The sequence below is a fragment of the Bradyrhizobium sp. Ken51 genome, assembly GCF_055807435.1.
Map to the genome: position 1 here is coordinate 500,113 of NZ_JBVVPB010000002.1, position 193,243 is coordinate 693,355.

General features: G+C 63.3%; 192 protein-coding genes, 1 tRNA gene and 3 pseudogenes. 80 read left to right on the forward strand and 116 right to left on the reverse strand.

Annotation, left to right across the window (positions count from 1 at the left end):
- Positions 1–174: 174 nt before the first annotated feature.
- The 12 genes from AC0L27_RS06030 to AC0L27_RS06085 form a co-directional block, all read right to left on the reverse strand.
- Positions 175–534, reverse strand: coding sequence for a Zn-ribbon domain-containing OB-fold protein (locus tag AC0L27_RS06030; RefSeq protein WP_354204149.1), 360 nt, complete (start codon positions 532–534; stop codon positions 175–177).
- Complete coding sequence (locus AC0L27_RS06035; RefSeq protein ID WP_354204151.1) at positions 531–1,667, reverse strand: thiolase family protein; 1,137 nt, start codon at positions 1,665–1,667, stop codon at positions 531–533. The genes AC0L27_RS06030 and AC0L27_RS06035 overlap by 4 nt, the downstream gene beginning before the upstream one ends.
- Positions 1,664–2,887 carry a CaiB/BaiF CoA transferase family protein gene (locus AC0L27_RS06040; protein ID WP_354204153.1) on the reverse strand — a complete coding sequence of 408 codons (1,224 nt, stop codon included), beginning with the start codon at positions 2,885–2,887 and terminating at the stop codon, positions 1,664–1,666. Before AC0L27_RS06040 ends, AC0L27_RS06035 begins: the two co-directional genes overlap by 4 nt.
- A gap of 121 nt (positions 2,888–3,008) precedes the next feature.
- Entirely contained in the window at positions 3,009–3,215 is a 207-nt protein-coding gene (locus AC0L27_RS06045) for a hypothetical protein (RefSeq protein WP_007592312.1), read from the reverse strand.
- Between the two features lie 123 nt (positions 3,216–3,338).
- On the reverse strand, positions 3,339–4,508 hold the full coding sequence (locus tag AC0L27_RS06050; RefSeq protein WP_275167331.1) for an acetyl-CoA acetyltransferase: 1,170 nt from the start codon (positions 4,506–4,508) through the stop codon (positions 3,339–3,341).
- 59 nt (positions 4,509–4,567) lie between these two features.
- The gene (gene eda / locus AC0L27_RS06055) at positions 4,568–5,218 is read right to left on the reverse strand and encodes a bifunctional 4-hydroxy-2-oxoglutarate aldolase/2-dehydro-3-deoxy-phosphogluconate aldolase (protein ID WP_354254907.1); all 651 of its coding nucleotides are present in this window, start codon (positions 5,216–5,218) and stop codon (positions 4,568–4,570) included.
- A 13-nt stretch (positions 5,219–5,231) separates the two neighbouring features.
- The gene (locus AC0L27_RS06060; RefSeq protein ID WP_354204158.1) at positions 5,232–6,212 is read right to left on the reverse strand and encodes a sugar kinase; all 981 of its coding nucleotides are present in this window, start codon (positions 6,210–6,212) and stop codon (positions 5,232–5,234) included.
- 23 nt (positions 6,213–6,235) lie between these two features.
- Entirely contained in the window at positions 6,236–7,222 is a 987-nt protein-coding gene (gene denD / locus AC0L27_RS06065; protein ID WP_354100808.1) for a D-erythronate dehydrogenase, read from the reverse strand.
- A 79-nt stretch (positions 7,223–7,301) separates the two neighbouring features.
- A complete protein-coding gene (locus tag AC0L27_RS06070; RefSeq protein ID WP_007592322.1) occupies positions 7,302–8,177 on the reverse strand; it encodes a carbohydrate ABC transporter permease in 876 nt (291 codons plus the stop codon).
- 2 nt (positions 8,178–8,179) lie between these two features.
- A complete protein-coding gene (locus AC0L27_RS06075) occupies positions 8,180–9,127 on the reverse strand; it encodes a carbohydrate ABC transporter permease (RefSeq protein ID WP_354204160.1) in 948 nt (315 codons plus the stop codon).
- A gap of 66 nt (positions 9,128–9,193) precedes the next feature.
- On the reverse strand, positions 9,194–10,507 hold the full coding sequence (locus AC0L27_RS06080; RefSeq protein WP_106943144.1) for an ABC transporter substrate-binding protein: 1,314 nt from the start codon (positions 10,505–10,507) through the stop codon (positions 9,194–9,196).
- 73 nt (positions 10,508–10,580) lie between these two features.
- Positions 10,581–11,642, reverse strand: a complete 1,062-nt coding sequence (locus AC0L27_RS06085; protein ID WP_275167336.1) for an ABC transporter ATP-binding protein — start codon at positions 11,640–11,642, stop codon at positions 10,581–10,583.
- Between the two features lie 202 nt (positions 11,643–11,844).
- On the opposite strand from AC0L27_RS06085, the gene gntR reads away from it, so the two are divergent.
- The 8 genes from gntR to AC0L27_RS06125 all read left to right on the forward strand — a co-directional run bounded on the left by gntR (position 11,845) and on the right by AC0L27_RS06125 (position 19,428).
- A complete protein-coding gene (gntR, locus tag AC0L27_RS06090; protein ID WP_354204163.1) occupies positions 11,845–12,945 on the forward strand; it encodes an HTH-type transcriptional regulator GntR in 1,101 nt (366 codons plus the stop codon).
- A gap of 122 nt (positions 12,946–13,067) precedes the next feature.
- Positions 13,068–14,897 carry an IlvD/Edd family dehydratase gene (locus AC0L27_RS06095; protein ID WP_354204165.1) on the forward strand — a complete coding sequence of 610 codons (1,830 nt, stop codon included), beginning with the start codon at positions 13,068–13,070 and terminating at the stop codon, positions 14,895–14,897.
- Between the two features lie 124 nt (positions 14,898–15,021).
- Complete coding sequence (locus AC0L27_RS06100; protein ID WP_354055461.1) at positions 15,022–15,753, forward strand: SDR family oxidoreductase; 732 nt, start codon at positions 15,022–15,024, stop codon at positions 15,751–15,753.
- Positions 15,754–15,780: 27 nt separating this feature from the next.
- On the forward strand, positions 15,781–16,527 hold the full coding sequence (locus tag AC0L27_RS06105; protein ID WP_354204168.1) for an SDR family NAD(P)-dependent oxidoreductase: 747 nt from the start codon (positions 15,781–15,783) through the stop codon (positions 16,525–16,527).
- Positions 16,528–16,554: 27 nt separating this feature from the next.
- Complete coding sequence (locus tag AC0L27_RS06110; protein ID WP_354204170.1) at positions 16,555–17,709, forward strand: serine hydrolase domain-containing protein; 1,155 nt, start codon at positions 16,555–16,557, stop codon at positions 17,707–17,709.
- The gene (locus tag AC0L27_RS06115) at positions 17,706–18,098 is read left to right on the forward strand and encodes a GFA family protein (RefSeq protein ID WP_354204172.1); all 393 of its coding nucleotides are present in this window, start codon (positions 17,706–17,708) and stop codon (positions 18,096–18,098) included. The genes AC0L27_RS06110 and AC0L27_RS06115 overlap by 4 nt, the downstream gene beginning before the upstream one ends.
- 161 nt (positions 18,099–18,259) lie before the next feature.
- Positions 18,260–18,940 carry a site-2 protease family protein gene (locus tag AC0L27_RS06120; RefSeq protein WP_354204174.1) on the forward strand — a complete coding sequence of 227 codons (681 nt, stop codon included), beginning with the start codon at positions 18,260–18,262 and terminating at the stop codon, positions 18,938–18,940.
- Positions 18,941–19,005: 65 nt separating this feature from the next.
- On the forward strand, positions 19,006–19,428 hold the full coding sequence (locus AC0L27_RS06125) for a hypothetical protein (RefSeq protein ID WP_275167801.1): 423 nt from the start codon (positions 19,006–19,008) through the stop codon (positions 19,426–19,428).
- On the opposite strand, the gene AC0L27_RS06130 is transcribed toward AC0L27_RS06125, so the two are convergent.
- The 6 genes from AC0L27_RS06130 to AC0L27_RS06155 form a co-directional block, all read right to left on the reverse strand.
- Positions 19,416–20,231: a TonB family protein gene (locus AC0L27_RS06130; protein ID WP_275167343.1), complete on the reverse strand. Its 816-nt coding sequence runs from the start codon at positions 20,229–20,231 to the stop codon at positions 19,416–19,418. The genes AC0L27_RS06125 and AC0L27_RS06130 overlap by 13 nt on opposite strands.
- A gap of 8 nt (positions 20,232–20,239) precedes the next feature.
- On the reverse strand, positions 20,240–20,695 hold the full coding sequence (exbD, locus tag AC0L27_RS06135; protein ID WP_018459254.1) for a TonB system transport protein ExbD: 456 nt from the start codon (positions 20,693–20,695) through the stop codon (positions 20,240–20,242).
- Positions 20,696–20,698: 3 nt separating this feature from the next.
- On the reverse strand, positions 20,699–21,610 hold the full coding sequence (gene exbB, locus AC0L27_RS06140) for a tonB-system energizer ExbB (protein ID WP_473318115.1): 912 nt from the start codon (positions 21,608–21,610) through the stop codon (positions 20,699–20,701).
- Positions 21,607–22,296: a Fe2+-dependent dioxygenase gene (locus AC0L27_RS06145; RefSeq protein ID WP_354055471.1), complete on the reverse strand. Its 690-nt coding sequence runs from the start codon at positions 22,294–22,296 to the stop codon at positions 21,607–21,609. The genes exbB and AC0L27_RS06145 overlap by 4 nt, the downstream gene beginning before the upstream one ends.
- Before the next feature lie 2 nt (positions 22,297–22,298).
- Complete coding sequence (locus AC0L27_RS06150) at positions 22,299–24,689, reverse strand: TonB-dependent receptor (protein WP_354204177.1); 2,391 nt, start codon at positions 24,687–24,689, stop codon at positions 22,299–22,301.
- A 217-nt stretch (positions 24,690–24,906) separates the two neighbouring features.
- Entirely contained in the window at positions 24,907–25,146 is a 240-nt protein-coding gene (locus AC0L27_RS06155) for a hypothetical protein (RefSeq protein WP_275167347.1), read from the reverse strand.
- Between the two features lie 376 nt (positions 25,147–25,522).
- Between AC0L27_RS06155 and AC0L27_RS06160 the strand changes: the two genes are divergently transcribed.
- From AC0L27_RS06160 to AC0L27_RS06170, 3 genes are all read left to right on the forward strand, one after another.
- Positions 25,523–26,695, forward strand: a complete 1,173-nt coding sequence (locus AC0L27_RS06160) for an efflux RND transporter periplasmic adaptor subunit (RefSeq protein WP_354204180.1) — start codon at positions 25,523–25,525, stop codon at positions 26,693–26,695.
- On the forward strand, positions 26,692–29,838 hold the full coding sequence (locus AC0L27_RS06165) for an efflux RND transporter permease subunit (RefSeq protein WP_354254906.1): 3,147 nt from the start codon (positions 26,692–26,694) through the stop codon (positions 29,836–29,838). Before AC0L27_RS06160 ends, AC0L27_RS06165 begins: the two co-directional genes overlap by 4 nt.
- A gap of 66 nt (positions 29,839–29,904) precedes the next feature.
- The gene (locus AC0L27_RS06170) at positions 29,905–30,477 is read left to right on the forward strand and encodes an invasion associated locus B family protein (protein ID WP_354204184.1); all 573 of its coding nucleotides are present in this window, start codon (positions 29,905–29,907) and stop codon (positions 30,475–30,477) included.
- 12 nt (positions 30,478–30,489) lie between these two features.
- Here the strand turns inward: AC0L27_RS06170 and AC0L27_RS06175 are convergent, their stop codons facing one another.
- Positions 30,490–32,778, reverse strand: a complete 2,289-nt coding sequence (locus AC0L27_RS06175) for an arylsulfatase (RefSeq protein ID WP_354254905.1) — start codon at positions 32,776–32,778, stop codon at positions 30,490–30,492.
- Positions 32,779–32,886: 108 nt separating this feature from the next.
- On the opposite strand from AC0L27_RS06175, the gene AC0L27_RS06180 reads away from it, so the two are divergent.
- Complete coding sequence (locus AC0L27_RS06180) at positions 32,887–33,555, forward strand: TetR/AcrR family transcriptional regulator (protein WP_275167353.1); 669 nt, start codon at positions 32,887–32,889, stop codon at positions 33,553–33,555.
- On the opposite strand, the gene AC0L27_RS06185 is transcribed toward AC0L27_RS06180, so the two are convergent.
- From AC0L27_RS06185 to AC0L27_RS06215, 7 genes are all read right to left on the reverse strand, one after another.
- Positions 33,550–34,074 (reverse strand): SEL1-like repeat protein, encoded by a 525-nt coding sequence (locus AC0L27_RS06185; RefSeq protein WP_354213824.1) that lies wholly within the window; start codon positions 34,072–34,074, stop codon positions 33,550–33,552. The genes AC0L27_RS06180 and AC0L27_RS06185 overlap by 6 nt on opposite strands.
- A 46-nt stretch (positions 34,075–34,120) precedes the next feature.
- The gene (locus AC0L27_RS06190; RefSeq protein ID WP_275167355.1) at positions 34,121–34,840 is read right to left on the reverse strand and encodes an ABC transporter ATP-binding protein; all 720 of its coding nucleotides are present in this window, start codon (positions 34,838–34,840) and stop codon (positions 34,121–34,123) included.
- Complete coding sequence (locus tag AC0L27_RS06195) at positions 34,837–35,604, reverse strand: ABC transporter ATP-binding protein (protein WP_275167356.1); 768 nt, start codon at positions 35,602–35,604, stop codon at positions 34,837–34,839. The genes AC0L27_RS06190 and AC0L27_RS06195 overlap by 4 nt, the downstream gene beginning before the upstream one ends.
- The gene (locus AC0L27_RS06200; protein ID WP_063992810.1) at positions 35,594–36,565 is read right to left on the reverse strand and encodes a branched-chain amino acid ABC transporter permease; all 972 of its coding nucleotides are present in this window, start codon (positions 36,563–36,565) and stop codon (positions 35,594–35,596) included. Before AC0L27_RS06200 ends, AC0L27_RS06195 begins: the two co-directional genes overlap by 11 nt.
- 27 nt (positions 36,566–36,592) lie before the next feature.
- The gene (locus AC0L27_RS06205) at positions 36,593–37,456 is read right to left on the reverse strand and encodes a branched-chain amino acid ABC transporter permease (protein WP_275167357.1); all 864 of its coding nucleotides are present in this window, start codon (positions 37,454–37,456) and stop codon (positions 36,593–36,595) included.
- Between the two features lie 65 nt (positions 37,457–37,521).
- Positions 37,522–38,775, reverse strand: a complete 1,254-nt coding sequence (locus AC0L27_RS06210) for an ABC transporter substrate-binding protein (RefSeq protein ID WP_275167358.1) — start codon at positions 38,773–38,775, stop codon at positions 37,522–37,524.
- A gap of 180 nt (positions 38,776–38,955) precedes the next feature.
- A complete protein-coding gene (locus AC0L27_RS06215) occupies positions 38,956–39,318 on the reverse strand; it encodes a DUF1428 domain-containing protein (protein WP_275167359.1) in 363 nt (120 codons plus the stop codon).
- Positions 39,319–39,616: 298 nt separating this feature from the next.
- Between AC0L27_RS06215 and AC0L27_RS06220 the strand changes: the two genes are divergently transcribed.
- Positions 39,617–39,690 (forward strand) — tRNA-Gln (locus AC0L27_RS06220).
- A gap of 60 nt (positions 39,691–39,750) precedes the next feature.
- On the opposite strand, the gene rnz is transcribed toward AC0L27_RS06220, so the two are convergent.
- On the reverse strand, positions 39,751–40,653 hold the full coding sequence (gene rnz / locus AC0L27_RS06225; RefSeq protein WP_473318119.1) for a ribonuclease Z: 903 nt from the start codon (positions 40,651–40,653) through the stop codon (positions 39,751–39,753).
- 265 nt (positions 40,654–40,918) lie between these two features.
- On the opposite strand from rnz, the gene AC0L27_RS06230 reads away from it, so the two are divergent.
- Positions 40,919–42,409, forward strand: coding sequence for an amidase (locus tag AC0L27_RS06230; RefSeq protein WP_354254212.1), 1,491 nt, complete (start codon positions 40,919–40,921; stop codon positions 42,407–42,409).
- A gap of 21 nt (positions 42,410–42,430) precedes the next feature.
- Here the strand turns inward: AC0L27_RS06230 and AC0L27_RS06235 are convergent, their stop codons facing one another.
- Positions 42,431–43,036, reverse strand: coding sequence for a TetR/AcrR family transcriptional regulator (locus AC0L27_RS06235; protein WP_354204193.1), 606 nt, complete (start codon positions 43,034–43,036; stop codon positions 42,431–42,433).
- A gap of 201 nt (positions 43,037–43,237) precedes the next feature.
- On the opposite strand from AC0L27_RS06235, the gene AC0L27_RS06240 reads away from it, so the two are divergent.
- Positions 43,238–44,494, forward strand: coding sequence for an efflux RND transporter periplasmic adaptor subunit (locus AC0L27_RS06240; RefSeq protein WP_354254210.1), 1,257 nt, complete (start codon positions 43,238–43,240; stop codon positions 44,492–44,494).
- 150 nt (positions 44,495–44,644) lie between these two features.
- Positions 44,645–47,833, forward strand: coding sequence for an efflux RND transporter permease subunit (locus AC0L27_RS06245; protein WP_354204197.1), 3,189 nt, complete (start codon positions 44,645–44,647; stop codon positions 47,831–47,833).
- Here AC0L27_RS06245 and AC0L27_RS06250 read toward each other — a convergent pair.
- From AC0L27_RS06250 to AC0L27_RS06315, 14 genes and pseudogenes are all read right to left on the reverse strand, one after another.
- A complete protein-coding gene (locus AC0L27_RS06250; RefSeq protein WP_354204199.1) occupies positions 47,830–48,558 on the reverse strand; it encodes a sulfite exporter TauE/SafE family protein in 729 nt (242 codons plus the stop codon). The genes AC0L27_RS06245 and AC0L27_RS06250 overlap by 4 nt on opposite strands.
- A 14-nt stretch (positions 48,559–48,572) precedes the next feature.
- The gene (locus AC0L27_RS06255) at positions 48,573–48,749 is read right to left on the reverse strand and encodes a hypothetical protein (protein WP_354204201.1); all 177 of its coding nucleotides are present in this window, start codon (positions 48,747–48,749) and stop codon (positions 48,573–48,575) included.
- The gene (locus AC0L27_RS06260) at positions 48,742–48,999 is read right to left on the reverse strand and encodes a hypothetical protein (protein WP_354204203.1); all 258 of its coding nucleotides are present in this window, start codon (positions 48,997–48,999) and stop codon (positions 48,742–48,744) included. The genes AC0L27_RS06255 and AC0L27_RS06260 overlap by 8 nt, the downstream gene beginning before the upstream one ends.
- A gap of 230 nt (positions 49,000–49,229) precedes the next feature.
- Entirely contained in the window at positions 49,230–50,348 is a 1,119-nt protein-coding gene (locus AC0L27_RS06265; RefSeq protein ID WP_354254208.1) for a helix-turn-helix transcriptional regulator, read from the reverse strand.
- A gap of 112 nt (positions 50,349–50,460) precedes the next feature.
- Positions 50,461–51,579, reverse strand: coding sequence for a helix-turn-helix transcriptional regulator (locus AC0L27_RS06270; RefSeq protein ID WP_354204207.1), 1,119 nt, complete (start codon positions 51,577–51,579; stop codon positions 50,461–50,463).
- A gap of 151 nt (positions 51,580–51,730) precedes the next feature.
- Positions 51,731–51,979, reverse strand: a complete 249-nt coding sequence (locus tag AC0L27_RS06275; protein ID WP_007608973.1) for a DUF6894 family protein — start codon at positions 51,977–51,979, stop codon at positions 51,731–51,733.
- Between the two features lie 77 nt (positions 51,980–52,056).
- On the reverse strand, positions 52,057–53,028 hold the full coding sequence (locus AC0L27_RS06280) for a helix-turn-helix transcriptional regulator (RefSeq protein ID WP_354204209.1): 972 nt from the start codon (positions 53,026–53,028) through the stop codon (positions 52,057–52,059).
- Between the two features lie 229 nt (positions 53,029–53,257).
- On the reverse strand, positions 53,258–54,415 hold the full coding sequence (locus AC0L27_RS06285) for a helix-turn-helix transcriptional regulator (RefSeq protein WP_473318124.1): 1,158 nt from the start codon (positions 54,413–54,415) through the stop codon (positions 53,258–53,260).
- A 320-nt stretch (positions 54,416–54,735) separates the two neighbouring features.
- Complete coding sequence (locus AC0L27_RS06290) at positions 54,736–55,248, reverse strand: hypothetical protein (RefSeq protein WP_354204213.1); 513 nt, start codon at positions 55,246–55,248, stop codon at positions 54,736–54,738.
- Positions 55,249–55,342: 94 nt separating this feature from the next.
- Complete coding sequence (locus AC0L27_RS06295; protein ID WP_354204215.1) at positions 55,343–55,789, reverse strand: MaoC family dehydratase; 447 nt, start codon at positions 55,787–55,789, stop codon at positions 55,343–55,345.
- 384 nt (positions 55,790–56,173) lie between these two features.
- Positions 56,174–56,596 carry a hypothetical protein gene (locus AC0L27_RS06300; protein ID WP_354055523.1) on the reverse strand — a complete coding sequence of 141 codons (423 nt, stop codon included), beginning with the start codon at positions 56,594–56,596 and terminating at the stop codon, positions 56,174–56,176.
- Positions 56,597–56,608: 12 nt separating this feature from the next.
- Positions 56,609–56,830 (reverse strand): hypothetical protein, encoded by a 222-nt coding sequence (locus tag AC0L27_RS06305; protein WP_106943097.1) that lies wholly within the window; start codon positions 56,828–56,830, stop codon positions 56,609–56,611.
- Between the two features lie 108 nt (positions 56,831–56,938).
- A complete protein-coding gene (locus AC0L27_RS06310) occupies positions 56,939–57,757 on the reverse strand; it encodes a lytic murein transglycosylase (protein WP_354254202.1) in 819 nt (272 codons plus the stop codon).
- 39 nt (positions 57,758–57,796) lie between these two features.
- Positions 57,797–59,645 (reverse strand): annotated as a pseudogene (locus tag AC0L27_RS06315) (flavin-containing monooxygenase).
- Positions 59,646–59,823: 178 nt separating this feature from the next.
- Between AC0L27_RS06315 and AC0L27_RS06320 the strand changes: the two are divergent.
- Both AC0L27_RS06320 and AC0L27_RS06325 read left to right on the forward strand, forming a co-directional pair.
- A complete protein-coding gene (locus AC0L27_RS06320) occupies positions 59,824–61,449 on the forward strand; it encodes a long-chain fatty acid--CoA ligase (protein ID WP_354204220.1) in 1,626 nt (541 codons plus the stop codon).
- 43 nt (positions 61,450–61,492) lie between these two features.
- A complete protein-coding gene (locus tag AC0L27_RS06325; RefSeq protein ID WP_354204222.1) occupies positions 61,493–62,704 on the forward strand; it encodes an acyl-CoA dehydrogenase family protein in 1,212 nt (403 codons plus the stop codon).
- 212 nt (positions 62,705–62,916) lie between these two features.
- Here AC0L27_RS06325 and AC0L27_RS06330 read toward each other — a convergent pair whose 3' ends face one another.
- The 5 genes from AC0L27_RS06330 to AC0L27_RS06350 all read right to left on the reverse strand — a co-directional run bounded on the left by AC0L27_RS06330 (position 62,917) and on the right by AC0L27_RS06350 (position 68,126).
- Complete coding sequence (locus AC0L27_RS06330) at positions 62,917–63,825, reverse strand: amino acid ABC transporter substrate-binding protein (protein WP_354204224.1); 909 nt, start codon at positions 63,823–63,825, stop codon at positions 62,917–62,919.
- Positions 63,826–63,970: 145 nt separating this feature from the next.
- On the reverse strand, positions 63,971–65,410 hold the full coding sequence (locus AC0L27_RS06335; protein WP_275167379.1) for an amidohydrolase family protein: 1,440 nt from the start codon (positions 65,408–65,410) through the stop codon (positions 63,971–63,973).
- Positions 65,411–65,425: 15 nt separating this feature from the next.
- A complete protein-coding gene (locus AC0L27_RS06340; protein ID WP_275167380.1) occupies positions 65,426–66,451 on the reverse strand; it encodes an ABC transporter substrate-binding protein in 1,026 nt (341 codons plus the stop codon).
- Between the two features lie 39 nt (positions 66,452–66,490).
- Positions 66,491–67,267, reverse strand: coding sequence for an ABC transporter permease (locus AC0L27_RS06345; protein ID WP_275167381.1), 777 nt, complete (start codon positions 67,265–67,267; stop codon positions 66,491–66,493).
- Between the two features lies 1 nt (position 67,268).
- Positions 67,269–68,126 carry an ABC transporter ATP-binding protein gene (locus tag AC0L27_RS06350; protein ID WP_275167382.1) on the reverse strand — a complete coding sequence of 286 codons (858 nt, stop codon included), beginning with the start codon at positions 68,124–68,126 and terminating at the stop codon, positions 67,269–67,271.
- Positions 68,127–68,320: 194 nt separating this feature from the next.
- Here AC0L27_RS06350 and AC0L27_RS06355 point away from each other — a divergent pair, with 194 nt between their 5' ends.
- Positions 68,321–69,079, forward strand: a complete 759-nt coding sequence (locus tag AC0L27_RS06355) for a GntR family transcriptional regulator (RefSeq protein WP_275167383.1) — start codon at positions 68,321–68,323, stop codon at positions 69,077–69,079.
- Here the strand turns inward: AC0L27_RS06355 and AC0L27_RS06360 are convergent.
- Positions 69,076–69,492 carry a nuclear transport factor 2 family protein gene (locus AC0L27_RS06360; protein ID WP_275167384.1) on the reverse strand — a complete coding sequence of 139 codons (417 nt, stop codon included), beginning with the start codon at positions 69,490–69,492 and terminating at the stop codon, positions 69,076–69,078. The two genes, AC0L27_RS06355 and AC0L27_RS06360, sit on opposite strands and share 4 nt — an antisense overlap.
- Positions 69,493–69,639: 147 nt before the next feature.
- Here AC0L27_RS06360 and AC0L27_RS06365 point away from each other — a divergent pair, with 147 nt between their 5' ends.
- Both AC0L27_RS06365 and AC0L27_RS06370 read left to right on the forward strand, forming a co-directional pair.
- Positions 69,640–70,881 carry an amidohydrolase family protein gene (locus AC0L27_RS06365; protein ID WP_275167385.1) on the forward strand — a complete coding sequence of 414 codons (1,242 nt, stop codon included), beginning with the start codon at positions 69,640–69,642 and terminating at the stop codon, positions 70,879–70,881.
- Between the two features lie 212 nt (positions 70,882–71,093).
- A complete protein-coding gene (locus tag AC0L27_RS06370) occupies positions 71,094–71,405 on the forward strand; it encodes a hypothetical protein (protein WP_275167386.1) in 312 nt (103 codons plus the stop codon).
- 12 nt (positions 71,406–71,417) lie between these two features.
- Here the strand turns inward: AC0L27_RS06370 and AC0L27_RS06375 are convergent, their stop codons facing one another.
- From AC0L27_RS06375 to AC0L27_RS06400, 6 genes are all read right to left on the reverse strand, one after another.
- A complete protein-coding gene (locus tag AC0L27_RS06375; protein WP_354204229.1) occupies positions 71,418–72,341 on the reverse strand; it encodes a DUF1932 domain-containing protein in 924 nt (307 codons plus the stop codon).
- Positions 72,341–73,210: a substrate-binding domain-containing protein gene (locus tag AC0L27_RS06380; protein WP_354204231.1), complete on the reverse strand. Its 870-nt coding sequence runs from the start codon at positions 73,208–73,210 to the stop codon at positions 72,341–72,343. Before AC0L27_RS06380 ends, AC0L27_RS06375 begins: the two co-directional genes overlap by 1 nt.
- A 19-nt stretch (positions 73,211–73,229) precedes the next feature.
- Positions 73,230–73,913, reverse strand: a complete 684-nt coding sequence (locus tag AC0L27_RS06385; RefSeq protein WP_354204233.1) for a 4-carboxy-4-hydroxy-2-oxoadipate aldolase/oxaloacetate decarboxylase — start codon at positions 73,911–73,913, stop codon at positions 73,230–73,232.
- Positions 73,910–74,623 (reverse strand): PIG-L deacetylase family protein, encoded by a 714-nt coding sequence (locus tag AC0L27_RS06390; protein WP_354204235.1) that lies wholly within the window; start codon positions 74,621–74,623, stop codon positions 73,910–73,912. Before AC0L27_RS06390 ends, AC0L27_RS06385 begins: the two co-directional genes overlap by 4 nt.
- Positions 74,624–74,698: 75 nt before the next feature.
- The gene (locus AC0L27_RS06395; protein ID WP_354204237.1) at positions 74,699–75,583 is read right to left on the reverse strand and encodes an amidohydrolase family protein; all 885 of its coding nucleotides are present in this window, start codon (positions 75,581–75,583) and stop codon (positions 74,699–74,701) included.
- Positions 75,584–75,612: 29 nt separating this feature from the next.
- The gene (locus tag AC0L27_RS06400; RefSeq protein WP_354204239.1) at positions 75,613–76,323 is read right to left on the reverse strand and encodes a TetR/AcrR family transcriptional regulator; all 711 of its coding nucleotides are present in this window, start codon (positions 76,321–76,323) and stop codon (positions 75,613–75,615) included.
- Between the two features lie 111 nt (positions 76,324–76,434).
- On the opposite strand from AC0L27_RS06400, the pseudogene AC0L27_RS06405 reads away from it, so the two are divergent.
- Positions 76,435–77,415, forward strand: a pseudogene (locus AC0L27_RS06405) (tripartite tricarboxylate transporter substrate binding protein).
- A gap of 84 nt (positions 77,416–77,499) precedes the next feature.
- On the opposite strand, the gene AC0L27_RS06410 reads toward AC0L27_RS06405, so the two are convergent.
- Positions 77,500–78,648, reverse strand: a complete 1,149-nt coding sequence (locus tag AC0L27_RS06410; RefSeq protein ID WP_354204241.1) for a mechanosensitive ion channel family protein — start codon at positions 78,646–78,648, stop codon at positions 77,500–77,502.
- Positions 78,649–78,773: 125 nt separating this feature from the next.
- On the opposite strand from AC0L27_RS06410, the gene AC0L27_RS06415 reads away from it, so the two are divergent.
- Positions 78,774–80,024, forward strand: a complete 1,251-nt coding sequence (locus tag AC0L27_RS06415; RefSeq protein ID WP_354204243.1) for a DUF763 domain-containing protein — start codon at positions 78,774–78,776, stop codon at positions 80,022–80,024.
- 37 nt (positions 80,025–80,061) lie between these two features.
- Here AC0L27_RS06415 and AC0L27_RS06420 read toward each other — a convergent pair whose 3' ends face one another.
- The 8 genes from AC0L27_RS06420 to AC0L27_RS06455 all read right to left on the reverse strand — a co-directional run bounded on the left by AC0L27_RS06420 (position 80,062) and on the right by AC0L27_RS06455 (position 83,973).
- Entirely contained in the window at positions 80,062–80,304 is a 243-nt protein-coding gene (locus tag AC0L27_RS06420; protein ID WP_354204245.1) for a hypothetical protein, read from the reverse strand.
- 34 nt (positions 80,305–80,338) lie between these two features.
- On the reverse strand, positions 80,339–80,602 hold the full coding sequence (locus tag AC0L27_RS06425) for a hypothetical protein (RefSeq protein WP_007608913.1): 264 nt from the start codon (positions 80,600–80,602) through the stop codon (positions 80,339–80,341).
- Between the two features lie 15 nt (positions 80,603–80,617).
- A complete protein-coding gene (locus tag AC0L27_RS06430) occupies positions 80,618–80,845 on the reverse strand; it encodes a hypothetical protein (protein WP_275167397.1) in 228 nt (75 codons plus the stop codon).
- A 3-nt stretch (positions 80,846–80,848) separates the two neighbouring features.
- On the reverse strand, positions 80,849–81,049 hold the full coding sequence (locus AC0L27_RS06435; RefSeq protein WP_354055569.1) for a hypothetical protein: 201 nt from the start codon (positions 81,047–81,049) through the stop codon (positions 80,849–80,851).
- A 13-nt stretch (positions 81,050–81,062) separates the two neighbouring features.
- The gene (locus AC0L27_RS06440; protein ID WP_275167399.1) at positions 81,063–81,245 is read right to left on the reverse strand and encodes a hypothetical protein; all 183 of its coding nucleotides are present in this window, start codon (positions 81,243–81,245) and stop codon (positions 81,063–81,065) included.
- A 138-nt stretch (positions 81,246–81,383) separates the two neighbouring features.
- Positions 81,384–82,655 carry a cytochrome P450 gene (locus tag AC0L27_RS06445; RefSeq protein ID WP_354254193.1) on the reverse strand — a complete coding sequence of 424 codons (1,272 nt, stop codon included), beginning with the start codon at positions 82,653–82,655 and terminating at the stop codon, positions 81,384–81,386.
- 111 nt (positions 82,656–82,766) lie between these two features.
- The gene (locus AC0L27_RS06450) at positions 82,767–83,093 is read right to left on the reverse strand and encodes a hypothetical protein (RefSeq protein WP_354204251.1); all 327 of its coding nucleotides are present in this window, start codon (positions 83,091–83,093) and stop codon (positions 82,767–82,769) included.
- 106 nt (positions 83,094–83,199) lie between these two features.
- On the reverse strand, positions 83,200–83,973 hold the full coding sequence (locus tag AC0L27_RS06455; RefSeq protein WP_354204253.1) for a ferredoxin--NADP reductase: 774 nt from the start codon (positions 83,971–83,973) through the stop codon (positions 83,200–83,202).
- 156 nt (positions 83,974–84,129) lie between these two features.
- Here AC0L27_RS06455 and AC0L27_RS06460 point away from each other — a divergent pair, with 156 nt between their 5' ends.
- Complete coding sequence (locus AC0L27_RS06460) at positions 84,130–85,326, forward strand: amidohydrolase family protein (protein ID WP_354204255.1); 1,197 nt, start codon at positions 84,130–84,132, stop codon at positions 85,324–85,326.
- A 108-nt stretch (positions 85,327–85,434) separates the two neighbouring features.
- A complete protein-coding gene (locus AC0L27_RS06465; RefSeq protein ID WP_354204257.1) occupies positions 85,435–86,124 on the forward strand; it encodes a hypothetical protein in 690 nt (229 codons plus the stop codon).
- A gap of 5 nt (positions 86,125–86,129) precedes the next feature.
- Here AC0L27_RS06465 and AC0L27_RS06470 read toward each other — a convergent pair whose 3' ends face one another.
- From AC0L27_RS06470 to AC0L27_RS06510, 9 genes are all read right to left on the reverse strand, one after another.
- Complete coding sequence (locus tag AC0L27_RS06470; RefSeq protein WP_354204259.1) at positions 86,130–86,519, reverse strand: hypothetical protein; 390 nt, start codon at positions 86,517–86,519, stop codon at positions 86,130–86,132.
- Between the two features lie 42 nt (positions 86,520–86,561).
- Positions 86,562–87,017: a MarR family winged helix-turn-helix transcriptional regulator gene (locus AC0L27_RS06475; protein WP_354204569.1), complete on the reverse strand. Its 456-nt coding sequence runs from the start codon at positions 87,015–87,017 to the stop codon at positions 86,562–86,564.
- A gap of 26 nt (positions 87,018–87,043) precedes the next feature.
- On the reverse strand, positions 87,044–87,748 hold the full coding sequence (locus AC0L27_RS06480; protein WP_354204261.1) for an ABC transporter ATP-binding protein: 705 nt from the start codon (positions 87,746–87,748) through the stop codon (positions 87,044–87,046).
- Positions 87,745–88,536, reverse strand: coding sequence for an ABC transporter ATP-binding protein (locus AC0L27_RS06485; RefSeq protein WP_275167406.1), 792 nt, complete (start codon positions 88,534–88,536; stop codon positions 87,745–87,747). Before AC0L27_RS06485 ends, AC0L27_RS06480 begins: the two co-directional genes overlap by 4 nt.
- Complete coding sequence (locus AC0L27_RS06490; protein WP_473318232.1) at positions 88,533–90,422, reverse strand: ABC transporter permease; 1,890 nt, start codon at positions 90,420–90,422, stop codon at positions 88,533–88,535. Before AC0L27_RS06490 ends, AC0L27_RS06485 begins: the two co-directional genes overlap by 4 nt.
- Before the next feature lie 157 nt (positions 90,423–90,579).
- A complete protein-coding gene (locus AC0L27_RS06495; RefSeq protein ID WP_354204264.1) occupies positions 90,580–91,782 on the reverse strand; it encodes an ABC transporter substrate-binding protein in 1,203 nt (400 codons plus the stop codon).
- A gap of 25 nt (positions 91,783–91,807) precedes the next feature.
- The gene (locus AC0L27_RS06500) at positions 91,808–92,392 is read right to left on the reverse strand and encodes an amino acid synthesis family protein (RefSeq protein WP_354204266.1); all 585 of its coding nucleotides are present in this window, start codon (positions 92,390–92,392) and stop codon (positions 91,808–91,810) included.
- A gap of 27 nt (positions 92,393–92,419) precedes the next feature.
- Positions 92,420–93,316 carry a UPF0280 family protein gene (locus AC0L27_RS06505; protein ID WP_354204268.1) on the reverse strand — a complete coding sequence of 299 codons (897 nt, stop codon included), beginning with the start codon at positions 93,314–93,316 and terminating at the stop codon, positions 92,420–92,422.
- Entirely contained in the window at positions 93,313–94,770 is a 1,458-nt protein-coding gene (locus AC0L27_RS06510; protein ID WP_473318136.1) for a 6-hydroxynicotinate reductase, read from the reverse strand. Before AC0L27_RS06510 ends, AC0L27_RS06505 begins: the two co-directional genes overlap by 4 nt.
- A 283-nt stretch (positions 94,771–95,053) precedes the next feature.
- On the opposite strand from AC0L27_RS06510, the gene AC0L27_RS06515 reads away from it, so the two are divergent.
- Positions 95,054–95,536, forward strand: a complete 483-nt coding sequence (locus AC0L27_RS06515) for a (2Fe-2S)-binding protein (protein WP_354204272.1) — start codon at positions 95,054–95,056, stop codon at positions 95,534–95,536.
- Positions 95,536–99,066, forward strand: a complete 3,531-nt coding sequence (locus tag AC0L27_RS06520; protein WP_473318137.1) for a molybdopterin cofactor-binding domain-containing protein — start codon at positions 95,536–95,538, stop codon at positions 99,064–99,066. Before AC0L27_RS06515 ends, AC0L27_RS06520 begins: the two co-directional genes overlap by 1 nt.
- Positions 99,067–99,069: 3 nt before the next feature.
- On the opposite strand, the gene AC0L27_RS06525 is transcribed toward AC0L27_RS06520, so the two are convergent.
- Positions 99,070–100,032 carry a catechol 2,3-dioxygenase gene (locus AC0L27_RS06525; protein ID WP_275167413.1) on the reverse strand — a complete coding sequence of 321 codons (963 nt, stop codon included), beginning with the start codon at positions 100,030–100,032 and terminating at the stop codon, positions 99,070–99,072.
- Between the two features lie 439 nt (positions 100,033–100,471).
- Here AC0L27_RS06525 and AC0L27_RS06530 point away from each other — a divergent pair, with 439 nt between their 5' ends.
- The 3 genes from AC0L27_RS06530 (at position 100,472) to AC0L27_RS06540 (ending at position 104,028) form a co-directional block, all read left to right on the forward strand.
- Positions 100,472–102,211 carry an ATP-binding protein gene (locus AC0L27_RS06530; RefSeq protein ID WP_007592463.1) on the forward strand — a complete coding sequence of 580 codons (1,740 nt, stop codon included), beginning with the start codon at positions 100,472–100,474 and terminating at the stop codon, positions 102,209–102,211.
- A gap of 103 nt (positions 102,212–102,314) precedes the next feature.
- Positions 102,315–102,893, forward strand: coding sequence for a peroxidase-related enzyme (locus AC0L27_RS06535; RefSeq protein WP_354204279.1), 579 nt, complete (start codon positions 102,315–102,317; stop codon positions 102,891–102,893).
- A gap of 193 nt (positions 102,894–103,086) precedes the next feature.
- Entirely contained in the window at positions 103,087–104,028 is a 942-nt protein-coding gene (locus AC0L27_RS06540; RefSeq protein ID WP_354204281.1) for a hypothetical protein, read from the forward strand.
- A 9-nt stretch (positions 104,029–104,037) separates the two neighbouring features.
- Here the strand turns inward: AC0L27_RS06540 and AC0L27_RS06545 are convergent, their stop codons facing one another.
- The 3 genes from AC0L27_RS06545 to AC0L27_RS06555 all read right to left on the reverse strand — a co-directional run bounded on the left by AC0L27_RS06545 (position 104,038) and on the right by AC0L27_RS06555 (position 105,344).
- Entirely contained in the window at positions 104,038–104,277 is a 240-nt protein-coding gene (locus AC0L27_RS06545) for a hypothetical protein (RefSeq protein ID WP_275167416.1), read from the reverse strand.
- Positions 104,278–104,425: 148 nt separating this feature from the next.
- Complete coding sequence (locus AC0L27_RS06550; RefSeq protein WP_354204283.1) at positions 104,426–104,569, reverse strand: hypothetical protein; 144 nt, start codon at positions 104,567–104,569, stop codon at positions 104,426–104,428.
- 151 nt (positions 104,570–104,720) lie between these two features.
- Entirely contained in the window at positions 104,721–105,344 is a 624-nt protein-coding gene (locus tag AC0L27_RS06555) for a ParB-like protein (protein ID WP_473318141.1), read from the reverse strand.
- A gap of 268 nt (positions 105,345–105,612) precedes the next feature.
- Between AC0L27_RS06555 and AC0L27_RS06560 the strand changes: the two genes are divergently transcribed.
- The 6 genes from AC0L27_RS06560 to AC0L27_RS06585 all read left to right on the forward strand — a co-directional run bounded on the left by AC0L27_RS06560 (position 105,613) and on the right by AC0L27_RS06585 (position 110,457).
- Positions 105,613–105,954: a hypothetical protein gene (locus tag AC0L27_RS06560; protein WP_354204287.1), complete on the forward strand. Its 342-nt coding sequence runs from the start codon at positions 105,613–105,615 to the stop codon at positions 105,952–105,954.
- A gap of 212 nt (positions 105,955–106,166) precedes the next feature.
- Complete coding sequence (locus AC0L27_RS06565) at positions 106,167–106,454, forward strand: acyl carrier protein (protein WP_007592476.1); 288 nt, start codon at positions 106,167–106,169, stop codon at positions 106,452–106,454.
- A 10-nt stretch (positions 106,455–106,464) separates the two neighbouring features.
- Positions 106,465–106,935: a 3-hydroxyacyl-ACP dehydratase FabZ family protein gene (locus AC0L27_RS06570; RefSeq protein ID WP_007608856.1), complete on the forward strand. Its 471-nt coding sequence runs from the start codon at positions 106,465–106,467 to the stop codon at positions 106,933–106,935.
- A complete protein-coding gene (locus tag AC0L27_RS06575; RefSeq protein ID WP_354055606.1) occupies positions 106,932–108,137 on the forward strand; it encodes a beta-ketoacyl-ACP synthase in 1,206 nt (401 codons plus the stop codon). Before AC0L27_RS06570 ends, AC0L27_RS06575 begins: the two co-directional genes overlap by 4 nt.
- A 100-nt stretch (positions 108,138–108,237) precedes the next feature.
- Positions 108,238–109,515 (forward strand): beta-ketoacyl-ACP synthase, encoded by a 1,278-nt coding sequence (locus tag AC0L27_RS06580; protein ID WP_027569448.1) that lies wholly within the window; start codon positions 108,238–108,240, stop codon positions 109,513–109,515.
- A gap of 9 nt (positions 109,516–109,524) precedes the next feature.
- On the forward strand, positions 109,525–110,457 hold the full coding sequence (locus tag AC0L27_RS06585; protein WP_354204290.1) for a lipid A biosynthesis lauroyl acyltransferase: 933 nt from the start codon (positions 109,525–109,527) through the stop codon (positions 110,455–110,457).
- 101 nt (positions 110,458–110,558) lie between these two features.
- On the opposite strand, the gene AC0L27_RS06590 is transcribed toward AC0L27_RS06585, so the two are convergent.
- From AC0L27_RS06590 to AC0L27_RS06620, 7 genes are all read right to left on the reverse strand, one after another.
- Positions 110,559–111,665: a polyamine ABC transporter substrate-binding protein gene (locus AC0L27_RS06590; RefSeq protein WP_354204292.1), complete on the reverse strand. Its 1,107-nt coding sequence runs from the start codon at positions 111,663–111,665 to the stop codon at positions 110,559–110,561.
- 3 nt (positions 111,666–111,668) lie between these two features.
- The gene (locus AC0L27_RS06595) at positions 111,669–112,847 is read right to left on the reverse strand and encodes an aminotransferase (protein ID WP_275167422.1); all 1,179 of its coding nucleotides are present in this window, start codon (positions 112,845–112,847) and stop codon (positions 111,669–111,671) included.
- 8 nt (positions 112,848–112,855) lie between these two features.
- The gene (locus AC0L27_RS06600) at positions 112,856–113,182 is read right to left on the reverse strand and encodes a rhodanese-like domain-containing protein (protein ID WP_063996571.1); all 327 of its coding nucleotides are present in this window, start codon (positions 113,180–113,182) and stop codon (positions 112,856–112,858) included.
- Positions 113,183–113,484: 302 nt separating this feature from the next.
- Positions 113,485–115,413, reverse strand: coding sequence for a potassium transporter Kup (locus AC0L27_RS06605; protein ID WP_473301461.1), 1,929 nt, complete (start codon positions 115,411–115,413; stop codon positions 113,485–113,487).
- 141 nt (positions 115,414–115,554) lie between these two features.
- Positions 115,555–117,453, reverse strand: a complete 1,899-nt coding sequence (locus tag AC0L27_RS06610) for a potassium transporter Kup (protein ID WP_354204297.1) — start codon at positions 117,451–117,453, stop codon at positions 115,555–115,557.
- A gap of 272 nt (positions 117,454–117,725) precedes the next feature.
- Complete coding sequence (locus AC0L27_RS06615; protein WP_007608835.1) at positions 117,726–118,556, reverse strand: OmpA/MotB family protein; 831 nt, start codon at positions 118,554–118,556, stop codon at positions 117,726–117,728.
- A gap of 23 nt (positions 118,557–118,579) precedes the next feature.
- On the reverse strand, positions 118,580–119,353 hold the full coding sequence (locus AC0L27_RS06620; RefSeq protein ID WP_275167425.1) for a motility protein A: 774 nt from the start codon (positions 119,351–119,353) through the stop codon (positions 118,580–118,582).
- A 328-nt stretch (positions 119,354–119,681) separates the two neighbouring features.
- On the opposite strand from AC0L27_RS06620, the gene AC0L27_RS06625 reads away from it, so the two are divergent.
- Entirely contained in the window at positions 119,682–119,975 is a 294-nt protein-coding gene (locus AC0L27_RS06625) for a hypothetical protein (RefSeq protein ID WP_354204573.1), read from the forward strand.
- Positions 119,976–119,993: 18 nt separating this feature from the next.
- On the opposite strand, the gene AC0L27_RS06630 is transcribed toward AC0L27_RS06625, so the two are convergent.
- The 4 genes from AC0L27_RS06630 to AC0L27_RS06645 all read right to left on the reverse strand — a co-directional run bounded on the left by AC0L27_RS06630 (position 119,994) and on the right by AC0L27_RS06645 (position 124,600).
- Entirely contained in the window at positions 119,994–120,713 is a 720-nt protein-coding gene (locus tag AC0L27_RS06630) for an RraA family protein (RefSeq protein ID WP_354055620.1), read from the reverse strand.
- Between the two features lie 182 nt (positions 120,714–120,895).
- Complete coding sequence (locus AC0L27_RS06635) at positions 120,896–121,777, reverse strand: CDP-alcohol phosphatidyltransferase family protein (protein ID WP_354204300.1); 882 nt, start codon at positions 121,775–121,777, stop codon at positions 120,896–120,898.
- Between the two features lie 86 nt (positions 121,778–121,863).
- Positions 121,864–122,562 (reverse strand): phosphatidylserine decarboxylase, encoded by a 699-nt coding sequence (locus AC0L27_RS06640; RefSeq protein ID WP_275167429.1) that lies wholly within the window; start codon positions 122,560–122,562, stop codon positions 121,864–121,866.
- Positions 122,563–122,644: 82 nt separating this feature from the next.
- The gene (locus AC0L27_RS06645) at positions 122,645–124,600 is read right to left on the reverse strand and encodes an ABCB family ABC transporter ATP-binding protein/permease (protein ID WP_354204302.1); all 1,956 of its coding nucleotides are present in this window, start codon (positions 124,598–124,600) and stop codon (positions 122,645–122,647) included.
- Between the two features lie 202 nt (positions 124,601–124,802).
- Here AC0L27_RS06645 and AC0L27_RS06650 point away from each other — a divergent pair, with 202 nt between their 5' ends.
- On the forward strand, positions 124,803–125,408 hold the full coding sequence (locus tag AC0L27_RS06650) for an LOG family protein (RefSeq protein WP_275167431.1): 606 nt from the start codon (positions 124,803–124,805) through the stop codon (positions 125,406–125,408).
- Here AC0L27_RS06650 and AC0L27_RS06655 read toward each other — a convergent pair.
- From AC0L27_RS06655 to cysS, 4 genes are all read right to left on the reverse strand, one after another.
- Entirely contained in the window at positions 125,405–125,782 is a 378-nt protein-coding gene (locus tag AC0L27_RS06655; protein WP_354204305.1) for a VOC family protein, read from the reverse strand. The two genes, AC0L27_RS06650 and AC0L27_RS06655, sit on opposite strands and share 4 nt — an antisense overlap.
- A 145-nt stretch (positions 125,783–125,927) precedes the next feature.
- Positions 125,928–127,526: a citramalate synthase gene (gene cimA, locus AC0L27_RS06660; protein ID WP_354204307.1), complete on the reverse strand. Its 1,599-nt coding sequence runs from the start codon at positions 127,524–127,526 to the stop codon at positions 125,928–125,930.
- Positions 127,523–128,032, reverse strand: coding sequence for a GNAT family N-acetyltransferase (locus AC0L27_RS06665; RefSeq protein ID WP_354055631.1), 510 nt, complete (start codon positions 128,030–128,032; stop codon positions 127,523–127,525). Before AC0L27_RS06665 ends, cimA begins: the two co-directional genes overlap by 4 nt.
- 115 nt (positions 128,033–128,147) lie before the next feature.
- Positions 128,148–129,530, reverse strand: a complete 1,383-nt coding sequence (gene cysS, locus AC0L27_RS06670) for a cysteine--tRNA ligase (protein WP_354204309.1) — start codon at positions 129,528–129,530, stop codon at positions 128,148–128,150.
- A 291-nt stretch (positions 129,531–129,821) separates the two neighbouring features.
- Here cysS and AC0L27_RS06675 point away from each other — a divergent pair, with 291 nt between their 5' ends.
- Both AC0L27_RS06675 and AC0L27_RS06680 read left to right on the forward strand, forming a co-directional pair.
- A complete protein-coding gene (locus tag AC0L27_RS06675; RefSeq protein ID WP_354204575.1) occupies positions 129,822–130,127 on the forward strand; it encodes a hypothetical protein in 306 nt (101 codons plus the stop codon).
- 130 nt (positions 130,128–130,257) lie between these two features.
- The gene (locus tag AC0L27_RS06680) at positions 130,258–131,442 is read left to right on the forward strand and encodes a DUF2865 domain-containing protein (protein WP_354204311.1); all 1,185 of its coding nucleotides are present in this window, start codon (positions 130,258–130,260) and stop codon (positions 131,440–131,442) included.
- A gap of 165 nt (positions 131,443–131,607) precedes the next feature.
- On the opposite strand, the gene AC0L27_RS06685 is transcribed toward AC0L27_RS06680, so the two are convergent.
- The 3 genes from AC0L27_RS06685 to AC0L27_RS06695 form a co-directional block, all read right to left on the reverse strand.
- Positions 131,608–133,365, reverse strand: coding sequence for an NAD+ synthase (locus tag AC0L27_RS06685; protein ID WP_354254177.1), 1,758 nt, complete (start codon positions 133,363–133,365; stop codon positions 131,608–131,610).
- Between the two features lie 91 nt (positions 133,366–133,456).
- Positions 133,457–133,810, reverse strand: coding sequence for a diacylglycerol kinase (locus AC0L27_RS06690; RefSeq protein WP_275167439.1), 354 nt, complete (start codon positions 133,808–133,810; stop codon positions 133,457–133,459).
- 4 nt (positions 133,811–133,814) lie between these two features.
- Positions 133,815–135,203, reverse strand: a complete 1,389-nt coding sequence (locus AC0L27_RS06695) for a class II 3-deoxy-7-phosphoheptulonate synthase (protein ID WP_354204316.1) — start codon at positions 135,201–135,203, stop codon at positions 133,815–133,817.
- Between the two features lie 180 nt (positions 135,204–135,383).
- On the opposite strand from AC0L27_RS06695, the gene AC0L27_RS06700 reads away from it, so the two are divergent.
- Positions 135,384–136,280 carry an alpha/beta hydrolase family protein gene (locus AC0L27_RS06700; protein WP_354204318.1) on the forward strand — a complete coding sequence of 299 codons (897 nt, stop codon included), beginning with the start codon at positions 135,384–135,386 and terminating at the stop codon, positions 136,278–136,280.
- Between the two features lie 7 nt (positions 136,281–136,287).
- On the opposite strand, the gene AC0L27_RS06705 is transcribed toward AC0L27_RS06700, so the two are convergent.
- A complete protein-coding gene (locus AC0L27_RS06705) occupies positions 136,288–136,551 on the reverse strand; it encodes a hypothetical protein (RefSeq protein ID WP_354204319.1) in 264 nt (87 codons plus the stop codon).
- 182 nt (positions 136,552–136,733) lie between these two features.
- Complete coding sequence (locus AC0L27_RS06710) at positions 136,734–138,218, reverse strand: aldehyde dehydrogenase family protein (RefSeq protein ID WP_354204577.1); 1,485 nt, start codon at positions 138,216–138,218, stop codon at positions 136,734–136,736.
- Positions 138,219–138,331: 113 nt separating this feature from the next.
- Here AC0L27_RS06710 and AC0L27_RS06715 point away from each other — a divergent pair, with 113 nt between their 5' ends.
- A complete protein-coding gene (locus tag AC0L27_RS06715; RefSeq protein WP_354204320.1) occupies positions 138,332–139,414 on the forward strand; it encodes a substrate-binding domain-containing protein in 1,083 nt (360 codons plus the stop codon).
- 32 nt (positions 139,415–139,446) lie between these two features.
- Here the strand turns inward: AC0L27_RS06715 and AC0L27_RS06720 are convergent, their stop codons facing one another.
- A complete protein-coding gene (locus tag AC0L27_RS06720; RefSeq protein ID WP_354204321.1) occupies positions 139,447–140,022 on the reverse strand; it encodes a hypothetical protein in 576 nt (191 codons plus the stop codon).
- A 158-nt stretch (positions 140,023–140,180) separates the two neighbouring features.
- Here AC0L27_RS06720 and AC0L27_RS06725 point away from each other — a divergent pair, with 158 nt between their 5' ends.
- Positions 140,181–141,119 carry a LysR family transcriptional regulator gene (locus tag AC0L27_RS06725; RefSeq protein ID WP_354204323.1) on the forward strand — a complete coding sequence of 313 codons (939 nt, stop codon included), beginning with the start codon at positions 140,181–140,183 and terminating at the stop codon, positions 141,117–141,119.
- Between the two features lie 22 nt (positions 141,120–141,141).
- On the opposite strand, the gene AC0L27_RS06730 is transcribed toward AC0L27_RS06725, so the two are convergent.
- The 5 genes from AC0L27_RS06730 to AC0L27_RS06750 all read right to left on the reverse strand — a co-directional run bounded on the left by AC0L27_RS06730 (position 141,142) and on the right by AC0L27_RS06750 (position 144,045).
- Positions 141,142–141,726 carry a TIGR00645 family protein gene (locus tag AC0L27_RS06730; RefSeq protein WP_007608795.1) on the reverse strand — a complete coding sequence of 195 codons (585 nt, stop codon included), beginning with the start codon at positions 141,724–141,726 and terminating at the stop codon, positions 141,142–141,144.
- A gap of 31 nt (positions 141,727–141,757) precedes the next feature.
- Positions 141,758–142,393: a TerC family protein gene (locus AC0L27_RS06735; protein ID WP_063992876.1), complete on the reverse strand. Its 636-nt coding sequence runs from the start codon at positions 142,391–142,393 to the stop codon at positions 141,758–141,760.
- On the reverse strand, positions 142,390–142,752 hold the full coding sequence (locus AC0L27_RS06740) for a hypothetical protein (protein WP_275167444.1): 363 nt from the start codon (positions 142,750–142,752) through the stop codon (positions 142,390–142,392). Before AC0L27_RS06740 ends, AC0L27_RS06735 begins: the two co-directional genes overlap by 4 nt.
- A gap of 2 nt (positions 142,753–142,754) precedes the next feature.
- Positions 142,755–143,228 (reverse strand): tellurite resistance TerB family protein, encoded by a 474-nt coding sequence (locus AC0L27_RS06745; protein WP_275167445.1) that lies wholly within the window; start codon positions 143,226–143,228, stop codon positions 142,755–142,757.
- Between the two features lie 436 nt (positions 143,229–143,664).
- The gene (locus AC0L27_RS06750; protein ID WP_354204327.1) at positions 143,665–144,045 is read right to left on the reverse strand and encodes a nuclear transport factor 2 family protein; all 381 of its coding nucleotides are present in this window, start codon (positions 144,043–144,045) and stop codon (positions 143,665–143,667) included.
- A 168-nt stretch (positions 144,046–144,213) separates the two neighbouring features.
- Here AC0L27_RS06750 and AC0L27_RS06755 point away from each other — a divergent pair, with 168 nt between their 5' ends.
- The 7 genes from AC0L27_RS06755 to AC0L27_RS06785 all read left to right on the forward strand — a co-directional run bounded on the left by AC0L27_RS06755 (position 144,214) and on the right by AC0L27_RS06785 (position 152,203).
- Complete coding sequence (locus tag AC0L27_RS06755) at positions 144,214–145,971, forward strand: MOSC domain-containing protein (RefSeq protein WP_473318157.1); 1,758 nt, start codon at positions 144,214–144,216, stop codon at positions 145,969–145,971.
- A 172-nt stretch (positions 145,972–146,143) separates the two neighbouring features.
- Entirely contained in the window at positions 146,144–147,610 is a 1,467-nt protein-coding gene (gene pdxR / locus AC0L27_RS06760) for a MocR-like pyridoxine biosynthesis transcription factor PdxR (protein ID WP_354204331.1), read from the forward strand.
- A 74-nt stretch (positions 147,611–147,684) separates the two neighbouring features.
- A complete protein-coding gene (locus AC0L27_RS06765) occupies positions 147,685–148,311 on the forward strand; it encodes an FMN-binding negative transcriptional regulator (protein WP_354204333.1) in 627 nt (208 codons plus the stop codon).
- A 91-nt stretch (positions 148,312–148,402) separates the two neighbouring features.
- The gene (locus AC0L27_RS06770; protein WP_354204335.1) at positions 148,403–149,230 is read left to right on the forward strand and encodes a class II glutamine amidotransferase; all 828 of its coding nucleotides are present in this window, start codon (positions 148,403–148,405) and stop codon (positions 149,228–149,230) included.
- Between the two features lie 21 nt (positions 149,231–149,251).
- Entirely contained in the window at positions 149,252–150,478 is a 1,227-nt protein-coding gene (locus AC0L27_RS06775; RefSeq protein ID WP_473318158.1) for a carboxylate-amine ligase, read from the forward strand.
- Positions 150,479–150,541: 63 nt separating this feature from the next.
- Positions 150,542–150,727: a hypothetical protein gene (locus tag AC0L27_RS06780; RefSeq protein WP_275167452.1), complete on the forward strand. Its 186-nt coding sequence runs from the start codon at positions 150,542–150,544 to the stop codon at positions 150,725–150,727.
- 336 nt (positions 150,728–151,063) lie between these two features.
- On the forward strand, positions 151,064–152,203 hold the full coding sequence (locus tag AC0L27_RS06785; protein WP_354254170.1) for a hypothetical protein: 1,140 nt from the start codon (positions 151,064–151,066) through the stop codon (positions 152,201–152,203).
- 5 nt (positions 152,204–152,208) lie between these two features.
- Here AC0L27_RS06785 and gor read toward each other — a convergent pair whose 3' ends face one another.
- Genes gor through rpiA form a run of 3 tightly spaced genes read right to left on the reverse strand, consistent with a single transcriptional unit; the run spans position 152,209 to position 154,887 of the window.
- Positions 152,209–153,597, reverse strand: coding sequence for a glutathione-disulfide reductase (gene gor / locus AC0L27_RS06790; RefSeq protein ID WP_275167454.1), 1,389 nt, complete (start codon positions 153,595–153,597; stop codon positions 152,209–152,211).
- Between the two features lie 55 nt (positions 153,598–153,652).
- Positions 153,653–154,171, reverse strand: coding sequence for a DUF2059 domain-containing protein (locus AC0L27_RS06795; RefSeq protein WP_354055678.1), 519 nt, complete (start codon positions 154,169–154,171; stop codon positions 153,653–153,655).
- Positions 154,172–154,173: 2 nt separating this feature from the next.
- Positions 154,174–154,887 (reverse strand): ribose-5-phosphate isomerase RpiA, encoded by a 714-nt coding sequence (gene rpiA, locus AC0L27_RS06800; RefSeq protein ID WP_354055680.1) that lies wholly within the window; start codon positions 154,885–154,887, stop codon positions 154,174–154,176.
- Positions 154,888–155,063: 176 nt separating this feature from the next.
- On the opposite strand from rpiA, the gene AC0L27_RS06805 reads away from it, so the two are divergent.
- The 5 genes from AC0L27_RS06805 to AC0L27_RS06825 all read left to right on the forward strand — a co-directional run bounded on the left by AC0L27_RS06805 (position 155,064) and on the right by AC0L27_RS06825 (position 159,964).
- Complete coding sequence (locus AC0L27_RS06805; protein ID WP_354204342.1) at positions 155,064–155,753, forward strand: HAD-IA family hydrolase; 690 nt, start codon at positions 155,064–155,066, stop codon at positions 155,751–155,753.
- A 136-nt stretch (positions 155,754–155,889) separates the two neighbouring features.
- Complete coding sequence (locus AC0L27_RS06810) at positions 155,890–156,384, forward strand: hypothetical protein (RefSeq protein ID WP_354204344.1); 495 nt, start codon at positions 155,890–155,892, stop codon at positions 156,382–156,384.
- 110 nt (positions 156,385–156,494) lie between these two features.
- The gene (gene moaA / locus AC0L27_RS06815; RefSeq protein ID WP_354254166.1) at positions 156,495–157,529 is read left to right on the forward strand and encodes a GTP 3',8-cyclase MoaA; all 1,035 of its coding nucleotides are present in this window, start codon (positions 156,495–156,497) and stop codon (positions 157,527–157,529) included.
- Positions 157,530–157,698: 169 nt separating this feature from the next.
- Complete coding sequence (locus AC0L27_RS06820; RefSeq protein ID WP_354204348.1) at positions 157,699–158,280, forward strand: TRAP transporter small permease subunit; 582 nt, start codon at positions 157,699–157,701, stop codon at positions 158,278–158,280.
- 28 nt (positions 158,281–158,308) lie between these two features.
- Positions 158,309–159,964, forward strand: a complete 1,656-nt coding sequence (locus AC0L27_RS06825; protein ID WP_354204350.1) for a TRAP transporter large permease — start codon at positions 158,309–158,311, stop codon at positions 159,962–159,964.
- A 75-nt stretch (positions 159,965–160,039) separates the two neighbouring features.
- Here the strand turns inward: AC0L27_RS06825 and AC0L27_RS06830 are convergent, their stop codons facing one another.
- From AC0L27_RS06830 to AC0L27_RS06840, 3 genes are all read right to left on the reverse strand, one after another.
- Entirely contained in the window at positions 160,040–161,128 is a 1,089-nt protein-coding gene (locus AC0L27_RS06830; protein WP_275167462.1) for a TRAP transporter substrate-binding protein, read from the reverse strand.
- A 245-nt stretch (positions 161,129–161,373) separates the two neighbouring features.
- Complete coding sequence (locus AC0L27_RS06835; protein ID WP_354204352.1) at positions 161,374–162,792, reverse strand: sensor histidine kinase; 1,419 nt, start codon at positions 162,790–162,792, stop codon at positions 161,374–161,376.
- Position 162,793: 1 nt separating this feature from the next.
- Entirely contained in the window at positions 162,794–163,468 is a 675-nt protein-coding gene (locus AC0L27_RS06840; protein ID WP_007592584.1) for a response regulator transcription factor, read from the reverse strand.
- A 313-nt stretch (positions 163,469–163,781) separates the two neighbouring features.
- Between AC0L27_RS06840 and AC0L27_RS06845 the strand changes: the two genes are divergently transcribed.
- Positions 163,782–164,840, forward strand: coding sequence for an alpha/beta fold hydrolase (locus AC0L27_RS06845; RefSeq protein ID WP_354204354.1), 1,059 nt, complete (start codon positions 163,782–163,784; stop codon positions 164,838–164,840).
- Positions 164,841–165,246: 406 nt separating this feature from the next.
- Here the strand turns inward: AC0L27_RS06845 and AC0L27_RS06850 are convergent, their stop codons facing one another.
- The 3 genes from AC0L27_RS06850 to AC0L27_RS06860 all read right to left on the reverse strand — a co-directional run bounded on the left by AC0L27_RS06850 (position 165,247) and on the right by AC0L27_RS06860 (position 168,182).
- Entirely contained in the window at positions 165,247–166,338 is a 1,092-nt protein-coding gene (locus tag AC0L27_RS06850; protein WP_473318161.1) for a TRAP transporter substrate-binding protein, read from the reverse strand.
- A gap of 210 nt (positions 166,339–166,548) precedes the next feature.
- Positions 166,549–167,691 (reverse strand): Mrp/NBP35 family ATP-binding protein, encoded by a 1,143-nt coding sequence (locus AC0L27_RS06855; RefSeq protein ID WP_354204356.1) that lies wholly within the window; start codon positions 167,689–167,691, stop codon positions 166,549–166,551.
- A gap of 53 nt (positions 167,692–167,744) precedes the next feature.
- Positions 167,745–168,182, reverse strand: a complete 438-nt coding sequence (locus tag AC0L27_RS06860; RefSeq protein WP_275167467.1) for a VOC family protein — start codon at positions 168,180–168,182, stop codon at positions 167,745–167,747.
- Positions 168,183–168,364: 182 nt separating this feature from the next.
- Between AC0L27_RS06860 and AC0L27_RS06865 the strand changes: the two genes are divergently transcribed.
- The 5 genes from AC0L27_RS06865 to AC0L27_RS06885 all read left to right on the forward strand — a co-directional run bounded on the left by AC0L27_RS06865 (position 168,365) and on the right by AC0L27_RS06885 (position 173,101).
- A complete protein-coding gene (locus tag AC0L27_RS06865) occupies positions 168,365–169,237 on the forward strand; it encodes an NAD(P)-dependent oxidoreductase (protein WP_354204359.1) in 873 nt (290 codons plus the stop codon).
- A 22-nt stretch (positions 169,238–169,259) separates the two neighbouring features.
- On the forward strand, positions 169,260–170,537 hold the full coding sequence (gene nhaD, locus AC0L27_RS06870) for a sodium:proton antiporter NhaD (protein WP_354204361.1): 1,278 nt from the start codon (positions 169,260–169,262) through the stop codon (positions 170,535–170,537).
- A 137-nt stretch (positions 170,538–170,674) separates the two neighbouring features.
- Positions 170,675–172,270, forward strand: a complete 1,596-nt coding sequence (locus AC0L27_RS06875; protein WP_275167470.1) for a sensor histidine kinase — start codon at positions 170,675–170,677, stop codon at positions 172,268–172,270.
- Positions 172,271–172,314: 44 nt separating this feature from the next.
- The gene (locus tag AC0L27_RS06880; RefSeq protein ID WP_354204363.1) at positions 172,315–172,518 is read left to right on the forward strand and encodes a DUF1289 domain-containing protein; all 204 of its coding nucleotides are present in this window, start codon (positions 172,315–172,317) and stop codon (positions 172,516–172,518) included.
- 28 nt (positions 172,519–172,546) lie between these two features.
- A complete protein-coding gene (locus tag AC0L27_RS06885) occupies positions 172,547–173,101 on the forward strand; it encodes a TIGR02281 family clan AA aspartic protease (protein WP_275167471.1) in 555 nt (184 codons plus the stop codon).
- 33 nt (positions 173,102–173,134) lie between these two features.
- Here the strand turns inward: AC0L27_RS06885 and dusA are convergent, their stop codons facing one another.
- Complete coding sequence (dusA, locus tag AC0L27_RS06890) at positions 173,135–174,151, reverse strand: tRNA dihydrouridine(20/20a) synthase DusA (protein ID WP_473318168.1); 1,017 nt, start codon at positions 174,149–174,151, stop codon at positions 173,135–173,137.
- 131 nt (positions 174,152–174,282) lie between these two features.
- Between dusA and AC0L27_RS06895 the strand changes: the two genes are divergently transcribed.
- The 15 genes and pseudogenes from AC0L27_RS06895 (at position 174,283) to AC0L27_RS06965 (ending at position 181,893) form a co-directional block, all read left to right on the forward strand.
- Positions 174,283–175,398, forward strand: a complete 1,116-nt coding sequence (locus AC0L27_RS06895) for a tyrosine-type recombinase/integrase (RefSeq protein WP_473318169.1) — start codon at positions 174,283–174,285, stop codon at positions 175,396–175,398.
- 2 nt (positions 175,399–175,400) lie between these two features.
- Entirely contained in the window at positions 175,401–175,856 is a 456-nt protein-coding gene (locus AC0L27_RS06900) for a hypothetical protein (RefSeq protein WP_473318172.1), read from the forward strand.
- A 159-nt stretch (positions 175,857–176,015) separates the two neighbouring features.
- The gene (locus AC0L27_RS06905; protein ID WP_473318174.1) at positions 176,016–176,183 is read left to right on the forward strand and encodes a helix-turn-helix transcriptional regulator; all 168 of its coding nucleotides are present in this window, start codon (positions 176,016–176,018) and stop codon (positions 176,181–176,183) included.
- A gap of 129 nt (positions 176,184–176,312) precedes the next feature.
- Positions 176,313–176,696, forward strand: a complete 384-nt coding sequence (locus AC0L27_RS06910) for a hypothetical protein (protein ID WP_473318176.1) — start codon at positions 176,313–176,315, stop codon at positions 176,694–176,696.
- Between the two features lie 192 nt (positions 176,697–176,888).
- A complete protein-coding gene (locus AC0L27_RS06915) occupies positions 176,889–177,092 on the forward strand; it encodes a helix-turn-helix domain-containing protein (RefSeq protein ID WP_473318179.1) in 204 nt (67 codons plus the stop codon).
- Positions 177,093–177,138: 46 nt separating this feature from the next.
- On the forward strand, positions 177,139–177,471 hold the full coding sequence (locus AC0L27_RS06920) for a hypothetical protein (RefSeq protein WP_473318182.1): 333 nt from the start codon (positions 177,139–177,141) through the stop codon (positions 177,469–177,471).
- Positions 177,464–177,604 (forward strand): hypothetical protein, encoded by a 141-nt coding sequence (locus AC0L27_RS06925; RefSeq protein WP_473318235.1) that lies wholly within the window; start codon positions 177,464–177,466, stop codon positions 177,602–177,604. The genes AC0L27_RS06920 and AC0L27_RS06925 overlap by 8 nt, the downstream gene beginning before the upstream one ends.
- The gene (locus AC0L27_RS06930; protein ID WP_473318184.1) at positions 177,543–178,475 is read left to right on the forward strand and encodes a bifunctional DNA primase/polymerase; all 933 of its coding nucleotides are present in this window, start codon (positions 177,543–177,545) and stop codon (positions 178,473–178,475) included. Before AC0L27_RS06925 ends, AC0L27_RS06930 begins: the two co-directional genes overlap by 62 nt.
- A 3-nt stretch (positions 178,476–178,478) precedes the next feature.
- A complete protein-coding gene (locus tag AC0L27_RS06935; RefSeq protein WP_473318186.1) occupies positions 178,479–179,639 on the forward strand; it encodes an AAA family ATPase in 1,161 nt (386 codons plus the stop codon).
- 187 nt (positions 179,640–179,826) lie between these two features.
- Complete coding sequence (locus tag AC0L27_RS06940) at positions 179,827–180,012, forward strand: hypothetical protein (protein ID WP_473318188.1); 186 nt, start codon at positions 179,827–179,829, stop codon at positions 180,010–180,012.
- 119 nt (positions 180,013–180,131) lie between these two features.
- Positions 180,132–180,800 carry a hypothetical protein gene (locus tag AC0L27_RS06945; RefSeq protein ID WP_473318192.1) on the forward strand — a complete coding sequence of 223 codons (669 nt, stop codon included), beginning with the start codon at positions 180,132–180,134 and terminating at the stop codon, positions 180,798–180,800.
- 34 nt (positions 180,801–180,834) lie between these two features.
- On the forward strand, positions 180,835–181,038 hold the full coding sequence (locus AC0L27_RS06950) for a hypothetical protein (RefSeq protein ID WP_473318195.1): 204 nt from the start codon (positions 180,835–180,837) through the stop codon (positions 181,036–181,038).
- A gap of 146 nt (positions 181,039–181,184) precedes the next feature.
- Positions 181,185–181,331: a hypothetical protein gene (locus tag AC0L27_RS06955; protein WP_473318198.1), complete on the forward strand. Its 147-nt coding sequence runs from the start codon at positions 181,185–181,187 to the stop codon at positions 181,329–181,331.
- A gap of 1 nt (position 181,332) precedes the next feature.
- Positions 181,333–181,422, forward strand: a pseudogene (locus AC0L27_RS06960) (transposase-like zinc-binding domain-containing protein); the annotation flags it as partial.
- Positions 181,423–181,479: 57 nt separating this feature from the next.
- Positions 181,480–181,893, forward strand: a complete 414-nt coding sequence (locus tag AC0L27_RS06965) for a hypothetical protein (RefSeq protein ID WP_473318238.1) — start codon at positions 181,480–181,482, stop codon at positions 181,891–181,893.
- 153 nt (positions 181,894–182,046) lie between these two features.
- Here the strand turns inward: AC0L27_RS06965 and AC0L27_RS06970 are convergent, their stop codons facing one another.
- The 3 genes from AC0L27_RS06970 to AC0L27_RS06980 all read right to left on the reverse strand — a co-directional run bounded on the left by AC0L27_RS06970 (position 182,047) and on the right by AC0L27_RS06980 (position 188,921).
- The gene (locus AC0L27_RS06970; protein ID WP_473318200.1) at positions 182,047–182,634 is read right to left on the reverse strand and encodes a hypothetical protein; all 588 of its coding nucleotides are present in this window, start codon (positions 182,632–182,634) and stop codon (positions 182,047–182,049) included.
- A 223-nt stretch (positions 182,635–182,857) separates the two neighbouring features.
- On the reverse strand, positions 182,858–183,550 hold the full coding sequence (locus AC0L27_RS06975; RefSeq protein WP_473318202.1) for a DUF2971 domain-containing protein: 693 nt from the start codon (positions 183,548–183,550) through the stop codon (positions 182,858–182,860).
- A 382-nt stretch (positions 183,551–183,932) separates the two neighbouring features.
- Positions 183,933–188,921, reverse strand: coding sequence for a hypothetical protein (locus AC0L27_RS06980; protein WP_473318206.1), 4,989 nt, complete (start codon positions 188,919–188,921; stop codon positions 183,933–183,935).
- A gap of 519 nt (positions 188,922–189,440) precedes the next feature.
- Here AC0L27_RS06980 and AC0L27_RS06985 point away from each other — a divergent pair.
- From AC0L27_RS06985 to AC0L27_RS07000, 4 genes are all read left to right on the forward strand, one after another.
- Positions 189,441–189,962, forward strand: coding sequence for a hypothetical protein (locus AC0L27_RS06985; RefSeq protein WP_473318208.1), 522 nt, complete (start codon positions 189,441–189,443; stop codon positions 189,960–189,962).
- A 327-nt stretch (positions 189,963–190,289) separates the two neighbouring features.
- Complete coding sequence (locus AC0L27_RS06990) at positions 190,290–190,490, forward strand: hypothetical protein (protein WP_473318209.1); 201 nt, start codon at positions 190,290–190,292, stop codon at positions 190,488–190,490.
- A 4-nt stretch (positions 190,491–190,494) separates the two neighbouring features.
- Entirely contained in the window at positions 190,495–191,337 is an 843-nt protein-coding gene (locus AC0L27_RS06995) for a hypothetical protein (RefSeq protein WP_473318211.1), read from the forward strand.
- Positions 191,338–191,678: 341 nt separating this feature from the next.
- Positions 191,679–192,887 (forward strand): hypothetical protein, encoded by a 1,209-nt coding sequence (locus tag AC0L27_RS07000; protein WP_473318212.1) that lies wholly within the window; start codon positions 191,679–191,681, stop codon positions 192,885–192,887.
- 48 nt (positions 192,888–192,935) lie between these two features.
- Here AC0L27_RS07000 and AC0L27_RS07005 read toward each other — a convergent pair whose 3' ends face one another.
- On the reverse strand, positions 192,936–193,106 hold the full coding sequence (locus AC0L27_RS07005) for a hypothetical protein (RefSeq protein WP_473318214.1): 171 nt from the start codon (positions 193,104–193,106) through the stop codon (positions 192,936–192,938).
- Positions 193,107–193,243 lie beyond the last annotated feature (137 nt).

Genomic DNA, 193,243 nt, shown 5'->3' on the forward strand with positions numbered 1-193,243 from the left:
GCATATGCTGGCGGTGATGGCGATGCTCGTCATCGCAAGCATCTTGTTCTACGGGCGCTAGTTAAGAGTCGGGTGAGAGCTTTCGTCATTCCGGGGTGGCCCTCGCACAGGCCAGGCCCAGAATTCCCGTTCCAGGCTCGGTCTCTCAGGACCGCCCCCGAATGACGAATCCTACTATGATCTCTTCGTGAAAAACGGCACAATCTTCCCAGCGAACGGTTTGAAGCTCGCATGGACCTCATCGCCGATGGCGAGGTCATTCTCACCATGCGCCATCATGCGAAAGCCCTCGACGCAATCGACCAGCAGGATGTTGTAGGGCACGTGGGACCGCGTCTCAGGCGTCGCGGCGCGGCAGACCAGCGAGGCCGCGTAGACCCTGCCTTTGCCGCTGGCGCGTTGCTCGCGCGGATCGGACGCGCCGCAGGCCATGCAGAAGGCGCGTCGAAAATACTGCACATGGCCGCATGCGCTGCAGGTCTGATAGGTGACGGCGTGTTCGCCATTGGTCCAGTCGCCCAGACGCTCGCTCATCGCACCCGCTCCAGGAACATGGTCACGTGAGACGACAGCACGCCGCCGTCGCCGTGCAGCAGCGCGATCGAGGCGTCGCGCACCTGACGATTCGCCGCCCGCCCCGTCATCTGCAGATGCGTTTCGACAAGATGCGCCATGGCGCCACCGACGCCGCAATGACCGTAGCTGAGCAGGCCGCCATGGGTGTTCAGCGGCATCGCGCCGTCACGGCTGAAATGGCCGGCGCGCACGCGCGCGGCTGCCTCGCCCCGGCCAGCAAGGCCGAGGTCTTCCAGCAGCATCGCGAGCGTGATCGTAAAGCTGTCGTAGATCGCGGCGTAGCGCACGTCGGAAATCGCGAGGCCGGTGGCCTCCCTGGCGCGGGCGACGGAGATCTCAGCGCCGAGTTGGCTCAGGGCGGGCGCTGCCGTGACGTGCTGATGGGTGTGGGCCTGGGCACAGCCGCGAATGCGCACGCCGGCCTCTCCCGTCCGCTCGCGGCTGATCACGAAAGCCGCGCCGCCGTCGGACACCGGGCAGCAATCGAGCAGCTTCAGCGGCATCGCCACCGGCTTCGAGGCCATGACGTCGGCGACCTCGATGGGATCGTGGAATTGCGCACCGGGATGAGTGCAGGCATGGGTGCGCATCAGCACCGCGAATTCGGCGAGGCCTTCTTCGGTCACGCCGTATTCGTGCATGTATCTGTTAGCGACCAGGCCGTAATAGGCGGGAATGGTCGGGCCGAGCGGCACCTCGTAGTCGGGATGGCCGACCTGCGCCAACGCCTGGATCGAGGCATCGCGGCTCTGCCCGGTGAGGCGGTTCTCGCCGGCGACGACGAGCACATTGCGGGCGACGCCCGCCTCGACGAGATGATGGGCGAGCATGGTCATCGCGAGCCCGGTCGCGCCGCCGACCTGGACGGCATGGGCGTAAGCGGGGCGGATGCCAAAATGCTCGGCAAAGACGGTCGCCAGCATGATGTGCGGCGACACGGTGGAGTAGCCGCAGAGGATGCCGTCGATGTCGGCGCGCTTGAGCCCGGCATCGTCGAGCGCGGTTTGCGCGGCCCTGCTCATCAGGTCGAGCGAGGACGAACCTTCGTGCTTGCCGAAAGGCGTGAGGCCGACACCGGTGATGAAGCTCACGGACGCACCTGTGCATCGTCATTCCGGGGCGGCGAGCGGGTGATGCCATCGCGGACCATGGCGTCGATCTCGTCGGCGGAATAGCCGATCTCACGCAGGATTTCCGCGCCGTGCTCGTTGAGCTGCGGCGCAAGCCGCACCGGTTCGGCCTCGGTCTCGGACCAGGTCGCCGTCACCCTCATACTTCGGATCGGCCCTTCGGTTGGATGGTTCACCACCGGAAAAAAGTTGGTAGCCTCCAGATGCTCGTCGTGCAGCATCGACGCGAGGTCGTGCATCGGCATCACAGGCACGTCCGCCCTGGTCAGCAGGTCGATCCATTCCGCCGTGGAACGCGTCTCGAAGATGCGCGCGAGCTCGGCATAGACGACGTCGATATTGGCGGCGCGGCCGGCGAATGTCGCGAACATCGCGTCGGCGCGCAGGTCGTCGCGTCCCGTCGCCTTGAAGAAATTCTCCCACTGCTTGTCGTTGTAGACGATGACGCTGAGATAGCCGTCCGAGGTCTTGTAGGGCCTGCGGTCGCGTGAGAGGTGGCGGGCATAGCCGCCCTTGTCGAGCGGCGGCTCGTAGGTCAATCCGCCCATGTGGTCGCCCATGACGAAACCAGCCATGGTCTCGAACATCGGGATGTCGACGCGCTGGCCTTGCCCGGTGCGGTCGCGGTGGACGAGGCTGGCGCAGATCGCGCCGACGGCGGTCAGGCCGACGATGCGATCGACCAGCGCGTTCGGCACATAGCGCGGCACGCCGTCACCGGTCTGCGCCATCAAGGCCGGCAGCGCGGTGGCGCCCTGAATCAGATCGTCATAGGCGGGCTTTGCGGCATACGGCCCGTCCTGGCCGAAGCCGAACACGCCGGCATAGACCAGCCGCGGATTGATCTTGCAAACAACGTCATAGTCCAGTTGAAGCCGCGCCATCGCCTGCGGGCGGACATTGTAGACGAGCACGTCGGCGTCCTTCAGCAAGCGCAGTACGGCCTCGCGGCCGGCGGGCTTCTTCAGGTCGAGGCAGATCGAGCGCTTGCTGCGGTTGGTGTTGAGGAACACCGGGCCCATGCCGGCGTGCCGCATCGGGCCGATCAGGCGGGTGACGTCGCCGTCCAGAGACTCCACCTTGATGACGTCTGCGCCGTAGTCGCCGAGCATCTGGGTCGCATAGGGACCCATCAGCACGGTGGTCATGTCGACGACCTTGATGCCCTTCAGCGGCCCCATCGTTCGCTCCCGATTGCGCGGGCTCAGATGAGCCCTGCGATTTCGGTCCAGCTAACGGCAGCGGCGGCACGTGCGCAAGGGCGGCCGGCGTATGGCCGCATGCGCCGGCGAAGAAAGTCGGCTATTTCTTCTGACGGGATTCGCGCACTTTGAGGAGACGGTCGAGCTCCTCATTCTGCTGGTTGATGCGGTCCGCGATCCGCGACTCGTTCTGCTCACCCGAGGCGGCCGCGGCCTGCTCGATGAGCTGGCGGATATTGTCCTCGAGAATCGCGATGCGATCGTTGAGTGCGTCCATCGACAGCGAATCTTCGTAGTCATTGCTCATGATGCATCCCCTGCAAATCGATCATGAGCTTTAAGGGCCCCGGGGGAGCCCACCATGATCTAGCGCAAGATAAGAAGGTGGGCACGGCGCTTGCGCGCCTTTGCCCACCTACAAGGTCGGAGCTTACTTCAGCGGCTCCAGTACGGAGACGTAGTTGGCGACCGCCGCACCGCCCATGTTGAAGATGCCACCGAGTTTTGCGTTCTTGAGCTGCATGCCCTCGGGCGCTTGGCCGGCGAGCTGCATCGCGGTCATCACATGCATGGAGACGCCGGTGGCGCCGATCGGATGGCCCTTGGCCTTCAGGCCGCCGGACGGATTGACCGGCAGCTTGCCGTCCTTGAGCGTCCAGCCTTCCTTGATGGCGCGGGCACCCTGCCCCCTCGGCGTCAGGCCCATCGCCTCGTACTCGATCAGCTCGGCGACGGTGAAGCAGTCATGGGTCTCGACGAAAGAGAGATCGGTGAGCGCAACACCCGCCTTCTCCAGCGCGCGCTGCCAGGCGACCGTGCAGCCCTCGAACTGGAGGATGTCGCGCTTGGACATCGGCAGAAAATCCTGGGCGTGCGCGGTGGCGCGGAAGCCGATCGACTTGCTCATGCCCTTGGCGGTTTCCGCGTCGGCCAGCACCAGGGCAGCGGCACCGTCCGAGACCAGCGAGCAGTCGGTGCGCTTCAGGGGGCCGGCAACGTAGGGGTTCTTCTCGCTCTCGGCGCGGCAGAACTCGAAGCCAAAGTCCTTGCGCATCTGGGCGAAGGGATTGGCGACGCCGTTCTTGTGGTTCTTGGCTGCGATCAGCGCCAGTGCATCGGACTGATCGCCGTATTTCTGGAAATAGGAGCTGGCGATCTTGCCGAACACGCCGGCGAAGCCGCCGACGGTGTCGCCGTCCTCGGGCAGATAGGACGCCTTGAGCAGGTTCTTGCCGATCTCCGGCCCCGGCGTGCGCGTCATCTGTTCGACGCCGACAACGAGGACAATCCTGGCCGCGCCGGCCGCGATCGCGCGCACGCCCTGATGGACGGCGGCGGAGCCGGTGGCGCAGGCGTTCTCGACCCGGGTCGCCGGCTTGAAGCGCAGCTCCGGGTCGGCCTGAAGCACCAGTGAGGCGGTAAAATCCTGGGGCGAGAAGCCGGCGTTGAAATGGCCGAGCACGATCTCGTCGACATCGCCGGCCGAAATGCCGGCATCCGCCAGCGCCTCATTGGCGACCTTCACCACAAGGCTTTCCACGGTCTCGGTGTCGAACTTGCCGAATGGCGTATGCGCCCATCCGACGATGCTGGCGGTCATGATCTTTCTCCCTGGCGGTCTCTTGCTGAGCTAAGTCTTAGCGCAGGGATGGCAAGACTTCACGCGGGTTTAAGGGCCTGGAGGGTGCGCTGGCAGATGGCAGTTATGCCGGCCCAGTTCCCGGCCCTGATCTCCGCCGTCGGGCACAGCCAGGAACCGCCGACCGCGACCACATTGGGCTCCGCGAGCCAGGTCGCCGCATTGGCCTCGCCGACCCCGCCGGTCGGGCAGAACCGCACGTTCGGGAACGGCCCACCCAGCGAACGCAGCCCCTTGATGCCGCCGGCCTGCTCGGCCGGGAAAAATTTTGCGACGTCGAAGCCGTAGGACAGCGCCATCATCAGCTCGGACGCGGTGGCGATGCCCGGCGCAAACGGCAAGGAGCTATGGGTGGCGGCCTTCAAGAGGTCCGGGGTCAAGCCCGGGCTGATGCCGAACGCAACGCCGAGCTTCTCGACACGCGTGAAGTCGGCCGGATTGAGAATCGTGCCGATGCCGACCACCGCCTCGGGCACCTCGGCCATCATCGCCCTCGCCGCCTCGATCGCAACGGGGGTCCGCATGGTCACCTCCAGCGTGCGGACGCCGCCGGCCACCAGCGCACGCGCCAGCGGCACAGCATCCTGGATACGCTCGATGGTGAGGACGGGAATGACGATCGCGGCCTTGAACAGCGCGACGAGGTGGTTCTGCTGGGCAGTAGTGGTCATCTTGGCTTTCGTTTCACTTGGTCGCCTGACGCGTCGTCGCCGGCCGGTGCCGTTTCTTCGGCGGCATGGCATAACCCGGAATGATGGCGCCGGAATAGCAGATCACGAGGCTGGCGAGGCGGTGCCCGGCCTGGGCGGCCTCGACCGGGTCGGAACCGGCGAGCCGCGCCGCGATATAGGCCGCGGCAAAACTGTCGCCGGCCGCGGTGGTGTCGACCACGGGTTTGGTCATGGGCTCGGCGCGAACCTCGTAGGGCCCCCCGGGAAAACGCAGCAGGCTGACCGGATCGGCGAGCCGGAACACCAGCTCAGGGCTCGGGATGCGCGCCATCAACCGCTCGTGGCTCTCGCCGGGATAAAGAGCGAGCAGATCCTCGGTCGAGGTCAGCACGATGTCGGCAGCCGCGAAGGCGGCTGAAAACACCTCGCGCGCGACGTCGCGATCCGGCCATCCCCGCGCGCGGAAATTGGTGTCGAACACGAAGCGGGTGCCGAGCAGGCGCGCGCGCTTGATCGCCGCGAACAGGCGCTCGCGCCCGGCCGCGTCGTAGATCGAGAGCGTGATCGCGGAGAGATAGACGATGTCGTAGCTCATCAGCGAGTTGAGGAGATCGTCGGTCTCCGGCAGATTCATCAGCTGGCGCGCCGCCGCACTGTCGCGCCAGTGGAAGAACTGGCGCTCGCCCTTTGCATCGAGCTGGATCATGTAGAGGCCGGGCAGCTTGCCCGGCAGCCGCACGACGCGCCTGGTGCCGACGCCCTCCGCAGTCCAGGCCGCGATCATCTCATCGCTCAGGGCATCGTCGCCAAGCGCGGTGAGATAATCGACCTTGACCTCGAGCCGCGCGAGGTAAACGGCCGTGTTGAGCGTGTCGCCGCCGAATCCACGCGAGTAGAGGCCCCCGCCCTGCCCGCTGGAATGTCCGGCGGATTGTCCACCCTGGGCCTGCCGGAGCTCGACCATGCATTCGCCGATGCAAGCAACGCTCGCCATCACTTTACCCGCTCAGTCAGAGATCAGGCGACGAAATTGCCGCCGAGCTCGTCTTCGATGTGAATGCGGATGATGTCGTCGAAAGTCTTCTCGGCGGTGGTGAAGCCGAGCTCGAGCGACCGCTTTGCATTGAAGTTGCGCGGCCAGCCGCCGACGATGCCGACGATGAAGGGATCGGGCTCCCGCTTGATGCGGGCGGCGACCTTGTCGCCGGCGACGCGTTTCAGCGCAGCGATCTGCTCGCCAACCGTCGCCGACAGGCCCGGCATGGTCAAGTTGCGGCGCGGCCCCACCGCTGCGAGGTCCATGGTGGCGGCATGCAGCAGGAAGCCGACGGCGGAGCGCGGCGTGGCATGCCAGTGGCGGACGTCTTCGGATACGGGAAGGACCACTTCCTTGCCGGCCAGCGGCTCGCGCAGGATGTTGGAGAAGAAGCCCGATGCTGCCTTGTTGGGCAGGCCGGGCCGAATGCAGATGGTCGGCAGGCGGATGCCGATGCCGTCGAGAAAGCCGCGGCGGGAATAGTCGGCCAGCAGCAATTCGCCGATCGCCTTCTGCGTACCGTAGCTCAGAAGCGGCGTGTGGAAGAACTCGTCGCCGATCGCATCGGGGAACGGCGCGCCGAACACCGCGATCGAGGACGTGAACACCACGCGCGGCTTGTAGCCGCCGCCTGCGAGCCTGACGGCATCGAGCAGCATCCGCGTGCCGTCGAGATTGATGCGGTAGCCCTTGTCGAAATCGAGCTCGGCTTCGCCCGAGACGATCGCGGCGAGATGAAAGATCACGTCCGGACGGCCGGCGATCAGCTTTTCGGCCGCACCCGGCACGGCGAAATCGCTCGACACGGTCTCGACGGCAAAGCCGGCTTTTTCCGGCGCCTTCGGCTCGACCACGTCATGCATGGTCAGCTTGGTGATGTCGCTCTTGCCGAGCCGGCCGTCGCGCAACAACCGTTCGCACAATTTGCGGCCGACCATGCCGGCGGCGCCCAGAACCAGAATGTGCAAGAGCCTACTCCTTTTTATTGGCCGGAACGCGCCGGTTTCGGCGATTCGTCCTGGCGCGCGCTCAAGGCAGGCCCCGCGATCATTCCTTCACGGCGCCGGTCATCGCCGACACATAATACTCCACGAAGAAGGAATAAAGGATAACTACGGGAACCGAGCCGGTCAGAGCCGCCGCCATCAGCGCCCCCCAATGGTAGACGTCGCCATTGACGAGCTCGGTGATCGCGCCGACAGGGATCGTCTTGTTCTCGGACGAGGAGATGAAGGTCAGCGCGTAGATGAACTCGTTCCAGGACAACGTGAAGGCGAAGATGCCCGCCGAGATCACGCCCGGCAGCGACAGCGGCAGCGTGATCTTCATCAGAATCTGCAGCCGCGTCGCCCCGTCGATCAGCGCACACTCCTCCAGCTCATAGGGGATGGTGCGGAAATAGCCCATCAGGAGCCAGGTGCAGAACGGGATCAGGAAGGTCGGATAGGTCAGGATCAGCGCCAGATTGCCGTCGAACAGGCCGAGCTGAAACACGATCGCCGCCAGCGGAATGAACAGGATCGAGGGCGGCACGAGATAGCCGAGAAAGATCGCGAGGCCGACATAGCGCGAGCCCTTGTAGCGCAGGCGCTCGATCGCATAGGCGGCGCAGACGCTGGCGAACAGCGAAATGAAGGTCGAGGACACCGAGACGATCACGGTGTTCCACATCCAGAGCGGATAGTCGGTGTCGAAGAACAGCTTCTTGATGTGCTCCAGGGTCGGATGCACGATCCAGAACGGATTGTACTTTTCGTAGTCGTACATTTCCGCGTCCGGCTTGAACGTCGCGACCGCCATCCAGTAGAACGGGAACAGCAGGAAGAAGATGATCAGGCCGAGCGGAAGGTAGACCCGAAAAAACTTCCGCGGGAAGCTCTCGAGGTAGTCCATTCCGACGCTTTGGTCGTCTGCCGTGGTCATGGTCAGTCCCTCCCGCCCTGCTGCCAGCGGGAACGCTGAAGCCCAAAGAAGCTGAGCAGGATCGCGGCGACCAGGAACGGAATCATCGCGTTCGAGATCGCCGCGCCCTCGCCCAGATTGCCGCCGGTGATGGCGCGCTGGAACGACAGCGTCGCCATCAGATGGGTGGAGTTGATCGGCCCACCCCGCGTGATGGTGTAGATGAGCTGGAAGTCCGTGAAGGTCATCAGCACCGAGAACGTCATCACGACCGCGATGATCGGCGACAGCATCGGCAGCGTGATGTGGCGGAAGCGCTGCAGATTGGTGGCGCCGTCGAGATTGGCGGCCTCATAGAGCGAGGGCGAGATGGTCTGAAGTCCCGCCAGCAGCGTGATCGCCACGAAAGGCACGCCGCGCCAGATATTGGCGGCGACGACCGACCAGCGCGCATTCCAGGGATCGCCGAGGAAATCGATGTAGCGTGTGATCAGGCCGGCCTTGATCAACACCCAGGAGATGATCGAAAACTGGCTGTCATAGATCCACCAGAACGCGATTGCAGAAAGCACCGTGGGCACGACGAAGGGCAACAGGACGATGGCGCGGACCATCGACTTGAACGGTAGCCGCTCGTTGAGCAGCAGCGCCAAATAGAGGCCGATGGCGAATTTCACCGCGCTGGCGGCGACCGTGTAGAAGATCGTGTTGAACACCGACAGCCAGAACACCGAGTCCTTCGACAGCGAGACGAAGTTCTGGAAGCCGATGTAGCGCCCGGCTCCGCCGATCTTGGTATCGGTCATGCCGAGCCAGAAGCCCAGCGCCAGCGGGTAGGCCAGAAACAGGATGAGGATGGCGATTGCCGGCACCATGAACATCGCGCCGAGGAAATTCCGGCTCTCGAATGCTCTGGTCCACAAGCTGCTGCGCTTGACCTGCGCGGCTGCGGACTCGGCCATAACTGCCATGTCGGATTCCCCTTGACGAAGAGTCGCGGCGTCCGGCGAACCGGACGCCGCGTAGATTGCAGCTGATCAGACCTGGTAGTAGCGCTTGGCGCGCTCGGCTGCGCGTGCGGCTGCCGCCTTCGGCGTCACGGAGCCCGACGCCGCCTCGGCGAACATGTCGACGACGACGAAGTCGCCCATCACGGCGGCAGAGGCATAGCCGAGATCGCCGGCAAAGCCGTTGTCGCGGCAGCGCTTCAGGCAGTCGCGATACGGCGTGATCTTCGGATCCGACGTCCACACCGGGTTGTCGTTGTAGGCCGGCAGCGGCGGCGACACGTAGCCGTTGGAGGAGACCTCCCAGGCGTCGTAGTTCGCCTTGTCCATCATGAACTTGATGTACTCCTTGACCGCCTTGGGATACTTCGAGTGCTTGTAGCCGTAATAGACGAGCACGTTCTGCTGCTCGGTCGACACGCCCACGGGACCGATCGGCATCGGCGCGTGGTTCATGTCCTTGGCAATTTCCTGCTGCTTCGGATCGGTGGAGTTCTTGCCGACGGTCCAGATCGAGATACCGTTCAGCGTCAGGCTGAGCTCGCCGTTGAGGAACGCCTTGTTGTTGTTCGAGTCATTCCACGACAGCACGCCGGGGATGAAGGTCTCGTAGAGCTGCTTGACGTATTCGAGCGCGGCGATCGTCTCCGGCGAGTCGATCACGACCTCGTTCTTGTCGTTGACGACCTTGCCGCCGAAGGCCCACAGCGCCCACTGGCACCAGCCGTTGGCGTCGCCCGTGGCGTGGCCGAGCGCGAAACCGGCCGGCGTGTTGTTCTTCTTCAGCGCCTGGCAGAGCTTGAGGAAGCCGGCGGTGTCCTTCGGAAATTCATCGAAGCCGGCGGCCTTCACGTGGCTGACGCGGTAGTTCAGGCAGCCGCCGGTCGCGCCCTGCGGAATGGCGATCCAGCTGTTGCCCTTCTTGCCGTAGCGTTCGGCAACCGGGTACCAGCCGCCATACTGCGCGCCGAGATAGTCGGCGACGTCAGTCATGTCGATCAGCTTTTCCGGGAATTTATGGGGATCATCGAGCGTGCCGATGATCAGGTCGGGACCGGCACCGACATTGGCGGCAACCGCGGCTTTCGGGCGGATGTCTTCCCAGCTCTCGGCCTCGAGCTTGACCTTGACTCCGGTCTTCTCGGAGAACGCCTTGGTCTGCTCGGCGAATTTGTCGAATTCGGCCTGAATGAACTGCTTCCAGCGCAGCACGCGGATGGAGGCGTTCGGCTCGGGCGTGTTGGTCCACTCCGCCGCGCGCACCGGGACGATGCCGGGGCCGGCCAGCAGCGCCGCGCCGCCCAGACCGACTTTAAGCACACTTCGCCTGTCGAAATCGCTCATCGTTCTCTCCCTAAATTTTATATTTGTATTGGGTCGTCTTGTATTGGTCGTCTTTGGCCGTTCTTCGGCCTCGCTACACTCGCTTGCCCGTCGCCTCGTCGAACAGATGAATCACGGAAGGATCGGGCTTCAGCTTGACCTTGTCACCCGGGTTGAACTGGTGACGTTCGCGGAAGACCGCGACGACCTGCTCACCACCGAGCTTCGCAAACACCTGCGTTTCCGAGCCGGTCGGCTCGACCACGACGATCTCGGCATCGGCGCCGTCGTCAGCGATGGTGAAATGCTCGGGACGTACGCCGTAAACGACAGGACGGCCATCGGACGCCGCCGGCGCGTTCTGGAGCGGCAGCTTGACGCCGTTCGGGCCCTCGAAGGTCGCGACGCCGTTGACGCGCACATGACCCTTCAGGAAGTTCATGGATGGCGAGCCGATGAAGCCGGCGACGAACTGGTTATCGGGCTTGTCGTAGAGCTCGAGCGGCGTCCCCATCTGCTCGACGATGCCGTCATGCATGACGACGATCTTGTCGGCCATGGTCATGGCCTCGATCTGATCGTGGGTGACGTAGACGGTCGTGGTCTTCAGCCGCTGGTGCAGCTCCTTGATCTCGGTGCGCATCGCGACGCGCAGCTTGGCGTCGAGGTTCGACAAGGGCTCATCGAACAGGAACACCTGCGGATCGCGCACGATGGCGCGGCCCATGGCGACGCGCTGGCGCTGGCCGCCGGAGAGCTGGCGCGGATAGCGTTCGAGCAGCGGCGACAGCGCCAGGATCTCGGCGGCGCGCTTGACGCGCTTGTTGATCTCTTCGGTGCTCTCGCCACGCAGCTTCATCGAGAAGCCCATGTTCTCGCCGACCGTCATGTGCGGATAGAGCGCGTAGTTCTGGAACACCATCGCAATGTCCCGCTCCTTGGGCTGGACATTGTTGACGACGCGGTCGCCGATCGAGATCGTGCCGGAGGTGATGTTCTCGAGACCGGCGAGCATGCGCAGAAGCGTCGACTTGCCGCAGCCGGAGGGGCCAACCAGGACGACGAACTGGCCGTCCTCGATCGGAATCGAAACGCCGTGCAGGACTTCAAAATTGCCGAACGATTTCCGCACGTCGCGGATTTGCACAGACGACATCTAGCTCCCTCCTCGAAAGTCCACGACGCATCTCGCGCCGCGACCGTCTTGTTTTTTCAGACTTCACCGAACGAAGCCCAACCTTAGCGGGCGACATTGTCGGCAGTTTGTGCGGTTTTGGCAATTTGTCTTTGGTTAGTCTGTGCTGGTAGCGCTGTCAACGTTCCTTTGTTTGCGACAGTGAGTGTGTTATGAGCAGCAAATGGGTCGAAACCGCACCAAGTCAGGCAAAATCCGGCTGGCGGAAGTCGCCGAGCTTGCCGGCGTCAGCCCGATCACGGCGTCCCGCTTCTTCCGCAATCCCGAGGCGCTGTCGCTCGCCAAACGGACCCGGGTCGAGAGCGCGGCAAGGGAGCTCGGCTATGTGCCGAATCTGGCGGCGCGCGCGTTGGCCTCGCAGCGCACCGAGGTGATCGGTGTCTTGATTCCGTCACTGACCAATAACGTGTTCTCCGACGTGCTGCGCGGCATCTACGACGCCTCCGAAAACAGCCGTTACTCGATCCAGTTGTCCAACACACGCTACAGTATTCTCCAGGAGGAGAAGCTGCTGCGGCTGTTTCTTGCGCAGAAGCCGGCCGGGCTGATCGTCACCGGCATCGACCAGACCACTGAATCCCGCGCGATGCTCGATGCTGCCGACTGCCCGATCGTGCAAATCATGGAGATCGGACCCAATCCGATCGACATGATGATCGGCTTTTCACACTATGATGCAGCCCGTGCGGCGGTTGCGCATCTGTTCGCGCAAGGTCACCGCAAGATCGGCTTCGTCGGCGCGCGGATGGATCCGCGGGTGCAGCGGCGGCTCGACGGTTACGTCTCGGCCATGAAGGACGCCGGAATGTTCGAGCAACGCCTCGTCGTCACGACGGCGACACCGACGTCGGTGACGCTCGGAGGCGCCCTGTTCACCGATCTCCTGACGCGGGAGCCCGGCATGGACGCGGTGTTCTGCGCCAATGACGACCTCGCGCTGGGTGTGCTGTTCGAATGCAGGCGCCGCGAGATCGCGATCCCCGAACAGATCGCGATCGTCGGCTTCAACGATCTCGAATTCATGGCCTCCGCCGTCCCGACTCTCACGAGCGTGCGCACCAACCGCTACGAGATGGGCAACACGGCCGCCAGCATGCTGATCGACGCGATCGACGGACGGCGCCCGGAACATCCGGTGCTCGATCTCGGCTTCAAGGTAATCGAGCGGCAAAGCTCGTCGGCCCGGCGTTCGGACAACCGGCCAGCCGTTTCAGGCGTGGGCGCTACGAACAAAATGGTAGCGTTACCAAGTGGCCATGACTAGTATCGGATTTGTGAGGAAACGACCCGCCAGCGGGCAGGCAAATCGTCGCTCGCGCCGTTGGGCATCGCACAAGCCGACACCCTAAAACGGACGCCGGTGCGTTTGCATTGCAGGAGAAACCAATGACAAAAAAACCAACCAATGGGCATGCCCCCGCCGGCAACGGCGCTCGCCGCCACCTCCGCTCTCAGGAATGGTTCAACAATCCGCATAATCCGGGCATGACCGCGCTCTATCTGGAGCGCTATCTGAACTACGGTCTCACCCGCGCCGAGCTTCAGTCCGGCAAGCCGATCATCGGCATCGCGCAGACCGGCAACGACCTCTCCCCCTGCAACCGCCACCACATCGAGCTTGCCCATCGCGTCCGCGAAGGCATTCGCGAGGCCGGCGGCATTGCGATGGAATTCCCGACCCATCCGATCCAGGAGACCGGCAAGCGCCCTACCGCGGCGCTCGACCGCAACCTCGCTTATCTCGGCCTGGTCGAGATCCTTTACGGCTATCCCCTCGACGGCGTGGTGCTGACCACCGGCTGCGACAAGACCACGCCGGCCTGCATGATGGCGGCGGCAACCGTCAACCTGCCCGCGATCGTGCTGTCGGGTGGGCCGATGCTGAACGGCTGGCACAATGGCGAGCGCACCGGCTCCGGCACCATCGTCTGGAAATCGCGCGAGCGGCTCGCCGCCGGCGAGATCGACTATGAAGAATTCATGGAGATCGTGGCGTCCTCGGCGCCCTCGGTCGGCCATTGCAACACCATGGGCACCGCCTCGACCATGAACGGGCTTGCTGAAGCGCTCGGCTTCTCGCTGCCGGGCTGTGCGGCGATCCCCGCTCCCTATCGCGAGCGCGGCCAGATCGCCTATGAGACAGGCAAGCGCGCCGTCGAGATGGTCTGGGAGGATCTAAAGCCCTCGGACATCCTCACCCGCGAGGCGTTCGAGAACTGCATCGTGATCAACTCGGCAATCGGCGGCTCGACCAACGCGCCGATCCACATCAACGCGCTGGCGCGCCACATCGGCGTCGAGCTCTCCATCGACGATTGGCAGAAGGTCGGCCACGACGTGCCGCTCCTGGTCAACATGCAGCCGGCCGGCTTCTATCTCGGCGAGGAATTCCACCGCGCCGGCGGCGTGCCGGCGGTCGTGCGCGAACTGATGAAGCACAAGCGCATCCACGAGGATGCGGTCACGGTCAACGGCCGCGGCATCGGCGAGAACTGCGCCAATGCTCCAAAACCCGACAACGACGTGATCTGGGCTTACGACAAGCCGCTGGTGAAGGACGCCGGGTTCCTGGTGCTGCGCGGCAATCTGTTCGATTCCGCGATCATGAAGACCAGCGTGATCTCCAAGGAATTCCGCGATCGCTATCTCAGCAACCCGACCGATCTCAATGCCTTCGAGGGCCGCGCCGTCGTGTTCGAGGGTCCGGAGGACTATCACGAGCGGATCGACGATGCCTCGCTCGAGATCGACGAGCATTGCGTGCTGTTCATCCGCGGCACCGGTCCGATCGGCTATCCCGGCGGCGCCGAGGTCGTAAACATGCAACCGCCCGCGGCGCTGATCAAACGTGGCATCATGTCCCTGCCCTGCATCGGCGACGGCCGGCAGTCGGGCACCTCGGGTTCGCCTTCGATCCTCAATGCTTCGCCGGAAGCCGCTGCCAATGGCGGCCTCGCGGTCCTCAGGAACGGCGACAAGGTGCGCGTCGATCTGAACAAGGGCAGCGCCAACATTCTCATCTCCGACGACGAGGTGAAGAAGCGCCACGCCGAGCTGAAGGCCAGTGGCGGCTTCAAGCATCCGCCGAACCAGACGCCGTGGCAGGAGCTTTATCGCAACACCGTCGGCCAGCAGTCGACCGGCGCCTGCATGGAGCTCGCCACGCGCTATCAGAACGTCGCCGGCACCTTTGGTGTGGCGCGGGATAATCACTGACTACTCGTCATTGCGAGGAGCGAAGCGACGAAGCAATCCAGGCTGCCTCCGCGGCGGGACTCTGGATTGCTTCGCTTCGCTCGCAATGACGATCCGATAGAACTTTCAGGCAAGGGAGAAGAAAATGGCAGACCGCCTCAAGGGAAAGCGCGCCGTCATCACGGCTGCAGCGGCAGGCATCGGACGCGCATGCGCCATCGCATTCGCGCGTGAAGGCGCAACCGTCATCGCCACCGACATCAACGAGAGCGGCATCGCGAGCCTGACCAAGGAAGGCGTCGCCGAAACCGCGAAGCTCGACGTGCGCAGCACCGCCGACGTCAACGCCTTCGCCAAGCGCGTCGGCAAGGTCGACATCCTGCTCAACGCCGCCGGCTTCGTGCACCACGGTACCATCCTTGAGTGTTCGGAAGAGGATTTTGATTTCTCGTTCGACCTCAACGTCAAGTCGATGCACCGGACCATCAGGGCCTTCCTGCCGGACATGCTCGCGGGCGGCGGCGGCAGCATCGTCAACATCTCCTCCTGCGCGGCGCTGCGGCCGCCGGCCAACCGCTACGTCTACAGCGCCTCAAAGGCGGCGGTGTCGCTGCTGACGCGCGCGGTCGCGCTCGACTTCATCACCAAGGGCATCCGCTGCAACAGCATCTGCCCGGGCACCGTCGAGACGCCTTCGATGCTCGACCGCGCCGCCGCGCAAGGCCCGCAGGGCAAGGAGATGTTCGTCTCCCGCCAGAAGATGGGCCGGCTCGGCACCGCCGACGAGATCGCGTCCATGGCGGTCTATCTCGGCAGTGACGAGAGCGCCTTCACCACCGGCGTCGACCTCGTCGTCGACGGCGGCTACATGCTCTGACGCCAAGGCATCCAGAAGGCATCCAGCATGAACAAGATCGATCTCAACGACCGTGTCGCCATCGTCACCGGCGGCGCGCAGGGCTTCGGCCGCGCCATCGTTCAGCGCTTCGTCGCCTCCGGCGCCAAAGTCGCGATCTGGGATTTCGACGCCGCGCTGGCCGAGAAGACGGCGAAGGAGATCGGCGACAACGCCCGCGTCTTCAAGGTCGACGTCACCGATACCGCGGCCGTCGAGCAGGCTCGCGACGCGACGCTTGCCGCCTTCGGCAAGATCGACATCCTCGTCAACAATGCGGGCATTGCCGGGGTCAACAAGCCGGTCTGGGAGACCGATCTCGAGGAATGGCGGAAAGTTCTGCGCATCAACCTCGACGGCCCCTTCATCTGCTGCAAGGCGGTCGTGCCCGCGATGCTCAAGCAGAAATACGGGCGCATCGTCAACATCGCCTCGATCGCCGGTAAGGAAGGCAATCCGAACGCGTCGCATTATTCGGCGTCCAAGGCCGGCCTGATCGCGCTGACCAAGTCGCTAGGCAAGGAATTGGCGGCACATGACATCCTCGTCAATGCGGTGACGCCCGCGGCTGCAAAGACCGCGATCTTCGACCAAATGACGCAGCAGCATATCGACTTCATGCTGTCGAAGATTCCAAAAGGCCGCTTCGTGCTGGTGGAAGAGCTAGCCGCGATGGTGAGCTGGCTCGCATCCGAAGATTGTGCCTTCTCCACCGGCGCGGTGTTTGATATCTCCGGTGGACGGGCGACGTACTGAGACATTGGCCGCCCGCGGGGGCGGACCATGCTGGGACGTCGGGATTTCGTGAAGCTCGCAGCGAGCGCAGGCGCGCTGCCGCTGCTGTCATCGCCCACGCTCGCGCAACTCGCCCCCAACCCGCCGGGCATCCGTCCGCCCTCGCCGGCCGAGCGCGACGCCATGGCACGGCTCGCGCGCAGCTTCATGGACAGATATGGCGTGCCGGCGTTATCCTTTGCGATCGGCTATGCCGGCACTGTTGTTCACGAGGAAGCCTTCGGTGTTGCCGATGTCGAGCGGAACGAGGCCGTGACGCCGCGGCATCTGTTCCGGATCGCCAGCGTCAGCAAGATGATCACCTCGGTCGCGCTCTTCCGCCTGATCGAGGAGGGCCGCCTCAAGCTGACGGACCGGGTGTTCGGGCCCGGCGGGCTGCTCGGCACCGAATACGGGCCGCCGCCCTACTCTGCCGGTATCAACCAGATCACGCTCGAGCATCTCCTGACGCACACCGCCGGCGGCTGGAGCAACGACAACCGCGATCCCATGTTCACGCATACCCGGATGGATCATGCCGGGCTGATCACCTGGACGCTCGCCAACCGGCCGCTGGACCTCTTGCCGGGCCAACGCTACGCCTACTCGAATTTCGGCTATTGCGTGCTGGGGCGCGTCATCGAGAAGCTCACTGGCCAAGCCTATGCCGAGCATGTCCGCAGTGAGGTGCTCGCACGCTGTGGCGTCACCGACATGACCATCGCGGGCGACACGCGCGACCAGCGTCAGGCCGGCGAGGTCGTCTATTACGGTCAGGGAGAAAGTCCCTACGGCATGAATGTCCGGCGGATGGATTCCCATGGCGGCTGGATCGCGACGCCGTCGAATCTCGTGCAGTTCCTGATGCATGTCGACGGCTATACGAAACCCGCGAACATCCTGCGGCCGCGCACCATAGAGATCATGACAACCGCACCCGCTGACAGCCCCAACTACGCCAAGGGCTTTTGCGTCAACAAGTCAGACAATTGGTGGCACAATGGCAGCCTGCCGGGGACCTGTACCATTGCAGTCAGAACTCATGGCGGCTTCTGCTGGGCCGCCTTCACCAACACCAGACGGGGGAACTCGAGCATGGATGGCGATCTGGACAAGCTGAACTGGAGCATGGCGCGCCAGGTCGCCGAGTGGCGGGTCGCATGATCCGCGAAGGCGGATGTCTGTGCGGCGCGGTGCGGTTCAAGGCGGAGGGCGAGCCGCTCAACGTCCGCATCTGCCATTGTCGCATCTGTCAGAAGGCAATGGGCTCGCCCTACTTCGCCCGCGCGCAGTTCGACCAGCGCGCACTGTCGGTCGAGGGCGACACCGAGCGCTATGCGTCGTCCGAGAACATCGACCGCGTGTTCTGCAAACGCTGCGGCACGCGCCTGTTCGCCTGGCGGCGCAACGGCACGCTGGCGGGCGTCGCGCTGGCGACTTTCGACGATCGCAACGCCTTTGTGCCGACCGAGCATATCTGGGTCAGCGAAAAGATGGGCTGGGTGACGATCGAGGACGGCATGATCCGATATGAGGGGACGATCCCGACGTAGCTCATCCGGCGCCAAGGCTCGACGTCATGGCCACCGGTCTCGCCGATCATTTGCAGCGTGGCATTTCGGAACCGGTCACCCTATGTTGAGGTGAAGCGTTGCTGCACCACCGGTTGGCTGGGTCGGCTGCAAGACCGCAGGTAAACCGGGACGGACGAGCCGTGAACATTTCTTTGTATGACCTCTCGGTGTGGGTGCTGCCGCTGGTGCTCGCCATCACCTTCCACGAGGCTGCGCACGCCTTCGTGGCACATCGTCTCGGTGACGATACGGCCTCGCAGCTCGGCCGTGTCAGCTTCAATCCGCTCCGCCACATCGACCCGTTCGGCACCGTGATCCTGCCGGCGATGCTGCTGTTCGCGCATTCGCCGTTCCTGTTCGGCTACGCAAAGCCAGTGCCGGTGAATTTCCGCAAGCTCAACGACCCCAGGCTCGGCATGGTGTGGGTGGCGCTGGCCGGGCCTGCCACCAACATCCTGCTGGCGCTGGCCGCAGCTCTTGCCCTGCACGCCCTGCCTTGGGCTCCGGCCAACTCGGCGCAATGGATCTTCGACAATCTCAAGAACGCGCTGCTGATCAACGCGGTGCTGGCGGTGTTCAACATGATGCCGATCCCGCCGCTCGACGGCGGGCGCGTCGCGGTTGGGCTGCTGCCCCGGCCGCTCGCCCTGCCGCTGGCGCGGCTCGAGCCGTTCGGGATGCTGATCCTGATCGGCTTGCTGATCCTGCTACCGCTGGCAGGCTCCCAGTTCGGTCTAAATCTTGATGTTATTTCAGCAATACTGCGAACGTTGACCGGTTATGTGATTCAGGCTGTTCTCATTCTGACCGGCAATGCGTAGTTGAACAGCGACACACCCGAACACAAGCCGAAGGGCTCGAGGCCGACTTGGTCAAAGCTGCCGATATGCTGATCGCGCGACGCGCCGATACCCGCGCCCGCGCCGATTTCGCCACCTGGAAGATGATGGCCAAGCTCAACGGGTCGTCCGCGCTGCCGCCGGGGGCGCAGGAATTCCTCGCGAGCTACAAGAACCTGCAGGCACAGATGAACGAGGGTGAGGCTACCGAGGCCACCATCGGCGCCATCTACAAGGCCTACTATGCCGAGATGGGCGGCGCGGGAACCCCGCCTGACGTCCGCCCCAGGGCGGCCGAACCGGCGGCGGACAATGTTACCGCTTTCCGCCGCCCCGAACCGAAGCCGAAGAAGGCCAATTTCTTCGGGGCAGCGACCGCGGGCGCGACCCAGAAACGGCCGCTCCCGGTGGCCCTGATCTTCGCCTGCCTGGTCGTGGTCTATGTCGGGATCAGGCTCTACTGGCGCTGAGCCGACTTCTTCTTTTTCTTTGCGTCCGGCGGCGTGAAGATGATGTCGACGGTGCGCTCGAACCGGTCGTCGGTCAGGCTGGCAGGCGGCTGCGGGATGGGATCGGACTTGCGCACAATCGAGATCGCCGCCGCATCGTAAGCTGCATCCCCGGATGACTCGGCAACGTCGACTGAAAGCACGTTGCCCCGCCGATTGATCGCGAAGGAGACCTTGACCTTCTGATTGTTGGGCTCCTTGCCCTCCGGGTTGACCTTGTGGGCGGTAAGATGCGCGCTGATCTTGCGGTTCCAGTCCGCCGTCAGCTTCAGAATATCCTTGCCGATGCCCAGCACAGGCGCCAGCGCCTTCTCGGCCTCGCGCGCGTCCTCATCAAGCGTCTGCCGCGCCGTCGCAACGGACTTCGGCGAGGCCTCCGCAGCGGGCGTCTCGACCGCCGCGATCTTCGGATCCTCGTCCTGCGGCTTCTTCGAGATGTTCTCGGTGACGACCCGATCGGGATCGTCGACCTGTTGCGACTGATCCTTTGGAAGCTCGGTTTCCTTGGTCTCGGCTTTTTGCTCGGGAAGCGCCTGCTGCTCCTGCATCGCTTCGCTATCCGGTCCCGGCGGAAGGTCGGTGTCAGGCGCCTTCGGCGAGGCCATCTCGACAGCGAACTCCGCGCCGGCCGCGCCGAGGCCGTCATCGCCGTCATCGGCGCGCAGGTGCGCCAGCGCGAGCGCGGCACCACCCAGATGCAGCGCGAGCGCCGCCACCGCTGCCAAAATCCAAAGCGTCCGGGCTGGTTTGGACTCGTCCGACATCGCGGCCTCTAAGGCTGAGCGGCGCCTGCCGCAGGCGCCCCCGGAGCGCCTTCCAGCGCAACCAGCTTCACCCGCGAATAGCCGCCTGAGCGCAACAGCTCCATGACCCCCATCAACTCGCCATACGGCACCGAGCGATCGGCGCGCAGAAAGACATACTTGTCCTTGCTCATGTCGGAGAGGCCGTCGAGGGTGCCGATCAACTCGGCGCGGTGGACCGGGTTCTCTCCGATGGCAAGCGTCAAATCGGGCTTGATGCTGAGATAGGTCGGCTTGTCCGGCTTCTTCTGCGGCGTCGCGCTCGACGTCGGCAGATCGATCGGCAGGTCGACGGTCGAGAGCGGCGCTGCGACCATGAAGATGATCAGCAGCACCAGGATGACATCGATGAACGGCGTGACGTTGATTTCATGCGTTTCGCCGAAATCGTCGTCGTCATCATTGTCTGCGAGCGAAACGCCCATGGATCACTCCGCCGCGCGCGAATGCACGCTGCCGTGGCTGCGGTCGAGATCGCGCGAGAGCAACCGCCCCGCCGCGCCCGAGGCACGGCTGACGAGCTCGAGATAGCTCTTCGTCACGCGCGAGAAGTAGTTGTAGATGATGACGGCGGGAATGGCGGCGACCAGACCGATCGCGGTGGCGAGCAGCGCCTCGGCGATGCCGGGCGCGACGACGGCGAGGTTCGTGGTCTGCGACTTCGAGATGCCGATGAAGCTGTTCATGATGCCCCACACCGTGCCGAACAGGCCGACGAAGGGCGAGGTCGAGCCGATGGTCGCGAGCACGCCCATGCCGACGCGGATGCGCCGCGCCTCCGCGCGCATGATCTCGGAGAAGCTCGAAGCCGTGCGCTCCTTGATGCCGGTGTCGCTGGAGAGGCCGGCCGACATCCGCGCCTCCCGCAGCGCCGCCGCCAGGAAGGACGGCAGGATGCCCTCCTTGGCGCCGAGCGCCATCTGCGCTTCGGCGAGCGAGCGTGCCTCCGCGATCTTCTTCAGCGCCGAACGAAGCTTGGTTGCGGCGATCGACAATTCGATCGACTTGGCGATCAGCACCGTCCAGGTCATCAGCGATGCGAAGGCGAGCCCGATCATCACCGCTTTCACGATGATATCCGCCGACTGGAACATCACCCAGGGCGACAATTCCTTCATGGCGGGCGCGATGCCGGCATCGGACTTTGCCGCGGGTGCGGCAGCTTGGGGCGCCGCAGGCGGAGCAACAACCGGGGCTGGGCTGACCGCGGACGGCTGAGCCGTCGACTGGACCGGAGCCGCGGGCGCGGCTTGTGTCTGGGCCGAAACAGGGGATGCAAGCCAGGCGGCCGCCAGCACCAGAGCTGCGGCAAGGCTTGCTTGGAAGGACATGATCTTCATACTTCGGCCCAGTAGCGAATGAGGTTGTGATAGATACCCGTCAATTTGACCGTTTCGGGATCGTCACGCCCGAGCCGTTCCACCAGCGCCTGTATCGCGGTGTCGAGGTCAAAGATCATGCTCCGGGCTTGATCGTCCCGTATCATGCTCTGAAGCCAGAAGAAAGACGCAACCCGCGTTCCCCTGGTCACCGGGGTCACCAGATGGAGGCTGGTCGAGGGATAGAGCACGCAGTCCCCGGCTTGCAACTTGACTTCGTGCGAACCGTAGCTGTCCTCGATCACAAGTTCGCCACCGTCGTACTCCTCCGGCTCGGCCAGGAACAGCGTGACCGACAGGTCTGTGCGGATGCGAAGGCCGGTCAGGCGGTCGCCGCGGATGGCATTGTCGACATGCAGGCCGAAATGGTGGCCGCTGCTGGCTGCATAGCGGTTGAACAGCGGCGGGAAGATCTGGAGCGGGATCGCCGCCGCGATGAAGCGCGGGTTCGACGTCAGCGCCGAAATGATGCGGTTGCCGAGTTTTCGCGCGATTTCGCTATCGGGCGGCAGTTGCTCGTTGCGCTTGACCATCGCCGACTGCGCGCCGGCGGTGGAGCGCCCGTCTTCCCATTCGCTGGCGTCCATGATGCGGCGGAAATCCGCCACATCATCCTTGCTCAGAACGCCAGGCAGGCACGTCAACATGATCAGAACTTCGCCGTCGTCACGAGGTAGAACGCCCGCCCCGGCGCGACCGCCACGAAGGGCACGGCACTGCGATAGAACGAGTCGTAATAGAGCTTGTTCGTCAGGTTCTGGGCGTAGAACTTCATGGTCCAGTTCTGGTCGATCTTCTTCTCGATGAACGCGTCGAAACGCCAATAGCTCGGCAGCTCGTTGGTGTTGGCCGCGAACGTGCCGCCATAGACCTTCGAGCGGTACACCGCCTGCCCGCCGAGTTCCCAGCCGCCGTCGAACTTGTACTTGGTCAGCATGCTGAACGACTGGTGGGCAATGTTGGCAAGCTGCAGACCCAGATTCGACGCAACGCCGCTCTGCGTGACCTTCGACTGCATCAGCACCAGGCCGCCAAAAATGCTCCAGCGGTCGGTGAGCTTGCCCTCGGCCTCGATGTCGATGCCCTGGATCCTGTAGGCGGCCCCCGAAGTCAGCACGCTGTTGACGGTCTCGCGCGCATTGTCCTTGGTCGTCTGAAACAGCGCACCGGTCACCAGCAGGTGACGGTCGGCGAGCTCCCATTTGGTGCCGAGTTCGATCGCCTTGTTACGCTCGGGTCCGAGCAAAACGGCCGTGTTGGGCGGAACACCACCGTAGTCGGTCGCGGTCGCATCAAGCTCCGACCCGAACGGATTGGCCGAGGTGGCGTAGGCCGCATAGACGCTGCCGATCGACATCGGCTTGTAAACCAGGCCGACGTTGTAATTCACAAGATCGGCGTTCTGCTTCAGATAGGCCGCGTTGGTCGACGAGCTCTGGCTGTAGCCGTCGTAGCGCACGCCGCCGTTGACGATGATCGTGTCCTGCCAGTTCGCGGTGTCCATGGCATACACGCTGGTGGTGTTGACGCCATATCGCGTCGGATTTCCGACGATCCCCGGAATGCTGAAGGGGATGTTGGTGAATTGCGGAGAATAGAGATTGACCCCCGTCACCGCGCCGTTGCTCGTGAAGGCGGAACCGGACAGCTCCGACGCGAGGCCCGCATAGCGGTCGATCGAGATGTTCTCGTTCGCATACTCAACGCCGAACACCGTGGTGTGCTTGACCCCGCCGGTGTCGAGCTTGAACGTGGCTTCGTTCTGGTTGGCCCACACGTCCACGTTCTGCAAGCGGCTCTGCGCGCTCGCCGTCGTGGTCCAGAGTAGCGGATTGGGGCTGGTCGTGTTCGGGTTCTGCGGCAGCGTGCCGATATAGTTCAGCACCGAGTGCTCGCCGCGCACCTTGCTGGTCAGCGTAATGGCGTCGTTGACCTTGTACTCGATCGTGCCGGTGCCGAAATCCTGCCGCGCCGTCTGGAAGTCGCGGTTGAGGAAGCCGTACCAGCTTCCGCGCGGAATGCCCGCCGACGTCACCGGCACGTTGCCCTGCCTGTAAAAGGGCACGCCGAAATCCGGGTAGCCGCTGAGGTCGGTGTGGACGTAGTTCGTCGTGATCTTGATGTCGTTGGTCGGGGTGTACTTGGTCGAGATGAACGAACCCCAGCGATCGTCGGTGATGTAGTTGCGGCCGGCGACGTTGGCGTCCTGGAACAGGCCGCCAACGCGCACCGAGAAGGTGGGATCGATGACCTGGTTGACGTCGAGCGTGACCCGCTTGGTCCGGTCGGTGCCGAACTCGGTATCCATCCGCTTGAAATTGACGTCGCCCGCCTGCTTGGTGACGATGTTGATGGCGCCGCCAGCGGTGCCGCGGCCGGCGTAGGACGAGGCCGGGCCGCGCAGAATCTCGATCTGCTCGGTGAAGAAATTCTCGCGGATCGAGACCGCGGGATCGCGGATACCGTCGATGAAGACGTCGTTGCGCGCGTCGAAGCCGCGGATGAAGAAGCGGTCGCCGAAGGCGTTGCCGCCCTCGCCCGATCCCAGCGTCACACCCGCGGTGGAGCGTCCGATCTCCTTCAGCGTCGTGGCGTTCTTGTCCTCGAGCACTTCCTTGCTGAGCACGGTGATGCTCTTCGGCGTGTTCAGCATCTTTTCGGGAAACTTGCCGGAGGCCTGGACGTGGTCGACCTTGTAGGGCGCTGCCGGATCGGAATACGGATTACGGTCGGCTTCGCCGGCCGGAACGGTAGGAGCCGTCTGCTGCGCGGGCTGCTGCCGCTGCGCGGCGCGGCGAAGCGCATTGCGCGCGCGGACCTGGTCCGCCGTCGGCTTCGAAGCCACCGGGCGCGGACGCGCGACCGGAGCATCGACCGTCACCGGCGGCAGATTCGACTGCTGCGCTTCCGCGCCGCTCGACACCGATGCTGCCGCGATCAGGCCCGCGACAGCGGAGACCTTCTTGCCGGAAACGCTCGTGAACTTTTCATCGAATGCTGCGACCGAACGCAACGACTTCGGTGCGACCACCTGCCCCATTACCAAACACGCCCCATATTCCTGTTCGCCCATTCACTTCGATGAACGATTGGTGTGTTGGTATCGGCCGCAAAATAGCGGGTCAATGCGAGCAAGCCGCGAGAACCCTTGAATAAGTCCAGATCAAAACGATTCTAAACTACAGTTTGAAATCGTTCTAAAACTACATTGGACTTGTTCTAAAGAGAGCGCGAGTTCGGCGGTCGCGCGCGCATTGTCAATCGCTGCTCGGCGGCTTCATCAGCGAGAACAATTCATCGACGGTCTTCTGCGCCACCGCGCGCACGCGATCGCTGTTGTCCATGCCGGCGATGTTGACGCCGTTGACGACGGCTCTGATCTCGTCGCGGAAGTCGGTGAGAAAGCGCAAGGGATCGCGCTGCTCGTTGGCGACGCGCGCGATCAATCCCGTGATCAGGATCTGACACGCGATCAGCTTGCCGTTCAGTTCGTCCATGCTGCGCTCCCGTTGTGGCGCGCCGATATGACCGATGCCAGTTTTCCTGACAACCGAAACGGCCTCCGCACGATTTAGAACCGTTCTTGCGAGCCGTCGCCCTGCGGCCCATGCGCGGCGCCGCTCGGTGCGGAGCACACCGCTTTCGAGCATTGCACAAAGTTTGCACGCTGATCGTTCCTGACGGGACAATCCAGCACTGCACACCGTAGTGACACGGAGCTGCCTAAGCGGTGCAAAGCTTTCCAATTGTTTAGGATTCTCAACGGATAGTGCTGTTTACACTGGAACTTGGCGTGTATTATACAAGCGCCCTGGAACCCTATGATTGCCTCATAATTCGTAGTTTAGGGCACAAGAGCCGACACGAGACGATATGAAAAAGTCCCGGCCGATCCTCTGGATTCTGATCATCGCGGCCGTGGCCTCCGCGGGTTACTATGGTTGGCAGAAATTCGGCGCGCTCGAGGCCGGAAAAATCCAGACCGCACAGAAGGGGCCGCCGCGCCCGCCCGCCGTCCCCGTGAGCGTTTCGCCGGTCCAGAAGGTGGATTTTCCGGTTTACCTGACCGGTCTCGGCACGGTTGCGGGCTTCAACACCGTCCAAGTCCGGACCAGGGTGGATGGCCAGATCGACAAGATCGCCTTCACCGAAGGCCAGATCGTCAAGGAGGGCGAGCTCCTCGCGTCGATCGATCCCCGCCCCTATCGGGCCACGCTCGACCAGGCCAAGGCCAAGAAGGCGCAGGACGAGGCAAATCTGGCCAATGCCAATCTCGAGCTCCAGCGCGCCATGAAGCTCGGCGAATTCGCCACCGCCCAGCGGGTCGATACCCAGCGCTCGACGGTCGCCCAGCTCACCGCGCAGATCGCCGCCGACGATGCCGCGATCTCCAACGCGCAGACCCAGCTCGATTACACCCAGGTCAAGGCGCCGATCACCGGCGTCGCGGGCCTGCGCCAGGTCGACATCGGCAACATCGTCAATTCCTCGACGCAGACCGGCATCGTTACAATCTCGCAGGTCGAGCCGATCTCGGTGATCTTTACCGCGCCGGAAGATCAGCTGCCCTATATCAGCGAGGGCCAGAAGGCCGGCGCGCTCAGGGTGATCGCTTTCACCACCGACGGCAAGAAGACGCTGGCCGAGGGCAAGCTCGCGGTCATCAACAACCAGGTCGACACCAGCAGCGGCACGATCCGACTCAAGGCGGTGTTCGACAACAAGGACCACGCGCTGTGGCCTGGGCAGTCGGTGTCGACACGCCTGCTGGTGCGCACCCTGAAGGATGCGACCGTTGTCCCGGATGACGCGGTCCAGCATTCCACCAACGGCCTCTACGCCTATACGGTCAATCAGGACAACAAGGCCGAACTGCACAAGATCAAGGTCAGCTACGCCATCGACGGACGTTCGGTCGTCGACGAAGGGCTGACGCCCGGGCAGCAGGTGATCACCGGCGGCCAATTCAAGGTTCAGCCGGGAAGCCTCGTCTCGACGGCCGTGGCGAGTACGGATCCGGCCCAGAACAAGGTTCGACAGGAATGAACGCGGGCGGGATTTCGGCACCTTTCATCCGTTATCCCATCGGCACATCGCTGCTGATGGCCGGCATTCTCTTCGTCGGTCTCGTCGCCTATCCCCTGCTGCCGGTCGCGCCGCTGCCGCAGGTGGACTTCCCGACCATCCAGATCACCGCCAATCTGCCGGGCGGCAGCCCGGAGACCATGGCCTCGTCGGTGGCCCAGCCGCTCGAACGGCAATTCGCCCAGATCCCGGGCATCGCCCAGATGACTTCGACGAGCTATCTGGGCACCGCGTCGATCACCATCCAGTTCGACCTCAACCGCAGCATCGACGGCGCCGCCAACGACGTGCAGGGCGCCATCAACGCCGCGAGCGGTCAGCTACCGAAGAACCTGCCCTCGCCACCGACCTACCGCAAGGTCAACCCGGCCGACGCGCCGATCCTGCTGCTGTCGGCGACCTCCGACACGTTGCCGCTGACCAGCGTCAGCGACGCGGTCGACGCCCAGCTCGCCCAGCAGATCAGCCAGCTCTCAGGCGTCGCCCAGGTCTTCATCGGCGGCCAGCAGAAACCGTCCATCCGCATCCAGATCGACCCGGCGAAACTCGTCGCCAAGGGCCTGTCGATGGAGGACGTGCGCAGCCAGATCGCGATCACCACTGTCGACAGCCCGAAGGGCAACATCGACGGTCCGAAGCGCGCCTACACGATCTACGCCAACGACCAGCTCACGCAGGCCAAGGACTGGAACGACGTCGTCATCGCTTATCGCAATGGCGGTCCCTTGCGAATCCGCGATGTCGGCCAGGCGGTCAGCGGCGCCGAGGACGCCAAGCAGGCGGCCTGGGCCAACGGCAAGCGCGGCGTGTTCCTGGTGATATTCAAGCAGCCGGGCGCCAACGTCATCGAGACCGTCGACCGGATCAAGGCCACCCTGCCTCGCCTCGTCGCCGCGATCCCGCCCGCGATCAAGATCGAGCTCATCAGCGACCGCACCACGACGATCCGCGCCGCGGTCGAGGACGTCCAGTTCACGCTGCTGCTGACCATTGCGCTGGTGGTCATGGTCATCTTCATTTTCCTGCGCAGTTTCTGGGCGACCGTCATACCCACCATCACGGTGCCGCTGGCGCTGCTGGGCGCGTGCGCCTTGATGTGGGTCGTCGGCTATTCGCTCGACAATCTGTCGCTGATGGCTCTCACCATCGCGGTCGGATTCGTGGTCGACGACGCCATCGTGATGCTTGAGAACATCACGCGCTACATCGAGGAAGGCGAATCGCCGATGGCGGCCGCCTTCAAGGGGTCCAAGGAAATCGGCTTCACCATCGTCTCGATCAGCATCTCGCTGGTCGCAGTGCTGATTCCGCTGCTGCTGATGGGCGGCATCATCGGACGCCTGTTCCGCGAATTCGCCGTCGTGCTGGCGATGACCATCTTCGTCTCGATGTTCGTGTCGCTGACCCTGACGCCGATGATGGCCTCGCGCTTCCTGCGCGCGCATGGGGAGGTGACCCACGGCAAGTTCTATCAATGGAGCGAGCGCGGCTTCGACCGGATGTTGCGCGGTTACGAATGGGTGCTCGACCATGCCCTGGCCTGGCGTCGCACGACCCTCACGATCTTCTTCGCGACCCTGGCCCTGTCGATCTATCTGTTCGTCCTGATCCCGAAAGGGTTCTTCCCGCAGCAGGACGTCGGCCTGATCACCGCGACCTCGGAAGCCTCCCAGGACATCTCGTTCGCGGAGATGCAGCGCCGCCAGGTCGAGCTCGGCAAGATCGTGATGGACGATCCCGACGTCGCAACGATCGCGATGAACATCGGCGGCAGCGGCCGCGCCGGCAACAACGGCAACATGTTCATCACGCTGAAGCCGCGCAGCGTCCGCAATGCCTCCGCGCAGCAGATCATCGCGCGGCTGCGTCCCAAGCTCGAGAAGGTGTCCGGCGCCCGCCTCTATATGCAGGCGGCGCAGGACGTCCGGCTCGGCGGCAGGCCAACGCGCACGCAGTTCGAGTTCACCCTGCAGGACGCCGATCTCGCCGAGCTCAACGACTGGGCGCCGAAGATCCTCGCCAGGATGCAGACGTTGCCGCAACTGCGCGACGTCGCGACCGACCAGCAGACCCAGGGCACCACGGTTCAGCTCAAAATCAATCGCGATACCGCAGCGCGTTACGGAATCCAGCCGCAGCTGATCGACGACACGTTGTACGACGCCTTCGGCCAGCGCCAGGTCACGCAGTATTTCACCCAGCTCAACACCTACAAGGTGATCCTCGAGATCCTGCCGGAGATGCAGGGCAGCCTCGAGAGTCTGAACAAGCTCTACCTGAAATCTCCGCTGACCGGTGACCAGGTGCCGCTGTCGACCTTCGCGACCTGGAGCACCGATCCGGTCCGCCCGCTCTCGATCAGCCACCAGGGCCAGTTCCCGGCGATCACGATCAGCTTCAACCTCGCCCAGGGCGTCGCGCTCGGCCAGGCCACCGAGGCCGTGCAAAAGGCGATGGCCGATCTCGGCGCGCCGCCGACGCTCAATTCGAGTTTCCAGGGCACGGCACAGGCGTTCCAGCAGTCGCTCGGCACTGTGCCGCTCCTCATTCTCGCCGCGCTGGTCGTGGTCTATCTGATCCTCGGCATCCTCTACGAGAGCTACATCCATCCGATCACGATTCTGTCGACCCTGCCCTCGGCCGGCGTCGGCGCACTCGCGATCCTGATGGCGGCCGGCTTCGAGTTCAGCCTGATTGCTTTGATCGGAGTCATTCTGCTGATCGGCATCGTGAAGAAGAACGGCATCATGATGGTGGACTTCGCCATCGCCGCGGAGCGCGATGAGCACAAGACGCCGGCGGAATCGATCCGGCAGGCAGCGCTATTGCGCTTCCGTCCGATCATGATGACGACGATGGCTGCCCTGCTCGGCGGCGTGCCGCTGATGCTCGGCCACGGCACGGGCGCCGAAATTCGCCAGCCGCTCGGCTACGCCATGGTCGGCGGTCTGATCGTCAGCCAGGCGCTGACGCTTTTCACCACTCCGGTCGTCTATCTCTATCTCGACGAGCTCAACAACTGGTTCTCGGGCTGGGGCCGTAAGGGTGACGGCGAAGGTGACGAGACGGTCGAGCACGGCACCGTTAAGGAAGCTGCCGAGTAGCAGCTTGCACCGCGCGCCTCACGACGTTACAGCGAGGCCCTCGGTTCACGTAAACGCGGTTTTGCCATGCTCATGCAATCCAGACTTGTCGCCCTTGTCGCCGCCATCCTGTTGTCGGCGGGTGTCGCGCATGCCCAGCAAGGCGCCAAGAAGAACGCGGCTCCCTCTGCCCCGGCGGCACAGCCCGCACCGGCTCCGACGCAGCCGCAGGCTGACGGCGCTCCGGCGCAGCCGCCCGGCTGGGTCGTGCGCTGCACCAGCGTCAGCCGCGACGCACCGCTCGAATGCGCGATGGAGCAGAACGCGGTGCTGACCAAGACCGGGCAGACCATCGTCCTGATCAACATCCGCATCGCGCCCGACACCCGCACACCAGTGGCGCTGTTGCAATTGCCGCTCGGCCTCAACCTTCCCATCGGCGCCAAGCTACAGGTCGACGAGGGCAAGACGGTCGATCTCCAGATCCAGACCTGCGAGAACCGCGGCTGCTACGCTTCGACGCCGATCGCACCGGACCTGCTTGCGACCTTGCGGTCGGGCAAGCAGCTCAAGGTCTCCTTCCAGAGCATGGCGAAGGAAACGATCGCGATCCCGATGCCGCTCGGCGATTTCGCGGTGGCCTACGACAAGATCAAGTAAGTCGCCTCGCTCCTATTGCCGCGCCATCTGCGCGTTGCCGACGGCATCGCCGTCGAGCTTCTGGTCGTTGTGCATGGTGACGCTGACGTGCGAGAGCCGTCCGGTGAATTGGAACGGCGCCTCGTAATGCGAGACCGGACTGCCGCGGTCGCGGCCGATGTCGAGGCCCGACCACGAGATCAGCGTGTGGAATCCGAGCTGGGTCTGCAGCGACCCCGCCTTCTCACCATCAATCAGTAGCGTGTAGTCGGTGATGCCAGTGCGCGAGCCCTTCGCCGGCGGCTCCTTGCGCACGAGACGCTCGACATGCACGCCCAGCCGCCGCGCGCCCGACGGCACCTTGCGGTCCGAGCGGATGATCTGGTGACTGCCTCCGATGTTGAGGTCATGCACGAGGTGGCCATCCTTGACGTAAAGGCTGTAGCCGGACGTCGCGTCGCCGTGTGAGATCAGCACGCCATCGGCGCTCGCCTCGTCGATCTCAACATGCGCCTCGATCGTATAGCTGCGACTGCGCACGTCGGGTGCGACATCGGTCGGCACATGGCCCATGCCAGCATGGAAGACGAAATGGTGGCGAGCACCGTGGAAGCGCGCAGCATTCTCGGCAAAGCGTGGCCCGAAGCGATCATCGAGCGGCAACACCTTGTGCTTCTCGGCTTCCTCCCACCATGTCGCGATCATCCGGCCAAGCCGCTCCGGCTCTTTCGCCGCGAGATCGTCGGTCTCGGAGAAATCCTCATCGAGATGGAACAGCTCCCATTTGTCGCTCTCGAAGGGCGTGCCCGATGGATGGAAAGCGACCGCCTTCCACCCTGCCTGCCAGAGGCCGCGATGGCCGAACATCTCGAAATATTGCGGCGAGCTCTTTGAAGGAGCAGACGCGTCCGTGATCGAACGCGCGAAGCTCTCGCCTTCCAGCGGCATCTGCCGGCAGCCTGCGATCTCGGCGGGCGCCTCGATGCCGATCAGCTCCAGCAGCGTCGGCGTGAGGTCGCAGGCGTGCACGAACTGGTGCCGCAGCTCGCCCGTGCCCGCGATCTTCTTCGGCCAATTGATGACGAAGGGATCGCGGATGCCGCCGCCATGGGTGTTCTGCTTGTAGCGGCGCAGCGGCGTGTTCGAAGCCATCGCCCAGCCATGCGGAAAATTGCTGTGGGTGTCCGGCCCGCCGATGTCGTCGATGCGGCTCAGCTTCTCCGCGATCGGCTCCGGCTCGAAATTGAATGGGCCCATCGCGTTGACGAAGCCGAGCGGCCCGCCCTCCTGGCTCGCGCCATTGTCGGACATCACGATGATCATGGTGTTGTCGCGGATGTCGGCCTTATCCAGAAATGAGACGAGGCGTGCGAGATGACGATCGGAATGGTCCAGCATTCCGGCAAAAGCCGCCTGCAGGCGCGTGAAGACGCGACGCTCGTCGGCCGAATGATCTTCCCAGGCCTTCACGCCGTCATTGCGCGCCGGCATCCGCGTTCGCTCCGGCACCAGTCCCATCGCCTTCTGACGCGAGAGCCGCTGCTCGCGTTCGACGTCCCAGCCGTGCGCGAACGAGGCGTCGTAGCTCCTGATGATATCCATCGGTGCCTGGTGCGGCGCGTGGCAGGCCCCCAGCGCGACCCAGGTCAGCCACGGGACGTCAGGACGATCGGCGACGTGATCTCCGATGAAGCGGATCGACTGGTCGATCAGATCCTCGGTCAGATGATAGCCGTCGGCATAGGTGCCCGGAGGATCGATATGCGTGTTGTCGGAGACGAGCTCCGGCGCGTACTGGTCGGTCTCGGCGTCGAGAAAGCCGTAGAAGCGATCGAAGCCGCGGCCGAGCGGCCAGCCGTCGAACGGGCCGGTGGCGCCGCTCTCGGTGAGCGGCGTCACATGCCATTTGCCGACCATGTAGTTGCGATAGCCGTGGGTGCGCAGCATCTCGGCGAGCGTCCCCGCCTCGCGCGCGATCTTGCCGCGGTAGCCTGGATACCCGGAATCGAAATTGGCAAGGCACCCGACGCCGACCGAGTGATGGTTGCGCCCCGTCAGCAGCGCAGCCCGCGTCGTCGAGCACATCGCTGTGGTATGGAAGCCGGAATAGCGCAAGCCTTCGGCGGCGAGCCGGTCGATTGTCGGCGTCCGGATCGCCGAGCCGTAGCAGCCGAAATCGGAGAAGCCGACGTCGTCGAATAGCACCACCAGGATGTTCGGCGCGCCCTCGGGCGGCCTTGGCGAATCCGGCCACCAGGGTTTTGAGTCCGCAACCGTCTTGCCGACTGTGCCGCGAAACGGCGTGTCGCTGCGTGCACTCATCTGATCCTCCCTGTTCGGCCGGCCTGGGTGCCCGCCGACGGCCACGGTTGACCCGCAGCTCGTCCCCACCTAAATTATAATAAGAGTTATGATTATCATTTAGCCGCGATGCAAGCACGGAAGCAGCCACGTTCCGAAGACCCCGGGGTTCGCGATTTCGACCTGCCCGGCGTCGCCCCGTCGCGCCAGAAGCGCAGCCGGGAGACGACGCTGGCGCTGCTGCGCGCGGGCGCCGAGATGCTGCGGACGCGCAGCCTCGCCGAGCTCTCGATCGAAGCACTCTGCACCGAGGTCGGCGCCACCGTTGGCGCCTTCTACAGCCGCTTCGAGAGCAAGGAGGCCTATTTCAACGCCTTGATGGCGCTGGCCGCGCGCGACGGCGAGCACCGACTGGGCGAGATCAGGCAGCCGTCGCCCGAGACAGGCCTCAGCGAGCTCTGCCAAATCGTTGTCAAAGGCATCATCGCCTGGATGCGCAACCACGAGGGCGTGCTGCGCGCCGCGCTCCAGCATGACGACACCCGCCCGGACAAATGGACAGCGTTCAAGGCGCTGGCGAAAGCCACCACGATGGACGCCACCCCTCTCCTGCTGCCGGCCATGGGCAAGGGACGCAAGGCGGCCAAGACCCGCACCATCGCGTTCGGTTTCCAGGTCGTGCTGGGAACGCTGGTGAATGCGATCCTCAACGATCCCGGGCCGCTGTCGCTTTCGTCGAAAGAGATGGAGACGCGGCTGGCCGGCTGCCTGTTGCTGCTGCTTCAGGCGGAGCTATGACAATCCTTCGTCGCGAAGGATCTGTTTCGCCTTCTCGTCCCGGATCGCCTCGGCCTTTCTTACCCAGTAGATAGCCCGCTCGCTGTCTTTCGGGGCGCCGTTAAGGCCGTGAAAATAGTTGGCGATCATTTCTTGAATGGCCAGCAAATGGCCGGACTCGGCCACCCGCTCCTTCAGATTGAAGGACCTGAAGTACCGCTCCTGGGCCGTCCCTGCCCCTAGCCCCCGTCGCAAGGCCCCGGCGAGATAGAGCCAAGACTCGCAATCGTCGTCGGCGATCGATGCCTCGGCTCGCGCCATCAACGCCAGGCTGGCAGGCTGATCGCCCTTATCATCCAGATATTCAGCCATCTCGATCATGGCCATGACAGAGCCTTTCGCGATGAACGCCTCCAGATAGGCGGCGCCTTCGCCGTCCCCGCCTTCTTTCAAAAGTTGTCGGGCGACCCCAACATCGAATCCAAGCCCGTCTGAGAACACGATCCAATCTCCCGGCAGTCTCGCAAACAGCGAAAGCATAACATCATGCGCTGACATCGCCGCGGTTACCGCGAGCGGACGTCGATCAGTCCACGCCGAGATAAGCCTTCTGGACCTGCGGGTCCTCCGCGAGCGCCGCCGCCGTGCCTGACAACACGCTCTTGCCGACCTGGAGCACCGTGGCGAAATCCGAGACCTCGAGTGCGAGCTCGATCGACTGTTCGGCGAGCAGGATGGTCAGGCCCCCGCGATGCAGGCGGCCAAAGGTCTCGTACATGGATTCGACCACCGCCGGCGCGAGACCGAGCGAGGGTTCATCCAGCATCAACAGCTTCGGATCGCTCATCAGCGCGCGACCGACCGCGAGCATCTGCCGCTCGCCGCCGGACATGGTGCCGGCGCGCTGGTTGCGGCGCTCCTTCAGACGCGGAAAGATCTCGTAGACCCGTTCGAGCAGCGTGGCCTGGCGCGACTTGTCGTGCAGCGGCGTTGCGCCGAGTAGCAAATTGTTCTCGACGCTCTGCTGCACGAACAGCCGCCAGCCTTCCGGCGACAGCGCCAGCCCCTTGCGCACGATCGCAAACGCCCTCTCGCCGGCAATGTCCTCGCCGCGAAAGTGGATCGATCCGGAATGCACGGGAATGAGGCCGGCGATCGCGTTCAGCGTCGTGGTCTTGCCGCCGCCATTGGAGCCGAGCAGCGCGACGACGCTGCCTTCGGGAACCTCCAGCGAGACGTCGGACACGCCGATGAGATCGCCGTAGCGCACCTCGAGGTGCTCGATCCGCAGCAACGGCCCGCTCATAGGTCCGGCCCGCCCATCAGTTCGACCGGCGTGTGGCCGGCGGCCGCCTTGGCTGCGCGCTTGCCGAGATAGGCCTCGATCACCGCCGGGTTGGAGGTGACCTCGCGCGGCGAGCCGCGGGCGATCTCCTTGCCTTGGTGGAACACCATCACGCGGCTGGCGAGCGACATGATCACTTCCATGATGTGCTCGACGATCACGAGCGTGATGCCGGAACGATGAATGTCGCGCACGAGGTCGATGGCGAGCCTCACCTCATGGGCGTTGAGGCCGGCCATGGCTTCGTCGAGCAGAAGCACCTTCGGCTCGGTCGCCAGCGCCCGCGCGATCTCCAGCCGCTTGCGACCGGGCGTGCCGAGGGAACGCGCCGGCGCATCCGCAAGCCTGATCATGCCGACGCGCTCGAGCACCGCGCGCGCCCTGGTCTCGGCGTCCTTGCGATGCGAGGTGCGCAGGAACGCGCCGATCATGACGTTCTCCAGCACCGTCATGCCCTCAAAAGTCTGCGGCACCTGGAAGGTGCGGGCAAGCCCAAGCCCGGCGCGCAGCTCCGGCGTGAAGTCGGTGATGTCGCGGCCCTCGAACAGGACGCGGCCTGAAGTGGTCTTGAGATCGCCAGTCAGGCAATTGAAGAACGTAGACTTGCCCGCGCCGTTCGGGCCGATCAGGCCGAGGATGTCGCCCTGCTCCAAAGTCACGGAGGCGTCGTCCACCGCCTTGAAGCTGCCGAACGCCTTCGTAATTTCGCGTGCCTCAAGGAGCATGGCCAGCTCCGGTGTCCTTGGTCGGCTTACTGCGCCGCGTGAACAGGCTGAGCAAGCCACCCGGTTGGAAACGCGCGATCACGACGATGATCGCGCCATAGAGCACGAAGGTGAGCCCGGCGCCCTTGCCGCCGAGCCAGCTGTTGGAAATCTCTTCCAGCGGCACCAGGATCGCGGCACCGACGAGTGGCCCGAACAGCAGCCCTGCCCCGCCCAGCGCCGCCATGATCAGGATCTTCACCGAAATCAGGATGCCGAATCCGGACTCGGGATCGACGAAGCCGAACATCATGGCATAGAGCGCGCCGGCGACGCTCGTCAGCGCTGCGCTCAGCATGTAGGCGTAGAGCTTGGTGCGGCTGGCGGGGGCGCCGAGCGAGCGCGCCGCGCGCTCGGAATCCTTGATCGCACGCAGGTAAAATCCCATGCGGCTGTTGGTCATCCACCAGGTGATCAACAGCGTGATCGCGAGGATTGCAAGGAAGAGATAATAATACGGCAGCGACGACAGAAACGAGAGATCGAAGATGTTGCGCGGCACGGTCGGCCCGGAGAGCCCGACCGCGGCACCGAGCCAATCGGTGTTGGTCACGATCAGCCGCATCGTCTCGGCGACCGCGATGGTCGCCATGCTGAAATAATGACCGGACAGCCGCAGCGTCGGCACGCCGATGATCGCGGCCAGGCCCACGGCGAGCACGATCCCGCCGGGGATGCCGAACAGGGGCGACAGGCCGAACTTTGCGTAGGATCCCATCGCGGCATAAGCACCGCAGCCGAAGAACACGACGTGGCCGACCGAGACCTGGCCGGCATAGCCGCCGACGATATTCCACGCGGACGCCGCAATCGCATAAAGCAGCACCAGCGCGCCCAGGCGCTGCTGGAACGGCGAGGACAGCAGCAGCGGATAGGCGATCGCAATCGCTGCGACGACCGAGAGCCAGATCAAGCGCCGCATCACATCTTTCTCATCAGGTCTTGCTCATCACATCTTCCCCATCAAGCCCTGTGGCCGGAACCAGAGGAAGAGCAGGAACAGGACATAGACGACGATGTCCTTGTAGATCGCTCCGATCAGATAGCCCGACAGCGACTCGATCACGCCGATCAGCAGGCCTGCGACAAGGGCGCCCGGCACACTGCCAAAACCGCCGAGCGACACCGTGACGAAGGCGACGATGCCGAGCGTCTCGCCGACGGTCGGAACGATGTAGAAGAAGTTCGCGATCAGCGCGCCGGCGAGCCCGGTGGCGCCGGCCGCAATCGCCCAGGCGATCGCCTGCATGGTATCGGGACGGATGCCCATCAGTTGCGCCGCTGTTTGATCCTCCGCCACCGCCAGCATCTTCGAGCCGAGCGAGGTCCGCGTCAGCAGCAGATGCAGCCCGAGCGTGACGAGCAGCGCGACCACGCCGGCAAGCAGCCGCGAGGCCTCGATACGCAGGCCCGCGAACGCATAGGTGCCGCCCACGATGTTCGGAGGCATCGATAGGAAGTTGGCGCCGAACCACCAGAACACGGAATAGCGCAGCAATAGCGCAAGCCCGAACGTGCCGAGGATTTGCGCCAGCATCGGTCCCTTCATGATGTCGCGGATCAGGGCGAAATAGACGACGACGCCGACGGTCGCGAGCACCAGCGTCGCCAGCGGCGCGCCGAGGATCGGCCCTCCCCCCATCAGCGTGTACACGACATAGGCCACGTACATGCCGAGCATGACAAAATCGCCATGCGCGAAATTGACGATGTTCATCATGCCCCACACCAACGTGAGGCCAGAGGAAAACAGGGCATAGACAGCGCCAAGCAGAAGCCCGCCGACGATCACCTGCACCAGTACAAAGGACATGAGCCAGCGTTGCTCTGATCAAATCATTTCGGGAATGGCGGGGCGCGCAGCCCCGCCTTCAAATCTCACCAGCCCTTGTAGGGCAGCACCGGCGCCTTCGCAGCATTGGCCTTCGGCCACACCGCGGTGTAGTTCTCGCCGTCCTGAAGCTGGATGATGAGCCCGGAGGCGAGAATATTCTGGCCCTTGTCGTCGAACTTCACGCCCTTGTAGCCCATCATCAATTGCTCGGGCTTCAGATCGGTCGCCTTCAACGCGGCCTGGATCTTCGCCGGGTCGGTCGAGCCGGCGCGGTCGATTGCGTCGGCCAGCACGAAGAAGCCCTGCATCTGGCGGCCGACGGTGTCGTCCATCTCCTCGCCGCTCTTCTTCTTGTACATGTCGGCGATGATGGCCGATGGTGAGCCGGCCGGCCCCACCGACCATGACGAACGGTTGAAGACGCCTTGCGATATCTTGCCGACCGCCTTGATGAAGGAGGGATCGGAATAGCCGGCGTCGTCGGCCAAAAGCACCGCCGGCTTGTAGTCAAGCGACTGCATAGTCTTGGCGAACAGGATCGCATCCGACGTGTAGCTGATCATGATGATCACGTCGGGCTTTTTGTCCTTGAGCTGGAGCACCTGGCCCTGCACATCGGTCGCGTTGACGGGATAGGCAACGTCAACTGCGATGGCCTGGCCCTTCTCCTTGAAGGCGGCGCTGATCGTGTTGGCGACCGAGGTGCCGTATTCGGTGTTGTCGTGAACCAGCGCGATTGCATCGGTCTTGGCGCCTTGCGCCTTGATGTCGGCGAGGAAATCGACATACGCCTTGGCGAAGTCGGTGGCGATCGGCGTGGTGCGGAAGAACCATTTGAAGCCGCGCTCGGTGAGATTGGCGGCGACCGACTCGGAGTTAAGAAAGGGAATGCCGTATTTCTCGGCGATTGCGCTCGAGGTCAGCGTGACGCCGGACTGATAGGAGCCGAACACGGCGGCCACCTTTTCTTCCGTGATCAGGCGCAACGCCTGGTTCTGGCCTGTCGCCGGGTTGCCCTGGTTGTCGGCGAACACGATCTCGATCTTGGCACCGCCGAGGCCCGCAAGGCCTGCGTTCTTGGCCAGCGGCAGAGTGCCGAGCTCGGGATGAGGGTTGTTGATGATGTCCATGGCGACTTCGAGCGCCGCCTTGGCGTGCGCGCCGATCGAGGCGGTGCCGCCTGACATCGGCAGGATCGCGCCGATCTTGACGACCTTGTCCTGGGCCTGCGCGGCTGAAGCGAGCGCAAGGGACATCGCAGCCGCGCAAAGCAGCCCGGTGACGTGCTTCAATCTCATGAAATCAGACCTCCCAAGGGGTTTCCCCAACCAGGATTTTTTGGAAGCTCGGCTAAGCGCCCGCTTCCGTTTGTTTATGCCTGGCGATGAGAGGATGGCATGCTGGCCCTGTACCGGCAAGTGAAACGGCTTGCCACGATGCTGCATGGACAAGCACCGGTGTGGGCTGGGTCAGCGCCCTCACCCCACGGGATCGCTCGCGCTCAGCAGCGTCGTGAAGCCGCCATAGATCATGCGCTTTCCGTCGAACGGCATGCCGTCCAACTTCAGCCGCGGGTCCGACATCACCTTCTTGTTGACGGCATCACGGGTCTCCCGGTCGCGATAGACGATCCAGGAGAACACCACGATCTCGTCCTCCTTCGCCATCACCGCGCGCGGAAACGAGGTGAGCTCGCCATAGGGCACGTCGTCGCCGATGCATTCGACATAGTCGAGCGCGCCGTGCTCCATCCAGATCGCGCAGGCCGATTGCGCCAGCGCCTTGTAGGCCTCGATTTTGTCCTTCGGCACGGCCAGCACGAAACCATCGACATAGGGCATCACGGATCTCCTTGGGCTGTGTATCCGAAGGACGATGCGGCGCCTGACGATCCGACCAGGAAACGTGATTTTCGGATGAGGCAAACGGTCGCGCGCCGCCGTGGCGCGCCGCCGGAGCCTGCGATCCCACGGCCCGCACGTCCCAAGTGGACCGCAAAACACCCCTGCGTCGCAGCGCTTGCCAGCCCACAGCCGAGCGGGTAGAAACCCTCCACGCCTGAGCCGTGATTTGCGCGACAGCGCCATCGGCCACAGCCGGACAAATCAACAAGTCATTGAATTTGTTCGGCTATTCCGTTGGGGAATGGTGTAACGGTAGCACAACAGACTCTGACTCTGTTTGTCTAGGTTCGAATCCTAGTTCCCCAGCCACTCCGGGTAACCAGCTCACAATCAGACCGTCAGAGGTTGCGCTCTCTTGGAGCGGTACCGCTAAATCACGATGCGATCGAAGTCGGCGGCAATTCGCGTGTTCGGAAAAATCATCGTCGCTTCGGCCAAAATCTCTTCGTCCCGATAGCGCCCCGACATGTGATTGAGCACGAGTTGTCCGACGTTGTTCGCGGCGGCAAATGAAGCCGCCTCGCGCGCGGTGAGATGGCCATAGTCCCGTGCGGTCGCGGCGTCACGATCGAGGAAGGTCGCCTCGATCACCAGTAGATCGGCGTCGGCCACACGTTTGCACAGCCCGTCGGTGGTTTCGGTGTCGCCGATCACCACGAGCTTCCTGCCGCCGCTCGGCGGCCCCAGCACGTCTTCCGGATCGATCGTGCGGCCGGCGATCACGACTGGTCGCCCCGCAGCCAATTCTCCGCGCAGCGGCCCATCGGGAACGCCGAGTTCGGCGAGGCGCTCCCGCTCAAGATGGCGACGTGCGGGACTCTGGAAGCAAAAACCAAAGCTGTCGGTGTCGCGGTGGCGGACCGGAAAGCAATCGACGGTGAAGTCGCCGGCGTCGATAACCAGTCCTTCGATCAGCGGCGCGAACTCCACAGGGATCGGCGCCCTGCCCGCGCCCCACAGGCCGGCAAGCATGCGGATGACGACGTCGAGCGTACCCTTCCCTCCATGGAGGGTCATCACGTCCGATTGCTGGCGCAACCCCAGCGTCGAGAAGAGACCGGGGATGCCGAGCACATGATCGAGATGGGCATGCGTCAGCAGAATGCGGTCAAGCCGCCGAAAGCCCGCACCGCTGCGCAGCAACTGGCGCTGCGTGCCCTCGCCGCAATCGATGAGGACGCGCTTGCCCGCTGCCTCCACCAGGAGAGCCGGATGGTTGCGCTCCGCCGACGGAACGCTGGCCGAAGTCCCAAGGAATGTCAGGGCGAGCATGCTCGTCAGTGTCCAAGCTTCACCGCCCCCAATGCCACGTGAGCAGCAGCGCGTACAGAGCCCATCGATCCCGCATAGAGTGCGGCAAGAAATGCGTATCCCGCGATCTGGCGGCCAGCCGCCGCCTTCGGCCCCCGATCGGCGGACAGATCTGGTTCCCGTTGCGCGACCTCCTCATCCCATCTGCCAAATTGCATGCTCGATACTCGGATCGATTTGCAGCCGAGCGACATCGACGCGGCGATGCAAGACAATGGAGATCGTGATGCCGCCCGGATTGACCGCCACTGACTGGGACTACGGCTCGATCAGCACATTGCTGAGCGCCCTGCACGCGCGCAAGCTTTCTGCGTCCGAGTTGATCGAGCATACGATCGCGCGCATCGAGGCGCTGGACGGGCGGATCAATGCCGTCATCGTTCGCGATTTCGATCGCGCAAGAGACGCCGCGCGCGCCGCCGATGCCGCGCTTGGCCGCGGCGAGCGGCAGCCATTGCTCGGCATCCCCGTGACGTTGAAAGAACCGTTCAACGTCGCCGGCATGCCGACAACATGGGGCTTTCCGCATTTCAGGGATTTCCAACCGGCGGAGGACGCCCTTGTCGTCTCGCGGTTAAAGGCGGCGGGCGCTGTCATCATCGGCAAGACCAACATCCCGATCGGTCTGCGGGATTTTCAGAGCTACAATGAGATCTACGGAACGACAAACAATCCGTGGGATCTCGGCCGATCGCCCGGCGGCTCCTCAGGCGGATCGGGCGCGGCGCTGGCCGCGGGGTTCGGTCCGCTCTCGATCGGCTCGGATATCGGGGGCTCGATCCGGGTGCCCGCGCATTTCTGCGGTGTGTTCGGACACAAGCCGAGCCTCGGCCAGGTCCCGCTGCGCGGATACAGCCTGCCGCCGGCGCCGCCCGTGCCTGGCCAGGGCGATCTGGCCGTCGTCGGGCCGATGACGCGCACCGCCCCGGACCTTGCGCTCGCGCTCGACGTGATCGCCGGCCCCGACGAGACACGCGACGGGATTGGCTATCGTCTCGCGTTGCCGGCCCCGCGACACGACCAGCTCAGGGATTTCAGGATCCTCGTGATCGATACGCATCCGTTGATGCCGACAGGCGATGCCGTGCGTTCCGCCATCGGGCGGTTGGCGGAACGGCTCGAACGATCAGGTGCGCGGGTCGCGCGCTCAAGTGCGTCGCTGCCCGATCTCGCCGAATCCGCGCGGCTCTACATGAAGCTGCTGAACGCGGCGCGAAGTCCACGCCTGACACCGGCCGCGCTCGCAGAGGCGCAAGGAGTTGCCGCGGCACTCTCGCCCGACGACCGCAGCCTGCAGGCCGAGCGCGCGCGGGGCTGGGCGATGGTCCATCGTGAATGGCTGGCGACCGATGCGGCGCGCCTGCAGCTGCAGCAACGATGGCAGGAGCTATTCCGCGATTTCGACGCAGTGATCTACCCGGCCGCCGCCGTGCCGGCCTTTCCACAGGACCAGTCCGAGCCGTTCGACGCGCGGCAACTGGATATCGATGGACAGCTCTATCCCTATGCCGATGCGTGCTTCATCTGGGCAGACCCCGCTTCGACCTGCGGATTGCCTGCGACCGCCGTTCCGATCGAGCGCACGCCATCGGGTCTGCCAATTGGCGTCCAGATCATTGGGCCTTATCTCGAGGACCGCACCACGATTGCGCTCGCCGGACTGATGGAACTCGAGTTCGGCGGCTTCGTCCCGCCGCCGTCGTTGGCTGCCAAGTAATGGCGAGCTGATCGAGGGCGATTAAGTTCTGTTGGCCGACTGCGCTTCGACCGCCTGCACGGCGACACTCGCGACCTGCTGCAACGCTTCGCGGTCGGAGCCCGAAGACGCCATCACGCCCATACCGACGGATACCGCTGAGACATAGCGTGCGAGTGACGCGGGATCGGCGCTCTCCTTGAGATCGCCTTCGGCCTTTGCGCGAATGAAGCGATCGCGGAGCTGATCTTCGTTCTCGGCGCGGCGGGCGGCGAGTTCAAAAGGGACGCTCTCTGATCCGGTGCCGCACGCAATGCCGCCCTGCACGAGCAGGCAGCCGGGCGGGTTGGCCGGATCGGTTTGCTTGTCGGCGATGCCCATCAGCATCCGCTCGGCGACGTCGCGGGCCGTGGGCGCGGCCACCACCTCGTCCATCCAGACGTTGCGCAGTTTGGTATAGCGGTCGAGCGCGGCCTTCAGCAGCCCTTCCTTGTTGCCGAAACAGGCATAGAGGCTGGGCGGATTGATCCCCATGGCCTCGGTCAACTGAGCGATCGTGGCACCCTCATAGCCATGGCGCCAAAACACTTCCATCGCCTGGTCCAACGCCGCTTCGGCGTCGAATTCGCGGGGGCGTCCCATGCCCATGTACCTGTTCTCCTCGAAACCGACGTCGTCCCTCAGCCTAACGCCTGATCCTATCTATTTGTTCTCGCTTTATTTTCTCTTCCGCTTGCCAACGCTTGCGGTAAGGGGCTACAATTTTCTTAGTGAATGGTACATAAGTATCTTGCGCTGCGGTATCCAGCTCCACATCTGTAGTGAACACTACATATCTGGAACGCGCAAATGCATCCCTCCCAAAATACTGCCCAAAATGCTCGCCGCACCGGCCGTTTCCGCCGCCTCCTTGGCGGCGTGGCCATCGTGGGCGCCCTCGCCGTGGTCGGCACAGTCGCGACCGGCCACTACTTTCGAGCCGCCCAGGCGACCGCGACGGCCGCCGCGGCCGAGCAAGCCGTCCCTGTCACGGTCGCGCTGATCGAACCAAAGCAGACCGTGCTGTGGGACGACTTCTCCGGCCGGCTGGAAGCCATCAACCGCGTCGAGCTTCGTCCGCGCGTCGCGGGTGCGATCCTTGCGACCAACTTCACCGAAGGCGCGCTGGTGAAGGCCGGCGACGTCCTGTTCAAGATCGACCCGGCGCCCTACGTGGCCGAGGTCGACAAGGCCGCGGCCCAGCTCGAAGCTGCGAAAGCGCGCGTCGTGTTCACGCAGAATGAGCTCGAGCGCGGCGCGCAACTGGTCGGCAACGCCGTGGTCACACGGCGCGACTACGACCAGCGCGACAACGCCAACCGCGAGGCCATCGCCAACGTGAAGGCGGCCGAGGCGACGCTCCAGACCGCAAAGCTCAATCTCGATTACACCGAGGTGCGTGCGCCCGTGGACGGCCGCGTTGGCAAGATCGAAATCACCGTCGGCAATCTCGTCGCCGCCGGCACCGCCTCTCCGGTGCTGACTTCGCTGGTCTCGGTCAACCCGATCTATGCGTCATTCGATGCGGATGAAGAGCTGATGGTGCGGGCGTTGAACTCGATTTCCGAGGTCTCCGGCAAGCGCGGCAATCTCGATCAGATCCCGGTCGCGATGGCGACCTCCGGCGGCCTCTCGGCAAAGGGCCACATCCAGCTCATCGACAACCAGGTCAACGGCCAGAGCGGCACCATCCGTGTCCGCGCGGTGTTCGATAACGAGGACGGGCGTCTCATTCCCGGCCAGTTCGCCCGTGTGCGCATGGGCCAGCCCAAGCAGCAGTCGCTGGTCATGATCGACGAGCGCGCGATCGGAACCGATCAGGACAAGAAGTTCGTGATGGCAGTCGGCGACGACAGCCGTGCGGTCTATCGGCCGATCACGCTCGGCGGTTCGGTCGACGGGTTGCGTATCGTGACGGCGGGGTTGAAGACCGGCGACCGCATCATCGTCAACGGCCTCCAGCGCGTGCGCCCAGGTGCCCTGCTCAAGACGGAGATCGCGGCAATGGGCGCGCGCGGGCCGCAGCAGGCATCCAACCACAGCAATCAGGACGTCGTGCAGCGTTAGCGTCTCCGCCATGCCGGACTGCGCGGGCAGCGCGAGCCGGAATGTGGAAATCGTTGAACTACCTAGACATCACTTCTGGATTCCGGGTTCGCGGGCTTTGTCCGTGCCCCGGAATGACGGGAGAGTCGTCTCTCGCGCAGGGGCAAGGCCATGAATCTCTCGAAATTCTTCATCGATCGTCCGATTTTCGCCGGCGTCCTGTCGGTCCTGATCTTTCTCGCCGGCCTGATCTCGCTGTTCGCGATGCCGATCTCGGAATATCCCGACGTCGTGCCGCCCTCGGTGGTGGTGCGCGCGACCTATCCCGGCGCCAATCCCAAGGTGATCGCGGAAACGGTGGCGACGCCGATCGAGGAGCAGATCAACGGCGTCGAAAACATGCTGTACATGTCGAGCCAGGCGACCACCGACGGTGCGATGACGCTGACGGTGACATTCCGGCTCGGCACCGATCCTGACAAGGCGACGCAGCTGGTGCAGAACCGTGTGCAGCAGGCCGAGCCACGCCTGCCCGCCGTGGTGCGTCAGCTCGGCATCATCACCAAGAAGTCTTCGCCCGACCTCACCATGGTCGTGCATCTGCTGTCGCCGAACAACCGCTACGACATGACCTATTTGCGCAACTACGCCGTGCTCAACGTCAAGGACCGGCTGGCGCGGATCGACGGCGTCGGCGACGTCCAGCTCTATGGCGCCGGCGACTATTCGATGCGGGTGTGGGTCGATCCGCAAAAGGCCGCCGAGCACGGCCTCACCGCAAGCGATATCGTCAAGTCGATCCAGGCGCAGAACGTCGAGGCCGCCGCCGGCGTGGTCGGCTCCTCCCCGAACGTCAAGGGCATCGACCTGCAGCTGTCCGTCAACGCCGAGGGACGGCTTGCGAACGAGGAGCAGTTCGGCGACATCGTGGTCAAGACCGGCACGCGTGGCGAGGTGGTGCGGCTACGCGACGTCGCACGCATCGAGCTCGGCGCCTCCCAATACGGCCTGCGTTCGCTGCTCGACAACAAGCAGGCGGTGGCGATCCCGATTTTCCAGGCGCCCGGCTCCAATGCGCTCGAGATTTCCGACCACGTTCGCGCCACCATGGCCGAGATCAAGAAGAACATGCCGGAAGGCGTGTCCTACCAGATCGTCTACGACCCGACCCAATTCGTCCGCTCGTCGATCGAGGCTGTGATCCATACGCTGCTGGAGGCGATCGCGCTGGTGGTGCTGGTGGTGATCCTGTTCCTCCAGACCTGGCGCGCCTCGATCATTCCGTTGCTCGCGGTGCCCGTGTCGATCGTCGGCACCTTCGCGGTGATGCACGTCTTCGGCTTCTCCATCAACGCGCTCAGCCTGTTCGGCCTGGTGCTTGCGATCGGCATCGTGGTCGACGACGCCATCGTCGTGGTCGAGAATGTCGAACGCAACATCGAGGGCGGGCTGTCGCCGCGCGACGCCACCTACCAGGCGATGCGCGAGGTGTCGGGGCCGATCATCGCGATTGCGATGGTGCTGATCGCGGTGTTCGTGCCACTCGCCTTCATCTCCGGCCTTACCGGGCAATTCTACAAGCAGTTCGCGCTGACGATCGCGATCTCGACCGTGATCTCGGCCGTCAACTCGCTGACGCTATCGCCGGCGCTGTCGGCCCTGCTGCTCAAGGGACACAACGAGCCGAAGGACCGGCTGACGATCATCATGGAAAAGGGCCTCGGCTGGTTCTTCCGCGGCTTCAACAAGGTGTTCACACGCTCGTCGGAGAATTACAGCGGCACCGTCACCAAGGTGATCTCGGGCAAGGCGGCCGTGATGGGCCTCTATGTGGTCCTGGTCGGTCTTACCGCCTTCCTGTTCCAGCAAGTCCCGAGCGGCTTCGTACCGGGTCAGGACAAGCAATATCTGGTCGGGTTCTCGCGACTGCCTGATGGAGCAACGCTGGACCGCACCGAAGACGTGATCCGCAAGATGAGCGACATCGCCCTGACCCAGCCCGGCGTTGAGAGCTCGGTAGCATTCCCGGGCCTGTCGATCTCGGGCTTCACCAACTCCTCCAACGCCGGCATCGTGTTCTCGACGCTGAAGCCGTTCGACGAGCGCAAGGGCCCCGCACTGAGCGGGAATGCCATCGCGGCCGACCTCAACAAGAAATACTCCGGGATTCAGGAGGCCTTCATCGCCATGTTCCCGCCGCCGCCGGTCAACGGTCTCGGCACCATCGGCGGCTTCAAGCTGCAGATCGAGGATCGCGCCGGTCTCGGTTATGAAGCGCTGAACGAGGCGACGAATGCGTTCATGGCGGCGATGCAGAAGGCACCGGAGATCGCCGGCGTGTTCTCGAGCTTCCAGGTCAACGTGCCCCAGCTCTTTGCCGACATCGACCGCACCAAGGCGCTTCAGCTCGGCGTCCCCGTGACCGAGGTGTTCAACACGCTCCAGATCTATCTCGGCTCCTACTACGTCAACGACTTCAACAAGTTTGGCCGCACCTACTCCGTCTACGTGCAGGCCGACGCGCCGTTCCGCGCGCGTGCCGACGACATCAGGCAGTTGAAGGTGCGCTCGTCCTCCGGCGACATGGTGCCGCTGTCGGCGTTGCTCACGATCCGCCAGAGCGCGGGCCCCGAGCGCGCGATCCGCTACAACGGCTTCCTGTCATCCGACATCAACGCGGCGGCTGCGCCCGGCTTTTCCTCCGGCCAGGCACAGGAGGTGGCGACGCGGATCGCGGCGGAGACATTGCCGCCCGGCTTCGCCTTCGAATGGACCGACCTGACCTATCAGGAGTTCATCGCCGGCAATTCCGGCCTCTGGGTGTTCCCGCTGGCGATCCTGCTGGTGTTTTTGGTGCTGGCCGCCCTCTATGAAAGCCTGACCTTGCCGCTCTCGATCCTCATGATCGTGCCGATGGGTCTGCTGGCTGCGATGTTCGGCGTCTGGATCTCCAAGGGCGACAACAACGTCTTCACCCAGATCGGCTTGATCGTGCTGGTGGGACTCTCGGCCAAGAACGCGATCCTGATCGTCGAATTCGCGCGCGAGCTCGAATTCGCAGGCCGCGCGCCGATCCGGGCCGCGATCGAGGCGAGCCGGCTGCGGTTGCGCCCGATCCTGATGACGTCGATGGCGTTCATCATGGGCGTCTTGCCGCTGGTGCTGTCCACCGGCGCCGGCTCGGAGATGCGGCGCGCGATGGGCGTCGCCGTGTTCTCCGGCATGATCGGCGTCACCATATTCGGCCTGTTCCTGACGCCAGTGTTCTATGTGCTGCTGCGGACCGTCACCGGCATGAAGCCGCTGACGCATCACGGCAGCGACACCAGCGCGGCGCCGGTGCAAACCGTCGGGCATTAGATCAGGGAAATCCCCGACAGCAACAACAAAACGAGCACGGTCTTGCGAAAGACCGTCTCGTTGACCCTGTGGAAGGCGATCACGCCGAGCGCGGAGCCTGCGAACAACGCCGGCAGGCTGACTGCGAGATCGATGAAGACTTTTGACGACAGATCCTGATGTCCGACCAGCAGCGCGATCGCGAACAGCTGCATCGCGGCGATGAACGGCTGCACCAGGCCGCGCTGCTCGCTCTTCGGCATGCCGCGCATGTCGCACCAGATCGTCGGGATCGCGCCGGGCATCGCCGTCAGCCCGCCGACCAGTCCTCCCCCGAACCCGATCAACGCGACCCAGTGCCGCCCGACCGCCTCGCCGGCCGTCACCAGCGTCGGCCGCAGCAGCATATAGGCCGCATAGAGGGCAACGATGATGCCGAAGCCGCGCCGGAGCAGATGCGTATCGATACTCTGGAGCAGAGATACCGCGATGGGAACTCCGATCAAGCCACCGACAATCAACAGCAAACTGCCTTCCCAGCGAATATTGCGCCGAAGTGCCCAAAGATTGGTGGCCTGCACGCCGATGCTGCACGCCATCATCAGCGGCACGGCTTCCAGCGGCTGAAACACCCGGAGCAGAATGGCGCCCGCCACTGCCGAGAAGGCAAATCCCGAGAGCCCGGAGACGAAGGCGCCGGCGAACACGGCAACGCTGAGCAGCATCAGAGTCGTGACATCAGGCACAATCCGCCCTCCGGTCAATCGTAGGGAATTTGCGAGACGGGGACCTCGGCGCTCTCCGTGCAAAGCGCCGGCCCGAGTGGAACCGACGGAATTGCGTAAGCATGAGATCGCTCCAGCATCGTGAGGCCGACCAGTTGGAGCACGACGAGCGCTGCGGTCACCGCGATTGCGACGATGCTGACATTACGCACGCTCGAATTTGGGGTGGCCGGTCGTGCGCTCCCGCGGATCAACTCCGTTGGCATTTTCTAAAGTATCCTCTTCACCGGAGACGGGAATAATTTCATTCAAACACGGCGCGTCGTGCGGCTGGTCCAGCAGGTGGCGATAGCGCCGCAACACACGCTGCGAGTCGATTTCCCGCTGCGCGCGGAGTGCCGCGCCAATGCGGGCCACGATGTCGCGGAACCTGCCTGCCGAAACCGGTGACGCCGTTCGCATGACAATCTCCTCTCAACCTGTACGACAGATTGACGGAATTCACTTCCGCTCGCAGTGAGTTGCTTCACACAAATGTCTGATAGGTCGAACAACAGATCGTGTGACGTCTAGTAGAAGACAACGCGGAGAATCGCGTCATTCGATTGAACGACGTGCGATAACTTTCTAATGATGCTTCTGATTGAACCTATTGCGAGCTGCAGCGACTCGCGTGCGTTTTTGAACGCGTCTCAGTGCACAAGCGGATTGGAGAATCCAGCTGCGAGCTTGACGAGATCCGCTTGACGAGAAACGCCGGTCTTGGCGAACACGCGATGCAGATGCGTCTTCACCGTCGTCTCCGCGATGCCGAGCGCAACCGCCGTCTCCGGCACACCGCCGACATCGACAATCGATTGCAAGACCCTCAGTTCCGCAGGCGTGAGTTCGAAGGTGCGGTCAATGAGACCGGCACTGGAGCGCCCGTCGAGTTCCGCTTTCCAGATGAACAAGGCTCCGACGGCCGAACTACGCTCCGCCGCACCGTCGCGCAGCAGCGATGGCAGCGCGATGACATGCGCGACGTAGTAGGAACCGTCATGCGACATCAGCGAAATTTTCCGCCCCGAAGATGCAGCCAACGCGACCTCGCCTGCGTCATGGAAAATATCGCGCAGGGCCGCATTTGCAGCGGAGGAGCTTGCCACCAACCGGCCCGAGACAGATCGCAGGACATCCTCGACGGCCAGGATCGTCTCCGCGGCCGGATTGCTGTGGACGATATGACAGGTCGAATCGAGCAGGATGACACCGGCATTCAGTCGGTCCACGACGTCGGCGAGCGCGATCGCGCGCTGCTGCTTCCGCTCGATAGCCCGGTTGATCAACAGCGCCCGGCTCGCATGCGGAGCCAGAAACTGCATTCGCGCCCGCTGCTCGGCGTCGAGCATCTCCCTGCCCGGGATCACGGTCAGCAGCATCGGACAGGGCGACTTCGACTGCTCCAGCACCACATTGGCGACGTCGACGCAACCTTGGGGGCGCAGCCATTCCTGGTAGAATCGGCCGCGGCGATATTCGTCGAAATCCACGAGATCGGGGATGTTGCGCACCTCGCCATAGCGCGGAAGCCGAGCAAGCGGGTCGTACCGGGAGTAGGTCTCCGCATAGAGCTGAATGTAGTGCGGATCGACCCCGCAATAATAATGCGTCGCGCCTGATTTGCTGACCGGGTCCTTCGAAATCAGACCACAGGCTTGGCTGCCGATGAAGGCATTGAGCTTGACGACGACCTCACTCCACAACTCCGGGCGGAGACCCGCGTCATAGATAGTCTCGATCAACTCGGACGGTTTTGGAAGTCGGGGCATCGGAAGAGCCAGTAGTGACACATGGAGGTGGCGACATGTTCTTCATGCCCGGCGGCTCCTGTGAGTCTGGCGAGGGAGCGAAAGGTTCAATCCCGAGGGCACAATCAGCCGCCTAGTTGATCAGCGGATTGGAGAATCCTGCCGCGAGCTTGACGAGATCGGCCTGACGCGAAACGCCCGTCTTGGCGAACACGCGATGCAGATGCGTCTTCGCCGTCGTTTCTGCGATACCGAGCGCGACCGCCGTCTCCGGGACGCCGCCAACCTCGACGATCGACAGGAACACGCGCAGCTCGGCCGGTGTAAGGTCGAAGGTCCGCGCGATCAATTCGCCGTAGGACTGTCCGCCGAGCGATACCTTGCGCAGGAGCAGCGCACCGATGGCGTCAACCACCCGCTCGCCGCCGCCCCGCAGGACGGACGACAGCGGCAGGATATGCGCGACGTAGCGCTCGCCCGAGGGCGAAAGCAGCGAAAACGCCTGCCCCTTTGCGGCAAGCAGGGCAATTTCATTGCGGGTCGCGAACGCTTCCCGCAGCGTCTGATTGGCCTCCGCGCTGCTGGTCACCAATTGCCCCGCAACGGACCGAACCAGATCGTCTGCCGCAAGCAGGTCGTGCCCCGCGGAATTCGCGTGCACCACCCGGCAGAAGCCATCGAGCAGGAAGATGCCGCAGGCAAGATTGTCCAGGACCTCCGCCAGTGCCGTCGCGAGCGTCAGTTGCGAGGTCATGGCGCGGTTGATCAGCAATGCGCGGCTGGCGTGCGGGACGATCAGCGAGAGACGGTGCTTCATCACCGGATCCACCATCCGGCGGCCCGACAGCACCGTCATCATCACGGGGCAGCTCGCATTCGAATTCTCGAGCACGACGTTGGCCGCATCGCTGCAACCCTGCGGCCGCATCCATTCCTGGTAAAAGCGTCCTCGCCGATATTCATCGAAATTGACGAGATCCGGAATGCTGACGATCTGGCCGTGCGGCGGCAGGACCGTCAGGGGATCGAATTTCGAATGCGTCTCGGAATAGAGTTGGATGTAGTGCGGGTCCGCCCCGCAATAATAGTGCGTGACGCCGAATTTGCTGATCGAGTCCTTGGAAAACAGCCCGCAGGCCTGGCCGCCGACGAAGTCGCGGATGCCCGTGACGACGTTATTCCACAGCGAGGGATCGAGCCCGGCATCGTAGATGGCCTCGACCAGGTCGGGCAGTTTCCGCGGTCCGTGCATGGCTATAAATGGCCTGGGTGATCAATATCACCAAACATACCACAACCACAGCATGCGGCATCCTCCGATCGGAGGAGGCGCCGGCCAGGCAACGAACGGATATCCGCTTCGGGGGCTACTGATGCAGAGTCGCGATACCGCACCTGGAGGCTCACATCTCGTCCCAGCCGACCTTCTCCACATTCTCAGACCAGACCGCGGCGCGATAGATCTCGCGCCCGTCGGTGTCTCTGACCCGGATGCAGGCATCGCGGCCGCGCAAATCGTCGCGCCAGACGAACAGGTGGCTTGCCATCTCGTTGGCCACCACGAATGTCGCTTCGGGGCATTCGAACACCATGCCACCCGGATCGATCTTCACGATATTGCCGAGCATAAGATCAAAGAAAAAACGGCGCATGCAACACTCCAACTGCGGGCGGTGCACGCCCGTGCCGTCTCCAATCGGCATTTGACCTGAAATTCAATCGCGCGGGGTCACGACATCTCGCGGCTCCTGACGTCACTGGGCGTGGCGCCATAAGTCCGCCGGAAGCAGCGGTTGAAGTATGACAGATCGCCGAAGCCGACATCGTAGGCGATCGAGCTGACCGTCCGCTCGGCGTACCCGGGTTCACGCAACATGCGATGGGCCCGCTTGACGCGTTGTTCGATCAGGAACGACGAGAACGTCTTGCCGTCGGCCTCGAACAGGCGCTGGAGATAACGTGGCGTCACGCCGAGCTCCTGGGCGACCGTGGCCACCGACAGATCCTGCCGCCAGCAATTGTTGGCGATGGAAACTTTGGCCTTCTGCAACCGTGCCGCCTTGACGCCGCGCCGCCCGGCCAGCTCCCGCGGCTCATTGGTGGCACCGAGGACGATCGCCAGAAGATCGTGCAGATGCCCGACCCCGAGCTGCCGCAAATTGGGCATCGCGAACGCCTTCTCCCGCACCAGCGTCACCGCGTAGTCGACCAGCAATCGAAGTCCCGTTGAGCTCTCCGGCATGACACGCATCACGGCGTCATCGACATCCACGATCATCGGCGCCAGCACGCGTCTCGGCACGCGCAGCGAGAAGCAGCTGCCGAGCGACAATCGCTCGAACGTCGTGACGTCCTCCGCGCTCGTCAAGACCGCCTCTCCTGCACGAAGGCTCAGATCGTGTCCCCTTTCGGATATCCCAAGCACGCCCGATCGATTCACGATCAGGGCCAGGCTGTCGTCGCCATCGGCAACCAGGTGCTTGGTGCGAATGACGCGCGCTCCGCACAATCCTCCGATCAGCAATTGAGCTTCCGGCAGGACGTGGGACGTGAAGCTCGCCGCAGCCGGCTTTCCTTCCTTGGCCTCGACCTCCGCCTTCAACACCCCGCGGCAGTAGAAATCGCGAAGCAGCGGGATACGCTCGTTTTCGGGAATTTCATTCGTTGAAACATTGAGAACGGAAAAATCAAACTGGCTCACTGCAATCCTCCAACCGACGAGCAGGTCCGGCCACGCGCTGTCGTTTCCTCACACTCGCGTTCGATGCCATCGCGGCATCTCCTCACGGCGCTCGCTGCTCTTCACTTTTCTGCAACGCGATATACGAAAGTATCAAACGACTCGCGTCCTGCATTCGGAGGACACGGGAGCTCGGCTCATCACAATGGATTGAGATCACGGCAGATACCGGCAAACCAGGTGAAATGGATCACACGACGTCGTCACTACCGTTCGTTCGACGCGCGAATGGAACGGCAAAGCCGGCGGCGATCTTGACCAGGTCGGCCTGCCTGCCAGCGCCGGTCTTCTCGAACAGGCGGCCGAGATGCGTCTTCACTGTCGTTTCGGCGATGCCGAGCTTTGCCGCAATGTCTGGAACGCCGCCAATCTCGCTAATGGCCATCAAAACGCGCAATTCGGACGGTGTCAGTTTGAATGCCGCAGCGATCGCATCGGCTGCGAGCCATGTCGCCGCCGATGCCTTCTGAACGAAGAGCACCGTGGCTGCAGCATCTCGCGATGGAGTGCGATCGCGCTTCAGGGGAAAAGCGTGGAGCAGATAGTGCTGCCCATCGACTGATGTCGCAAGCTCGATCCGACGGCGGGCAGCGGAACGAGTTTCGCTGCCTGAATCTGTTTCGCACAGACCGCGGAATATTTTGTCGGTCTGGGTGTTGCGGCCCACGATCCGGTCGCCGACCATGGCGAGCAGGCTCGCATCGGCGAACAGCTCGCGGCATGCTGCGTTGGCATGCACGACCCGGCCGTCTGCGTCGAGCAGGCAGATCGCCGTGCTCAGTCTATCCAGGACTTCGGCAAGGTCGTCCACGGTATGCGAGCGTGCCCTGATCTGCCGGCCCATGATCCTGGAGCGCTGGAGGTGCGGAGCAAGCAGCCGCATGCGCTCACGCATCGGCTCGTCAACGATACCGCGCGAGCGGTGGCGCAACACCTGCAGGATCGTGGCGCGCGTGTCCGACTTCTCAAGCGCAACGGTTGCAAGGTCTATCGCTCCTTGCGGTTCCACCCACTCGCGATAGAAGCTCGTTGCCAGGAAATCGGCCTGAGGCATGATGTCGGCTACGCCGATCGTCTGCTCCGCCGCGAGCGTGAGATGACGATCGAGCAGAGGGTCCAGCTCCACATATCGGTCGCGATAAAGCTGGCGGAAGCGGGATTCGGTGCCGAAATGCTCGTGGATCTCGATCGAGAGCTTGGCTCTGTCCCTGGACAGGATGGTCGCGGCGCATCCGCCGACGAAATGCGAAACCTGTTCCAGCACCCCGTTGCGCAGCGCGGGATCGACCGCCGCGTCGTAGATCTCGCCGACGAGGGACGAGAATCGATTTGCGTGGAGGATTGTCATCGGCCGGACGACGCAATCTGCGTATGGCTCGCCCGCGCGAGATAGATGGCGATCCGGGGACTGGCGAAGGAGACGGACCGGTCAATCGCCGCCTTCGACGCGGAGAAAACGTTGCAACGAAATGCTGGAATATCGAACATCGTCCTTGCGTAACGTCAACCGCAGGATGCGGCTTGGACGTTTTCGCCAAAGACTAGGATATATGCGAACAGCGCGCCGACTGTGTGCGATCAGTCACGCGTGCGATGCGTCAGACGCCGTGCGCGCTGCAAAATCCTGCGGCCACCGATCCCGCCGGCGTCGCATCCGGCGCCGGCAATTTACTTGCGATTCTCCTCGCAGAATTTCAGCGCCGCCAGCGCTTCACCGGCACGCGGCACCTGCATCTCGATGCTGTCGTCGTCATCGTCTTCGAAATCGAGCGAGAGACGCTTGGCCTTGGACAGCCGGTCCATCATGGACTGATCGTATTCGAAGATGCCGCGAACGGTGGTCTTGTCCATGACCTCCCACTTCGCCTTCTTCATGATATCGGCGTCATCGGTGCCGACATCGGCCCGGAGGATCTCGCCGACCTTGTCCCACTCCCAACCGTCATAGATCATCACGATCACGATCGCCTTCTCGGAATGGGTGATGACGATGACGTAGTCCCGGTTCTCGTCTTGCTTGTCCTTGTAGCCGCGGCTCGCATTGCAATGTGCGTCCTGCGTGCGCTTCTCGATGGTCCAGTCGCCGACCTTGGATTGTTGCGCCTGCACCGGCCTTGCGGTCAAAGCGGCTGCGCTCAAGGCGCCGGCCAGCAACCCGACAGCGAGAAGAGATCGTTTCATGTCAGCCTCCAGCGTGTTCCCCGGACCGAGATGACCACCTCTGCCGGCGGCTCGCAAGGGCTTCCCCCGGTTTGCGTAGGACGCCGACCTCGCCCTACTCCCGCCGCGGCACGATCGCGATCGGGGTGAAGGTGTAAACCTCCTCGCCGTTCTGGTTGAACATCGTCCATTTCACCAGCGCGATGCCCTGCGGCTTCGACTTCGACGGCGTCAGGCTCATGACCTCCCCGACCAGATGCAGGCGGTCATCGGGCCGTACCGGGATGGTCCAGCGCAGCCCGTCGACGCCGGCACCGATCAGCGGATGCGGGCCGAAGGGGCGGGTCTGGATCGCGAGGCTCATGGCAATCGCGGCGGTGTGCCATCCCGAGGCAGCGAGACCCCTGAACAGCGTCTGCTTGGCGGCTTCGTGGTCGAGATGCATCGGCTGTGGGTCGAACTCTGCCGCGAACCGCTTGATGTCGGCCTCGGTGACGTGAACTTCAGGGGATTTGAACTGCATTCCAATGGTGAGATCGTCGAACCACTCGACCCGCGCCATGATTTCGCCTCGCAATGTGATGCGCCGCCTCGCGCTAACAGAATTGAGCAAGAGCGGGATGTAGCGGCTCCGCAGCGCACAAACCAGCCCGGGGGTTCCCCAAGAAACCCGTTTCCAGATGCGACGAAACACGCCTGAAACAGATGGCCGGTTATCTGGTTGTCAAAATCATACAGGGACGGCCACCATGCAATTCTTCCTCGACCTAATCTGGGATTACTCCTGCTGTCAGCACCTCGTTGCCCTGCCACCGCAGGAGGACGAGCTATGATCGAGCTGATCTCGGCCTTGCTCGCGCTTTGCAGCGTCGGCGTTTTTGCAGCGCACGCGGTGGATGCCTATCGCACCACACATCACTGATAGCCGTGCACTGATAGCCTTGCCCTAGAACGGCCGCCGGTAGAAGTGCTCCGAATGGGTTGCCGGCGGAAACCTGTTGGCGAGCGCGAGAGCTCCCCTTTCGTCCGTCTCGAGCGCGATCTTCTGTGCGAGCATCACGTCGCCGGGAACGAGAAAGCCTGACGGGACGAAGCACCACCCCATCGTCGCATTTCCGGCCGCATCGATCTCATGGACATTGGCCGCGGTGCCATAATGGATGCGATAGGTCTTGCCGGTATCGCAGCCGACGACATCGAAATGCCGGTGCTGCTCGAATTGCGCGCGCTGCGCCGGCGACAGCCAATCGGCCAGAAGCCGGCGGCCGCGGGCATCCGGCGTGTTCTCGCCGAAGAAGCGCCGATAGAGTTCGCGTAGCGCATGCAGACGCGCACGCGCCGGCGCGCGGAGCCAGACTGCCGCGATCATGAGCAGCTCAGATCAACCGCCGACCAGGCGGGGATAGAACAGCGTTTCCTGCACGGTCGGGTCGAACGATCGGATCCGGGTGACTTCGCCAGGTCCGGTTCGCAGCGCGGCGGTGAAGCCCGCTCCGGTCAGCTCCCGAAAGCGCCGTTCGGCCCGCGCCAGCGCTTCGGCATTGCCAGGATCAAACTCGTGGCGCGTGTCGCCAGTCTGGTCCATCACGATCTGGGTTGCCATGTTGAGTCTCCTCATGCCCAGCCCTGTTCGATCTAAGCAAACCTCGTGCCGTCGGTTCCTGATGGCAACAACTTTCTCTTGTCGGCGCATCACGCCTTGCTGAGCTGCTCAACGCGAAGCGGCCGTTCCTCCGCCCTCGTCGATCTGCCGTCCCATCAGGGCGATCGCCTTCTGATAAACCCCGGCGGCATTCCAGGCCTCGATGGCGACGAAATTCGGCTCGCCCGGCTGGTAACCGGCTCCTGCACGCCAGCCATGGGCCTTGAGGAAATTCGCCGTCGAGTTCAGCGCATTGGCGGCAACTTCGAGATTGCCGGTGCCATAGGCCAGGATGTTCTTGGGCATGAACTGGGTCTGGCCGACTTCGCCGTGCATCGAGCCGCGGGTTGCACCCGACAGCGTGCCGCGATCGACCAGCTTCAGCGCCGCATAGAGCTGCTCGGTGAAGAATTCGGGACGGCGGCAGTCATAGGCGAGCGTCGCAATCGAGGAGAGCATGTTCTGGTTGCCGCGCTGGCTGCCGAACCCGGTCTCCATGCCCCAGATCGCGATCAGCGGCCCCGGCGGGACGCCATAGCGCTGCTGGATCGAGGCGAACAAGGCGGCCTGCGACTGCTTGAGCTGGCGGCCCTTGGCGACGATGGTGGTGGCGCCGCGCTTGGCGAGGAACTGGTCGAGCGTCAGCGAGAAACTGCGCTGGCCGCGGTCGGCCGCGATGGTGGCACTGGCGTAATTGGTCTGCATCAGCGCCGAGAGCGCAGTCTGGCCGACGCCCTTGCCCTGCGCCTCCGCGCTGAATTCGCGCTTCCAGGCCTCGAAGCCGGCCGACGAACTGCCGCATTGCGCGGCGTGAGCGGCGGGCGCCAGGCAGCCGAGCAGCGTCATCGCCCCAAAAACCGCCCCAGCTACAGTTCTGCCCCTGATCATGTCCGATGTCCTCTCTCTGGCGCGATCCAATGCCCGAGCTTACCCGGACGAAGGCGCCGACTCCATGGCGTGATCATACGACAGTTCCAGTCCATCCAAATTGCCTTCCTTGCGCCACTTGTCGAGCAGCCGCAGGAATGCCACCGGCCCGCGCCAATACTGGCTGTTTCTCGCCGCGATCGGATCAAACACGCCTTCATTGTTGTAGTAGCCGGGCGTGCATTCGGCGAGATAGGTCTGGCGGCCGAGCGCGGCTTTGACCACCTCCTCGACCCAGGCGTCCTCGGCCTCGAGCGTCGGCTCCAGCGTCCGGGCTTTGCGCTTGCGCGCCTCGGCGATCACATAGGCGACGTGCGCTGCGCGTCGATGATGTGTGGGAAGTTGGCGCTCTGGCCGGCCTGCACCGTGACGATCTGGAAGCAGTTCGGGAAGCCGCGACTGTAGAAGCCGTGCAATGTCTTGACGCCATCGCGCCAGCGCGCGGACAGGCTGATGCCGTCGCGACCATAGACCTCAAAGCCCATGCGGCGGGCGTAGTCGGTGCCGACCTCGAAGCCGCTGGCATAGATCAGGCAGTCGAGCTCATAAGCCTTGCCATCGACCACGACCGCGTTCTCGGTGATGCGCTCGACGCCCTGTCCCCTGGTGTCGACGAGATGCACGTTGGGGCGATTGAAGGTGTCGAGATATTCGTCGTGGAAACACGGCCGCTTGCAGAAGGCCTTGTACCAGGGCTTTAACGCCGAAGCCGTCGCCTCGTCCTTGACGATCGCATCGACGCGCGCCCGGATCTCTTCCATCTTGCGATAATCGCCTGCTCGATAACCTTGAGCGCCTCCTCGATCGAGGTCACCGGCTGGGGCTGGCGGCGCGGCGCCAGCAGGATCTCGCCGAGCAGGCCGGTCCAGCCGTCCTGCACCAGATTCTGTTCGAAGGGCTCGCCCGAGATCACCGCGGTGAAATTATCCATGCGTTCGCGCTGCCAACCAGGCCTGAGCCCCTGCGCCCAGCTCTGATCCGTGGGGCGGTCGTCGCGCACGCCGATCGCCGACGGCGTACGCTGGAAGACGTAGAGCTCCTTGGCCGAGCGGCCGAGATGCGGCACGCATTGCACGGCGGTGGCGCCGGTGCCGATGATGCCGACGCGTTTGTCGCCAAGACCGGTCAGACCACCTTCGGCCGTGCCTCCGGTGTAGGCGTAATCCCAGCGGCTGGTATGGAAGCTGTGTCCCTTGAAGCTTTCGATGCCGGGAATGTCCGGCAGCTTCGGACGGCTCAGCGGGCCTCCGGCAAGAATGACGAAGCGCGCGCGGATGCAATCACCGCGATCGGTCTCGACCAGCCAAATTGCCTCCTGCTCCTGCCATTCCATGCGCGTGATGACGGTCTGAAACAGCGCGCGCTCATAGAGACCGAAGTGACGGCCGATGCGGCGCGAATGTTCGTAGATCTCGGGTGCTCGCGCATATTTGCGCACCGGCATGTAGCCGGTCTCTTCCAGCAACGGCAGGTAGATGTAGCTCTCGGTATCGCAGGCCGCGCCAGGGTACCGATTCCAGTACCAGGTGCCGCCGAAATCGGCGGCCTTTTCCACGACCCGGAAATCATCGATGCCGGCTTCGCGCAGTCGCGCGCCGCACAGAAGGCCGCCGAAGCCGCCGCCGACGATGAGCACCTCGGTCTGTTCGCTGACAGCCTCGCGCGCAAATCCGGAATTGGCCCAGGGATCGTCGAGATAGCGCCCGAACTCGCCGGTCACCTCGACATATTGCGCCTTGCCCTCGGTGCGCAGGCGACGATCGCGCTCTTCGCGATAGCGCGCACGGAGTGCCGCAATGTCGATTGTAGATTCGCCGGCTGCACCGGTCTTGTGTCTTTGCGCTGACATCCGTTTCCTCCCCGGCGGACACTGCTTCGCCGGCAGCTCGCATCACTTAGCCCTGAAAAAGAGACGCGCGCAATCACGTCCCTCGCTTTTTGCGTGAACGTCGCGTGGCGTTCCGCTAACCTCAAGCTCACATCACAAAGCGTACGCCATGCAACGACATGGCGGTCCGGAGGACACGATGCAGGGATTGATGATGGACATGCCGCTCCTGATCAGCGGCCTGATCCAGTATGCCGCCGATTATCACGGCGAGGCCGAGGTTGTCGCCCGCGAGATCGAAGGCGACATCCATCGCTACACCTATGCCGACGCCCATCCGCGCATCAAGCGCATGGCATTGGCGCTCAAGAGGCTCGGCATGATGCCCGGTGACCGCGTCGGCACGCTGGCCTGGAATACGCACCGGCATTTCGAGATGTTCTACGCCGCGCCGGGCATGGGCTATGTGCTGCACACCATCAACCCGCGGCTGTTCCCTGAACAGCTCGTCTACATCGTCAATCATGCCGAGGACCGGCTGCTGTTCATCGACCGCGCCACACTGCCGATCGTGGAAGCGATCGCGCCGCAGCTCAAATCGATCGAAGCCTATGTCGTGATGTGCTCGCGCGAGCGGATGCCGGAGACCAAGGTTGCCAACGTCCATTGCTACGAGGAGCTTCTGGAACGGGAGAACGACGCCGGCTTCGCATGGCCGGAGTTCGACGAAAAATCGGCGTCCACGATCTGCTACACCTCCGGCACCACGGGCAATCCGAAGGGCGTGATCTATTCGCACCGTGCCGCGATCCTGCAGACCATGGTCTCCTGCAATTTCGACTTCCTGCCCGGGCACCTGGAAGGCGTGCGCGAGGTGATGATGCCGATGGCGCCGCTGTTCCACGGCAACGGCTGGAACATGCCGTTCACCGCGCCCTATACCGGCTCGAAGCTGGTGCTGCCCGGCCGCAATTACGAGCCCGACAAGCTCTACGAGTTGCTCGAAGGCGAGAAGGTGACGCTGTCGGCGGGCGTGCCGAGCTTCTGGTTGATCCTGCTCGACTGGCTCGGACGAACCGGCAACAGGTTCTCGACACTCCGTGCAACATTGTCGTCAGGCTCGGCGCCGCCGCGCGCCATGGTCGAGAAGCTCAAGCGCGAGTATGACATCGACTACATCCAGGCCTGGGGCATGACCGAAGCCTTGGGCTGCTCGATGCCGGGCCTGCGGCCGGGCTCCGAACATCTCGACGACAAGGAGAAGTTCGACCGCCGCCAGGTTTCGGGCCGCGCCTGTTTCGGCACCGCCTTGCGCATCGTCGACGACGGCGGCAACGAGCTGCCGCGCGACGGCAAGAGCGTTGGCCATCTGCGCGCGCGGGGACCGTGGGTTGCGTCCGGCTACATGAAACTTGATGAAGGCCTCGACCGCGACGGCTGGCTGATCACCGGCGACATGGCGGTGATCGACCCTCAGGGCCACGTCACGCTGACCGACCGCTCCAAGGACGTGATCAAGTCCGGCGGCGAATGGATCTCCTCGATCCAGCTCGAGGACGTCGCCTTGTCTCATCCCGATGTGCTGCAAGCTGCCGTGGTCGCGATCAGCCACGAGAAATGGCAGGAGCGGCCTCTGCTCCTCGTCGTCCGCAAGAAGGGCGCGACCGTCGACGGCAAGACGCTGCTCGACCACATGCGCCCCAAGATCGCGAGCTGGTGGATGCCCGACGCGGTCGAGTTCATGGACGAGTTCCCGATGACCGGCACCGGCAAGGTGCTCAAATCGGCGCTGCGCGAGAAATTCAAAGAGTATCGCGCCCCTTGAGCCGATAGCGCGCCGGCCTGTCCATCGATCAAGGAGACCAAAGATGCTCTACCCGATGTCCCCCAAAGTCGTCGAGCTCAAGCGCAGGCTCGAAAGTTTCATGGACCGGCACGTCTATCCGAACGAGGAGCGCTTTTATCGCGAGGCGGAGGAACTGGGGCCCTGGAAGGTCTATCCGGTCGTCGAGGAGCTGAAGCCGCTGGCGCGCGCCGAAGGCCTCTGGAATCTGTTCCTGCCGGACTCCAGCCACGGTGCAGGCCTGACCAATCTCGAATATGCCCCGCTCTGCGAGGTCATGGGCCGCTCGCATCTCGCGCCCGAAGTCTTCAACTGTTCGGCGCCCGACACCGGCAACATGGAGGTGCTGGAGCGCTATGGCACGGACAAGGACAAGGAGCGTTGGCTGAAGCCGCTGCTCGCAGGCGAAATCCGCTCCTGCTTTGCCATGACCGAGCCTGCCGTCGCCTCATCCGATGCGACCAACATCGAAAGCTCGATCGTCCTCGACGGCGACCATTACGTCATCAACGGCCGCAAATGGTACACGACCAACGCGACCGACCCGCGCTGCAAGATCTGCATCTTCATGGGCAAGACCGATCCCGACAATGCGGACCGCCACAAGCAGCAATCCATGATCCTGGTGCCGATGGACACAGCGGGCGTCGAGGTCAAGCGTCCCCTGCCCGTGTTCGGCTTCTACGGCGTGCCCGACCGTGCCTCCGAGGTCGTCTTCACCAATGTGCGGGTCCCCAAGGAGAACATGCTGCTCGGCGAGGGCCGCGGTTTCGAGATCGCGCAGGGACGCCTCGGTCCCGGCCGTATCCACCACTGCATGCGGCTGATCGGGCTCTCCGAACGCACGCTGGAGAAGATGTGCCGCCGGGTGCGCAGCCGCGTCGCCTTCGGCAAGCCGGTTTCCGAGCAGACGGTGACGCAGGAGCGCATCGCAGAAGCCCGCATCATGATCGAACAGGCCCGGCTGCTGACGCTCAACGCCGCCTACGCGATGGATACCGTCGGCAACAAGGTGGCGAAAGCCGAGATCGCGATGATCAAGGTCGCCGTGCCCAACATGGCCTGCCAGATCATCGACTGGGCGATCCAGGCCCATGGCGGCGGCGGCACGTCGAACGATTTCGGATTGACGCAAGCCTATGCGACCGCGCGTTTGCTGCGTCTGGCCGACGGCCCAGACGAAGTGCACAGGAACCAGATCGCGCGGTTCGAGTTGAAGAAATATTCGAACGCCTAGCGTCCCACACTGGCCGATGAGCACAGTGCCCTGTTCCTTCTCCCCTTGCGGGAGAAGGTGGCGCGAAGCGCCGGATGAGGGGTCTCTCTCAGCGAAGACAACCCCCTCATCCGAGGGTGTCTGCATCAACCAGCGGAGCTGCCCTCTCCCGCAAGGGGCGAGGGCACAATGACACGCAGCCCGATTGCAACCAGCGCCTTGGCGCCCTCGCCTCAATTCACGACGTACACATCCGGGTCGAAGCTGGAGCTCGGCTTCTTGAAGGCGTTGCGCAAGGCGCCCGACATGGGGACGTTGTAGTTGAGGCCGTTCGGCGGCGTCGGCGATTGCAGCCACTTCTTGTAGAGGACCTCGATCTCCTGGCTCGCGTATAGCTCCGCGGTCGCGCGATCGGCGAGCGCTTTGAACGGCGCGTCCTCCCGCCGCAGCATGATCCCGTAAGGCTCAGGCTTCGAGAACGTCTCCTCGCTGATCATGAAGAGCTGTGGTTCCTTCGAGCGCGCGATCGCGACCGCGAGCTGCACGTCGTCAAGCGCGTAGGCCTGGGCGCGGTCAGTTTCCAGCAGCAGGAAGGCTTCGGCCTGGTCCTTGGCGGGCATCACATTGATGCCGAGATTGCGCTCGGTGTTGACCTTGGCGAGCTGCGTCAGGTTGACCGAGCCGGCCACCGCCGTCACCGCCTTGCCCTTGAGATCGTCGATGGTGTTGATCTTTGCGGCTTTCTTGGCCGCAAATCGCGTTGCGCTGAGGAAGTGCGTGTTGGTGAATGCGACCTGCTTCTGGCGATCGGCATTGTTGGTGGTCGCCGAGCAATGCAGGTCGAGCGTCCCGTTGACCATCAGCGGAATCCGGTTCGACGACGTCACGGCGAGGGTGTCGACGGCGATATCGGCCATGCCGAGCTGCTTCTTCACGGCATCCACGATCTTGAGGCAGATATCCATGGCAAAGCCGACCGGCTTCTGGTTGCCGTCGAGATAGCTGAACGGGACCGAGGCCTCCTGATAGCCCAGCGTGATCTTCTTGGTCTCTTTGACCTTCTGAAGCGTACCCGACAGGTCTTCGGCTGAGGCGGCAGTTGCAAGGCATGTGAGGGCCAGGACAACAGTGGGAAGACGCATCGGGAGCTCCTCAGGGATCAGCGGCTTGCGCCGGCGCGCAGCCGCGGATGGTGTAACCCATGGCAGGACCAACCGCCAGACGAGGTTGTACCTATCAGCTATCGCGGTTTTATATCGACGCCAGCCAAGGTGTATTCGTGCCCGTCTATTCGCAAGTGAGCTGCTGCTCGAACCAGCCAGATAGCAGATTTGACAGCGGCGGCCACATCCGCTGGAAGCTCGCGAACTTGCCGACATTGGCGCGATACATCGCGCGTAACTCCTGCTCGATGGCCGGCAGGTCAACGCCAATACAAGCCCCGTCCTTGGCAATCGTTTTCCCCGCAACGACGACTTCCTTGACCATGGACGCATTGCCGCGGGCGAACAGTAATGCCATGGAATCAACCGGCATGATCTGGTCACGGTCGAGCCGGTCGAGATCAATCACGGCGAAGTCCGCGGGATTGCCGGGCGCGAGCTCGCCCGTCCCCGGCGCGCCGGTAGCGCGCCGGCCGTTGTGGACGGCGAGCGCGAACAGTTCGGCCGGCGTCCATGTCTGCCTGAAGCCGAGGCCGCCATGGACCATCTGAACCAGCCGCATCTCGCGCAGGACGTCGTCATCCTCGTCGAGCGCCAGCCCGTCGACGCCGACGGCGATGGCACAACCGCATTTGTGCGCGGCGGCGATCGGGGCGAGCCCTGAGCGCAGATGCATGTTAGAGCTGAAGTTGGTAACGATGCGCGTGCCAGAGGCCGCGATCATCTCGAGCTCATCCGGGCGGGCGTGGATGCAATGCGCGAGCGTCAGCCGCTCGGAGAGGAAGCCGATGTCGCGCAGCCATCGCACCATGTCGGGAAAGTTCTGGTCCGCCCAGGCGCGCTGATACACGGTCTCCAGCAGGTGCATGTGGATGCGGCGGCCGGTCCGCACCGAGTTCTCGGCAACGGCTTCAAGGAGCGGCTTCGAGCACCATTGCACGCCGGCGGGCCCAAGCTGCACATCGACCATGGGGCCAGTGATCGCCGCGGCAATGGCGTCGGTCATTTCGATATAGGCGTTGGGCGACATCGGTACGCGCACAAAGAGGTCCTCGATGGTCTTGCGATCATCGCGGGAGAGCCCAGTGAGGACCGGTTCGGCATCACCATAGACGATTGGATTCTGGTCTCGCACGGCCAGCGCGAAGGCGATGCGGATGCCGACGTCGGATGCAGCCCTCGCGATCGCCTTGGCTTCATCGAGCATGGGCATCGTCCCGCTCGGCCGCGTGTAGTGAACCATCATCGCCGCGCAGCCGGTCTTGGCCGAGCGCGCCAGCGCGGAGGCCGCGGTCAGATAGGGATCGACCGGCGTACCCAGTGCGGTCCGCAGGATCCAGCTCTCCAGGGGCATGCCGACCGCACCAAAGGACGACGCGGTCGCGCGGGCATGGTCATGGGCGTTGACGAACGCTGGAATGACAAAGGAGCGAGGACCGCTGGTTGGCCCCGCTCCTTCAAAAACATCGGTGATGACACCGCCGTCGTGCCGCAGCACGACATTGTCGAAGACACCACGATCGATGCCACGGAACAGGCTGGTCGCCGCAATCTCCGTGACCATGACCACCCCTCCCAATCAGTTGGCCGTATACACCAACTCCCGCTCCGCGCGCGGCGGCAGGAATTCGCGCGAGAAGACTTCCGCCGGGGTCGGCGCCCGGGCGAGCTGATAGCCCTCAACCACGATGCCGATAGCCCGCGTCATGCGGTCGTCCTTGATGTCACCGATCCCGATTTCTTTCATCTCAGCCGAGACGATCAGCTTGTCGAAGGAATATTGCAGCCGACGCTTCTCGACTGCGACGTCGATCAGATTGTCGTAGTTCAGCGCGGCTTTCATGCCGGCGTTCTGGTCCTTGGCGACGGCAATCGCGCCCTTGTTGATGGCACGCACCAAGCCCGCTACCGCCTTCGGGTTCGACGCGATCAGCTTCTTGGAGACCATCACGCCGTTGGAATAGAGATCGAGGCCGTATTCACCGAAAGAGAACCATTTGAAATCCTTGTCGGGATCCTGGCGGTTGAGCACGAGATTGAAGTAGCTGGTGATATTGAACACGAGAGCAGCATCGATGTCGCCCTTGATCAGCATCGGCTCCTGCAGGTTCGGCGCCATGTTGGAGATCTTGATCTTGTCGCCGTCGAGGCCGTTCTTGCGCGTGAACACCGGCAGCAGCCGCGTCGTCGGCGTGCCCTGCGCGCCCCCGAGCGTGTGCCCTTCAAAATCCTTGATCGTGTTGATGCCGCTGGTCTTCTTGGCAACAATCGCGAACGGCGGCTGGTTCCACATCATGTAGACCATGACGGGGGCGTCCTGCGGTTTGGTCGAGGCGTTCTGGATGATGGCGTTGACGTCGCCGAACCCTGCGTCATAGGCGCCTGACATGACGCGCGTGACGGTGGCACCTGATCCCTCGCCCTGGTCGATGACAACGTTAAGGCCTTCCTCTTTGAAGAAACCGTTGTCCTTGGCATAGAAGAACGCGGCATCGCTACCCTGCGTCTTCCAGCCCAGCGTGAACTTGATCGTGGTGTCCTCGGCCGCGGCGACGCCCGTGGACAGGGCCAATCCCAGCACTGCGGCAGTTACTTTTCTCAACATCGAGACCTCCTCAGCTTCGTTGCGTGACGTTTGAAAAAATCAGGTGGCGATGACGTCGTTCTTGCGCGTGGCCCAACCGGTGACACGCCCCTCGATCAGCGAGAACACGACGTAAAGCGCGACGCCGAGGGCGGCGAGCACGAACAGGCTGGCGAACACCAGCGGCACGTTGAAATTCGATGACGCGGTCATCATGACGTTACCGAGGCCGCGGTTGGAGGCGACCGTCTCCGACAACACCGCGCCGACGAAGGCGTAGGAGATCGCGACCTTCAGAGAGGCGAAGAAGAACGGCATCGTCCTGGGCAGGCCGACATTCCAGAGGATGTCGAACTTGCTGGCGCCGAGCGCCTTCAGCACGTCTTCGAGTTCGGGCTCGGTGGTCGCAAGTCCCGTCGCGATATTCACGACGATCGGGAAAAAACAGATCGAGAGCGCCGTCAGGACCGCGGGCACCGTGCCGGAGCCGAACCACAGCACGAAGATCGGAACCACCGCGACCTTGGGGATCGAGGAGAAGCCGATCAAGAGAGGATAGCAGGTGTCATAGGCCGTCTTGGAGACGCCGATGGTGGCGCCGAGCGCGACACCGAGCGCGACGCCGAGCACGAAGCCGAACATTGTGGTGGCAAGCGTCTGCACGATGTGGGGCCACAACACCGGAAAGCGCTGGTACAAGGTCACGAATACTTGCGACGGCCGCGGTAGCACGAGATCCGACATTCCGGTCGCGAGACAAAACAGTTCCCACGCGACGAAGAACAGCACGATCAGTCCCGCCGACCACGCCTTCTGCCTGATATAGATTGCGGACATCTCAGCCTGCCCTCTGTTGGGCCGCGCCGCGCGCATCCTCGATGAAGGCGCGCAGCTTCTGGTTCAGCGCGACAAATTCCGGCTCGAAGGTCATGGCAACGGTGCGCGGCCGCGCGAACTCCACACGACTGTCGTCGAGAATGCGGCCGGGACGCGCGCTCATTACGCAAATGCGGCTGGCAAGGAAGCCGGCTTCGCGCAGGTCATGGGTGACGAGCAGCACCGTCGGCTTATGCGTCATCCAGAGGTTCTGGAGGATCGTCCACAGCTCCTCTCGGGTGAACTGGTCGAGAGCGCCGAATGGCTCATCCAGCAGCAGCATGCGCGGCTCGTGGATCAGCGCGCGGCAGAGGTTGGCGCGCTGGAGCATGCCGCCGGAGAGCTGCCAGGGAAAGTGGCTGCCAAAGCCCTTGAGGCCGACCTGCTCCAGCAGCGCGTTGGCCTTGTCGCGGAACGCTGTCTTGCGCAGCTTGCGGAAATTGGAGCGGAACGGCTCGACGATCTTGAGCGGCAGCATGATGTTCCGCTCGATCGTCATCCACGGCAGCATGGTCGGGTTCTGGAAGGCCATGCCGACCCGCAGCGCGCGCGCCGCGACCTCCCGGCCGCCGACGATGACGACCCCGCTGGTGGGCTGCACCAGGCCGCTGACGAGACGCAGAATGGTCGATTTGCCGCATCCGGACGGGCCGACCAATGCAACAAACTCGCCGTCGGCGATCTTCAGGCTGGTCTTGGACAGAGCGGGCACGGCGCGGTCGCCGCGTCCGAAGGTCACTGACGCCTCGGACAGCTCTATCGCTGTCGCGGCGGCCTCTTCGGAAACGGGCTGACCGTCAAATTGAGCGTTGGGTTGCATGCGCATCACAGCCAAAGTGCATGCAAGGTGGATGCCAGCGGGCAAAGCTCGTAAAATCAATGTCCTGAGAGAATTCCGTGCCTGCGAAGCGGATTCGATTTAGGCAATCGGACCGTCAAACTGCATGCAATTGGGGCGCTAAATTGCCGGAACGCCGTGCTAAACAGAGGTGACACCCACCCAAGGAATCGCCGATGCCGGCGCGCGCCACCAGGAAGACTTCCGAATCGTCAGACAAGGTCAGCATGATCTGCCGCGCGCTCAGGCGCGCGATCATTGAGCAGGCGCTGGAGCCCGGCGCAAAGCTGCCCGAGGATTCACTCGGCGAGCGCTTCGGCGTCAGCCGCACCATTGCCCGCCACGCGCTAGGGCAACTGGCGGCGGAAGGCCTGGTCGAGCTCCGCCGCAACCGGATCGCAGTGGTGGCGACGCCGAGCTGGCAGGAGGCGCGCGACGCCTTCGATATCCGCATCGAGCTCGAGCGGCTCGTGGTGCGCCAGCTCGCGGGCAAACTAACCAAGAGCCAGATCAGCGAGCTGACCGACCACGTCGATGCGGAAGACCGTGCGCGTGGCGGCACGGACGCAGCCTCGATCCGGCTGGCCACCGAATTCCATATCCTGCTCGCCCAGATGACGAATAGCCCGATCCTGGTGCGCTATGTCAGCGAGGTTGCCTACCGTTGCTGCCTGACGCTGTCGCTGTACAGCCGACCGCACTCGACCGAATGCGCGATCAACGAGCATCGCGCCATCATCGCCGCGCTCGCCAAGGGCGACGAGGCCAAGGTGATGGAATTGATGCACCATCATCTGGATTCTGTGGCCAATCGCGCATTGGTCGCCCCGACTCCGCAGCGCGGCCGCGATCTGCTCGATGTTCTCGCGCCCTACGCCGATGAGGTCACGAGTGACCGCGTCGTCAAACTGCCTAAAGTCGCTCGGCGCGGTTAGGCTTCGATCCCGCGTTGAACCAAAATGCGCTCCGCGCTGTCGTTCCAGACATCCATTTTCACGATCTGGCCGCCTCTGACGACGAAACGATCGACATAACGATTGCCCTCGAACGGCGTGCCGTCGATCCACTCGCCATAGAGCGTGCCTACGCTGTAGACGACGGTCTCGTCCGCGCCCGGGCAGACGTCGAACCGATCCATCTTCTTCTTGACCCAGCGATAGCGCTTTGCGTTGAAGCCGGTCGGCCCGCGCGGGTGACCGAATTCGCGCCCGCCTGTAAACGTGATCACCGTCCCCGGCTTCATATAGGCTGCGGCTGCATCGGGATCGGGTATCATCGAGGCCGTGAGATAAGCTTCGACGATCTCAGCGTCGGTTGTCGGACGTTGGGCTGTTGCAGGAGCGGACATGACGGGTTCTCCGGGGCCGACACATTCTACAATTCACTCCTCGAATTGCATGCACGTTTTTTGAACAATTCGCCTGCGGAACTGCACACAATCTAGAGCTGCCCACCTCCTCCGCTTCCGTTAGGCTATCCACCTGAATCAGACGCCATGACCAGCCAAACCGCCCTCGACCTGATCTTCCGCAACACGCTGTTGCGATCATCCGCCGCACCGGTCGATATCGGCGTGAAGGCCGGCCGCATCGCCGCGATCGAGCCGAAGCTCGCCTGCGAAGCCGTCGAAGTCGATGTCGGCGGGCGCCTCGCCCTGCCCGGCTTCGTCGACAGCCACATCCATCTCGACAAGGCCTGCCTGCTTGGCCGCTGCGGGCATGATCACGGCAGCGTCTCGGAAGCGATCCGCGCCGTCGCCGGGATGAAGAAGGATTTCTCGGTCGAGGACGTCTACGCGCGCGGCGCCCGGGTGCTCGAACGCGCCATCGCCCACGGCACCACGCGCATGCGAACCCACGTCGAAATCGATCCGCGCATCGGCTTGCGCGGCTTCGAGGCGGTGAAGGCGCTGAAGCGTGACTATGCCTGGGCGATCGACCTGTCGCTCTGTGTCTTTCCGCAGGAAGGCCTCACCAACGATCCCGGCAGCGAGGAGCTTCTGATCCAGGCGCTGCGCGACGGCGGCGAGGTGATCGGCGGCTGTCCCTACACGGACACCGACCCGAACGCCCATCTCGCACGCATCTTCGACCTCGCCGAGGCGTTCGACGTGGATGTCGACCTCCATCTCGATTTCGATCTCGATCCCTCCTGGTGGCACCTCGACGAGGTCTGCCGGCAGACCGAGCGGCGCAACTACGGGGGCCGCGTGGCGATCGGCCATGCGACGAAACTCTCCGCACTGCCACCGGAGCGGCTGAAGGCCGCCACAGCGCAACTGGCGAAGGCCGGCGTTGCCGTCACCGTGCTGCCGGCAACCGATCTCTATTTGATGGGGCGCGAAGCGACCCACAACGCGCCACGCGGGCTGACGCTCGCCCACAAGCTCTCCGGCGACGGCGTGGTGTGCTCGATCGCGACCAACAACGTGCTCAATCCCTTCACGCCGTTCGGCGATGCCTCCCTGCTCCGAATGGCGAACTTCTACGCCAACGTCGCGCATGCCTCGGTGAACGACTTCGATGCGTGCCTCGATCTCGTGACCGAGCTGCCGGCGCGGCTGATGAACCTACGGAATTACGGCATCAGGGTCGGAAACCCCGCCGATCTCGTCGTGCTCGATACGCAAGACAGCCGCTTCGCGATCGCCGAGCTGCCGGATATCGTGATGGGCTTCAAGAACGGCCGGCAGACTTTTGCGCGGCAACGACCCATTCTGTTTCGCCCCGGCTCCTGAGCCGCTCTGGACGCATATCTGCATTGAAGCGAGGCGGATGCCGCGTTATTTCCGTTCGATGTTACCGCCGATCGTTCTCATATTCCGAATCCGGTAGAATACCGGATAGTCGATCCGCGCTGATTGCCGATAGCTGAGCGTATTGCCAGTCCCGCGGTGCCGTTCAAAGCAGAACCTGCACTGATGTCTGCATTCATCGGGGAAGCATCGACATGTTCAGCGCATTCAGCAGCATCGACCATCACGCCATTCGAGCGAGAACGCCCGGCGATGCCGCGATAAAACGGCTCGACGGCATCGGGCATGTCCTGTCAAACCTCGATCTGGCGAGCATCCGGACCCAGGATGACTTGACGCGCATGCTCCTGACGCTCGACACCGCCGACAAGTGCATTCGGGTGATCCGCGCGGAATTCCGGACCCAAGTCGCGAACGATCGGCTGGCCCGCAAGACCGAAGACCTGATGGCGTTGATCGAACGCGTCCGGGACGAGCTCACGGGCTGTTGCGCGGTAAAGTCCTGAGCAAGAGCCGCCCTATTTCTCGCGATTGATCTTCGCCAGGATTCGGTCCGCCTCGGTGCGCCAGTCAGCGCTGCGGGCGAACTCCTTGGTGGCCTTCGTTCCGAACAGGCCCTCATCGGCGAGGTCCGCCACCCAGGCCTGCCGCTCGGCGGTGCCCTGCGCGGACCACGGCGTCAGTCCGGCTTCACGCACGGTTTCGGCGACTTCGCGTACTTCCTCGGCGCGGCGGCGGCCATGCTCGATCACGCGCTGGAAGCAATAAGCACCCTGCTTCTCCCAATCGATCGTGGGGAAGGTTTCCGCCAGCGAAGCCAACACCGCATCCTCGATGCCATAGGCGCGCGCGGTGGTGAAGCTTTCGATCACCATGGCCTCCAGGCCCTTGATCATGATGCTGCGGCACATCTTCACCGCCGATGACACACCGAGCTTGTCGCTTGCAACCTTGGCCGCAAAACCGATCGCGTTCAAAAGCGGCTGCAGCTCCCTTGCGCCGGGACCGCCGAGCAACAGCGGCACCTTGATCCGATAAGGCGGCACCGACGTCATAACGGCGCCCTCGACATAACGTCCGGCGGCGCCATCGATCAGCGCGGCCGCGCGCTGCTTGGCGCCGGGAGACGCCGAATTGAAATCCAGGAACCATGTGCTCTGATTGATCGCGGCCGCACAGGCCTTTGCCACCGGCACGGCCTGGCTCGCGGTGACCGCGGAGATGATGAAATCGGACTTCGCGGCCAGCTCAGCGTGCGAGACTGCGAGCCCGACACCGAATTTCTCCGCATGCTCCTTCAGTGAGCCGCCCTGCTCGCCTCCGAGCTTGATGTCATAGGCTGTGACCCTGATGTCCTGCTGGCGCAAATCCTCGGCCAGGATCCTGCCGACTTCGCCATAACCGATCAGCCCGATCTGCCATCGCTTGGGATCGCCCGCCATCAGTTCAGTCCTCGCGTGGTCTCGTCGAACAGCTCTTCGACCGCATAGCGGCGCGGGATCAGCGCCTGCTGAAATGCATAGTCGATGATCAGCTCCAGCGGCTTCCTGTTCGCCTCGATTCCGAACGGAACGAGATCGGGCGTCGCCGCAGGCCCCATCTGGGTCTTGTTCCGCTTGAGCAGATCATAGACGCCCGAAACCACGTCAGGACGCGATTTCGTCAGCTGCTCGGTCACGACCACGAGATGGTTGACCGGCACGACGCCGCGGCGCGCGTACCATATGGCGGCTTCCGCGGCCGGATCGGGGAACAGCGGCCTCAGTTTCGGATCGCTTGAGGCCTCACCGAGGACGGCGTCGAGCTCGCCGTCGAGCAGCATCTGCAAGATCTTCTTGCCTTTCGACGCGCGCTCGGTGGTGTCGACATATTCGGCGACGTGCGGGTCTTCGAACGTGACCCAGCGGAGCTTGCCGAGATTGACGCCGCAGTCATTGGCGAGGATGCCCCTGATCCAGGCGCCGGTGGTGGTCGTGAACGAGCGGATACCGACGCGCTTGCCTTCGAGATCGGACGGCCCGAGGGTTCCGTGCGCGGGATTATAGAGCGCATAAGAATGCTGGAAGCGGCCGAGCATGGTGGCAGGCAGCAGCACCAGCGGCTTGCCATGCGCCTTTGCCATCAGATAGGTGACGATCGCCATCTCGCAGACGTCGAAGGCCTGCTCGCGCACCATCGGTTTGAACGCGGTGTTGGTCGGCGTGTACTCGACGAAATCGAGATCGAACAGGTCGGAGCGGAGCTCGCCGCTCTTCACCGCCTGGACATGGGGGTGACTGCCGAGCACGGCCTTCAGCTTGAGACGATCCATCGGCCCGCTCCGCTTCTCTTCAGACATCCCTGGGATTGTCGACATAGACGAGCCCGGCTTTCGCCAAGGCCTCGCGCATGCTGTACATGTCGAGGCCCAGCTCGCCCGAAGCCAGCCGCTTGCGCTTGCCGCCTTCGTCCGCGTTGCGCTTCTTCGCCTTCTCGGCGACCTCGGCCGCATAGCGCTTCGGCACCACCACGACGCCGTCGTCATCGGCCACGATGATGTCGCCGGGGTCGACGTTGACGCCGGCGCAGACCACGGGGACATTGACCGCGCCGAGCGTCGCCTTCACCGTCCCCTTGGCCGAGACCGCGCGGGACCACACCGGAAAGTTCATCTCGTGCAGTGCCCTGACGTCGCGGCAGCCGGCATCGATGATCAGCCCCTGCACGCCGCGGGCCTGCAGCGAAGTCGCGAGCAGCTCGCCGAACATGCCGTCGGTGTTGTCGGTGGTGCAACCGACGACGAGAATGTCGCCCTTTCTGCACTGCTCGACCGCGACATGGATCATCCAGTTGTCGCCCGGCTGCGCCAGCACAGTGACGGCGGGACCGGCGATCGCCGCGCCCGGCCAGACCGGCCGCAGATATGGCTTCATCAGGCCGATGCGGCCATAGGCCTCGTGCACGGTCGAGACGCCGTACTCCGCCATAGCGGCGGGATCGGCTCGCTCAATGTTGCGAACGACGACGGGCCTCATGCCAGCTCCTCCGCTACCGTCGGGAACAAGCGCTGATAGGCCTCGCCATACGTCATGGGCACACCGGTGTTGCGGCTGCCCTGGATGCCGCGATTGAGCGCAACGCGCTCGTAATAGCCCCAGAGATGTTTTTGCGCGGCGAGAATCTGGAACGCCTCGTACTTTTCCTTCCAGACCTCGTCGATCTTGAGGAGCAGGTCCGGCTTGTAATTGCATTGCTCCGGCTGGTGCGGCTCGAACAGGAACACCGGCGGCGCCGAATATTTGTACTGCGCGCCTGGCTTGTGGCCCATGGCCTGCGCGACCACGCGGGTTTCCTGCGCGAAATGCGCCGCGTTCGGATGATCGAAATTATAGGGGTCTTCCAGCGCGTGCGTCAGCACGAAGCTTGGATTGAGCTCGCGGTAGATGTCGACCATGCGGTCGAAATGCGCTTCCGTCAGCTTCAGCGGATAGTCGCCGCAGTCGAAGAACTCGATCTCGGCGCCGAGCAGCTTGGCAGCGCGCTCCGCCTCATCCTTGCGGCCGCCTTTGACCGATTCCAGCGTCGCGCCCTTCTCCTTCCAGGCGAACTGGCTCTCGCCGCGCTCGCCGAAGGACAAGCAGACGATCTTCATGCGATAGCCCTTCTTCGCATGCAGAGCGATGGCGCCGCCGGCGCGCCAGACGAAATCGCCCGGATGGGCCGTGATCACGAGACCTGCTTTCATGGGCTTATTCCCCTCTTTCCTTGATGAGCAATTTATCTCTTTCCTTGATGAGCAATTTATCGATCACGGACACCGTCATTCCTCGAACTCGAACAGGCGGGCTGGATTATCGACGAGGATCTTCTGCTGATACTCCGGCTCCGGCGCGAACAGCGGGATCAGGTCGACGAGATCGCCGTCGTTCGGCATCGCCTTGACGTTGGGATGTGGCCAATCGGTGCCCCAGATGATCCGGTCGGGCGCGGTCTCGACGATCTTTCGCGCGAACGGCACCGCGTCGGTGAACGGCGGACCGGCCGACGACACCCGCTCCGAACCGCAGATCTTGACCCAACATTTCTCGTCGCGCTGCATCAGCTCGATCAGGATCTTGAACGGAAGCTGATCGAGCCCTTCGGACGCCTTCACCCGTCCCATATGGTCGATCGTGTAGCTAAGCGGCAGCCTTGTCAGCATGTCGGCATATTCAGGCAGGTCGATCGCGTCGAAATGCAGGTCGATGTGCCAGCCGAGCGGCGCAACCATCGCGACGATACGGTCGAACACCCGCTTGTCGGGGACGCCGCCGAGATGGCGGACGAAATTGAAGCGGCAGCCGCGGAAACCACCCTCGTGCAGCACGCGAAGCCCGCGCTCCGTGATGGAGCCGTCGATATTGGCGACCGCGCGATAGGCGCCATTGCTCTGCGCGATGGCGTCCAGCGCCACCGTGTTATCGGTGCCATGCACACTGGCATTGACGATGACGGCACGCTCGACCCCGAGCTTGGCATGCAGCGTGCGGAAATGCTCGAGCGGCGCATCCGGCGGCGTATAGGAGCGGCCCGGCGCGTAGGGATATTTCGCGCCGGGCCCGAAGATGTGGCAATGCGCGTCGCAAGACAGCTTCGGCAGCTTGAACTTCGGCGTGCGCGTGTCCGGATCGGGCGGCGGAATGGTCGGCGTGTACATCATTGCCATCAGATAAACCGCCGAACGAGACCGCGTCTTTAAGTCTTGCTGCTGACGACGGGCCGCCGCCGTGCCGGCGCAGCCTGATCGAGCGCCGGCGCCTGGAACGCGGCCACGGCGGCTTGCACCAATTGCTCGATGGCGCTTGCGGCATCGCTGCCGTCGGCCTCGCCGCGCGACAGGCGGGAGACGCGATCCGGCGTCACCAGCGAGTAATAGAGCGCGCCGAGCAGGAAGTGGCTGCGCCAGACGATGTCGGTGCGGGGAACGTGCGGCAGGCTGTCGTGGATCGCGTCGATGAAGGCGTGGCTGGTATCGTCAAAAGTCTGCGCGATGATTTTCCGCGCGACCTCATTGCCCTCCGCGGACATCACCGCGCGCAGGCGCGTGAACCGCGCCCCGCCCCCGGCAAGATCACTGCCCGAGGTGAAGGCCGGCGCGACATAGGCCCGCACCATCGCTTCGAGCCGGTCCTGGAGATCGCGCACGCGTTTGGCGGCCGCGAGCAACTCGGAACGACGCAAATTCATTGGCCCGCAATGGCGCCGGTAGATTTCCAGCAGCAGGCCGTCCTTGGTCTTGAAATGATAGGTGACGCTGCCGGGATTGGCGCCGGCTGCCTGCGCGATATCGCGCACCGACACGGCGTTGAAGCCGTTGGTGGCGAACAGCTCCTCGGCCGCGGCGAGAATTGCCTCGCGCATGTTCGGCTTGCGGGCCGTTTCCTTGCTGGCGGCGTTGCGTATCATGTGATTTGTACTATCGTACAAAAAATCAGGTCTCGTCAACAAAAACCATGGCGGCGTCCGGACGGCTCGAGGCCGGCGGTCCGCGCACAACGCCCGCAAGGAGTGCTGAAAATGCTGGATTTGAACAAGAAGATCGGCAGCTTAATGCTAGGTGCCGGTCTGCTGCTGGCGGGCGGCGCCGCACAGGCCGCCGACAATTATCCGAGCAAACCGGTTCACATCCTGGTGCCCTACGCGGCCGGCGGCGCGGTCGACGTGCTCGCGCGCACGCTCGGACAGGCCTTGGCGAAGACCTGGGGCCAGCAACCAGTGGTCGACAATCGCCCCGGCGCCGGCGGCATCGTCGCCTCGCAGGCACTGACGCAGGCCGCCCCCGACGGCTACACGCTGATTCTGGTCGCGAGCGGTCATCCCCTCAATCAGTTCATTTATCCGAGCGTGCCCTACGAGACGTTTAGGGATTTTACCGCGATCACCGAAGTCGCCTCCTCGCCGCTCGCGATCGTCGTCGCCAAAGACAGCCCCTACAAGACGCTCGGCGATCTTCTCGCTGCGGCGAAGAAGGAGCCGGACAAGCTCTCCTACGGTATGTCCGGCAACGGCACCTCGGCGCACCTCGCCGGTGAGCTGTTGAAATACATGTCCGGCACCAAGATCGTCGCGATCCCTTACAAGGGCGGCGCGCCCGCGCTGACCGCCGTAATCGCCGGTGACATCCCGCTCAGCATCAATCCGCTTGCGGAGGCCATCGGCCAGATCGAAGGCGGCCCGGTGCGCGCACTCGCGGTGACCTCGGCCGAACGCTCCAAGGCGCTGCCCAATGTTCCGACCATCGCCGAGTCGGGCGTGGCGGGTTACGACGTCTCCGTCTAGTGGGGCGTTCTCGGCCCGGCGAAAATGCCGCCGGAGATCGTGGCGAAGCTCGAAACCGATCTGAAGACGGCGTTGCAGGACCCGAACGTGCTGTCGACGCTCGGCAAGATCGGCGCAGCCCCGGTCGGTTCTTCGTCGAGGGAATTCGATGCCTACATGCATGCCGAGGCCACCAAATGGGAGCCGGTGCTGAAGGCCGCCGACATCCGCGCGCAGTGAGGTGCTTCGCATGAGAACCGGCGCGCTCGACACGATCCAGTAGCGGGCAGGCTTTCGCGGCCACGAACGCGACGCGCGAGTAAGTCAATTGCGTGCGCTCGCGCGCATCTTCTCGGGCGGCGCGGAACGCCGCACGAAATCGGCATCGTCATCGCCTCCTCCCGACGGGATCAGGATTGCGCGCTCGCGCGGCAGCGCTTCCGGCATCTCGTCGCGGATGAAGGCGATGAGCTTCTCTCTCATTTCGCAGCGCAAATCCCAGGACTGCGGCGCGTTCCTGGCGCTGACGAGGGCGCGAAGTTCGATGGTGCGAGAATCCGCGTCGATCACCTGGAGATTGACCACCTCGCCGTCCCAGAGCTTGGACTCCTTCACTGCTTCTTCCAGCCAGCGCCGGATCCGCGGCACGTCGGCGCGATAATCGACGTGGAGCGCGATCACGCCGATCAGGGACGCGGTGTCGCGGGTCCAGTTCTGGAATGGCTTTTCGATGAAATAGGACAGCGGCACCACCATGCGGCGCCAATCCCACAGCCGGATCACCACATAGGTCGAGGCGATGTCCTCCACCCAGCCCCACTCGTTTTCGATGATCACGGCGTCCTCGATGCGGATCGGCTGGGTGATCGCAATCTGCAAGCCCGCGATCAGGTTGCTCAGCAGCGGACGGGCGGCAAGACCAACGATGATACCGGCTGCGCCGGCCGAGGCGAACAGGCTGACGCCGTATTGCTTCACCGAATCGAACGTCATCAGCGCAGTCGACACCGTGATGACGACGATGATGGTGTCTGTGACCCGCTTGAACACCCGCACCTGCGTGACGTGCTTGCGCGCAACGAGATTCTCGGTGACGTCACGAAAGTTCTGGAGATAGCGCGCCGCGCTCATGTCGACGATCCGGATCGATATCCAGCCGATCAGGGCGATGAAAGCCACGACGAACACACGCATCAGCGGCGTGCGGATGATGTCGTCGAGCGGCGCAAGCGGCAGAACCAGCGCAACCGCAGCAAGACACAGGGCTAACCTAGCTGGACCTGCGGTACGCTCGATGAACACAGCCAGCAAAGAGAGGCGGGTTCCGAAGGCACGATTGAGGAGCCATACCGCGACCCGATACAGGAACAAAGCAAGCAGGATCGCGATGACGATCAAGCTGAGACCGACGAACCAGGAAGGCACCCAGCCAAGCATCTCGTCGAGGTCGGCCATAATTGCTTGCAGATTCATGCGTCTCCCCGCGTTGCATTAGCGTCCGCGCTCAACGCATTTAGAGCGGCTTCGCTCCCGCACTCGGTGCAATGCAGCATCCCCTTGGTGCATCCGTCGTCGAATTGCGCTATTTCTGAGCAATCATGACTCGACGGACCGGCAGCGCCGACCTTCCTCTTCACACCGGCCGGGTTCCACCCTGGTTGGCGACCCGCATGTCTTCGCTCGGCGCGATCGTCACGCAGGCGATCGTGCATCACTACGGACGCGATGCATTCCTCCAGCGGCTCTCGCACCCGTTCTGGTTCCAGTCGTTCGGCGCCGTGATGGGGATGGACTGGCACTCCTCGGGCATCACGACCTCAGTGATAGGCGCGCTGAAGCGAGGTCTAGGCCCCCTCCAGGATGAGCTCGGAATCTATGTCTGCGGCGGGCGTGGCCAGCACTCGCGCAAGACCCCGGACGAACTGATGCAGCTCGGCGACCGCGTCGGCTTCGACGGCGCAAAGCTCACGCGTGCGAGTCGCCTTGTGGCGAAGGTGGACAGCGCCGCGGTCCAGGACGGTTTCGACCTTTATCTGCACGGCTTCTTCGTCACCGCCGACGCCAAATGGACTGTGGTGCAGCAGGGCATGAACGGCGACAAGCGACAGGCTCGCCGCTATCACTGGCATTCCGAGGCGCTGAAGAGTTTTGTCGATACGCCGCACAGCGCGATCGACGGGCCGCTGCAGGGCGAGATCGTCAATCTCACCGACCATCGCGCCGATATCTCGCGCACCGCGCAGCTTGAGCTCCTCAGCGATCTCGGCCCGGATCGCATCCTTTCCGAATTCGAGCGGCTCGCCGGGACTGCGCCCGAGCCCGCTCAGGCGATGCTGCCGCACCTGATCATGCCCGCGCATCACGACGTCCGGCCAAAAGATGTGTTCGCGCGCCGCTTGCACGGCACACTCGCGGCCGCGGCCGAGCGCGGCCCGGTCGATTTTCCGGAGCTGCTGCTGACGCCCGGCGTTGGCGCGCGTACCGTGCGTTCGCTGGCGATGGTCGCCGAAGTCGTACACGGCGCGCCTTACCGCTTCAATGATCCCGCCCGCTTCTCGCTTGCCCACGGCGGCAAGGACCGGCATCCCTACCCTGTCCCGATCAAGGTCTACGACGAGACCATTCGCGTGCTGAAGGGCGCGATCCAGAACGCAAAGCTCGGACGCGAGGAAGAGATGCAGGCCATCAAGCGCGTCGACGACCAGGCGCGGCGGCTGGAGCGAACCGCGCACGGGCCGTCGGTCGAAGCCTATATCGCCGGAGAGCGTGCGGCCTCGCCCGATCTCGACGGCCGCTCCGTGTTCGGCTGGGAGCGTGATCTCGGGCCGACAAAAAAGCGGACCGGCTGAAGACCGGTCCGCAAGTTTAGCGGGAGGAGCGCCTCTCTCAGGTATCGCCGTCCTTCGATTCCTCATCGAGCCGGTTAGCCGAGTGATCCTGATATTGATCCGTCTGGATCGACTTGCCGTCCATGCCGCGAATGTCCGAGTGCTGTGCCTTGTCGCGGTTTGACAGCACCATGTTGTCGCCGATCTTCTCCTTGGGCACGTCCGTCATGGCGCCGGTGCCGTCGCCTTTGCCGTGCATGCCCGATCTGAAATGCGTCTTGCTGCCATGACCACCTGGCATCTTTTTCTCCTCTTGCTTTGATCGCCCGTGAGGCTCAGTGCTTCTGCTGTGCCGGCGTTGGTTTCGGCGGCTTGTGGCCGCTCTGGCCGGAATCGTTGTGCTTGTTGTGGTCGCTTTCCTGGTTGAGGCCGCCTCGGCTCACCGGAAATTCACTCTGCCGCGCCTCAGGTCGCGCTCGGTGAACCGCCGTGTCCTCCGGATTGTGGCCGAGGGCCCGTTCAAGCTCTCGCGCGTCTGGAACATCCGGCTTGCGCTCGAGGATGCGAACCTGTTGCTCGTGGGTCTTCTTGCCTTGCATGTTTGTCCTCCAGAGCTAGCGGCCTCGTCGGTGCGCGCCACTGCGTGCGACGTCCTTGTCGATACCGCCAGCGGCGTTCACGTCGTTCTCGACGTCGCCTTCGATCGTGTTCTCGCCCAAGGCGTCCTCGAGGTCCTCAGGCGAGATACCGGCCATTGTTGCGCCTTTCGATCCACCGATCATGGGGTTGTCGTGCAGATCCTTTTCGGTCGGTGCGTAGAGTTTGGGTTGCTTACTGGTCATGTCTCACCTGCCTCCGCCTTTTCCGGCCTCGTCATGCCTGTGGTGTGAATCGTGCTCGCCACCTCCGCCGGAGACGCGGCTGTGCTTGCGCTGCGGGTCGTCCGCCGGTGGCTTCTTCACTTCGAGCGGTGTCTTCGCATTCTCGTGCGATGCGCCAGGTCCGCCCTGACGGATGCTGTTCGGTGTCTTGGTGGATGTCGACATGAAAGTCCGCTCCTCAGCGATCTTGCTGATAGCCTTGGTTGGTGGTGTTCTGCTTGATGTTGCCCTGCTGCCCTTGCTGATCCGGATTTTGCGCACGCTGCTGGCCGCGCGGGGCAGTCGAGGACACTTGCTTGGCGTCGCCGGTTCCCTTCGGGCTTTGGTTCTCGGCGGGAACAGGTGGCATCTTGCCAGTCATGATGCTGTCTCCTGATGTTGGTTCTGCGACATCGACCGGAGGAACTCATCCGGCTTCCGATGTCCCAAAAACAACTAAAGCAGCGACATGCCGTTCCTAGCGACCGGGTACAGAAAAATTTCCGAGGGCGTGTAAGTCTCAGCACGCCGCTGGCCGGGAACGAACCATCATCGATTCAGCTGACGCTGTCGCCTGTGCTCTGTAGCCGTCCGGCACGACAGGGAGGTTCGCGATCGCACGCATGCCGGGTCGCTTGCGCCAGTGGATCTGAGACACGTCCACAGCAAAGCCAAGTTTCGGCCATCGCACGAACAGCGCTTCCAGGGCACACGCTGCCTCGATCCGGGCCAGCTGATGGCCAAGGCAGAAATGGATTCCCGTTCCGAAGGAGATGTGACGGTTCGGCTTGCGTGCGAGATCGAGGCTCTCGGGACGATCATGCATCGCCGGGTCCATGTTCGCGGCGGCGAGCATCACCATGACGCGATCGCCCTTCTTCAGACGCACGCCCGCAAGCTCGATATCCCGCCTCACATAGCGCGGCTTCGAGAACTGCACCGGCGACACGAAGCGCAGGAATTCCTCCACCGCAAGTCCGACGCGGCTCCAGTCCTGTGCCAGCCAGTCGCGGACGCCAGGATTTCTGAGGAGCTCGTAGACCGAACCGCTGATGAGATGCGTGGTGGTCTCCGAGCCCGCCGCGAGCAGCAGGAACACCATCGACACCATTTCGTCTGGCGTGATCTGGCCGCCCTCACGCTCGACCTGGACCAGCTCCGCGATCAGGCCCTCGCCGCCCCGCACGCGGGCAATCTGCAACTGCCGTTCGAGATAGGCTCGCATCTTGCGGAACGCGAACAGCATGCGGAAGAAGCTGGCGACGTTCGTGAGCGAGGACATTGTATTGGCCCAGGCGATGAAGCGAGAGCGATCGGCCAATGGCAATCCCAACAGCTCGGAGATCACCGCGAGCGGCAGGATGCGGGCATAGCGCTGGACGAGATCGGCCGGGCTTCCCGCCAAGAACAGCTCGTCGGCGAGACCATCCGCGACGGCGCGGATACGCGGCTCCATCGCGACGATCGCGCGGCGGCGGAAGGCCTCGTCCACGATGCTGCGTAGCCTCGTGTGGTCCGGTTCGTCCATCGTCAGCATGTTGCTGGCGATGGTTCTGACGTAGTTCGGCATCCACCAGCGCAAACCTGCGACGTCGCCATCCTCCTTGCGCAGCGTGAAATCGGCGCCGTCTTTCAGGACTTGCGCCGTGGCCTCATGGGTCGTGGTGATCCAGACGTCGCCGACGAAAGGAAATCGCGCCGCGACCACAGGACCGGACATGCGCAACGTTGCGATCGCCTTGGGAGGATCGCGAAAGAAGGCCTCGCTGGTGAAATCGAGGCGTGGTGCCATGTGATCACCGGAGCGGTTGATGGCGTCTCAGCGAGATGGTGCGTGTCATTGCCCACGCAAGGGGTACGGAACCTCCGCTTCGGCATCGGTGGCAGGCGTGAGAGTCGAGTCTCACCCCCGCCCGGGCGAACGCGGGCCGATCTTGCGCTGCTGCTGATTGGTGTAGGCGTCCCAATTGCTCCAGCTGCCCTTGCTGAGGCTTTGCAGGTCGGTGGTGAGCGGACGGCGCGTGCGCTTGTCGTGATCGGCGATGGCGCGCTCGGACTGCGCGATCTTGCGCTTGAATTCCCCGATCGCCTTCTGGGTTTGGCCGTTCCGTTTCGAAGATGCAATCTCGCCCATCGTGAAGCGCGCGGTCTCGAGCGCCTTCAACTCGGCGCGGTTCTTCTTCAACTGAACCCGGTGCCAGGCGATGTTGCTGTCGCTGTCCGCAACCATGGGGGAACTCCGCTGATTCGCTCCCGCAGTGTATCGCGTGCCGAATCGGCGCCGCAACGGGCGCCCGGAGGCGAAAATACGGTCTTCTTGCGCGGGAGTTCCGGGCTTAGCGCTCGGCGAAGGCCTTTTCGACGACGAATTGGGCCGGCTCGCCGTGATTGCCCTCGATCAGCCCCCGCTCGCCGAGGAGCACGCGGGTATCCGCCACCAGCGCCGGGCTGCCGCATATCATGACGCGGTCGTGGGCGGCTTCCAGGGCCGGCAGGCCGATATCGGAAAACAGCTTGCCCGAGGTGATGAGGTCGGTGATGCGGCCGCGATTGCGGAAGGGATCGCGCGTCACGGTCGGATAGTAGATCAACTGGTTGCGGATGTACTCGCCGATCAGCTCGTCCTTCGGCAGCGTCTCGGTGATCATCTCGCCATAGGCGAGCTCCTTCACGTGCCGGCAACCGTGCAGCAGCACGACTTTCTCAAAGCGCTCGTAGGTTTCGGGGTCCTTGATCACGCTCAGGAACGGCGCAAGGCCCGTACCGGTGCCGATGAGGTAGAGGTTGCGACCGTCCTCCAGATTGTCGATGACCAGCGTCCCGGTGGCCTTGCGGCTGACGATGATCTCGTCGCCTTCCTTCAGATGCTGGAGCCGTGAGGTGAGCAGGCCGTCCGGCACCTTGATCGAGAAGAACTCCAGCGTGTCCTCGTAATTGGCGCTGGCGACGCTGTAGGCCCGCAGCAGCGGCTTCTCGCCGACCTTAAGGCCGATCATGGTGAATTCGCCGTTGCGGAAGCGGAAGGTCGGGCTGCGGGTGGTCTTGAAGGAGAACAGCGTGTCGGTCCAGTGGTGGACGCTCAAGACGGCTTCCTGATTGAAATTGCTCATCTCACCCTTCCGTGGCGCGTCGTGGCGGTTCTCAAGGCGGCAGCTATGCGTCGTTTGTACACGATCATTTGTATACTAATGAATAATCCGGCTTGATCCCGCGGTCAAGGCTGCCCAAGATCGGAAGCGTTGCAGTTAAGGACAAGGACCCATTCCATGGCGCATGACGCACCCCAGGCCACCGGACCCTCGAAGCTCGTGATCCGCAATATCGGCCTGATCCTGTCCGGCGCGCTGGAAAAGCCGATCCTGGACGGCGACACCATCGTCGCCGAGAACGGCAAGATCACCGCGATCGGCCGCTTCAAGGACCTCAACACCGAAGGCGCGACCGCCATCGTCGAGGCCAACGGCACCACGGTGGCGCCCGGCCTGATCGACAGCCATGTCCACCCTGTTGCAGGCGACTGGACGCCTCGCCAGAACCAGATCGGCTGGATCGACAGCAATTTGCATGGCGGCGTCACCACGATGATTTCCGCCGGCGAGGTGCATATGCCCGGCCGCCCGCGCGACGTCGTCGGGTTGAAGGCGATGGCGATCTTCGCACAGCGCGCATTCTGGAATCTGCGGCCTGGCGGCGTGAAGGTTCACGCCGGCGCGCCTGTGATCGAATGCGAGATGGTCGAGGAGGACTTCAAGGAGTTGGCCGCAGCCGGCGTCAAGCTGCTCGGCGAAGTTGGCCTGGGCGGCGTCAAGGACGGCCCCACCGCGCGAAAAATGGTCGGTTGGGCCCGCAAATACGGCATCCAGAGCACGATCCACACCGGCGGTCCCTCGATTCCGGGCTCCGGCCTGATCGACAAGGACGTGGTGCTGGAGGCCGACACCGATGTGGTCGGCCACATCAATGGCGGCCACACGGCGCTTCCCGACGACCAGATCCGCTGCATCTGCGAGGGCTGCAAGCGCGGCCTCGAACTCGTGCACAACGGCAATGAGCGCTCGGCGCTGTTCACGTTGCGCATCGCGCGCGAGATGGGCGATCTGCATCGCGTCATCCTCGGCACCGACGCGCCGGCCGGCTCCGGCGTACAGCCGCTCGGCATTCTCCGGATGGTCTCGATGCTGTCCTCGCTTGGCGACCTGCCGGCCGAGGTCGCGTTTTGCCTTGCCACCGGCAACACGGCGCGGATGCGCGAATTGGATTGCGGCCTGATCGAAGTTGGCCGTTCCGCCGACTTCGTCATCATGGACAAGGCGCAGCACTCGGCCGGCAAGAACATTTTGGAGAGCGTGCAGCTCGGCGACCTCCCGGGCATCGGCATGACCATTATCGACGGTATCGTGCGCACCCAGCGGAGCCGCAACACCCCACCGGCCGGCAGGGTGCCCGAGGTGGTGGCGAAGTGACGCAGCCGGAGCGGCTCGCCGCTCCGCGCGGTCCCCTGAAAGCATTGAACAAGTCACCAGCCTGCTGCGTCTAACGCAGGCAGTTCATTGCTGGACGTCGAGGCAGACATGAAGAATTCGTCGCGGATTGCTGCCGGCGTTGCCGGTGCGGTCGGAGGTTATGTCGCGACCTTTGTGCTGTTTTCACTGCTCGATCTGGGCAACCGGGCGGACCCGATCACGTCTGGCCTGTTGGCACTGTTCGTCTACTCACCCATCGGAGCGATCGCTGGCGTGGTGCTTGCCAGCTGGCTGGTGACACGTTCCGGCGCGGATGCAAGCAATAGCGGTCTCGCGCGCAACAGCCTGAAGTCGCTCGGCGTCGTCGCCCTGCTCTGCGTTGCCGCTGCGGCCACTTACATGGGCGTCGCGTACATGACGGCCACACCCTGGCTCAACCGGAACGGCGCCACTCCCCTGCTCGTGTTCGAGGTTCGCCTTCCGGCCGGCGCAACGGTGCCGAAATCACCGCAAGACATCACTATCGAATTGCAGACCGACCTCAACACCATGCCGGGCGAATTGAACCCGACCGGCTTCCATCGTGACGGCGATCAGCCCGTTATCGCAGGCGAAGTCGAACTGGCGTTCCGAACCTCGCACCGGCAGCTCGCCGTCAACATCCAGGGACAGCCCAGCCGAGTGTACCCGATCGGACTGACGGCCTGGGCTCCGCATACGCCGGAGTTCGGAACGTGGCGACGGCTCGCCGACGGCAGCGAAATCCGCTATCGCGCCAAATGGCCGGGGAAGGCGTAAGGGCATCACCGCGGTTTTGCGATTTCACAACGCACGTAGGTCTGGCGCTTTCCTGGCCCGACCGGGCTGTTGTCCATCACCAGCTTGCCATCCGCTGCAATGGAAACCCGGGGACTGGAGCGATACTTCTCGCCCTCACCTTCGCAGGCGAGCTTCATTTTCCAGGCGAGCTTCCCGTCGGCAGTGATCTCACTGGCGCGGCACCGGGTTTCGTACCAATAGAGACGGTTGCCGCCTTCGATGCTCATGCGGTTGGCACTGTCCTGGTCGCGGCAATCCTTTTTGGTTGACGCCCAGAACCCCTCATAGGCTTGCGCAGCCAGGGCAGGAGCACACTGGCTTGCCAGCACCGCACTCATACTCAGAGCCATCGCAAGCCGGGTCGCCGCTCTCATATCAAAAACCTCGACAAGACCTTCACCGAGGTTAGTCGCGCCTCACCGCAGCTTGTTCAACAGCGCCATCAGCGTCTCGCGCTCCCTTGCCTCGAGCGGGGCCAGCGTCTCCCGCGTGATCGCGAGCGCATTCGGCGCCACCTTTTCCGCCAGCTGCTGCCCCGCGCGGGTCAGGCTGACCAGAAGCCGCCGTCCGTCCTCAGGATCCTGGCTGGTCTCGGTGAGGCCGCGCGCCGTTAAACGATCGATCACGCCCTTGATCGTCGCCACATCCATCGCCGTGAGGCGCCCGAGCTGGTTCTGCGAGCATGGCCCGGCCTCGGCGAGCTTCGACAGTGCCGCCCATTGCGTCGGCGTAATATTGGTGCCGATCTCGCGAGAGAAGATCGCGCTGTGGCGCTGCCAGACCTGGCGAAGGATGAAGCCAACCTGCTCATCGAGCACGTAAGGCGGCTTTGCCGGTTTGACGCTTTTCTTCGCCGCGACGCTTCTCGCCATCCGCTCGATGCCCTTGCCCTTTGCCTTCACAACGACAGATGCGCGTCGCGGATATCCGGACGCGCATCGAGCTCGGCCATGGTGCCGCCGAAACAAATGCGGCCGCGCTCGATGATATAGGCGCGATCGGAGATCAGCCGCGCAAAGTGCAGATTCTGCTCGGAGACGACGATGCTGACGCCCTCCTTCTTCATGGTCAGGATGGCATCGACCATCTGCTCCACGATCTTCGGCGACAGGCCTTCCGAGGGCTCGTCCAGCAGCACCAGCGACGGATTGCCCATCAGTGTGCGTGCGATGGTGAGCATCTGCTGCTCGCCGCCGCTCATGCGGCCGCCCGGGCGATTTTTCATCTCGCCGAGGTTAGGGAACAGCGAAAACAGCTTGTCGCGGGTCCAGTGCGGCGCGTTCGGGCGCTTCGGCTGGCGGCCGACTTCGAGATTTTCGTCCACCGTCAGGTCGGTGAAGATACGCCGCTCCTCCGGCACGTAGCCAAGCCCGTCCCGCACGATCTCATGTGTGGGACGTGCCGAGACATCCTTGCCTTCGAACATGATCCGACCCGAGCGCTGCGCGACGAGCCCGACGATTGAGCGAAACGTCGTCGACTTGCCGGCGCCGTTGCGGCCGAGCAACGCCACGACTTCCCCCTCGCCGACCTCGAAGCCGATGTCGAACAGGATATGCGCCGGGCCGTAATGACTATTGAGATCTTGCACCGTGAGCTTCATGCCGATGCTCCCTCGCGATGCCCGGCCTCGTAAAGGAGGCCCTCGCCGAGGTAGACCGCCTGCACCTGCGGATTGCCGCGCACCTCCGCCGGCGAGCCCTCGGCGATCAGCGTGCCGCGGTTGAGCACGATGATGCGATCGGCGTGCTCGAACACCACGTCCATGTCGTGCTCGGTGAAGAGAACGCCAATCGATTTTTCCCGGGCGATCTGCGCGGTCAGCCGCATCAAATCGACTCGCTCGCGTGGCGCCATGCCGGCGGTCGGCTCGTCCATCAGCAGCAGCTTTGGCTGGTTGGCGAGCGCGACAGCGAGCTCGAGCCGCTTGAGATCGCCATAGGCAAGCTCGCCGCAGGGACGATCCGCATAGCCGCCCATGCCGACCAGCTCGAGTAGCCGCCCGGCTTCGCCGCGGTCGAAGTTCGGCGCCGAGCCCCAGAGATTGAACAGCTGCTTGCCGTGAGAAACCAGCGCGACCTGCACGTTCTCGCGCACCGTCATGGTCGCGAAGGTCGCGGTGATCTGGAACGTGCGGCCCACGCCCATCCGCCAGATCTCGCGCGGCTTCCTGCCGGTCGTGTCTTCGCCGAGCAGGCGGACGTGGCCGCTATCAGGCTTGTTCTGTCCGTTGAGCATGTCGAAACAGGTGCTCTTGCCCGCGCCGTTCGGTCCGATCAACGCCAGGATTTCGCCGGCGCGTAGCGAGAACGAGACGCCGCGCACGGCGTGGACGCCGCCGTAGGATTTGGTCAGTCCTTCGACCGCAAGAAGTGGGGGGGCGAGGCTCATTCGGCGGACTCGATCGGCTTGGCAAGCAAGGGGGAGCCCGGCGGCAATGCCTTCCTGCGACGCTGCGCCAGCATCTCCAGCATGCCGACGATGCCCTTGGGGAAGACGACGACGATCAGAACGATGAATCCGCCGAGCACGAGTTTTGACAGGTCGGTCTGGCTGACCAGCCAGATGTTCAAGGCCTTGTAGACGATGGCGCCGATCACCGCGCCCGACACCGTCTCGACGCCACCGAGCAGCACCATCACAAGCGCATCGACCGAGAGCGAGATGCCGAGATTGTCCGGGAAGACACTGCCCTTGAGGTAGGCGAACAGCGCACCGCCGATGCCGGCGGTCGTGCCCGCGATCACAAAGGCCGTCCACTGGATGCGCTTGGCGTTGATGCCGACCGCTTCGCTGCGCAACAACGAGTCGCGCGTCGCCCTCAGCGCATAGCCGAACGGCGAGAACACCATCGCCCGCCACGCGATCGTCACGAGTGCCGCAACGCCGAGCGACAGCCAGTAGAAATGCGATGGGCTCGCCGCCCAGCTCGCGGGCCAGACGCCCAGGATGCCGTTATCGCCGCCGGTGACGCTCACCCATTGGAACGCGATCGACCAGACGATCTGCGCGAAGGCGAGCGTCAGCATCGCAAAATAGACGCCGGAGAGCTGCACTGCGAAGAAGCCGAACACGGCAGCCCCCATGCAGCCGAGCAGCGGACCGAGCAACAGGCAGACGATCATCGGCAGTCCCGCCATCTTGGCGAGGAAAGCAACGCCGTAAGCGCCGAGGCCGAAATAGGCGGCGTGGCCAAAGGAGGCGAGCCCTCCGACCGACATCAGGAAGTGCAGGCTGACGGCGAAGATCACTGAGATCGCGATCTCCGAGCCGACGGTCAGTGCATAATTGCCGGCAAACAGCGGCAGCGTCGCCGCGATGACGAGCGTTGCAAGCGCAGCCATTCGCTCATTCGTCGTCAGCGGCCGCCAGGGATTGACGGTGAGGCCCGGTGTCTTGCGCGCGGGGGCCTCTGGTTTGCCGAACAGGCCCCAGGGCCGCACGATCAGCACCGCCGCCATCACCAGGAAGACCAGGATGATGGAGATTTTTGGAAAGATCAGGATGCCGAAGGCGTTGAGCTCGGAGACCAGCACCGCCGCGACGAAAGCGCCGATGATGCTGCCGAGGCCGCCGATCACCACGACGACGAAAACCTCGACGATGATACGCAAATCCATCGCATGATGCACGGCATCGCGCGGAATCTGGAGCGCGCCGCCGAGCGCGGCCAGGAAAACGCCGACCGCAAACACGGATGTAAACAGCCATTTCTGGTTGACGCCGAGCGCTGCGACCATGTCGCGGTCCTGCGTCGCTGCGCGCACCAGAACGCCCCAGCGCGTGCGCTGAAACAAAAGCCAGAGAATGCCGAGCACGAGCGGGCTGAGCACGATCAAGAATAAATCATAGCTCGGGATGTTTTGGCCGAAGAAGTCGATTGCCCCCTTGAAGCCGGGTGCACGGCGCCCCACGAGATCGTCTGGGCCCCAGATCAGGACGACCAGGTCCTCGACCATCAAGGTCAGGCCGAACGTCGCGAGCAGCTGGAACAGCTCGGGCGCGTGATAAATGCGCCGGAGCAGCACCATCTCGACAATGACGCCGATCACCGCCACGGCAAGCGCTGCGATGACGATCCCGCCCCAGAATCCGAACGTCCCCGATAGGCGCTCCGTCAGTGTGAAGGCGATATAGGCGCCGATCATGTAGAAGGCACCGTGCGCGAAATTCACGATCCGCGTTACGCCAAAGATGATCGACAGGCCCGACGCCACCAGAAACAGCGACGCTGCGCTGGCGAGACCGGTCAGAAACTGTACGACGTAAAAGGCCATCGGCGGTCCGGGTTGGTGTTGCATCACCTCTCCCCGCTTGCGGGGAGAGAGAGCTTCGTAGGGTGGGTTAGCGCAGCGTAACCCACCTCTTGTGGTCCTGCGGGTACAGACCGTGGTGGGTTACGCCTGCGGCTAACCCACCCTACGGCAGCGGAGATCAATCCTTCGGACGCAGCTTCTCGACTTCGGCATCACTTGGCAGATAGTCCGCGCCCTTCTTGTAAGCCGAGTCCACCATCACGCCCTTGCCGTCCTTCAGCGCGGTCTTGCCGACATAGGCACCGAGCGTCGACTGGTGATCGATCTTGCGGAAGGTGATCTCGCCCAGCGGCGACGGCATCGACAGTCCTTCCGCCGCAGTGATCAGCTTCTCCGGATCGGTCGAATTGGCCTTCGCCAGGATCGCCGCCGCAGACTTGATGGTCTGGTAGCCCACGATGGAGCCGAGACGCGGATAGTCGTTGTACTTGGCCTGATACGCCTTCAGGAACGCGTCGTGCTCGGGCGTCTTGATCGAGTACCAGGGATAGCCGGTGACGATCCAGCCCTCGGGCGTCTCCTCCTTGAGCGGGTCGAGATATTCGGGCTCGCCGGTCAGGAAGGACACAACTTCGCGTCCCTTGAACAGGCCGCGGGTGTTGCCTTCACGCACGAGCTTGACGAGATCGGCTCCGAAGGTGACGTTGAGGATCGCTTCCGGATTGGCCGCGGCAACCGCCTGCACCACCGGACCCGCGTCGATCTTGCCCTGCGGCGGCCACTGCTCGTCGACCCACTGGATGTCGGGCCGCTTCTCCGACATCAGTTTCTTGAACACCGCGACCGCGGATTGGCCGTATTCATAGTTCGGCGCGATCGTCGCCCACCGCTTTGCCGGCAGCTTGCTGGCTGCTTCCACCAGCATCGCCGCCTGCATGTAGTTGGAAGGACGCAGTCGGAAAGTGTACTTGTTGCCCTTCGACCAGGTGATGGCGTCCGTCAGCGGCTCGGCCGCCAGGAAAAACACCTTCTTCTGGTTGGCGAAGTCGCTGACCGCAAGACCGATGTTCGACAGGAACGTACCCGTCAGCATCGCCACGCCCTCGCTCGACACCAGCTCGTTGGCCGCGGTCTGCGCATCTGCCGGCTTGCCGCCATCGTCCTTGGAGATGACGACCAGCTTCTTGCCGTTGATGCCGCCGGCCGCGTTGATCTCTTCGACCGCGAGCTGCCAGCCCTTGCGATAGGGCTCGGTGAACGCCGGAAGCAACGAATAACTGTTGATCTCGCCGATCTTGATGTCCTGCGCCAGAGCCGAATGAGCCATGCCGCTCGCCAACAGCGCAAATGCCGCGCCGGCGAAATAGTTCTTTGCTCGCATCCCAACCTCCACTTTTCTGAAAAGATTAACGCAGTCCGTCTTCGCCCTTGATCTCCGCAGCCGTCAGCCCGCCGACGCGCGGCAAAGGACGGCCGCTGTCGGTGACGGCGACCGCGACCATAATCTCGTTGGCGCGCGGCGCGTCGTTGATCTGCACTTCCATGCCGTCGAAATGACTGCGCACGAAGGCGGCATCCTTGTGGCCCAGCGGAATGTCCAGCGTCGTGCCGGGTCCACTGCGCTTCTTCGACGACGGGATCAGCGCAGCGCCCTTGCCCAGCACTTTACGCACCGGCGCGCCCATTTTCGGGTGAAGGATGGCGGCGGCATGCTCTAACTCGCCGTTCTCGCCGACGGCCGCCGCCTTGCCATAGCTCTGCGCCTTGGACCCGTCGATGCCGAGCGCCACCACCGCGCGCTTCGACAGCAGCTCGCCGAGCTCTTCGCCAATCGCGATCAGCGGCGAGAGATCCTCGACATACTTTCCAGCAAACGGGTTCTCGATCACGGCGATTGCCGCCGCACGCCGCGTCGGCGGCGAGACCTGGCGGCCCATCTCCATCTGCGTCTCTTCGACGACGGTGACGATCTTGCGGATGATCGCGCTCATGATTGTTTCCTCAAGCCGCTTCCCTGTTCAGGCATGAACCGCGTTCTCTTGTACAAGCGGGCGCGGTCGTTGCCGTTCAATATCCTTGGTCCCGATGACAAGCATATCACCACAAAGCTGCAACACGGCACCCTCGATCAATCCGCGATCGAATAATTGCCGTGCACATTCCGCGCCAGATTCGAGCGCGGTGGTGATCTCGTTATGCGACAATTCACTGACGTCACGGGTCACGAGCCGCCCGCCAAGATCGCTGTCGGGCTGAAGTTCGTTCGCTGGCTTTCGGATAATGGCGGGATGCCCCGGCAGATCGACAGCGTTCGCAATGATCGTCGCGGCGGCATCGGCTTGCGATGCCGTTCCGGCCAACACGGTCACCGCATCGGCAATTCCGAGCGAAAAGCTGCGGCCGTGCCGTCCACTGGTGGCAATGCCGCGGACGGGATCATCGGCGTCCACCCTGATTGTCCGCATCACGCCGTCGCGATCGGGCCGGTCCATCAGGCCCACCAAAAAATGCTCGCCCTCGCCGAGATGCAGGGCGATGTCGCCGCCGTTGTTGACATAGGCCCGATCGAGCGCCGCAGCGTTCAGCATTGCGCCGAGAATCTCCTCCGCCACGGCGCCGGCAACCGCCGCCATCGGCGTGATGAAGCCATCAGCGGCATAGGGCGCCGCCGCGGCGTGCATGCGACGCGCCACAACGCCTCTCAACGAGGTCCGCTCCTCGACAGCGGTCCGCAGTTCCGGCAGTTCCGCGCAGAGTTCGTCGAGAAGCCCGCTGAACCGTCCGGCCGCAGCCTCATAGGCTGCACGCACTGCGTCGGAGGCACCCCTCGCCTCGACGATGAGATCAATCGGTCCATCCTGCAAATGCAGCCGCCGGCCGTCAGACAGTAACGCGATTTGCGGAAGCCTTGTCATGCCCGAGGTCCCGAAATCGGGTTCTGCCAGGGCAATTGGCGGACATCGTCGCCGCCCTGAACTTCGGCGAGCGGTTTCACATAATCCATGTGCCCGCCGAGCGCTGCATAGTCCGACAGCTTCATCGTGAATTCGATCGGCGCGACCAGCGCGGGCGTCGGCACGTAACCGAATGCCCCTGCCGGCATCTGCGTCACGTCGACCATGTAGGTGATGCCGCCGCCCGGCCAGACATAGACCGGCGCGCCGCCACTAGTGACACGCGTCAGCGCGTCCTTCACCGAGCGCGTCAGCCGCACCGGATTGTCGGTCACGCCCGCTCGCAAGGAACCACCGGCGCCCGCCATGAACAGCACCGTACACAGCGCCGGTTCGCAATTCTCCTGAATGCGCTCGACCGAGAATTTCAAATCATCAGGCATCTCGGTCTCGACCGGCTTCAGGGTCTCGTCGAGCACATAATAAGAGGAATGTTCGCCCGTCGTGGAGACCATCAGCATGGAGAGGCCAGGCTTGGCCTCCTTCGCATCAAACGGTCCGAGGATTGCGAGCGGATCGGAGATATTGGTGCCGCCCCAACCCGTGCCGGGATCGGCGACCTGAAAATAGCGGCCGGGCGTCGAGCGCCGCCCTTTCATCTTGATGCCGGTGTCGGCGATGTCGAGCAGCTTGCCGGCCTGGTGCTCCGAGAGCACGCCGGTGATATGGTCGTCGACCACGACGACCTCGTCGACCTTGCCGTGCCATTGCTTGGCGAACATGCCGATCGTCGCCGAGCCGCAGCCGACGCGCATGCGCTCTTCTTTCATACCGTTGACGATCGGCGGCTGGCCGGCCTGCACCACCACGCTCGCGCCGCCGTCGATGGTGAGCTCGACCGCCTTGCAATTCGCCAGGTCCATCAGTGTGTCGCAGGTGACGCGACCTTCCTTCTTGGAGCCGCCGGTCAGATGATGCACGCCGCCGAGCGACAGCATCTGCGAACCGTATTCGCTGGTGGTGACATGACCGACCGCCTCGCCTTGGGCACGGACGGTCGCGGTCTCCGGCCCGAGATAGCGGTCGGTGTCGATCTTCACCTTGATGCCGCAATAGGAGAAGATGCCCTCAGTGACGACAGTCACCATATCGACGCCGTCGACCTCCGCCGAGACGATGAACGGCGCCGGCTTGTAGTCGGGATAGGTCGTACCCGCGCCGATCGCCGTTACAAAGGTGGAAGGCTCGTGGACGATCTTGCCGTCCCAATCTTCGGTGCGGCTGAACGGAACGAGCTTGCCGCCATGCGACACGGTGCGCTCCAGGATCACATGCGGATCGACGCGGACGAGCTTGCCCTCGTGATTGGCATAGCGGTCGCAGGCGCCCGCCGCGCCCGGCTTGATATAGCACATCACCGGACACGCATCGCAGCGGATCTTGTCGATGGCGGCGCTCGTAGGTTCAGTCACCATGTCAAAGCCAGCCGACAGTGCAGTTATCATTTGTACACGAACGATGTTGCGCGCCCTCCCGATGGCTGTCAAGCGGCGGTGCGGCGCAAAACATACGCCTGCCGCATAAAACCTCATTTGCCTATCCGCCCTGTCCACAAAGAAGGCATTCGCGCTGCACTGCGGCATGCACGGCTTGCACGTTTGTGTACAAACGGTATCGTCGCAACGTAGATTTTGAGCGGGCTTGGAATTTTCGCGAAGCTTTGGCCGCGGCGCTCGACGAGTCGACTTGGGAACGAGGATGACGCAGACATCGATCCGCATCACCGTGAACGGCAGAATCCACGAGCTCACTGCGGCGCGAGACACGCCGCTGCTCTACGTGCTGCGCAACGATCTCGCGCTCAACGGTCCGAAATACGGTTGCGGCCTCGGTGAATGCGGCACCTGCACTGTCCTGATCGATGGCGCGGCGGCGCGCTCCTGCGTGATTCCGATCAGTGGCTGCGCCGGCCGCGACATCGTGACGCTCGAAGGGCTCGGCACCCGCGACAAGCCGGACGTGGTGCAGCAGGCCTTCATCGACGAACAGGCCGCGCAATGCGGTTACTGCCTCAACGGCATGATCATGACCACCAAGGCTCTGCTTGCGATCAACCCGCGGCCCACCGAACAGGAGGCGCTGGCGGCGCTGCGCTACAATCTCTGTCGCTGCGGAACGTATATCGAAATTCTGCGCGCCGTGATGCGTGCGTCTGGCCAGCTCGCCGAGGCCGGTGATTGATGGCCTCCCCGCATCCGAACGGAGCTGAGCTGCAATCCGGCTCGCTCGTCGTCGTCCGCACCGTGGACGCGAGCTCATCCGAGACCTTCGTCCGCATCACCGCGGACGGTTCGGTCACAGCCTACAATGGTCATGTCGATCTCGGCACCGGCATCCGCACGGCGCTTGGCCAGATCGTGGCTGAAGAGCTCGACGTCTCCTTTGCCCGCGTCGTCGTGGTGCTCGGCGACACTGCAACGGTGCCGAACCAGGGCGCCACGATCGCGAGCGAGACCATCCAGATCACCGCCGTTCCCCTGCGCAAAGCCGCCGCCCAGGCGCGATACTTCCTGATCGCACGTGCGGCCGAGCGCCTCGATCTGCCGGCAGCCGATCTCAGGATCGAAGACGGCCTTGTGCGCGGGCACGACAATCGCAGCGTCAGCTATGGCGAGTTGATCGGCGGAGAGACGATTCGTCTCGAGCTTGCCGACGATGTCGCCGTCAAGCAGGTCGGCGATTACGCCATTGTCGGCCAATCGATGCCCCGCGTCGACCTGCCGGCCAAGGCCACGGGCGAGCTGACCTTCGTGCACGACATCCGTGTATCAGGCATGCTTCACGGCCGCGTGGTGCGCCCGCCCTATGCCGGCGTCGACGCCGGCCCGTTCGTCGGCACCAGCCTGATTTCGATCGATGAATCCTCGGTGCACCACATTCCCGGCATCATAGCCGTCGTGCGCATCGGCGATTTCGTCGGCGTCGTCGCGGAGCGCGAGGAGAACGCGATCCGCGCGGCAGAGCAGCTTGCAGTGAGCTGGAGACCGACGCCTGATCTGACCGATCTCACCGACGTGGAGACGGCGCTGCGCGCCAACCCGTCGACGCCGCGCACGCTGATCGACAAGGGCGACGTCGATGCTGCCATTGCCGGCGCGGCCAAGCCGATGCCGCGCACTTACGTCTGGCCATATCAGATGCATGCCTCGATCGGCCCGTCCTGCGCGGTCGCCGACTTCCAGGACAGCAACATCCGCGTCTGGTCGGGCACGCAGAACCCGCACGTGCTGCGCGCAGACCTGGCGCTGCTGATCGAGCGCCCCGAGAGCGAAATCGAGGTCATCAGGCTGGAGGCGGCCGGTTGCTACGGCCGCAACTGCGCCGACGATGTCACCGCGGACGCGCTGTTGCTCTCGCGCGCGGTCGGCCGGCCCGTGCGCGTGCAGCTGACGCGCGAACAGGAACACGCCTGGGAGCCCAAAGGCGCCGCGCAGCTCATCGACGTCAATGGCGGCCTGAACGCGGAGGGTGACGTCGCTGCTTACGATCTCGCCACGCGCTATCCCTCGAATGCCGCGCCGACGTTGGCGCTGTTGCTGACGGGGCGGATATCGCCGAAGCCGGACGTCCTCCAGATGGGCGACCGCACCGCGATCCCGCCTTACGATTACGACCACATGCGCGTCGTCGCCCACGACATGGCGCCGATCGTGCGCGCGTCCTGGTTTCGCGGCGTCTCGGCCCTGCCGAACACCTTTGCGCATGAATCCTATATCGACGAAGCCGCGACCGAGGCCGGCGTCGACCCGATCGAATATCGCCTGCGTTACCTGAAGGACCAGCGCGCCGTCGATCTCGTCCATGCGGTCGCCGAGCGCGCGGGCTGGACGCCGCGGCCGATGCGCGAAGAGAAAGACGGCGAGATCGTGCATGGGCGCGGCTTTGCCTATGCGCTCTACGTCCACAGCAAATTTCCCGGCTATGGCGCGGCGTGGTCGGCCTGGGTCACCGACGTTGCCGTCAACAAGTCGACCGGCGAGGTCAGCGTCACGCGAGTCGTCGCGGGGCAGGACTCCGGATTGATGATCAACCCGGACGGTGTGCGCCACCAGATCCATGGCAACGTCATCCAGTCCACCAGCCGCGCGCTGATGGAGGAGGTCTCGTTCGAGCGCGGCGCAGTCGCGGCGCGGGAATGGGGCGCCTATCCGATCATCCCCTTCCCTGACGTGCCCAAGATCGACGTGTTGCTGCTGCCGCGGCCGGACCAGCCGCCGCTCGGCGTCGGCGAATCCGCCTCGGTCCCGAGTGCGGCAGCGATTGCGAACGCGATCTTCGATGCCACCGGCGTGCGCTTTCGCGAGCCGCCGTTCACGCCTGAACGTGTCCTCAACGGGCTGCACGGCGGCGCCCCAGCCACGCCGCAGGCGCTGCCAGCTCCCGCTACGCCACAGCCATCCCGCATCTGGGAAAACCCCTTCGCCAAACGCGCCGGCATCTTCGCCACGATCGCGGCCGTCTGCACCGCGGCGATTGGCATCGGTGCGGCTGTTTTGCCCGGCCGCGCCATCGCGCCGATCGCGCGGCCCGACCCATCGGTCTATTCCGCAGCGACGATCGCGCGCGGTCAACAACTCGCCGCGCTCGGCAATTGTGCGGAGTGCCACACCACGATCGGCGGAGCGCCCAACGCCGGCGGCCGCGCCCTGGAGACGCCGTTCGGCATGATCTACGCGACCAACATCACGCCAGATGTCGAGACCGGAATCGGCGCTTGGTCCTATCCCGCGTTCGAGCGCGCGATGCGCGACGGGCTGCATCGTGACGGACGGCAGCTCTATCCCACCTTCCCCTATACGCACTTTTCGAAGACCGGCGATGCCGACATGCAGGCGCTCTACGCCTATCTGATGGCGCAGCCCGCGGTGCGCGCGACGCAGCCTGCGAATACGCTCGCCTTCCCGTTCAATCTCCGCCCGCTACTTGCCGGATGGAATGCGCTGTTCCACCAGACGCGCGAATTCAAGCCCGATCCCGCCAAATCCGAGGTCTGGAATCGCGGCGCTTATCTCGTCGAGGGTCTCGGCCATTGCAGCGCCTGCCATTCGCCGCGCAACGCACTCGGCGCCGAGCAGCGTGGCGCCTATCTCGCCGGCGGCTTTGCCGAAGGCTGGGAGGCGCCGCCGCTGACCTCGCTCTCGCACGCGCCGATCCCATGGAGCGAAGACGAGCTTTTCGTCTATTTGCGCACCGGCCACTCGCGATACCATGGCGTCGCCGCCGGGCCGATGGCGCCTGTTGTCAGGGACCTCAAAGCCCTGCCCGATCAGGACATCCGCGCCATGGCCGTCTATCTCAACTCGTTCAATGACACCGCGACCGGGACGCCGACGCAGGACGCACTCGCGACCAGGCTTGAAGCGTCAACACTGGTCACGCTTGCTTCCTCCACAGGCGCGCGGCTCTATCAGGGCGCCTGCGCCGTCTGCCATGAGGTCGGCGGCCTGCCGCTGTTCGGCAGCCGGCCCTCGCTCGCACTGAACAGCAATTTGCACAGCGCCGCATCGGACAATCTCGTGCAGATTATCCTGCACGGCATCGCCGAGCCGGTGTCGAGCGATCTCGGCTACATGCCGGCATTCAAGAACAGTATGAGCGATACGCAGGTCGAGGAACTGGTCACCTTCTTGCGCAAGCAGTTCGCACCGGACAGGCCGTCATGGACCGGCGTGAAGGAGACGATTGCGCGTGTGAGAGCCGCCGCGAACTGAGCGCTACTTCTTGTGCTCCACCGGCGGCGTGCCGTGCGTATGGAACGACTCGATCGTCTTCAGGCCCCACGCTTGCCCCTTCTTGCGCTCCTCTTCCGTCCACACGATTGGCTTCCAGTCGGGCGCGAGGATGAGGCGCGCGCCGGCATTGGCGACTTCGACGCGATTGCCGCCGGGCTCGTAGACGTAGAGGAAGAAGGTCTGCTGGATAGCGTGCTTGTGCGGGCCGGTCTCGATGTGGATGCCGTTCTCCAGGAAGATGTCGGCGGCGCGCAAAATCTCTTCGCGGCTGTCGAGCGCGTAGGTGACGTGGTGGAAGCGGCCGGGCGTGCCGGAATGGTCGAGCGAATAGGCGAAATCGTAGCTCTTGTTCGACATCGTCAGCCACATTGCCGCTTCGCGGCCGTCGTTCAGCACGATCTGCTCGGTGAGGCGGCAGCCGAGATAATTCTCGAAGAACTCGCGGTTCGCCTTGATGTCCACGGCGAGGCAATTGAGGTGGTCCAGGCGGCGGACATTGACGCCGCGAGCGGGAAAGCGCTGCGCCTGGTTCTTCAGTGCGGGTTTCAGCTCGGGCGGCGCTTGATACCATTCGGTCTCGTAATAGAGCTCGACGATGTGTCCATCGGGATCGCGGCAGCGGAAGGTCGGCCCCTGCCCCATGTCGCCGTCGATCCAGCCGATGTCGAACCCGGACCCTTTCAGCGCCGCGACTCGGCGCTCCAGCGCCTGCTGGCTGCGCGCGCGTAACGCCATGTGCTCCATGCCCGATGTCTTCGACGCCGTCAGTTTGAGCGAATAGCGCTCATAGTCGTCCCAGCCGCGCAAATAGACCGACTCGCCCTTTTGCCCGCTGACGGTCATGCCCATCACGTCGACGAAGAATTTCAGGCTCTCGTCCGGCTTCGGTGTCAGCAGCTCCATGTGGCCGAGATGAGCGAGATCGAGGATCGGTTCGGGCTGCATGATGTCCTCCAAGGCGTGGCTTGCGATCCGCTGGATCGGATCCCTCGAGCTGGCGCCGGCGGCAATCCGCTCATGCGCCGGTGGGCGGCCCCGAGGCCCGCGGTTCATTTGCACCAATGTACAAATGATTAGGTCCCGTCAACAAATCAAAGTCGTCGCTCTTAGCGAATGACGGCCCGTCGAAGATGACGACCCGTCCCCGAACGGCGGACCGACTGCCCGAATGGTAAAATCTTCCTCAAAACCCCGTCGGGCCCGCCGGCCGGGAAAAAGCAGCATTTTCCGGCCGCTTCTGCCAGGAAGTATGCATTGGGAACAAACCTCGCACCCGAATTGTCGCGGATTTAACGAAGCGCCGGCCCCTGCCGCTTAACCGTTTGTCCAGCGACGGCCGTGCATAGTCCGGGTCAACCCGTTGCTCTTGCCAGGTTCATTCATTGTGACATCTTTTGGACGCGTGATTTCGGTTCGCGGATCGCTCGCCCGGGTCGGGCTGCTGGCCGAAAGCCGCATGCCGGTCTCGGAAGTGCGGGCCACTGTCGGCCGGTTCGTCAGTATCCGCTGCGCCAGCTCGGTCATCGTCGCGATGATCACCGAGGTGTCCTGCGAAAACCTGTCGAGCAACGACAATTTGATCGCCATCGCCTCGGTCGACCTGCTGGGCGAAATCCTCAACGCGACCGGCAAGGCCAAATTCCAGCGCGGCGTCACCAACTATCCGACAATCGGCGATTCCGTCGATCTGATCACGAGCCAGGAGCTGCGCACGATCTACGCGCCGACCGGCTCCGACCAGATCAATGTCGGCTTCCTCCAGCAGGACAGCTCCGTCGTCGCCTATGTCGACATCGAGGAAATGCTCTCCAAGCACTTTGCAGTGCTGGGATCGACCGGCGTCGGCAAATCGACCGGTGTGTCGCTGTTGCTCAACGAGATCCTTAAGGCGCGCCCGAACCTGCGCATCTTCCTGCTCGATGTGCACAACGAATATGGCCGCTGCTTCGGGGACCGCGCGCTGGTGCTCAATCCGCGCAATTTGAAACTGCCATTCTGGCTGTTCAATTTCGAGGAAATCGTCGACGTGCTGTTCGGCGGCCGCGCCGGCGTGCCCGAGGAGCTCGACGTCCTCGCAGAAGTCATTCCGCTCGCCAAGGGCGTCTATACCCAGTACCAGAACGCCGATCGCATTGGCCTGAAGCGCATCGATCCCAAGCAGATCGGCTACACCGTCGATACGCCGGTGCCCTATCGCCTGGTCGATCTGATGTCGCTGATCGATGAGCGCATGGGCAAACTCGAGAACCGCTCCTCGCGCATCATCTATCACAAGCTGATCTCCCGCATCGAGGCGGTCCGCAACGACCCGCGCTACGCCTTCATGTTCGACAACGCCAACGTCGGCGGTGACACCATGGCCGAGGTGATCAGTCATCTGTTTCGCCTGCCGGCGAACGGCAAGCCGATGACCGTGATGCAGCTCGCCGGCTTCCCGGCCGAAGTCATCGATTCCGTCGTCTCGGTGCTTTGCCGCATGGCCTTCGACTTCGGCCTGTGGAGCGACGGCGTTTCGCCAATGCTGTTCGTCTGCGAAGAGGCTCACCGCTACGCCTCCGCCGATCGTAATGTGGGCTTCGGGCCGACCCGCAAGGCGGTGTCGCGCATCGCCAAGGAAGGCCGCAAATACGGCGTTTATCTCGGCCTCATCACCCAGCGTCCGGCCGAGCTCGACGCCACTATCATCTCCCAGTGCAACACGCTGTTCACGATGCGTCTTGCCAACGAGCGCGACCAGGCGCTGCTGCGCGCCGCGGTGTCGGATGCCGCCGCCAACCTGCTTTCGTTCGTGCCGTCGCTCGGCACCCGCGAAGTGCTGGCATTCGGCGAAGGTGTCGCGCTGCCGACGCGGCTGCGCTTCAAGGAGGTGCCGCCGCATCAATTGCCGCGCGGCGAAGCCACCATCAGCAGCGTACCATCCGTCACCTCCGGTCACGACATGCATTTCGTCGGCGCCGTGCTCGAGCGCTGGCGCGGTGCCACCTCGCAGCGCGACGTGCCGAACGATCCGGTGTTCTCGGCGCCGCCCGCGAAGACGCTCTCCAACGTCGAAGCCCCGATGCTGCAACCGTCGATGGGGCTGGATCCGGACCGCTTCTCGCTGCTGAAGAAGCCGCTGCGGTAAAGCAACGCTCGTTTTCCAGCTCCGGCATTGCGAGCCTGGCGTCACGTTGAGCATAGCGCCGGCATCGACTATGGTTGCCGGCCCCAAGCCGGAATCCATGCCCATGACAAAGCCCGCGCAACGCTTCTCCGCTCCCGCCCTCGATGCGCTGCCTGACGACATCCGCACGCGTCTCCTCGGCGTGCAGGAGAAGAGCGGCTTCGTGCCGAACGTGTTCTTGACGTTGGCCCACCGCCCGGACGAGTTCCGCGCCTTCTTCGCCTACCACGACGCGCTGATGGAGAAGGACGGCGGCCTCACCAAAGCCGAACGCGAGATGATCGTGGTCGCGACCTCGGCGGCGAATCAGTGCCAATATTGCGTGATTGCGCATGGCGCGATCCTGCGTATCCGCGCGAAGAACCCGCTGATCGCCGACCAGATCGCCACGAACTACCGCAAGGCCGACATCACGCCGCGGCAAAAGGCGATGCTCGACTTCGCGATGAAGGTCTCGGCCGATGCGCAGCGGATTTCCGAGGATGATTTCACCGCGCTCGCGCCGCATGGCTTCAGCGACGACGACATCTGGGATATCGCCGCAATCTCCGCCTTCTTTGCGTTATCGAACCGGCTGGCGAATTTCACCGGCATGCGGCCGAATGACGAATTCTATTTGATGGGACGGCTGCCGAAGAAATGAGTGACCGCCGCGACTGCGGAAGGATCGCCGGCAGTCCAGCGGATGAGTTCCCGTTTGACGGGAACTCTGCGTTTTCGCAATCGCACACGTTTAATTAAGAATCTCACCCTCAACTAGCACAAACGCTTTGGCACAACTTGCGCAGTTTCCGTCACCGGAGACGCTGATGAGTCGTGCCTGTTGGGGGCTTCTCATGAACGTGCGGGCATTTGTTATCGCGACCTGTATTGGCACGGCATTCTTCGCGGCCGGATACGCATGGAACTATCAGCCCGACTTCATCGACGCGAGCGAGATATGGAGCATGTTCGAATCGGAGCATGGCAAGGCGCGGGCTGCCGTCTTACGCGTCCTCATTGCGCCGAATTCAGCTCACTTCAACGGCCTGCGAACGATCGATGCAGACAGGGGAAGATACGTATGCGGCTCCGTAAAGGCGATGGATAAAGAGAGGCAGTATGTCGAGGTCGCGTTCGTTTACACCGTCGCGATCGATTTTGCCCGTATCGACGACGACGGGCGGATGACGTCGCAGCGCTCTGCTTACAAGCCCTGCCCAGCCGCGGCCGATGACAAAATTGCCGACCAGAACACGCTGATATCGCCAGGCGCGCTGTCGATGATCAAGACCGTCGAAAAAATCATCCCCAAGTCCAACGGCGGAACGATGGAACAACAGCTTGGCCAGCTGGCCGGACAGACAGCGGCGGTCGCGCCAGGTTTGGCGGCCCCGCAGAGATCGGCCGGCTCATCGGGTTCGGCAGCGTTTGCAGGGGCAGGACGGGCGCCAGTAGCACAGCATTCAAGTTCGGGCGTGGAGGGGCGACAAGCAGATGAATTGACGTGGCGTGTCGATCAGCCGCCGGCCGCATGGCCGACCTTCCCCTCGGACCATCCGCTGGCGAAATCGGTGCAGAAGCGGACGGGCGCCGAGGCCCTGGCTTTCGCGAAAGATATCGAGGCTCGCTGGGAGGAAGCCAAATCCTCCGGGGTTCCGGCCAGGCGTCCTTCGACTGAGGAGATCAAGGAAGCATGCCGCGCGCTACTTGCGATTGATCCCACGGACAAGGATTATCCGCGGGCCTGGGCCGCCTTTGTCCGCTTGCGCAAAATCGATCGCGACGCTGCTGGTTGAAGGCCTCGCTCAGGCCTTTCGCCGCAGGCTCCAAAGGCTCCCGAGAGCCACGACGGCGGTCATGAGCAGGATGGCGACGAAGGTTTGGATGATCGTGAAGTTCAGGGCGTCACGCGCGACGAACAGCGCGGTGACGGCTCCGGCAAACACAAACAGAATGCGAAGAATCAGACTCATCATCATGTCTCCAGACGGCATGATCCGGAGCCACCCGGCGACGCGGATGCGCAAGGCTGGTTCGGCGGTCATGCCGGCGGACCTTACCGGCCGGCATCAAAGCCTGTTTGCGATACGTCAAGCGCGCTTCGCCGCTCGCAAGCGGGCTCGGACCGCCCCTCGCACGCTGTGGCGGCATCGCAACTGCGCTGCCTGCGGCTGCGCAGCACTGGGCGCTGGACTAGCGCTTCGCCATCAACTCGAGCGCCGGGGCAAAGCGCTCGGAAAATGTCAACGTCTTGGCATGGTGTACTGCGGCAAACGATGCCGAGATCCCGGCTGAAGCGACCACGAGCAGGGCACCGGCGAAAACCAGACGGCGCATTTCGGCCTCCTGTATGACCTCGACGACACCAACAGATGACACGGCTTTGTTTCAGCACCGCTTCGCGCGGACAGAGGGATGGTTTCGCTCAAGAGACTGTGATCGGATCCGGTCTGTGGCGCCGCATGCCGTACCGATGTGAGCGTTGCGCCTAATCATCCTCCGCCGGTCCGCACCAGCCGGGCAGATAGATCGCATCCTTGCTCTTGGCTGAGGACATCGCCTTCTTGAGCGCCTTGTCAAAATTGGCGTCCACAGCCTTGCGCGACAGCTTTCTGCGCAGATAATCGGCCCACAGGAATTCGGAGAACGGCGTGGTGTCCTTGGCGAAGCCGCCCATGCGGCGCAGCTCGCCGGCAAGGCTCCGGAAGGGATCGTCCTTGAGATCGACGACGGATTTCGGCAAATCGCGGAACGGCCGCCGTTCGCCCTTGGCGTCGTAGGGATAGACCCAGCGCTTATTGTCCATCACGCCCCAGAACGCTTCGCGCTTGACCATCCTGAGGTCGCCGATGATGGTAACCAGCACCTCCTTAACGCCCTCGTCGTGCAGCGCGCGACCGAGATGATGATGGTCGATCACGTAGTAGCGCTCGTCGGGGCCGTGCACGACGGGGATCATATGCTTGCCGAGCAGATCGGCCTGCTTCTTCTTGTCGTGCTCGCGCCAGCGCTTGCGCTTCTCCTTGACCTCGCGCATCCCGACCGTCATCTGCGTCGGCCGCAGCGACAGGATCGACACCGGATGCACTCTCGGTTCGCGCGTATTGGTCATGGTCGCAAGGCCCTTAACATGGTTGCAGCTGCGTGATCAGGTTCCCTGAACTATGGCATGGCCCTCGCGCCGGCAAATGCATTCGGCTGGGTGGAGGTTTTTGCATCGCACCCTCTGCATGTCGGGGACGACGGTTCCGCGGTCATTCGTTCGCAGCCCCGCAGGATAGTGCGAACGCGCAATGCACGTGCGCGTTGAGAAGATTTTCTGCAACGCGTTCACCACCTATGCTATCTAAAAATCGCTGCTTCGGAGTGATCCCTGCACCATGACAACCCAGCGGCCCATAAGCTCGGATGACGAGCACCGGGTGCTCCAGTTCAGGCCGCGCACCTCGCCTTCCCCGACGGGCTACCGCGGCAATGCTACCGTGCAGAAATTGCGCGTCGCGCCCGAGCCGCTCGACCTGTCGCGCTACGAGCAGCCCCGCCCTGGACCGGACGATTTCCGCCATCGCATGCTCGCCAACATCGCGGCGCTGGCTTTCACCATCGCACTGACCGCGATCGGGATCTGGCTTGCGGTCAGCATCGCCGACCTGCGCCGGACTCAGGATTGCGTGCTGATGGGCCGCCGCGACTGCGTCAAGATCACGACGCCGCACATCTAGGCGACGGTCCTTAGGCCGGAGCGGCTCAGCCGGGGCGTCCCCAGTCCAGTCCCCACACCCGTCCGGCTCCATTGAACTCAGGGCGGCGCTCCGATATACGGGCTTTCGACCCGGCCAGAGGGGGGTTGAGGGCGTCATCGGGGCGCGATGCCCACCCACCGTTCCACTCTGGACAATCTGACAAATATCTGCAATATATCAAAGGCTTAGTGATGTCCTCCACATTCGATCAGGTCGCTACGATCATCGCTGAAACCTGCGACATCCCGCGCGACACGATCACGCCGGATAGCCACGCCATCGATGACCTCGGCATCGACAGCCTCGATTTCCTGGACATCGCGTTCGCGATCGACAAGCAGTTCGGTATCAAGCTGCCGCTGGAAAAGTGGACCCAGGAGGTCAACGACGGCAAAGCGACCACCGAGCAGTATTTCGTGCTGAAAAACCTGTGCGCCCGCATCGACGAACTGGTTGCGGCCAAGGGCGCGAGCGCCTAAGCGCGCGGTCATGCAACTCGAATACTTCCACATGATAGATCGCGTCGTCGACCTCAACGTCGACGCGAAGACGATTGTCGTCGAGGCTCAGGTCCCGATGGAGAGCACCATCTTCGAGGGGCACTTCCCGGGCTATCCCCTGATGCCCGGCGTGCTCCTGATCGAATCGATGGCGCAGGCCTCGGGCTGGCTTCAGCTTGGCGTGCTCAAATTCGAGCGCATGCCGATCCTGGCCGCCGTCAAGGAGGCCAAGGTGCGCGGCTCGGTCTTCCCCGGCGATCTCATGAGCATCGAGGCGAGCCTTGCCCATCAGGGCTCGGGCTACGCCGTGACCGAAGCCAAGATCAAGGTCGGCGGCAAGCTGCGCGCGAATTCGACGCTGACCTTCACGCAGATTCCCTTTCCCCATGCGGATATGCGCGCCCACATGGACGCGGTCGCCAAACGCGTCGGCTTTCCGCAACAGGCCGTATCGCCATGACCGAGACTGCTTCGAAGCCCGCCCAGACGGAAGTCTGGATCACCGGCATTGGCCTGGCCACCTCGCTCGGCGAGGGCCTGGACGCCAACTGGGCCGCGCTTCAGGAGAAGCGCATCAATGTCGATGAGAAGGGCTTTGCACCCTATATCGTGCACCCCCTGATGCCTGTGACCTTCGACAGCCAGATCCCGAAGAAGGGCGACCAGCGCCAGATGGAAGCCTGGCAGCGCATCGGCACCTATGCGGCCGGGCTTGCGCTCGACTCCGCCGGAATCAAGGGCAACAAGGACATCCTGTCGAAGATCGACATGGTGGTCGCCGCCGGCGGCGGCGAGCGCGATCTCAACGTCGACACCGGCGTGCTCACGGCCGAGGCCAAGGGCGCCAATGCGCCCGGCTTCCTCAACGAGCGGCTGATGAGCGATCTCAGGCCGACGCTGTTCCTGGCCCAGCTCTCCAACCTGCTCGCCGGCAACATCGCCATCGTGCACGGCATTGGCGGCACCTCGCGCACCTTCATGGGTGAAGAGGTTGCCGGCGCCGATGCCGCCCGTATTGCATTGTCGCGCATCGCCTCCGGCGAGAGCGACATCGCGCTGATCGGCGGCTCGCACAATGGCGAGCGCAAGGACCTGATGGTCCTCTACGAATTCGGCGACTTCAATCTCAAGGACAAGTTCGCACCCGTGTGGGCGCGCAAGGACCACGCCGGCTTCGCGCTCGGCTCGGCTGGCGCGTTTCTGGTGCTGGAATCGAAGGCGCATGCGGAAGCGCGGGGCGCAAAGCCATTCGCGAAGCTGTCGAGCGTCGTTGCCGACCTTGCCCGGCGCAAGACTCCCGGCGACATGGCCGCGACGCTGGAGAAGCTTTGGGCAAAGTTGCCGAAGCGCGACGGCAAGGGCGCGATCATATCCGGTGCGACCGGCGCTGAGCCGGCGACATCAGAAGAGCACGGCTTCCTGAAGGGCCACGCCGAGTTCCCGGTGCGCTCGACCGGCACGATGTTCGGCCACACCATGGAGACGCAATTCCCACTCGGCATCGCACTCGCCGCGCTGTCGATCTCTCGCGGCGCGCTGTTTCCGCCGAACGATTCCACGGGCACCGAGATTGAAATGCAGGGAGCGCCCACCCAGATTGTGGTGGTGGGGGCCGGACACTGGCGCGGCGAAGGCATGGCGCTGGTCGAGGCAGTAAGCTAAAGCGCGTTGCGCTTTTGGCAGGTTATTGTTTGGGCATGATCTTCTCGGAAAACCGCGTCACGCTTTTTCGGATCATGCTCCAGCTCAAGCGGGGATCGACATGACTGCACCACGCGACAAACTCGGGCGCCCCGTCGTCGTCGTCACCGGCATGGGCATCATGACCTCGCTCGGCAACGGCAAGACCGACAATTGGGCGAAGCTCGTCGCCGGCGAATCCGGCATCCGCACCATCACACGCTTTCCGGTGGACGGCCTGAAAACGACGATGGCCGGCACGGTGGATTTCGTCAGCGTCGATCCGTTCTCCTCCACCGGCCTGTCCGAGCGGATGGCCGAACTGGTGACGCAGGAGGCGCTGGACCAAGCCGGCATCGGCGCCAAGGCGGATTTCCCGGGTCCTCTCTTCCTTGCGGTCGCACCTGTCGAAGTCGAATGGCCGCAGCGCCGCGAGCTCGGCCGCGCCGTTGGTAAGCTCGACTTCAATTACGACGATCTGCTGCGCATCTCCGGCGGCGGCAAGTACAGCGCCTATCACCACCGCTTCATGTTCGGTTCGGTCGCCGCCTACCTCGCCGAGACTTTCGGCACCAAGGGCTCGCCGATCTCGTTGTCGACGGCCTGCGCTTCGGGCGCGACCTCGATCCAGCTCGGCGTCGAGGCGATCCGCCGCGGCGAAACTGATGCTGCGCTGTGCGTGGCGACCGACGGCACCGTGAACCCGGAGGCGCTGGTGCGCTTCTCGCTGCTCTCGGCGCTGTCGACCCAGAACGATCCGCCGCAGGCGGCCTCCCGTCCCTTCTCCAAGAACCGCGACGGTTTTGTCATGGCCGAAGGCGCCGGTGCGCTGGTGCTCGAAAGCTATGAAGCGGCCACCGCGCGCGGCGCAAAAATCCTCGGCGTGATCGCCGGCTGCGGCGAACTCACCGATTCCTTCCATCGCACCCGCTCGTCGCCCGACGGCAAGCCGATCATCGGCTGCATGAACAAGACGCTGGCCGACGCCGGCATGACGCCGGACCAGATCGACCACATCAACGCGCACGGCACCGCGACGCCCGAGAACGACAAGATGGAGTACAATACGACATCGGCCGTGTTCGGCGATCTCGTCTCGAAGATTCCGGTCACCTCCAACAAGTCGATGGTCGGCCACACCATCTCGGCCGCCGGCGCGGTCGAGGCGATCTTCTCGCTGCTGACGCTGGAGCATCAGCGCATCCCGCCGACGATCAACTACGACAATCCGGATCCCACGATCCTGTTCGACGTCGTCGGCAACAAGGCACGCGATGCCCGCGTCACCGCAGTGATGTCGAACTCGTTTGGCTTCGGCGGCCAGAACGCCTCGCTGATCCTGACCCGCGAACCGGCCTGAACCGGACGCATGGCGCTGCTTCCTGCGAGAACGAAGGCCCGCGCGCGGGAGACGGCCAAATCGATCGGTGGAGGCCTGATCGGCGCTGCCACCGTCGGCATGTTGCGCACCACGCGTTATTTCGATCCGGCCAAGACCTCGGAGTTTTTCGCACGCGTCACCAGGCTGATCGGGCCGCGCCTGCGCGAGCACCGCATCGGCCGCGCCAATCTCACCGCGGGGTTTCCGGACAAGTCGCCCGAGGAAATCGAATCCATCCTGATGGGCGTCTGGGACAATCTCGGTCGCGTCGGCGCCGAATTCGCCCATATGGACCACGTCTGGGATTACGACCGCGATCATCCGGAAAACAGTCGGATCGAACTGCCCAGCCGCAGCATCGAGTTGTTCGATCAAATCCGCGACGACGGCAAGCCGGCGCTGATCTTCGCCGCGCATCTGGCCAATTGGGAATTGCCGGCGCTCGCCGCGGTCGCACACGGGCTCGATGCGGCAATCCTCTACCGCCGCCCGAATATCGCCTCCGCCGACCGCATCATCCAGGAGATGCGCCAGGTCAACATGGGCACGCTGATCCCGGCGGGGCGCGACGCGCCGCTGCGGCTTGCGCAGGCGCTCAAGGACGGCAAGCACGTCGCGATGCTGATCGACCAGTATCTGACCGGCGGCGTCGAGGTCACCTTTTTCGGCCGCAAGACTCGCGCCAATCCGATGCTGGCGCGCCTGTTGCGCCAGGTCGAATGCCCGATCCACGGCGTCCGCGTCATCCGCCTTCCCGGCGGCCGCTTCACTGCCGAGATCACCGAAGAGGTCCAGCCGGTGCGCGACGCTGACGGCAGGATCGACATCCAGGGCACCACCCAGGCGATCACCAGCGTGGTGGAAGGCTGGGTCCGCGAGCATCCCGAGCAGTGGCTGTGGCTACACCGACGGTGGCGGTGATCTTGTTTGGTCATTGCGAGCGAAGCGAAGCAATCCAGACTCCCTCTGCGGAAAGATTCTGGATTGCTTCGTCGCTTCGCTCCTCGCAATGACGGGCGCGATTACCGTCCCGTCTTCACCCTGGTCCAGAGCCTATTGATGACCCGCTGGGTCGCCGGCTCGCGGGCCGTGATAACGAACAGCTTTGCGAGCGTTGCCTCGTCCGGATAGATATTCTTGTCGTTCAATATTTTCGGATCGACCAGCTTCTGGCTGGCGAGGTTGCCGTTGGCGTAGGACAGGAAGTCCGTATTCTTGGCGGCCACGTCCGGACGGTAGAGATAGTTGATCAGCTCGTAGACTTCCGCGACGTTCTTCGCATCGGCGGGGATCGCGAGATTGTCGAAGAACATCTGCGCGCCCTCCTTCGGGATGGCGTAGCCGATCTCGATGCCGCTCTTGACTTCGGCAGCGCGGGCGCGGGCCTGCATGATGTCGCCGGACCAGCCGACCACGAAGCAGATCTCGCCGGTGGCGAGCGCGCTTAGATATTCGGACGAATGAAACTTGCGCACGGAGGGCCGCACCTTGGCGACGACATCGGCGGCCTTCTCGAGCTCGGCCTGCTTGGTCGAGTTCGGATCGAGCCCAAGATAATTCAACGCCGCCGGAAAGATGTCGTCGGCGGAATCGAGCATGTGCACGCCGCAGTCTTTGAATTTTGCGAGGTTCTCCGGCTTGAACACGATGTCCCAGCTATCGATCTTCGCATCCGCTCCGAGAATCTGCTTCAGCTTGGCGACGTTGTAGCCGATGCCCGTCGTGCCCCACATGTAATTGGCGGCGTAGACATTGCCGGGGTCGTAGATCGCGAGACGTTCGGTCACCACCGGCCAGGCATTGGCCAGGTTCGGCAGCTTCGACTTGTCGAGCTTCTGGAAGATGTTGGCCTTGATCTGGCGCTGGAGGAAATAGGCGGTGGGCACCACGACGTCATAGCCGGACTTGCCGGCCATCAAACGCGTCTCCAGGGTCTCGTTGGCGTCAAAAGTGTCGTAGACCACCTTGATGCCGGTCTCCTTGGTGAAGGCCTCGAGGACGTCGGGGGCCACGTAGTTCGACCAGTTGTAGAAGTTGACGACCCGCTCCTCGGCCCCTGCGGGGGCGGAGAGCAACGTCAGCGCGGCGGCGATCGCGAGGCCAAAACCAAAGCGGCTGACGATCGTCATCTCCTACCTCTTGCGCCCGCGCACCGCGTCCGACAGCCGCTCCAGCGCGGTATCGAGCGTCTCGTCCTTCTTGGCAAAGCAGAAGCGCACCACCGAGGTCACAGGATCCTGCTCGTAGAAGGCCGACACCGGGATTGCCGCGACCTTGTAGTCCTTCACAATCCGCCAGCAGAACTCGGTGTCGCTCTCGTTCAGCCCCAGCGGCGACAGGTCAACGGTGAGGAAGTAGGTGCCCTGCGACTTCAGCACCGGGAAGCCGAGGCTCTCCAGTCCCTTGGCGAGACGGTCCCTGCTCCGCGCCAGGTCCTTGCGCATCGACAGGAAATACTCGTCCGGCTTGCCGAGGCCGTAGGCGACGGCGGCCTGGAGGTTCGGCGCGGTGGTGAAGGTCAGGAACTGGTGCACCTTGGCGGCAACGCGCAGCAGCGGCGGCGCGGCGCAGACGAAGCCGATCTTCCAGCCCGTCAGCGAAAAAATCTTGCCGGCCGAACCGACCTTGATGGTGCGGTCGCGCATGCCGGGGATGGTGATCAGCGGGATGTGCTTGTGCTCGTCGAAGGTGACGTGCTCCCAGACCTCGTCGCAGATCGCGATGACGTCGAACTCCTGGCAGTAGCGCGCCAGCAGCTCGAGGTCCTCGCGCGGAAACACCACCGCGGACGGATTCAGGGGGTTGTTGAAGAGCACCGCCTTGGTCTTTGAATTGAAGACGCTTTTCAGCATGTCCTCATTCAGCCGCCAATGCGGCGGCTCAAGCCGGACCAGGCGCGGAATGCCGCCGGCCTGGCGAATGATCGGCAGATAGGAATCGTACACCGGCTGGAAGCACACCACTTCGTCACCGGGCTGGACCACGGCGAGGATGGCCGAGGTCAGGGCCTCGGTGCCGCCGGAGGTCACCATCACCTCGCTCATCGGATCGAGCTTGAGGCCGTGCCAGTGGCCGTAATGGGTCGCGATCGCCTGGCGCAGTTCCGGCAGGCCCATCATCGACGGGTACTGGTTGTAGCCGTTCAGCGAGGCATCGGCCGCGGCGCGGCGGATGTCCTCGGGGCCGGGATCATCGGGGAAGCCCTGCCCGAGATTGATGGCGGCATTGTCGCGCGCGGCTTGCGACATTGCCTCGAAGATGGTGACGGGAAGGTCCGCGAAGACCTTGTTGAGGGACGAGCTCTTGGACATCGGCGGGGTCAGCCGCCGACCTTGCTGGGAAGACCCGCCGCCTTCCAGCCGAGCATGCCTCCGGCCAGATGCTTGTCGTAAGGCAGGCCCGCGGCCTGCGCCGCCAGCGAGGCCGTCACCGAACGCTTGCCCGAGCGGCAGGCGAACACGACCTCCTTACCCTCGGGATCGGGGATCGCTTTGGGATCGAAGGTCGAGAGCGGCACGACCACGCCGTAGGGATAAGCCTCGGCCTCGACCTCGTTCGGCTCGCGCACGTCGACGAGGAGATAGCGCCCTTCCGCGACACCCTTGGAGACCTCGTCCGGGGTCAGATCCTGTACTTGATTTGCCACATCATCCTCCAACGTCGCGGGCCGCTGCCGGGGCGATCCCGGCGGCCGGCAACCTCGCCTCTCGGCCGGTGAAAATCAAGCGCTACAAAGGCTTGAGCTGCCTTGCGCAAGTTAAAGCTAAATCGCAGCGACTTGAAGCGCGACCTTCAGGATGCCTGAAGCTCCTGCTTCACACCCTCACCGCTAACTCGGTGTCATTCCCCGCGAAAGCGGGGAATCCAGTACGCCGCGGCCTCCCCGTATCTACGCACGGTCTCTGGATACTGGATCGCCCGGTCAAGCCTGGCGATGACAGCGGCGAGCTAAATGGTCACCTGGGTGCCGACCTCGACGACGCGGCCGGAGGGGATCTGGAAATAGTCGGTTGCGTCGTTGGCGGAACGGCTGAGCGAGATAAACAGCCGGTCCTGCCAGCGCGGCATGCCGGAATGGGCGGCCGGCTTGAGCGCCCTCCGCGACAGGAAGAACGAGGTCGACATGATGTCGAACTGCCAGCCGAGCTTGCGGGCGATCGCCAGCGCCTTCGGCACGTTGGGCGATTCCATGAAGCCGAACTTCAGCGTCACCTTGGAGAAGGTCGGCGAGATCTGCTCCAGCTTCACCCGCTCGGCCGGATCGATGCGCGGGGTCTGTGCGGTCTCGATGGTGAGAATGACGTTCTTCTCGTGCAGCACCTTGTAGTGCTTCAGACTGTGCATCAGCGCGGTCGGGGCGCTGAGGGGATCGCTGGTCAGGAACACGGCGGTGCCGGGCACGCGTTGCGGCGGCCGCTTCTCGAGCATCGCCACGAGGTCGGCGAGCGGGAATTCGAGCTTGCGCGACTTCTCGAACAGCAGCCGGCTGCCGCGCCGCCACGTGTACATCAGGATGATCATGAGCGCGCCGAGCGCCAGCGGCACCCAGCCGCCCTCGAATACCTTGAGCAGATTGGCGGCCAGGAAGGTGAGGTCAAGGAACAGGAACGGCGCGATCAGGGCGGCAGCCGTGAACGGCGACCACCGCCAGACCTTCCAGATCACCACGAAGCCCATCATCGCCGTGACCACCATGGTCCCGGTGACGGAGATGCCGTAGGCCGAGGCCAGCGCACTGGAGGAGCGGAACAAGAGCACCAGCAGGACCACCGCGACCAGCAGGAGCTGGTTGATGCGCGGGATGAAGATCTGGCCCGAATGGGCTTCGGACGTATGGCGAATTTCAAACCGCGGCAACAGACCGAGCTGGATCGCCTGACGCGTCAGCGAATAGGCACCGGTGATGACCGCCTGGCTCGCGATGACAGTTGCGGCCGTCGCCAGCACGACCATGCAGCCGCGGAAAAAACCTTGCGGAAAGAGCTGGAAGAACGGGCTCACGATCGCGCCGGGGTCGCCGAGCACGAGGGCGCCCTGCCCCAGATAGTTCAATGCCAGCGACGGCACCACGATGAACAGCCAGGCGGTCTGGATCGGTCGCTTGCCGAAATGGCCGAGGTCGGCATAGAGCGCCTCGGCACCGGTGACCGCCAGGAACACCGCGCCGAGCGTCACGAACCCGATGATGCCGTGGTGAATCATGAAGGACACGGCGTAAAGCGGATTCAGCGCGAACAGCACCTGCGGCTGCTCGATGATCGGGTGGATCGCCGCGATCGCGATCACAGCGAACCAAACGCACATGATCGGGCCAAAGAAGGCGGCGACGCGAGCGGTGCCGCGGGACTGCACGGCAAACAGACCGACCAGGATGATCACGGTCAGCGGTACGATGTAGGGCTCGAAGTGCAGCGTGATGTCCTTCATGCCTTCGATCGCCGACAGCACCGAGAGTGCCGGCGTGATCACGGCGTCGCCATAGAACAGGGCTCCGGAAATGATGCCGAGCATGACGATGGTTGTTCCGCGGGTGCCGACTGCGCGCTGGGCCAGCGCCATCAGCGCCAACGTGCCGCCCTCGCCGTTGTTGTCGGCTCGGAGCAGGATCACGACGTATTTGAGCGTCACCACGACGATGAGCGCCCACAGGATCAGGGAGAGCACGCCGAGCACGGCTGCCGGCGTCGGCACCCCCTCCGCGCCAGAGGCCGCCATGACGGCTTCGCGGAACGCGTAGAGCGGGCTGGTGCCGATATCGCCATAGACGACGCCGATGCTGCCGAGTGTCAGCGCACCGAAACGGGCGGTGGTGTGGGCATCGCCATGCCCATTGGCCGCCGCCGTTTCCGGGGCGGAAATCGCTACATCACTTGTCATGGGAGAGCCTGATGGCCTCTAAAAATGCTTCACTGCACAACGGCAGAAGGGCGCGCGGCTTATAGGCCTGCGCTACCGGCATAGCCTAGCCCGATTTCGGGGCTTAGGCATGCAATTTCGCATAGCTTCGCCGACCGCCTCTTAGATGGTGACCTGGGTTCCGACTTCAACCACCCGTCCGGTGGGAATCTGGAAATAGTCGGTGGCGTCGTTGGCGGACCGGCTCAGTGCGATGAACAAATGGTCCTGCCAAAGCGGCATGCCGGACTGCGCCGACGCCTTCAGTGAGCGCCGGGACACGAAGAACGACGTCGACATGATGTCGAACTGCCAGCCCTGCTTGCGCGCGATTGCAAGCGCCTTGGGCACATTCGGCTGCTCCATGTAACCGAAGCGCAGGCGGACCTTGAAGAACTTGTCGCTGATCTTCTCCATCCGGAAACGCTCCGACAGATCAACCCGCGGCGTATGCGCGGTCTCGATGGTCAGGACCACGTTGTGCTCGTGCAGCACCTTGTTGTGCTTGAGATTGTGCAGCAGCGCGGTCGGCACGAAGGAAGGATCGCTGGTCAGGAACACCGCGGTGCCCTTGACGATATGCGGCGGCCGCTTCTCCAGGCTCCGGATCAGATCGTCCAGCGGCACCTCGATGCGGCGCGTTTTCTGGATCAGGATCCCCGACCCTCGCCGCCAGGTCCAGATTGTCCCGGCCATGATGACGCCGAACAGCAGCGGCACCCAGGCGCCTTCCAGCAGCTTCAGAAGGTTCGCGCTGAAGAAGCTGATGTCGACCACGACGAAGGGCAGGATCACGGCTGCGGCCGTCGCGGCGCGCCAGTTCCACAATTTCCAGATCACGATGAAGCCCATGATGCCGTCGGCAACCATGGTGGTGGAGACCGCGATGCCGTAGGCGGATGCCAGGTTGCTGGGGGTGTGGAACAACAGCACCAGCAGCATCACACCGATCAGGAGCAGCCGGTTTACCCGCGGCAGATAGATCTGGCCGGCGTGGGTTTCCGAGGTGAAGCGCACCTCGAAGCGTGGCAGGAGGCCGAGCTGCACGGCCTGATAGACCAGCGAATAGGCTCCGGTGATCACCGCCTGGCTCGCGATCACGGTCGCGGCGGTCGCAAGCCCGACCAGCGGCAGCACGAAGTGCTCGGGCACCATGCGGTAAAAGGAATGTTCGATCGCGCTGGGATCGGACAGCACCAGCGCGCCCTGCCCGAAATAGTTGATCAGGAGAGCAGGCAGCACGAAGAACATCCAGGCCGACTGGATCGGCTTGCGGCCGAAATGGCCCAGATCTGCGTAGAGCGCCTCACCGCCGGTCACCGCCAGGAACACCGCGCCCAGCGTCACCAGGCCGATCGTGCCGTGCGACAGCAGGAATTGCAGCGCGTAATAGGGATTGATCGCAGCGAGTACCGACGGATCGTCGGCGATGTGAATGGCGCCCAGCACGGCAAGAACGGTGAACCAGACGACCATCACCGGCCCGAAGGCCGAGGCCACGAGCGCCGTCCCCTTGCTCTGGACCGCGAACAGCAGCGCCAGGATGAGAACGGTCAGGGGAACGACATAGTGCTCGAAGGCAGGAGTTGCGAGCTTCAGACCCTCGACCGCCGACAGCACCGAGATCGCCGGCGTAATCATGGAATCGCCGATGAACATGGAGGCGCCGACGACGCCGAGCGCCGTCAGGAACCAGCTTCGCCGCCCGAGCGCGCGCTGACCGAGCGCCATGAGGGAAAGAGTGCCACCCTCCCCGTTGTTGTCGGCGCGCAGCAGCAGCAGAACGTATTTGGCGGTGACGACGATCAGCAGCGCCCAGAGGATCAGCGAGAGCACGCCGAGCACCATGACCCGCGAGACCGGCTGGCCATGAGCCGCGCCCCTGACCGCCTCGTGGAATGCGTAGAGTGGCGACGTGCCGATGTCGCCGAAGACGACGCCGATGCTCCCGAGCGTCAGGCCCCAGAAACCAGAGGTGACCGGCCCGTCCTGAGCTTCGGTCGATGTGATGCTCGCCGTCATATGAAACTGGAACGCTTCTGCCCGAGAATTGATCCGGCGCCTTTTGACGGTTCCGGCGCCCCTGTCAATCGGCACATCACCATAGCAGGCGCCGGGGCAGATGCTGTGACGCCGCAGCAACGGTCATCGCCCACGCGACGACATGCCTCAGGTACGATGGTGGCACAAGAGCCCTGAGCCTTTCCGTTCCGATTGAAGCGGAACGGGCTCTACATCCTTGTTTTGTCGCGTCTTCTTCAGACGAAGCGGCGTCCACCTCGCTCGGAGACGCCCTAAGGCTTCAGATTCGGCGGCAGCGGCGGATCTTCACGCATCAGGGTGATGGTCACCCGCCGGTTGGCAGCGAGCGACGGATCGTCCGGGAACAGCGGCTGGGTGTCCGCCTTGCCAGAGACGGCAAAGACATGGGCGCCCGGCAGGCCCTCGCGTTCGAGGATCTGACGCACGGCATTGGCGCGGTCGGCCGACAGGTCGAAGGCGCCGTAGTCGCTGCGGGTCGGCACAAATCCAGCCGCGGTGTGGCCGGCGATGGAGACGCGCAGCGGCGTCGCCTTGAGCGGGACAGCGAGCTTTTCGATCAGACGGCGGGTGCGGTCATAAGGCACTTTGGAGCCGTCGGCGAACATCGAGCGGCCGTCCTGGTCCACGATCTCAAGGTTGAGGCCCTGCTTGGTCTCCTCGAACATGATGTGCTTGGACATCTCGGTCAGTTCCGGCATGTCCTGCAACGCCTGCCGCAGCGAGGCCGCCGCCAGCGCAAAATTGCGGTCTACCTTGATCTTCGCGCCCGACGTGCGGTCACGATCCTCCTGGTCCGGCGTCGGCGTGTTGGAGGAGTCCTCAGGCTGAATGTGATCGACGTTCTTCAGCCGAGGGCGGGTCGGCAGGCCGTCGGACTCGACGATGCCGGAGTAGCGCGCTTCGGTCTGGACACCAAAGGCGTCGCGCATGGAGCCCGCGACGACCTTCAGCTTGTTGGCATCCTGAGTCGAGAACGCGACGAGCATCACGAAGAAGCTCATCATCAGGCCCATCAGGTCGGCGAAGGTCACGAACCAGCCGTGACCGCCTCCGTGTGAATCGCCGCGCTTCTTCTTGGCCATATCTCAAATCCCGGCGGGCAGAATCAGGCCGGAACCGGCTCGCCTTCGGCGTGGCGGTGCTTCTCGGGCAGATAGGCCAGCAGCATTTCGCGGACCAGCGTCGGACTCTTGGAGTCGCGGATCATCAGGATGCCGTCGATGATCAGCGTGCGGTTGGTCTCTTCGTCCAGGAGCTTGCCATGCAGCTTGTCCGCGATCGGGGTACAGAACAGGTTGGCGACCAGCGCGCCGTAGAGAGTCGCGAGCAGCGCGGTCGCCATGAACGGGCCGAGCTTTGACGGGTCGGTCATGTTGGCGAACATCTGCACCATGCCGATCAGCGTGCCGACCATGCCAAAGGCCGGGGCGCAGTCGCCGATGGCGCGGTAGATCTTGCTGCCTTCGTCCAGATGCATCAGGAAATTGTCGCGGTCGCGCTCGAGATTGTCGCGAATGAAATCGAGGTCGTAGCCGTCGGCGACGTAGCGGATGCCCTTGGCCAGGAACGGCTCGTCGGTCTCTACTTTTTCCAGCCCCACCGGGCCCTGCTTGCGGGCGATCTCGGCGATGCGGGCGAGCTCGTCGACCAGATCGTGCGCCGACAGACGGCTCATTGTGAAGGCAAATTTGGCGCCGAGCGGCAGGCCATGGATCAGCGTCGAGAGCGGAAAGCGGATCATGGTCGCAGCCGTCGAGCCGCCGAAGATGATGATCATCGCATGCTCGGAGACGAACATGTGGAGATCGCCGCCCAGCAGCATCATCGTCGCGATGACGATAATGCCCGCCACGAGCCCGATGCTCGTCATGATATCCATGGGAGACTCCAACGCGAACGCAACAACGGCCGTCCTGGCCGATGGCGCGGCCCAACCCCGAACCGCATCGGAGACCCTAGTGAGCCGCGATTAAAGACGCGTAAAGGTTAAGTTGAGCCGGCGCGCCCGGCGGCCGCAGCGCGCTGAAAGGCGCCGGCTTTTGCCGACTGCCGACAGGCATTTCAACATTTTGCTAACCATACGGCGCCGCGCGCACCCATCACCGTGCGTGCGCGAAAGCTTCGGCTGCGGCCCTGCGCCACATCGGGCGCGACCGATCAGTTGGTATTCTGGACCGGACCGGCCCCTCATGGCGGAAGGCATCGCAATGGTGACGCTGTTCAGTCTTCTCACCGCGCTTCCCGCAGTGCTGGCGCTCCACATGCTCGAACCCGAGCTCGTCTTGCCGGCATTCAGCGTGCTGCTCTTTGTCGAGGCGGCCCTGGCCGTGATCGCAGCGTGCCTGATCCAGATGCCGGACAATGCGGAAGATATCACGCTGTGGGATTTTGCCGGCGGCTTCACCTTGATCGGATGCGCTGCCGCGGTATTCGGCGAGCCGGACCAAGCCGCCCTGTTCCTAACGGACCAGGGCGGCCTGCGAGCGGCGTCGCAGCCTTAGGTCGTTCCGGTGCGCCCGTTAGTGGATTTCCGCCGAGCGCTTCAGTGCGGCCTTCAGCTTCTCCAGCGAGAAGTCGGGGCTGCGGGCGATTTCGAGGATCGGCGTCTCGCGGCGGCCGCAGAGCTCGGCGGCCTCGGGCAGCTTTGCGGCAATGTCGCGCGGGATCACGATGGCGCCGTGCAGATCGGCGTGGATCAGGTCGTCCGACTTCACGGTCATGCCGGCAACGCGCACCTCGCCGCCAAAGCTCTCCGCATGTACCCAGGCATGCGACGGGCCGATCGAGCCGGCCAGCGCCTGGAATCCAGGTGCCCATTGCGGGATGTCGCGGATCGAGCCGTCGGTGATGACGCCGAGGCAGCCGAGCGCCTTGTGCACGTTGCTCTGCACCTCGCCCCAGAACGCACCGTAGCCGACGTCGGGACCGTCGATGTCCTGGATCACCGAGATGCGCGGACCGTGGCCGGTCCCGACATATTCGTAATAGTCGATGCGGCGCTTGGACTGCTCTTCCGGCGGTAGCGAATTTTTCAGCACCGAGCGGATCGCGACCGTGCGGGCGTAGCCGACGATCGGCGGCAGATCGGGAAATGGGCAGACCAGTGGCTTGGTGGTGTAGCCGATCAGCCGGCGCTCGGGCGCCACGATCTCCATGGCATTGCAGATCGTCGGGGTGTCATAGCGGCCCAGCGCTTCGAGGACGGAAGCGGGCAGCGGCCCGGTCGCAGTATTCGTCACGGCGTTCTCTCCCAGATTGGCGGCCGCTGTTGGCGCGGTGCCGCCGGCACCTGGCGATATAGCCGAGATCGGGTCTCAACCCAACTCAGGGCGCCTCATGGCAGATATCCAAGTCTTGTTGATCAGTGGCTTGCTGCTCAGTGGCTTGCTGCCCAGTGCCCTGCTGCTCAGTGTCTTCCTGCTCAGTGCAAGCGGTCGGGCCGGTCGTCGTCGCGCGGCGGCTCCGACAGGTTTGTCAGCGTCGGTGCCGACGGCGGCGACGAGACTTCGCCTCCTGCCGGCCCGGTGGCTTCCAAGGCGCGCGCCTGATCGCGATAGGATTTGTAGCCGAGCGGCAAAGCGAGGAGATACAGCACCGTGCCGATCGACAGCACGTGCCAGGGATAGGCGATCAGCAGCGCGATGAAGACGATGACTGCGACGAATGCAGGCAGCACCAGTTCGGGCGGCACCCGCATGCGCTTGGTCTTGCCGGAGAACACCGGCAGGCGCGACACCATCAGGAAGGCGATCAGCAGCGTATACGCAGCCGTCACCGCCGCAGGCAGCCGGCCGAGATCGAGGAACGCGATATAGATCGGCAGCAGCACCGTGATCGCGCCGGCCGGCGCCGGCACGCCGGTGAAGAAATTCGCGGCAAAGGCCGGCTTGTTGGGATCGTCCATGGTGGCATTGAAGCGCGCCAGCCTGAGGCCGCCAGAGATCGCGAACACCATGGCCGCGATCCAGCCGGCATTGCCGAGCTCGTGCAGCTGCCAGAAATACAGCATCAGGCCGGGCGCCACGCCGAAATTGACGAAGTCGGCGAGGCTGTCGAGCTCGGCGCCGAACTTGGACTGCCCTTTGATCATGCGCGCGATGCGGCCGTCGATGCCGTCGAGCGCCGCCGCGAACACGATGGCGTAGACGGCAAGCGACATCCGCCCCTCGATCGAGAGCCGGATCGAGGTCAGGCCGGCGCAGATCGCCAGCAGTGTGATGACGTTGGGCACCAGCATGCGCACCGGGATCGGGCGGAACCGCCGGCGGCGTACGTCTGGATCTCTAGAGTCGTAGGGCGTCATGGCTCGTCCTCACCTTGAGGCGAGATATAGCAAGCCGCGTTCCCCTCCGCCATTGCGGCGGAAGGCCCTTCAGGCCGACTTATTGGTTAATTGGCGCGATAGGCGCGGCTCGGGTCGTCTCCGGCGAGATCGGCCAGAATCGTCTCGCCGGCGATCGCGGTCTGCCCTTCCGAGACCAGCGCCTTGGTGCCCAGCGGCAGATAGACGTCGAGCCGCGAGCCGAAGCGGATCAGGCCGAAACGCTCGCCGGCGCCGATCGCCTGCCCCTCTTTGACGAAGCAGACGATGCGCTTGGCGACCAAGCCCGCGATCTGGATCACGCCGATCCGCGCCGTCGGCGTCGTGATCACCAGCGAGTTGCGCTCATTGTCCTCGCTCGCCTTGTCCAGTTCGGCATTGATGAACAGGCCGGGGCGGTAGGCAATACGGTCCACCCGGCCCGCGATCGGGCTGCGGTTCACATGGCAGTTGAACACGCTCATGAACACCGAGACGCGCGGCAGCGGCCGGTCGCCGAGCCCGAGCTCGGCCGGCGGCAGCGCCATGGTGATCATCGAGACACGGCCGTCGGCCGGCGACACCACGAGCCCCTCGCGCACCGGCGTCACCCTGACGGGGTCGCGGAAGAACAGCGCGCACCACACGGTCAGGATGGTGCCGATCCACCCCAACGGCGACCACAGCCAGAACAGGACGAGGCTTGCCAGCGCAAAGCCACCGATGAAGGGATAACCCTCCTTGTGGATCGGCGGGATCTGACGCTGGATCGAATCGAGAATGGACATCGCTATTGCCGCTCAGGGTTGATGGCGCAGGTCATCCCGCGCGGTGGTGTTGTTTAGGCCAGAGTTGGGACCGGAGACAAGGTCACTCCGCCGCGGCAGGCGTCGTCAGGACATCGGCGACCGGCGGAGGCTCCCGGTTGGGCGCCTCGCCGGGATCGGCCATCCTGGCCAGTTTCTCGCGCGCCGCCTCGGCCTCGCGCTGCCTGTTCCACATGCTGGCGTAAAGTCCCTCCTCCGCGAGCAGTTTCGCGTGGGTGCCGCGTTCGGCGATGCGGCCCTGGTCCAGCACGATGATCTCGTCGGCGCCGACTATGGTCGAAAGCCGATGGGCGATCACCAGCGAGGTGCGGTTCTTCGCCACGCGCTCGAGCGCGCCCTGGATCTCGTGCTCGGTGTGGGTGTCCAGCGCGGAGGTCGCCTCGTCCAGCACCAGGATCGGCGGCGCCTTCAACACGGTGCGCGCGATCGCGACCCGCTGTTTTTCGCCACCGGACAGTTTCAGGCCGCGCTCACCGACCTGGGTCTCGTAGCCTTTCGGCGCCATGCGGATAAAACGATCGATCTGCGCCAGCTGCGCTGCCTGCTCGACCTCGGCATCGCTGGCGTCCCAGCGACCGTAGCGGATGTTGTAGCGGATGGTGTCGTTGAACAGCACGGTGTCCTGCGGCACCATGCCGATGGACGCGCGCAAGCTCGCCTGCGTGACTTCGCGAATGTCCTGGCCGTCGATCAGGATCTTGCCGCCGGAAATGTCGTAGAGGCGAAACAACAGGCGTGAGATGGTCGACTTGCCCGCACCTGACGGTCCGACGATCGCGACCGTCTTGCCGGCCGGCACCTCGAAGCTGATGCCCTTGAGGATCGGACGGGACGGCTCATAGGCAAAGCGCACGTCCTCGAAACGCACATTGCCCGCGGAGACCACCAGCGGCTTCGCGCCCGGCGCATCCTTGATCTCGGCCTCGCGCCCCAGCACGTTGAACATCTTCTCGATGTCGATGATCGCCTGCTTGATCTCGCGATAGACCATGCCCATGAAGTTCAAGGGCTGGTAAAGCTGGATCATCATGGCATTGACCAGCACGAAATCGCCGACCGTGTTGGTGCCGTTGCGCACACCGATCGCGCACATCAGCATGGTCGCGGTCAGCCCCAGCGTGAAGATCACGGCCTGCCCGGTGTTGAGCACGGCAAGCGAAGTGTAAGCTTGGACGCTCGACTCCTCGTAACGCGCGACCGATCGGTCATAGCGCTGCGACTCACGGGTCTCGGCGCTGAAATATTTGACGGTCTCGTAGTTCAGCAGCGAGTCGATCGCCTTGGTGTTCGCCTCGGTGTCGGCATCGTTCATCTTGCGGCGGATGCCGATCCGCCACTCGGTCGCGATGTAGGTATAGTACATGTAGACCGCGACAGTGACGAGGGTCGCGAGCACGTAGCGCCAATCGAACTGCCACAGCAGCACGGCCATCAGCAGCGAGACCTCGACGATGGTCGGGATCAGCTGCAGGATCACCATGCGCACGATGACCTCGATACCCTCGCGGCCGCGCTCGAGCACGCGCGTCAGGCCGCCGGTCTTGCGCTCCAGGTGGAAGCGCAGCGACAGCTCGTGCATGTGGATGAAGGTGATGGTGGCGAGCTTGCGCACCGCATGCATGGCAACGCGCGCGAAAATGCCGTCGCGCCATTGCGTCAGCACCGCCATCACGATGCGCATCACGCCGTAGCTCGCGGTCAGCAGCAGCGGCGAGGCAATCACCCAAAGGTGCCAATTGTCGGCTTGCACCGGCGCCGTGTTGGCGCCGGTCAGCGCGTCGGTCGCCCATTTGAAACTGAAAGGAACCGTCAGCGTGATCAGCTTGGCAGCTAGCAGCAGCACCATCGACCAGACCACGCGCATCTTCAGGTCGAAACGGTCGCCCGGCCAGATATAGGGCCACAGATGCGCCAGCGTGCCCATCAGCGTGGCCCGCTCCAGCGGCCCCCCGGCGGGATCAGGAACGTTGGGGCCGGCGGGCGATTGAGCTTGGTCCATCAAGAAGCCTGAAAAGCCCGTCAGATGCGGGCTGCGTTGCCATTAAGGATTTTCGTTTGTCATATAGAGCCTTACCGATGCCCATGCACCCCGCCAGATGGCGAATCTTCGATTGTTCTTCGTCGTTTACCGGTAGATTTCCGGAAGTCCCGAATCACCGATTGGGCTTGACGCCTCTTCGCTGCAATGCATCATGGCACCAATGAGCACGATCAAAACCGTCTGTGTCTATTGCGGCTCCGGCCCAGGAACAAATCCCCGTTTCACCGAAGGCGCCAAGGCGTTCGGCAAGGCGCTCGCTGAGAACAACATCCGCCTCGTCTACGGCGGCGGCTCGCTCGGCCTGATGGGCTCGGTGGCGACCTCCGTGCTCGATCACGGCGGCACCGTCACCGGCATCATCCCCGATTTCCTGCGGATGCGCGAAAACGCGCTGACCCGCGTGCAGGAGATGATCGTCACCCCCGACATGCACGAGCGCAAGCGGCTGATGTTCGAACGCTCCGACGCCTTCGTGGCCTTGCCTGGCGGCGTCGGCACGCTGGAGGAACTGGTCGAGCAATTGACCTGGAAGCAGCTCGGACGTCACGCCAAGCCGGTGCTGCTGGCCAACATCGATAATTTCTGGGAGCCGCTGTTCTCGCTGCTCTCGCACATGCGTCAGACCGAGTTCATCCGCGCCGGGCTTTCGGTCGACATCCTCAAGGCCGATCGGATCGAAGAGATTTTGCCGAAGCTGAAGGCGGCTGCGGCACAGATCGACGATGCCGAAAAGCAGCTCGCCCCGGAAATGGCGCGCAAACTTTAGTCCGCGGGAAACGTCACCGCCTCGATCCGGTTACCATCGGGATCGACGACAAAGGCTGCGTAATAACGCACGCGATCGTGCGGGCGGATACCCGGCGCGCCGTCGGACGCGCCGCCGGCGGACAGCGCGGCGGTGTGAAAAGCATCGACCTCGGCGGTCGTCTTGGCCCGCAGGCAGATATGCACGCCGCTCTCCGGCGGCACGCGTGGCATGCCCTCGCGCAGATTGATCCAGAATTCGGGATAGGCCTTGCCAAAGCCGATCGTCCGCGGCCGCGTGACGACGCGCGTGAGCCCGAGGGCCCCGAGCGTCGCTTCGTAAAATGTCGCCGAAAGTTGCAGATCGCTGACGCCGACGGAGATGTGGTCGATCATGGGTCGCGCTCCCCTCTCTCCTCGTCATTGCGAGCGAAGCGAAGCAATCCAGACTGGCCCTGCGGAAGCACTCTGGATTGCTTCGTCGCTTCGCTCCTCGCAATGACGGCATTGATGGCGCCGCCATAGCTCACGTCACTATTCCCTACGCCGGCGCTCCCGACTTCACCAGCTTGTAGATCACCGAATCCATCAGCGCCTGGAACGAGGCGTCGATGATGTTGGGGGAGACGCCGACCGTGGTCCAGCTGTCGCCGTTCTCGTCCTCGCTCTCGATCAGGACGCGCGTGACCGCGCCGGTGCCGCCGTTGAGGATACGCACGCGATAGTCGATCAGCGTCAGGCCTTCGATATATTTCTGGTACTTGCCGAGATCCTTGCGCAGCGCGACGTCGAGCGCGTTGACGGGACCGTTGCCTTCGGCCGCCGAGATCAAATGCTCGCCGGCGACGTCGACCTTAACCACCGCCAGCGCCACGGTGACGCGCTCGCCATGCGAATTGTAGCGCTGCTCGACATTGACGTCGAACTGTTCGACCTCGAAATAATGCGGCACCTTGCCGAGCGTGCGCCGCGCCAGCAGCTCGAACGAGGCGTTGGCGGATTCATAGGCGTAGCCTTGCGCCTCGCGCTCCTTCAATTCCTCGACCAGCCGCGACAGCTTCGGATCGCTCTTCTCGTAGGCGATGCCGGCGCGGTCGAGCTCGGCGATGACATTGGAGCGGCCGGCCTGATCGGACACCAGGACCTTTCGGTGATTGCCGACCAGCTCCGGCAGGACATGCTCGTAGGTCTGCGGATCCTTCAGCACGGCGGAGGCGTGGATGCCGGTCTTCGTGACGAACGCGCTCTCGCCGACATACGCTGCATGACGGTTCGGCACGCGGTTGAGCATGTCGTCGAGCGTGCGCGACACCTTGACCAGGGTTGCGAGCTTTTCCGCCGTGACGCCGATCTCGAAGGCGTCGGCAAACTCGGCCTTCAGCTTCAAGGTCGGGATCAGCGAGCAGAGATTGGCGTTGCCGCACCGCTCGCCGAGGCCGTTCAGCGTGCCTTGGATCTGCCGCGCCCCGGCGCGCACCGCGGCCAGCGAATTCGCCACCGCCTGCTCGGTGTCGTTATGGGCGTGGATGCCGAGATGATCGCCGGGGATGTGCTTGGTCACCTCGGTAACGATGGCTTCCACCTCGTTCGGCATGGTGCCGCCGTTGGTGTCGCACAGCACCACCCAGCGCGCGCCGGCTTCATAAGCAGCTTTGGCGCAGGCGAGAGCGAAACTGGAATCCTCCTTGTAACCGTCGAAGAAATGCTCGCAGTCGAGCATCACCTCGCGGCCGGCGGCCTTTGCTGCTGCGACGCTGTCGCGGATCGAGGCGAGGTTTTCCTCCTTCGTCGTCTCCAGCGCCACGCGCACCTGATAGGCCGACGACTTCGCCACGAAGCAGATCGCGTCGGCTTTGGCTTCCAGCAGCCCGGCCACACCGGGATCGTTGGAGACCGACCGGCCGGCTCGCCGCGTCATGCCGAACGCAGTGAAGCGCGCATGCGAAAACTTCGGCTTGGTGCCGAAGAACTCGGTGTCGGTCGGATTGGCGCCGGGATAGCCGCCCTCCACATAGTCGATGCCGAGTTCATCGAGCATCTGGGCGATGATTTGCTTGTCGGTCAGCGTGAAATCGACGCCATTGGTCTGCGCACCGTCGCGCAGCGTGGTGTCGAACAGATAAAGGCGCTCCTTGCTCATTGCAGTGCTCCCGATGCGGGTCCGCTGCCGAGCGTCTTCTGCATTGTGGTGTTGGCCAGCCACTCGTCGTTGACGGTGATGCTGTTGCGCTGCATGGCGACATAGCCGCGCTTGGCGAAAAAGCCCTGCGCGTTGTCGCTGGCGTCGACCGTCAGCTTGTCGGCACCGCGGCCGCCCGCAAGCTTTTCCAGCGCATCGACCAGCATCGTCGCGAGGCCCTGCCCGGCCACGGCCGGATGCACATAGAGCATGCGGATATGATCCTTGCCGCGCAGCGACGCAAAGCCCACGGGCGATCCCTCCAGCGTTGCGATCAGCGTCAGGTCGGAGGCGAGTCGCTTGCCGAACTCTTCGTCCTCCGCCGCCGTCATCCAGGCCTGCTGCTGCGCTTCGTTATAGTCGTCGCCGGTCAGCTCTTCGATGCTGGCCGTGAAGATCGCGGCGAGAACCGGCACGTCCTCCGGCAGGAAGGGCCGCAGGCCGGGCTTGGGGAGTGCTTGTGCCATCGTCTTCACCACATCCCATAGAGTTTCAGCGCCAGCGCCACGGCAGCGCCGAGCAGCAGGATTTTCAGCGCGATGTAATAGAACCAGTGCCGCGGAAAGGGCGTGTCGGGCCGCTTCATCGCGCGACCTCCCACGTCGTCCCTTCCTTGGAATCCTTGATCGCAACGCCCATCGCGGCAAGCAGATCGCGGATACGATCGGACTCCGCAAAGTCCTTGCGCGCTCGCGCTGCTGTCCGCTCCGAGATCAGCCGCTCGACTTCCTTGGCATCGACGCCGCTCGCCAGCTGCTTGCGCCCTTCCCACTGCGCGGCACTCTCGGAGAGAAAGCCGAGCAGACGCAACGAACCCCCGAGAGCACCAACATCGCTGCCGCGCAGGCCATGCAGCGCCGTAATCGCCAGCGGCGTGTTGAGGTCGTCGAGCAGCGGCTCGACCACTGACGGGGCGGGCTTGCCGGCCGTGACGTCAGCCGCAACCCGATACCAGTCGTCGAGCGTCTTGGCGCTCTCCTCAAGCGACTTCATCGTCCAGTCGATCGGCGAGCGGTAATGCGTCTTGAGCATATTCAGGCGCAACACTTCGCCCGGCCAATCCGCGAGCAGCTCGTGAATCGTGACGAAATTGCCGAGCGATTTCGACATCTTCTCGCTCTCGACCTGCAGGAAGCCGTTATGCATCCAGTAATTCGCCATCCGCTCCCGGTGGAAGGCGCAGCAGGTCTGCGCGACCTCGTTCTCGTGATGCGGAAACACGAGATCGATGCCGCCGCCATGGATGTCGAAGTGCTCGCCGAGATGCTTCCAGGCCATGGCCGAGCACTCGACGTGCCAGCCCGGGCGCCCCTGCGCGGTTATGCCGGCCGGTGACGGCCATGACGGCTCGCCGGGCTTGGACGGCTTCCACAGCACGAAGTCGGTGTTGCCCTTCTTGTAGGGCGCGACATCGACGCGGGCGCCGGCAACCATCTCGTCCAGCGAGCGGTTGGACAGCGCGCCATAGCGCGGCAGCCCGGAATCGGCCGCGTTCATCGCCTGCGGCGAGAACAGCACGTGATCCTCGGCAGCATAAGCAAAGCCGCCGGCGACCAGCCGTTCGATGATCTCGCGCATTTCGCCGATGTGTTCGGTGGCGCGCGGCTCGACGCTCGGCCGCAGCGCACCGAGTGCGTCGACATCAGCGTGAAACTGTCTGCCGGTCTGCTCCGTGACTTTTCGGATCGCCTCGTTCAGCGGCAGGCCGGGAAAATCGCGCGCGGCGCGGTCGTTGATCTTGTCGTCGACGTCGGTGATGTTGCGGACATATTTGACGTGCGCCTCACCGTAGAGATGGCGCAGCAGTCGGAACAGCACGTCGAACACGATCACCGGCCGGGCATTGCCGATATGGGCGAAGTCATAGACGGTCGGTCCGCAGACATACATGCGGACGTCCTTGGCATCGAGCGGCACGAAGGTGCGCTTTTCCCGGCTCAGCGTATCGTAAAGGCGCAATTCCATAAGGATACCCGTCGGCTGTTGGCCGGGCGTCCAGTGCTCTCAATGGTTTTGAGAAAAGACGGCTCCAGCCAGCGAATCGCTAGCTCGTAATCTCGCGGCAAATGGCGCAAATGACGAGGAGACCGTTCATAACGGAACATATGGGCTATGAGGCGGCCCCGCGTCAAGAGAGCCGGGAAATGCCGTTTTATCTCCGCTATGCGCAGCCGCCACGCATAGATGGTTCATCTCCTTAACCATTTGAGCCCATTCTGGAACTGGCAGTTCCTTCTTTTTTGCCCCGGTGTTTTTATGCGATCATTGCTCGCGCTCATTTCCTGCGCCTCCATCCTTGTTGTTTCCAGCGCTCTCGCCGAGACCCGCGTCTTCATCATCCCCAACCAGGCGGACGGTTACGGCATCGATCAGTGCCTGGCCAAGAGCGACAAATGCGGCGCGCAGGTCGCCCGCACCTACTGCCAGTCACGCGATTTTGCCCAGGCTTCGGCCTATCGCCGGGTCGATCCCGACGAAATTACCGGCTCTGTCCCCAAATCCGGCGCAAACTGCTCCCATGGCCATTGCGATGAATATGTCGCAATCACCTGCCAGCGCTGAATTCGCTCGGAACTGGCGTACTTTAGGCCCAATCGCTGGCCTCTGAAACGACGTGACGATGCCGCAGGAAGCGGCTATGGGAGGGCGCGCTTCGGCCCCCCACATCACGCGTGGCCGTGACCTCGCTAGAATGGCGGATATGCCTGAATTTTTGTCTCTCTCCCGTGCTCGCTCGATCCTTGCCTGCGCCGTGCTCTTGAGCACGGTCGTGCTCGCTAATGGTGCCTCCGCACAGGCCGGCCCGCCGGGACCGCCGCCTCAGCCCGGCCAGAACGGGCTCGGACCGAACCCGATGTGCGCGCGTCTGGAAGGCCAGCTCGCCGGTCTCGATCGTGGCGGCGGCGGTGATCCCGCGCGCGAAGACCAGATCCGCCGCTATCAGGAATCCCAGACCAAGCAGCAGGCCGAGCTCGACCGCGTCACCATGCAGGCCAAGCGCATGGGTTGCGATTCCTCCGGCTTCTTCTCGCTGTTCAGCGGCCAGTCGGCGCAATGCGGTCCGGTCAATACCCAGATCCAGCAGATGCGCGCCAACCTGGACCAGATCACCGGCAATCTCGAACGCCTGCGCGGCGGCGGCCCCGGCGGCTTCAGTCCCGAGCGTGACAACCAGCGCCGCTCGGTGCTGGCAGCGCTGGCGCAGAACAATTGCGGCCCGCAATATGCCAACGCAGCGCAGTCGCAAGGCGGCGGCAACTTCCTGAGCAATCTGTTCGGCGGCAACAACCCCAACAATCCGCAAGGCGTGCCGCCGTCCGATCTCGGCCCGCAATCAGGGACCTATCGCACCGTGTGCGTACGCACCTGCGACGGCGCTTACTTCCCTGTCTCGTTTGCGACCGTGCCGGCGCGCTTCCCCGACGACGAGAAGACCTGCAAGGCGCTGTGCCCGGCCGCCGAAGCCGTGCTCTACACCCATCGCAATCCCGGCGAAGACATGAACTCCGCGGTCTCCACCAGCGGCCAGCCCTACACGGCGCTGCCAACCGCGTTTAAATTCCGCAGCGAGTTCAACCCGTCCTGCTCCTGCAAGGCCGCGGGCCAGACCTGGGCCGATGCGCTCAAATCTGCCGACGACAAGGCGTCGGCAGAGCAGCAGGGTGACATCATCGTCACCGAGGAGAGCGCCAAGAAGATGCAGCAGCGGCAGCTCAACAAGGGCACGCCCGCGAATGCCAAGAAGGGCGCGGCTCCGGCGACGGCAACCGCGCCGGCAGCAACGCCGCCGGCGGAAACGGGCACCCCCGCGACCTCGTCCGAGAACAAGCCGATCCGCTCGGTCGGGCCGAGCTTCCTGCCGCAGCAGCAGAAGTAGGTCACCACGCACAACTGTCATGCCCCGCGAAGGCGGGCATCCAGTACTCCGTGTCATCACTTGGGTTTCGACAACGCCCGCCGCGGCGTACTGGATCATCCGCCTTCGCGGATGATGACGGCGTCGTACGTGGCGACAGCGTCCATCCACGAACTTCGGCCAGCCTCACCCTTCGAACGCGTCGATCGAGGCTTTGCTCCCGCGCGATACCAGCGTCTCGTCCGGGGCGGCGAGCTGCTCGCCTTTGTCGCGAAAACGGTTGGTGATGGGATAGCGGCGGTCGCGGCCGAAATTCCTGGCCGTGACCTTGACGCCGGGGGCAGCCTGGCGGCGCTTGTATTCGGCGACATTGAGGAGACGATCGATGCGGATGACCGTCTCGCGGTCGAAGCCGGCGGCGATGATCTGGTCGAGCGGCTCTTCGCGCTCGATGAGACGCTCCAGGATGGCATCGAGCACGTCGTAAGCCGGCAACGAATCCTGGTCGGTCTGGTTCTCGCGCAGCTCCGCGGTCGGTGGACGCGTGATGATGTCAGGCGGGATCACCTCACCGGCCGGCCCCAGCGCCCCCTCGGGTTTCCACGAATTGCGCAAGCTTGCCAGCCGAAACACCTGCGTCTTGTAGATGTCCTTGATCGGATTGAAGCCGCCGTTCATGTCGCCGTAGAGCGTGGCGTAGCCGACCGACATTTCCGACTTGTTGCCGGTTGTCACCACCATCAGTCCGGTCTTGTTGGAGATCGCCATCAGCAGCGTGCCACGGGTGCGGGCCTGGAGATTTTCCTCGGTGACATCGGGCGGCAGATTCTTGAAGACGCCGGACAGGATGGTCTCGAACCCATTCACCGCCTCCGCGATCGGCAGCACCTCGTAGCGGATGCCGAAATGGCCGGCGAGCTCGCCGGCGTCCGCAATCGAGCTTGCCGCGGTGTAGCGATAAGGCAGCATCACGCCATGCACCTGATCGGCACCGAGCGCATCGACCGCAATCGCTGCGCACAGCGCGGAGTCGATGCCGCCGGAAATCCCGAGCAGCACACCGGGAAAGCCATTCTTGGCGACGTAGTCGCGCAGACCCAGCACGCAGGCCGCGTAGTCGGCGTGGTCGCCCTCGGGCTGCGCGGCGATCGGACCGGTGCAACGCCAATCGTCGCCGCTTCTCGCGAAGCGCAGTGTGGTAATACTTTCCGCGAACGCCGGCAATTGCGCCGCGAGCGAAAGGTCGCCGTTGAGCGCGAAGGAAGCACCGTCGAACACCAGCTCGTCCTGGCCGCACACCTGGTTGAGATAGACCAGCGGCAAGCCGCTCTCGGTGACGCGCGCGACCGCGACCGACAAACGCACGTCGGCCTTGTTGCGGGCGTAAGGAGATCCGTTCGGCACAAGGATGATCTCGGCGCCAGTCTCGGCCAGCGTCTCGACCACGTTCTCGTAGTCCTCGGACTCCTCCAGCCAGATGTCCTCGCAGATCGGCACACCGATACGCACGCCGCGGACGGTGACGGGGCCGGCCGCGGGGCCGCGCGAAAACAGCCGCTTCTCGTCGAACACGCCGTAGTTCGGCAGATTGCATTTGAAGCGCAAGCCAGCGATACGGCCGCCATCGAGCAACGCGCAGGCATTGTAGAGCCTGCCCTCCTCGACCCAAGGCGTGCCGACCAGCATGGCCGGCCCGCCATCGGCGGTCTCGCGCGCCAGCGCTTCGATCGCAGCGCGGCAGGCGGCCTGAAACGAAGGCTTCTGCACCAGATCTTCCGGCGGGTAACCGGCGATGAACAATTCCGGAAACAGCACGAGATCGGCGCCGTCGGCGGCTGCCTGCACGCGCGCTGCGCGCGCTTTCGCGGCATTGCCGTCGATGTCGCCCATGGTCGGATTGAGCTGGGCGAGCGTGACCGCGAATGCGTTGAGACGTTCGGTCATGGCGCTCCGATCAGAGCATGATCCGGAAAAGTGTGAAGCGGTTTTCCGAAAAGATCATGCCCAAAAAACAGTCTAAAGCGCGATACGCGCTTTAGAGAAATCCCAAACGCTCGATGATGGCGATGATCCAGAACGCGCCGGCCATCAGGAGCGCAATACCGACCGCGGCCGAGCCCATGTCCTTGACCCGTCCGATCTGCTTGTCGTGATCCATGGTCAGCCGGTCGGCAAGCTTCTCGATCGCAGTATTGAGCAGCTCGACCACCAGCACGAACGCGACCGCGCAGATCAGCTCGACCGCGCGCATCGCGGTCGCGCCGACGAACCATGCGAGCGGCAGCGACAACAGGAGCGCAACGATCTCCTCGCGGACGGCCTGCTCCGAGCGGAACGCAAAGGCCAGACCGTTACGGGAATTGATCGTGGCCTTCCAGATTCGCAGCAAGGTCTTAGAGCCCCGCTGCGGCCGGCATCGGCCTGACCTTGCCTGCGCGTTCCTGCTTGAGCAGTTCTGCGACCAGGAAAGCCATGTCGATGGATTGCTCGGCGTTGAGCCGGGGATCACAGACCGTGTGATAGCGGTCGTTGAGATCCTCGTCGGTGATCGCGCGGGCGCCGCCGAGGCACTCGGTGACGTCCTGACCGGTCATCTCCAGATGCACGCCGCCGGCATGGGTGCCTTCCGCGGCGTGGATCGCGAAGAACGACTTCACCTCGGACAGGATGCGGTCGAAAGGCCGCGTCTTGTAGCCTGACGTCGAGGTGATGGTGTTGCCGTGCATGGGATCGCACGACCAGACAACCACCTTGCCCTCGCGCTTCACGGCGCGGATCATGTTCGGCAGGTGCTCGCCGATCTTGTCGGAGCCGAAGCGGCCGATCAGCGTCAGCCGGCCCGGTTCGTTGTCGGGATTGAGCACGTCGATCAGCTTCAGCAGCTCGTCGGGCTTGAGCGACGGGCCGCACTTGAGCCCGATCGGATTCTTGATGCCGCGGAAATATTCGATATGGCCGTGGTCGAGCTGGCGGGTGCGGTCGCCGATCCAGATCATGTGCCCCGAGGTCGCGTACCAGTCGCCGGTGGTGGAATCGACGCGGGTCATGGCCTGCTCGTAGCCGAGCAGCAGGGCCTCGTGGCTGGTGTAGAAATCAGTGGCGCGCAGCTCGGGGTGCGCCTCGAGATCGAGGCCGCAGGCGCGCATGAAATTGAGCGCATCGGAGATGCGATCGGCCAATTCCTTGTAGCGGCGGGACTGCGGACTATCCTTGAGGAAGCCGAGCATCCACTGATGCACGCTGCCGAGATTGGCGTAGCCGCCGGTCGCGAACGCACGCAACAAATTCAGCGTCGCGGCCGACTGGCGATAGGCCATCAGCTGGCGCTGCGGATCGGGGACGCGCGCTTGCTTGGTGAAGGCGATGTCGTTGACGATGTCGCCGCGATAGCTCGGCAGCTCGACACCGTCGATCTTCTCGGTCGACGAGGACCGGGGTTTTGCGAACTGGCCGGCGACGCGCCCGACCTTCACCACCGGGACGGCGCCGGCATAAGTCAGCACCACCGCCATCTGGAGCAACACGCGAAAGAAGTCGCGGATGTTATTGGCGCCGTGCTCGGCAAAACTCTCGGCGCAGTCGCCGCCCTGCAGCAGGAAGGCCTCACCGGCCGCGACCCGAGCCAGCGCCTTCTTCAGATTGCGCGCCTCGCCCGCGAACACCAGCGGCGGAAAGGTCGCAAGCTGCGCCTCGACGTCGGCCAGGGCCTTGGCGTCGGGATAATCGGGCACCTGTAGCACCGGCTTGCTGCGCCAGGACTCGGGCGTCCACCGCTCGGACATCGCAATCTCTCCGTAAAGCAAAAAGCACAACCTGATCTGTGGGTTGCGAGGGTCGCCTTATACACAGGCTGGCCACCGGCCGCCAGTTGTAAATCCGTCTGGCACTGCAAAGCCTTGCGGGGAAAGCCAAATTCGCATTTGCTGGGAAACGGCTCGGAACTGGCAAGATACCTTCGGCCCATGGACATGGCACTGGACGACGTTTTCATCGACGAGATCAGCTTCCCGGCGACCGACGGGTATGCGCTGAGCGGTACGCTATTCTTGCCCCGCGGCACCAAACGTCATGCCGTGTTGGTCAATTCGGCGACCGCCGTCCCGCGAAAAATCTATCGCGGCTTTGCCTCCTATCTCGCCCATCGCGGCTGCGCGGTCCTGACCTACGACTATCGCGGCATCGGCGACTCCCGGCTGCCGGCGATGGTCGGCTACAACCAGCCGAAATCGCTGGTCGGCTTCAAGGCCTCGATGTCGGACTGGGCCGCGCTCGACGTCAGCGCCGCGGTGCACTGGATGCGCGAGCGCTACAATACCCTGCCCTTGGCCTATGTCGGTCACTCCTTTGGCGGCCAGGCGCTCGGGCTGATCGCCAACAACACGGAGATTTCGCGCGCCGCGTTCGTGGCCTCGCAGGCGGCGACCTGGCGGCTGATGACGTCGCCGGAAAAATACCGCGTCTTCGCCTTCATGAATTTTGTCGGCGTGCCGCTCGTCCACGCGCTCGGTTACGCGCCGGGCTGGGCCGGCATCGGTGAGGATCTGCCCAAGGGCGTCTTCCTGCAATGGGCCGAGTGGGTCTCGAGCCCCCGTTATCTCTTCGATTCAAAGCTGCCGGCGCTGGAGAATTTCGCCAAGTTCAAGGGCGAGCTGCGCACACTCTGCTTCTCCGACGATCCCTGGGCGACGCGGCCGGCGGTCGAGCTGCTCGCGCGCGGATTCACCGCGATCAAGCCGGAGGTAATCAACGTGAAGCCGTCCGACGTCGGCGCCAAGGCGATCGGCCATTTTGGCTTCTTCCGCCCCGACCATCGCGACACATTGTGGCGCAGCGTCGCGGAGTGGATCCAGGGAGAGTAGACGGCGCTTACCGGATGATCGTTGTCAGCGACGAGTAGCGCTTGTTCGGCTTGGCTTCGCCCGGTGCGAATTGCGCAAAGGCGTCGCTGACGCGGACGGCCGGCGGCGTGTCGCCGGCGAAACGAAACTCCTTCGGCCGCGGCGCGTAGAAGCTGGCGCTGTAATAGGCTTCGTCGAAGCGTGCCTCGCCGATCCCGAACATTGCGTCGCACGCGAACAGAAGTGCGTACACTCCCGCGATCGCGACGACGACCTCCCTGAGAACTGACATGCTGATGCCCTACCCTGTTGCAGGCAGAATGCACGCCGGTTCCAAAGCCGGGGTTTAAGGCCGCATAGTTCTTGTTCGCAGGGTTTGCCGCCGCTGAGCGGAATGCAGACAATTTTATCGATCTCGAAAAAAAGAGCCCGCCTGTAGTCAGGCGGGCTCCAGGCTTTGCCGCTCGGGAGGTATCAAACGGCCAGATTCATCCAGACAGCCTTTGGCTCGGTGAAATTGTCGAGCGCGGCGGTGCCGTGCTCGCGGCCGAGGCCGGAGTCGCGCTCGCCGCCCCAGGGCAGCCGCACGTCGGTATAGCCATAGGTGTTCATCCAGACCGTGCCCGCGCGCGCCCGCTTGGCGAAGCGCTGCAGCCTGCCGATGTCGCGGCTCCAGACGCCGGCGGCGAGGCTGTAAGCCGTGCCGTTGGCAATCCGCAAAGCGTCGGCCTCGTCCTTGAACTTGATGACGCTGACGACGGGGCCAAAGATCTCCTCCTGCGAGATCCGCATCTCGTGCGCGACATTCGCGAACACCGCGGGGCTGATGAAGTAGCCGCGATCGCCGACCTTCTCACCACCGGTGACGAGGGTCGCACCCTCCTTGCGGCCGATCTCGACATAGTCGAGGACCGACTTCATCTGCTTCTCGGATATGACCGGGCCGAGCGTCGTCTTGCGGTCGAGCGGGTCGCCGATCCTGAGCGACTTTGCGCGCGCCGCCAGTCGTTCGACGACCTCGTCATAGGCCTTCTCCTGCACCAGCACGCGCGAGCCGGCCGAGCAGACCTGGCCGGCATTGAAGAAGATGCCGGAAGCCGCAGCTTTCGATGCGGCTTCGAGATCGGCATCGTCGAAAATGACGTTGGCCGACTTGCCGCCCAGCTCAAGCGAGACGCGCTTGAAATTGCTTGCGGCGCCCTTCATGATTCCCCGCCCCACACCGGGAGAGCCGGTGAAGGTGACCTTGTCGACGTCGGGGTGATTGACCAGCGCGTCGCCTACGACGCGGCCGGGGCCAGTGACCACGTTGAAGACGCCCGCCGGCAGGCCGGCTTCGAGCGCGAGCTCGGCGATGCGCAGCGCCGACAGCGAGGTCAGCTCGGCCGGCTTCATCACGATGGTGCAGCCGCAGGCCAGCGCCGGCGCGAGCTTCCACATCCCGATCATCAGCGGGAAATTCCAGGGCACGATCGCCGCGACCACGCCGACCGGTTCGCGCACGGTGTAAGTCAGGGCATCATCGCGCACGGGCACGACGTCGCCGCTGATCTTGTCGGCCCAACCGGCGTAGTAGATCAGCGTGTCGACGGCGGCCGGAAAATCCTGCCGCGATGTCGCGGCGATCGGCTTGCCCGCATCGATCGACTCGAGTTCGATGATCTCCTCGGCGTGAGCCTTCAGCAGCTCAGCCCAGCGCAGCAGGATCTGGCCGCGTTCGGACGCCCGCATCGTGCGCCATGGGCCTTCGAAAGCCCGGCGCGCGGCGGCGACCGCATGCTCCACATCGGCCTCGTTGCCTTCGGCGACGACGGCGATGACCTGCCCGGTGGCCGGATTGAGCGACTTGAAGGTGCGACCGGAGCTTGCGGGGATGCGGCGGCCGTCGATCAGCAGATGCTGTGGCCGGGACATGAACTCGGTGGCCGGCGAGTGTGCAAAGTCATATGCAACAGACATCATATTTCCTCCCGTTCTGGTATACCAGACTAGGCGCCTATGGACTGGAGTAAATATGATATGAATTGCAAATGGATCGCCGTCATATGAAGTTTAGTTCATAAGGAGGACCAATGCTTCAGATCGAGATCGAGGCCGTCTGGCGGTTTCGCCGCGAGGGCAATCCGCGCACCGCCATCGTCATGCTCGGGGTCCTCAACGAGATCAGGAGAACCGGGAAGATCACCAGCGCAGCCAAGGACGCGCACCTCTCCTATCGCCACGTCTGGAATCTGATCGAGCAATGGTCGGAGTTCTTCGGCACGCCGCTGGTGGAAACCCAGCGCGGCAAGGGCTCAAAGCTCACACCGTTCGGCGAGCGGCTGGTGTGGGCGGGCGAGCGCATGCAGGCCCGCCTCGGACTTCAGCTCGAAAATCTGGCGCAGGAGCTGGCGAACGAGATCAAGCCGTTCCTCGAGCAGCGCCCGTCGGTGATCCGCGTGCATGCCAGCCACGGTTTTGCGGTCGCAAAACTGCGCGAATTCCTCGACCGCGAGCCCGGCATCGGCGTCGATCTCCGCTATGTCAGCAACCAGCATTCGCTGGTCTCGCTGGCGCAGGGTGCCTGCGATCTCTCCGGCCTGCATCTGCCACACGGCGCGCTGCGCGCCCAGGGCATCAAGGCTGCGCGCGAATGGCTGGATCCGCGCGAGGATCGCATCATCAGCTTCGTCACGCGCGAAATGGGATTGATGGTCGCGCGCGGCAATCCACTGCGCATCGCATCGCTCGATGATCTCACCGGACCAAAAGTCCGCTTCGTCAACCGCGACCACGATTCCGGCACGCGGCTTCTGTTCGACCAACTGCTCGCGGCAAGCGGAATTGACGAGAGCCGCATCAACGGCGCGCAGCAGATCGAGTTCACCCACGCCGCGGTTGCAGCCTATGTCGCGAGCGGCATGGCCGATGCGAGTTTCGGCGTCGAAGCCGCCGCCCGGCATTTCGGGCTCGATTTCATCCGGCTCCTCACCGAGGATTATTTCTTCGTCTGCAAGCGCGCGTTCCTGGACACCGGGCCGATGCGACGCATCCTGGAGATCATCCGCAGCGCCGATTTTCGCGCGGCCGTCGCCACCCTGCCGGGTTATGTGCCGTCGGACACCGGCACCGTCACCGGCGTGAAGGCGTTTCTGGAGATGCACGCCGTGCGATGATGCCGGAGGATTCCATCGCCTGTCCGCGCCGGTCAGATCGCCGGCTCGTCCTTCAGCGCCGACATGACCTGCTCGCCCTGGGCGGTCAGGCGATACGTCACCAGCGGACGGCTCGACGGAGGCTTTCGCGCGAGCTCGACGATGTAGCCGCGCACCATCAGGGCTTCGAAGCTGCCGTAATAGCCGAACATGCTGATCTGGTTCTGCCTGAGCAGCTTGAACTCGCGCAAAAGACGTATCTCGTTGCCCGACAGCAGCGACCGGCGCACGCGCTGAACGAACCGCGCGCGCTGCTCGAACCAGGCCTGGTCCGGCAGTTCGTGCGAGGCTGGTGCCGGGGCCCGTTCGCAGGGACGCGCGTCCTGCGCAATTTCGACCGTCACCTGCGGCAAGCAGGGCATGCTGCTGCTGACAACCGCGTCCTTCGCGACGTCAAGCAACGCGAGCGGCCAGCGCCGCTTGTTGTCCACCATGACCGGCGGTGGCACGACGCTGTCGCGCACCAGCTGCTCGAAGCGTCCGGCGGTCACGCCGACATAGGCAGCCGCGCGACGGCGATCGACCAGACGCGTGTCCGGCGCGACCTCGCAAACAATGTTCTCGTCCACCCCGGATCCCCTCGCGCCTCGTTGCGCATGGCATGACGGTCCGGCGGGGCCGGCCAAGCCGGCGGCGAACCTAGGTGGGAGAAGCGCGCTCGAAAAGCAGAGAATTTCGTACATGTTGATGCCGTTTCGGCAACAGCTATAGTCCAGCCGGGGGTCCCATGCGCTTTCACTCACCGGCCATCCAGTACTTCCACGCCGTCCGCCGCACCGGTTCGATCCGGGCCGCCGCGCGCCTGCTGAACGTTGCCTCCTCGGCCGTAAGCCGCCAGATTCTCAAGCTTGAACAGGAGGTTGGATCACCGTTGTTCGAGCGCAATGCGCGCGGCCTGACGCTGACGACGGTCGGCGAGATGTTGGCCCGGCATGTCATGAACGTGCTCCAGGATCTCGACCGCTTCCGCTCGGACGTCGCGTCCCTGTCGGGGACTTGGCACGGCACCGTCAGCATTGCCTGCATCGAGTCGCTCACGGAGTCGGTGCTGCCGGACCTGATCGCCTCACATCGCGGCCGGGCCCGGCGCGTCAGTTTCACCACCGAGGTGAAGGGATCGTCGGATGTGCTGGAGGCTTTGAGCCGCGGCGAGGCCGACATCGGCATCGCCATGGCGCTGCGGCATCCGCCGGACCTGCGCCAGGTCGCCTTGAAACGGTTTCGCCTGGGTGCTGTCGTCGCGCGCGAGCATCCCCTGGCGCGCGGCAAGACGGTCACGCTGACCCAATGTCTCGCCTTTCCCGTCATCCACGCGCTGCCGGAGCTGTCGATCTATCATCTGCTCCAGCCGCTGATCGCGCAGCTGTCCGAGACGCCGGAGCCTGCGATCCAGGCCAACTCGATCGACCTGATGCGCGAGCTCGCCGCGCGCGGCGTCGGCGTCGCCTTCCAGACCCAGCTCGGCATCGGCCGGCTGTCACGCGACAGCCGGCTCGTCTTCCTGCCGCTCGACAATGCCGGCAGCCCGGTCTGGTCCGACCTCGGCATCTACGTTCGCGCCGAGCGCACCCTGCCCGCCTACACGGAATCCTTCCTGCAAGAGCTGGTGCGCGAATTGGGCGAGCGCGAGCGGCAGGAAAACGCGGCCTACCCGCAGATCGCCTGATCAGGCGCCGCCGGTCGAGTGCTCAGCCGTGGCCGGCTCCCTTGCGCTGGCCGCTCTCGCTGAGGCGGTCGACCCAGGCGATGCCAATGGCGGAGATGATGAAGGTCAGATGGATCAGCACCTGCCACATCACGCCGCTCTCGGTGAAATTGCTACGCGTCGTGCCGAGATTGCCCGCCTCGATGAAGGTCCTGAGCAGCGAGATCGAGGAGATGCCGATAATCGCCATCGCAAGCTTGATCTTGAGCACGCTGGCGTTGACATGGCTGAGCCATTCCGGCTCGTCCGGATGACCGCTGAGGTTCAGTCGCGAGACGAAGGTCTCGTAACCGCCGACGATCACCATCACCAGCAGGTTCGAGATCATCACGACGTCGATCAGCCCGAGCACGACCAGCATGATCTGTTGCTCGCTGGCGTCGAACGAGTGCACGACCAGGTGCCAGAGCTCCTTCAGGAACAGCAGCACATAGACGGCCTGCGCAACGATCAGGCCGACATAAAGCGGAACTTGCAGCCAGCGCGAGCCAAAGATGAGTTGGGCGAACGCGCCGATTTGCGGCGCCGGCACGGAAACCGCCGAAGGTGCTTTGGGTTCGGACGTCATTGATCACTCCGGATGATAGACAGACGTTGCCTCAGAGACTCGCGATCACAGGCGCGAGCTCGAGCGACCCGCGATAGATCATCTCGAAGGCGACGTAAACGATGATGGCGAGGCCGACATAGCCGATCCAGCGCTGCTTCTGGAGCACGCGGCCGAGCAAATCGGCGGCGACGCCCATGAGCGCGACCGACAATAACAGGCCGAAGGCGAGGATGTAGGGATGCTCGCGCGCAGCGCCCGCGACCGCGAGCACGTTGTCGAGCGACATCGAGACGTCGGCGGCGACGATCTGCACGGCCGCCTGTCTGAAGGTCTTGCGGGAGGCAGGAGCAGCGCTGCTGCCGCCGTGGCTGAACGCGAACTCGTTCGCATGCGCGGACTGCTCGCGCAGCTCCCGCCACATCTTCCAGCATACCCAGAGCAGCAGCACGCCACCGGCGAGCAATAGCCCGATCACTTGCAGAAGCTGGGTCGCGACGCCGGCAAAGACGATGCGCAGGGCGGTGGCGGCGATGATGCCGACGACGATTGCGCGCCGCCGCTGCTCGGCCGGCAGGCCCGCTGCGGCAAGGCCAATGACGACGGCATTGTCGCCGGCGAGCACGAGGTCGATCAGGACGACCTGAAACAGCGCGGTCAGCGCTTCGGTTGTGATGAATTCAGTCATGATTGGTCATTTTTCGGTGCGGACGAATCGAGCCAGTGCGGCTTCTTCCGCTCGACCCAATCCAAAACCTTGGCGCGCGAGGATCGCAGCGCGGGCACGTCTTCAGCGAGCAAAGCCAGGCCGAGCGGGAGCATCCAGACGCCGAGCACCGGCAGGAAGGAGAGCACGCCGCCGACAATGAGCAGCGCGCCCGAGGGAATTCTCACCCAGCGGCTGGACGGCTTGAGCAGATAGGTGACGGTGTCGCCCATGCGCGGCGGCAGGCGAAGGACAAGCTTGTCGAGGCGCGGGTCGCCGCCGGCCATCTGGCCGGTAGCGCCCGCAGTCCCTGTCTTATCCTCGTCCGAAACTGCGCTCATGCTTATTCCTCGGCGGCGATGCGCTGATCGGCACGCACTGCACCCGGCGCCACCTGCTTTGCGCGCGGCAGCACCAGCGTCAGCAAGCGCAACAGCTTGATCGCCTGCACTTCATGGGGATGCACGTCCTCGTCCGCGGCCGCGACGCGCTCCGACAGTTCCATCAAATGAGCCGACAGCGGCAGGTCCGAAACCGGACGCAAATTGTCGATCACCACATTGGCGAAATCCGGTTCTTCGAGACGTTCGGCAAGCTCGTCGAACATCGCGTAGAGCCGGTCGTCAGACATGTGCGGTGCCAGCTTGCGATCCCGGATGAAACGGACGACCTCGTCGCGTTCGACCGGCGAAACTTGCCGGTCGGCTACCGCAACCAGCGCGCCGACGATCACCAGCGCTACCGCAGCCTGCTCGTTCAGGCTGGACGGCTCCGTGATCTCGATTTCGATCGGATTTGAATGCTTGGCGTCGGACATCGTTGCTCCCGTATCTTGCGAAATGACCGCACGGGGCTGCGATGGGGACGATTGGGTCGGAGAGACTCTCAAGAAGGCCCGACGATCGGCCGATCCATCGCATTCGCGCGGGACAGGTCATCCGACATCGCGAGGTTTTGCCGACAATGTCGACTTCCTCGCCAGAGGGGCCCGGATTCTTGTTCCTTTCACACATAAAGGTGGGGCCGTCGGAATCAAGGCGCCGCGACTGCGACCAGCCGCCGCATCGGTTCCGTGTTGCCACGTTGGCTAAGCAGTTCTGCGTGCTCCGCACCTGCGATCATGTCTTTTGCTGTCATCGCCCGCGCAGGCGGGCGATCCAGTACTCCGAGACGTCCGTAGTTTGTCGAGAAGCCGCAGCGTACTGGATTCCCCGCCTGCGCGGGGAATGACAGCGGAGTGCGGAGCGCTCAGCCTACCCCGTCCGCTCGACAAGATTCGCCCGCGAGGGCGACGGCTCGAACCTATCGCCGAAATATTGCGTCTCGTGCGCCACCAGGCCGTCGCGGAATTCCATGATGCTCACGACGTAAGACGGCACAGTGTCATAGGTCAGCACGAACTCGCTCACCCAGAGATCGTTAGCGCCGACGATTCGCCGAACCGTGAAGCGCTTCTTGTTCGGCTGCACGAACCGGCTCTGCTGGATGTTGCTGCGACCGCGGATCCGCTCGCCGGACTGCGGATAGTCGAGCACCGCGTCCTCGCGATAGATGTCGTGCTCGGCCTCGAAATCGTTCGCATCCGAAGCGATCCAATGGCGCTGAAGCGCGGCCAGCTTGCCCTGATCATCCATCGTGATCTCCCGTTGTCCCGACTGCGTCCTCGTTACGCCATTTCAGATTGGCGCGCAGGGAGCCGGTGACAAGACTTGCTCGCAACCTCTAACAACGACTAACGAGCCAAAAAGGCCCTCCGGATGCAAGGATGATGGCAGAGCCGCGCAGTGATTGGGGAACCCGCAATGGCACGTCTGCTTTCGGTCAATGTCGGTCTGCCGCGTGACGTCGCCTGGCAGGGTCGGACCGTCCACACCGGCATCTGGAAGGCGCAGGTCACAGGCCCGCGCAGGGTGCGCCGGCTCAACATCGATGGCGACGGCCAGGGTGATACGGACGGTCATGGCGGCGAACATCGTGCCGTATTCGTCTATCAGGACGAATCCTATCGGTACTGGCAGGAGCATCTGGGTCGATCGAACCTCGTTCATGGCCAGTTCGGTGAGAACTTTACGGTTGAGGGCCTCGCCGACACCAACGTGTGCATCGGAGACCGCTACAGGATCGGCTCCGCGCTGTTCGAAGTGACGCAACCGCGCGTCACCTGCTACCGGCTCGGCATTCGCATGGACGAGCCGGACATGGCCGCGCTGCTCGTCAGGCACGGCCGGCCCGGGTTCTATTTCCGTGTGATCGAGGAAGGCGACGTCGAAGCCGGCGACGAGATCACGCAGATCGCCGTGGGACCCGAGCGCATGAGCGTGTTCGAGATCAATGCGCTGCTTTACACGCCGCCGCATCCGCGCGAACGCCTGGAGCGCGCGCTGCGGATTCCCGCGCTGAGCCGCGGCTGGCAGCGTTCCTTCGAGGCGCTGCTCCAGCAGCAGAAGGACAACAAGACCGCGGGAAACGCCGGGCTTGGGCCGGCGTCGAGCCCAGCTCCGGCCTGGCGCGGATTCCGCTCCTTTCGCGTGGCGGGCAAGATCGCGGAAAGCGGTAACGTGACGTCGCTGATCCTCGAACCTGCCGACGGACATCCCGTGGCGACCGCGCTGCCCGGTCAATACGTCGTCATCAGGCTCGAGCCTTCCGCTGCGCAGGCGATGACGCGCAGCTATTCGCTGTCGAGCGGCTCCGATGCAACGTCCTATCGCATCAGCATCAAGCGCGAAGCGCACGGCGCCGCCAGCCGCTACATCGCCGACGAGCTGCTGGCCGGCGCTGCCGTGCAGCTCGGTGCGCCGCGCGGCAGTTTCACGCTTCGACCAGGGGCCCGGCCCGTCGTCCTGCTGAGCGCCGGCATCGGCGTCACCCCGGTGCTCGCAATGCTCCACGCGCTCGCGGCGGAAGCGACGACGCGGGACGTGTGGTGGCTGCATGGCGCCCGCAACGGCCGCGAACAGGCGTTCGCCGCCGAGGCGCGCGAATTGCTAAGTGGGCTCTCTCATCACCGTAGCCACGTCTGCTACAGCGCGCCTGACCCGGGCGATCGTCTCAATGTGGAGTTCGATACAGCCGGACATCTCGACGCACGCCTGCTCCAGAGTCTGAGCGTGCCGCGTGACGGCGATTTCTATCTGTGCGGACCGGCAGCTTTCATGAGCGATCTGAAAGCTGGCCTCACCACGTTAGGCATCGCACCGGATCGCATCCACACCGAATTGTTTGGCGCCGGACCATCCTTGACGCCCGGCATAGCGTCCTCCCCGCAGAAGCGAGCGCATGCGCCGGTCGGCGCCCCCGGCCCCGGCCCGATGGTTTCGTTCGCCCGCAGCGGCCTCAACGTGTGCTGGGGACCGGCCTACGCCAGCCTGCTGGAGCTGGCCGAAGCCTGCGATGTCCCCGTGCGCTGGTCGTGCCGGACCGGCGTCTGCCATAATTGCGAGAGCGGATTGATCGCGGGGACGGTCGACTATGCGCCGGATCCGCTCGATCCGCCGGCGGACGGCAATGTCCTGATCTGCTGCTCATGCCCCCGCAACGACGTCGTGATTGATCTATAAAAGTGGAGACCTGTTATGCGAGGTGGCGCCCCGGCCTCCTTGCGTTGTGGGACCAGGGCCGCAAGGAGCATTTTCATCCCTACGGCAAGGCTTACGTCGAAACTCTCGGCGAACGGGATTAGAACCACATTCCGACATGGTCCGCTCGGGCGAATGCCGGCTTGGAATGTGGATGATCCAGATGAAGACCAAACCCGCCCCCCGTGCCGACCGCATGGGCGCGCGCCAGATCTACGAGGCCCTGAGAGATCAGATCGTGGCGCAGGTGTACGGGACCAACGGGTTGCTGCCGTCCTCCCGCGCGCTGGCCGGCGAGATGGGCGTGGCGCGCTCGACCGTCACGGTCGCCTACGAACAGCTCGCCGCCGAAGGCTTCATCGAGACACGCCATGGTGCGCGGCCGCGTGTGGCCCGCGCCGTCGTCGAACGGGGACGCACGCGCGTAGTGTCGCAGCCATCGGCGCGGAAGGTGCGGCTGTCTGCGTTCGGTGAGCGATTGCTTCAGGACCCGCCGCGCTGGACCGAGCCGCCGCGCGGGCTCGTCGCGAACTTCCGCTATGGCGAGCTCGCGCCGTCGGATTTCCCGGTGCTGGCATGGAAGAAGGCCGTGACTGCCGCGATGGCGCGCAAGCCCGAGCGGCTGGCCTATGACGATCCCAGCGGCGCGCTGCGGCTGCGGACCGCGCTTCAGGGCTATCTGTGGCGGTCGCGCAGCGTCCGCTGCGAGGTCGATCAGATCGTCGTCGTGAACGGCTCGCAGCAGGGCCTCGACATCTGCGCCCGCCTGCTGCTCGACGCCGACGACCGCTTCGTGATGGAGGATCCCGGCTATCAGATGGCGCGGCATACTTTCGCAGCGACGGGCGCCGAGACAATCCCGATCCCGGTCGACGCGGATGGACTGGAGACCACGCGGCTCGATGGCGTCGAAGCCCGCCTCGCCTATGTCACGCCGTCGCACCAATATCCGCTCGGCGGCGTCATGCCGATCGGACGCCGGCACCAATTGCTCGCCTGGGCCAGGGCAAACGACGCCTACGTGATCGAGGACGATTACGACAGCGAGTATCGCTACGACACCAAGCCGATCCCGCCGCTGCATACGCTGGAGGGCGGCGACAACGTAATCTATCTCGGCACCGTCTCCAAGACGCTCTCCCCCACCTTGCGGATCGGCTATCTGGTGGTGCCCACCGCCCTGCGATCCTTGTTCGCCGCCGCTAAGCAGATCATGGACCGGCACACGCCGCTGATCGAACAGGACGCTCTCGCGTCGATGCTCGAAAGCGGAGCCTATGACGGCCACATCAGGCGCGTGCGCCGGCGCAACGCCGAACGCCAGCGGGCGCTGCTCGACGCGCTTCGCCGCCGGTTCGGGGATCGCGTCCGGATCGAGGGCACGGCCGCCGGCCTGCACATCGTGGCGTGGTTCGATAACCTGCCGCAGAAGCGAGAGGACGCGTTGATCAAGGCGGCCCATGCAAAGGGCGTCGGCATCTATCCCGTCTCGGCACTGTTCGTCGGACCTCGCCGACCGCGGAAGACAGTCGGCCTCGTCATGGGCTATTCGGCGCTGGAGGTCGCACAGATCGAGCGCGGCTGCAGGATTCTTGCACAGGCCGTCGCCGAACTGGACTGATCAAACAGACGATAACTGGCAGTTTCTTATAAGCCAGATTCCGGCTATCTCCAGATCAACACCGGAGATAGACCATGTACATCCCTCCCGCCTTCAAAGACGACATCGAGAGCATCCGGGCGACCATTCGCGGCGCCCGGCTCGCCAGTCTGGTCACGGCCACCAGCGAAGGCCCGGTCGCCACGCCGCTGCCGCTCTTTCTCGACGAGAGCGAAGGCGAGCACGGCGTGCTGTACGGACATGTGGCGAAAGCCAACCTGCAATGGAAACTGCCGCCGATCGGAGATGCGCTGGCAATCTTCAGCGGTCCCGACGCCTATGTGACGCCGTCCTGGTACGCGACCAAGCAGGAGACCGAAAAGGTCGTGCCGACCTGGAACTACGTCGCGGTCCATGCTTACGGCCCGGTTGAATTCTTCCAGGAGCCTGAGCGCCTGCTCGATGCCGTGACGCGGCTCACGAACAGGCATGAAGGATCACGCGCCAAGCCGTGGGCCGTTACTGATGCCCCCGAAGATTTTATCGCAGCGCAGCTGCGCGGAATCGTCGGCGTGCGCATTCCCGTCGTGCGGTTCGAAGGCAAGCGCAAGATGAGCCAGAACCGTCCCGAGGCCGACCGTGTCGGCGTCGCACAAGGTCTCGCAGCAAGCGAGAGCGCACACGATCGGGAAGTCGCGCCGTTGATTCCGGTTCCGGTGTAGTGACCATTTGGTTCCCGACACTCGCGTCGGGAACCATCGTCCTGTCAGGTTCGTTGATACATTTCAGCAAGCATCTCCTGACAGGATTCCTATGTGCCGCTGGATCGCATACCGGGGCGAGACGACGTCCTTCGAACCCTACGTCACCGAGCCCGAGCATTCGCTGATTGCGCAAAGCATCCGCTCGCTTCAGTCGACGGCCGGCTCGAATGGCGACGGCTTTGGTCTCGGCTGGTACGGCGAGCATCCGGAGCCTGGTCTTTATCGTGAAACACGCCCCGCCTGGTCGGACGAGAATCTCCGCTACCTCTGCCGCCATCTGCGCTCGCATCTGTTCTTTGCCCATGTGCGCGCCGCCACCGGCACCGCGGTGACGCGGCAGAACTGTCATCCCTTCGCCTGCGGCCAGTGGATGTTCATGCACAATGGTTTCGTCGGAAGCTGGAACCGCCTGCGGCGCAAGGTCGAGGCGCTGATCCCCGATGCCTACTACCCCTCACGGACAGGCACGACCGATTCGGAAGCTGTCTTTCTCGCCATGATGGGCGCGGGACTCGACGCCGATCCGCTCGGCGCAACGCGTCGCGTGCTTCAGGCCCTCGTCGGCCTCGTCAACGAAGGCGAGCTTCGTGAGCGGCTACGCTTCACCAGCGCCATCGCCAACGGCCGGGATCTCTATGCCTTTCGGGTTGCGGTCAACGATGCCGCCAACACGCTGTATTTCCGCGAGGCTGGCGGCCAGGTCATCGTCGTCTCCGAGCCGTTCGACAAGGAAACGGACTGGACGGAAGTACCCGCGAATCACGCACTGGTCGCACGTGCGTCCGAAAGCGCGAGAATTGTTCCGTTCGACCTTGCAATTTCCAGTGGGGCCGACGCGGAACCCGCCCCCGCCAGAAGGATTATCGCCCGCAGGTAAATACCTTGGCCGGGCGGCACGATGACATTGGCGTCAGACGTCTTGAAACTGCTGCGACTCGATTCCTCCGAGGACAGGCAGCACCTCGTCATTCGCTCGGCCGGCGGACGCGGCAAGGCCGAGGAATATTCGTTCGGCCTCGAGGAGGAATACTTCCTCGCCGATCGCCGCAGCCTGGAGGTCGCGATCCAGACCCCGAATGAGCTTTTCGAATCTGCGAACTGGTCGACAGGCGGTCAGGCGATGCGGGAGATGTTGCAGTCCCAGCTCGTGGTCGCCACCAACGTTCATGTCGACGTCGCCGATGCGCGCGAAGAGCTTCGCTTCCTGCGTCGCGAAGTCGCGAACGTCGCGGCACAATACGGTTTCGTGATCATGGCCTGCGGCACGCATCCGACCGCGGTGTGGCGCATGTCGCAGCCGAGCCCGAAGCCGCGCTACGAGGAGATGATCGAAGATCTGCGCAGCATCGGCCACCGCAACCTGATGTGCGGCATGCATGTGCACGTCCAACTGCCCGATCCGGAAAAGCGCATGGCGGTGATGCGAGCGATGCTGCCGCAGCTGCCGCTGTTCATTGCCCTATCTGCCTCCTCTCCGTTCTGGAATTCACACAAGACCGGACTGAAGGGCTACCGGCTCGCCGCCTATTCCGAGCTGCCGCGCACCGGCCTGCCCGAATTGTTCGAGAGCAGGCGGGACTACGACGAGTATGTCGGCGCGTTGCAGCGCTCCGGCGTGATCCCCGATGAAAGCCACATCTGGTGGGCCATGCGCCCTTCCATGAAGCACCCGACCCTCGAGCTGCGTGCGCCCGATACCTGCACCTTCGTCGACGACGCCGTTGCCATTGCCTCGCTCTATCGCTGCCTGACGCGCTATCTCTACCTGCGGCCCCATCTGTCGAAAGAGGTCACCGCGGTCGAACGCGCGATTGCGGTGGAGAACAAATGGCGCGCCCAGCGCTACGGCACCGATTGCATCTTTGCCTCCAAGGACGGGCCGGTCGAGATCTCCGAGCTGCTCTCCCGCGTGATCGAGGACATCGCCGAAGACGCCGCTGCGCTGAACTGCGCCGCCGAGGTCGAACACTGCCGCACCATCGTGGAACGAGGCAGCTCGGCTGAATTCCAGCTTCGCGCCTTCCGCGACAATGCGGAGGACATCGCCGCCGTGTCGCGCTGGATCGCAGAGGCGACGATCGCGGGGACGAGCACCCCGGCCGCAGGCGTCGCCGCGCCCTCATAGCGTCCGCGCAAGCTTCGGGAGCGACAATGTCGGTCTTGAATCCGGAAGGTCGCGGAGAGAACCATGAATCGCGTCAAATGTTGCGCCGGCTGCGGCCATGGTCTCATTCCGATGCTCTCTGCCAAAGGGCTCGCGGAGCTCAGCTGCCTGTGGTGCGAGCTCATCGAGGCGCGTGCAGTGGACATGGCGAAGTGGGCTGACAGCCCATACGGCAAGCCCGAGCGGATCGTCCGTCGATCTTTCGAATGAACGGCTTCAGACACCCGGACGCCGACTTCTCCTGATCGGCACGGCTGCACGTCCGCGCCAGAATGCCGACAAATTAGACAAGACACCTCTCGTCGCCGGGTTTGCAGACGGGGCGAACATGGCCATGCAGGCTGACGAAGCTTGTCATCTAACCTCAGGTGCAACCTCGATTTTTCTTCGCGTGGCGGCGGGTGGCAAAGCCTCGGTGCCGCGCGGCGCCTCGACTGGCCCAAAATTCGCAGGGCAGCATCAGGCCTGATCCCCTGCTCACCCGATTGGAGCAGCAAGATGCGTGCGCCGAGAGACCGGGTGAGCGGCCCAGAATCGGAGAATGCCATGAACGTGCATGCCGCCGGCGATCTCAAAATCACCGGCCTCACCCGCCCGGACGGCGCGCCCCTTCGCCTCAACGCTCAGGATTTCGTGGCGATCGACCGCGACCGGAATGCGAAGTTCGAGGCGACGTACCGGCCGCAAGCCCTCTACAATCGCGCCAACGAGGGTTTCCACGCCAACAACGAAACCTTCTTGCTGCACGAAGTCGCGACCAATCTGCCGATCTATCTGCCCGACACCGGTCCGACAGATTTCCATCTTCATCTGCCGCCGGGCGGCTTTCAGCTCGTGTTGGTCACCTCGGGCGCGTTCACCTTCGACTATGACGGACGCTTCTACAATGTCGGCCCCGGCGCGGTGATGCTGCAAAGCGCGATCGTGCACCGCCAGCTGTTCTACACCTGGTCCGGATTGTCGACCGAAGAGAATTTGAAGACGCCACAAACGGTGGCGCCGGATCCGATTTCCATGGGCTATTCCGGCAAATTCCTCGAAGCCTTCATCACCGATCCGACGACCTTTCCAAATCCGACCATTGTCGGCCCGGATCAGATCAGCGAAGACGAGACGCCACGGGTGGCATGGAGCCACTCCCTGCATGATCGCCCTGCGGACGCAGGCTTTTGGCTTCAGGACCCGCTGGCGCTGGATGCGCTGTTCAAGCCGCTCACCGACAACCCGGTCAAATCATCCATGCCGGTCTATGTGCGCGACATCGGCATCGAAGTGCCGAGCGGCCATCTCGTCACCGGCCACATCATCGCAACCGATCCGCGCGGCCAATCGCTCTTGCCCAAGAGCACGTCGGCAGCAGCGGACGCCGCCTGTTTCGCCAAGGGTGAGGTCGTGATCTACCGCGTCATCCGCGGGACGGCCGAATTCAGGAACAAGACTGGCGAGACCTTTGAGCTCGCGGCCGGCGACGTGGTGACGGCAGGCAAGAACGCCACAAGCCTCGTCGGCGTGGGTGAGAACACCCAGGTCCTTCGGCTCGGCCTTCTCAAAGGCATGAACGACCTCCGCAGCTGGACGCCGACGCAACGCGACGAGATCGACGGCCTCGCCGGTCAGATCATCACGCAGAGGGACATCCGTCCTCTGCGGACCGAGGGCAAGCCGGTGGGCTACCTCTACGGCTGAGCGGGCTACTCCGCCGCCTGGCGGACGTGGCGTGCGGTCGGGGTGCGCATGGTGACGAGCTCTTCGGCCGCGGTCGGATGCAGCGCGATCGTCGCGTCGAAATCGGCCTTGGTCGCCTTCATCTTCACCGCAATCGCGACCGCCTGCGTGATCTCCGCCGCGGCATCGCCGACGATGTGACAGCCGAGCACGCGGTCGGTTGAACCGTCGACGACGAGCTTCATCAACACGCGGGTATCGCGGCCCGACATTGTCGCCTTGATGGGGCGGAACGTGGTCTTGTAGATGTCGACATGGCTGAATTGCGCCCGGGCCTCGGTCTCGGTGAGGCCGACGGTGCCGACCTCCGGCTGCGAGAACACGGCGGTCGGGATGTTGGCGTGATCCACCTGCACCTCGCGCTTGCCGAACACGGTGTCGGCGAACGCATGGCCCTCGCGGATCGCGACCGGCGTCAGGTTGAAGCGATGGGTGACGTCGCCGATCGCATAGATGCTGTCGACCGAACTCTTCGAGAAATGATCGACCGCGATACCGCCGTTCCGCGGGTTGATGGCGACGCCGGCCTTCTCCAGGCCGAGATTGGCCACCGCCGGATGGCGGCCGATCGCGAACATCACCTGGTCGGAGGCGAGGCTCGATCCGTTCGACAGATGCGTGGTGAATTCTTCGCCGTGCCGATCGACCTTCGCCACCGTGCAGCCGGTGAGGATGGTGATGCCCTGCTTCTCCATCTCGGCGCGGACGTGGGCGCGAACGTCCTCGTCAAAGCCGCGAAGAATGTTGTCGCCGCGATAGATCACTGTGACGTCGGAGCCGAAGCCGGCGAAGATGCCGGCGAACTCCAGCGCGATGTAGCCGCCGCCCTGGATCACGATCCGCTTCGGCAGCTTCGTCAGGTGAAACGCCTCGTTGGAGGAGATCACGTGCTCGATGCCGGGAATCGGAGCGCCGTGATTGGGCGCGCCGCCGGTGGCGATCAAAATGTATTTTGCGGTGATCTTCCGGTCGTTCTCGAGCAGGCGAACGGTGTGCTTGTCCTCGATCACCGCGCGGCTCTTGACGATTTGCGCGCCCGACTTTTCGACATTGGCGGTGTAAGCCGCCTCCAGACGCGCGATCTCCTTGTCCTTGTTGGCGATCAGCGTCGGCCAGTCGAAGGTCGCAGGTGGAACGGTCCAGCCGAAACCGGCGGCGTCCTCGATCTCATGGCGGAAATGCGAGCCGATGACGAACAGCTTCTTCGGCACGCAGCCGCGGATCACGCAGGTCCCGCCCATGCGGTACTCTTCCGCGATCATCACGCGGGCGCCGTAACCGGCCGCGATGCGGGCGGCACGCACGCCGCCCGAACCGCCACCGATGACAAAGAGGTCGACGTCGAATTCAGCCATTGTCCACTCCGACCTCTTTCAGAACATGATCCGGATTCTGATCAGATAGGGACTGTCATATCTCCTTGCCACGCTTGCGCATCTCGGCGCGGAAGTTGCCCATCACGGTCTCGGAGAAGTTCTGGGCCCAGGAGTTCATGAAGGCCATGCTCAGCCCGATGGCGCGCGGCTCGGCCTCGATCAGCTTCTTGCCCAGCGGCGACTTGTAGAAGGTGACGAGATCCTTCAACTCCTGCTCGGTGAACTCGCTGGCATAGACCTGCGCCATGCCTTCGCCGATTTCGCTCTCGCGGCCCTTGAGCTGCTGGGCGACGACCTGGGCGACCTCGGTGAGGTCCTTCTGGTAGTTGAGGTTCTGCTGGATCAGCGCGATCTTGGTCTTCTCGACCAGGCCGGGCACGGCGTTCGCGTACATCGCACTGGCGTTCTTGATCGCCAGGATTTCCTTGGCGGCCGCGATGGCCGCCGGCGACGATTTCGGCGCCGCTGGCTGCTGGGCCCCGGCCGGGGCGACCGAGAGAGCCAGTCCCACAGCGAGGGTCGCGACGGGCAACAATTTCCAAACGCTCTTCATTCCTAGTCTCCCTTCGGCTTTCGCCGTTCAATCACGCGAATTCCCTCGCCACCCGCCAAAACAGCCGAGCTGGCCAAGCCGATGAACAAACCATGCTCGACGACGCCGGGGATCGCGCTCAACGCCGTGGCGAGGCGGGCGGGATCCTCAATCTTTTCGAGCTGGGCATCGACGATCCAGTGGCCGCCATCAGTGACGAAAACGTGGCCGTCCTTGCCGTTGCGGACCGCCATCTGCCCGGAAACGCCGCATTCCGCAAACGCCTTCTCGATCGCGCGTCGCGTTGCGCCTAGCCCGAACGGAATAACTTCGACCGGCAGCGGAAAGCGGCCGAGTGTCGGCACCCATTTGGTGTCGTCGGCAATCACGATCATGCGATCCGAGGCGGCCGCCACGATCTTCTCGCGCAACAGCGCTCCGCCGCCGCCCTTGATCAGATTGAGCTCGGGATCGATCTCGTCGGCGCCGTCGATTGTGATGTCGAGATGGTCGATCTCGTCCAGCGTGGTCAGCGGCACGCCGCAGCGGATTGCATCGAGGCGCGTCGCCTCGGAGGTCGGCACGCCGATCACTTTCAGTCCGGCGCGGACCCGCTCGCCGAGCAGCTCGACGAAGTGTTTCGCGGTCGAGCCGGTGCCGAGCCCGAGCTGCATGCCGTCTCGGACGTCCTCGAGGGCGCGCGCCGCAGCCTGCCGCTTCAATTGGTCCATGTTCACGTTTGCGCCGTCCCTGAATGACGAGTGTGCTGCCGGATAGGCTTGCGGCGGCCTGTGTAGCCTCGTTTTCCCTCGGAGAACAGGGTCTGGGGGAACAGGCCTCCGGGCCCACCTTATAAGGTGATCTTATGGCTTCGGCCCTTGCGCGGGCGGGGCCGGGCCGGTAGCGCTGGACCATGACCCCCTCCCACACCATCGTCTTCGATCTCGACGGCACGCTTGTGGATACGGCGCCCGACCTGATCACCGCGCTCAATTACGTGCTCGACCGCGAAGGGCTACCGCCCGTGCCGATGGCCTCGGCCCGCAATATGATCGGCGCCGGCGCCCGCAAGCTGATCGAGCGGGGGCTGGAGGCCGAGGGCCGCAGCGTCACGGTTGCCGACATGGACCGTATGACGGCCGATTTCATCGCCTATTACGCCGACAATATCGCCGTCGAATCCCGCCCCTTCGAGGGGCTGGAGGCCGCACTCGACCATTTTGCGGCCCAGGGCCATCGCCTCGCGGTCTGCACCAACAAGCTGGAATGGCTGTCGAAGCGCCTGCTGGACCAGCTCGACCTGAGCCGGCGCTTCGCCGCGATCTGCGGCGCCGACACTTTTGGCGTCCAAAAGCCCGATCCGACCATTTTCCGCGAAACGGTGGCGCGGGCCGGCGGCGAGGTCAAAGCCAGCATCATGGTCGGCGACGCCGGACCCGATGTCGGCGTGGCCCGGCGCGCCGGAGTTCCCGTCATCGGGGTGAGCTTCGGCTATACGGACGTGCCGATCGCCGAGCTGAAGCCGGACCGGCTGATCCATCACATGCGCGACCTGCCGGCCGCCGCCAGCAGCCTGATGACTGCGCACGCAGATCTCAAGTAATTGACATCGCTTGGTTATTCCGCGGAATCCCGCGTTAACCATCTGCTAACTATGCGCGGCCCGCCGGTTGCTCGTTCGGAACGACGCTCCTAAGTTCGTCCGGGGATGTGGCGGTTCGTCGCACTAGGTGGATGTCATGCGTCGTGTCATCTCGTTTGCGTTAGCTGGAATAAGTGTCCTCGGGGCAACAAGCCTTGCCGGCTGCTCCTCGATATCTTCGGTTTCCTGGGACATGTTCAAATCGGCCCCGCCGACCGTCCAGGTCCGGCTCGAATCCAATCCCCCGGGTGCGGACGCCACGACCTCACTCGGAGCGGGCTGCAAGACCCCCTGCTCCGTGTCGGTTCCCGCCCCCGACGCCCCCTTCACGGTCGCTTTCGCGCTGCCAAAACACCAGCCGGTAAGCGTGCCGGTGAACGTCATCAGGAATCCCGGCGACTTCACGACGCCCGCCTCGGTCACCACCGACCCCAACCCGGTTTTCGCGGAGCTCCAGCCGGCCATTCCGCCAAAACCGGTGCGCAAGCCGCACCGGCCGAAGAAGCCGAAACCGGCGGCGCCCGCCGCTGCCCCTGGTGCTGCACCGGCTGCGGGCTCGCCGTTCCCCGATCCAAACACGGGCAAGCGCTGACCTCCGTCATCCCCCCAATTGTCTCTGACGCGTTCGATGCTTAGATTGCTTCCAGGACACCGCTGAAGCAAAAGCTGCTCGCGTTGCCGCAAGTGACAAGGCATTTTGGTATGAACGGACTTTCCGCGAGCCCCCGCACCGCGCTGTCGAGCGCGATGACCGATCCGTTCGGACGGACCATCTCGTATTTGCGCGTCTCCGTCACCGACCGCTGCGACCTGCGCTGCTTCTACTGCATGTCAGAAGACATGACGTTCCTGCCTAAGGCGGATCTGCTGACACTGGAGGAACTCGATCGGTTGTGCTCGGCCTTCATCGCCAAGGGCGTGAAGAAGCTGCGGCTCACCGGCGGCGAACCGCTGGTCCGCCGCAACGTGATGACGCTGGTGCGCTCGCTGTCGCGGCATCTCAAGAGCGGCGCGTTGAGCGAACTGACGCTGACCACCAACGGCACCCAGCTTGCGAAACACGCAAGCGAGCTCGCCGATTGCGGCGTCCGCCGCATCAACATCTCGCTCGACACGCTCGACCCGCAGAAGTTTCGCGAGATCACCCGCTGGGGCGAGATCGACAAGGTGCTGGAAGGCATCGAGGCGGCACGCGCTGCGGGCCTCGCGGTCAAGATCAATGCCGTTGCGCTGAAGAACCTCAACGAGGACGAACTTCCCGACCTGATGCGCTGGGCCCACGGCAAGGGCATGGGGCTGACGCTGATCGAGGTCATGCCGATGGGCGAGATCGGATCGGGACGAATCGATCAATACCTGCCGCTGTCGCTGGTGCGCGCGCGCCTCGCCCAGCAGTTCACGCTGATGGATCTGGCCGAGAGCACCGGCGGGCCGGCGCGCTATGTCAGCGTCGCCGAGACCGGCGGCAAACTCGGCTTCATCACCCCGATGACCCATAATTTCTGCGAATCCTGCAACCGCGTGCGTGTCACCTGCACGGGAACGTTGCACACCTGCCTCGGCCACGAGGATGCCTCCGATTTGCGCAAACCTCTGCGTGCATCGGACGACGATTCGCTGCTTGCGGATGCGATCGACCGGGCCATTGGGCTGAAGCCGAAGGGGCACGATTTCATCATCGATCGCCGCCACGACCGCCCCAGCGTCAGCAGGCACATGAGCGTCACCGGCGGCTAGCGCCGGCTGCCCGGCCGCGGCTTATTCCCCTTAACTATCAACAAACTTCCGATTGACTGGCGGCAAACTCGCTGGTTTGGTGCGGCTGCCTCATGCCTGCGCGGCGAGACAAGCCAACGCGCCACTCGGCGCAGTCAAGACGGCCGGGGCAAATCGGGGAGGACTAATCTTGCAAGCGCTCCTGAAGCTGAGCAATGGAATTGACGCGTTCACACGTTGGACGGGCAAGCGTCTGGCTTGGCTGATCCTGCTCGCCGTCGTCATCTCGGCGGTGAATGCGATCATTCGGAAGACGTTGGACACGTCCTCCAACTCGTGGCTCGAGCTGCAATGGGTGCTTTTCAGCATCGTGTTCCTGCTGTGCGCGTCCTGGACGCTGCTCGACAACGAGCACATCCGGATCGACATCTTCAACAGCATGATGCCGAAGCGGGCTCGCAACATCATCGACATCATCGGGCACATCTTCTTCCTGATCCCGCTGACCGTTGTCATGATCGTGACCGGAATACCGTTCTTCCTGCGCTCGCTTCAGATCAACGAGCAATCCGGCAATGCGGGCGGCCTGCCGCAATGGCCGGCCAAGTCGCTCATCATGATCGGATTCGCGTTCCTGCTTGTTCAAGGCGTCTCCGAACTGATCAAGCGGATCGCCATCATGCGCGGCATGATACCGGATCCCCACGAGTCGCAGATTTCGGCGCTGGAGGCCGAAGTCGAGCACCTCGTTGAAGCGATCGAACAGAAGTGATCGCCAAGCGGCATCGTAGGGGGATTCAATGACCGCGTTTATCGTCGCCAATATGGCGCCAATCATGTTCGCGACGCTGGTGATCGTGCTGCTGCTCGGCTACCCGGCTGCATTTTCGCTCGGCGCCGTCGGCCTCTTCTTCGCAATCATCGGCGTCGAACTCGGGCAATTCCACCCGGACTTTCTCCAGGCGCTGCCCGAGCGCGTCTATGGCGTGATGAACAACGACACGCTGCTCGCCATTCCCTTCTTCACCTTCATGGGACTGGTCCTCGAGCGCTCCGGCATGGCTGAGGATCTGCTCGACACCATCGGCCAGTTGTTCGGCACCATCCGCGGCGGCCTCGCCTACGCGGTGGTGTTCGTCGGCGCCCTGCTTGCGGCGACGACCGGCGTTGTGGCGGCCTCGGTGATCTCGATGGGCCTGATCTCGCTGCCGATCATGCTGCGCTACGGCTACGACCGCCGCGTAGCGACCGGCATCATCGCGGCCTCCGGCACGCTGGCGCAGATCATTCCGCCGTCGCTCGTCCTGATCGTGATGGCCGACCAGCTCGGCAAGTCGGTCGGCGACATGTACGAGGGCGCGTTCATTCCGGGCCTGGTGCTCGCCGGCCTCTATGCAAGTTACGCGTTCCTCGTGACCATGATTTTCCCGAACGCCGCCCCGGGCCTGCCGAAGGAAGCGATCGGTTTCCGCGAGGAGAGCGGCGACCGCGGACTCAAGTCGCTCGGCGTGCTGTTCCTGGCGAGCTGCGTCTTCGGCTGGTTCATGATGCGGAACTCGGAGACACACGGCGCCGACTTCGTCGTGCTCAGCATGTTCTTCGGCATCCTCTTCGCGTTCTTCGTCGCCATCGCGAACTGGGTCCTCGACAAGCTGACGGGCTTCCGTTTCCTCTCGAAGATGGCGCAACAGACCACCTTCGTCATGGTGCCGCCGCTGTTCCTGATCTTCCTAGTGCTGGGCACGATCTTCATCGGTGTCGCGACGCCCACCGAAGGCGGCGCCATGGGTGCAGCCGGCGCCCTCATTCTCGGAGCCGCGAAGCGGCGGCTGACCTGGGACCTGATCCGTCAGGCCACCGAATCGACGGCGAAGCTGTCCGCGTTCGTCGTCTTCATCCTGGTCGGGGCACGCGTGTTCTCGCTCACCTTCTACGGTGTCAGCGGCCACGTCTGGGTCGAGCACCTGCTGACCTCCCTGCCAGGCGGCCAGGTCGGCTTCCTGATCTTCGTCAACGCCTTCGTGTTCGTGCTGGCGTTCTTCCTCGACTTCTTCGAACTCGCTTTCATCGTGATCCCGTTGCTCGGGCCGGCTGCCGAGCATCTCGGGATTGACCTGATCTGGTTCGGCGTCATCCTCGGCGTCAACATGCAGACGTCGTTCATGCACCCGCCATTCGGATTTGCGCTGTTCTATTTGCGCTCGGTCGCGCCGAAGGAGCGCTATACCGATCGCGTCACGGGCAAGCGCATGGAGCCGGTCACGACGGGACAGATCTATTGGGGTGCGGTGCCGTTCGTCGTGATCCAGATGATCATGGTGCTGCTCGTGATCATGTTCCCGTCGATGGTGATGCACTACAAGGGCGTGCAGTCCACCGTCGATCCCAACAGCATCAAGATCGACATTCCCCAGATCGATCTGCCGCCGCTCGACTTCGGCCAGCCGAAGCAATAGCGCCCGGCCCGCCTGCAAAAAAGAACCCGGAGCTTTCGCTCCGGGTTCTTTCGTTTGGCGGATCGCGCCCTGCGATCAGCTCTGCGAGTTGCGCGCCATGAAGTTGTCATAGCCGACTTCGGCGACCTGGAACCACTGATATCCGTTGTTCGAGAACGCGGTCAGCGATTCGTAGACCTTCTTGAAGTCCGGATTGCTGGCCGAGACTTCGGTGTGCAGCTCCTTTGACGCCTTGAAGCAGGCCTGCATGACCTCGGGCGAGAACGGATGCAGCTTGGCGCCGGCCGCGAGCAGGCGCCGCAACGCCGGTGGATTGGCCTGGTCGTACTTCGCCATCATCCAATTGTTGGCATAGTGACCCGCCTGCTCGAGGATGCTCTGATAGTGCTTCGGCAGCGCATTCCACTTGTCCTGGTTGACGAAGGCGAGAAGCATTGGCCCGCCTTCCCACCAACCCGGGAAGTAATAATGCGGCGCGACCTTGACGAAGCCGAGCTTCTCGTCGTCATAAGGTCCGACCCATTCGGCAGCGTCGATGGTACCTTTCTCGAGCGCCGGATAAATGTCGCCTCCGGCGATCTGCTGCGGCACCGCGCCGAGTTTGGCCATCACTTTTCCGGCGAAGCCCCCGATGCGGAATTTCAATCCGCTGAAGTCCTGGGGAGTCTTGACCTCCTTGCGGAACCAGCCACCCATCTGACAGCCGGTATTGCCGGCAAGCAGCGAGACGACGTTGTACTTCTTGTAGAACTCGTTGAGGATGTCCCTGCCGCCGCCGAGTGTGTACCAGGCCTGGTTGATGCGCATGTTCGGTCCGAACGGCACCGCCGATCCGAAGGTGAAGGTCGGGTCCTTGCCAAAATAATAGTAGGACGCAGTGTGGCCGATTTCGCAGGTGCCGTTCTGCACGGCATCGAGCACCTGAAGGCCCGGCACGATCTCGCCGCCGGCAAATGTCTGAATCTGGAATTTGTTGTCGGTCGCTTCCGCGACCATCTTGGCCATCATCTCGGCGCCGCCATAGAGCGTATCGAGTGATTTCGGCCAGCTCGTCGGCATGCGCCATTTGATCTCGGGCGTCGTCTGCGCGATCGCTGGAGCGGCGAGCGTGGCGACACCCGCCGCACCAAGCCCGGTGACCTTGATAAAGTCTCGTCTTTTCATGATTTCCTACCCTGATGGATTGTGACGGTGGGCCTTCTTGCTGAGGCTTGGAGGCCAGCATGGAACATGTCTCGTCCGATTTCCATCCCTCACGATGTGAGGGATGAAAATGCTCAGCTCCCGCGCCATCGGGTCCTACGACTTTAGGCTTAGATCGATAGCCGGTGATCGGAAGACGGAGCACGAAGTGGTGCAGACCCGTTGGACGCCTGGCGACCACACGTCGCCATCGAGACGGCGCAGGTTCAGGCTGCCGCCGCTCCGGCCGCCGGATTGGGGCCGGCTGGCTGCACGCCATTCGCCAGCCTGAACCGCAGCGTGAACTGCGCGCCGCCGCCCGGACGATTCTCCACCGCAACCGTCGCCGCGTGATCATCCGCGACGGCGCGCACGATCGAAAGCCCGAGGCCGGCGCCGTCACTGCGCTGGCGGTCGGCGCGCCAGAAGCGGTGGAAGATCAATTCGCGCTCGGCTTCCGCAATTCCCGGGCCGTAATCGCGCACGTGCACCGCACCGTCCGCGCTCACATCGACATCGACCGACGTGTCCTTTGCCGTGAACTTGATGGCGTTTTCGGCGAGGTTGAAGATCGCGCGCTGGAGCATCACGGAATTGCCGTGGATCAGTACCGGTGCCTCGGTGCCCCTCAGCGCGATATCCTTGTGCTGCGCGATCGCGAGCGGCGCGATCGACCCGACCACCTCGGCGCAGACCGCGCGCAAATCCGCGGTCTCGCCGGGATCGAGCACCAGCGTGTCGAGTTCAGCGATCTCCAGCAGCTGCACGACGATGCGGCTCATGCCCTCGATATCCGCATGCAGCGCCTGCCTCGCGGCGCCGTCGCCGAGCGTCTCGATCCGCGTGCGCAGGATCGCGAGCGGCGTGCGCAACTGATGCGCGGCGTCGGCGGTGAACTGCCGCTGCACCCGAAAGCCATCCTCGAGGCGGTCGAGCGCCTGGTTGACGGCGATGACGAGCGGCATGATTTCGCGCGGGATCTGCTCCGTCGGCAGGCGGATGTCGGTGCGCGCCGGGCCGATATTGCTCGCCTCCTCGGAGGCCTTCCACAGCGGCGCGACAGCGCGGCGAAAGATGATGATGTCGATGGCGAGCAGGACCAGCAGGATCGGAATGGTGATCCACCCGACCCGCCGGAAGAAGTTCGACACGATATCGTCGATGATGACGTCGCGGTGCCCGAGGTCCTCCGCGACGCGAATGCGTATCACCTTGCCGTCAATGGTGCGGGTGACACCGGCGCCGGAAATCGTCTCGGAGAGCGGCGGTGCGGTCGTGGCAGCGCCGGTCTTGCGCCGCGACGAGAACAGCAGATGTCCCTCGGCATCGCGAATGTCGTACTGGTAGCGGCCATAGGCTTCCGAATAAAGGCCCTTGAGACTGTCCGGCAGGTTGAACGTCAACAGCCCGTCGGGCTGGGCGACGATGCGCTCGGCCAACACCTCGGCCTGCGCGCGCATGGCATCGCGATGCAGCTGGTCGATCTCGGAATTGAGCAGCCAGAACAGCACCAGCGGCAGGAAAATCGCGACCACCGCGACCGCCACGATGTGCAGGAACACGATGCGCCAGATCAGCGATTTGAACGTCGGCGACCTCGCACGGACCCCGGCGCGTAATCCGGCGTGAGGTCCGATCCGGGCCACGCTATTTCTCCTCGGCCATGAGATAGCCGACGCCACGGATGGTGTGGATCACGACCTTGGCGCCATGCTCGGCGAGCTGCTTGCGCAGCCGCGAGACGTAGACCTCGACCGCGTTGGAGGCGACCTCGCCGTCGAGCCCGAAGATGTGGTCCTCGACGTTCTTCTTCGGCACCACCCGCCCCTGCCGGCGCAGCAGGATCTCAAGCACCGAGGTCTCGCGCGCGGAGATGATGCGCGGCTGGTCGTCGACGAAGATCTGGCGGCTTTCGGTGTCATAGACGAGGTTGGCGAGGCGCAGCGAGCGGCCGAGCAACTGGCCCGGACGGCGCAGGATCGCCTCCAGCCGCGCCACCAGCTCCTCCATCGCGAACGGTTTTGCGAGATAGTCGTCGGCGCCGCTGCGCAGGCCGCTGACGCGATCCTGCAAGCCGCCGCGCGCGGTCAGCACCAGAACCGGCAAGGGCTCCATCTGCCGGCGCAGCTCGCGCAGCACCGACAGGCCATCGCCGTCGGGTAGTCCAAGGTCCAGGATCATCGCGGCATAGCTGACGCTGCTCACGGCTTCGCGCGCCTCGGCGGCGCTGCCGACGATGTCGCTCTCATAGCCGGCCGCCGACAGCCCGCCGGCAACCAGCCGCGACAGCTCGGCATTGTCTTCGACGATCAGAAGGCGCATCGCATTTTCCCGCGGGATGTTCCGGTATCACCGCACGGCTCGCGCCGCATCTTCGATCTCTTCCACCATCCGGGGCATCTCGGCCAGCGAAAAAGCAGCAGGCCGGGCCGGCCGCTCCCTTCCGTCAGGTTCCTGTAAGCCAATCAGGGCACGTGCGGATGAGGTCGCGTATGGCGGACGTTTGCCTCCTTGGGCCTCGCCGCCGGCGCCGCATCGATCCTGCCAAGGAACGAACACCCCGGCGAACCGTTCAACTCAGCTGCAACATTTCTCATTTGATGGGGCGTCGTGCAGACCACCTAAGGTAATGCACATGCGGGTTGCACGACAAACACGTTCCAGCTCCCTTCTATCCGACAGCCTGACCGCCATCACGCGACATCCGGGCGCCACCGCGTTTGCTGCCGCAGGTACCCTCATCGCGGCTACCGCAATCATGAACCGGCGGCTCGCGAACAAAGCGCAACGCGATAATCCTCCGCAGGGGCGGTTCATCGACGTCGAGGGCGTTCGCCTGCACTATTTGGAACGCGGCAGGGGCAAGCCGCTGGTTTTGTTTCACGGCAATGGCAGCATGGTCCAGGATTTCGACTCGAGTGGATTGATCGATCTCGCAGCCGAGAACTACAGGGTCATCGTGTTCGATCGTCCCGGTTTTGGGCATAGCTCGCGGCCGAGGCACGTCGTCTGGACTCCGGATCCCCAGGCGGACCTGTTCAAGAAGGCGCTCGATCAGCTCGGCGTCTCTCAAGCGATCGTCCTTGGCCATTCGTGGGGAGCGTCGGTTGCGGTTGCGTTGGCGACAAGACATCCTTCGTTCGTGCAGGCTCTCGTGCTGGCCTCGGGTTATTATTTCCCGACTCCCCGCTCGGACAGCGCGGCGTCAGTGCTGTCCGCCCTACCGGTGCTCGGGGACCTCATCAGCTATACGATTTCGCCGCTAGCCGGTCGGATGATGTGGCCCGCGATCTTGCGCAAGCTGTTTGGCCCCCGGCCGGTCCCGAGCAAGTTCGCGGGCTTTCCGAAAGAAATGGCGCTCCGCCCATCACAGATGCGGGCCACAGCGGCCGAAGCGACGATGTTGATCCCCGCCGCATTCTCAGGTTCGAAGACTTATGCAGAACTCGAGATGCCCACGATCATTATCGCGGGCCAGGACGATCGCCTGATCGATATCAAGCAGTCGGTTAGGCTGCATAGCGAGATCAAGCAGAGCAAATTGCGCCGGATCGACCGAGCGGGACACATGATCCATCATTCTGCAACCGCTGAGGTGATGGCGGCCATCGACGAAGCTGCTGCCGAGGCCGTGTTGACTCATGGACGGGAAGGTCCGGGCGTACAACAGCCCCGAGAGACTTCCGACGCGTGACGAGCGCGAGGAGCCACCCAAGCCAACAATTTCGGATTTTACGACAATGCCTTTATGCCACTGTTTTGCCCGACGAGTCAAACGGTCTCGCTGAAGCACGCGCGCCTGCCCCGCTTTAGCTGCCAAAAAAGCGAAGTTGCCATCGACCGCGCGATGCTCGGGCCTGTCCCCAATTAGCTCCATCGCATCAAGCGTTTGGCTGCACTCGCAACGCCCTGTCCTCTCACCCCTCGTCTACTGTGCATGGGGTTGTTTTTCAGATTTTTTGTTGGAGGCCCCGCCCGTCCCCCGGCGACACCGCCGCTCGGCGGCTTCCGCCTCGCCTTTTCCGATCACGTCGTCCCAAAGAAAAAGCCCGGCCTCGCGAACGAGACCGGGCGTGTCGCCTTCCGAGTTCTTGCGAAGATCAGCCGCGGGTGCGCGAGCGGATCATGAAGCTGTCGTAGGTGTATTCGGCGACCTGCCACCACAGATATTCGTCGGAGCGGTAGGCCTGCATGGCGTCGATCGACTTCTTGAAGTCGGGATTCTTGGCCGAGATCTCGCCCCACAATTCGTTGGTCGCCTTGAGACAGGCTTCCAGAACTTCGTTGGTGAAGGGGCGAAGCTGCGTTCCGCCGGCGACCAGACGCTTCAGGGCGCCGGGGTTCACCATGTCGTAGCGCGCGGCCATCCAGGTGTTGGTGTTGACGGTCGCGTTGGTGAGGATCGCCTGATAGTTCTTCGGCAGTTCGTTCCACTTATCGATGTTGGCGAAGGCGTGAACGGTCGGACCACCTTCCCAGAAACCCGGGTAGTAGTAGTACTTGGCGACCTTGGCGAAGCCGAGCTTCTCGTCATCGTAGGGACCGACCCATTCGGCGGCGTCGATGGTGCCCTTCTCGAGCGACGGATAGATGTCGCCACCGGCGAGCTGCTGCGGCACCACGCCGACCTTCTGGAGCACCTGACCGGCGATGCCGCCGATGCGCATCTTGAGGCCCGAGAGGTCGGCAACGGTCTTGATCTCCTTGCGGAACCAGCCGCCCATCTGGGTGCCGGTGTTGCCGCAGGGGAAGCCGACCACGTTCGACTTCTTGAAAAACTCGTTGGCGAGTTCGTTGCCGCCGCCTTGGTACAGCCAGGAATTCTGCTGGCGTGCGTTCAGGCCGAAAGGCACCGATGCGAAGATCGCGAAGGTCGGGTCTTTGCCGACGTAGTAATACGACACCGTGTGGCACATCTCGACGGTGCCCTTCTGCGTCGCATCCAGCGCCTGCAGGCCCGGAACGATTTCACCCGCCTGGAAGACCTGGATCTGAAACTTGTTGTCGGTCATCTCGGCGACGTACTTCGCCATCTGCTCGGCACCGCCATAGATGGTGTCGAGCGACTTCGGGAAGCTCGACGTCAGGCGCCACTTGATCTCGGGCGAGGACTGCGCGATCGCCGGCGAGGCTACCGCGGCGGTCGCCGCCGCACCGACTGCCGACACTTTCAGGAAATCACGACGCTTCATCTTTAGTCTCTCCTTGTTGGGGCGTTTCCCCTAACTTCCTCTTTGCTGCCGCTCATTCCGGCGACGCGTTCTTGGGCCGCGTCGAACCGAAGGGGCTTGACTGCCGTGGGCCTTTAACACGGAAGCCCCGCTTTCGAAACGCGACATTGGCATGACAGGGCTCTACGAAAGTCGCATGTCCCCAAAGTATTGATTTTGGTTTGGATCCGCTCAGGCTGCGGCGATGACGCCCTTGAGCTGGTCCCGCACCTGTCCCGCAATGGCGCGGTAGATCGCCGCATGAGGACCACCCGGTTCGCTGTCCACCACGGGCGTGCCGGCATCCGAGGTGGCGCGAATCGCCATGTGCAGGGGGATCTCGCCCAGGAACGGCACCCCGAGCTTCTCGGCCTCGTGGCGCGCGCCGCCATGGCCGAAAATGTCGGATTTCGTGCCGCATTGCGGGCACTGGAAATAGCTCATGTTCTCGACGATGCCGAGCACGGGCACGTTGACCTTCTTGAACATCGCAAGCCCCCGCCTCGCGTCGATCAGGGACAGGTCCTGCGGAGTCGAGACGATCACGGCCCCCTTCAAGGGGACGTTCTGCGCCAGCGTGAGCTGGGCATCACCGGTGCCTGGCGGCATGTCCACGACTAGGACGTCGAGCTGGCCCCATGCGACGTCGCGCAGCATCTGCGTCACCGCCGACATCACCATCGGTCCGCGCCAGATCATCGCGGTCTCTTCCTCCACCAGGAAGCCGATCGACATGATGGCCAAGCCAAAGCGCCTGAGCGGAATCATCTTGCGCTCGCCATCCAGCTCCGGCTTCTCATGCAGACCCGTCAGCCGGGGCACCGAGGGACCGTAGATGTCGGCATCGAGCAGCCCGACCTTGAGGCCGAGATCGCGCAGGCCCAGCGCAAGATTGAGGGCGGTGGTGGACTTGCCGACGCCGCCCTTGCCCGAGGCGACCGCGATCACGGCAGCGACGCCCGGAATCTCGGACTGCCGCGCCATCGGCGATTGGGCGCCGCCCTGTGGCGGCGGCTTGTGGGCGTGGACCGGCTGCACGCCCGGCGTGCCGCGGCTGGGAGTTGGCGGCGGTGGTGGCGCCGCGCCGGCCTTGCGCTCGGCGGTCAGCGCCACCATGACGGTGGTGACGCCGGGAATCGCGCGCACAGCAGCTTCGGCCTCGGCCCGGACGGATTCCCAGGCGCGCGCCTCGGCGGCATCGACATTGATCGAGAAGAACACCTTGCCGTCGGCCGCGCTGATCGCGCTCAGCACGTTGGCATTGGTGAGCGCGACCCCGCGGGGCGACTTGATCCTGGCGAGGCTGTCGAGAACCTGTTGCTGCGTCACGCTCAAAGCGCATCTCCTAGAATTCAAGATGCCCCATTAGAGCGGAAACGGCCAAAAGGCTACTGCCTGCCGATATCGTCAGCCATCTCGGCGGGCGCCGCGCCCTGCTCCAGCGCCGCCTCATAATTCAGCTCGATCATGACCCCGTTGGGGTCGTGAACGAAGATCTGCCAGAGTTCACCGCCGGGCACCTGGCGGGAGTCGAACGTCATCCCCTTTGAGGCCAGCCGCTGCTTCATGCCGTCGAACCCGCGGCTGGCGAAGGCGACATGGTGGACAACGCCGGAATCCGGCTTTTGTGGCTCGGCAGTCGGAGAAATATCGACGAGGTGCACCACCGGCTTACCCTCGCTGTACATCCAGGCGCCGGGGAAGGCGAAATTCGGCCGGGCGCCTTTTTCCAGGCCCAGCACGTCCTCATAGAAACGGACGGTCTCGGCCAGATTCCGGGTCCGGATGTTGAAATGATCGAGCACGCCCACGCTTACGCCGCCCATGCCTTTGCTCCCTTTTTTTGAAGTCCTTAGGTCCGCCATCCTAGCACAGGCGGGGGCCAAACGAAGCCGTTGCCCTCCGGCCTCAAGGGTTTATGGTGCGCCCGATCTGCCGCAATGGCGGAACCGGGCGCCCCTCGCCCGGCAAGAACCGTAAAACCCAAACTACGGACAAGGTACCACAGATGGCTAAAGTCGCTTTCCTCGGTCTCGGCGTGATGGGCTTCCCCATGGCCGGACACCTCGTGAAAAAAGGGGGCCATGAGGTCACCGTCTACAACCGCACCGCGGCCAAGGCGAAGGAGTGGGCGGACAAGTTCGGCGGCAAGACCGCGGCGACCCCGAAGGCCGCAGCCGAGGGCCAGGATTTCGTGATGTGCTGCGTCGGCAACGACAACGATCTGCGCGCGGTCACGATCGGTGCCGACGGCGCGTTTGCCGGCATGCAGAAGGGTGCGACCTTCGTCGACCACACCACCGCTTCCGCCGAGGTCGCCCGTGAGCTCGATGCGGCCGCCACCAAGGCCGGCTTCAAGTTCATTGACGCACCCGTGTCCGGCGGCCAGGCCGGTGCCGAGAACGGCGTGCTGACGGTGATGTGCGGCGGCGCGCAGGACGCCTATGCCGGCGCCGAGCCGATCATCACAGGCGCCTATGCGCGGATGTGCAAATTGCTCGGGCCCGCAGGCTCCGGCCAGCTGACCAAAATGGTCAACCAGATCTGCATCGCCGGCCTCGTCCAGGGCCTCTCCGAGGGTATTCACTTCGCCAAGAAAAGCGGCCTTGACGTCGCGGCCGTGATCGAAACCATCTCAAAGGGCGCCGCGCAGTCCTGGCAGATGGAGAACCGCTATAAGACCATGAACGACGACAAATACGATTTCGGCTTCGCGGTCGAATGGATGCGCAAGGATCTCTCGATCTCGCTCGCCGAAGCCCGTCGCAATGGCGCCAATTTGCCGGTGACCGCGCTGGTCGACCAGTTCTATTCCGAGGTCGAGAAGATGGGCGGCAAGCGCTGGGATACGTCGAGCCTGCTCGCGCGCCTCAATCGCTGACACCTGACGAAGTGATCCTGCCTTGCTGATCGCACTCGCCGCAATTTTCGTCCTCGCCTATGCGGCGATCGCGCTTGAGCATCCTATCGGGGTGAACAAGAGCGCGTCTGCGCTACTCGGCGCAGGCGTGCTCTGGACAATCTATGCGCTCGCGACGGGAGACCACACGCTGGTCGGTCGTCAGCTCGATGAGTCCGTCGCCGCCACCGCGCAGATCGTGTTCTTCTTGATTGGCGCGATGACCATCGTCGAGGTCATCGACGCCCATGACGGTTTCGAGGTCATCACCTCCCGCATCAGCACGACGAGCCAGGTCCGTCTGATATGGCTGATTGGCTTCGTGACCTTCTTCCTCAGTGCCATTCTCGACAATCTGACCACCACCATTGTCATGGTCTCGCTGATCCAGCGGTTGATCGCCAAGCGCGACGACCGCCTGCTGTTTGCCTCGCTCATCGTCATCGCCGCAAATGCCGGCGGTGCATGGACCGTGATCGGCGACGTCACCACGACCATGCTGTGGATCGGCGGACAGATTTCGCCGGTGAATATCATGGGCGCGGTGTTCCTGCCCTCGCTGCTCAACCTGCTGGTGCCGCTCGCATTCATCAGCTTTTCGCTCAAGGGCAAGACCATCGCACCGCCGCCGAAAGAGGACGGATTGCAAAGTGTCGATCCGTTCGAGCGGAATGTGATGTTCTATCTCGGACTCGGCGTACTGATCGCGGTGCCCGCCTTCAAGACGGTCACGCACCTGCCGCCCTTCATGGGTGTCCTGCTCGGGCTCGGCATCGTGTGGTTGGTCGGCGAGATCGTTCATCGCAACAAGGATGAGCATGTCCGTGGTCCGCTCACGCTTGCCAATGCGCTGACGCGGATCGACATGGGCTCGATCGTGTTCTTCCTCGGCATTTTGCTCGCCGTCGCCAGCCTCGAACATGCCGGCGTGCTCTCTATGGTGGCCAAATGGCTGGACACCACGATCGGCCGACAGGACATCATCGTGATCGTGCTCGGGCTGCTCAGCGCCGTCATCGACAACGTGCCGCTGGTCGCCGCGACCATGGGCATGTACGACCTGGCGCGTTATCCACCCGACAGCTTCCTCTGGGAGTTCATCGCCTATTGCGCCGGCACCGGCGGTTCGATCCTGATCATCGGCTCGGCCGCGGGCGTCGCGGCCATGGGGCTCGAGCGCATCGAGTTCCTCTGGTACGCCCGCCGCATCGCCGTTCCCGCGCTCGCCGGCTATCTGGCGGGCGCCGTGGTGTACATCGCGCAGCACGCGGCGCTGCATTGAGCGGCTCACGCCGGATCCAAAATTAACGCCGGGTTAACGTAATTCTTTAGCTCCTTAAGTCACCTCTTAAGGATTTCTTGCCAGAGATAGACAATGCAGAAGGCCCGTCCCGCGCGGGCAGGAATTGTTGTTGTGCGATGAGTAAACCCGCTGAAAAGCCCGAGGTTGTGCAGCTTCCGGCCGAGCCGGTGAGCGTGCCGTCGGCGAGCCATCGCCGGGCCGCGGCACAGCGGGTGCGCGAGGCGCGCGACAAGTTAACGTCGACCAGTGGAACCCGGCCGGCCTTCGACGCCGAGATGCTGCGCCATTACGCCCAGACCCGGCTGTCGGCCTCCTATGTCGTAATGCTGCTTGTGGTCGCGACGGGCGTGCTGTTTGGGCTGTGGATGCAGCCGATCCCGGCCGCCGCCTGGACCGCCGGCATGCTTTGCATCCATGCCGCGATGATCCGCAGCTGCCACCGCTTCCTGGCCGAGCCCGCCTCGCCCGCGGCAACGCGCACATGGCAGACGCGCTTCGTCGTGCTCGACCTGCTCTATGGCCTTTGCTGGATGGCGATCCTGATCCATCCCGTGCTCGACATGATCACGGAATCGCTGATGATGTTCCTGATGCTGCTGGTGATCGCAGTATCGAGCATGCTGGCCGCCAATCTGCCGATCGCCGCCCTTGCCGCCACCGCGCCGGTCGCGGTCGCGATGGCGCTGAGCTTCGTGATGACCGGCTCGCTGGACAATTACATCCTGGCCGCGCTCGCCGTCGCCGCCGAAGGCTATTTCGTGCTGCTGGCTCACCGCCTGCATTCTTCGACCTTCGCCACGCTCGAGGCGCGGGCCGAGAAGGACGCGCTGATCGGCGAGCTCGAACAAGCCAAGGCGATCTCGGACGAAGCGCGCCACCGCGCCGAATCCGCCAATGTCGCGAAGTCGCGCTTTCTGGCGCAGATGAGCCACGAACTGCGCACGCCGCTCAACGCGATCCTCGGCTTCTCCGAGGTGATGAAGAGCGAGATTTTCGGCGCGCATGCCGTGCCGGTCTACAAGGAGTACTCGGCCGACATCCACAATTCCGGCGTCCACCTGCTCAACCTCATCAACGAGATCCTCGATCTGTCGCGGATCGAGGCCGGCCGCTACGAGCTCAATGAGGAAGCGGTCTCGCTGGTCGGCATCGTCGCCGACTGCCATCATCTGATGAAGCTGCGCGCCTCGAGCCGCGGCATCACCATCCACGAGGTGTTCGAGCAGGCGATGCCGCGGCTGTGGGCCGACGAGCGCGCGATCCGCCAGGTCGTGCTCAATCTGCTCTCCAACTCGATCAAGTTTACCCCACAAGGCGGCGAGATCTGGCTCAAGGCGGGCTGGACGGCCTCAGGCGGACAATATCTCTCGGTGAAGGATACCGGCTCCGGAATCCCCGAAGACGAGATCCCGGTCGTGCTGGCCTCGTTCGGCCAAGGCTCCAACTCGATCAAATCGGCCGAACAGGGCGCCGGTCTCGGCCTGCCGATCGCCAAGAATCTGATCGATCTGCATGGCGGCACGTTCACGCTGAAATCGAAGCTGCGCATCGGCACCGAAGTGATCGTCACCTTCCCGCCCGAGCGCGTGATGAGCGCGCTGGCGCCGATGTCGGATGATTCTCCGCCGCTCCAACCCGAGAGTTCCGCGGTAGCGGACGAGAAGCGCCGGCCCCGTCGCAAGCCGATCATGAGCGCAGGTACGGGCTCGTAACGAGATGCTTGCAGACATGCCTGACCATCCGCCACTATGTCCGAATGAGCAAAGAAACGCCGTGCGTGGCCGTCTGCATGATCGATCCCAAGACCAGGCTGTGCTTCGGCTGCGGACGTACATTGCCGGAGATCGCGCGCTGGCACGCCATGGAGAGCGCGGAACGACTCGCCGTCATGGCGCTGTTGCCGGCGCGCATGAATCAGGCTGGACTTGCGCCCGTCGCGGGGTCGCCGGAACGCACCTGACCGGCCTGAGCGCATCGGCAGGTGCGCAATGATCCGGTTCCTGCTCGTTCTCATTATGCTTGCCTGCACGGCAGGTGCCGTCGTCGCTTATGGCGATTCCGACCAGATCGCGCGGGCGAGCAGCAAGGTCTCGCATATCTTTCGCACGCAGACCGCAGCGCCCGCCCCCGCGGTGCAGATTCAGCGCGGCCAAGGCGGCGAATTCGCGCTGCGCGCGAAGATCAACGGCGTGGCCGCACCGATGGTCATCGACACCGGCGCGACTTCGGTGGTGCTGACCTGGGAGACTGCGAAAGCGATCGGGCTGCCGCTCGAGATGCTCGAATACGACGTCGATCTCGAAACCGCGGGCGGTCGCACCAAGGCGGCTCGCCTCACGATCGACCGCCTCTCGGTCGGCCACCTCGTCGAGAAATCGGTCCCCGCCCTCGTCGTGCCGCGCGGTCAGATGAAGACCAACTTGCTCGGCATGAGCTTCCTCGATCGCCTGGAGAGCTGGGGCGTGCGTGCCGACAAGCTGATGCTCACCGGTTATCCGGAGCTCCAGACCAGTCACCGCCGCTCGCGCCTGGCAGTCGACTAGACTTTTGCAAACCGGCTCTTCGTGCGACTACGGCTAGGCCGCCGCCTCCGCCGGCGCGCGGGCACCGACACGCGCAATCGCATCGCGCAGCACCTCGAGGCCGGCGCCCGGCTTCACACCCTGCTCGGCAAGATGTCGGCGGAAGGCGCGTGCACCGGGCACGGCGTGGAATGCACCGACGAAATGCCTCGTCATGGAGTGCAGCCTCGTGCCGCGCGCGAGCTGCTGCTCGATATAGGGCATCATCGCCTCGATCGCATCCTGCATCGAGGCATGCGGCGCCGCCTCGCCGAAAATGTCGGTATCGACAGAGAGCAGCCGCCACGGCTCCTGATAGGCGGCCCGTCCGAGCATCGCACCGTCAACTTGATCGAGATGTGCTTTGGCCTCGTCGACACCGGGGATGCCGCCGTTGATGATGACAGGTACATCGGGCATCGCGCGCTTGAGGCGATAGACGCGATCATAGTCGAGTGGCGGGATGTCGCGATTCTCCTTCGGTGACAAACCGCTGAGCCAGGCTTTCCGGGCATGCACGATCAGCGCATCGCAGCCGGAGGCGACGACCGCGCGCGCAAGGTTGTCGAGCGCGACTTCCGGATCCTGGTCGTCGATGCCGATGCGGCACTTCACGGTGACGGGCACGGCAACCGCACCCTTCATCGCCTCGACGCACCTCGCCACGAGATCAGGCTCTGCCATGAGGCAAGCGCCGAAACGGCCGTCCTTCACGCGGTCGGAGGGGCAGCCGACATTGAGGTTGATCTCGTCATAACCGAACTCCTCGCCGATCCGCGCCGCCAGCGCCAGGTCGCGCGGATCCGACCCGCCGAGCTGAAGCGCGACCGGGTGCTCGACCAAGTCGAACCCAAGCAGCCGCCCCCGGTCACCATGAATGATGGCACCAGTGGTCAGCATCTCCGTATAGAGCAGCGCCCGCTTCGTCAGGTGACGGTGGAACACCCGGCAATGCCGGTCGGTCCAGTCCATCATGGGTGCCACACTAAATCTAGAATGGCTATATTTAGATGGATTTCCCTTATATAACAATGATATGACTCCGGAGCGCTACTAAGCGGGCAGCTTGATCGCCTACTATATATAGACTATCCTTGACCGACTTTGACTGTTTTTCTCGGTTTGGTACGACAATGTCGTACTCAAAAAGGAATGTCGTACCGATGGGGACCATAGTTGCCCGCCGCCGTAAAGATGGCACGACTGGCTACACGGCCCAAGTCCTTAAGAAAAGGGGCGGCAAAGTCCTGCTGCGGGAGGCGCAGACGTTTGACCGCAGGGCGGCGGCCGACTCTTGGATTAAGAAGCGCGAGACGGAACTGTCGGTTCCCGGGGCGATCGAGCGAGCTGGATCCAAACGCGTCACGCTCGCGCAGACGATTGATCGCTATGTGGACGAAAGCCTCAAGAAGATCGGCCGCACCAAGGCGCAAGTTCTCAAGTCCATCAAGGAATACGACATCGCGAACATGGATTGCGAGAAGATCGGCAGCGACGACATCGTAGCGTTTGCGAAAGAATTGGGAGCTGATGGCAGCCGCACCCCAGCAACGGTTGCGAACTATCTCAGCCACCTTGGCGCGGTCTTCGCCGTCGCTGCCCCCGCATGGAAGTACCCTCTCAACCCCCGGGCCATGGCGGACGCCTTCGCGGTCACCGGTCGTTTGGGGCTTACGGGGAAATCCAAACAACGCACCCGCAGGCCGACCTTGGACGAACTCGACTTGATCATGGCGCACTTCGGGGATCGGACGCGACGGCGGCGGGAGTCCTCGCCGATGGACCGCATCACCGCCTTTGCCATTTTCTCGACGCGACGGCAGGAAGAAATCACGCGAATCGAATGGGCCGATTTCGACGAAACGCATTCGCGGGTACTCGTTCGCGATATGAAGCATCCGGGCCAGAAGATCGGCAACGATACATGGTGCGACCTGCCCGCGCCGGCACTTGCCATCGTAAGGGCGATGCCTCGCGTCGATGATCGAATCTTCCCCTACTCGACCGACGCGATCGGTGCGGCGTTCACGCGGGCTTGCCTGTTTCTCGGGATCAACACCGAAGACATGCCCGACGAAGAACGCCTTCACTTCCACGACCTACGCCACGACGGCATCTCGCGCCTCTTTGAAACCGGACTCAACATCCCGCATGTCGCGGCCGTCTCGGGGCATCGATCGTGGACGAGCCTCAAGCGGTACACACACCTCCGGCAGACCGGCGACAAATTCGCCGGTTGGAAGTGGCTTCCGGTTGTCTCATTGCCAATGAGCGCCTGACGATGTCCCCGCTCCCCGATCTGGTCGCTTCGGAAATCACCGACCTAACTACGTTCTTCATATCGACAGGCAACGTCGCGGCAGCGTGGCGGGCTTACAGCCTTGCACGTCAACACTCGCGCGCCGTGCCAGACGTAATCCAGGCCGAGATTGATCGTTTCGCGGCAGGCCTCGCGGATGTTGCCGGACAAGCCATGCGGGCCGGAGTTGACGTGGCTCATCCTATCACATTCCGCCCCGAAGAACTTGGCGCAATCTGGCGAGGCGACGGGAAGGCAGATCCGATCGGTGCGCTCCAACGAGATTGGCGGAATCTTTCCATCGGCGCAGCGGTTGCCCGCCAAATCGAAAACGGAAAGAAGGTCGGCGCCGCTATTGAAGCCGTCGCGGAATCGTTGCCGTACCTCAATAGCGAGACGGTGCGGAAGGCTTGGCAAACGTTTCGGCGCGACGGATAGGCGAAGGACCATCCGTCGATTTTGGGGTAAGGTCCGTCGGCTTCCTTTTACCTCGCAATTGAGTGCTAGTTCTCGGTACCTCTTGAGCCACCATCAAGCCTCAAGAGGTGTAGAATGAGACAACTAATCAAATCCGAAACGGTGCGGGAACGGCTGGATATGCCGAAAGCCACTTTCGAGCGGCACGTCAAGCAACGCACGCAGGGCATGCCTTCGCCCATTTATATCGGTCGCGCGAGATTCTTCGATGCGGCAGAGATCGAGGCCTGGCTTACGAACCGGGCGGCGGCCAGTTTTAACGACCGCGCGCCGGAGCGCTCGGCGTGAAGCCGGTCTTGGCTTAGCCAGACCAACCACCACCGACACCGCCTCGATCCGATCCACCGAATCCGCTGGCCGCCCCGCTAGCGGATCGGCTGACGCACGCCTTTTACATCAATTGAAAGAAGCATCACCGTGAATATCCACGATATCGAGATCGGCTCCCCCCAACATGCTCTCGCGCTTGCAGATTGCCTTGAAGGCGTCGAGGAAGCGTCGCTTGGTCCGAGCGACATTGAGCTTTGCGTGAAAGCACTTCGCGACCACGCTCGTGACCGTCGCACCCGCCCCATCGGCAAGATTTCTGCCGATGAGCCGATCACGATTGACCTGCTCGAACGCTGCCTGGACCGGCTTGCCATCGCCATGGCACGAGCCCCCCAGGGCGGCGAGGTCTACCTGCCGATCTTCGAGCGGTTTGAAGCCGACATCGAGGCAAGGAAGGCGAGCGAGTCCACCATGGCTCGCGCGCGCCGTCGCTATCAAGCGATAGACCTATCGGCTCGCCCCGCCTCGTAGGCGGGGCCGTTCCCAGCCGGATGCCACTACTTTCCCTTCACAATTGACGCCTTCCGCCGCGCGACACCTGCCGCGCGCTCGGCGAAATTTGTCTTGCGCAGGAGGATTTCTAGCAAGGGATACCGAACCGACCCCACAGCGAGTGACACAATATGCCAAATTCCGACCACCCAAAACATTCCGAGGCAAGTCATGACCAATGACGACTTTCTTTTTACTGAGGCTGAGTTCGCCGACTTCGTCGGCAAGTCGGTGTCGTGGGCGCGACTTCTGCGGCGGCAGCAACGCGCGCCCGGCCACATCAAGGTGGGCCGAACGCCGATGTACCCCCGCGAGGCCATCGCAGAGTGGATGCATGCCAATAGCGTCAGGCCGGGTGGAAAGCCCTCCGCATAGTCAAAGAAAAGCCCGCCGTTGGCGCGGCGGGCTGGAAGGAGTCGATATGAAGGACGATGACAAGACCAACAATAGCGCATTCGAGGCGTGGCAATGGGGGCGGTCGAATCCCCGTCACCTCAAGCCGAGCGCTCACTATTTCGTAGAGAATCCCGACGCGGCCGTTAGGATCGTCGCGCGTCACAGCCCCAAGCACGGCTGGACGAATCTGATCTTCTATCCGCGCGACGGCCTCTGTTACGAAGTGCTCGATGTGGAGATGGTTCGCCTCCTCACCGGGCCGTTCAAGGACGGGACGCCCCTTGAGCGCATGATGGCCGTGTATGAGTGGATGCGCTCGACCGATCGTCACGTATCTCGGATCCGCGCTCATGCCTGAATCTCCCTTCGCGCAGACCGCTCTGTCCCTTATCGCGCTCGGCTATTCGCCGCTGCCGATCCTGCCGCCTGATGTCCCGAAACTCGGCGCGGAAGGCCCCCGCTCTGTCCGGATGGCAGAAGTACTGCAATGAAGCGCCGACGTCCTTTTTTATCGCCGGGTATTCTCGCGCCCCGGCAATGGGAGTCGGGGTCGCCACCGGATTCGGCGGCTTAGTTGCTGTCGATATCGACGGCTACGACGCGATCATTGATCCGATCCTCTCGGTGCTGCCGCCGGCCGTCGTCGTCAAGATCGGCCGGAAAGGCCTCACCGCGTTCTATCGTTCTATCGTGCCGATGAAGTCCCGGCCTTACAACGATGCCAACGGAATCCGCCTGCTCGATTTCCTGAGTGGTGGTCGTCAGACTGTGATTCCGCCTTCGATTCATCCGGACACTGGCCACCCTTATTATTGGTGGTCTGACGCGACGTTAGAAGACACCCCGCTTGCAGCGCTTCCGGTGCTCACCCATGAGCACCGCGCCGCGATGGAAGAAGTCCTGTGTTCATTCGGTTGGACCCTTCTGGAACGCCAACAGTCATGCGGCGGGGCCGTCGAGCAGTCCGTTGCATCTCCCGACGGCTCAGACGCGGCGGCCATGTTCCGCGCGGTGAATGACCGGGCGCTGGCGAACCTTGCCGCCTGGGTGCCGCATCTCGGGGCGCAGCGCTGCTATCGGGCCGGTGGTGGTTTCAAGGCCGTCGCCGAGTGGCGGCCGTCCAGCACCGGTCGGGCGCTTCATTTGCGCGCCCCGAATCTGTCGTTCAAGTCGGACGGCATCCGCGACTTCGGCGACGGGCGCGGTTACTCCCCTATTGATGTCGTCATGGAGGCACGCCGCGTGTCCCCCGGCGAAGCGCTGGAATGGTTGGCGCCGCGTGTTGGGGTGCAACTTCATGATGCCGACGTGGTCGCGATGGCTGATCGGGTTATTGCCGCAGCGATGAAAAAGAAAGCCTGACGGATGGCCAAGATCACTATCTTCCCCGCGCCGACGCCGACTCCGATCAACACCGTGGTGTTGCGGGCTATCGGCTCCGCACCGCTGGAAATGCCGCGATGGCTGGTAAAGGGCGTACTCCCGCGCAGCGGTGTTGCGTTACTTTCCGGTCAATCCACAGCGGGCAAGACGTTCGTCGGCATCGATCTTAGCTTGTCGGTGGTCTTCGCCCGGTTGTTCCTTGATCGGCGGGTGCGCCCGGGCGGCGTCTTGTGGGTCGCAGCCGAGGGGGGTGGCGAGGTTGAATCGCGCGTTGCCGCGTCGCGAGCAGCGAAATTCCAGGATGGCTTGGTAGGTGATATTCCGTTTCTTGTTACCGAGCCTCCCGCCGACCTCTCGCAATCGAATATTGTCACTTGGCTGGAAAACGCCGTCATCGAGGCCGCTTGCAAGTGTGATACTCAGTTTGGCGCCGATCTTCGCCTGGTCGTGATCGACACGCTTGCGGCATGTTTCAACCTCACCGATGAAAACGATAACGCTGAAGCAGCGCGCCTGATGCGGGTCCTCGCCCAGATCGGCGCCGAAAACGACGTGTTGGTGATGCCGATCGCTCACCACGGCAAGAGCGCTGAGACGGGGGTTCGGGGCGCGTCGGCCTATGGTGCCGGGGCAGACGCCATCCTTACCGTGCTTGGTGGAACCGATCATCTCTCGGGCAAGGCGGGCAAGCGGTCGGTGGCATTGACCAAATCTCGGCGCGGCGGCACCGGCCCGTTGGGGGCATTCGAGGTACGAAGCCATGTGCTCGACTTCGACGAAGATGGCGACCCGGTCACCGCCGGCTATGTCGAGTTCGCGGAAGGCACCGAGGAAGCCGCCCCGCAGCCGGTGCCGAAGCCGAGGAGCAAGGTGTCGAGGGACTTCAGAGAAGCGTTCAGTGAGGCGCTGGCAAGCCATGGTCAGGACTACAAGATTCCCGAAGGTCCGACTGTCACGGCCGTGAACGTCACCGAGGTTCGGAACAACTTCATGCGCCGATACATCATCGGCAACCCGGAAAAGACGAACTCAGCGAAATACAAAGCCTTCGACCGCGCCCTTGGTGTGGCGAGGGACGAAAGCATGATTGCTGGCGTGTCCCTCTCCCAAAACAATTCACTGATTTGGCCGGTCCAGGGTTGAGTGGACAATTGGACAGAGTGGACATTTGTCCAAAATGTCCAACGGTCCAAAGTCTACTCCCCACACACCCCCGAAGGGGTGTGGGGAGTGGACAGAGTGGACTGACTAGACAACGTACTTAAGGGAATGTCCACTTTGTCCACTTTGTTGATATCTTTGATAGAAGTATTACCGAGCCATGGGGACAATGAACCAGCAAGGGCAGATCGCCTACATCGCGCAGAAACAGGAGGAAGTTCGTCAATTTGCTGCCGGGCAGCGCGCCTTGATCGCAAAGGATGCTCGGACGCTCTGGCTGTTCCCCGTTGGCGGGATGATCACGGGCGCAGTGCTGTTCGGTGCTGGTATGGTGTTTGCCAAGCTGCTGGGGTGAAGGACCGACCGCGCAAACCTGCCGCTGGCAAGCTTCCAAACCGCACGCCCACCGAAGTGGGGTTCGTCTCGCGGATGTCCGCTTAGCGGGCTAGAACGGGAGTGGTCGGCCGGTCTCCGGTGGCGAGCGACATTTCTTCGATCGACATCCGGGCCTATCCAACTTCCGATGGCTCTATCGTCGCGGTGGAGCGTCATCCCGAACCGATTGCCGAGGCCCTGCGGTGGCGGATCACCAATGGCGAACTCAATCAGGCCTATGGGCGTCTGCGGCCCCATAGGCGTACCGAGCCGTGTTGGCTCGATATTGTCTGCGACGTACCGCTGCCCATCCCGGTTCATGAGGTGATGCAGTGGGATCAGGCGGCCCCCGGGGCGACCGCCGACATGGTGGCGGAAGGCGTGGTTCTGACGAACAGCCGCGACGCCGGATTGGCCTTCGGAACGACGGACTGGGGTGCGCGAGGAGTCGGTGGATTCTCTATAGAGTCCCTTATTAGAAATTCCACCGACTCCTCAGCCGTCCGAACGTTCACCTACCAGAAGGCCGGCTCCGGCCAGAAGCGGTACACCGGCTGGTACCTTCCCGGTATCCTGTCGGGCGGCACCCCTGCCCTCTGGGGTTGGTTGGAGGACCGGCTGGGACCGCTGGCAGCCCTTGAGGTTGAGCGGATGCCGTCGCGCGCAACCTTCGCCAAGATCGGTCGGGAGGCGGCAGACCGATTCAAGTTCACGAAGGTCTCCTCATCGGCACTGCGTGCAATTTCCGCGTTTTTTGAGGATCTTTGAAGAGAACACGTAGGGTCTGCGACCGAAAGAACGGATGATTTCCTATGCCGCAGCAGCCCATGAGATCGCCAACAAGGGCAAGAGCGCTCGCGACCGTGTCACCATCATCGGCGAGATGTTCGAGAACATGGGCGTGATCCGCTCCGCTGTTGTCCGCACGTCAGATCGCGGACGCAAGGGAACGCGGTACTTCATGAGCAGGTTCGGCGAGCCGTTGATTGGTAGGCTTGTCGGCTGATTGTCGAAGCCGCCTGATGCGGCCGGTACGGACCGGCCATCTATCTTTAAGTGAAACCAAGTCGCGACCCCGTGCAGGACCTCGGTTGGAGGGCCAATTCAGGGTACTTAAGCTACCAATGGTGACTGAAGCGAAGGAGGCAGTTTATGCCCAAGCGTAAGAACCGGCTGTTGGTGCGGATCGGCGACCAGATCGAAGGGGTCGCTGAAGGGCCTTTGGCGATCTTGGCCTTGATCGTCTTGATGGCAATCGTGGTGTGGAAGGTGGACTCCCTTTTTCCCGGAGGTCTCTGACATGCGATGCAGCAAATGCCGCAGCCAAAAGACCACGAAAAACGGAGTGGTTCGCGGGGCTCAGCGATACCGTTGCGCGACCTGCGGCTTCAACTTCACGCAGGAGCATCCGAAGGGGTGGCCCGCGTCATCCAAGCTCCTGATAGTCATGAGCTACTGCCTCGGAGAGTCGATTTCTACTTTGGCGGAAGAATCGGGAGCAACTGCCAACAGCGTATCTAGGTGGATCGAGGAGGCTCGCGAAGCGACCTTCGGCGAACAAGAACTGGCGGGTTGGGTTCGAGAAGCACTATTCGAGACGGTCAGCTTCGAGCTTAAGGCGACCAAGCGCCGCCCAACCGAAAAAGAGGTCATCGAACTCTACGCTGAGCAACTTCTTTGGCTGGCCAACTTGTTCGCGCAAAGGCGGGCCTCGGACAGCAAGTTCGAGCCGAACTATGCGGCGCTGGGCTGGACCGATGCGAGCCGCGCTCCCACCGATGCAGAGTTTTCCGACCTGCTCACCAATCGCATTCGTGACATTGAACGCAATGTCAGGGAGGACGACGAGCCCCGCGAATAGCTGATCCACCCGTCAAGGCGACCTGCTAGCAATGGGCCGTGACTGCCTGGCTTTATGCCTCCAAGCGTCGGCTGTCGAATGTGGTCCCCGGGAGCGGCTTGGCGTCGCGAAGACCCAGATACCCCAAGCCGACAGTCTTCCCTCAGCTACGGGCTAGACGAGTGGTTGGCCCGGCTTAAGGCCAAGGTCAGCCAGGCGCTTAGGATCATCTCCGACATACGCGTCCAACAAGATCATAACGGTCGCCAGAACATCGTGAAATCGATTCCGAGGTCCCGGACCTTGATGATTGTTTGCAACTACCTTGGTTGGGTTGCTCGGGTCGATGAGCCTTAGTTCATCACACAACGCTTTCACTTGAGGTGTTTCAAAGGTCAGAGGGACTTTGCCGTGTGCAAAGGCGTTCCTGACATCCCGAATGATATCGAGGTTACGCCGAGTGACATTGCCGACGATCTTAAACGCATGAAGCAGTGCAATCTTCCGCGAGAAAGCGCCGGCTGGTCCATGACTGCCGAAAAACGCTTCACGCTCCTTCGACGACAAATGTGAAATTTGGACAGTTAATACCTTATCAATTACATTCTCGAGAAGCGAAGACACGAGCAGACAATACCCACGGTCATTCCCCGTCGCACTCATCTCCTTATTGAGTTCGGCATGATAGGTGCTGTCTGGAGCAAGGTTCGACAGTGCTTTCAAATCCTGCTTTTTTGACACGAGATCATCATCCTGTTCCATGGAGAGTGTCCATTGCGGTTGGCATCGCCGAATGAGTTAGCGACTTAGGTTAAACTAGCGCGGCCGCCGCTCGCTTCATTCAACCTCTTGCTGAGGTTGGTATGGCATTCGTTCAATCGCCCGAGGCCCAAGGTCCACACCACACCATGTCCCGGAAAGAGGTGTCCGCCTTCCGTAATACCTTTTCTGAGAAGCATTGCCGAATACGACGGCGCCCCGGAATTTAATCGACAATGAAAGGGATGACGGATTTGCACACCGTCGTTCGCATACCAGCTGTGGCCTGCAATGCATCGATTGCCGCCAGTTGCCGGCTAGCTAACGCCGGACCAACGACTATCTTTTCTATACCAAAATTCTTGGGATCCAGTGTAATGTTCACGGACCTGTGGTTGAGCTTGCAAGTTAGATACGGGATTACTCCCGAGGTAGCACCTCTCGTTTCCAACCCGGATGGCCATTCTAGCCCGGTCCACATGAGACGATGCTCGCGTTCCTCACTAAAGTTCTGATCTTTCAGAACGAGCGCGACCTTCAGCGCATGCATCCACCATTGGCGCAGTATGTCGAAATGGTTTGCTGGTTGGTTCTCCGACAACAGTCCCAACAGTAACGTCACAGCGTCATTGGCGGCACGCCTTTGTTCTTCAGGCGCATAAACTACGGGATGAATATGGAACCCCTGCGCCGTTGCATTTTGCAGGAGCCAATCTTCGTTGAATCCGATCGCAAAACCTCGCCCATTACCGTAGCCCCGCCATTGAGACAGAAGGTCGCCTTCGGAAGTTAACGAACCGACGAAAGCGAACACACCGTGTCGCTCGCCATGTTCTCGAAACGATTCAAGCGTAATCCAAATCTCATCCGACACCTTGTCAAGCTCTGCCTTACGGCTCCTCAGGGCAGAAAAAACCATCGCCCACCCGTGCGTGAACTCCGATGGGTCATTCAAAAACCGGTGGTCCGTAGCCCATAGCGACTTGCTCTCGACTATCCCCTTCAACCCCGTCGCAGTAGTGTAGTGAAACCACGTCATATCTGCCCTCACGCGTTCTCTTTCCGTTCGGCATTAACAAACCTGGACTAGCGCGAATAGACGTTAAGCCCGTGATCGGCGGCGCGGGGACGCGGATCACTTCCACTGTACGTCCTGGGAACCACGCACACCAAGCGGATGAGGCGTGCCCCTCAACTTTCCTAGACACAACAACATAAATCTAGATTGTTGCTTAGCTCACTGGCCGATGAAGGTGAAAGCGGCGCCTAGCAAACATCACAAGGTTCGTGCTGATCGGCCTTTAACGGCGGTTTTCCGAGATATTTGCCGCGACGCCCTCGACCTGCTTTTCAAGCTCGTGGGCTTCTGCGATTCCCACTGCAACCAGTTGGCCAAAAACGCGGTCTAAGCGGCTCCTTTGTGGATGGGCAGGCCCCAAAATGGCTGGATCTTCAACCATGGCGACCTCAAACCACGCGACCACCTTCCGACCGATTCCCAACGTACTCCACAGAGCGGTATCCGAGGGCAATCGCTCAAACCAGGCCTCGACAGCCGCGAGTAAAAAACTCAAGTGCCTTGCCCGTGGCGCGACCATCAACATGTTCATCGTGCACAAGGCTACGAAGCTTGTCGGCCCGCCGGGCATGAGCCGAAGAATCGGTTCAAGCAATGGATCCAGCCTATCGGCGACCGCCGGCACGAGATAGCTGCGCGTACCCTGAAATGGGTCATGTGTATTGAGCAGAAGTTTCGCGACGACGCCGCCCGTATCATAGCCTATCGATAGGTCGCCGGGCGCATAGTTGTACTGCCAGCGCCTCATCGACATCGCTCGGGTCGCCATCCGCGTGCGCAACTCCACAGGCAACTCTGGCGCTCGCGATGGCTGGTTGAAGTAGAGGACATCGGCGGCATGCAGGAGTGTCTCAGCCACATGGGAGAAAGAGTTGTCCGGGAGATTCGTGACCTGCCCAATTAGCTCGTCAAAGTAATGCGAGTCCCCATCCAACAATGCTTCAGCAAACAGCGCATAGAACTCTGCGTTCCATTCCCTCGGCAAATGTTCCACCTCGGCGTTCGCAGGCATCCCTAAGCCGTTTATCCTGCTGCTCCAGCCAGAGTAGGCTGCAACGATCTCGGAAGCCCACTTCAGTCTCTTACCAGCCGGCTCGTTGAGAAGCCGAAGCCAATTCGCCGCGGATTGGCTTTCAAGATGAATCGCTGGGCCGCCTTCTACTTCCTCGGAACAATCCTCGTCCGGCTCTTGCTCCGTTTCTCCCGGAGTACGAAGCCGATAGGAGTTTTTCAAGATTGGCTTTTCGTCTGGAAAAGCAGGCCACGCCGGCTCCGCCCCACCATCAAGCCAATCGATTTCGGCGGCTACAGCTACCCTTGTCGTTGCGTCGCGCTCCCCCTCGAAGCGCTTCCCCACGGCCTCGTCCTCATCGTAGGGATGCCAACGCCAAATGCTTCCGGTCAATGCCGCGCGCATTGCCGCCTTGAGTAGCCTGGCGTCCTTGCCCACAATCATGGAAACTGCTGCGGCAAATGCCGGCACGGCAGCTCCATCTCTGCGCGTGGCAATCGAGACCAATGCGTCGCGATCTGCTTTTAGATTTTGCCTGCGCCAGAGATTGAGGAGTGCGAGTGTCCCGATCGCCGGGCGGTTATAACGCAGGTTCTCGCCGGAGCCGGAATAGCGGTCAGCTTCCTCCGCTAGCGCCAGTCTGATGACTTCCCGTACCCATACCTCATGTGCATCAAGAAGGTCATCGGCGCCATCACGAGCAACGAGAAGCGCGGTTGCGATCAATCGGGTCGATCGGGATTTCAACGTGTCGGTATCACTACCGTCCGGCAGCGCGCCGCTGGCATGCTCGACGGCGTCCCGCGCGGTCTCTGGCGTCGCATGCTCCCTGCCATTGATAGCAAGCCCAATGCGCGCTTCCATCTCGCTTTCGCTTACTAGACGCGCGCGGCGAGCATTGAGCTCCTCAAGGTGCGCGGCTTCAACCGATGGCGATCGATAAATATAGCCTCCTTCAACCTTCTCCCAATTGTCGATGTTCAGTACGTTCTGCGCGTAGCGCCCCATGAACTCCGGGGTAGCGAAATCAGCGTGTTCCTCATACGGCTCAAGCAGTTCGACTGCGGCATGTAAACGAACTCTCAACTTCTGCGCCTCGGCATCGGCGGAGAGGAAGTATTGTAGCACGTCCTCAAGCGAGGCGTTGCGCGACGGCTTGGCCTGCAAGTCCGCAAGCGTCACAGTCCCCGAGGGCTCGTCGCCTATCACGAAGCCCCCGCGGCCTGTTCCATCAAGGGCCCGGCGCTGCCGTTCGATGGCAAGAAGCCCCGGGCAGGCGAGAAAGGGTACCAAGGCCGATCGCGTCGCCGGGAAATGGGATAACAGAACATCTACGGCAACTAGTAGGTACGCCGAGCAACTACCAACCGGGCCGAGAACGTCCCAGAGCACCGCTTCAACTGGCTCACCGGAGTCCAAACGACGGTGTCCCCACGCCTCAAGTGCCTTGAGGCCACAGGCTGCCGAATACTCGCGCGCTTGGTCACGCGACCAGAAATAGGTCTGAGTCCAGGGAAAGAAGCGCGCACCGTCATCGAATACAATCGTGAACCCGTTCTTGCCGGCCTCTCTCGCGTCAGTGTGAGATTCTACCGCTGCGCTCACGAGGCGGCGCACCAGCGCGAGTCCGTGCTCGGGCGATGCTAGCAGGAGATTCAAGAACGGCGGCTGAGCCGGCGACGCCGGCAGGTAGTCGCTGTCGGCATAGCTGAACGCCCGACCACCCGCTGCGCCATAACGAGACTCACGGCCTCGCCTCTCGACGAGGCTATTGACTATCAGATCGGCCAATTCAGCCGGAGCAGCCGAGACCAACGTTGTACTGAACTGCCGTATTGCCTTAACTTTGTAAGTCTCGCGCTCCGGATCTATTTCGCGGAGGTAGGCTTTGGCCTCGTCCGGTGAATGCACGGACAACAGAAGTGCCATAGTTCGGAGATCTTCAATCATTCGACGTCGAACGTTGCTGTCCAATCGCTCAGCAGTCGGATCGGTCGGGATCGTGACCGTCGCATCCCGCACGTCAAGTTGGCGCAGCCATTTGAACAGCATGGTCGTGGTTGGCGAGGCCAGCCGCGGCACCGCCAAGAGCAGCTGCATCTGAATCTGGATGAGATTGACGACGGCATCGATCGCCTGGATCGGTATCTTATTCGCGTGGGTCAGCACCCAATGGAGCAGACTGTAGCCAGAGCCAGTCGTGTTAGTGCGAAGCGACTTTGGAAGCGGTTTGTCGGTGACTACCTGCATCGAAGCAAACAGCTCGGCTGTCGATATAGTTTCCACCGCGGCGATCACCGTAACGAGTTCAACGAAGAGACCGCCGCCACGCCTGAGCAACTCATTGCTGCAGCGATCCAGAAGTTCCGTGGCGACTTCGGAGCGGACTATCGCGAGTAGTCCGTGCCTGCGCCAAGAGCTATGCGCTCCCGCGGAGGACAATCTGTCAAGCAAGCTTAGCCATTGAGAGCCGTCGCCCGACGCCTCTAAAGCAAAACGCGCGGCGAACTCTATGCCACGCGCGACACGCGGCGAAGCCGGCACGGAAAGATCGACCCGTGAAAGCCTTGCGTGATCCTCGTGGATAAGCTGTCCAATCGCCCAGTCTCGAAGGACATCATGATAGAATCCAAACTGATCGCGACGGATCTCGGTAAGTGTCAGCGACCTGGTGAGATGCGAACGAGCGGCAGAATCCTCAGTTAGGGCCACTAAGGAGCCGCCTGCTAGGCTGATCTCCGCGAGATTGGCGATAATGCGCTGGCCAGCTCTTATGCATCCACTGGCCGAGTTATCTGCGGTGGACCACCAATGACTCGCAAGCGATGCCTCGGTCCGAATCTCACCGGATGCCGGTGCTTTCAGAAGTCGCGACAACCTATAGAGGTTGCGTGCGATGTTGCCAGCTGGATGTCCCGGCGCGAGAATCGACCGCAGTTCGGGTGTCTTCTCCGATAGAACTTTCACTTCTTCGTCGGTTAGCTCGCTGACAGCAACGGAATGGACGCCCCCGAACGATTCGATCACATCCTCCGCCATCCAGTCCCCTGCACCGACATCGTGATTGGTACGTGTAGTTGTGAGAACGAGGAAGCCTGGGATGGCCGCAGCATCGCGCAGAAGCTCGTTAACGGTGCGTTGCCGACCGAGATCGGCGAACATCTCCACACCGTCGATGACAATTAGGCCACCGCCGCTAACGGCCAAGTCGTTGAGAAAATCTCTTGCTAGCCCGGGAACGGCTAACGCCTGTGCAAACCCGAGCCATCCTCCGGTCGGGGTAGAAACCGGATCGAGAACGATCAGTTGGCCCTCAAGCCCGAAACGCTCGGCCACCAGCCTGAGGACGCCAGATTTGCCGACACCGGGGCCTCCATGCAATTGCACGAACCTATGTTCATCGAGCGCCTCATTCAGGCTTGCAACCGCTTGATGGCGCGAGAGGTTAATTCCCCCAACTTTTGTGCCAATGCCGGCTAGCGTCATCCTGGCCAAATCTGCCAACCGAGCGCGCGCCGATCGATAGTCCCGATCTCCAGCGAGACGGTAGCCTCGCTCCACAAGCTTTAAGCGTAGGTCCTTCCGGCTGATCGAACCTCCAACTTTACCGATGGCAATCGAAATCTCGATTAGGCCGCTCCAAAGGCTCTCCGCGCGCGAGGCATCCTCATCTGCGAGAACCTGTCTCGCCAACGCTAGACCGTGAAGGCGCGCAAGGGGCGCCGTCGACTCGAAGTCGAAAACAAGGATGGCAAAGCGTCGGATCCATTTCCAGACGGCATCATCATCATCTACGCCGGCGGCGCGAAGGTTCGCCTTAAACGTTGCGACGAAGGTGCGCATCGGATCACTTCCGATACCTTTGGCCTCAATTCTTTCAAAAAAGTCGCTGCTACGTTCCGCTGCGCGCGCCCAGATCAGAACGTCCTGATAGGGACCTGTGATAGATTTGCTCTGTCGTTGCGTCGCAACAGCCAGGAGATGTCTGTCCTCCGGTACGGTTCTCGCTGGGCTACGAGCGACCTGCGCTACCACTTCTGCGAACGTCGCATCTTTTGGAGCGAAGGTGATATCTCGCTTAGACTGAATTTCCAGAAGCGCATCGCCATCCGAACCGACCCCTTCAAGGATCAGGTCATCCATTGCGAAGCCCTGATCGACACCCTGGAAGCGCACGCCGGTTATCTTGACACCCGGCATTCCTCGAGCTTCCGTCCCAGCCAGCATTGCCAAGAGATAATAGGCGCCAAGCTCGCCCTCGATGTAGACTCCCGCACCTCCCCGGGATGCTGGGCTGGATCCCCTCGCGCTATCTTTTTCCTCTGCCATAGGTTGAATGTGAGAGCCGACTGACTGTCTGTCAATGTATCTGCGTCTTTGGCTCGCGACTGCTCCAAATGACGGGCAATGCTCGAAACGATTCGTTGGGCGTCGTTAGCGAATCAATAAATGCGGCGCTGCGACGAGAGCCTGCTGACCTGACTAAAGTTAAAGCCACGCGTTTTGACGTGCTTTGGGTCCTTCCGGGGCGCTCCCCCATGCGGGTGACGCGCGACCGCCCAATCTGGCTAGATATCAAATTTCAAAAGTGACTTTCTGTTCTCGAATGGGCTTCTACCTCAATACCAAGGGCATGCGCAGCGGCTACTGGATTGGGCTGTAGCGGAATAGCCCATTATCAGACGCTGAAAGCAGTTCAATCGCCTTCAGTATAGCCCGATGCCCGCTACTGCTCCGCTGTATCCGCCCGATTTCCGTGCTGTGCCAATTTCATCGCCGGACCGGAAGCGACGCAAAAATCCGCGCACCGTCTCGATGCCCGAGCGTGTCGGGCCGTTCGCGAGACTCATCTTCGCCGAGATGGCCCGCCAACGAGTGACTTACGATTCGCTGGAAGAGCGAAGCGGCGTGCGCAGGGCTACGCTGAAGGCGTGGAGAAAGAAGAATCGCCCCGGCCTGGAGAGTATTGAAGCGGCCCTGGCAACGCTCGGATTCGGCCTTGTCCCCGTCGCCGCCCTCGAAGCGCTCCCGCCCGCACTCGCGGGCGAACTCACCGCGCTCGCCCTCAAGATGCGAATGAATATCCCGCAGACCTGGGCTGCTCTGATCGACATCTGCGTCGAGCAGAAGCTTCTCCACATGCGAGCGGACGAGCGCGCCGCCATTTTGGCAGAGCATGAATCCCGCCTCGCTGGCATCCCCGCCAACGACAACCAGAAGCGCCGCCGTAAAGTGTCTTAAGGGATACTGAAACAGTCCCGACGAACGCCTCTGATCTTCCCATACTGATCCTGTTGCTTGGTTCTCCTCCACACCAAGTAACGCCGGTCGTCAGCCTTGGCCGGTGCGTTTGATAGCCAGAATGCACCGGCCATTTTTCAGATGGATGCCCATGTCTAAAGTTTATCTCTCGCGCACCCAGGCCGCAAAGCAGATCGGCCGATGCGCGAAGACCCTCCGCACTCTGGCCAAGCGTGGCGATGGTCCCCCGTTTTTGTTGATCGGTGACCGACCTGCTTACCCGGCCGATCAGCTTCACATCTGGCTCGCAAGCGGTGGAGATGCCGCATGACCCGCCGCGAGGAACTTATGCGCGCTGCGCAAGAGGCAACCGCGACCTACGCCGCCGCAAAAGATCGTCATACTTATGCACGCACGATGGCCGCGCTCGGCATGGGCGCCGATGTCTTCGGCACCTGCAATCTTGAGGCGCGCGCCTACTCGGAATGGCTCCGCGCGTCCGACGCTCTTCAAAATTTTCGAGGCTAATCCAATGAATATGATCTCCAAACTCTTCGCTCCCAAGACTGCTATCACTTCTGCAACGATCCGCGCAGAGATCGAACGGGCCGAATCTGAAATCACCGCACACAACGCTCAACTTGCGGGCGTACTTGCCGGCATTGCCGTCATGAATGATAGCCAGCACGCGCAAGCTGAGGCCGACGCCGCAGCGATCAAGCGCGCAATCACGCGACTTGAAGCGCGCGCCAATCATCTGGCCGCCGAGCTTCCGAACGTGATCGCGGTTGAGAAAGCCGACGCGAAGGCCGCCGCCAACGATGCATTGCGCCAGCGTGCAGAAGCCGCGCGGAAGGCGAACACTAAGGAAGCCGCCAAGCTGCTCGCGGACTACGCCGTCCACGCTGCTCGGGTTTCGGAAGTGCTCGCAAAGCTCGAAGCGCTCGACATCGAAACGACGGCAGTGAATGCCGCGCTGCGATCCAACCCCGTCGCCGAAAACGTCGCGGGATACGACGCAATCCACCGGAGGAGTCCCGACCGCCCGGCCGACGAGCGACGCGCGATGCGGAAGTGTTGGGTCTATCGTTACCCCGGCTCCCCGCGCGCTACGGACAAGGTCCAGTTCCAGTACGAAGCCCCGCACGAAGTAGTTCGTCAGGCGGATATCGGCCCTGACGGCAAGGCAATCCCGGTGGCGGCAGCCCGCCACGACTACTATGGTCGCGTGCTCACCATCATTCCCACTCTTGAGGATCGGGAAGTCGTGGCTGAGCGCGTGTCCTTCCGTCCCGGCCAGAGTGAAGCACCGCTGTCATTGGCGCGGCTCCCGCCTGCGTTCTCCGGTGAAGACCACATCTGGCCGCGAGGATAATATGCGCGCGCCTTCGACGCCATCGTGAACTTCAACACCGCCAGTCCCTAGCGCGTGATCCCGTCCCTCTCCAAAGGGTTTCGGTGGCCCGCACCGTTTGACTCGCCAGCTTGAACCGCCGACGCGTTGCGCAGCGGGGGCAGGCAAAAACTATTCGTCAGACCCTTCTCTGCTATGCGACCTTGGGTAAAATATAGCCTTGGCGCTTCGTTGCTGTAGAGCGCAGGTTTCATGTTGAACGCAGCAATGCCCGTCGCTAAACAAGGGGCAACATTGGCTCGTTCTTTAAGCAGGTTCACTGTCGTTTACTTGCCGCGCTAATTCCAGCTGGGGAAATAAAATTGACCGTTCGCACTTCGTTAACTCTGTCGACTGCCGCCTTGGCTTTCATTCTGATCTCGGGCGCCGCCAATGCAGGGCATGTGCAATCGTGGCTCGACTCGAAAGGTGGCTGCAGCCCCGGCCCGCTGATGCTCATGCAGAACCCGTTGCGTGGGCGGGCTCAGTTCCTAGAAAGGAACGCAAAAGATTGGACTGACGAGGACGTCGACGAGTTTCGCCGGATCTACTCCGCATGCACAAAACGATACCCCGCAGTCAACATAATGAAGCTAAATGCAACCCCGGCGGAGATGGATGCACACGTCGAGAAGGTCGTTTCGCAGTTGCTTCGTAACATCATAGAACCTGCACGAGGTGACGCCCGCGCGCAGGCAGAAAAAATTGAGGCGACACGCCGGCTAGCTGAAGAAAGGGAGGCCCGTGAGGAACAGCAACGGGAAGAGCTAGCTCAGCAAGAACGCGAGATTGCCTTGGCGGCTTCAAAACGCGCCGCTGAGCGAGCTGACCGCGCAAGGCAGCGACTGCGAGAGCAAGCCGAGCAAGACCGACGCGCCACTGAAGATTTGTTGAAGCAGGTCGAGGCAGAAGAACAAAGAACCGCTGAGATCGCAAAAGAAGCTGAAGCAGCCAAGCAAGCTCGCATTGCAGCGGAGCAGCGCTTGGCAGACATACGTCGGAAGAGTGAACTACCAGAGCAGAAGAAGGAGAGTAACTCTCAATTGGAGGACGCAACGGCAAAGCCGGATCAACGGACAGAAAGGACCGAAGCCACGCCGACTCTAGGTCTGATGGCTGCTGACTTTAGCCGCGAGTTTAATGATGTATCCGCCTCCATGGGCTTCGATCTGCGCGCCTCCCAAAAGGGCTGCAGCTCCGCTGTGCGGACTGTATGTCAATTTAAGATCAATGAGCGCACTGGGGTCATCGTCGGCTCGGACACCGACAATCCGCGCGCCACCGGCGTAACGATAGTATTTGTCCCTAACGGCGATCCGGCCGAGGTGATGAAAGCTTTGTCATCATTCATGGTCGTTGCTAGGATGCTGTCGCCATCAATCAAGCGTCAGAAAGATAACGGGTTCGTGTCGCAGATATTCGTCGGCTTGAAGGAAAAGGCGGAAAGTGAAGCCACAGCGGATGGCGTTCGCTACCAAATTTCGTCTGGCGCGGCAGGTCTATGGTTCACCGCTACCCCGCAAGCCCCATAGTGAAAGCCGCCCGCACTGATATTGACAGGCTTCGTCTATCAAGATCGCTTAGACCGAACTCAGCCGGCGCCCCCAACTTTTCGTAGCCAGCGTCTCCGGCCACGCTGAGATGAACAACACGTTGCGCCGGCTGACGGTCGATGGTGCGTCGCCGGTCGCGAGTTCGAGCGAGACGGTGGCGAAGAGCGGGCAGATCACCTTTAATCCGACCTTCAACATCTCAGGCGGTGATCCGCGCGAGATCGCTGGGCAGGTGCGGAGCGAAATGCGGCGCTTCCTTGACCTTGCCCCACGGGCTTAATCCAGTTTGAAGTTCGCTCTGGCCCAAGACGAGGACCAGAGCATGAAGCGCAATC

Bases quoted from the DNA above. Each gene is read 5' to 3' on its own strand.
- AC0L27_RS06030 (WP_354204149.1), bottom strand. From the start codon at position 534: ATGAGCGAGCGTCTGGGCGACTGGACCAATGGCGAACACGCCGTCACC.
- AC0L27_RS06040 (WP_354204153.1), bottom strand. From the start codon at position 2,887: ATGGGGCCGCTGAAGGGCATCAAGGTCGTCGACATGACCACCGTGCTG.
- AC0L27_RS06045 (WP_007592312.1), bottom strand. From the start codon at position 3,215: ATGAGCAATGACTACGAAGATTCGCTGTCGATGGACGCACTCAACGAT.
- AC0L27_RS06050 (WP_275167331.1), bottom strand. From the start codon at position 4,508: ATGACCGCCAGCATCGTCGGATGGGCGCATACGCCATTCGGCAAGTTC.
- eda (WP_354254907.1), bottom strand. From the start codon at position 5,218: ATGACCACTACTGCCCAGCAGAACCACCTCGTCGCGCTGTTCAAGGCC.
- AC0L27_RS06060 (WP_354204158.1), bottom strand. From the start codon at position 6,212: ATGGCGAGCGTTGCTTGCATCGGCGAATGCATGGTCGAGCTCCGGCAG.
- AC0L27_RS06070 (WP_007592322.1), bottom strand. From the start codon at position 8,177: ATGACCACGGCAGACGACCAAAGCGTCGGAATGGACTACCTCGAGAGC.
- AC0L27_RS06075 (WP_354204160.1), bottom strand. From the start codon at position 9,127: ATGGCAGTTATGGCCGAGTCCGCAGCCGCGCAGGTCAAGCGCAGCAGC.
- AC0L27_RS06080 (WP_106943144.1), bottom strand. From the start codon at position 10,507: ATGAGCGATTTCGACAGGCGAAGTGTGCTTAAAGTCGGTCTGGGCGGC.
- AC0L27_RS06085 (WP_275167336.1), bottom strand. From the start codon at position 11,642: ATGTCGTCTGTGCAAATCCGCGACGTGCGGAAATCGTTCGGCAATTTT.
- gntR (WP_354204163.1), top strand. From the start codon at position 11,845: ATGGGTCGAAACCGCACCAAGTCAGGCAAAATCCGGCTGGCGGAAGTC.
- AC0L27_RS06095 (WP_354204165.1), top strand. From the start codon at position 13,068: ATGACAAAAAAACCAACCAATGGGCATGCCCCCGCCGGCAACGGCGCT.
- AC0L27_RS06100 (WP_354055461.1), top strand. From the start codon at position 15,022: ATGGCAGACCGCCTCAAGGGAAAGCGCGCCGTCATCACGGCTGCAGCG.
- AC0L27_RS06105 (WP_354204168.1), top strand. From the start codon at position 15,781: ATGAACAAGATCGATCTCAACGACCGTGTCGCCATCGTCACCGGCGGC.
- AC0L27_RS06110 (WP_354204170.1), top strand. From the start codon at position 16,555: ATGCTGGGACGTCGGGATTTCGTGAAGCTCGCAGCGAGCGCAGGCGCG.
- AC0L27_RS06115 (WP_354204172.1), top strand. From the start codon at position 17,706: ATGATCCGCGAAGGCGGATGTCTGTGCGGCGCGGTGCGGTTCAAGGCG.
- AC0L27_RS06125 (WP_275167801.1), top strand. From the start codon at position 19,006: ATGCTGATCGCGCGACGCGCCGATACCCGCGCCCGCGCCGATTTCGCC.
- AC0L27_RS06130 (WP_275167343.1), bottom strand. From the start codon at position 20,231: ATGTCGGACGAGTCCAAACCAGCCCGGACGCTTTGGATTTTGGCAGCG.
- exbD (WP_018459254.1), bottom strand. From the start codon at position 20,695: ATGGGCGTTTCGCTCGCAGACAATGATGACGACGACGATTTCGGCGAA.
- exbB (WP_473318115.1), bottom strand. From the start codon at position 21,610: ATGAAGATCATGTCCTTCCAAGCAAGCCTTGCCGCAGCTCTGGTGCTG.
- AC0L27_RS06145 (WP_354055471.1), bottom strand. From the start codon at position 22,296: ATGTTGACGTGCCTGCCTGGCGTTCTGAGCAAGGATGATGTGGCGGAT.
- AC0L27_RS06150 (WP_354204177.1), bottom strand. From the start codon at position 24,689: ATGGGGCAGGTGGTCGCACCGAAGTCGTTGCGTTCGGTCGCAGCATTC.
- AC0L27_RS06155 (WP_275167347.1), bottom strand. From the start codon at position 25,146: ATGGACGAACTGAACGGCAAGCTGATCGCGTGTCAGATCCTGATCACG.
- AC0L27_RS06160 (WP_354204180.1), top strand. From the start codon at position 25,523: ATGAAAAAGTCCCGGCCGATCCTCTGGATTCTGATCATCGCGGCCGTG.
- AC0L27_RS06165 (WP_354254906.1), top strand. From the start codon at position 26,692: ATGAACGCGGGCGGGATTTCGGCACCTTTCATCCGTTATCCCATCGGC.
- AC0L27_RS06170 (WP_354204184.1), top strand. From the start codon at position 29,905: ATGCTCATGCAATCCAGACTTGTCGCCCTTGTCGCCGCCATCCTGTTG.
- AC0L27_RS06175 (WP_354254905.1), bottom strand. From the start codon at position 32,778: ATGAGTGCACGCAGCGACACGCCGTTTCGCGGCACAGTCGGCAAGACG.
- AC0L27_RS06180 (WP_275167353.1), top strand. From the start codon at position 32,887: ATGCAAGCACGGAAGCAGCCACGTTCCGAAGACCCCGGGGTTCGCGAT.
- AC0L27_RS06185 (WP_354213824.1), bottom strand. From the start codon at position 34,074: ATGCTTTCGCTGTTTGCGAGACTGCCGGGAGATTGGATCGTGTTCTCA.
- AC0L27_RS06190 (WP_275167355.1), bottom strand. From the start codon at position 34,840: ATGAGCGGGCCGTTGCTGCGGATCGAGCACCTCGAGGTGCGCTACGGC.
- AC0L27_RS06195 (WP_275167356.1), bottom strand. From the start codon at position 35,604: ATGCTCCTTGAGGCACGCGAAATTACGAAGGCGTTCGGCAGCTTCAAG.
- AC0L27_RS06200 (WP_063992810.1), bottom strand. From the start codon at position 36,565: ATGCGGCGCTTGATCTGGCTCTCGGTCGTCGCAGCGATTGCGATCGCC.
- AC0L27_RS06205 (WP_275167357.1), bottom strand. From the start codon at position 37,456: ATGTCCTTTGTACTGGTGCAGGTGATCGTCGGCGGGCTTCTGCTTGGC.
- AC0L27_RS06210 (WP_275167358.1), bottom strand. From the start codon at position 38,775: ATGAGATTGAAGCACGTCACCGGGCTGCTTTGCGCGGCTGCGATGTCC.
- AC0L27_RS06215 (WP_275167359.1), bottom strand. From the start codon at position 39,318: ATGCCCTATGTCGATGGTTTCGTGCTGGCCGTGCCGAAGGACAAAATC.
- rnz (WP_473318119.1), bottom strand. From the start codon at position 40,653: ATGCTCGCCCTGACATTCCTTGGGACTTCGGCCAGCGTTCCGTCGGCG.
- AC0L27_RS06230 (WP_354254212.1), top strand. From the start codon at position 40,919: ATGCCGCCCGGATTGACCGCCACTGACTGGGACTACGGCTCGATCAGC.
- AC0L27_RS06235 (WP_354204193.1), bottom strand. From the start codon at position 43,036: ATGGGCATGGGACGCCCCCGCGAATTCGACGCCGAAGCGGCGTTGGAC.
- AC0L27_RS06240 (WP_354254210.1), top strand. From the start codon at position 43,238: ATGCATCCCTCCCAAAATACTGCCCAAAATGCTCGCCGCACCGGCCGT.
- AC0L27_RS06245 (WP_354204197.1), top strand. From the start codon at position 44,645: ATGAATCTCTCGAAATTCTTCATCGATCGTCCGATTTTCGCCGGCGTC.
- AC0L27_RS06260 (WP_354204203.1), bottom strand. From the start codon at position 48,999: ATGCGAACGGCGTCACCGGTTTCGGCAGGCAGGTTCCGCGACATCGTG.
- AC0L27_RS06265 (WP_354254208.1), bottom strand. From the start codon at position 50,348: ATGCCCCGACTTCCAAAACCGTCCGAGTTGATCGAGACTATCTATGAC.
- AC0L27_RS06270 (WP_354204207.1), bottom strand. From the start codon at position 51,579: ATGCACGGACCGCGGAAACTGCCCGACCTGGTCGAGGCCATCTACGAT.
- AC0L27_RS06275 (WP_007608973.1), bottom strand. From the start codon at position 51,979: ATGCGCCGTTTTTTCTTTGATCTTATGCTCGGCAATATCGTGAAGATC.
- AC0L27_RS06285 (WP_473318124.1), bottom strand. From the start codon at position 54,415: ATGACAATCCTCCACGCAAATCGATTCTCGTCCCTCGTCGGCGAGATC.
- AC0L27_RS06290 (WP_354204213.1), bottom strand. From the start codon at position 55,248: ATGAAACGATCTCTTCTCGCTGTCGGGTTGCTGGCCGGCGCCTTGAGC.
- AC0L27_RS06295 (WP_354204215.1), bottom strand. From the start codon at position 55,789: ATGGCGCGGGTCGAGTGGTTCGACGATCTCACCATTGGAATGCAGTTC.
- AC0L27_RS06300 (WP_354055523.1), bottom strand. From the start codon at position 56,596: ATGATCGCGGCAGTCTGGCTCCGCGCGCCGGCGCGTGCGCGTCTGCAT.
- AC0L27_RS06305 (WP_106943097.1), bottom strand. From the start codon at position 56,830: ATGGCAACCCAGATCGTGATGGACCAGACTGGCGACACGCGCCACGAG.
- AC0L27_RS06310 (WP_354254202.1), bottom strand. From the start codon at position 57,757: ATGATCAGGGGCAGAACTGTAGCTGGGGCGGTTTTTGGGGCGATGACG.
- AC0L27_RS06320 (WP_354204220.1), top strand. From the start codon at position 59,824: ATGCAGGGATTGATGATGGACATGCCGCTCCTGATCAGCGGCCTGATC.
- AC0L27_RS06325 (WP_354204222.1), top strand. From the start codon at position 61,493: ATGCTCTACCCGATGTCCCCCAAAGTCGTCGAGCTCAAGCGCAGGCTC.
- AC0L27_RS06330 (WP_354204224.1), bottom strand. From the start codon at position 63,825: ATGCGTCTTCCCACTGTTGTCCTGGCCCTCACATGCCTTGCAACTGCC.
- AC0L27_RS06335 (WP_275167379.1), bottom strand. From the start codon at position 65,410: ATGGTCACGGAGATTGCGGCGACCAGCCTGTTCCGTGGCATCGATCGT.
- AC0L27_RS06340 (WP_275167380.1), bottom strand. From the start codon at position 66,451: ATGTTGAGAAAAGTAACTGCCGCAGTGCTGGGATTGGCCCTGTCCACG.
- AC0L27_RS06345 (WP_275167381.1), bottom strand. From the start codon at position 67,267: ATGTCCGCAATCTATATCAGGCAGAAGGCGTGGTCGGCGGGACTGATC.
- AC0L27_RS06350 (WP_275167382.1), bottom strand. From the start codon at position 68,126: ATGCAACCCAACGCTCAATTTGACGGTCAGCCCGTTTCCGAAGAGGCC.
- AC0L27_RS06355 (WP_275167383.1), top strand. From the start codon at position 68,321: ATGCCGGCGCGCGCCACCAGGAAGACTTCCGAATCGTCAGACAAGGTC.
- AC0L27_RS06360 (WP_275167384.1), bottom strand. From the start codon at position 69,492: ATGTCCGCTCCTGCAACAGCCCAACGTCCGACAACCGACGCTGAGATC.
- AC0L27_RS06365 (WP_275167385.1), top strand. From the start codon at position 69,640: ATGACCAGCCAAACCGCCCTCGACCTGATCTTCCGCAACACGCTGTTG.
- AC0L27_RS06370 (WP_275167386.1), top strand. From the start codon at position 71,094: ATGTTCAGCGCATTCAGCAGCATCGACCATCACGCCATTCGAGCGAGA.
- AC0L27_RS06375 (WP_354204229.1), bottom strand. From the start codon at position 72,341: ATGGCGGGCGATCCCAAGCGATGGCAGATCGGGCTGATCGGTTATGGC.
- AC0L27_RS06380 (WP_354204231.1), bottom strand. From the start codon at position 73,210: ATGGATCGTCTCAAGCTGAAGGCCGTGCTCGGCAGTCACCCCCATGTC.
- AC0L27_RS06385 (WP_354204233.1), bottom strand. From the start codon at position 73,913: ATGAGGCCCGTCGTCGTTCGCAACATTGAGCGAGCCGATCCCGCCGCT.
- AC0L27_RS06390 (WP_354204235.1), bottom strand. From the start codon at position 74,623: ATGAAAGCAGGTCTCGTGATCACGGCCCATCCGGGCGATTTCGTCTGG.
- AC0L27_RS06395 (WP_354204237.1), bottom strand. From the start codon at position 75,583: ATGGCAATGATGTACACGCCGACCATTCCGCCGCCCGATCCGGACACG.
- AC0L27_RS06400 (WP_354204239.1), bottom strand. From the start codon at position 76,323: ATGATACGCAACGCCGCCAGCAAGGAAACGGCCCGCAAGCCGAACATG.
- AC0L27_RS06410 (WP_354204241.1), bottom strand. From the start codon at position 78,648: ATGAATCTGCAAGCAATTATGGCCGACCTCGACGAGATGCTTGGCTGG.
- AC0L27_RS06415 (WP_354204243.1), top strand. From the start codon at position 78,774: ATGACTCGACGGACCGGCAGCGCCGACCTTCCTCTTCACACCGGCCGG.
- AC0L27_RS06420 (WP_354204245.1), bottom strand. From the start codon at position 80,304: ATGCCAGGTGGTCATGGCAGCAAGACGCATTTCAGATCGGGCATGCAC.
- AC0L27_RS06425 (WP_007608913.1), bottom strand. From the start codon at position 80,602: ATGCAAGGCAAGAAGACCCACGAGCAACAGGTTCGCATCCTCGAGCGC.
- AC0L27_RS06430 (WP_275167397.1), bottom strand. From the start codon at position 80,845: ATGACCAGTAAGCAACCCAAACTCTACGCACCGACCGAAAAGGATCTG.
- AC0L27_RS06435 (WP_354055569.1), bottom strand. From the start codon at position 81,049: ATGTCGACATCCACCAAGACACCGAACAGCATCCGTCAGGGCGGACCT.
- AC0L27_RS06440 (WP_275167399.1), bottom strand. From the start codon at position 81,245: ATGACTGGCAAGATGCCACCTGTTCCCGCCGAGAACCAAAGCCCGAAG.
- AC0L27_RS06445 (WP_354254193.1), bottom strand. From the start codon at position 82,655: ATGGCACCACGCCTCGATTTCACCAGCGAGGCCTTCTTTCGCGATCCT.
- AC0L27_RS06450 (WP_354204251.1), bottom strand. From the start codon at position 83,093: ATGGTTGCGGACAGCGACAGCAACATCGCCTGGCACCGGGTTCAGTTG.
- AC0L27_RS06455 (WP_354204253.1), bottom strand. From the start codon at position 83,973: ATGAGCAATTTCAATCAGGAAGCCGTCTTGAGCGTCCACCACTGGACC.
- AC0L27_RS06460 (WP_354204255.1), top strand. From the start codon at position 84,130: ATGGCGCATGACGCACCCCAGGCCACCGGACCCTCGAAGCTCGTGATC.
- AC0L27_RS06465 (WP_354204257.1), top strand. From the start codon at position 85,435: ATGAAGAATTCGTCGCGGATTGCTGCCGGCGTTGCCGGTGCGGTCGGA.
- AC0L27_RS06470 (WP_354204259.1), bottom strand. From the start codon at position 86,519: ATGAGAGCGGCGACCCGGCTTGCGATGGCTCTGAGTATGAGTGCGGTG.
- AC0L27_RS06475 (WP_354204569.1), bottom strand. From the start codon at position 87,017: ATGGCGAGAAGCGTCGCGGCGAAGAAAAGCGTCAAACCGGCAAAGCCG.
- AC0L27_RS06480 (WP_354204261.1), bottom strand. From the start codon at position 87,748: ATGAAGCTCACGGTGCAAGATCTCAATAGTCATTACGGCCCGGCGCAT.
- AC0L27_RS06485 (WP_275167406.1), bottom strand. From the start codon at position 88,536: ATGAGCCTCGCCCCCCCACTTCTTGCGGTCGAAGGACTGACCAAATCC.
- AC0L27_RS06490 (WP_473318232.1), bottom strand. From the start codon at position 90,422: ATGGCCTTTTACGTCGTACAGTTTCTGACCGGTCTCGCCAGCGCAGCG.
- AC0L27_RS06495 (WP_354204264.1), bottom strand. From the start codon at position 91,782: ATGCGAGCAAAGAACTATTTCGCCGGCGCGGCATTTGCGCTGTTGGCG.
- AC0L27_RS06500 (WP_354204266.1), bottom strand. From the start codon at position 92,392: ATGAGCGCGATCATCCGCAAGATCGTCACCGTCGTCGAAGAGACGCAG.
- AC0L27_RS06505 (WP_354204268.1), bottom strand. From the start codon at position 93,316: ATGACAAGGCTTCCGCAAATCGCGTTACTGTCTGACGGCCGGCGGCTG.
- AC0L27_RS06510 (WP_473318136.1), bottom strand. From the start codon at position 94,770: ATGGTGACTGAACCTACGAGCGCCGCCATCGACAAGATCCGCTGCGAT.
- AC0L27_RS06515 (WP_354204272.1), top strand. From the start codon at position 95,054: ATGACGCAGACATCGATCCGCATCACCGTGAACGGCAGAATCCACGAG.
- AC0L27_RS06520 (WP_473318137.1), top strand. From the start codon at position 95,536: ATGGCCTCCCCGCATCCGAACGGAGCTGAGCTGCAATCCGGCTCGCTC.
- AC0L27_RS06525 (WP_275167413.1), bottom strand. From the start codon at position 100,032: ATGCAGCCCGAACCGATCCTCGATCTCGCTCATCTCGGCCACATGGAG.
- AC0L27_RS06535 (WP_354204279.1), top strand. From the start codon at position 102,315: ATGACAAAGCCCGCGCAACGCTTCTCCGCTCCCGCCCTCGATGCGCTG.
- AC0L27_RS06540 (WP_354204281.1), top strand. From the start codon at position 103,087: ATGAACGTGCGGGCATTTGTTATCGCGACCTGTATTGGCACGGCATTC.
- AC0L27_RS06545 (WP_275167416.1), bottom strand. From the start codon at position 104,277: ATGACCGCCGAACCAGCCTTGCGCATCCGCGTCGCCGGGTGGCTCCGG.
- AC0L27_RS06550 (WP_354204283.1), bottom strand. From the start codon at position 104,569: ATGCGCCGTCTGGTTTTCGCCGGTGCCCTGCTCGTGGTCGCTTCAGCC.
- AC0L27_RS06555 (WP_473318141.1), bottom strand. From the start codon at position 105,344: ATGACCAATACGCGCGAACCGAGAGTGCATCCGGTGTCGATCCTGTCG.
- AC0L27_RS06560 (WP_354204287.1), top strand. From the start codon at position 105,613: ATGACAACCCAGCGGCCCATAAGCTCGGATGACGAGCACCGGGTGCTC.
- AC0L27_RS06565 (WP_007592476.1), top strand. From the start codon at position 106,167: ATGTCCTCCACATTCGATCAGGTCGCTACGATCATCGCTGAAACCTGC.
- AC0L27_RS06570 (WP_007608856.1), top strand. From the start codon at position 106,465: ATGCAACTCGAATACTTCCACATGATAGATCGCGTCGTCGACCTCAAC.
- AC0L27_RS06575 (WP_354055606.1), top strand. From the start codon at position 106,932: ATGACCGAGACTGCTTCGAAGCCCGCCCAGACGGAAGTCTGGATCACC.
- AC0L27_RS06580 (WP_027569448.1), top strand. From the start codon at position 108,238: ATGACTGCACCACGCGACAAACTCGGGCGCCCCGTCGTCGTCGTCACC.
- AC0L27_RS06585 (WP_354204290.1), top strand. From the start codon at position 109,525: ATGGCGCTGCTTCCTGCGAGAACGAAGGCCCGCGCGCGGGAGACGGCC.
- AC0L27_RS06590 (WP_354204292.1), bottom strand. From the start codon at position 111,665: ATGACGATCGTCAGCCGCTTTGGTTTTGGCCTCGCGATCGCCGCCGCG.
- AC0L27_RS06595 (WP_275167422.1), bottom strand. From the start codon at position 112,847: ATGTCCAAGAGCTCGTCCCTCAACAAGGTCTTCGCGGACCTTCCCGTC.
- AC0L27_RS06605 (WP_473301461.1), bottom strand. From the start codon at position 115,413: ATGACAAGTGATGTAGCGATTTCCGCCCCGGAAACGGCGGCGGCCAAT.
- AC0L27_RS06610 (WP_354204297.1), bottom strand. From the start codon at position 117,453: ATGACGGCGAGCATCACATCGACCGAAGCTCAGGACGGGCCGGTCACC.
- AC0L27_RS06615 (WP_007608835.1), bottom strand. From the start codon at position 118,556: ATGGCCAAGAAGAAGCGCGGCGATTCACACGGAGGCGGTCACGGCTGG.
- AC0L27_RS06620 (WP_275167425.1), bottom strand. From the start codon at position 119,353: ATGGATATCATGACGAGCATCGGGCTCGTGGCGGGCATTATCGTCATC.
- AC0L27_RS06625 (WP_354204573.1), top strand. From the start codon at position 119,682: ATGGTGACGCTGTTCAGTCTTCTCACCGCGCTTCCCGCAGTGCTGGCG.
- AC0L27_RS06635 (WP_354204300.1), bottom strand. From the start codon at position 121,777: ATGACGCCCTACGACTCTAGAGATCCAGACGTACGCCGCCGGCGGTTC.
- AC0L27_RS06640 (WP_275167429.1), bottom strand. From the start codon at position 122,562: ATGTCCATTCTCGATTCGATCCAGCGTCAGATCCCGCCGATCCACAAG.
- AC0L27_RS06645 (WP_354204302.1), bottom strand. From the start codon at position 124,600: ATGGACCAAGCTCAATCGCCCGCCGGCCCCAACGTTCCTGATCCCGCC.
- AC0L27_RS06650 (WP_275167431.1), top strand. From the start codon at position 124,803: ATGAGCACGATCAAAACCGTCTGTGTCTATTGCGGCTCCGGCCCAGGA.
- AC0L27_RS06655 (WP_354204305.1), bottom strand. From the start codon at position 125,782: ATGATCGACCACATCTCCGTCGGCGTCAGCGATCTGCAACTTTCGGCG.
- cimA (WP_354204307.1), bottom strand. From the start codon at position 127,526: ATGAGCAAGGAGCGCCTTTATCTGTTCGACACCACGCTGCGCGACGGT.
- AC0L27_RS06665 (WP_354055631.1), bottom strand. From the start codon at position 128,032: ATGGCACAAGCACTCCCCAAGCCCGGCCTGCGGCCCTTCCTGCCGGAG.
- cysS (WP_354204309.1), bottom strand. From the start codon at position 129,530: ATGGAATTGCGCCTTTACGATACGCTGAGCCGGGAAAAGCGCACCTTC.
- AC0L27_RS06675 (WP_354204575.1), top strand. From the start codon at position 129,822: ATGCGATCATTGCTCGCGCTCATTTCCTGCGCCTCCATCCTTGTTGTT.
- AC0L27_RS06680 (WP_354204311.1), top strand. From the start codon at position 130,258: ATGGCGGATATGCCTGAATTTTTGTCTCTCTCCCGTGCTCGCTCGATC.
- AC0L27_RS06685 (WP_354254177.1), bottom strand. From the start codon at position 133,365: ATGACCGAACGTCTCAACGCATTCGCGGTCACGCTCGCCCAGCTCAAT.
- AC0L27_RS06695 (WP_354204316.1), bottom strand. From the start codon at position 135,203: ATGTCCGAGCGGTGGACGCCCGAGTCCTGGCGCAGCAAGCCGGTGCTA.
- AC0L27_RS06700 (WP_354204318.1), top strand. From the start codon at position 135,384: ATGGACATGGCACTGGACGACGTTTTCATCGACGAGATCAGCTTCCCG.
- AC0L27_RS06705 (WP_354204319.1), bottom strand. From the start codon at position 136,551: ATGTCAGTTCTCAGGGAGGTCGTCGTCGCGATCGCGGGAGTGTACGCA.
- AC0L27_RS06710 (WP_354204577.1), bottom strand. From the start codon at position 138,218: ATGTCTGTTGCATATGACTTTGCACACTCGCCGGCCACCGAGTTCATG.
- AC0L27_RS06715 (WP_354204320.1), top strand. From the start codon at position 138,332: ATGCTTCAGATCGAGATCGAGGCCGTCTGGCGGTTTCGCCGCGAGGGC.
- AC0L27_RS06725 (WP_354204323.1), top strand. From the start codon at position 140,181: ATGCGCTTTCACTCACCGGCCATCCAGTACTTCCACGCCGTCCGCCGC.
- AC0L27_RS06730 (WP_007608795.1), bottom strand. From the start codon at position 141,726: ATGACGTCCGAACCCAAAGCACCTTCGGCGGTTTCCGTGCCGGCGCCG.
- AC0L27_RS06735 (WP_063992876.1), bottom strand. From the start codon at position 142,393: ATGACTGAATTCATCACAACCGAAGCGCTGACCGCGCTGTTTCAGGTC.
- AC0L27_RS06740 (WP_275167444.1), bottom strand. From the start codon at position 142,752: ATGAGCGCAGTTTCGGACGAGGATAAGACAGGGACTGCGGGCGCTACC.
- AC0L27_RS06745 (WP_275167445.1), bottom strand. From the start codon at position 143,228: ATGTCCGACGCCAAGCATTCAAATCCGATCGAAATCGAGATCACGGAG.
- AC0L27_RS06750 (WP_354204327.1), bottom strand. From the start codon at position 144,045: ATGGATGATCAGGGCAAGCTGGCCGCGCTTCAGCGCCATTGGATCGCT.
- AC0L27_RS06755 (WP_473318157.1), top strand. From the start codon at position 144,214: ATGGCACGTCTGCTTTCGGTCAATGTCGGTCTGCCGCGTGACGTCGCC.
- pdxR (WP_354204331.1), top strand. From the start codon at position 146,144: ATGATCCAGATGAAGACCAAACCCGCCCCCCGTGCCGACCGCATGGGC.
- AC0L27_RS06765 (WP_354204333.1), top strand. From the start codon at position 147,685: ATGTACATCCCTCCCGCCTTCAAAGACGACATCGAGAGCATCCGGGCG.
- AC0L27_RS06770 (WP_354204335.1), top strand. From the start codon at position 148,403: ATGTGCCGCTGGATCGCATACCGGGGCGAGACGACGTCCTTCGAACCC.
- AC0L27_RS06775 (WP_473318158.1), top strand. From the start codon at position 149,252: ATGACATTGGCGTCAGACGTCTTGAAACTGCTGCGACTCGATTCCTCC.
- AC0L27_RS06780 (WP_275167452.1), top strand. From the start codon at position 150,542: ATGAATCGCGTCAAATGTTGCGCCGGCTGCGGCCATGGTCTCATTCCG.
- AC0L27_RS06785 (WP_354254170.1), top strand. From the start codon at position 151,064: ATGAACGTGCATGCCGCCGGCGATCTCAAAATCACCGGCCTCACCCGC.
- gor (WP_275167454.1), bottom strand. From the start codon at position 153,597: ATGGCTGAATTCGACGTCGACCTCTTTGTCATCGGTGGCGGTTCGGGC.
- AC0L27_RS06795 (WP_354055678.1), bottom strand. From the start codon at position 154,171: ATGAAGAGCGTTTGGAAATTGTTGCCCGTCGCGACCCTCGCTGTGGGA.
- AC0L27_RS06805 (WP_354204342.1), top strand. From the start codon at position 155,064: ATGACCCCCTCCCACACCATCGTCTTCGATCTCGACGGCACGCTTGTG.
- AC0L27_RS06810 (WP_354204344.1), top strand. From the start codon at position 155,890: ATGCGTCGTGTCATCTCGTTTGCGTTAGCTGGAATAAGTGTCCTCGGG.
- moaA (WP_354254166.1), top strand. From the start codon at position 156,495: ATGAACGGACTTTCCGCGAGCCCCCGCACCGCGCTGTCGAGCGCGATG.
- AC0L27_RS06825 (WP_354204350.1), top strand. From the start codon at position 158,309: ATGACCGCGTTTATCGTCGCCAATATGGCGCCAATCATGTTCGCGACG.
- AC0L27_RS06830 (WP_275167462.1), bottom strand. From the start codon at position 161,128: ATGAAAAGACGAGACTTTATCAAGGTCACCGGGCTTGGTGCGGCGGGT.
- AC0L27_RS06840 (WP_007592584.1), bottom strand. From the start codon at position 163,468: ATGCGCCTTCTGATCGTCGAAGACAATGCCGAGCTGTCGCGGCTGGTT.
- AC0L27_RS06845 (WP_354204354.1), top strand. From the start codon at position 163,782: ATGCGGGTTGCACGACAAACACGTTCCAGCTCCCTTCTATCCGACAGC.
- AC0L27_RS06850 (WP_473318161.1), bottom strand. From the start codon at position 166,338: ATGAAGCGTCGTGATTTCCTGAAAGTGTCGGCAGTCGGTGCGGCGGCG.
- AC0L27_RS06860 (WP_275167467.1), bottom strand. From the start codon at position 168,182: ATGGGCGGCGTAAGCGTGGGCGTGCTCGATCATTTCAACATCCGGACC.
- AC0L27_RS06865 (WP_354204359.1), top strand. From the start codon at position 168,365: ATGGCTAAAGTCGCTTTCCTCGGTCTCGGCGTGATGGGCTTCCCCATG.
- AC0L27_RS06875 (WP_275167470.1), top strand. From the start codon at position 170,675: ATGAGTAAACCCGCTGAAAAGCCCGAGGTTGTGCAGCTTCCGGCCGAG.
- AC0L27_RS06880 (WP_354204363.1), top strand. From the start codon at position 172,315: ATGAGCAAAGAAACGCCGTGCGTGGCCGTCTGCATGATCGATCCCAAG.
- AC0L27_RS06885 (WP_275167471.1), top strand. From the start codon at position 172,547: ATGATCCGGTTCCTGCTCGTTCTCATTATGCTTGCCTGCACGGCAGGT.
- AC0L27_RS06895 (WP_473318169.1), top strand. From the start codon at position 174,283: ATGGGGACCATAGTTGCCCGCCGCCGTAAAGATGGCACGACTGGCTAC.
- AC0L27_RS06900 (WP_473318172.1), top strand. From the start codon at position 175,401: ATGTCCCCGCTCCCCGATCTGGTCGCTTCGGAAATCACCGACCTAACT.
- AC0L27_RS06905 (WP_473318174.1), top strand. From the start codon at position 176,016: ATGCCGAAAGCCACTTTCGAGCGGCACGTCAAGCAACGCACGCAGGGC.
- AC0L27_RS06915 (WP_473318179.1), top strand. From the start codon at position 176,889: ATGACCAATGACGACTTTCTTTTTACTGAGGCTGAGTTCGCCGACTTC.
- AC0L27_RS06920 (WP_473318182.1), top strand. From the start codon at position 177,139: ATGAAGGACGATGACAAGACCAACAATAGCGCATTCGAGGCGTGGCAA.
- AC0L27_RS06925 (WP_473318235.1), top strand. From the start codon at position 177,464: ATGCCTGAATCTCCCTTCGCGCAGACCGCTCTGTCCCTTATCGCGCTC.
- AC0L27_RS06930 (WP_473318184.1), top strand. From the start codon at position 177,543: ATGTCCCGAAACTCGGCGCGGAAGGCCCCCGCTCTGTCCGGATGGCAG.
- AC0L27_RS06935 (WP_473318186.1), top strand. From the start codon at position 178,479: ATGGCCAAGATCACTATCTTCCCCGCGCCGACGCCGACTCCGATCAAC.
- AC0L27_RS06940 (WP_473318188.1), top strand. From the start codon at position 179,827: ATGAACCAGCAAGGGCAGATCGCCTACATCGCGCAGAAACAGGAGGAA.
- AC0L27_RS06950 (WP_473318195.1), top strand. From the start codon at position 180,835: ATGATTTCCTATGCCGCAGCAGCCCATGAGATCGCCAACAAGGGCAAG.
- AC0L27_RS06955 (WP_473318198.1), top strand. From the start codon at position 181,185: ATGCCCAAGCGTAAGAACCGGCTGTTGGTGCGGATCGGCGACCAGATC.
- AC0L27_RS06965 (WP_473318238.1), top strand. From the start codon at position 181,480: ATGAGCTACTGCCTCGGAGAGTCGATTTCTACTTTGGCGGAAGAATCG.
- AC0L27_RS06970 (WP_473318200.1), bottom strand. From the start codon at position 182,634: ATGGAACAGGATGATGATCTCGTGTCAAAAAAGCAGGATTTGAAAGCA.
- AC0L27_RS06975 (WP_473318202.1), bottom strand. From the start codon at position 183,550: ATGGTTTTTTCTGCCCTGAGGAGCCGTAAGGCAGAGCTTGACAAGGTG.
- AC0L27_RS06980 (WP_473318206.1), bottom strand. From the start codon at position 188,921: ATGCCGGGTGTCAAGATAACCGGCGTGCGCTTCCAGGGTGTCGATCAG.
- AC0L27_RS06985 (WP_473318208.1), top strand. From the start codon at position 189,441: ATGCCCGCTACTGCTCCGCTGTATCCGCCCGATTTCCGTGCTGTGCCA.
- AC0L27_RS06990 (WP_473318209.1), top strand. From the start codon at position 190,290: ATGACCCGCCGCGAGGAACTTATGCGCGCTGCGCAAGAGGCAACCGCG.
- AC0L27_RS06995 (WP_473318211.1), top strand. From the start codon at position 190,495: ATGAATATGATCTCCAAACTCTTCGCTCCCAAGACTGCTATCACTTCT.
- AC0L27_RS07005 (WP_473318214.1), bottom strand. From the start codon at position 193,106: ATGTTGAAGGTCGGATTAAAGGTGATCTGCCCGCTCTTCGCCACCGTC.